Annotated in this window: 204 protein-coding genes, 3 tRNA genes and 18 pseudogenes (1 of these 225 only partly in view); 130 read left to right on the top strand and 95 right to left on the bottom strand. The window is 32.4% G+C overall.

Annotated elements, in window-relative coordinates:
- Window positions 1–615: the beginning of a reverse transcriptase domain-containing protein gene (locus ACN1AG_RS04545; RefSeq protein WP_417904501.1), read on the bottom strand. The gene continues 714 nt to the left of window position 1, outside the view; 615 of the gene's 1,329 nt are visible here — the first part of the coding sequence; the start codon lies at window positions 613–615; its stop codon lies beyond the left edge, outside the window.
- Between the two features lie 650 nt (window positions 616–1,265).
- Between ACN1AG_RS04545 and ACN1AG_RS04540 the strand changes: the two are divergent.
- The 8 genes and pseudogenes from ACN1AG_RS04540 to ACN1AG_RS04505 form a co-directional block, all read left to right on the top strand.
- A pseudogene (locus ACN1AG_RS04540) lies at window positions 1,266–1,505 on the top strand (transposase family protein); the annotation flags it as partial.
- Window positions 1,506–1,571: 66 nt separating this feature from the next.
- The gene (locus ACN1AG_RS04535) at window positions 1,572–1,700 is read left to right on the top strand and encodes a hypothetical protein (RefSeq protein WP_417904500.1); all 129 of its coding nucleotides are present in this window, start codon (window positions 1,572–1,574) and stop codon (window positions 1,698–1,700) included.
- A gap of 261 nt (window positions 1,701–1,961) precedes the next feature.
- Window positions 1,962–4,799: a hypothetical protein gene (locus ACN1AG_RS04530; RefSeq protein WP_417904499.1), complete on the top strand. Its 2,838-nt coding sequence runs from the start codon at window positions 1,962–1,964 to the stop codon at window positions 4,797–4,799.
- Between the two features lie 395 nt (window positions 4,800–5,194).
- A complete protein-coding gene (locus ACN1AG_RS04525; protein ID WP_417904498.1) occupies window positions 5,195–8,029 on the top strand; it encodes a hypothetical protein in 2,835 nt (944 codons plus the stop codon).
- 546 nt (window positions 8,030–8,575) lie between these two features.
- Window positions 8,576–9,904, top strand: a complete 1,329-nt coding sequence (locus tag ACN1AG_RS04520) for a reverse transcriptase domain-containing protein (protein ID WP_417904497.1) — start codon at window positions 8,576–8,578, stop codon at window positions 9,902–9,904.
- A gap of 243 nt (window positions 9,905–10,147) precedes the next feature.
- Window positions 10,148–10,465 (top strand): transposase, encoded by a 318-nt coding sequence (locus ACN1AG_RS04515; protein WP_417904496.1) that lies wholly within the window; start codon window positions 10,148–10,150, stop codon window positions 10,463–10,465.
- 245 nt (window positions 10,466–10,710) lie between these two features.
- The gene (locus ACN1AG_RS04510) at window positions 10,711–10,944 is read left to right on the top strand and encodes a hypothetical protein (protein WP_417904495.1); all 234 of its coding nucleotides are present in this window, start codon (window positions 10,711–10,713) and stop codon (window positions 10,942–10,944) included.
- Window positions 10,945–11,246: 302 nt separating this feature from the next.
- Window positions 11,247–12,356 (top strand): IS66 family transposase, encoded by a 1,110-nt coding sequence (locus ACN1AG_RS04505; RefSeq protein WP_417904494.1) that lies wholly within the window; start codon window positions 11,247–11,249, stop codon window positions 12,354–12,356.
- Here the strand turns inward: ACN1AG_RS04505 and tnpB (ACN1AG_RS04500) are convergent.
- Both tnpB (ACN1AG_RS04500) and ACN1AG_RS04495 read right to left on the bottom strand, forming a co-directional pair.
- The gene (gene tnpB / locus ACN1AG_RS04500; RefSeq protein ID WP_341757307.1) at window positions 12,353–12,706 is read right to left on the bottom strand and encodes an IS66 family insertion sequence element accessory protein TnpB; all 354 of its coding nucleotides are present in this window, start codon (window positions 12,704–12,706) and stop codon (window positions 12,353–12,355) included. The genes ACN1AG_RS04505 and tnpB (ACN1AG_RS04500) overlap by 4 nt on opposite strands.
- Window positions 12,694–13,125 carry a hypothetical protein gene (locus ACN1AG_RS04495; RefSeq protein ID WP_417904493.1) on the bottom strand — a complete coding sequence of 144 codons (432 nt, stop codon included), beginning with the start codon at window positions 13,123–13,125 and terminating at the stop codon, window positions 12,694–12,696. Before ACN1AG_RS04495 ends, tnpB (ACN1AG_RS04500) begins: the two co-directional genes overlap by 13 nt.
- A gap of 13 nt (window positions 13,126–13,138) precedes the next feature.
- On the opposite strand from ACN1AG_RS04495, the gene ACN1AG_RS04490 reads away from it, so the two are divergent.
- The gene (locus tag ACN1AG_RS04490) at window positions 13,139–13,579 is read left to right on the top strand and encodes a phage tail protein (protein ID WP_417904492.1); all 441 of its coding nucleotides are present in this window, start codon (window positions 13,139–13,141) and stop codon (window positions 13,577–13,579) included.
- Between the two features lie 169 nt (window positions 13,580–13,748).
- Here ACN1AG_RS04490 and hpf read toward each other — a convergent pair whose 3' ends face one another.
- Complete coding sequence (gene hpf, locus ACN1AG_RS04485) at window positions 13,749–14,333, bottom strand: ribosome hibernation-promoting factor, HPF/YfiA family (protein ID WP_367364224.1); 585 nt, start codon at window positions 14,331–14,333, stop codon at window positions 13,749–13,751.
- A gap of 304 nt (window positions 14,334–14,637) precedes the next feature.
- Between hpf and ACN1AG_RS04480 the strand changes: the two genes are divergently transcribed.
- From ACN1AG_RS04480 to ACN1AG_RS04455, 6 genes are all read left to right on the top strand, one after another.
- On the top strand, window positions 14,638–14,871 hold the full coding sequence (locus tag ACN1AG_RS04480) for a hypothetical protein (RefSeq protein ID WP_417904491.1): 234 nt from the start codon (window positions 14,638–14,640) through the stop codon (window positions 14,869–14,871).
- A gap of 140 nt (window positions 14,872–15,011) precedes the next feature.
- A complete protein-coding gene (locus ACN1AG_RS04475) occupies window positions 15,012–15,176 on the top strand; it encodes a hypothetical protein (RefSeq protein WP_417904490.1) in 165 nt (54 codons plus the stop codon).
- A 607-nt stretch (window positions 15,177–15,783) separates the two neighbouring features.
- A complete protein-coding gene (def, locus tag ACN1AG_RS04470) occupies window positions 15,784–16,311 on the top strand; it encodes a peptide deformylase (RefSeq protein ID WP_367364222.1) in 528 nt (175 codons plus the stop codon).
- The gene (gene fmt, locus ACN1AG_RS04465) at window positions 16,308–17,225 is read left to right on the top strand and encodes a methionyl-tRNA formyltransferase (RefSeq protein WP_417904489.1); all 918 of its coding nucleotides are present in this window, start codon (window positions 16,308–16,310) and stop codon (window positions 17,223–17,225) included. Before def ends, fmt begins: the two co-directional genes overlap by 4 nt.
- A gap of 227 nt (window positions 17,226–17,452) precedes the next feature.
- Window positions 17,453–18,379 carry a phosphodiester glycosidase family protein gene (locus ACN1AG_RS04460; protein ID WP_417904488.1) on the top strand — a complete coding sequence of 309 codons (927 nt, stop codon included), beginning with the start codon at window positions 17,453–17,455 and terminating at the stop codon, window positions 18,377–18,379.
- Window positions 18,376–18,531, top strand: a complete 156-nt coding sequence (locus ACN1AG_RS04455) for a membrane protein insertion efficiency factor YidD (RefSeq protein ID WP_410521155.1) — start codon at window positions 18,376–18,378, stop codon at window positions 18,529–18,531. Before ACN1AG_RS04460 ends, ACN1AG_RS04455 begins: the two co-directional genes overlap by 4 nt.
- A 269-nt stretch (window positions 18,532–18,800) precedes the next feature.
- Here the strand turns inward: ACN1AG_RS04455 and ligA are convergent, their stop codons facing one another.
- From ligA to ACN1AG_RS04435, 4 genes are all read right to left on the bottom strand, one after another.
- Window positions 18,801–21,026 (bottom strand): NAD-dependent DNA ligase LigA, encoded by a 2,226-nt coding sequence (gene ligA / locus ACN1AG_RS04450; protein ID WP_417904487.1) that lies wholly within the window; start codon window positions 21,024–21,026, stop codon window positions 18,801–18,803.
- A 222-nt stretch (window positions 21,027–21,248) separates the two neighbouring features.
- Window positions 21,249–22,232 carry a polyprenyl synthetase family protein gene (locus ACN1AG_RS04445; RefSeq protein ID WP_417904486.1) on the bottom strand — a complete coding sequence of 328 codons (984 nt, stop codon included), beginning with the start codon at window positions 22,230–22,232 and terminating at the stop codon, window positions 21,249–21,251.
- Between the two features lie 72 nt (window positions 22,233–22,304).
- Window positions 22,305–23,972, bottom strand: coding sequence for a hypothetical protein (locus ACN1AG_RS04440; RefSeq protein WP_417904485.1), 1,668 nt, complete (start codon window positions 23,970–23,972; stop codon window positions 22,305–22,307).
- Between the two features lies 1 nt (window position 23,973).
- Window positions 23,974–25,476 (bottom strand): Npt1/Npt2 family nucleotide transporter, encoded by a 1,503-nt coding sequence (locus tag ACN1AG_RS04435; RefSeq protein WP_417905592.1) that lies wholly within the window; start codon window positions 25,474–25,476, stop codon window positions 23,974–23,976.
- 702 nt (window positions 25,477–26,178) lie between these two features.
- Here ACN1AG_RS04435 and ACN1AG_RS04430 point away from each other — a divergent pair.
- From ACN1AG_RS04430 to lpdA, 5 genes are all read left to right on the top strand, one after another.
- Window positions 26,179–26,904, top strand: coding sequence for a lytic transglycosylase domain-containing protein (locus tag ACN1AG_RS04430; RefSeq protein WP_417904484.1), 726 nt, complete (start codon window positions 26,179–26,181; stop codon window positions 26,902–26,904).
- A gap of 384 nt (window positions 26,905–27,288) precedes the next feature.
- Complete coding sequence (locus ACN1AG_RS04425; RefSeq protein WP_417905591.1) at window positions 27,289–27,975, top strand: methyltransferase domain-containing protein; 687 nt, start codon at window positions 27,289–27,291, stop codon at window positions 27,973–27,975.
- 87 nt (window positions 27,976–28,062) lie between these two features.
- On the top strand, window positions 28,063–28,305 hold the full coding sequence (locus ACN1AG_RS04420; protein WP_417904483.1) for an AbrB/MazE/SpoVT family DNA-binding domain-containing protein: 243 nt from the start codon (window positions 28,063–28,065) through the stop codon (window positions 28,303–28,305).
- Entirely contained in the window at window positions 28,292–28,690 is a 399-nt protein-coding gene (locus ACN1AG_RS04415; protein WP_417904482.1) for a PIN domain-containing protein, read from the top strand. Before ACN1AG_RS04420 ends, ACN1AG_RS04415 begins: the two co-directional genes overlap by 14 nt.
- Before the next feature lie 94 nt (window positions 28,691–28,784).
- A complete protein-coding gene (gene lpdA, locus ACN1AG_RS04410; RefSeq protein WP_417904481.1) occupies window positions 28,785–30,182 on the top strand; it encodes a dihydrolipoyl dehydrogenase in 1,398 nt (465 codons plus the stop codon).
- A 155-nt stretch (window positions 30,183–30,337) separates the two neighbouring features.
- Here the strand turns inward: lpdA and trpS are convergent, their stop codons facing one another.
- Window positions 30,338–31,330, bottom strand: coding sequence for a tryptophan--tRNA ligase (trpS, locus tag ACN1AG_RS04405; protein WP_417904480.1), 993 nt, complete (start codon window positions 31,328–31,330; stop codon window positions 30,338–30,340).
- A gap of 90 nt (window positions 31,331–31,420) precedes the next feature.
- Here trpS and ACN1AG_RS04400 point away from each other — a divergent pair, with 90 nt between their 5' ends.
- The gene (locus ACN1AG_RS04400) at window positions 31,421–32,164 is read left to right on the top strand and encodes a lysophospholipid acyltransferase family protein (RefSeq protein ID WP_367364212.1); all 744 of its coding nucleotides are present in this window, start codon (window positions 31,421–31,423) and stop codon (window positions 32,162–32,164) included.
- A gap of 396 nt (window positions 32,165–32,560) precedes the next feature.
- Here ACN1AG_RS04400 and ACN1AG_RS04395 read toward each other — a convergent pair whose 3' ends face one another.
- The 7 genes and pseudogenes from ACN1AG_RS04395 to ACN1AG_RS04365 form a co-directional block, all read right to left on the bottom strand.
- On the bottom strand, window positions 32,561–33,325 hold the full coding sequence (locus ACN1AG_RS04395; protein ID WP_417904479.1) for a transposase: 765 nt from the start codon (window positions 33,323–33,325) through the stop codon (window positions 32,561–32,563).
- A gap of 788 nt (window positions 33,326–34,113) precedes the next feature.
- Window positions 34,114–34,593: an ankyrin repeat domain-containing protein gene (locus ACN1AG_RS04390; RefSeq protein ID WP_417904478.1), complete on the bottom strand. Its 480-nt coding sequence runs from the start codon at window positions 34,591–34,593 to the stop codon at window positions 34,114–34,116.
- Window positions 34,594–35,534: 941 nt separating this feature from the next.
- Window positions 35,535–35,957 carry a hypothetical protein gene (locus tag ACN1AG_RS04385; protein ID WP_417904477.1) on the bottom strand — a complete coding sequence of 141 codons (423 nt, stop codon included), beginning with the start codon at window positions 35,955–35,957 and terminating at the stop codon, window positions 35,535–35,537.
- 29 nt (window positions 35,958–35,986) lie between these two features.
- Window positions 35,987–37,534 (bottom strand): group II intron reverse transcriptase/maturase, encoded by a 1,548-nt coding sequence (ltrA, locus tag ACN1AG_RS04380; protein WP_417904476.1) that lies wholly within the window; start codon window positions 37,532–37,534, stop codon window positions 35,987–35,989.
- A 601-nt stretch (window positions 37,535–38,135) separates the two neighbouring features.
- Window positions 38,136–38,570: pseudogene (locus ACN1AG_RS04375) on the bottom strand (Rpn family recombination-promoting nuclease/putative transposase); the annotation flags it as partial.
- Window positions 38,571–38,613: 43 nt separating this feature from the next.
- On the bottom strand, window positions 38,614–39,552 hold the full coding sequence (locus ACN1AG_RS04370; RefSeq protein WP_417904475.1) for an IS110 family transposase: 939 nt from the start codon (window positions 39,550–39,552) through the stop codon (window positions 38,614–38,616).
- A 214-nt stretch (window positions 39,553–39,766) separates the two neighbouring features.
- Window positions 39,767–39,880 (bottom strand): annotated as a pseudogene (locus ACN1AG_RS04365) (Rpn family recombination-promoting nuclease/putative transposase); the annotation flags it as partial.
- Between the two features lie 439 nt (window positions 39,881–40,319).
- On the opposite strand from ACN1AG_RS04365, the gene ACN1AG_RS04360 reads away from it, so the two are divergent.
- From ACN1AG_RS04360 to ACN1AG_RS04345, 4 genes are all read left to right on the top strand, one after another.
- Window positions 40,320–41,357: an IS630 family transposase gene (locus tag ACN1AG_RS04360; RefSeq protein WP_417904474.1), complete on the top strand. Its 1,038-nt coding sequence runs from the start codon at window positions 40,320–40,322 to the stop codon at window positions 41,355–41,357.
- Window positions 41,358–41,505: 148 nt separating this feature from the next.
- Window positions 41,506–42,033, top strand: coding sequence for a hypothetical protein (locus ACN1AG_RS04355; RefSeq protein ID WP_417904473.1), 528 nt, complete (start codon window positions 41,506–41,508; stop codon window positions 42,031–42,033).
- Window positions 42,034–42,248: 215 nt separating this feature from the next.
- The gene (locus tag ACN1AG_RS04350) at window positions 42,249–42,680 is read left to right on the top strand and encodes a hypothetical protein (RefSeq protein WP_417904472.1); all 432 of its coding nucleotides are present in this window, start codon (window positions 42,249–42,251) and stop codon (window positions 42,678–42,680) included.
- A gap of 394 nt (window positions 42,681–43,074) precedes the next feature.
- A tRNA-Arg gene (locus ACN1AG_RS04345) sits at window positions 43,075–43,151 on the top strand.
- Here the strand turns inward: ACN1AG_RS04345 and ACN1AG_RS04340 are convergent.
- The 3 genes and pseudogenes from ACN1AG_RS04340 to ACN1AG_RS04330 form a co-directional block, all read right to left on the bottom strand.
- Entirely contained in the window at window positions 43,122–43,469 is a 348-nt protein-coding gene (locus ACN1AG_RS04340) for a recombinase RecB (RefSeq protein WP_417904471.1), read from the bottom strand. The genes ACN1AG_RS04345 and ACN1AG_RS04340 overlap by 30 nt on opposite strands.
- Before the next feature lie 160 nt (window positions 43,470–43,629).
- Window positions 43,630–44,231, bottom strand: a pseudogene (locus ACN1AG_RS04335) (IS5 family transposase); the annotation flags it as partial.
- Between the two features lie 7 nt (window positions 44,232–44,238).
- Window positions 44,239–44,778 carry an IS630 family transposase gene (locus ACN1AG_RS04330; RefSeq protein ID WP_417904470.1) on the bottom strand — a complete coding sequence of 180 codons (540 nt, stop codon included), beginning with the start codon at window positions 44,776–44,778 and terminating at the stop codon, window positions 44,239–44,241.
- Between the two features lie 52 nt (window positions 44,779–44,830).
- Between ACN1AG_RS04330 and ACN1AG_RS04325 the strand changes: the two are divergent.
- The 5 genes and pseudogenes from ACN1AG_RS04325 to ACN1AG_RS04305 form a co-directional block, all read left to right on the top strand.
- Window positions 44,831–45,379 (top strand): annotated as a pseudogene (locus ACN1AG_RS04325) (IS982 family transposase); the annotation flags it as partial.
- A 164-nt stretch (window positions 45,380–45,543) separates the two neighbouring features.
- Window positions 45,544–45,885, top strand: a pseudogene (locus ACN1AG_RS04320) (transposase); the annotation flags it as partial.
- A gap of 359 nt (window positions 45,886–46,244) precedes the next feature.
- Window positions 46,245–47,216: a hypothetical protein gene (locus ACN1AG_RS04315; protein ID WP_417904469.1), complete on the top strand. Its 972-nt coding sequence runs from the start codon at window positions 46,245–46,247 to the stop codon at window positions 47,214–47,216.
- 591 nt (window positions 47,217–47,807) lie between these two features.
- Entirely contained in the window at window positions 47,808–47,966 is a 159-nt protein-coding gene (locus ACN1AG_RS04310) for a hypothetical protein (protein ID WP_417905074.1), read from the top strand.
- Between the two features lie 128 nt (window positions 47,967–48,094).
- Window positions 48,095–48,592 (top strand): annotated as a pseudogene (locus ACN1AG_RS04305) (MFS transporter); the annotation flags it as partial.
- Here ACN1AG_RS04305 and ACN1AG_RS04300 read toward each other — a convergent pair.
- The 5 genes and pseudogenes from ACN1AG_RS04300 to ACN1AG_RS04280 form a co-directional block, all read right to left on the bottom strand.
- A complete protein-coding gene (locus tag ACN1AG_RS04300) occupies window positions 48,545–49,069 on the bottom strand; it encodes an HD domain-containing protein (protein ID WP_417905580.1) in 525 nt (174 codons plus the stop codon). The pseudogene ACN1AG_RS04305 and the gene ACN1AG_RS04300 sit on opposite strands and share 48 nt — an antisense overlap.
- 283 nt (window positions 49,070–49,352) lie before the next feature.
- Window positions 49,353–49,598, bottom strand: a complete 246-nt coding sequence (locus ACN1AG_RS04295) for a CopG family transcriptional regulator (RefSeq protein ID WP_417905579.1) — start codon at window positions 49,596–49,598, stop codon at window positions 49,353–49,355.
- Entirely contained in the window at window positions 49,573–49,866 is a 294-nt protein-coding gene (locus ACN1AG_RS04290) for a BrnT family toxin (protein ID WP_417905578.1), read from the bottom strand. The genes ACN1AG_RS04295 and ACN1AG_RS04290 overlap by 26 nt, the downstream gene beginning before the upstream one ends.
- Window positions 49,867–50,088: 222 nt before the next feature.
- Complete coding sequence (locus tag ACN1AG_RS04285; protein WP_417905446.1) at window positions 50,089–51,042, bottom strand: IS110 family transposase; 954 nt, start codon at window positions 51,040–51,042, stop codon at window positions 50,089–50,091.
- 187 nt (window positions 51,043–51,229) lie between these two features.
- Window positions 51,230–51,575 (bottom strand): annotated as a pseudogene (locus ACN1AG_RS04280) (transposase); the annotation flags it as partial.
- A 53-nt stretch (window positions 51,576–51,628) separates the two neighbouring features.
- Here ACN1AG_RS04280 and ACN1AG_RS04275 point away from each other — a divergent pair.
- Window positions 51,629–52,666: an IS630 family transposase gene (locus ACN1AG_RS04275; RefSeq protein WP_417904474.1), complete on the top strand. Its 1,038-nt coding sequence runs from the start codon at window positions 51,629–51,631 to the stop codon at window positions 52,664–52,666.
- A gap of 5 nt (window positions 52,667–52,671) precedes the next feature.
- Here the strand turns inward: ACN1AG_RS04275 and ACN1AG_RS04270 are convergent.
- Window positions 52,672–52,872 (bottom strand): annotated as a pseudogene (locus tag ACN1AG_RS04270) (transposase); the annotation flags it as partial.
- 284 nt (window positions 52,873–53,156) lie between these two features.
- On the opposite strand from ACN1AG_RS04270, the pseudogene ACN1AG_RS04265 reads away from it, so the two are divergent.
- Window positions 53,157–53,465 (top strand): annotated as a pseudogene (locus ACN1AG_RS04265) (transposase); the annotation flags it as partial.
- A gap of 219 nt (window positions 53,466–53,684) precedes the next feature.
- Here the strand turns inward: ACN1AG_RS04265 and ACN1AG_RS04260 are convergent.
- Window positions 53,685–54,878, bottom strand: coding sequence for a hypothetical protein (locus tag ACN1AG_RS04260; RefSeq protein WP_417905577.1), 1,194 nt, complete (start codon window positions 54,876–54,878; stop codon window positions 53,685–53,687).
- Between the two features lie 346 nt (window positions 54,879–55,224).
- Here ACN1AG_RS04260 and ACN1AG_RS04255 point away from each other — a divergent pair, with 346 nt between their 5' ends.
- Window positions 55,225–57,042 (top strand): DnaA N-terminal domain-containing protein, encoded by a 1,818-nt coding sequence (locus ACN1AG_RS04255; RefSeq protein WP_417905576.1) that lies wholly within the window; start codon window positions 55,225–55,227, stop codon window positions 57,040–57,042.
- 543 nt (window positions 57,043–57,585) lie between these two features.
- On the opposite strand, the gene ACN1AG_RS04250 is transcribed toward ACN1AG_RS04255, so the two are convergent.
- Window positions 57,586–58,356, bottom strand: a complete 771-nt coding sequence (locus ACN1AG_RS04250; protein WP_417905575.1) for a DUF1828 domain-containing protein — start codon at window positions 58,354–58,356, stop codon at window positions 57,586–57,588.
- Window positions 58,357–58,554: 198 nt separating this feature from the next.
- On the opposite strand from ACN1AG_RS04250, the gene ACN1AG_RS04245 reads away from it, so the two are divergent.
- From ACN1AG_RS04245 to ACN1AG_RS04180, 14 genes are all read left to right on the top strand, one after another.
- On the top strand, window positions 58,555–59,091 hold the full coding sequence (locus ACN1AG_RS04245; RefSeq protein ID WP_417905574.1) for a hypothetical protein: 537 nt from the start codon (window positions 58,555–58,557) through the stop codon (window positions 59,089–59,091).
- Complete coding sequence (locus tag ACN1AG_RS04240; protein WP_417905573.1) at window positions 59,057–60,499, top strand: hypothetical protein; 1,443 nt, start codon at window positions 59,057–59,059, stop codon at window positions 60,497–60,499. Before ACN1AG_RS04245 ends, ACN1AG_RS04240 begins: the two co-directional genes overlap by 35 nt.
- A 75-nt stretch (window positions 60,500–60,574) precedes the next feature.
- Window positions 60,575–62,083, top strand: coding sequence for a hypothetical protein (locus ACN1AG_RS04235; RefSeq protein ID WP_417905572.1), 1,509 nt, complete (start codon window positions 60,575–60,577; stop codon window positions 62,081–62,083).
- Window positions 62,076–63,653 carry a portal protein gene (locus ACN1AG_RS04230; RefSeq protein ID WP_417905571.1) on the top strand — a complete coding sequence of 526 codons (1,578 nt, stop codon included), beginning with the start codon at window positions 62,076–62,078 and terminating at the stop codon, window positions 63,651–63,653. The genes ACN1AG_RS04235 and ACN1AG_RS04230 overlap by 8 nt, the downstream gene beginning before the upstream one ends.
- 1 nt (window position 63,654) lies before the next feature.
- Window positions 63,655–63,933 carry a hypothetical protein gene (locus ACN1AG_RS04225; protein WP_417905570.1) on the top strand — a complete coding sequence of 93 codons (279 nt, stop codon included), beginning with the start codon at window positions 63,655–63,657 and terminating at the stop codon, window positions 63,931–63,933.
- Between the two features lie 67 nt (window positions 63,934–64,000).
- Window positions 64,001–64,900 carry a PD-(D/E)XK nuclease family transposase gene (locus ACN1AG_RS04220; protein ID WP_417905569.1) on the top strand — a complete coding sequence of 300 codons (900 nt, stop codon included), beginning with the start codon at window positions 64,001–64,003 and terminating at the stop codon, window positions 64,898–64,900.
- A 3-nt stretch (window positions 64,901–64,903) separates the two neighbouring features.
- Window positions 64,904–65,707, top strand: a complete 804-nt coding sequence (locus ACN1AG_RS04215; protein ID WP_417905568.1) for a hypothetical protein — start codon at window positions 64,904–64,906, stop codon at window positions 65,705–65,707.
- A gap of 192 nt (window positions 65,708–65,899) precedes the next feature.
- Window positions 65,900–68,395 carry a phage capsid protein gene (locus ACN1AG_RS04210; protein ID WP_417905567.1) on the top strand — a complete coding sequence of 832 codons (2,496 nt, stop codon included), beginning with the start codon at window positions 65,900–65,902 and terminating at the stop codon, window positions 68,393–68,395.
- Between the two features lie 316 nt (window positions 68,396–68,711).
- On the top strand, window positions 68,712–70,115 hold the full coding sequence (locus ACN1AG_RS04205; protein ID WP_417905566.1) for an ankyrin repeat domain-containing protein: 1,404 nt from the start codon (window positions 68,712–68,714) through the stop codon (window positions 70,113–70,115).
- A 219-nt stretch (window positions 70,116–70,334) separates the two neighbouring features.
- Window positions 70,335–71,126, top strand: a complete 792-nt coding sequence (locus ACN1AG_RS04200) for a hypothetical protein (RefSeq protein ID WP_417905565.1) — start codon at window positions 70,335–70,337, stop codon at window positions 71,124–71,126.
- Window positions 71,127–71,143: 17 nt separating this feature from the next.
- Window positions 71,144–71,665: a hypothetical protein gene (locus ACN1AG_RS04195; RefSeq protein WP_417905564.1), complete on the top strand. Its 522-nt coding sequence runs from the start codon at window positions 71,144–71,146 to the stop codon at window positions 71,663–71,665.
- A gap of 18 nt (window positions 71,666–71,683) precedes the next feature.
- Entirely contained in the window at window positions 71,684–72,136 is a 453-nt protein-coding gene (locus ACN1AG_RS04190; RefSeq protein WP_417905563.1) for a lysozyme, read from the top strand.
- Window positions 72,137–72,284: 148 nt separating this feature from the next.
- Complete coding sequence (locus tag ACN1AG_RS04185) at window positions 72,285–72,815, top strand: hypothetical protein (RefSeq protein WP_417905562.1); 531 nt, start codon at window positions 72,285–72,287, stop codon at window positions 72,813–72,815.
- A 171-nt stretch (window positions 72,816–72,986) separates the two neighbouring features.
- Entirely contained in the window at window positions 72,987–74,315 is a 1,329-nt protein-coding gene (locus ACN1AG_RS04180) for an MFS transporter (RefSeq protein ID WP_417905561.1), read from the top strand.
- Here ACN1AG_RS04180 and ACN1AG_RS04175 read toward each other — a convergent pair.
- The 3 genes from ACN1AG_RS04175 to ACN1AG_RS04165 form a co-directional block, all read right to left on the bottom strand.
- Window positions 74,295–74,960, bottom strand: a complete 666-nt coding sequence (locus ACN1AG_RS04175; RefSeq protein WP_417905560.1) for an HD domain-containing protein — start codon at window positions 74,958–74,960, stop codon at window positions 74,295–74,297. The genes ACN1AG_RS04180 and ACN1AG_RS04175 overlap by 21 nt on opposite strands.
- Before the next feature lie 70 nt (window positions 74,961–75,030).
- Window positions 75,031–75,630, bottom strand: coding sequence for a bifunctional (p)ppGpp synthetase/guanosine-3',5'-bis(diphosphate) 3'-pyrophosphohydrolase (locus ACN1AG_RS04170; RefSeq protein WP_417905559.1), 600 nt, complete (start codon window positions 75,628–75,630; stop codon window positions 75,031–75,033).
- Window positions 75,631–76,016: 386 nt separating this feature from the next.
- Complete coding sequence (locus ACN1AG_RS04165; RefSeq protein WP_417905558.1) at window positions 76,017–77,210, bottom strand: hypothetical protein; 1,194 nt, start codon at window positions 77,208–77,210, stop codon at window positions 76,017–76,019.
- Between the two features lie 1,451 nt (window positions 77,211–78,661).
- Here ACN1AG_RS04165 and ACN1AG_RS04160 point away from each other — a divergent pair.
- The 8 genes from ACN1AG_RS04160 (at window position 78,662) to ACN1AG_RS04125 (ending at window position 86,997) form a co-directional block, all read left to right on the top strand.
- The gene (locus ACN1AG_RS04160; protein WP_417905557.1) at window positions 78,662–79,363 is read left to right on the top strand and encodes a hypothetical protein; all 702 of its coding nucleotides are present in this window, start codon (window positions 78,662–78,664) and stop codon (window positions 79,361–79,363) included.
- A gap of 106 nt (window positions 79,364–79,469) precedes the next feature.
- Window positions 79,470–80,924, top strand: coding sequence for a UDP-N-acetylmuramate--L-alanine ligase (gene murC, locus ACN1AG_RS04155; protein WP_417905556.1), 1,455 nt, complete (start codon window positions 79,470–79,472; stop codon window positions 80,922–80,924).
- A gap of 141 nt (window positions 80,925–81,065) precedes the next feature.
- Window positions 81,066–81,953: a UDP-N-acetylmuramate dehydrogenase gene (gene murB, locus ACN1AG_RS04150; protein ID WP_417905555.1), complete on the top strand. Its 888-nt coding sequence runs from the start codon at window positions 81,066–81,068 to the stop codon at window positions 81,951–81,953.
- Window positions 81,946–82,908: a D-alanine--D-alanine ligase gene (locus ACN1AG_RS04145; protein WP_417905554.1), complete on the top strand. Its 963-nt coding sequence runs from the start codon at window positions 81,946–81,948 to the stop codon at window positions 82,906–82,908. The genes murB and ACN1AG_RS04145 overlap by 8 nt, the downstream gene beginning before the upstream one ends.
- Window positions 82,905–83,699: a cell division protein FtsQ/DivIB gene (locus ACN1AG_RS04140; protein ID WP_417905553.1), complete on the top strand. Its 795-nt coding sequence runs from the start codon at window positions 82,905–82,907 to the stop codon at window positions 83,697–83,699. The genes ACN1AG_RS04145 and ACN1AG_RS04140 overlap by 4 nt, the downstream gene beginning before the upstream one ends.
- 5 nt (window positions 83,700–83,704) lie before the next feature.
- The gene (gene ftsA, locus ACN1AG_RS04135) at window positions 83,705–84,943 is read left to right on the top strand and encodes a cell division protein FtsA (protein ID WP_417905552.1); all 1,239 of its coding nucleotides are present in this window, start codon (window positions 83,705–83,707) and stop codon (window positions 84,941–84,943) included.
- Window positions 84,944–85,378: 435 nt separating this feature from the next.
- Entirely contained in the window at window positions 85,379–85,801 is a 423-nt protein-coding gene (locus ACN1AG_RS04130) for a glycine-rich domain-containing protein (protein WP_417905551.1), read from the top strand.
- Between the two features lie 35 nt (window positions 85,802–85,836).
- Window positions 85,837–86,997 carry an MFS transporter gene (locus ACN1AG_RS04125; RefSeq protein ID WP_417905590.1) on the top strand — a complete coding sequence of 387 codons (1,161 nt, stop codon included), beginning with the start codon at window positions 85,837–85,839 and terminating at the stop codon, window positions 86,995–86,997.
- Here ACN1AG_RS04125 and dnaE read toward each other — a convergent pair.
- Window positions 86,968–90,426, bottom strand: coding sequence for a DNA polymerase III subunit alpha (dnaE, locus tag ACN1AG_RS04120; RefSeq protein ID WP_417905550.1), 3,459 nt, complete (start codon window positions 90,424–90,426; stop codon window positions 86,968–86,970). The two genes, ACN1AG_RS04125 and dnaE, sit on opposite strands and share 30 nt — an antisense overlap.
- A complete protein-coding gene (locus ACN1AG_RS04115) occupies window positions 90,416–91,720 on the bottom strand; it encodes a UDP-glucose dehydrogenase family protein (RefSeq protein ID WP_417905589.1) in 1,305 nt (434 codons plus the stop codon). Before ACN1AG_RS04115 ends, dnaE begins: the two co-directional genes overlap by 11 nt.
- A gap of 108 nt (window positions 91,721–91,828) precedes the next feature.
- On the opposite strand from ACN1AG_RS04115, the gene ACN1AG_RS04110 reads away from it, so the two are divergent.
- Entirely contained in the window at window positions 91,829–94,348 is a 2,520-nt protein-coding gene (locus ACN1AG_RS04110) for a DUF3971 domain-containing protein (protein WP_417905549.1), read from the top strand.
- A gap of 66 nt (window positions 94,349–94,414) precedes the next feature.
- On the opposite strand, the gene ACN1AG_RS04105 is transcribed toward ACN1AG_RS04110, so the two are convergent.
- The 3 genes from ACN1AG_RS04105 to ACN1AG_RS04095 are packed head-to-tail and all read right to left on the bottom strand — an operon-like array spanning window position 94,415 to window position 95,081.
- A complete protein-coding gene (locus ACN1AG_RS04105; RefSeq protein WP_417905548.1) occupies window positions 94,415–94,696 on the bottom strand; it encodes a type II toxin-antitoxin system PemK/MazF family toxin in 282 nt (93 codons plus the stop codon).
- 53 nt (window positions 94,697–94,749) lie between these two features.
- A complete protein-coding gene (locus ACN1AG_RS04100; RefSeq protein WP_417905588.1) occupies window positions 94,750–94,821 on the bottom strand; it encodes a hypothetical protein in 72 nt (23 codons plus the stop codon).
- Between the two features lie 38 nt (window positions 94,822–94,859).
- Window positions 94,860–95,081 carry a hypothetical protein gene (locus ACN1AG_RS04095; protein WP_367363858.1) on the bottom strand — a complete coding sequence of 74 codons (222 nt, stop codon included), beginning with the start codon at window positions 95,079–95,081 and terminating at the stop codon, window positions 94,860–94,862.
- 189 nt (window positions 95,082–95,270) lie between these two features.
- On the opposite strand from ACN1AG_RS04095, the gene sdhC reads away from it, so the two are divergent.
- From sdhC to ACN1AG_RS04065, 6 genes are all read left to right on the top strand, one after another.
- Window positions 95,271–95,660 carry a succinate dehydrogenase, cytochrome b556 subunit gene (sdhC, locus tag ACN1AG_RS04090; protein WP_367363859.1) on the top strand — a complete coding sequence of 130 codons (390 nt, stop codon included), beginning with the start codon at window positions 95,271–95,273 and terminating at the stop codon, window positions 95,658–95,660.
- Window positions 95,661–95,674: 14 nt separating this feature from the next.
- Complete coding sequence (sdhD, locus tag ACN1AG_RS04085) at window positions 95,675–96,058, top strand: succinate dehydrogenase, hydrophobic membrane anchor protein (protein ID WP_417905547.1); 384 nt, start codon at window positions 95,675–95,677, stop codon at window positions 96,056–96,058.
- 21 nt (window positions 96,059–96,079) lie between these two features.
- Entirely contained in the window at window positions 96,080–96,973 is an 894-nt protein-coding gene (locus ACN1AG_RS04080) for a HEPN domain-containing protein (RefSeq protein ID WP_367363861.1), read from the top strand.
- 265 nt (window positions 96,974–97,238) lie between these two features.
- Window positions 97,239–98,132, top strand: a complete 894-nt coding sequence (locus ACN1AG_RS04075; RefSeq protein WP_417905546.1) for a HEPN domain-containing protein — start codon at window positions 97,239–97,241, stop codon at window positions 98,130–98,132.
- Between the two features lie 294 nt (window positions 98,133–98,426).
- The gene (sdhA, locus tag ACN1AG_RS04070) at window positions 98,427–100,217 is read left to right on the top strand and encodes a succinate dehydrogenase flavoprotein subunit (RefSeq protein WP_417905545.1); all 1,791 of its coding nucleotides are present in this window, start codon (window positions 98,427–98,429) and stop codon (window positions 100,215–100,217) included.
- A gap of 4 nt (window positions 100,218–100,221) precedes the next feature.
- Window positions 100,222–100,863: a histidine phosphotransferase family protein gene (locus ACN1AG_RS04065; RefSeq protein WP_417905544.1), complete on the top strand. Its 642-nt coding sequence runs from the start codon at window positions 100,222–100,224 to the stop codon at window positions 100,861–100,863.
- A gap of 76 nt (window positions 100,864–100,939) precedes the next feature.
- On the opposite strand, the gene ACN1AG_RS04060 is transcribed toward ACN1AG_RS04065, so the two are convergent.
- From ACN1AG_RS04060 to ACN1AG_RS04050, 3 genes are all read right to left on the bottom strand, one after another.
- Window positions 100,940–101,572 (bottom strand): 2OG-Fe(II) oxygenase, encoded by a 633-nt coding sequence (locus ACN1AG_RS04060; protein WP_417905543.1) that lies wholly within the window; start codon window positions 101,570–101,572, stop codon window positions 100,940–100,942.
- 362 nt (window positions 101,573–101,934) lie between these two features.
- Window positions 101,935–102,378 carry a nucleoside deaminase gene (locus ACN1AG_RS04055; RefSeq protein WP_367364825.1) on the bottom strand — a complete coding sequence of 148 codons (444 nt, stop codon included), beginning with the start codon at window positions 102,376–102,378 and terminating at the stop codon, window positions 101,935–101,937.
- A gap of 10 nt (window positions 102,379–102,388) precedes the next feature.
- Window positions 102,389–103,297, bottom strand: coding sequence for a cation diffusion facilitator family transporter (locus ACN1AG_RS04050; protein WP_417905542.1), 909 nt, complete (start codon window positions 103,295–103,297; stop codon window positions 102,389–102,391).
- Window positions 103,298–103,411: 114 nt separating this feature from the next.
- Here ACN1AG_RS04050 and ACN1AG_RS04045 point away from each other — a divergent pair, with 114 nt between their 5' ends.
- The 7 genes from ACN1AG_RS04045 (at window position 103,412) to ACN1AG_RS04015 (ending at window position 108,518) form a co-directional block, all read left to right on the top strand.
- A complete protein-coding gene (locus ACN1AG_RS04045) occupies window positions 103,412–103,882 on the top strand; it encodes an RT0821/Lpp0805 family surface protein (protein WP_417905541.1) in 471 nt (156 codons plus the stop codon).
- Window positions 103,883–104,037: 155 nt separating this feature from the next.
- Window positions 104,038–104,733 carry a phosphatidylserine decarboxylase gene (locus ACN1AG_RS04040; protein ID WP_341748140.1) on the top strand — a complete coding sequence of 232 codons (696 nt, stop codon included), beginning with the start codon at window positions 104,038–104,040 and terminating at the stop codon, window positions 104,731–104,733.
- A gap of 37 nt (window positions 104,734–104,770) precedes the next feature.
- Window positions 104,771–105,535: a CDP-alcohol phosphatidyltransferase family protein gene (locus tag ACN1AG_RS04035; protein ID WP_417905540.1), complete on the top strand. Its 765-nt coding sequence runs from the start codon at window positions 104,771–104,773 to the stop codon at window positions 105,533–105,535.
- A gap of 65 nt (window positions 105,536–105,600) precedes the next feature.
- Window positions 105,601–105,723, top strand: a complete 123-nt coding sequence (locus ACN1AG_RS04030; protein WP_417905539.1) for a hypothetical protein — start codon at window positions 105,601–105,603, stop codon at window positions 105,721–105,723.
- A 242-nt stretch (window positions 105,724–105,965) separates the two neighbouring features.
- Window positions 105,966–106,042: transfer RNA gene (locus tag ACN1AG_RS04025), tRNA-Asp, on the top strand.
- Window positions 106,043–106,570: 528 nt separating this feature from the next.
- Complete coding sequence (locus tag ACN1AG_RS04020) at window positions 106,571–107,821, top strand: tyrosine-type recombinase/integrase (protein WP_417905538.1); 1,251 nt, start codon at window positions 106,571–106,573, stop codon at window positions 107,819–107,821.
- Window positions 107,822–107,828: 7 nt separating this feature from the next.
- Window positions 107,829–108,518: a tyrosine-type recombinase/integrase gene (locus ACN1AG_RS04015; protein WP_417905537.1), complete on the top strand. Its 690-nt coding sequence runs from the start codon at window positions 107,829–107,831 to the stop codon at window positions 108,516–108,518.
- A 16-nt stretch (window positions 108,519–108,534) separates the two neighbouring features.
- Here the strand turns inward: ACN1AG_RS04015 and ACN1AG_RS04010 are convergent, their stop codons facing one another.
- Entirely contained in the window at window positions 108,535–109,338 is an 804-nt protein-coding gene (locus ACN1AG_RS04010) for a DNA adenine methylase (protein ID WP_417905536.1), read from the bottom strand.
- A 710-nt stretch (window positions 109,339–110,048) separates the two neighbouring features.
- Between ACN1AG_RS04010 and ACN1AG_RS04005 the strand changes: the two genes are divergently transcribed.
- On the top strand, window positions 110,049–110,768 hold the full coding sequence (locus ACN1AG_RS04005; protein ID WP_417905535.1) for a sensor histidine kinase: 720 nt from the start codon (window positions 110,049–110,051) through the stop codon (window positions 110,766–110,768).
- Here the strand turns inward: ACN1AG_RS04005 and ACN1AG_RS04000 are convergent.
- Window positions 110,755–111,645, bottom strand: coding sequence for an IS982 family transposase (locus tag ACN1AG_RS04000; RefSeq protein ID WP_367363772.1), 891 nt, complete (start codon window positions 111,643–111,645; stop codon window positions 110,755–110,757). The genes ACN1AG_RS04005 and ACN1AG_RS04000 overlap by 14 nt on opposite strands.
- A gap of 233 nt (window positions 111,646–111,878) precedes the next feature.
- Between ACN1AG_RS04000 and ACN1AG_RS03995 the strand changes: the two genes are divergently transcribed.
- From ACN1AG_RS03995 to ACN1AG_RS03980, 4 genes and pseudogenes are all read left to right on the top strand, one after another.
- Window positions 111,879–112,541, top strand: a complete 663-nt coding sequence (locus ACN1AG_RS03995) for a CADD family putative folate metabolism protein (RefSeq protein WP_417904532.1) — start codon at window positions 111,879–111,881, stop codon at window positions 112,539–112,541.
- Window positions 112,522–112,662: a hypothetical protein gene (locus tag ACN1AG_RS03990; protein WP_417905534.1), complete on the top strand. Its 141-nt coding sequence runs from the start codon at window positions 112,522–112,524 to the stop codon at window positions 112,660–112,662. Before ACN1AG_RS03995 ends, ACN1AG_RS03990 begins: the two co-directional genes overlap by 20 nt.
- Window positions 112,663–113,014: 352 nt before the next feature.
- The gene (locus tag ACN1AG_RS03985; protein WP_417905533.1) at window positions 113,015–115,117 is read left to right on the top strand and encodes an alpha/beta fold hydrolase; all 2,103 of its coding nucleotides are present in this window, start codon (window positions 113,015–113,017) and stop codon (window positions 115,115–115,117) included.
- A 172-nt stretch (window positions 115,118–115,289) separates the two neighbouring features.
- A pseudogene (locus tag ACN1AG_RS03980) lies at window positions 115,290–115,857 on the top strand (transposase).
- Window positions 115,858–115,984: 127 nt separating this feature from the next.
- Here the strand turns inward: ACN1AG_RS03980 and ACN1AG_RS03975 are convergent.
- Both ACN1AG_RS03975 and ACN1AG_RS03970 read right to left on the bottom strand, forming a co-directional pair.
- Window positions 115,985–116,227 (bottom strand): hypothetical protein, encoded by a 243-nt coding sequence (locus tag ACN1AG_RS03975; RefSeq protein WP_417905532.1) that lies wholly within the window; start codon window positions 116,225–116,227, stop codon window positions 115,985–115,987.
- A gap of 230 nt (window positions 116,228–116,457) precedes the next feature.
- Entirely contained in the window at window positions 116,458–116,616 is a 159-nt protein-coding gene (locus tag ACN1AG_RS03970; RefSeq protein ID WP_417905531.1) for a hypothetical protein, read from the bottom strand.
- A 269-nt stretch (window positions 116,617–116,885) separates the two neighbouring features.
- Here ACN1AG_RS03970 and ACN1AG_RS03965 point away from each other — a divergent pair, with 269 nt between their 5' ends.
- Window positions 116,886–118,232, top strand: coding sequence for an IS110 family transposase (locus ACN1AG_RS03965; protein WP_417905530.1), 1,347 nt, complete (start codon window positions 116,886–116,888; stop codon window positions 118,230–118,232).
- Here the strand turns inward: ACN1AG_RS03965 and ACN1AG_RS03960 are convergent.
- Together ACN1AG_RS03960 and ACN1AG_RS03955 are read right to left on the bottom strand one after the other, a co-directional pair.
- On the bottom strand, window positions 118,194–118,439 hold the full coding sequence (locus ACN1AG_RS03960) for a PIN domain-containing protein (RefSeq protein WP_417905529.1): 246 nt from the start codon (window positions 118,437–118,439) through the stop codon (window positions 118,194–118,196). The two genes, ACN1AG_RS03965 and ACN1AG_RS03960, sit on opposite strands and share 39 nt — an antisense overlap.
- Window positions 118,432–118,668, bottom strand: coding sequence for an AbrB/MazE/SpoVT family DNA-binding domain-containing protein (locus ACN1AG_RS03955; protein ID WP_417905528.1), 237 nt, complete (start codon window positions 118,666–118,668; stop codon window positions 118,432–118,434). The genes ACN1AG_RS03960 and ACN1AG_RS03955 overlap by 8 nt, the downstream gene beginning before the upstream one ends.
- Window positions 118,669–119,063: 395 nt before the next feature.
- Between ACN1AG_RS03955 and ACN1AG_RS03950 the strand changes: the two genes are divergently transcribed.
- From ACN1AG_RS03950 to ACN1AG_RS03930, 5 genes are all read left to right on the top strand, one after another.
- On the top strand, window positions 119,064–119,864 hold the full coding sequence (locus ACN1AG_RS03950; protein ID WP_417905527.1) for an IS1380 family transposase: 801 nt from the start codon (window positions 119,064–119,066) through the stop codon (window positions 119,862–119,864).
- A gap of 155 nt (window positions 119,865–120,019) precedes the next feature.
- On the top strand, window positions 120,020–120,541 hold the full coding sequence (locus ACN1AG_RS03945) for a transposase (protein ID WP_417905526.1): 522 nt from the start codon (window positions 120,020–120,022) through the stop codon (window positions 120,539–120,541).
- A gap of 506 nt (window positions 120,542–121,047) precedes the next feature.
- Window positions 121,048–121,323 (top strand): AbrB/MazE/SpoVT family DNA-binding domain-containing protein, encoded by a 276-nt coding sequence (locus ACN1AG_RS03940; RefSeq protein ID WP_417905525.1) that lies wholly within the window; start codon window positions 121,048–121,050, stop codon window positions 121,321–121,323.
- Window positions 121,316–121,705 carry a type II toxin-antitoxin system VapC family toxin gene (locus ACN1AG_RS03935; RefSeq protein WP_417905524.1) on the top strand — a complete coding sequence of 130 codons (390 nt, stop codon included), beginning with the start codon at window positions 121,316–121,318 and terminating at the stop codon, window positions 121,703–121,705. The genes ACN1AG_RS03940 and ACN1AG_RS03935 overlap by 8 nt, the downstream gene beginning before the upstream one ends.
- Window positions 121,705–122,259: a recombinase family protein gene (locus ACN1AG_RS03930; RefSeq protein WP_367364662.1), complete on the top strand. Its 555-nt coding sequence runs from the start codon at window positions 121,705–121,707 to the stop codon at window positions 122,257–122,259. Before ACN1AG_RS03935 ends, ACN1AG_RS03930 begins: the two co-directional genes overlap by 1 nt.
- Window positions 122,260–122,699: 440 nt before the next feature.
- On the opposite strand, the gene ACN1AG_RS03925 is transcribed toward ACN1AG_RS03930, so the two are convergent.
- Window positions 122,700–123,590 (bottom strand): IS982 family transposase, encoded by an 891-nt coding sequence (locus ACN1AG_RS03925; RefSeq protein WP_417905587.1) that lies wholly within the window; start codon window positions 123,588–123,590, stop codon window positions 122,700–122,702.
- Between the two features lie 581 nt (window positions 123,591–124,171).
- Between ACN1AG_RS03925 and ACN1AG_RS03920 the strand changes: the two genes are divergently transcribed.
- The 5 genes from ACN1AG_RS03920 to tnpB (ACN1AG_RS03900) are packed head-to-tail and all read left to right on the top strand — an operon-like array spanning window position 124,172 to window position 131,284.
- Window positions 124,172–124,573 carry a hypothetical protein gene (locus tag ACN1AG_RS03920; RefSeq protein ID WP_417905523.1) on the top strand — a complete coding sequence of 134 codons (402 nt, stop codon included), beginning with the start codon at window positions 124,172–124,174 and terminating at the stop codon, window positions 124,571–124,573.
- The gene (locus ACN1AG_RS03915; RefSeq protein WP_417905522.1) at window positions 124,570–129,954 is read left to right on the top strand and encodes a tetratricopeptide repeat protein; all 5,385 of its coding nucleotides are present in this window, start codon (window positions 124,570–124,572) and stop codon (window positions 129,952–129,954) included. Before ACN1AG_RS03920 ends, ACN1AG_RS03915 begins: the two co-directional genes overlap by 4 nt.
- The gene (locus tag ACN1AG_RS03910; RefSeq protein WP_417905521.1) at window positions 129,947–130,468 is read left to right on the top strand and encodes a hypothetical protein; all 522 of its coding nucleotides are present in this window, start codon (window positions 129,947–129,949) and stop codon (window positions 130,466–130,468) included. Before ACN1AG_RS03915 ends, ACN1AG_RS03910 begins: the two co-directional genes overlap by 8 nt.
- Window positions 130,469–130,511: 43 nt before the next feature.
- Window positions 130,512–130,943 (top strand): hypothetical protein, encoded by a 432-nt coding sequence (locus tag ACN1AG_RS03905; protein WP_417904493.1) that lies wholly within the window; start codon window positions 130,512–130,514, stop codon window positions 130,941–130,943.
- On the top strand, window positions 130,931–131,284 hold the full coding sequence (gene tnpB, locus ACN1AG_RS03900) for an IS66 family insertion sequence element accessory protein TnpB (RefSeq protein WP_341757307.1): 354 nt from the start codon (window positions 130,931–130,933) through the stop codon (window positions 131,282–131,284). The genes ACN1AG_RS03905 and tnpB (ACN1AG_RS03900) overlap by 13 nt, the downstream gene beginning before the upstream one ends.
- Here the strand turns inward: tnpB (ACN1AG_RS03900) and ACN1AG_RS03895 are convergent.
- Together ACN1AG_RS03895 and ACN1AG_RS03890 are read right to left on the bottom strand one after the other, a co-directional pair.
- Entirely contained in the window at window positions 131,281–132,390 is a 1,110-nt protein-coding gene (locus tag ACN1AG_RS03895) for an IS66 family transposase (protein WP_417904515.1), read from the bottom strand. The genes tnpB (ACN1AG_RS03900) and ACN1AG_RS03895 overlap by 4 nt on opposite strands.
- Before the next feature lie 302 nt (window positions 132,391–132,692).
- On the bottom strand, window positions 132,693–132,926 hold the full coding sequence (locus tag ACN1AG_RS03890) for a hypothetical protein (RefSeq protein WP_417904495.1): 234 nt from the start codon (window positions 132,924–132,926) through the stop codon (window positions 132,693–132,695).
- Between the two features lie 339 nt (window positions 132,927–133,265).
- Between ACN1AG_RS03890 and ACN1AG_RS03885 the strand changes: the two are divergent.
- A pseudogene (locus ACN1AG_RS03885) lies at window positions 133,266–133,625 on the top strand (transposase); the annotation flags it as partial.
- Window positions 133,626–133,790: 165 nt separating this feature from the next.
- Window positions 133,791–134,171: pseudogene (locus ACN1AG_RS03880) on the top strand (transposase); the annotation flags it as partial.
- A gap of 34 nt (window positions 134,172–134,205) precedes the next feature.
- Here the strand turns inward: ACN1AG_RS03880 and ACN1AG_RS03875 are convergent.
- Window positions 134,206–137,526 carry a hypothetical protein gene (locus ACN1AG_RS03875; RefSeq protein WP_417905520.1) on the bottom strand — a complete coding sequence of 1,107 codons (3,321 nt, stop codon included), beginning with the start codon at window positions 137,524–137,526 and terminating at the stop codon, window positions 134,206–134,208.
- Between the two features lie 73 nt (window positions 137,527–137,599).
- Window positions 137,600–139,654, bottom strand: a complete 2,055-nt coding sequence (locus tag ACN1AG_RS03870) for a hypothetical protein (protein ID WP_417905519.1) — start codon at window positions 139,652–139,654, stop codon at window positions 137,600–137,602.
- A 463-nt stretch (window positions 139,655–140,117) separates the two neighbouring features.
- Between ACN1AG_RS03870 and ACN1AG_RS03865 the strand changes: the two are divergent.
- The 3 genes and pseudogenes from ACN1AG_RS03865 to ACN1AG_RS03855 form a co-directional block, all read left to right on the top strand.
- Window positions 140,118–140,292 (top strand): annotated as a pseudogene (locus ACN1AG_RS03865) (IS6 family transposase); the annotation flags it as partial.
- Window positions 140,293–141,397: 1,105 nt separating this feature from the next.
- Window positions 141,398–141,736, top strand: coding sequence for a transposase (locus ACN1AG_RS03860; protein ID WP_417905518.1), 339 nt, complete (start codon window positions 141,398–141,400; stop codon window positions 141,734–141,736).
- A gap of 361 nt (window positions 141,737–142,097) precedes the next feature.
- Window positions 142,098–142,484, top strand: a pseudogene (locus ACN1AG_RS03855) (IS982 family transposase); the annotation flags it as partial.
- 162 nt (window positions 142,485–142,646) lie between these two features.
- Here the strand turns inward: ACN1AG_RS03855 and ACN1AG_RS03850 are convergent.
- The 5 genes from ACN1AG_RS03850 to ACN1AG_RS03830 all read right to left on the bottom strand — a co-directional run bounded on the left by ACN1AG_RS03850 (window position 142,647) and on the right by ACN1AG_RS03830 (window position 146,914).
- Window positions 142,647–143,537, bottom strand: coding sequence for an IS982 family transposase (locus ACN1AG_RS03850; protein ID WP_367363772.1), 891 nt, complete (start codon window positions 143,535–143,537; stop codon window positions 142,647–142,649).
- Window positions 143,538–143,620: 83 nt separating this feature from the next.
- Window positions 143,621–143,791, bottom strand: a complete 171-nt coding sequence (locus ACN1AG_RS03845; protein WP_417905517.1) for a hypothetical protein — start codon at window positions 143,789–143,791, stop codon at window positions 143,621–143,623.
- Between the two features lie 5 nt (window positions 143,792–143,796).
- Window positions 143,797–144,390, bottom strand: a complete 594-nt coding sequence (locus tag ACN1AG_RS03840; protein ID WP_417905516.1) for a hypothetical protein — start codon at window positions 144,388–144,390, stop codon at window positions 143,797–143,799.
- 1,297 nt (window positions 144,391–145,687) lie between these two features.
- The gene (locus ACN1AG_RS03835; RefSeq protein WP_417905515.1) at window positions 145,688–145,873 is read right to left on the bottom strand and encodes a hypothetical protein; all 186 of its coding nucleotides are present in this window, start codon (window positions 145,871–145,873) and stop codon (window positions 145,688–145,690) included.
- Complete coding sequence (locus tag ACN1AG_RS03830) at window positions 145,874–146,914, bottom strand: IS630 family transposase (RefSeq protein WP_417905447.1); 1,041 nt, start codon at window positions 146,912–146,914, stop codon at window positions 145,874–145,876.
- A 264-nt stretch (window positions 146,915–147,178) separates the two neighbouring features.
- On the opposite strand from ACN1AG_RS03830, the gene ACN1AG_RS03825 reads away from it, so the two are divergent.
- Both ACN1AG_RS03825 and ACN1AG_RS03820 read left to right on the top strand, forming a co-directional pair.
- Window positions 147,179–147,942, top strand: a protein-coding gene (locus ACN1AG_RS03825; protein ID WP_417905514.1) for an IS5 family transposase whose coding sequence is annotated in 2 segments (ribosomal slippage) — window positions 147,179–147,511 and window positions 147,514–147,942 — 762 coding nt in all. Because the reading frame shifts where the segments join, the coding sequence is not laid out codon by codon here.
- Window positions 147,942–148,286: a transposase gene (locus ACN1AG_RS03820; protein WP_417905513.1), complete on the top strand. Its 345-nt coding sequence runs from the start codon at window positions 147,942–147,944 to the stop codon at window positions 148,284–148,286. Before ACN1AG_RS03825 ends, ACN1AG_RS03820 begins: the two co-directional genes overlap by 1 nt.
- A gap of 16 nt (window positions 148,287–148,302) precedes the next feature.
- Here the strand turns inward: ACN1AG_RS03820 and ACN1AG_RS03815 are convergent, their stop codons facing one another.
- The 5 genes and pseudogenes from ACN1AG_RS03815 to ACN1AG_RS03795 form a co-directional block, all read right to left on the bottom strand.
- Complete coding sequence (locus ACN1AG_RS03815; protein ID WP_417905512.1) at window positions 148,303–148,497, bottom strand: hypothetical protein; 195 nt, start codon at window positions 148,495–148,497, stop codon at window positions 148,303–148,305.
- Between the two features lie 6 nt (window positions 148,498–148,503).
- Window positions 148,504–149,016 (bottom strand): annotated as a pseudogene (locus ACN1AG_RS03810) (IS982 family transposase); the annotation flags it as partial.
- A gap of 479 nt (window positions 149,017–149,495) precedes the next feature.
- Window positions 149,496–149,702 (bottom strand): hypothetical protein, encoded by a 207-nt coding sequence (locus ACN1AG_RS03805; RefSeq protein ID WP_417905511.1) that lies wholly within the window; start codon window positions 149,700–149,702, stop codon window positions 149,496–149,498.
- Window positions 149,684–151,921, bottom strand: a complete 2,238-nt coding sequence (locus ACN1AG_RS03800) for a tetratricopeptide repeat protein (RefSeq protein ID WP_417905510.1) — start codon at window positions 151,919–151,921, stop codon at window positions 149,684–149,686. Before ACN1AG_RS03800 ends, ACN1AG_RS03805 begins: the two co-directional genes overlap by 19 nt.
- A gap of 649 nt (window positions 151,922–152,570) precedes the next feature.
- Window positions 152,571–152,942, bottom strand: a complete 372-nt coding sequence (locus ACN1AG_RS03795; RefSeq protein ID WP_417905509.1) for a hypothetical protein — start codon at window positions 152,940–152,942, stop codon at window positions 152,571–152,573.
- 587 nt (window positions 152,943–153,529) lie between these two features.
- Between ACN1AG_RS03795 and ACN1AG_RS03790 the strand changes: the two genes are divergently transcribed.
- The gene (locus tag ACN1AG_RS03790; protein ID WP_417905508.1) at window positions 153,530–155,875 is read left to right on the top strand and encodes a tetratricopeptide repeat protein; all 2,346 of its coding nucleotides are present in this window, start codon (window positions 153,530–153,532) and stop codon (window positions 155,873–155,875) included.
- A 36-nt stretch (window positions 155,876–155,911) separates the two neighbouring features.
- Here the strand turns inward: ACN1AG_RS03790 and ACN1AG_RS03785 are convergent, their stop codons facing one another.
- A complete protein-coding gene (locus tag ACN1AG_RS03785) occupies window positions 155,912–156,340 on the bottom strand; it encodes a helix-turn-helix domain-containing protein (RefSeq protein WP_367363993.1) in 429 nt (142 codons plus the stop codon).
- A gap of 311 nt (window positions 156,341–156,651) precedes the next feature.
- On the opposite strand from ACN1AG_RS03785, the gene ACN1AG_RS03780 reads away from it, so the two are divergent.
- From ACN1AG_RS03780 to ACN1AG_RS03760, 5 genes and pseudogenes are all read left to right on the top strand, one after another.
- Window positions 156,652–157,044, top strand: a complete 393-nt coding sequence (locus ACN1AG_RS03780; RefSeq protein ID WP_417905507.1) for a hypothetical protein — start codon at window positions 156,652–156,654, stop codon at window positions 157,042–157,044.
- A 12-nt stretch (window positions 157,045–157,056) separates the two neighbouring features.
- Complete coding sequence (locus ACN1AG_RS03775) at window positions 157,057–157,344, top strand: hypothetical protein (RefSeq protein WP_417905506.1); 288 nt, start codon at window positions 157,057–157,059, stop codon at window positions 157,342–157,344.
- 3 nt (window positions 157,345–157,347) lie between these two features.
- On the top strand, window positions 157,348–157,701 hold the full coding sequence (locus ACN1AG_RS03770; RefSeq protein WP_417905505.1) for a hypothetical protein: 354 nt from the start codon (window positions 157,348–157,350) through the stop codon (window positions 157,699–157,701).
- 72 nt (window positions 157,702–157,773) lie between these two features.
- Window positions 157,774–158,375: pseudogene (locus ACN1AG_RS03765) on the top strand (IS5 family transposase); the annotation flags it as partial.
- A 45-nt stretch (window positions 158,376–158,420) separates the two neighbouring features.
- On the top strand, window positions 158,421–158,915 hold the full coding sequence (locus ACN1AG_RS03760; protein ID WP_417905504.1) for a helix-turn-helix domain-containing protein: 495 nt from the start codon (window positions 158,421–158,423) through the stop codon (window positions 158,913–158,915).
- A 111-nt stretch (window positions 158,916–159,026) separates the two neighbouring features.
- On the opposite strand, the gene ACN1AG_RS03755 is transcribed toward ACN1AG_RS03760, so the two are convergent.
- From ACN1AG_RS03755 to ACN1AG_RS03745, 3 genes are all read right to left on the bottom strand, one after another.
- On the bottom strand, window positions 159,027–159,431 hold the full coding sequence (locus ACN1AG_RS03755) for a pyrimidine dimer DNA glycosylase/endonuclease V (RefSeq protein WP_417905503.1): 405 nt from the start codon (window positions 159,429–159,431) through the stop codon (window positions 159,027–159,029).
- Window positions 159,432–159,583: 152 nt separating this feature from the next.
- Window positions 159,584–162,046 (bottom strand): ankyrin repeat domain-containing protein, encoded by a 2,463-nt coding sequence (locus ACN1AG_RS03750; RefSeq protein ID WP_417905502.1) that lies wholly within the window; start codon window positions 162,044–162,046, stop codon window positions 159,584–159,586.
- A 99-nt stretch (window positions 162,047–162,145) separates the two neighbouring features.
- The gene (locus tag ACN1AG_RS03745; protein ID WP_417905501.1) at window positions 162,146–162,427 is read right to left on the bottom strand and encodes a recombinase family protein; all 282 of its coding nucleotides are present in this window, start codon (window positions 162,425–162,427) and stop codon (window positions 162,146–162,148) included.
- Between the two features lie 715 nt (window positions 162,428–163,142).
- On the opposite strand from ACN1AG_RS03745, the gene ACN1AG_RS03740 reads away from it, so the two are divergent.
- Window positions 163,143–164,087 (top strand): IS110 family transposase, encoded by a 945-nt coding sequence (locus ACN1AG_RS03740; protein ID WP_417905500.1) that lies wholly within the window; start codon window positions 163,143–163,145, stop codon window positions 164,085–164,087.
- A gap of 279 nt (window positions 164,088–164,366) precedes the next feature.
- Window positions 164,367–165,575, top strand: coding sequence for an ISNCY family transposase (locus ACN1AG_RS03735; protein WP_417904587.1), 1,209 nt, complete (start codon window positions 164,367–164,369; stop codon window positions 165,573–165,575).
- An 819-nt stretch (window positions 165,576–166,394) separates the two neighbouring features.
- Here ACN1AG_RS03735 and ACN1AG_RS03730 read toward each other — a convergent pair.
- Both ACN1AG_RS03730 and ACN1AG_RS03725 read right to left on the bottom strand, forming a co-directional pair.
- Window positions 166,395–167,597 (bottom strand): MFS transporter, encoded by a 1,203-nt coding sequence (locus tag ACN1AG_RS03730; RefSeq protein ID WP_417905499.1) that lies wholly within the window; start codon window positions 167,595–167,597, stop codon window positions 166,395–166,397.
- Window positions 167,598–167,678: 81 nt separating this feature from the next.
- Window positions 167,679–168,575, bottom strand: coding sequence for a biotin--[acetyl-CoA-carboxylase] ligase (locus ACN1AG_RS03725; RefSeq protein WP_417905498.1), 897 nt, complete (start codon window positions 168,573–168,575; stop codon window positions 167,679–167,681).
- Between the two features lie 1,051 nt (window positions 168,576–169,626).
- Between ACN1AG_RS03725 and ACN1AG_RS03720 the strand changes: the two genes are divergently transcribed.
- The 4 genes from ACN1AG_RS03720 (at window position 169,627) to ACN1AG_RS03705 (ending at window position 174,782) form a co-directional block, all read left to right on the top strand.
- Window positions 169,627–170,799, top strand: coding sequence for a cupin-like domain-containing protein (locus tag ACN1AG_RS03720; RefSeq protein WP_417905497.1), 1,173 nt, complete (start codon window positions 169,627–169,629; stop codon window positions 170,797–170,799).
- Window positions 170,800–171,264: 465 nt separating this feature from the next.
- Window positions 171,265–172,122 carry a BPL-N domain-containing protein gene (locus tag ACN1AG_RS03715; RefSeq protein ID WP_417905496.1) on the top strand — a complete coding sequence of 286 codons (858 nt, stop codon included), beginning with the start codon at window positions 171,265–171,267 and terminating at the stop codon, window positions 172,120–172,122.
- Window positions 172,123–172,435: 313 nt separating this feature from the next.
- Window positions 172,436–173,332 carry a biotin--[acetyl-CoA-carboxylase] ligase gene (locus tag ACN1AG_RS03710; RefSeq protein WP_417905495.1) on the top strand — a complete coding sequence of 299 codons (897 nt, stop codon included), beginning with the start codon at window positions 172,436–172,438 and terminating at the stop codon, window positions 173,330–173,332.
- 349 nt (window positions 173,333–173,681) lie between these two features.
- On the top strand, window positions 173,682–174,782 hold the full coding sequence (locus ACN1AG_RS03705; RefSeq protein ID WP_417904556.1) for an IS4 family transposase: 1,101 nt from the start codon (window positions 173,682–173,684) through the stop codon (window positions 174,780–174,782).
- 89 nt (window positions 174,783–174,871) lie between these two features.
- Here the strand turns inward: ACN1AG_RS03705 and ACN1AG_RS03700 are convergent, their stop codons facing one another.
- On the bottom strand, window positions 174,872–175,357 hold the full coding sequence (locus ACN1AG_RS03700) for a hypothetical protein (protein ID WP_417905494.1): 486 nt from the start codon (window positions 175,355–175,357) through the stop codon (window positions 174,872–174,874).
- Window positions 175,358–175,812: 455 nt separating this feature from the next.
- On the opposite strand from ACN1AG_RS03700, the gene ACN1AG_RS03695 reads away from it, so the two are divergent.
- The 3 genes from ACN1AG_RS03695 (at window position 175,813) to hemC (ending at window position 177,267) form a co-directional block, all read left to right on the top strand.
- Window positions 175,813–176,019, top strand: a complete 207-nt coding sequence (locus ACN1AG_RS03695) for a hypothetical protein (protein ID WP_417905493.1) — start codon at window positions 175,813–175,815, stop codon at window positions 176,017–176,019.
- Between the two features lie 19 nt (window positions 176,020–176,038).
- The gene (locus tag ACN1AG_RS03690; RefSeq protein WP_417905492.1) at window positions 176,039–176,299 is read left to right on the top strand and encodes a hypothetical protein; all 261 of its coding nucleotides are present in this window, start codon (window positions 176,039–176,041) and stop codon (window positions 176,297–176,299) included.
- Between the two features lie 62 nt (window positions 176,300–176,361).
- Window positions 176,362–177,267: a hydroxymethylbilane synthase gene (gene hemC, locus ACN1AG_RS03685; RefSeq protein WP_417905491.1), complete on the top strand. Its 906-nt coding sequence runs from the start codon at window positions 176,362–176,364 to the stop codon at window positions 177,265–177,267.
- 29 nt (window positions 177,268–177,296) lie between these two features.
- On the opposite strand, the gene ACN1AG_RS03680 is transcribed toward hemC, so the two are convergent.
- Window positions 177,297–178,265, bottom strand: a complete 969-nt coding sequence (locus tag ACN1AG_RS03680) for an LD-carboxypeptidase (RefSeq protein ID WP_410520723.1) — start codon at window positions 178,263–178,265, stop codon at window positions 177,297–177,299.
- A gap of 184 nt (window positions 178,266–178,449) precedes the next feature.
- A complete protein-coding gene (locus ACN1AG_RS03675) occupies window positions 178,450–178,902 on the bottom strand; it encodes a 23S rRNA (pseudouridine(1915)-N(3))-methyltransferase RlmH (RefSeq protein ID WP_341754554.1) in 453 nt (150 codons plus the stop codon).
- A gap of 267 nt (window positions 178,903–179,169) precedes the next feature.
- On the opposite strand from ACN1AG_RS03675, the gene ACN1AG_RS03670 reads away from it, so the two are divergent.
- Entirely contained in the window at window positions 179,170–179,718 is a 549-nt protein-coding gene (locus ACN1AG_RS03670; protein WP_417905490.1) for a DUF1543 domain-containing protein, read from the top strand.
- Window positions 179,719–179,827: 109 nt separating this feature from the next.
- Here the strand turns inward: ACN1AG_RS03670 and lon are convergent, their stop codons facing one another.
- Window positions 179,828–182,167, bottom strand: a complete 2,340-nt coding sequence (lon, locus tag ACN1AG_RS03665) for an endopeptidase La (protein ID WP_417905489.1) — start codon at window positions 182,165–182,167, stop codon at window positions 179,828–179,830.
- Between the two features lie 90 nt (window positions 182,168–182,257).
- On the opposite strand from lon, the gene ACN1AG_RS03660 reads away from it, so the two are divergent.
- Entirely contained in the window at window positions 182,258–183,259 is a 1,002-nt protein-coding gene (locus tag ACN1AG_RS03660; RefSeq protein WP_417905586.1) for a serine/threonine dehydratase, read from the top strand.
- 107 nt (window positions 183,260–183,366) lie between these two features.
- Here ACN1AG_RS03660 and queF read toward each other — a convergent pair whose 3' ends face one another.
- From queF to acnA, 3 genes are all read right to left on the bottom strand, one after another.
- Window positions 183,367–184,197 carry an NADPH-dependent 7-cyano-7-deazaguanine reductase QueF gene (gene queF / locus ACN1AG_RS03655; protein ID WP_417905488.1) on the bottom strand — a complete coding sequence of 277 codons (831 nt, stop codon included), beginning with the start codon at window positions 184,195–184,197 and terminating at the stop codon, window positions 183,367–183,369.
- Entirely contained in the window at window positions 184,197–184,553 is a 357-nt protein-coding gene (locus tag ACN1AG_RS03650; protein WP_417905487.1) for a hypothetical protein, read from the bottom strand. The genes queF and ACN1AG_RS03650 overlap by 1 nt, the downstream gene beginning before the upstream one ends.
- Window positions 184,554–184,670: 117 nt before the next feature.
- Window positions 184,671–187,319 (bottom strand): aconitate hydratase AcnA, encoded by a 2,649-nt coding sequence (gene acnA / locus ACN1AG_RS03645; RefSeq protein WP_417905486.1) that lies wholly within the window; start codon window positions 187,317–187,319, stop codon window positions 184,671–184,673.
- 147 nt (window positions 187,320–187,466) lie between these two features.
- On the opposite strand from acnA, the gene ccmA reads away from it, so the two are divergent.
- Window positions 187,467–188,069: a heme ABC exporter ATP-binding protein CcmA gene (ccmA, locus tag ACN1AG_RS03640; protein ID WP_417905485.1), complete on the top strand. Its 603-nt coding sequence runs from the start codon at window positions 187,467–187,469 to the stop codon at window positions 188,067–188,069.
- Here ccmA and ACN1AG_RS03635 read toward each other — a convergent pair.
- The gene (locus ACN1AG_RS03635) at window positions 188,050–189,588 is read right to left on the bottom strand and encodes an Npt1/Npt2 family nucleotide transporter (RefSeq protein ID WP_417905484.1); all 1,539 of its coding nucleotides are present in this window, start codon (window positions 189,586–189,588) and stop codon (window positions 188,050–188,052) included. The genes ccmA and ACN1AG_RS03635 overlap by 20 nt on opposite strands.
- A 275-nt stretch (window positions 189,589–189,863) precedes the next feature.
- Here ACN1AG_RS03635 and ACN1AG_RS03630 point away from each other — a divergent pair, with 275 nt between their 5' ends.
- Window positions 189,864–190,112 carry a hypothetical protein gene (locus ACN1AG_RS03630; protein WP_417905483.1) on the top strand — a complete coding sequence of 83 codons (249 nt, stop codon included), beginning with the start codon at window positions 189,864–189,866 and terminating at the stop codon, window positions 190,110–190,112.
- A gap of 13 nt (window positions 190,113–190,125) precedes the next feature.
- Here the strand turns inward: ACN1AG_RS03630 and ACN1AG_RS03625 are convergent, their stop codons facing one another.
- Window positions 190,126–193,059 (bottom strand): autotransporter outer membrane beta-barrel domain-containing protein, encoded by a 2,934-nt coding sequence (locus ACN1AG_RS03625; protein ID WP_417905482.1) that lies wholly within the window; start codon window positions 193,057–193,059, stop codon window positions 190,126–190,128.
- A gap of 330 nt (window positions 193,060–193,389) precedes the next feature.
- Entirely contained in the window at window positions 193,390–194,604 is a 1,215-nt protein-coding gene (locus ACN1AG_RS03620) for an EAL domain-containing protein (protein WP_417905481.1), read from the bottom strand.
- 80 nt (window positions 194,605–194,684) lie between these two features.
- Here ACN1AG_RS03620 and ACN1AG_RS03615 point away from each other — a divergent pair, with 80 nt between their 5' ends.
- The 3 genes from ACN1AG_RS03615 to ACN1AG_RS03605 all read left to right on the top strand — a co-directional run bounded on the left by ACN1AG_RS03615 (window position 194,685) and on the right by ACN1AG_RS03605 (window position 198,248).
- Entirely contained in the window at window positions 194,685–194,951 is a 267-nt protein-coding gene (locus ACN1AG_RS03615) for a BolA family protein (RefSeq protein WP_417905480.1), read from the top strand.
- A 97-nt stretch (window positions 194,952–195,048) separates the two neighbouring features.
- Window positions 195,049–196,470: a DASS family sodium-coupled anion symporter gene (locus ACN1AG_RS03610; RefSeq protein WP_417905479.1), complete on the top strand. Its 1,422-nt coding sequence runs from the start codon at window positions 195,049–195,051 to the stop codon at window positions 196,468–196,470.
- Window positions 196,471–196,610: 140 nt separating this feature from the next.
- A complete protein-coding gene (locus ACN1AG_RS03605; protein ID WP_417905478.1) occupies window positions 196,611–198,248 on the top strand; it encodes a hypothetical protein in 1,638 nt (545 codons plus the stop codon).
- Between the two features lie 45 nt (window positions 198,249–198,293).
- On the opposite strand, the gene ACN1AG_RS03600 is transcribed toward ACN1AG_RS03605, so the two are convergent.
- The gene (locus ACN1AG_RS03600; RefSeq protein WP_417905477.1) at window positions 198,294–199,226 is read right to left on the bottom strand and encodes a hypothetical protein; all 933 of its coding nucleotides are present in this window, start codon (window positions 199,224–199,226) and stop codon (window positions 198,294–198,296) included.
- Between the two features lie 158 nt (window positions 199,227–199,384).
- On the opposite strand from ACN1AG_RS03600, the gene ACN1AG_RS03595 reads away from it, so the two are divergent.
- From ACN1AG_RS03595 to ACN1AG_RS03585, 3 genes are all read left to right on the top strand, one after another.
- The gene (locus ACN1AG_RS03595) at window positions 199,385–200,941 is read left to right on the top strand and encodes a DHA2 family efflux MFS transporter permease subunit (RefSeq protein ID WP_417905476.1); all 1,557 of its coding nucleotides are present in this window, start codon (window positions 199,385–199,387) and stop codon (window positions 200,939–200,941) included.
- Window positions 200,928–201,407 (top strand): Na+/H+ antiporter subunit E, encoded by a 480-nt coding sequence (locus ACN1AG_RS03590; RefSeq protein WP_417905475.1) that lies wholly within the window; start codon window positions 200,928–200,930, stop codon window positions 201,405–201,407. Before ACN1AG_RS03595 ends, ACN1AG_RS03590 begins: the two co-directional genes overlap by 14 nt.
- 643 nt (window positions 201,408–202,050) lie before the next feature.
- The gene (locus tag ACN1AG_RS03585; RefSeq protein ID WP_417905474.1) at window positions 202,051–202,674 is read left to right on the top strand and encodes a bifunctional (p)ppGpp synthetase/guanosine-3',5'-bis(diphosphate) 3'-pyrophosphohydrolase; all 624 of its coding nucleotides are present in this window, start codon (window positions 202,051–202,053) and stop codon (window positions 202,672–202,674) included.
- Between the two features lie 222 nt (window positions 202,675–202,896).
- Here the strand turns inward: ACN1AG_RS03585 and ACN1AG_RS03580 are convergent, their stop codons facing one another.
- A complete protein-coding gene (locus ACN1AG_RS03580) occupies window positions 202,897–203,502 on the bottom strand; it encodes a queuosine precursor transporter (RefSeq protein ID WP_417905473.1) in 606 nt (201 codons plus the stop codon).
- A gap of 281 nt (window positions 203,503–203,783) precedes the next feature.
- Here ACN1AG_RS03580 and ACN1AG_RS03575 point away from each other — a divergent pair, with 281 nt between their 5' ends.
- Window positions 203,784–204,944, top strand: a complete 1,161-nt coding sequence (locus tag ACN1AG_RS03575; RefSeq protein ID WP_417905472.1) for an FAD-dependent oxidoreductase — start codon at window positions 203,784–203,786, stop codon at window positions 204,942–204,944.
- Window positions 204,945–205,344: 400 nt separating this feature from the next.
- On the opposite strand, the gene ACN1AG_RS03570 is transcribed toward ACN1AG_RS03575, so the two are convergent.
- Complete coding sequence (locus ACN1AG_RS03570; RefSeq protein ID WP_417905471.1) at window positions 205,345–206,271, bottom strand: hypothetical protein; 927 nt, start codon at window positions 206,269–206,271, stop codon at window positions 205,345–205,347.
- Window positions 206,272–206,876: 605 nt separating this feature from the next.
- On the opposite strand from ACN1AG_RS03570, the gene infA reads away from it, so the two are divergent.
- From infA to ACN1AG_RS03555, 3 genes are all read left to right on the top strand, one after another.
- Window positions 206,877–207,092 (top strand): translation initiation factor IF-1, encoded by a 216-nt coding sequence (gene infA / locus ACN1AG_RS03565; protein WP_341757860.1) that lies wholly within the window; start codon window positions 206,877–206,879, stop codon window positions 207,090–207,092.
- A 15-nt stretch (window positions 207,093–207,107) separates the two neighbouring features.
- On the top strand, window positions 207,108–207,740 hold the full coding sequence (locus tag ACN1AG_RS03560; protein ID WP_341754058.1) for a nucleoside triphosphate pyrophosphatase: 633 nt from the start codon (window positions 207,108–207,110) through the stop codon (window positions 207,738–207,740).
- Between the two features lie 501 nt (window positions 207,741–208,241).
- Complete coding sequence (locus ACN1AG_RS03555) at window positions 208,242–208,958, top strand: HD domain-containing protein (protein WP_417905470.1); 717 nt, start codon at window positions 208,242–208,244, stop codon at window positions 208,956–208,958.
- A 3-nt stretch (window positions 208,959–208,961) separates the two neighbouring features.
- On the opposite strand, the gene fabF is transcribed toward ACN1AG_RS03555, so the two are convergent.
- From fabF to ACN1AG_RS03535, 4 genes are all read right to left on the bottom strand, one after another.
- Window positions 208,962–210,221 carry a beta-ketoacyl-ACP synthase II gene (fabF, locus tag ACN1AG_RS03550; protein ID WP_417905469.1) on the bottom strand — a complete coding sequence of 420 codons (1,260 nt, stop codon included), beginning with the start codon at window positions 210,219–210,221 and terminating at the stop codon, window positions 208,962–208,964.
- The gene (acpP, locus tag ACN1AG_RS03545) at window positions 210,211–210,507 is read right to left on the bottom strand and encodes an acyl carrier protein (protein ID WP_341757856.1); all 297 of its coding nucleotides are present in this window, start codon (window positions 210,505–210,507) and stop codon (window positions 210,211–210,213) included. The genes fabF and acpP overlap by 11 nt, the downstream gene beginning before the upstream one ends.
- Window positions 210,508–210,718: 211 nt before the next feature.
- Entirely contained in the window at window positions 210,719–211,621 is a 903-nt protein-coding gene (locus tag ACN1AG_RS03540; protein WP_417905468.1) for a TerC/Alx family metal homeostasis membrane protein, read from the bottom strand.
- Between the two features lie 75 nt (window positions 211,622–211,696).
- Window positions 211,697–212,269 (bottom strand): YqgE/AlgH family protein, encoded by a 573-nt coding sequence (locus ACN1AG_RS03535; protein WP_367363817.1) that lies wholly within the window; start codon window positions 212,267–212,269, stop codon window positions 211,697–211,699.
- A 183-nt stretch (window positions 212,270–212,452) separates the two neighbouring features.
- Here ACN1AG_RS03535 and ACN1AG_RS03530 point away from each other — a divergent pair, with 183 nt between their 5' ends.
- Entirely contained in the window at window positions 212,453–213,145 is a 693-nt protein-coding gene (locus ACN1AG_RS03530) for a CvpA family protein (RefSeq protein ID WP_367363818.1), read from the top strand.
- A 141-nt stretch (window positions 213,146–213,286) separates the two neighbouring features.
- Here the strand turns inward: ACN1AG_RS03530 and ACN1AG_RS03525 are convergent, their stop codons facing one another.
- Window positions 213,287–214,177, bottom strand: a complete 891-nt coding sequence (locus ACN1AG_RS03525; protein ID WP_367363772.1) for an IS982 family transposase — start codon at window positions 214,175–214,177, stop codon at window positions 213,287–213,289.
- Between the two features lie 319 nt (window positions 214,178–214,496).
- The gene (locus ACN1AG_RS03520) at window positions 214,497–215,432 is read right to left on the bottom strand and encodes an IS110 family transposase (protein WP_417905467.1); all 936 of its coding nucleotides are present in this window, start codon (window positions 215,430–215,432) and stop codon (window positions 214,497–214,499) included.
- Between the two features lie 315 nt (window positions 215,433–215,747).
- Between ACN1AG_RS03520 and ACN1AG_RS03515 the strand changes: the two are divergent.
- A pseudogene (locus ACN1AG_RS03515) lies at window positions 215,748–215,870 on the top strand (IS5/IS1182 family transposase); the annotation flags it as partial.
- Window positions 215,871–216,090: 220 nt separating this feature from the next.
- Here ACN1AG_RS03515 and ACN1AG_RS03510 read toward each other — a convergent pair.
- The 6 genes from ACN1AG_RS03510 to dapD form a co-directional block, all read right to left on the bottom strand.
- Window positions 216,091–218,166, bottom strand: a complete 2,076-nt coding sequence (locus ACN1AG_RS03510) for an ATP-dependent DNA helicase RecG (RefSeq protein WP_417905466.1) — start codon at window positions 218,164–218,166, stop codon at window positions 216,091–216,093.
- 574 nt (window positions 218,167–218,740) lie between these two features.
- Window positions 218,741–219,352: a ribonuclease D gene (locus tag ACN1AG_RS03505; protein WP_417905585.1), complete on the bottom strand. Its 612-nt coding sequence runs from the start codon at window positions 219,350–219,352 to the stop codon at window positions 218,741–218,743.
- A gap of 91 nt (window positions 219,353–219,443) precedes the next feature.
- A complete protein-coding gene (locus tag ACN1AG_RS03500; protein WP_341754077.1) occupies window positions 219,444–219,761 on the bottom strand; it encodes a septum formation initiator family protein in 318 nt (105 codons plus the stop codon).
- Window positions 219,758–220,420, bottom strand: coding sequence for a phosphatidate cytidylyltransferase (locus ACN1AG_RS03495; protein ID WP_417905465.1), 663 nt, complete (start codon window positions 220,418–220,420; stop codon window positions 219,758–219,760). The genes ACN1AG_RS03500 and ACN1AG_RS03495 overlap by 4 nt, the downstream gene beginning before the upstream one ends.
- Entirely contained in the window at window positions 220,407–221,099 is a 693-nt protein-coding gene (uppS, locus tag ACN1AG_RS03490) for a polyprenyl diphosphate synthase (protein ID WP_417905464.1), read from the bottom strand. Before uppS ends, ACN1AG_RS03495 begins: the two co-directional genes overlap by 14 nt.
- Before the next feature lie 297 nt (window positions 221,100–221,396).
- A complete protein-coding gene (dapD, locus tag ACN1AG_RS03485) occupies window positions 221,397–222,221 on the bottom strand; it encodes a 2,3,4,5-tetrahydropyridine-2,6-dicarboxylate N-succinyltransferase (protein ID WP_417905463.1) in 825 nt (274 codons plus the stop codon).
- Window positions 222,222–222,316: 95 nt separating this feature from the next.
- Here dapD and ACN1AG_RS03480 point away from each other — a divergent pair, with 95 nt between their 5' ends.
- The 5 genes from ACN1AG_RS03480 (at window position 222,317) to ACN1AG_RS03460 (ending at window position 225,859) form a co-directional block, all read left to right on the top strand.
- Window positions 222,317–222,967 carry an MJ0042-type zinc finger domain-containing protein gene (locus tag ACN1AG_RS03480; RefSeq protein WP_417905462.1) on the top strand — a complete coding sequence of 217 codons (651 nt, stop codon included), beginning with the start codon at window positions 222,317–222,319 and terminating at the stop codon, window positions 222,965–222,967.
- A 104-nt stretch (window positions 222,968–223,071) separates the two neighbouring features.
- Window positions 223,072–223,557, top strand: a complete 486-nt coding sequence (locus ACN1AG_RS03475) for an RDD family protein (RefSeq protein WP_341754072.1) — start codon at window positions 223,072–223,074, stop codon at window positions 223,555–223,557.
- A gap of 200 nt (window positions 223,558–223,757) precedes the next feature.
- Window positions 223,758–224,357, top strand: coding sequence for a recombination mediator RecR (gene recR / locus ACN1AG_RS03470; RefSeq protein ID WP_417905461.1), 600 nt, complete (start codon window positions 223,758–223,760; stop codon window positions 224,355–224,357).
- 316 nt (window positions 224,358–224,673) lie between these two features.
- The gene (locus tag ACN1AG_RS03465) at window positions 224,674–225,450 is read left to right on the top strand and encodes a HAMP domain-containing sensor histidine kinase (protein ID WP_341757845.1); all 777 of its coding nucleotides are present in this window, start codon (window positions 224,674–224,676) and stop codon (window positions 225,448–225,450) included.
- Window position 225,451: 1 nt separating this feature from the next.
- Window positions 225,452–225,859, top strand: a complete 408-nt coding sequence (locus ACN1AG_RS03460; protein WP_417905460.1) for a response regulator — start codon at window positions 225,452–225,454, stop codon at window positions 225,857–225,859.
- A gap of 57 nt (window positions 225,860–225,916) precedes the next feature.
- On the opposite strand, the gene grxD is transcribed toward ACN1AG_RS03460, so the two are convergent.
- Entirely contained in the window at window positions 225,917–226,249 is a 333-nt protein-coding gene (gene grxD / locus ACN1AG_RS03455; protein ID WP_341754066.1) for a Grx4 family monothiol glutaredoxin, read from the bottom strand.
- A 50-nt stretch (window positions 226,250–226,299) separates the two neighbouring features.
- On the opposite strand from grxD, the gene nth reads away from it, so the two are divergent.
- Together nth and ACN1AG_RS03445 are read left to right on the top strand one after the other, a co-directional pair.
- Entirely contained in the window at window positions 226,300–226,938 is a 639-nt protein-coding gene (gene nth, locus ACN1AG_RS03450; protein WP_341754065.1) for an endonuclease III, read from the top strand.
- Window positions 226,939–227,292: 354 nt separating this feature from the next.
- Window positions 227,293–227,380, top strand: a tRNA-Ser gene (locus ACN1AG_RS03445).
- On the opposite strand, the gene ACN1AG_RS03440 is transcribed toward ACN1AG_RS03445, so the two are convergent.
- The 4 genes from ACN1AG_RS03440 to ACN1AG_RS03425 form a co-directional block, all read right to left on the bottom strand.
- Window positions 227,351–227,818 carry a hypothetical protein gene (locus ACN1AG_RS03440; protein ID WP_417905459.1) on the bottom strand — a complete coding sequence of 156 codons (468 nt, stop codon included), beginning with the start codon at window positions 227,816–227,818 and terminating at the stop codon, window positions 227,351–227,353. The genes ACN1AG_RS03445 and ACN1AG_RS03440 overlap by 30 nt on opposite strands.
- A 17-nt stretch (window positions 227,819–227,835) precedes the next feature.
- Window positions 227,836–228,837 (bottom strand): recombinase family protein, encoded by a 1,002-nt coding sequence (locus tag ACN1AG_RS03435; protein WP_417905458.1) that lies wholly within the window; start codon window positions 228,835–228,837, stop codon window positions 227,836–227,838.
- A 459-nt stretch (window positions 228,838–229,296) separates the two neighbouring features.
- Window positions 229,297–229,833, bottom strand: coding sequence for a hypothetical protein (locus ACN1AG_RS03430; RefSeq protein WP_417905457.1), 537 nt, complete (start codon window positions 229,831–229,833; stop codon window positions 229,297–229,299).
- Window positions 229,834–230,141: 308 nt separating this feature from the next.
- The gene (locus ACN1AG_RS03425) at window positions 230,142–230,276 is read right to left on the bottom strand and encodes a hypothetical protein (protein WP_417905456.1); all 135 of its coding nucleotides are present in this window, start codon (window positions 230,274–230,276) and stop codon (window positions 230,142–230,144) included.
- Window positions 230,277–230,686 lie beyond the last annotated feature (410 nt).

Below are 230,686 nucleotides of genomic sequence, written 5' to 3'. Positions count from 1 at the left end.
AATTGGTGTTTCGATCAGTTTCATAACTAGTCTTAGAAATTTCTTGTCAGATATTCTCTTTCTTAGAAATTCCATCAACTCGCAATGTTTGATTGTATTGAAACACTTTGTCATATCAATCTCGACTATACCTCCTTCATTGAAGTTGTACGTAAGTCTGTTTAACGCCCTTAAAGCATCATGGGCATTTAATCTAGGTCGGAATCCATAGGAACACTTCAAGAATATTGGCTCAAACACAGAGTTTAATATCTTGCTTACTGCAGATTCGATTATCTTATCTTCAAAACATGATATTACCAAAGGTCTTTTGCCTCCATCTTCTTTCGGAATCAGCATAACTCGTGCAGGTTTAGCTTGATATTGACCCTTGCGAATTCTAGTAAGGAGCGAGAGCAAATTTGCTTCTAACTTCTTACCATAGGCCACTTTGGTTATACCATCTATTCCTACAGCTTTCTTGCTATCGAGTTCCTTATATTGTTCTTCTAACATCTTTAAATCAATAATATGTCCAAGATTATTAAGCTTTATGTCTTGATTTTGCGATGATAGCAACTTTATACGCTCAAGTTTCGTTAACCATGTATTTCCGTCTACGCTGTGTACGGTCATTGTTTCCCTCTCACATTCTTACTTTTCTGCTAGCCCTTCGCTCCACTCCCATTACGGAGTTTCATCACTAATATGGCTAACTCAGCCATCCTTACACCATCTCCAAAGCCTCATGTTTCGGCACTTGTACTTTGAATACTTACTTAATGAAGTAAGAGTTATAAGGACTTCTCAAGTTGTGTCATTAATCTCTACAAACTCGCTGACGCCTGCGACCCCGGTGATTAAATACTTTCGGATTTGCTAGTTATAACCTCCAGTATTCTATTGCTTACTACCCTGTATCAAGTATCAGCTCTCACTACTACCGACTATTTCGGGGCTATCACGTTCACCTTTTGGTTTCGGCTCGATTGTTTCGCTGTCTACGCTTTACTACTGTCGTTACCTTCAGCAGCACAAGACTCGCTATATGGTGGAGCTAGCTACTCCTTCCATAACACGTTAATTCGGGATAAGGATTAGTAAAAATAGCAGACATATATACACTACGAAGAGCAATTAATGTATGAATTCACAGAAATGCAATTTATACATATCCAAAATCTTGTATTAGTTATAGCTAAAGCATTTTTACTAATCCTTATCCCGAATTGACGTATAACAGGACTTTCACCCATAAGATTAATGCACCTTATCTTGACGCACATACAGGATATCAAGGTATACAAAAAATTCACAATAATTCTGAATTACCAAAGAAAAAAAGCAAGAAAAATCCTTTAACTAAAAACGATAAAAAGAATAATCGTAGGTTAACAGGAGAAAGAGTTCTGAATGAAAACGTTATTGGTATGCTAAAACGGTTCAAAATTATTGCTGACAAATATCGAAATAGACGTAAAAGATTCGGTCCTCAGTACAGGACAAAGAGATTAAGGAGAGAATAAAAATAGTAGATAACGCGTAGCCAAAGCTCTATTACTTAGGTTATTGAAGACTTAAGAGGCAAGAGAATGAGTACAGCGTTATCACAATTAATAGGAGACTACTTTTTTAATAGTTTTGCAAGCATAAAATTAATAGAACAAATAATACTTAGATTTAATTTGATCTCTAGCATTTATAATTTTGAACTATATTAACCAGTTTCGAAAGAGGTTTATTGTAATTTTTGCCATAATTCAATTTCTCCATTTATTAATTTAATTGGTTAATCTTAAACTAAAAGGGTTATGTCAAAACCGAAGATATACCCTGAACAATACGACATATAGTATAATAGTAATATTAATAATATACTTTAAGTATTATATAATAAATAATATAATAAATTGTAATTTTTGTTATTTTATTTTTTATTAAGTGGTTCTAGACCAATGTTTAATTTATATTAGTTTATTTATATGGCAAAGGCACAAAAACATAAACATTCTACAAAAGCGTCTAAAAATATTAGCTCATCAGTTAGTAGTTCAGCAAGTGATCCTAGTGTTAAACAACAATTTGATAAATTACAAGCAGTTTTAAATACCTATTTAGGTAATAGTAAAATAGGAAATTTTATAGTCAATTGTATTGTATTTTCTTTTGATGCAACTCATATAACTAATGAAGACAAAATAAAATATATAAAGATTGTCGAGCAATTCTTGTCAAAGTTTGTTCAAGAAGCAGATGAGGTTGTAATAGAACAATTAAGATGGCATAAACAATTATATAATCTTGTATTAATTCGTGATCATTTAAATATAGAGAAAGGTAAGGAAAGTGTTATCGAATATTTATTGAATAGTAAGGTTTTTGGTAAGGATTTTTTTAATCCTAATAAATTAGATGACGATAATAACTTAACATTATTAGATTTGCTCCAATCTTTAGATGATGTATTAAGAACTAAATCAGAAACCAATAACAACAAAAAGTTAATTAAATGGTTAAAAGATACAAAGGGGGCTAAGAGCTCTTTAGAAATACTACAAGACAAATTTAATAAAGGGAATTACGATGAAAATATACAGAAATTCAAGGAAGACTTAAAAAATTATTTACCACAGGAGGAACACAAGGGAAGGGGGATAAAAGTAGTAATACCTGCATCAAAGAACAAGAGGCCACAAGAACTTTTAGAATGTCTCGATGTTATTTTACATAATAAAAGAGATGAGATTCCTCAACGAGTGAAATTATTTTTGCGTGTATATAATGAACGTAAATATAGTGAATGTGATGAAATTTATTGGGAAGTGATAGATACGCTTCTAAGTAAATATTACAAAGAGATAGATCGTGATAAATATATAGAAATAATACGTTCTATTATAGAAAATATACCATTAAAGACATCAAAGATAATTCACTATGAAGAGTTAATAAACCTCTTTCTTAAAAAAATAAGTCTAAAATCATTCTTCACAAAGGAAGAGCGAGAATTATTCGATAATTATACTAATACACTGGTTGAATTAAGCACTAAGGGCGAAATTAGCAACGATTTGAAATACCAGGCTTGTAAGAAGCGCTTTTTTTACTGTAAGAATGAGGAAAATTTAAAAAGAACGGTTTTACCAGAAACAATTAAAGTATTATTGGAATTAATAAAATATGCTGATAATACTGAAATAAAGACAGATTTATATCGTTTATTAATAGCTTTATATAATATAGAAAGTAGTGAATTTAAAACGTCAACCCTTAATCAGTTAGCTAATGATTTTAAGTTATCTAGTGAAGTTAAAGAGAAATTTATAAAGTTATTTTCATATCATAGTTTTGATAAAGCATTTGTTAAGACAATACAGGAAGATATAGAAATAATTAAACAAGCTCTCTTATTAACAACAAACAAGCAGGAAATCAATACGACTATTATAAAATACTTACAGGCATTCATCATGCAAATAGGAGAGTGTAGTGTTAGCACTATAAAGGAGCTAATTGATGATCTTGATACTAATGATTTTGAGTGTGTTTTGAGGGTTTTAACTAGTTTACAACATTGGTCTAAAAATGATATAGAACAAGTAAATTATACAAAAGTTTTAGGTGCACTTTCAGAAAGCGATCTAAAAAAAGATCCTATAGTTAATATAAAAGTAGCGGAATTCTATTTAGCTATAGAAAACTTAGAGCAAGCTAAATGTTGTTTAGATCGGGCAGAAAAGCTGTTACAACGTCATAAATCCTCTGCAATAATTGAAAAACACATTAACGAAGATAAATTAAGTTTAATGCTCAATGCATTTGCAGATAATAACAAAGAATTTCTAAATAAAAATTGGGAGTATATTAAAGAAATATACAGCATGTGTAGTGCTAAAAGAAAAGAGTTTTTAGAGGCGTTTCACAGTATAATTGATATATGTCAATACCATATATTAACCAAAGATCCTGAAACAAGCTCAAACTCACAAGATCAAATTAACAAAATTGTTGATAAAATCATTGAAGATGATGAACTTACTTTTTCCTTAGAAATTATAAATCAAACTACTAGTGAAAAGAAACAGCCTGAGACTAAGACTCATGAGGATGATAATATTGGTGCATCTAGTTGTGGTGCAGAAGAATATAGTCTTGAAGGAAAATCTGATACTAAGATAAGTGATACTGCTATTCAAGAAGTCTCTTACAAAGACAGTTTTGTTACAAAATTTTTAAATCACGGGACAATTATCCATCAATATTGTCAAAATATTAAAAAAGCTACTCGATTTTCTCATGATAAAAGCTCCGATCATCATCAGAAAAATTATTACACTTGGAACATTTCTAACGAAGTATCGTATACAACAAAGAATGAAGATGATGTTATACGTATTAGTAAACACAAGAATATTTATGCTATTATTGGCCTTAAGCTATTAAAGTTATTACAGCCATCCGAGAAGGATAAATTTATCAATGCTTTAAAAAAAGGTATAGTAAAAGATCCTAATCATAATGGGGTTAAAATATTAAACAAATATTTTCTACAACTTAAAGCAGATGGAGATGATCGGTTATACCCAAGCACCATTTACGAAAATAATGATGGTGATGTTTTAGTAATATTTAATAAGAAAGCTAATCATAAGGAAATAAAAAAAGCATTGAGATCTGAGAATATTAAGGTTAAAAAAGTTCCTAGGGGTGTAGACCATAGTATACAGGTAGAAGATGATCCTTTAAAGCACGACGTTTTTCTAGAAGATTATCTCAAATATGATGAAGGAGTAAGCTGCATAGGAGATATAATGAGCTGAAAGAATTAGACAAAAAAGAGAGTAGTACTTCTGGATTTTCTTTGAATCTACTAACCTCTTCTTCTTTTATTGTAATTTTTGCCATAATTCAATTTCTCCATTTATTAATTTAATTGGTTAATCTTAAACTATAGTCAATTCAGGAGAATTTGATGCTAGGAACGATGGAGCGAAGCCTATAGATAATAGGCGAGCGACGAGTGACGACGTCACCAAATTCTCATCAGTTGACTATAAAAGGGTTCTGTCAGAACTGAAGATATACCCTGAACAATACGACATATAGTAATATTGATAATATACTTTAAGTATTATAAATTAAATAGTATAATAAATTGTAATATATTTTTCATGAAGTGGTTCTGAACCAATTAATTTACATTAACTTTATTTATATGGCAAAGGCAAAAAAACATAAACACTCTACAAAAGCACCTACAACTCCTAGTTCATCAGATGACACTAGTATTAAACAACAACCCTCGAATCAATTACTAGAAGTTTTAGATACCACTTTAGGTAATAGTAAAATAGGAAATTTTATACTCAATTGTATTATATATTCCCTTGATGCAAGTAATATGCCTAATAAAGACAAAATAGAATATATCAAGATTGTCGAGCAATATTTGTTAAAGTTTGTTCAAGAAACAAATGAGGTTCTAATAAAAAAATTAAAATGGTCGGAACAATTATATAAGCTTGTATTCATTCGTGATCATTTAAATATAGAGAAAGGTGAGGAAAGTGTTATCAAATATTTATTGAATAATAAAGTTTTTGGTAAGGATTTTTTTAATCCTAATAAATTAGATAATAATAACTTAACATTATTAGATTGGCTTGAATCTTTAGAGCATCTATTAATAAAATCAGAATCAAAGAAAAACCAAGAATTAATTAAATGGTTAAAAGATAAAAAAGGTGCTAAGAACTCTTTAGAAATACTACAAGACAAGTTTAATCAAGGAGATTACGATACAAACGTAGAAAAATTAAAAAAAACATTAGAAGGATATTCACGTACATTAAAGCGAGAGAGACCAGAAGAATTTTTAAAATGTGTTGATGTTATTTTACATAACAAAAGAGATGAGATTTCTCAACATATAAAATTATTTTTTTGCAAAAATAATACGAAATCCAATGAGTCGCAATCTGATGAGTTGCAATCTAATGAGAGGTATGTAGTGGATACGCTTCTAACTAAATATTACAAAGATATAGATCGTAATAAATATATAGAAATAATACGTTCTATTATAAAAAATATACCATTAAAGTCATCAAGAATATTTCACTATGAAGAATTAATAAACCTATATTTTAACAAAATACATCTACAGTTACCCTTAACAAAGGAAGAGCGAGAATTATTAGATAATTATACTAATAAACTGGTTGAATTAAGCATTGATAGTAATGACGACGGTTTGAAACACAATGCTTATAAGAAGCGCTTTGGTTACTGTAAGTATGAGGAAAAGTTAAAAAAAACAATTTTACAAGAAACAATTGAAGTATCATTAAAATTAATAAAATATGCTAATAATACTGAAATAAAGAATGATTTATATCGTTTATTAATAGCTTTGCATAATATAGAAAATGGTGAATTTAAAATATCAACCCTTGATCAGTTAGCTAATGATTTTAAGTTATCTGGTGCAGTTAAAGAAAAATTTATAAAGTTATTTTCATATCATATTTTTGATGAAACATTTGTTAAACCAATACAGAAAGATATAGAAATAATAAAAAAAACTCTTTTATCAACAACAAACAAGCAGGAAATCAATGCGACTATTATAGAATTTTTACAAACATTTATCATTCAAATAGGAAAGTATAGTGTTAGCACTATAAAGAAGATGATTGATGACCTTAATATTAATGATTCTGAATGTGTTTTAAGGATTTTAACTTGTTTAAAATGTTGGTCTAAAAATGATATAGAACAAGTAAATTATAAAAAAGTTTTAGGCACGCTTTCAAAAAACGATCTAAAAAACGATCCTATAATTAATATAAAAGTAGCGGAATTTTATTTAGCTATAGAAAACTTAGATCAAGCTAAATGTTGTTTAGATCGGGCAGAACAGCTGTTACAATCTCATGAATCCTCTCAATATGCAATACCCCTTGAAAGATACCTTAACGTAGCTAAATTAAATTTAATGTTCAATGTATTTGCAGATAATAATAAAGAATTTCTAAATAAAAATTGGGGGTATATTAAAAAAATATACAGCACGTGTTGTACCAAAGAGGAAGAGTTTTTAGAGGCGTTTCACAGTATAATTGATATATGTCAATATTATATATTGACTAGAGATCCTGAAACAAGCTCAAACTCACAAGATAAAATTAACAAAATTGTTGATAAAATCACTGAAGATGATGAACTTACTTTTTCCTTAGAAATTATAAATCAAACTACCAGTGAAAAAAAACAGCCTGAGACTCAGACTCATGCGGACAATAATATTGGGGCATCTAGTTGTGATGTAGAAAAATATAGCTCTGAAGGAAAGTCTAACACTGAGATAAGTGATACTGCTACTCAAAAATCATCCTTATATAAAGAAAATTTTATTACAAAATGTTTAAATCAGTGGACAATTATCCATCAATATTATCAAAATATTAAAAAAGCCGCTCGATTTTCTCCTGATAAAAAGTCTGATAATCATCAAGAAACTTATCAAACTTGGAATATTTCTGATGAACTATCATATACAACAAAGAGTGAAGATGTTGTTAAACGTATTAGTAAACACAAGAATATTTATGCTATTATTGACCCTAAACTATTAGGATCATTAGAGACATCTGAACAACAAAAATTTACCAATGCTTTAAATATAGGTATAGTAAAAGATCCTAATCATAATGGGGTTAAAATATTAAACAAATATTTTCCACAACTTAAAACAGAGGGAAATAAGCGGTTATACCCAAGCACCATTTTCCAAAATGATGATGGTGCTGTTTTAGTAATTTTTGATAAGAAAGTTAATCATGGAGAGATAAAAAGGGTATTGAATTCTGAAAATATTAAGGTTAAAAAAGTTCCTGGGGGTGTAGACCATAGTATACAGGTAGAAGATTATCCTTTAAAATACGATGTTTTTCCAGAAGGCTATGATGATTTCAAATATGACGAAGAAGTAGGCTGCATAGGAGATGTTGATCCTACAAACCCTGTAAATTATTTATCAGGGGTATAGTGGACAATGCTTCTTTTTTGCTCAAATTAATAGCATCTTCGGGAATGTTCGTCTAAGTGTGTGTGCGTCAAGATAAGGTGCATTAATCTTATGGGTGAAAGTCCTGTTATGGAAGGAGTAGCTAGCTCCACCATATAGCGAGTCTTGTGCTGCTGAAGGTAACGACAGTAGTAAAGCGTAGACAGCGAAACAATCGAGCCGAAACCAAAAGGTGAACGTGATAGCCCCGAAATAGTCGGTAGTAGTGAGAGCTGATACTTTATACAGGGTAGTAAGCAATAGAATACTGGAGGTTATAACTAGCAAATCCGAAAGTATTTAATCACCGGGGTCGCAGGCGTCAGCGAGTTTGTAGAGATTAATGACACAACTTGAGAAGTCCTTATAACTCTTACTTAATTAAGTAAGTATTCAAAGTACAAGTGCCGAAACATAAGGCTTTGGAGATGGTGTAAGGATGGCTGAGTCAGTTGTAGTAGTGATGAAGCTTCGTAATGGAAGTGGAGCGAAGGGCTGGCAGAAAGGTAAGAACGTAAGAGGGAAACAATGACCGTACACAGCATAGACGGAAATACATGGTCAACAAAACTTGAGCGTATAAAGTTGCTATCATCGCAAAATCAAGACATAAAGTTTAATAATCTTGGACATATTATTGATTTAGAGATGCTAGAAGAACAATATAAGGAACTCGATAGCAAGAAAGCTGTAGGAATAGATGGTATAACCAAAGCGGTTTATGGTAAGAAGTTGGGAGCAAATTTGCTCTCGCTCCTTACTAGAATTCGCAAGGGGCAATATCAAGCTAAACCTGCACGAATAACGCTAATTCCGAAAGAAGATGGAGGCAAAAGACCCTTGGTAATATCATGTTTCGAAGATAAGATAATCGAGTCTGCAGTAAGCAAGATATTAAACTCTGTGTTTGAGCCAATATTCTTAAAGTGTTCCTATGGATTCCGACCTAAATTAAACGCCCATGATGCACTTAAGAAGTTGAATAGACTTACGTATAACTTCAATAAAGGAGCTGTAGTTGAAATTGATATAACTAAGTGTTTCAATTCAATCAAACATTCCGAGTTGATGGGATTCCTAAGAAAGAGAATATCTGACAAAAGATTCCTAAGACTAGTTATGAAACTGATGGAAACAGCAATTATAGAAAACGGTACTATAGTTACTAACAAGGAAGGATGCCGCCAAGGGTCTAAAACATCACCAATTTTGGCAAATGTCTTCCTACATTATGTTATTGACTGTTGGTTTGCTAAAATCAGCAAGGAAAACATAAGAGGGCAAACTGGAATGGTGAGGTATTGTGACGATATGGTGTTTGTCTTTGAGAATGAAGAAGATGCGAGGAAGTTTTATGAGGTTTTGCCTAAAAGATTAAACAAGTATGGCTTGAACATCAATGAAACTAAATCGCAGATGATTCAGTCCGGTAGATACCATGCTGAGAACTTAGCTAAGCAAGGTAAGAAGATCAAGAGTTATAATTTTCTTGGCTTTACTTGCTATTGGGGTAAATCAAGATTTGGTAACACATGGAGATTAAAATATACCACAAGGAAAGATCGATTTACCGAAAAGCTTAAAGGGCTAAGAGAATATCTACGAAGTCACCTTAATGAGAGGGACAAAGAACAGATACTATTGCAAGTCATTAGAGCTACAAAAGGGTGGATCAATTATCATGGTATATCAGATAATCAAAGACGAGTAAGTTCATTTATTCACCAAACTAGGCGAGCAATATATGGGTGGTTTAATAGAATGGGTGGAAAACGTAAGATGAATTGGCAAAGATTAGCTGTAATACTCAAAAGGGTCAACTTTCCAAATAAGTGGAAGAGCATTTCAATGTTCTAAAACCAACAAAATAGGGTACAAGCCTATCTTACCTTTCGGGAGCCGGATGCGGTAGCTCTGCATGTCCGGTTCTGAGGAGGGGCTTAACCAAGCAATTGGTTAGGTCTACTCACACAAATAGAAAAAGATAATCTTTTAAATATATAAAATAAAGATTATTGATGTTGTAAATAGCGAAGAATGTGGATAAGTTGATATCAACTTATCCACATGTTCTTCGTGTAAAATAATAGGAAATTTGACATGAGTAAACCAATGAAACCAATTCAACTAGATAAAGTATCACAAATACTTAATCAAGATAAATGTATGGAGATCATACAAGGACTATACCAAGGCAAGCCATTACTTGATCCAAGTGGACTGCTAACGTCTTTAGTGAAAGATTTTACGGAGCTTGCCCTAGAAGGTGAAATGGATTCTCACTTACTAGAAAATAGTTTGGAACAAGGTAGTAACCGTAGAAACGGCATTAATACTAAGACTATGAAGACGGCTACAGGTTCCTTCGAACTTGAAACACCAAGAGACCGTAATACGTCAATTCGGGATAAGGATTAGTAAAAATGCTTTAGCTATAACTAATACAAGATTTTGGATATGTATAAATTGCATTTCTGTGAATTCATACATTAATTGCTCTTCGTAGTGTATATATGTCTGCTATTTTTACTAATCCTTATCCCGAATTAACGTAATTTGGGTTTCTACTATGCAAATATCACCGATTAATAAAAAAACTAGTTGAAAAAGTACCAGTCATATTATAACATCTGAAATATTAACAATAATGATAATTAATCGAAATGCAAAAGCCAAAAGTAGCGACCTTAAGTGCTGAAGAACGAGAAGAACTAATACAACATATTAAGGCAAATTCATTAACAGGAAATGATCAGCAAGCGATAATAGAACTTGTGAAATTTTGTAACGAACTAATAGACAAGCTAGCATCATCAAATATCAGTATAAATAAGCTTAAGGAAATGCTGATTGGTTTTAAGGCAGATAACAAAAAAAAGATAGTTCAGATTCATTAAAAGAACCGCCAAGTGAATCTGATAACGGGAATGGTGGTAATGAAGAAGAGTGCGATAAGCCCAAAAAGATAGATCGTAGTAATTGGCAAGGTAAATATGGGTTTGATGATTATAAGGATGCGAATACCAGCTATTTAGCTCCTGAGAATTTTTGTAGTGGTGATAGCTGTCCTCACTGCTATAATGGCAAACTATATAATAGTGAAGCTAGAAAATTGCTACAATTCACAGGTAACGCTCCAATTACAGTCAACAGATATGTAAAGAAAACGCTACGCTGTAATGCTTGCGACTATAAAGTTATGAACAATAAAAATATCAACAAATGGACAAATAGTAGCAGAAGTGCAATAGTGTTACAAAAGACCTATGGTACTCCTTTCTACCGTTTATCTAGGTTGCAAAGTTTAAGTGGGTTTCCTGTAGCATATAGTTCGTTGTGGCAACAATATTTAGATGTTTGGCAAGAAGGTGGTGGAGCTGAGATTTACGGGGTATTATTGGAAATGGCTGCCGAATGTAATTCACTGAATCTTGATGATACTAGAGCCAGGATTTTAGAAATTACTATAGCCAATAAAAAATTACGTACTCAAAATAAGAAAGGACGCAGCTGTTATACTACTACTATATGTGCTAAGACTACAAATAATGAGGTGATAGTTTTATATTTTACAGGTAATAAGCATGGCGGGGAGAATATTGGTAACGTACTAAAGAATCGTAAGAATAGAACAGATTCTATCCAATTAATGACTGACGCAAGTAACAATAATAACCCGGTATTATCAGAAGCAGATAAAGAATTACTAGCAATAATAGTGATGATCAATTGTTTGTCACATGGTCAGAGAAAATTTACAGAGAATGAACTATATTACCCTGAAGAATGCGGATATTTTCTCAAACAAACATGTGGTATTTACCACAATGAACATCAATGTAAAGAGATGAGCCCTGAAGAAAAACTGGGGTATCATCAGGAACATAGCAGTAAATATATAGAAAACATATATAACAAAATAGACGAATTATTTAACGACAAGAAAGTTGAGCCTAATAGTAGGCTTGGACAAGTTATGAGATATTGGTTAAATAATAAAGAAGGTTTGACCCAATTTTTAAAAATTCCAGTTAGCAGTCTTGATAATAATTGGGCTGAGAGATCACTGCGTACCATTATTTTACAAAGGAAGAATTCATTATTCTTTAAAACAATCAATAGTGCTGAGATACATAGTGGTCTATATAGTATAGTAAAGACTTGTAGTGAGAACGAGATCAATGCCTTTAAATATTTAAATTGGCTACAAGAGCAGAGTAGCAAAGCAAAGAAGCATCCTGCGAATTATAGCCCTTTTGCCTATGCAAGATATATGAATAATACGGAATTAATCAAGACAGCAGCTTAAATGACAGAACGCCAATCATTAGAGAGTTTGGCAGAACTAGGATCGCCATTATGAATAAGAATGTATAAGGTTCTATGGCAAATCTGATAAGATAAATTATCAGAAGGGAAGAGTTTTGCCGTAAATTTACCTTTGGATAGGCGTTTAGAGCATAGCCAAAAGCCTTGACCGTCAAAGGACAAAATTTTAATGGCAGTTCTGTTTTTATTATAGAATAAAAACAAGGAACCATTAAGAGGGTCAGAAGAAAGTTTTTGTCTACAAACAGCGATTAAGCCATCTATACCCTTGCGAAAATCGATGGCAATAGTGGCAACAAAAATAACTGACGCCGGGGTTAGTTGCAGCATAGAAATGTCTGAATTATGGTTTTTGGCTCTAGTGTTTGGATAATAAGCTTGGTACCATTTGGTTTAATAATGTGACAAGTATAGTGATTTTGTTTGGGGTTCGCTACAGGATCAGTAGCTATAGAATTTACTAGTTGAAATGGGACAAAATTAATATTTTGTTGTAGAGCTTGATTTGAAGCTGAGACAGGAGAAGTTTTGAGGGTAGGTTCATGGGCTTTTTTAATTGAACTAATTGTTGCTTTATTAATATTAATATTAAGATGTTTAGCTATCTCTTGGTAAGAATAATGATGGAGTAATTGGTGAACTAATTCCTTTAGATGGTTTGGTATGGGATCAAACTTGTTAGTTTTAGTTTGACGCCAAGCTTTAAATTGCTGAGCTACTTGCTCAATAGTAATTGATGGTATTTGCATAGTAGGAACCCAAATGTATAAAAAATTCATACTAGCAAAAAAATTAGATAAAGTTATGCAGTTTTGCTGCAAGTATACAGAAATTTCTAAAACTAGCATTATTAGTAAACTAGCACTAAACTTTATCGATCGGTATGATGATTATAATAATATCTTTTGCCAAATAAATAGTGAGAATTTTTCACACAGACCTATTCCTAGCTTAAAACTACCTATTATACTATCTTATCTTGAAGCTGAAAGATTAGGCCAGTTAATCCTAAAAAATGCCGCTACTGAAACTAAAATTTTAAGATTTATCATGCCAGCAAATTTTATCAAATATCAACCGGGGGATTTTATCATATTATATTATCGGAATTATCAATATCAAATTAGAATTATCTCCATGAGATTATTTCGCCTAACTGTTGAAATTCACGGAATTATTGATGAAGTTGAGAGTTATATATAACACTCCATTCAATATGTGATTTTAATTATTAAAATCACATATTGAATGATGAAAAAAGTTAAAATGCACTCGTAGAACCGCTTCAAGAGTGCATTTTTCCTTATAACAAAGCCAGTTCGATATAAGAATTATTAATTCTTATATCGAACTGAGGTTAAGTAGCAAAAATTTATTTGGAATCTATCCAAGATATATTCCCATCCCGACGGTAATAAACTACATTCATGCGATTAGTATGACTATTTTGAAACATTAAAGCAGGAAGGTTCTCAAGATCCATTTTCATCACTGCTCCACTTACTGATAGAGTTAATATTTCTACAGATTTTTCTGCTATAATTACAGGATTATCATATGCTGCCACATTATCTTCGTCTTCATATTCATGTTGATGGGGTGTTATAGTATATTTAACTGCTTTAGATGTTACTTCGGATATTTTAACTCTATCATGACGATCCTTAAGCTTAGATTTATACTTTCTAAGCTGCTTTTCAAGCCTAGAAAGAGCAATATCAAACGCTGAATATATGTCATCTGAAGCAGCGTTACCTTTCAATATCATATGTCTGCCTGTGCCATCATTCACTACAATATCACAAACCAGTTGAAACCCTTGTTTAGAGAAATGCACGTTTGCACTAATTATTACATCACAAAAATACTTTTCTGACACCTGCATAGTACGGTTTCTTACGTAGTCTTGCAAAGAATTCCCAATAGAAATATGTTGACCTGATATTGATATTTGCATAAAATCCCCTTTAATTTAGTTAAGTCAAATATTATATGTAATAGAAAATATCTATCACACACCCAACTACCTATCTATACAACTAATGTATAATCATGTAAATTTCAAGCCATTATTTTGAAATTTTTATAATGGCTTGATAATTGCTTTAGATAGAATATAAGCTTATAACGCTTACTTCAAATTGTTTTTTAAAAGTGTTTTTCAGTTAAAAAGCGATTCTTTGCCCGTAATTTTACCTAAATTGTAACATTTTATAGCTAACTTAAATAAGGTTATAATTTTGTTCTAAATAATGTTTTTTTTGTTTTTACTATCTACCGAGTTTTGTTGTGATGGCTTTCTAAGCCTAGATTTATTCTTATGTAGCTTTATAATTGCTTTGGTTACTCTTACTACAAAAGATGGCTCAATCCCACCTTCTAGACAAGTTTCTTTAAAAGATTCACTACCACCAAAAATCCATGATTTTGCTTCTTGTTCTAGCTTTTTTGCTGTGCGAAATTTTGATATATTGGTTGCGTCAATAATTGCCTGAGTAATAATAGCTTTACGTAAGACGTCAATTCGGGATAAGGATTAGTAAAAATGCTTTAGCTATAACTAATACAAGATTTTGGATATGTATAAATTGCATTTCTGTGAATTCATACATTAATTGCTCTTCGTAGTGTATATATGTCTGCTATTTTTACTAATCCTTATCCCGAATTAACGTGTAAGATAACATCAGGTGAATTAGTGTATGATTTAAGACGTTCAAATGGGGATTGGAATTTAATAACATTATATATATTTATTTTGTTGACCATAAATTTATTACCATATATTGATTCTAATTAAGTTCTGCGTGCAGAACCTAAGAAGTATAATGATTTTTATGCGTGTACTAATAGTTTCAGGGTAAAAATGTATAAATATTTTAAACTATCTTAATAATTTAACCTGAATTCGATGTAACAAGTTAATACTAGGCTCAAGTAATCATCCACATTAGGGGGATGTCAGCCCTGCATAGCTTACTATTTACCCACATCTTTGGACTCGTGGGAGATGCGATGTCAGCCCTGCCGCTCCTTTTATGTCATCCCTGCGAAGGCAGGGATCTATATTACTTAATAGTCTTTCAGGCTATTTTTTTAGATCCCAGCTTTCGCTGGGATGACATCAAGTACATATTAAGCACTTTTTCCTTTATCTATTAGGCTTACAACCCGACTTTTAAATTACCCTATCACACTAGCCAATGGACACACTAGACTCATTGGTTATTTTGTGGTACAATGTAAATGTTTTGGTATACTCGAATGATCCTACGAATTGGGGTGAATTGGATTTGAAAATGAAGGGCGAGCGAACTAGGTGTACATGAGTACGCGAGTTCCTGATATTTTCAAAAAACAATTCTTCAAAGCAGAAGAGTATAAATAATCTATGGTTTTAAAGTATTATGTCTGTGTTACCTATTGTGACTGCTCCAGATTCAAGATTAAAACAAAAATCTTTGCCAGTAAGCATAATCGATGATAATATAAGAAAGTTGATGGATGACATGGTTGAAACTATGTATCACGATCATGGTGTGGGGTTAGCTGCCATTCAGATTGGAATAGCTAAGCGTATATTGGTAGTTGATTTGCAGAATAATGATGATACAGAAAGACCAGTTGGTTTTTATCCATTATTTGTCGCTGACCCGAAGATAATAGACAAATCTAAAGAATTAGTTGTGGCGGTAGAAGGGTGTTTATCTTTACCGGAACAACGGGTCGAGGTAGCAAGGTCTGAGTCTATAACTATAAGATTCTTAGATTATAATAATAGCCAGCAAGAATTAAAAGCTGATGGTTGGCTTGCTAGGGTTATTCAGCATGAGATGGATCATTTAGATGGTAGGCTACTAATTGATTATTTAAGTAATATGAAAAAGGACGTAGCATTACGTAAATTAAAAAAGCTAAAAAATAATATTTTGTGAAAGTAATTTTTATGGGTACGCCAAAATTTGCTGTACCTACTCTTAAGAGTTTAATTAATAGCAAAGACCACCAAGTAGTTGCTGTATTCACTCAAGCTCCAAAATCTAAAGGAAGGGGGCTAAATGAGGTAGCATCACCTATCCATAGTTTGGCATCAAAATATGATATTCCAACTTATACCCCTAAAACCTTGAGAACCGAAGAAATAACCAATTTAATTAATTCAATTGATGCGGATATAATAGTAGTAGTTGCTTATGGGTTTTTGATACCACAAGTTATCCTACAAGCCAAGAAATATGGATGTCTTAATATCCATCCCTCAAGTTTACCACGTCATAGGGGAGCAGCTCCATTGCAGCACACTATTATAGAGGGAGACCCTGAAACTTCTGTATGCATAATGCAGATGGATGAGGGGTGGGATACTGGTGATATTATATTGCAGCATTCGTTTTCACTCTCTCCTAGAATAACTTTACCAATTTTGCATGACCAATGTGCAGAAATAGGGGCTGATTTATTGGTTAAAACTTTAGATAATATTGATAACTTACCAAGGATTGTTCAAGATAAAGATGGAGTAACTTATGCTCATAAACTCAAGAAAGAAGAAGGGAAGATAGATTGGCATGAGACTGCTTACAAAATAGATTGTAGAATTCGAGGTATGAATCCATGGCCTGGAATATATTTTGAATATAGAGGTAAAGTTATAAAGATCCTAGAAGCGTATTATAATGATTTGGATGTTAAATTGCCACCTGGTACTGTGGTTAATAATAGTGTCTTAGAGATAGCTTGTGGTAAGGGTACTTTGATCATCAAAAAATTACAGCAAGAAGGAAGAAAAGCTTTAAACGTTGAAGAATTTATACGTGGGGTACAAATCCCCCTAGGTATACTCAAATGATCCTACGAATTGGATTTGAAAATGAATGGTGAGTGCTAGGTGTACATATAATCATATCTTTACCCACATCTTTTAAAAGTGGCATACTTATTAGGCTTTAAAAATACATCTTTGATATTAAAACCTGATATGTATAACCTTTTCAGAAAGATGTGGGTAAAGATATGACTCTTCATTTACGAGCAGTATATAGCTAAAACTCAATAAGTATTTTAAAGAGAACTAATGTGGTAAATTTTAAGATAATAATTTTGCTAGCCGTGTTATTGATGAAAGCAAGTATCGTTAATGCTTCTAGTTTTACCTATGAAAAGAGAACGAAAGGGAAGCATATTATTCATATCGTTACTATTAATCCTAAAGATTATATAACTGCAATTGTAAAAGCTAATGATGGGGCTATTGGTCGTGAGACTGTTCCGGCAATTGCCAAACGATCTCAGGCTACAATAGCAATTAATGGGGGATTTTTTGAAATTGGTGGTAATAAAGATGGCATGCCAAGTAAAACTTTAATTATTAATGGGCATCAATATAACATAATAGATGAAAAACAATCCGTTATTATGGTAAATTCAGGAGTAATGTCCATTATGGTATTAAATCCTAAAAATTATCAAACAAGTGAAGTATCTATTCTTTCTGGTATCCCGTTGTTAATTGATAATAACAAAATTCCACAATTCCTTAATGATAAAAATAGTGATTTTTATGTAAAACCTAATGCACGCACGGCTATAGGAATAAAAGCTAATAATACTATTGTTGTGGTGATAGCAGAGCATAATTATTCTAGGGATATACTTGACATTACTATAGGAGAGGTACAATCTCTTATGAAAGAAAAGGGATCGGTATTTGCTAATAAATATCATCATCAAAACTATGGATCTCTCACTTTTGATCAATTGAAAAAAGTTCTTAAAGAAGAATTCTCATCAGATGATGGGATACAAGGGCTAACTATTTTAGAGCTTGCAACATTAATGAAAAATCTTGGTTGTCAACATGCTATTAATTTAGATGGTGGTGGTTCTTCTACTTTATGGATTAATGGTAAGGTAGTAAATTTAACTATTGGGGATAAAGATGAAAAAGAAGGAGTACAAACAGTACGCCCAGTTTCTGATGTTATCATTTTTAAAAAGAAATGATATATCGTTTTAATTTATTAATTATACTTATTAAGTTTTACCGGTTCTTTATCTCCCCCTTACTTGGAGATAATTGTCATTTTTATCCATCCTGTTCAGAGTCATATCTTTACCCACATCTTTTTGAAGAGGTTATACATATCAGGTTTTAATATCAAAGATGTATAGTCAAACCTATTGAATTAGGTGATACAAATTTTGTGTCATACCTGCGAAAGCAGGTATCTAGATTCCCGCCTACGCGGGAATGACAATTTACAATTGTTATGTTCTTTGTCACCTAATCCTATGGGATTAACTATATTTTAAAGCCTAATAAGTATGCCACTTTTAAAAGATGTGGGTAAAGATAACACTAGTACGTGAACACCGCAGGTCTTGGATAACGACAACGCAATTGTTGATTTTCATCGAGTATACTTTATTGGATTGATGTGGGAGAATTAGTATATACTAACTCCGACCACTCATCTTCATCAATAATTTTAATTCCAAGCTCCTTAGCTTTTCTGAGTTTACTACCGGCATCAGCACCAGCTACCACTAAAGCAGTAGCAGACGAAACACTACTACTTACTTTAGCTCCTAACTTCTCTGCCTGAGATTTTGCTTCTGCTCTTGAAAGAGTTAGTAGAGAACCGGTAAATACCACAACTTTGCCAGTTAATGCGGTTTTAAGGATTTGATCACTATAGTCTTGAATTTCTAAAATTTTACTTAGCTGATGAATAATTTGTAGATTTTCTTTAATATCAAAGAAGTCGATAATATCCACCAAAATTTTATCTCCTATTCCTTCTAGATCATTTAACCTTTGGTATATAGGCTGATCACCTTTTAATAAAGATTCCATAGCTTCTATAAAATTACCATAATTCTGAAATTCTCGAGCAAGTAATTTGGCATTTTGTTCGCCAATATGCCTAATTCCTAGGGAATAAATGAATCTGTTTAAGGAAACATTTTTGGCTTTGTCGATGTTTGTAAATAAGTTTTCTACAGACCTTCGCCCCCATCCTATCATATTTTCAAGCTTGACTAAGCTTTTTTCATTATTATTTTGCAAATAAAAAATATCCACTGGATTTTTTATTAAAGACTCTTTCAGTAGAAATTCTATTTGCTTCTTTCCTAAACCATCTATATCTAAAGCATTTTTAGAGGTAAAATGACAAATTCGTTCGTAATTCTGAGCAGGGCAATTTAACCCATTATCACAACGAATTATTATTGTCTCTTGATTATAATGTAAATGAGAACCACAAGACGGGCAAAGTTTTGGCATATCGATTTTTTGTGGTTCACTAGAACGTCGAGTAAAATCTACGGAAGTAATTTGAGGTATGACATCACCTGCCCTCTGCAAAAACACATAATCATTAATCCTTATATCTTTCCTTATGATTTCCTGATAATTATGTAATGTAGCTCTTGATACCCTAACTCCCCCAATAGAAAGCGGTTCTAACTCAGCAACAGGCGTTAATACACCTGTCCTACCTACTTGTAGAGTAATATTAATTAGTTTAGTTTGACCAACTATTGCAGGGAATTTATGAGCAATAGCAAATCTTGGACTTCTTGCAATAAACCCCATCCTTTGTTGCAGAGCAAAATCATTTAACTTATACACAACGCCATCAATTTCATAAGGCAATTGATCTCTAGATGAATTCAAATATTCATAGAAAGATTTCAGATCATCTTCAGAATACGCTAATTTTCCTATATTATTAACAATAAATCCTAGATCTTTCAGTTTATGTAATAAAGCATCTTGAGAATCAGCTATTTTGCTACTACTACTTCCTACGGCATAAACAAAATATTGTAGTGGTCTACTTGCTGTAATGTTTGGATCTAACTGCCTTAATGATCCGGCAGCAGCATTACGTGGATTTGCAAACTTATCTTTCCCAGATAATTCCTGTGCTTGATTTAATAATAGGAAATCATTTTTATTAATATAGACCTCACCTCGTACTTCCAAAATTTCGGGGCTTGATATACTCTTCTGCTTTGAAGAATTGGTTTCGTAAAACTGCGGGGTATTCGCGTACTCACGTACTTCATGTACGCCTAGTCCGCTCACTCCTTGTTTATTGTCCCCATTCTCCAAATCATTTGAGTATACTATTGAATGAGGGAAATTCTTGATAGTCTTAATATTTTCAGTTATATCTTCTCCAATAAAACCATCTCCTCTTGTCGCAGCAGTGGTGAGTATGCCATTCTTATAGGTAGCAGAAAAAGATAGACCATCTATTTTAGGTTCACAAAAGATAGGTTGAAAACTATCAAGACGTAAGAAATTCTTTATTCTATTTATAAATTCTGATACATCCTCATTATCAAATGCATTACTAAGAGAAAACATTGGATTTATATGTTTTACTTTAGAAAATTTCTCTGCAGCTAGGCTACCGATTTGTTTAGTTGGACTATTTGCCAGCACAAGATGAGGAAATTTTTTTTCAAGTTCAAGATTTAAATTAAATAATTGATCATATTCAGCATCAGAAATCAGAGGAGTATCTTCTTGGTGATATGCTTTATTATATTTTTCTATCTCACTTGCCAGTTGTTTTAGTAAGTTTTCTACCTCTAATTCAGAAAGATGTTCAATATTGGTTGGAATATTTTGCATATTAATCGTAAAAGTTTGAAGATTAGATTTAATTTAATAGCCCGATGTCATTCTCAGCAACGGCGGGAATCCAAAAAACAGCCTGCAAAGGCTATTAGATATTATGGATTCCCGCCGTTGCTGAGAATGACATCGAGGTTGGGTATGACATATGAGGATACGGTAATGTTATATCGAACTCAGGTTAAATTATTATTATCGCATAAATCTTGGCAACATAACCTAATAAGACCTATTTAAAGTAAATTCTAGTAAAGAAGCTAAATGATCTTTATAAATATTCTGTATAGGGATTTGCTCTAATAAATTACTAGCCTCATTCTTAATATTTGCTAGATGGTCGATAATTTGTTGCTTAATACCATGTTGTACCATCAAACTCCGTATTATCTCAAATTCACTCTCAGATCTATTATCCGCCTTAATCATTTTTTGAACTTTTAATTGCCCGGTATCATCAAGCTTCTTATATAAAAAGATTAGGGGTAGAGTTATTTTTCCTTCTAAAAAATCATCACCTATATTCTTGCCAATATCATGACTATTCCCTAAATAATCAAATAAATCATCAATAATTTGGAAAATATTTCCTAAATATCTACCAAAATTTTGTAAATTTTCACATATCTCGTTAGATTGACTAGAAATAATTGCTCCTACTTCACAAGATACTCCAAATAACTCTGCAGTTTTAGCCATAATTATTTCATTATATTCTGTTTCGTCAATAATTCTCCGCTGATTCAATTTCACAAGCTGAGAAACTTCACCTTCTGATATAATTGCTGAAGCTCTTGATAAAGATTTCATAGCTTTAACAGATTTGGTATCTACCATTAGCTGAAATGATTGACTAAATAAAAAATCTCCAACTAGAATACTAGCCTTACTCCCCCAAACAACGTTAGCAGTAGATTTGGATCTTCTCATTGTACTTTCATCTACTACATCGTCATGAAGTAAAGTTGCTGCATGAATAAATTCTACAGCCCCAGCAAGTTTTATATTATCTTCACCGACATAACCAAACATTTTACTAGTTAAAATTGTTAGTAATGGTCGGATTCTCTTGCCACCAAATTCCAGTAAATATTTACCTATTACGCCAACTAGTTGTTCTTTGGCATCTAAGTGGGTCATAATAAGTTTATTTAAGCTAGACAGTTCTACTGCTAAATCTTTATGTATTATTTTTATAGTATCCAATTTACATCTCTAATGCTATTTTAACCTCAGTTCGATATAAGAATTATTAATTCTTATATCGAACTGACTTTGTTATTTTATGATTTCCTGCCAAACATCACTATCAACCTCCAAAAAAGGCTGGATCATTAATTGTTTTAACAATGAATGATGCTCATTAAAATCAGGTACTAGTTCTTGTATCCTTTTTGTTACATTATCACCAATATGTATTTTTTCCGAGGCTTTTTTGTATAATGCTAGATAATATAATGGCAAAAATTTATTAAAGTCTACGGAGCCTATTTTGCCTTTTTCTATATTACTTGAATCTAATTTATACTCAAAACTTATGTTACCTGAGTTAGAATCAGGATGATCTGATATGGTTCTTAAAAAACACTTCGTACCTTCTTTGTATACAATACGACTATCTTCTGAGAATGTTTTAAACCTACCCAAGTTAAAGAAATAATTGGTTATAAGATCCGTTGCCTTTAAATAATTATTGAAGACAACAAGCCCCTTAATATCAAATTTTCTAAATGCATCTAGCCTGCATTCGCTTGATAATCGAAATCCGGTATTATTAGAAAACAAACTAAGATTATTTATTTGAGCCCTCATTATATCTTTTTTTCTAGCAAAAAAATTTATATCTAAATCAAAAATATATTGATGGTTCTCTAATTCAGTCAAGTTGAATTTATCTTTATTACTGTTAATATACTGTAATTCTTCTATTAAAGATGAACTATTAGGGAGTAGCGATACATATGACAATAAGTACTGTATAGAATTCAATATATTATCGGAAAATCCTGGCTTCAAATCAATTTTTGATTCAACTTTAAGATGACTATCCTCACTATCTTCTTCTACTTTACTTTGATACAATAAAGTAGTCAAAGATTCTTGGATACTACTTGAAAACTTGCTTGATATCATTTTTATTTCTAAATCTTTAGCAAAGTCACTATATAAAGATTTATTAGTTTTTATATAAAACTTACCTTCAAAACTAAAAGGCATCGGCCAAGCAAATCTATATAACAAAATACCAGCTGGTATTCTTCTGTTTATAATATTACTTTCTAATATCTTTGTTGTATACGCGATATTTAATTTTTGTGGCACATTATTTTTAAAATCTTCTATATCAGTATAGTATTTATTCCTTTCTAGTGAAAATGAAATAATGGTATGAGCTTCATCATATAGTTTCTGCCCGTCAACTAAATCAAAAATTTTTGTCTTGTCAGATGTTAATTCCAACTTTTTTATAAAATTTATAATTTCAAACGGATCTTTTTTTTGTATAAAAATCTTAAGTAACTTAAAGCTTAAAGGAATTTTTGCTATAAAAGAATAATTACCACTTTCGAATTTTGCACCAAATCCCAACTCAATAGGTTTATAGCGACCTGTTGCGTTACCAGAATAACTAACAAAGCAAGCCTGTTTCAGTAAATCATAACCTATATAAATTGGGGAATTAAATTCAATTATACTATTCTCTCCCTCTTCATGCCAACCAATTACTTGCAAGGCAAATTTAAACGGAAAACCATAGCTAGCAACTTTATTAAATTTAATGAAATATTTTTGTTCACTATCTATCGAATTAGCAGCGATGTAACGGTTACTATATTGCCCATTAATCTTACTAGCTACAGAAGTAATAATTACCAACCATGAGATGGTATAAATCAATAGGATTACAGCAATTATAACTGATATATATATTAACTTTTTTCGCATGCTAATTACATAACTTCACATATTCACGATTTAGTTGTACTATATCCCAAAACCACAAAATAACTATAATAATAAAAATTACTAGTAAATAAACTACTATTGAATCACATGTGGCAGTAGGCACCATAATAAATATAAAAGACTGGATAAAAGCTCCTAAGGACTTACCAAATTTAATACCAATAACCTCAACAGCAGCTTTACCTTTTGTTCGAAGTTCTAATGATAAAGGAATATATGCCATTTCCTTTGTTGAATCAAATAACGAATATTTAGTTGATTTACTTAAAATATTTTGCACTCCTCCGATAATTACAGCCGCATAAATTGGATTAAAGTCTTTTATACCAAAACTTATATATTCTGAAAAAATAACAAAGATAAAAAACATTAAGCCAGTTATCAAAAACATTAAGGGTGTTAATAATGCTGAAATTAACCAAGTAAATTTCCTAATCACATTACTACCAACTATCATAAAAGTAACGCAGGAAATTCCCATCCAAATATTAAACCTACCCATAAAATGTATATAATCTAACGTATTGGGATTAAGCTCCCTTACCTTAGCTTTCCACGGACCTTCCACTACATTAATTAGTAGTGCATAACAAATTATCAATAAAGCAATGCGTCCAATATATTTTGAGTTAATAACCAACCTTATACTATCCATAAGTGATAAGGAAGTTTTTGCCTGTATTTGAACTATTTGGAAATCAGCCTTTAGCACCTCGTCATTCAAAATAAGATAATTAATTAACCTAAATAACACCATGGAAATTATACCGACAAACACTATTATAGAAATAACAGGTTGTAGCATTAGTTCTGAATTATATTGTAAATCTTCATTTATTATAACTTGAGCATCGACTACCCCTCGTACATTTGAGAAAGCTACTAATACATTGCCAGCTAAAATCAGACCAACATTACCTACCATTCCTAAAATTGGATAGAAACGTTTCGCTTTACTGGTATCAAAAATATTATTAGCAAATTGCCAAAACATTAGATTAATAATTACTGCACTCCATAATTCTGCACAAACATACATGAGAGCATAACTCCACTTACCCATTATCTTGATAAACCATCGAAAATTAGGATATAATGATACTAAATGTTCTACCTGCTCAGCATTTGGATGATAAAAATCCTGATTAGGGTAAATGATATAAGCAAATATTAGGAAAAAAAGCAAAAAACTCGAAATTACTATATAAAAAATATATTCAAAACGTATGTGATTACTAAGTTTTACATATATTATAGTAAATAATATAGAGGAAGGAAGAACAAACCAAAGTTTTAAAAAACTAATAACTTCTGCTCCTATTGATGGTATAACTAATCCGTCTTTAACGGATCTAAGTGTTCCAAAATTAAAAAGAATACACAGCATCATTAATGCCATAGGCAAAAAAAGTTTCAATTCCTCTCTTTCTATAGGCCAAATGATTTCCTGAATTTTAGCAAAAATACTTTTGAATGGTAACATTATTTTATACAAAAAATTACCTAAAGACTAACACTATTTAACATCGATAATGTACTGAAGCCAAACAATCTTTTAAAGCTCTATGGCAATAAAGTCAATGAAAATAAGCATATTTTTCTATTAACAAAATATTTATGTGACAAAATTATAGGATATCTAACTAACCCAAAAAGGTTTTATACCATTTCCCATTATTAACTACGCTATTTAGCACTACAGTTGTAGTACTAATGTCAAAACGATGTCATCCCAGCGAAAGCTGGGATCTAATAATGTTTAATAGTCTTTTAGGCTATTTTTTTAGATTCCGCTACCTGTGCGGGAATGACAGCTTTGGGTAGTAACTACAGCTGTAGTATTAGCGTAGTTAATAATGGGAAATGGTATTAGCTATATGTTAATGTTATAGTCAAACCTATTGAATTAGGTGATACAAATTTTGTGTCATACCTGCGAAAGCAGGTATCTAGATTCCTGCCTACCCGGGAATGACAATTTACAATTGTTATGTTCTTTGTCACCTAATCCTATGGGCTTAACTATATCTTAGCTAAAAGCGGGGATGACATCAAAAGTGGCTAAATTTATATTTAAATCAACTATTGATCGTGACTTTTAAATTGTCCTGTAAAAACGAGACATAACTTGCCTTGTGGGAAAATTTTTAATATGCTACAAAAGATAAAGTAAAATGATAATATTATGTCCATTAGGTCAATATTAGCCCTATATTTATTGTTTCTTTTTCCGTTATATTCATATGTTAATATGGCATATGCTAATATAGACGCAGAAATTGCTGAATCACATAAATGCTCAAGGATGTTTCCTTACTTTGAAAAGGTACACAAAATTCCTCCTAATACGTTACATTCGATAGCTTTAAAAGAATCTGGCAAAAAACATACTGAATATAAAATTAAAGTGGTTTGGCCTTGGACTGTCAATGTTGAAGGTAAAGGCTATTATTTTAATACTAAAAAAGAGGCAATATCATTTGTAAAAAAACAAATTATTCAAGGCAAAGAAAATATTGATGTAGGATGTATGCAAATCAACTTAAAACATCATTTAAATGCATTTAACTCTTTAAATCAAGCTTTTGATCCTAAGAAGAACGTTGCCTATGGTGCTAAATTCCTAAAAGCTAAATATGATCAGTTAGGTAGTTGGCACAAAGCAATTGCTCATTACCATTCAGCCACCCATGAGTTTGGCTCTAGATATAAACAAGATGTTATCAAAATTGCTAACAATATGGACTTGTATAAAAACTCTATTAACATGTATAGTGGGTACAATTATTATAATAATACACCTACTCTACCAACAAACATGCTTTTGAGGAATAAACAGAGAGCTTCATTTGAAAGTAATATTAGGAAATATAAGAGTAATATTATGGTAGTATTACCAAGAGCTAGCTAGAGACCCCAATTAGGGATAAGAATTAGTTAATTCTTATCCCTAATTGGCTTTAATATAAGGAAAAATGCATTCTTAAAGCGGCTAACGCGAATGCATTTTAAACCTTTCTAAAGCTAAAAACATGATTTTAATCTTTTAAAATCATGTTTTTAGCAAAATATTAATTTAACAATCAGATGCAGAGCCGTCTCAAATCTGATTGTTTCTATAATTTCACCGAATTTGGGATAAGAATTGACAAATTCTTATCCCGAATTCGCGTTAGAGGTAACAATTATATTTGATCGTGAGAAGTTAAAATCTAATCGTGACAAAGTGGTGGATAATATCGCTGAGTGTTCGTTCTTTAAATATGCAGCATTCGATATTATTGAGCGTCTAAATATTATTGATAAAGAATTTCCTGATATTTTAGATTTAGAATGTCGTACTGGTATACTAACTAAACTATTAGTGCAGAACTATAACTATGCTATAATTGTAGCGGCTAGTGCATCAAATGTTATGTTACAATCGTTTGACCATACTCCCAAATTACTAGTTGATGAAGAAAACTTACCATTTAAGGCAGCTAGTTTTGACCTAATAACTTTTTCCTTGGGTCTACACTGGATCAATGATGTACAAAATTTTCTGTTACAGATAAAACGTATTTTAAAACCAAATGGTCTATTTATTGGTAATTTTATCGGTGGTAACAGCCTAAAAGAACTACGAATGAAATTCATTGAAGCTGAAATAGCATTAAGTCGCCCTCACTTTCAACATGTTTCCCCTTTTATCCATTTTGACCACCTAACACCTTTACTAGGACAGGCAGGATTCACAGAAATTATTGTTGATTATGAAAATATTCAGCTGAGTTATAAAAGCCCTTTAGATTTCATTAGAAAATTAAAAAATATTGGAGAATCTGGAGCATTATTAAATAACTCTCATAACATGATATCAAAGCAAATGCTTTCTATTCTAAGCAATGATACTAACACTTTTGCCGAACAAATTAATATAATTAGCTTTATTGCCTCTCCGAGTAAGAATAGTATAAAAATAACTCATAACTTAAAATAGTAGGAAAAATAAGCATTTATAGCTTGCTCTTACTTTCTCCTTACATTATGATAATAATCATAACTAATATATGTAATATGGTATCTTATGAAAGCACACTGTTCAACAGTTACAAGTAAGGGGCAAGTTACTATCCCATCATATATTAGAAATAAGCTACACTTATCTTCTGGCAGTAAATTAGAATTCATTATACAAGATGGCTCTTTTATAGTAGTGCCAATTAATAAGCCAGTTAAAAATTTAAAAGGAATACTTCCCAAACCAAAAACACCATTAAGTATCGAAGATATGAATGAATCCATTAAGAGTGGATATGATCGGAATTGATACTAATGTTTTAATTCGTTATTTGATTCAAGACGACGAAGTACAGAGTAGCAAAGCTACAAAATTAATTGAACAATATTCAGGTGTTAGTGGTTCTATATTTATTAATAACATAGTAGTTTGTGAAATAATTTGGGTTTTAGGGCGAGGTTATAAATATTCAAAAAACCAAATAATAAATGTACTAAAAGAAATATTTGCTACTATAGAATTCCGGTTTGAGGATCACAAAACTTTATCGCTAACTGTTAGAGAATATGAGAACTGTAATACAGATTTTGCTGATATTTTAATAGGCAAACTAAATGAACTAAATGGTTGTAGTACTAGTTTCACTTTTGACCATAAAGCATCAACTCTGGCAATATTTACTACAATAAAATAATCAAAAAATAATTGAATTAAATTCAAATTAGCTATTAGTGTTCGTGTGTTTATGGTTTATAATGCCATTAATTATTATAAGTAAGGAAAAATATATGCAAGAATTTGATTTAATAGTAATTGGTAGTGGTCCAGCTGGTTATACAGGGGCAATAAGAGCAGCGCAGCTAGGTATGAAAGTTGCATGCATAGAAAAAAGGCCAACGCTTGGTGGTACTTGTCTAAACGTTGGATGTATTCCCTCAAAACTATTACTAAATTTTTCTGAAAAATTTAATGAAGTATCAAACCATTGTGCTGATATTGGTATTATGACCTCAACCAAACTTGATTTACAAAAAATGATGACTAAAAAAAGTCAAGTAGTGTCAGACTTATGTAAGGGTATAGAAAGTTTGTTTGTAAAAAATAAAATCACTAAATTTAGTGGAAGTGCCAAGTTTATTTCAACCAATCTTGTAGAAATTACTAACGGTAAAACAGTTGAATCGATTTCGGCTAAGAATATTTTAATTGCTACTGGCTCTGATATTATTGAAATACCCAATATTGTTGTAGATGAGGAATATATAGTTTCATCAACGGGAGCTTTGAGCCTTCCTAAAGTTCCAGAAACTATGGTAGTAATTGGCGGTGGTTATATAGGTTTAGAGCTTGGTTCGGTATGGAACAGGCTTGGTTCTAAAGTAACGGTTATTGAATATGCTGATAGCATTGTTCCAGCTTTAGATAAAGAAATTATTAATCAATTTACCAAAATCCTACAAAAGCAATCCATTGAATTGCGACTGAATAGTAAAGTGCTATCTGCTGAAAAAAAAGCAGGAAAAGTTACTTTAAATATACAACAAACATCTGCTTCCTTAGTAGAGCAAATTACTGCTGATATAGTTTTATTAGCTGTCGGCAGAAAAGCCCATACAACAAATTTAGGTCTAGATAAATTAGCAATTCAAACGGACAAACAAAACAGAATTACGGTGAATAGCCAATTCCAAACAATAATCCCTAATATTTATGCCGTTGGTGATGTAATTGCAGGACCTATGCTTGCTCATAAAGCAGAAGAAGAAGCTGTTGCTGCCGTCGAAATTATGGCGGGTCTAGCTGGTCATGTTAATTATAATCTTATTCCAAGTGTAATTTATACTTGGCCAGAAGTAGCGAGTGTTGGTTTAACTGAAGAACAATTAAAAGAAGCCAAGATTGATTACAAAGTTGGTAAATTTCCATTTTTGGCAAATAGTCGAGCGAGAAGCACAGGTTCTACTGATGGGATGGTGAAGATATTAGCTGATAGCATAACTGATAAAGTACTTGGAGCACATATAATAGGGCCTTGTGCTGGAACTATGATTGCAGAACTTGTAGCATTTATGGAATTTGGTGCTTCTTCAGAAGATATAGCGAGAACTTGCCATGCTCACCCTACCCTAAGTGAAGCTATAAAAGAGGCGGCTCTAGCTGTAGATAAGAGGGCTATTAATTTTTAGGATTTTACTGGACATTAAAAAAGATGTTACCCTTTACGCCTTCAATGTCACCCCTGCGAAAGCAGGGGTCTAAAGATATTAAATAACCTCAGTTCGATATAAGAATTATTAATTCTTATATCGAACTGAGGTTAAGTTAGCCTCAAATTGGTTTTTTACACAACAAAACCAAATAATTTTTTGATTTCAGTAAGAGTTTTAGCAGCAGTAATTCTAGCTTTATCTGCTCCTTCATGTAGTGTAGTTACTAGATAATCTTGGTTTTTCATTAGCTCTATATATTGAGTATTAATGGGAGTTAAAGTTGTGATGATAATTTCAGCTAGATCATCCTTAAATTTGGCAAAACCGCTATTTCGGTATTGATCAACTATTTTTTCAATATTAGTACTAGATAAATTGCAGTAAATATCAATTAAATTGCTGATTTCCGGCCTATTTTGACGATCATAACTGATTTCAGCTAAATGATCTGTTTTAGCTTTTTTAATTTTTTGGTAAATTTGATCTTGGCTGTCATTTAAATTAATACGGGATAAATCAGATGGATCAGATTTACTCATTTTTCTACGACCATCTTTTAAGCTCATTATTCTTGCTCCTGATCCTTGAATTAATGGCTCAGGTAATTTTAGAACTTCTTGATTAAATTTTCTATTGATAATAGCCGCAATATCTCTTGTAAGTTCTAAATGCTGCTTTTGATCATCGCCAACAGGTACTATATCAGCATTATATAATAATATATCAGCCGCCATTAATACTGGATAAGACAATAACCCTAAACCAGCACTTTCTTGGTCTTTTCCAGCTTTGTCTTTAAATTGAGTCATACGTTTAAGCCATCCAAGTGGGGTAACACAATTTAATATCCAAGCAAGTTCCGCATGTTCTTTCACCATACTTTGTGCAAATATGGTAGTTTTCTCTGGTACAAGCCCTGTTGCTATATATATAGCAACAGTTTGTAATATGGAGGAGTTTAGCTCAAGAGGTAAGCGATCTATAGTAATAGAATGCAAATCAGCTAAAAAGAATAAGCAATTATACTCATCTTGAATCTGAAGCCAATTAGATATTGAACCAAGATAGTTTCCTAAATGCAAAGCCCCGGTCACTTGCACTCCAGATAGAGCTGTTTTTTTCATTTAATTTCCCCGAATAATTATACTATGGATAGAAGTAACCTTATGTGCTATTATATATCTGTTCATTATTAACAAGTGAGTTAACCAGCTATGTTTTGGCGTTTAAGAGTATTAACATTTTATGCATTACTTGCTATATTTACCATTACATTCTTCCTTATATGTTACATACCCGTAACATTTTTTAATGTCAACTATTATATACGTTACAGGATTGGAGTTATTTTTTCCTATGTATTTATTTGGTTGGCTAGAATCTTTTGTGGTTTAAAATACCAAGTTTCTGGTCTAGACAAATTACCTCTAGTTCCTTCTTTAGTATTGTCTAATCACCAATCATGTTGGGAACAAGTATTTATACAATTAATTATACCTGAACATTCTTGGGTATTAAAAAAAGAGTTATTTAATATCCCCTTATTCGGTTGGGGTCTGCAAATGGTTAAGCCAATTGCCGTAGACCGTAATGTTAATATCTCGGTTAGTCAAATTTTAAGAGAAGGACAGGAAAAGATAAAAGATGGTTTATGGTTGGTTATTTTTCCTGAATCTACTAGATTTAGACCAGAACAAAATGCCAAATTTAAACCTAGTGCAGTAAAATTAGCATCACTAGCAAAAGTACCGATCGTGATGATGGCTCACAACGCTGGGGTATATTGGCCAAAGGGTTTTTGGATTAAGAAACCAGGGGTAATCCAAGTAAAGATTATTAATGTTATTCCTGTAGAGGAAATAGAGCAATCTGATGTTCGAGAATTGACAAGCAAGATAGAACAGGTAATCAATACCGAAAAGCAAATATTATTTGAACAAGTTGGTATACTCAAATGATTTAAAGAATTGGATTTGCAAATGAGGGGCGAGCGAAAGTACGCGAGTCTTTGATACTCCGATAATCAAGTTTTTATTGAATTATATAATTCATGGCAGTTTAAAAGTCATGAAAAGAAGTCGAGAAGATGTCATTCCCGCGTAGGCGGGAATCTATAATATCTAATAGCCTTTGCAGGTTACTTTTTGGGACTGTTGCGAGATAAGGATTCAATAAATTTTTGATTCTAATGAAAGTGATAATTTAATTTTAACTTCAATGGAAGGATAGCTCTTAGGTAAAAAGTTTGTCTTATAGGTTTTAGCAACACCCACGCTTATAGGTCTGCCGCTATCTTTCTCATCAAAACATATGATTTTATTTTTTTGATGAGAAAGGTAAAATACTCCCTTAGTTCAGTTGGTTAATATACACAATCTTTTTAAATTAAAGCAAATTGCATTCATAAAAGCTGCAAATTGATTCTTGGCTATGCCAAGATAGCGTACACGTTTATTATCCTGCGAGAAAACTCTTTCATAAGGTACTCTCAACCTAGTATAGTATTTGTCTAAATCAAAGTTCTTATCCTTCATGTTATTCTTCTTCACCGCTCCAAGATGAACTCCTTTAGATGCTGCAATAATTTTAGCTGGAAAAGTGCAATACCCCTTATCTGCATACACAGCTCCTTGACTTGGACATACGTGCTTAAATCCTTGAGCATCAGTCTTATTAGCTTGGGTGATAGCAACCTTATTTATTAAGCCAGATTGCATATCAACGCTAACGTGCTTTTTATAGCCATACCAAAACTTATTACTACCTTTACAGCCAAGTCTTGCTTGCTTATCGTGAGCAATCTTAGGTAAAACTTCGTTATTAAGTTTCTCGTATCTCTTTTTCCTAGCTTCATCTCTCTCTTCCCAAAGATTAGCTTTGGAGATTAAGTGCGATGCATCCACAAAGGTAAAAACCTCACTCATATAGCCTTTTGATCTTAGCTGTTCTCTGAAAATACTAAATATCTCGGAGAGCTTACTTGTACCTATCTTCTTCCTTAGCTTACTAAAAACACTGTGATCAGGGGTAGCTTCTCTAAGATCAAATTCGCAAAACCACTTAGCTGCATTACTATCACTTAAATATCTTTCAAGCTCCCGGTCACTTAAGTCTTCCATAAACTGCAATAGTAAACACTTAAATAATCTTTCAACCCCATAACCTTTATAATTGCTTGCTGGTTCGACAGCTGTTAATTCAGCTTGAATTTTATTAAAATTAAATAACTCTTTGAATTTCCTATATTACGTTAATTCGGGATAAGGATTAGTAAAAATAGCAGACATATATACACTACGAAGAGCAATTAATGTATGAATTCACAGAAATGCAATTTATACATATCCAAAATCTTGTATTAGTTATAGCTAAAGCATTTTTACTAATCCTTATCCCGAATTGACGTATAACAGGACTTTCACCCATAAGATTAATGCACCTTATCTTGACGCACATACAGTAGACAATAGAAAACTAGAGGTCAAACTAGCGAAAAAACCCGAAAGTTTTCAACCACCGAGGTCGCAGGTGTCAGCGAGTTTGTAAAGATTAATGACACAACTTGGGAAGTCCTTATAACTCTTATTAAAGTTAAGTAAACGCGAGTTGCCAATTAATTGCTAAGCACAAAGCTGAATTTCATCAATCCTTTGAAGGTAACTTATAGCATTAAAAGGCTCAAAATTAGCTATATTTTAAAATATAACTAATTATAAGAACATTTTAACTACAACTACTACTTGTAAACCGCTTTAAATAAGGGTTTACCTGTATAATTAATTGGCAACTCACGTTAAATAGGATCTTTATCAGTACCTTAATAACACAAATTTCTGTAATGTTTCTACTTAGCATAAGAAGAGTGCTTTTATTTTAAGCCTTAAGTATAAGATGGGAAATTCCAATTTTACCCTAGCAGAGGTGTTTGATCTCCATAAATATTAATATCATCTAACATATTATGATCTAAAGCCTCACTATCATTATTGCCACATTCTAATGTGGTAATTAAGGTGGTGACATCGAAATTATCTTGTGTACTAATGCTATCTTGATGTTTATGTAAGTACTTTACTATTTTAGTATGACCATGTATCAATGCTGCATCTAATGGGGTTAACCCGCAATTATCTTGTATATTAATATCAGATTGATATTTACATAAAAGTTTTACTATTTTAGCGTGACCAGATATTGAGGCAAAATGTAATGGGGTAGAACCATTGTGATCTTGTGTGTTCACATCTACACCACGGTGTATTAAATACTTTACTAGCTTAATATAACCAAATTGTGATGCACGATGTAAATACATTGGATTAATATGATCAAGAGTAGTATTTTTGTAGTCAAAAGTCTTAAAAAATAATTTATCGATGATATTCACTGGTAACTCATTTGGTATTATTAAGAATGCATGTGGATGTATTATTGTTATGTTTATAAAACTATCATTCCTTCTAAGAAAATGTTAACTCTAAGGATACCTAGTTATTATAAGCATTCAAATCTAAACTATGATACTATATATAATGATTTTTTAAGAATGGCAATAATTTTATTTAAAATTTATTTAAGAATCATTAATTAATCTATATCCTCTAATTTTTCTACGTTCAATTAATTGATTAAGTACCTGATTTAGATGATTTTCATTATGGCAAGAAATGATTTTGTAACCACTTTGATTAGAAAAGTCGTTAACAAATCATCATGTCAAACTTTCCGAAAGATTAGCGTTTTATAGCAAAAAATTTACTCCAAAAATCAAATTCCCAAATTTTATGCAAAAATTTTTTGATTTATTCTTAATTCTTAGCATTTCTGACGGATCGACTAGATATTTTCTTCCCTGATAGGTTGAATTTTAAAGTATGATATTCTATACTGACACAATGAATCATACAGAAGGAAATTTAATATGTCTATTTAGATTTGTGATAATGTTTAATTATTCGTAAAACTGTGCGGAACACGAATTCTAATGAACGCATCATCTATAACAGAACTGTTGATGAATTTACACAAAAATGGTAAAGCAATACGCAAAATAATTTGGCTCAATTTAGGCAATTTATCTTGGCATGTTACATTTTTGTTCACTTTAAAGTTGGTTTTGCCTTATTCTAAGTCCTGTTAATTACTCATCTTCAAATTGTTCTATTTGAAATTTAAAATTTTGGTAGAAATGAATTGCGTTAAATGTAATATTCCACTGACTTCTATCAATTATTAAATATTACTTTAATGGATCACCCACGATCATTGCAAAATTATTAGGATAAATTAACTGCCTTGTAATATAAGTAGCAAATTAATGAAGCTGATTTAAGTATTTATTTTTAATAGCTCTCTAATTTTAGTAATAGATAATTTTGTCATTCTAGAGATTTCTTCAATAGAACTACCATTTTTTATCATCGTTTTTACTAATCTAGCTTCACCTCTAGCTTCACCTATTTGTTCCCAATGTTGTGCTAAACTACCCATAAGTTTTATACCTGTTTGTTGATTTAACTTGCTGGTTAATAATTTTTCTAACTCCATTTTATCCGATTGATCTATTTTTGTCAAAGTGTAAGAAAGAATCATTTCAATATAGTTATAGCCGATAGTCACTTTGGTAAATTCAGGTAAAATATCGGCTATTTCCTGCCATTTCTTTAATAGATTACGTTTTTTTATATGCTCGAGTAGGAAGCTCTCTTTACAGAGAACCACCCCTCTAAGAACCGGACTGGCAACTTTCACTGCATCCGGCTCAAGCCTTTGTAAGCCCTTTATGTAGAGCCGACTGAACCTGATTTTTCAAGTAAACATGGTGGTTGGGAAAGTGTGCTAGAGTATATCTTTGATTTGCTGGACTTTAAGTTGATCCTGCGTTTAAAGTATTCCTCCCAGTTTACATCAAAAGGGTTAGAAGATGCTTGAATTTTTGTATGCCTTTTGATTTTGATGTCTCTTGGCATATATAATTTAATCATTTTCTCTTTTCCTTCTTTATTAACTGTTTTACACGCAAACGTCCAATCTTGTCCTTTAATGAAGTGAAAGTATTTACTTTTGATCCATCGTAGGTTTTTCGTTGGATGTCTCCTTTTACACCATTGCCATAGTGCTTGCCAAATGTCGTGTGATACCCTTTTGAAGGTTTTTGCAGATGATACTGCATTATGATAATTTGCCCACCCAGTTATTTTAGGGTTGAGGATTTTTATCAATTTCTCTTGAGCCATTGATTTGTTGGTACAAATTGTATCTCGTACATCCTTTAAAAAGGTTTTTATGCTTTTCTTTGAAGGTTTTATAATGAGTTTATTTTCGTACTTCCGAATATTCTGGCTTAAAAAGTCAAAACCATCGTTAATGTGGGTGATGTTGGTTTTCTCAGGAGATAGTTCAAGACCTCTTTCTTTCAGGAACCCCTCTATTAGTGGTTTTACCTGAGTTTCTAGTAGTTCTTTTGTATCTCCAGTGATGACCCAGTCATCTGCATATCGAATAAAATTTATTTTGGGATTATACTTTTTACCGTTTACCCTCTTATGAATAGAAAAAGATTGTTCTAGGAGTCTTTCCATGTCATCTAGCGTTAAGTTCGCTATTATTGGCGAAATAATTGAGCCTTGAGGTGTACCTTTATTTGTTGGATAAAATTTATTCCTTTCGATATACCCAGTCTTCAACCATTTCTGTAGAATAGTTTTATCTATAAGAATATTTTCCATTATCCAATCATGGCTTATCTCATCGAAACAACTCTTTATATCGCCTTCTAGAACGTAGTTTGCCGAATTTTTCATTCGCAATACTAACCAACACTGTTCGATAGCATCTTTTGTAGATCTTTCTGGGCGAAAGCCATAGGAGTTCGTGTCTGCATTGCATTCTGCTATGGGAAGTAGAGCCAGCGAGTGTAGTGCTTGCTGACATCTATCTCGCATTGTTGGAATGCCTAGCGGTCTTAATTTCCCATTTGCTTTCTTAATCATCACTCTTCTTAGAGGTTTGGGGTTGTATCCCTTCTTCTTCAATTTTGCAATCATCTGCCATTTAGCAGTAGGGGAATTGATAATAACTCCATCTATGCCTGCGGTGTTTTTACCTTTGTTAATTTCAGATACTCGTTTGATGCTTAAAGTTTTCGCAGCAAAGGAGCTTGTAAGAATCCGGGATAAGGCTTTCACCTTGTTCCATTTCTTACTTTGTTCAGCCTTGACAATACGCATTTGTAACCTTCTAACAATTACCTCTTGTTGTTCCCATTGTATTTGAGACCAGCTAGATATCTTATTGTCTATGGGTGCACCAGTAATATTACTTACCATCTATTTGCTTTCCTCATATTCGAATTGTTTACTCATTCTCTTGTCATCAAAGACCAACTGGAAGTTTGCTCGCTTTCGCGAGGAGAATATTCTCCTATCTGTTACATTACATAACAACCTTCGCTTTCTCCAGAATCGTTTACCCCCTTACTTATCAGTCTTCCTTACGGTTGACCTACCAATTTCTTGGTAAGTAAAGGGGCTTACCCTGTTTCAGATTAAGTAACGTTGACGGGTTAGGTGTTGCCTAGCGACCGATGGGAGTTGTTGTCTCCGTAATGGCAATGAAAAATCCATTATCCTACCCATTTACCTTTTGGTTGAGGCGTATCAGTACCTTCCGCCTCTTATTCCTAACGATCTTTATCAGCAATTCACATATGTTCACCTTACCATCATAGCCTAGCCCTCCAACCGCTTTGATACTAGCAGCTATATACTATCTCACGATTCGTATACCGTATTAATCCAAGAGGTACATTGTCTCGAGTGCTTCTACCCCCCTCGTTACCAAGGAAGCTAGACTCGATAGGCTCTGCCGGAAGAACGACAGGATTGATTAGAATTAAACATTCGCTTTATTCTATCAATCAATTACTTTAATCGACTTTTCAGGTCGCACTTTCATAAAAGATTCGAGAATGCCTGACCACACTCTTTTTTTCAGTTCCTCATCAGCAATATCATGCACATTTACTAGTTGATAATCATTTGCCCAAATATCCCTAACTAATTTACTATTGTCAAATAAACTCCACAAATTACGAGACACATTATATTTTCTTGTGCCGTTAAAAAATATTAACGGATAGACTAACGGTAAAGTTTTGGTTTTAGGATTCTTAGTTAAATATCTGTCACAAATATTCATCATATATTTGAAGAGACGAAAAGCCATGAAATGATCAGGACTGCTTTGATGCTCGACTAGCAGGTATAGATAACCATCTTGCTTACCAAATTTAGTATAAAACAACACGTCTGAGATAGTATCTCTTAAATTTGGTTCAACAAAAGTTGTATTGTCCATTTTTAGGTTAGTGGAATCTACCGTCTTGCTAGTCAAGAAAAAAAGTAGATTAGTATTCATAAATTTTATTATTTTTCACCATAGAATTTAAACAAATAATTACTTTACGCATAACGGCTACTAAAGCGACCTTTGCTTTTTTACCAGCATTAGTCATACGTTCATATAATGCCTTCATTTTGTCATTATGACGCATCGCTACTAAAGCAGCCATATACAAGCTTTTTCGAACAAAAAACCTGCCGCCTCTAATATGAGCCCCATTAGTTTTTTGACCGCTTTGGCTTGTTTTTGGGGCGAGTCCAACTAAGCTTGCAATTTCCTTATTGCTCAGCACACCAAGCTCTAGCAGTTCTATTAGCAAAACACTAGCTGTTTTTTCGCCTATACCTTTATAGCTTATCAGCAAATCATTTTTTGCCTTTAAACTCTTATCTTCCTTTATGGCAGCCTTTATATCTTTTCTAATTTCCTCAAGCTGTTTTTTGCCACACTTTATCATTTCCTCGAGATATTTCTTAGCCTTCTCGGATGCAACTTTTGTTCTGCATTGATTAGCATGTATATCTTCTTCTATATTACGTTCTATGCTCCTTAGAGATTGTAATTCTTCTTGTATAACAGAAATTATTTGGTCTCCTTTCTCATCATTAGCAATAAAAGCTGCATATTTCTCAAGTAATAACGCATCCAATTTATCAGTCTTAGCAAAATGGTTACAGACCTTGGCAAAAGCGTGAACTCTATTAGGATGAGCTCTATGCACAGCAAGCCCGGCTTGTTGCAACATCCTCATAACCAAACGTTCATAACCGCCAGTAGATTCCAAAACAGTAAGCACAATATTTCGAGAAGCTATTTCTGATTTTATAAAATCAGAAATAGCTTTATCTGTATTTTTAATCTTACAATGAATATTGTTCATAGATATATCAAGCGTATTTTTTGAAACATCTATTCCCATAAATATCTTGCTTTTTTCAGTCATTTGCTTTACCTATAATTAGTGGTTGTTTTGCAAAGTTTTGATACATGATTGTAAATTCGATCTCTAAAGGATCATCCTACCGTTCGTATTATACTTTGCGATTCAAGGAAGGAGTGCACCAAGATTCCCTCGGTCTTTAAAGACCAATCTAAATTAAACGGCGTCACTCCTTCCGACCATATTAACTCCATATTGAGCTAATATTCAAGATACAATCTACTAAATCCTTAATATGTTTAGGTAAATGGGCATCAAAAAATTCATGTGCTACTAGTGGATTTTCCATAGCTTTACGAAAAATTTGATCATGCTTTAAGCGTTCAGCCATTTTCCTTACCTATTTTAACAAATCTTACACTATACGTCAATTCGGGATAAGGATTAGTAAAAATGCTTTAGCTATAACTAATACAAGATTTTGGATATGTATAAATTGCATTTCTGTGAATTCATACATTAATTGCTCTTCGTAGTGTATATATGTCTGCTATTTTTACTAATCCTTATCCCGAATTAACGTACTATATATATCTCTTGAGATAGACATTTTTAACAATCTGTCGATAACAAGGTGTATGACCGTATTTGGTAACAAGGTAATTGTCCGTAAATAGAGTATAAGTCTCTCTCAATAACAATAGAAGAGAGAGGTTATGCCAAGTAAGACAAAAATATTACAAGAGGTTATAAAAATGCGATTTGAAGAAATATATACTGCTCGTAAATGAAGAGTTGAAAGAAGAGAAGAAAGAAGCTAGAATATGATTATGGGAAATATTTTAACATCTGAACAAAGAACGGCACTGAAGTCACGTCATGGTAATGAACGAGATAGGAGAGTATGTGACCGAATTAAGGCAGTTTTGCTGTATGATAAAGGTTGGAGCTATGAAGAAATAGCAGAAGCATTGCTGTTAAGTGAAGAAGCTATAAGAAAGCATGTAAGAGATTATCAAAAATTTAATAAATTAGAGACAGCTAACGGTGGTAGTGCAAGTAAGCTAAGTGAGCTAGAAGAGAAAGAGTTAATAGAGCATTTAGAAGTATGTAATTATGTTTATGCCAAAGATATTAGCAATTACATAGAAAAAAAATACGGTGTTGCCTATACAATAGCAGGAATAACAAAGCTATTAAGGAGATTAGGCTTTGTATATAAAAAGCCAAAGATTGTACCCGGCAAGCTTGATGTAGATAAGCAAGAACTATTTAAGCTAGAATATAGTTTGTTAAAAGGTAATCTCAAGGCTAAAGAAGCTATATATTTTATGGATAGCGTTCATCCTCAGTATCAAACAAAAGCCCGTTATGGTTGGATCAGAAAGAATCAAAATAAAACTTTACCAACATTTAGTGGTTGGAAAAGGAAGCATTTAATAGGAGCAATTAATTTATCTGATTTGCAATTAGTTAGCACAGATAATCCTAAAGTAAACGGTGATTATATAATCAATTTTCTACAAAAATTAGAAGCAGAAAATCCTAATAAAGAGAAGATATATTTGATTTGTGATAATGCTGGGTATCATAAGTCAAAGAAAGTAAAGGAGTATCTAGTAAATAGCAAAATAGAATTAGTATTTTTACCTCCCTATAGCCCTAATCTTAATCCGATTGAACGATTATGGAAATTTATGCATAGAATTGTAACAAATAATAAATTTTACCATAATTTTGCTCAATTCTCAGAAGCTATAGATAGATTTTTTGGTAATATTGATAAATACAAAGGTAATTTGCTTACTCTTATCACTGACCAATTTCAGACTATAACTTTTAATCATTTTGCCAACTCTTCAGGTTAATTGAGTATACGACAGATACGATAGAGGAGAAATTAGCAACGAAGTTGCAGCAGATTTATTAGGATGTAGAGAGAGAACATTTAGACGAAAGAAAGTGAGGTATGAAGAAAGTGGATTTTTTGGTCTGTTAGATAGAAGGATAGGTCATATGCCACCTAACAAAGTAGCAGTAGATGAAGTAGAGCAAATGCTAAAATTATACGAAGAAACATACTATGATTTTACATCTAAGCATTTTCATGAACAGCTAGTAAAGAAACATAAATTTAAGCATAGTTATAATTTTGTTAGGATATCGCTGCAAGGATGTGGATTAGTAAGTAAACTTATTAATAAGAAGCCTCACCATCGTCTTAAAAGAGCTAGGAAGTCCATGGTTGGCATGATGCTGCATCAGGATGGTTCTACCCATGAGTGGATTTATGGACTAGGGTATCATCCGGACTTGATAGTGACAATGGACGATGCTAGCAATGAAATATATTCAGCATTTTTAATAGAGGAAGAAGGAACAGCAAGTTGTTTTATAGCCCTGACAGAAGTCATAGAAGCTAAAGGGTTATTTAGTTCTCTGTATGTGGATAGAGGTAGCCATTATGCTTACACGGCAATAGCCGGTGGTAAGGTAGATAAGAATAACCCGACACAAGTAACGTCAATTCGGGATAAGGATTAGTAAAAATGCTTTAGCTATAACTAATACAAGATTTTGGATATGTATAAATTGCATTTCTGTGAATTCATACATTAATTGCTCTTCGTAGTGTATATATGTCTGCTATTTTTACTAATCCTTATCCCGAATTAACGTAAGTAGGAAGAGCGTGCAAGCAACTTGGCATTCAGCTTATCCATGCCTATTCCCCAGAGGCGAGAGGTAGGTCAGAGAGGATGTTTGGCTCTCTTCAGAAGCGGTTACCACAAGAATTCAGAGTAGCTGGTATTAGAACGATTAGAAAGGCAAATTGTTATCTCAAGGAAGTTTTTGTTCCAGAATATAATGAGCAGTTTTGCGTGACCCCAGAGCTTAAGGAGAGTGCGTTTATCCCCTATACTGGGAGGGATTTACAAGATGTATTATCGATTCAAGAGGAAAGAGTAGTAGCAAAAGATAATACTGTTTCCTATAACAAAAAGCTCTTGCAAATCCCAAGTAATGACCAGAGGTATCATTATGTAAAATGTAGAGTAATGATACATGAATACACCAATGGAGAACTGGCTATTTTCCATGGTGCTAGGAGAGTAGCAAAATATGATGCAAGTGGCAAGGTAATTGTGGAGTTAAGCAAAAAGGCTGATAGCGTCAATATTGCAGCGTAAAGGGAGCTAGTTATTGTGAATCACTAACTTTAACTGGTTGTGGAATTATGGATAACTTCTAACGAAGTTTCCCACAATTCCACAACCACAACCATCTAAATTTTAAAAAATATTTTTTAAGAATTTTAAAAAAAAGATTCACAATAAAACGGACAATTACCTTGTTACAAAACCCGGACATTTTAGAATGTTATTGACAGTTATTATTTTTTGTACTTGAAAAAGATCACCTTAGCTGATATAAAACAAGCATCTTTGTATATATACTCTTCTGCTTTGAAGAATTGGCTTTTGCAAATACTTGCGGGGATTTCGCATACTCACGTACTAGATGTACGCTCCGTTCGTTCATCCCTTGTTTTCCGTTCCAATTCTCTAAATCATTTGAGTATACGCACCCTTAGCTCAGCTGGATAGAGCAACGGATTTCTAATCCGTAGGTCAGAGGTTCGAATCCTCTAGGGTGCGCCATTCTCCGATTTCAGTGCATTTTACGAATGCATCAAACGGTGGACGTAGCATAAAGTCTAGCTTTCCGTCTTTTAATTTTAGGTTCGTAAAGACTAAATTTATCAATTTACGTTTTCTCTCCGTAGTCGAACCTTTAAAGGTTTCTAACGCTCCGGAAGCCAGTTCTACTAGGTTAACCAAGCATTCTGAAAATTTATCATCAGCATAATCATGGTTTTCTATTTCTCTCACGATATCTTCACGTTTTTGTATTAATTTCTGACGTTTTTCTTCATGGTCTCCCTTGCTAATATACTCAATTAACCTGAAGAGTTGCAAAAATGGTTAACGGTAATAGTCTGGAAATTATCGTTTATTAAGGTACGTAACCTATCTTTATAATCGCCGATGTTGCTAAAAAATTTGTTTATTGCTTCCGAAAATTGTTCAAAATTATGATAAAATTTATTTAATATCTTTCCTATCTTTGCAACTCTTCATTTATGAGTAGTATACCTTGATATCCTGTATCAGTAATCGCTTTAACCTTAGAATGGATAAGAATTTTGGATTCCTTAAATAATCTAAAGTCATGTTTTTTACCGTTAGAAAAATCTGTACATATTACTTGGTGTGTCTTCTTGTCTACCACTATTTGAGTTTTTAGTGTATGCCTTTTCTTCTTTCCTGAATAATAGAATTTTTGTTTTTTTTAGGTCTTTCTATAGGACTCTCAGTAGCATCAATCAAGACTACTTCATAATTCATATCACTCTTCATTAGAGCTTTACGACCTGGAAGAGCAAAGTTTGGGTGTTTAACTAGGGTGTCTTCTACCCATTTAACAGCTTTATATGCTGAACTTTCACTAATCCCATAGTTCTGACCTATATGGAAATAAGTACGGTATTCTCTAAGGTATTCTAAGGCCATCAGCAACTGTTCCTCCAAATTGAGCTTATTTTTACGCCCACCTTTTGATTTCTTAAGACCATCAGCTTGCCTCAAAATATCCACCATCTTTGAGAATGTTCCCTTCTTTACTCCTGTTAATCGACGAAATTTTTCATCCTCTAACTCTTTAATCTGATCGAATTTCATTATTACTTCAAATCAGATATTTATAACACCATTCTACATCATTGTCTAGTTTCGAAAGAAGTCTATTATTAGTTGTAATACTGTGCATAAACTTCCATAATCTCTCAATTGGGTTAAGATTTGGACTATATGGTGGCAAAAATACTAGCTCTATTTTAGTATTTACTAGGTATTCCTTAACTTTCTTGGATTTGTGGTAACTAGCATTGTCACAGATTAAATATATTCTTTCCTTGTCACTATTCTCCTCTTCCAACCTTTGTAGAAAATTAACTATCTGCTCCCCATTTATTTTGGGGTTCTCTGTGCTTACTAACTGTAAATCGGCTAGGTTAATAGCACCAATCATGTGCTTTCTTCTCCAGCCACTGAATGTTGGTAAGGTCTTATCTTGGTTCTTTCTTATCCAACCGCACCTTGCCCTTGCTTGATACTGAGGATGAACACCATCCATAAAATATATGGCTTCCTTATCTCTGAGATCCCCTTTTAACGTCAGTTCGGGATAAGATATAGATGAAATAGTAATAGATAAAAGGATTGTCAAAAAGGAGTGCCTGCAGTATTTATATTTTTAAACAAAAAAACAAACTACAGGCATGAAAAAAGATATCACAGAATTATATAGTTTTATAGATGATTTTTGTAAAATTTATTTGGAGTATGAACAGAGAAAGTTATTACCATCAAATAAGCAGAGAAATCGCTGTTGTAGCATGAGTTTAAGTGAAATGTTAACAATAATAATTATGTTTCATACATCCTATGCTAAGAATTTTAAATTTTTCTATAAAAGTTATATAGAGTGCATGCATAAGGATGATTTCCCTAAAGCCTTGAGTTATAATAGATTTGTTGAATTAATGGCACGATTATTCATACCGCTAAATATGTTGATTCATTTGTTGTTTGGTGAAGAAACAGGTATTTATTTTATTGACTCTACAACGATTAAAGCTTGTCACAATAAAAGGCGTTATAGCAATAAAGTTTTTAAAGGATTAGCCAAACATAGTAAATCCTCTATGGGGTATTTTTATGGTTTTAAATTACATGTAATAATCAATAATAAAGGGGAGTTTATGGCATTAAAAGTGACCAAAGGCAATGTAGATGATAGGGTTCCAGTACCGGAGTTAACAAAAAACGTCAATTCGGGATAAGGATTAGTAAAAATGCTTTAGCTATAACTAATACAAGATTTTGGATATGTATAAATTGCATTTCTGTGAATTCATACATTAATTGCTCTTCGTAGTGTATATATGTCTGCTATTTTTACTAATCCTTATCCCGAATTAACGTAAAAAGATTAACTGGAATTATAGCAGCTGATAAAGGTTATATTAAGCAAAATTTGTTCTTAAATTTATATGAAAGAGGCTTAAAAATGATTCATGGAATTAAGAAGAATATGGAAAATAAATTAATGGATTTGAAAGAAAAAATCTTACTTCGAAAGCGTAACTTAATTGAAACAGTTTTTGATTATCTAAAAAATAAAATGAACCTTGAACATACTAGACATAGATCACCAATAAATGCCTTTGTCCATATATTATCTACTCTTGTTGCTTATTCATTAAAGAAAAATAAACCTTCAACAAAATTTGATTTTAATCTACATGTTCTCAATATCCTTATCCCGAATTGACGTAATTTCCTAGCATTTATCACCTTATATATTTATTAGTTTATAGATACTGATGATTTGGTTGAACGATAGCAAGATAAAATAATACAGAAAATTGAAATAATAAATCTTGGTTGTAACAATATCACGGTTCTATAAACAAATTAAAAGGGGAAACAGAGATATTTGGTAAAAATATAGGCTTAAGATCAAAGAGATGTTGACTATCAAAACTGCATCGCATCCTAATAAATTATTAAAAATAATCTTTGCAGAGAAAATAGTTAAAAAATAATAATATTTATAATTAAAAAATACTTGACTATTATTTTAGAATTGATTCTAATTAAAATTATGGCAACGTAAATCAACCTATTAGCATGGCAAAATATAAAATGGCTGATGATTTTGATGACGGGGATAAAGGTAAGGGGAAGGAAAAAGACAAGGTAAGTCTTGATCTGTTTAAGAGTGTAATTGAGTATATGATTAGTGATATCAGCTCGCAACTTTACTCTACTAACCCGGCTGAATTAGCAAGAATCAATAATATCATCAATAGCTTGTTAAGTAGCGATCTTCCACCGGAGATACAAACAAGACTGAAAAAATTACAAGAGCTTGTTGTTGAAAAAGAGGAGAATGCTGAGCAAGTTCGTAATTCAGGAATATTGGAAAGAAATAGAGAAGAAGCAACTAAATGGGAAGAACATGTAGCTATTTTAGAAAAGGAGGCTGAGAGGTTAGAAGCTGAGCGGTTATTAGCACAGTTTCATCAAGAAGGCTCTATGTTAACAAAACAACATGAAAAATTTAAAGTAGATATAGTTGAGCGTATAAAGGAAACTAAGGAAGAAACTATAAAACACAATGAGTTGTTTGATTATCTTAGTGATGAAAATCTGAAAGGTAAAGATATTGATGAAAGTAAATTAAGACCTTTCATCAAAAATAAAGAACAAATAGAGAGAGAATTATATAGGCATCAGAAAGCAGCACATAAACATTACGATGAATTATGTGCTTATGATGCAAAATTAAAAGCAGAGAAAGAAGAATTAAAAGAGGCTGTTAAAAAACAGCCAAAACCGAAAGAGCTGCAATCGTCAATTTTGCTTGAAACAGCAAATTATATAGACTCAGAAAAAAAGTTATTGAAGACAGCTAATAATTTGTATGATTATGCTGTAATCCAAATTGGTAAAACGGAGATTGTACAAGAGAAGTATGGGTTACCAAGAGCTGCAGAATTTTATAAAACGATAAGTAGTGATCTACACGAGGCTTTGTTATTTGGCAAGGCAGAGGCTGCTGCTGCTCTTGCTTATTTTCATCGTGATGGGTTGGGATAGAAAAGAATGAATATAAGTATAAATTATTAGTAGCTGTAGGGGCTAAGCTAGGTAATCCTACTTGTTTAAACATATTTAAGACGGATGCTACACGAGTCTATACCGATGTTTTTTCAGAGGCAGGGCAATGGGTTAATGCTATTAAGACAATCACCGCAAAATATCCTAATAAGGATGCAGAAATTGTTGTGTCTGCTTCAGTTTGGGCTGATAAACAATTAGAATCGCATTGTCAACAATTTCACTCACATCAGGGAGCATCTTCTTCTCAGCTTAATGATTCGTACGAAACTCCTGATACGTCGTTTGACTCGGAAAAAGATACCTCACTAATTGGAAGTACTAAGCTTCATGTCTGTTGTGAAATTATGTAGTATCAATTCCATAAATCGTCATCCCCTATGCCAATTGGTATAGGGGGTTTTAGTTGTAAGGTAAGTTAGCTAAACAATAAGTAATATATGGTAAAACGAGTGAAATAATAAGTCATCAACTATTTCCCCTAACCATATACCTAACATACCAAAGCTACGTCTAAAGTTTGTAGTATTATGACACCAAACTTACAATCCATAATCATAAGGAGAAAATATGGAAGGTTCTGAAAGATTGACTCAATTATACCAAGAAGGTTTGAGATTAGAAAAACAATATGCAGAGTTTAAGAAAGAAAGTGCTAAGTATTTAGCAGCAAGACAACAAGAGTACCTTCAGTTACAGGAATTGCTTCAAGCTATTAAAAATAACTGAAGCCTATTCTAACTCTGAGGAATCTGAAATTATGTAATCTCAACAAATCGTTCCCCATTATGTCAAATTGGTATAGGGTTTTTTTAATACAATTCTAGATAATATAACTTAAGGGTTTAAATACTAATATGAGCAAATTTGTACGAGCAGACGGCAGAGTTATCTATCCCCAAACCAGTCTCACTAGAGAACAAAAACAAGCTGTTGGGTTGCTGTCGATCGGGACATTCTTAGAGTATTTTGATCTGATGTTATATGTACATATGGCAGTATTGCTTAATAAACTATTTTTTGAATCTGCTGATCCTCACACAGCCTCTTTAATGACGGCTTTTGCCTTTTGTTCAACCTATGTTTTTCGACCTATTGGGGCATTAATATTTGGTTGGTTAGGTGATAATATTGGACGTAAGTCTACTGTCATTATTACAACTGTTATGATGGCTTTCACGTGCCTTGTCATGGCGAATCTTCCTACTTATCCTCAAATAGGAAGTATGGCAACTTGGATAGTAACCATTTGCTGTATAGTACAAGGCATGTCTTCTATGGGTGAAATAGTAGGGGCAGGACTTTATTTAACTGAAACAATTAACCCACCAGCCCAATATGCAAGTGTGGCTATGAATCCGATCAAAAATTTTAATCACTGCTACACTATATTTTTCTTGTTGAACTAATAAATCTAAAATCTCTTTGGAGCTAATCTTGCCGTAAGGTTTGATCCTTGTTAGATATTCTACTTGACTTGCCACTAGACTTCCAAAAACTTGAGCAATCATCTTTTCACTAAGTTCTGTATCCTGAAGTGTATCGTGTAGTAAGGCGCTTACTATCATGTCAGTTCTAAACAATATTGGCATATTTAAAGCTGTATAGCTAGCAAGCATATAAGCTACTTCAATCGGGTGTGAGTAATAGGGTTCACCCGATTGCCTCATTTGACTACCATGATATTTTCGAGCATAAAAAATCCCTTTTTTGACTTCGATAATATCCACTGGCTGCGTTACTTTTTTGTTTAGTAACATGATTTGATCCAATAACTTTTTAGAATAACCACAAGACTGATATTCCGCCTGCCAACAGTTAATATTTTCCACAAATGCCTATAATAATTTTTAATTATAAAACATATTAAACTAAAAATTAAGACATGTCTAAAAACTTATTTTTATTTCTTGAAAAGGATAAATATTTTTCAACTTTATTACATAATAATATATTTATAGAAATAAGTTAGTGAAAATAAATCAATCACACCAATAAATAAAGTTTTCAGTTAATCTTCAAAAAAAAGATATAGCTAACCCCATTAATATTACACCAATTTATTTGATGAGACCAATTTTAAAAATTACCTACTAGGAATTATTAAAATTATATCTAAGCCTTTTTACGTTGCTTATAGTGATTAGCGTATTTATCTAATAAGGTTTTTATCATTTTTTGATATGGAATGTGATGTTTAGATGCTTGGGATTTAAAAAAATCAACACTATCTTTACTTAAAGAAATAGTAATTTTTACAGAATCATTTTTTAAAACCAAATTCTTTGGTGCGGGTAAAAAATCATTTACTATTTCTACCTCTCCTATCTCACCTTTACTGTATTTTATTTTCTTTTTCATAAATCTTTTTTCCTTTCCTCCAATAACCCGCACCGAAAATCCTTACAGAATTATTTCTAATAGAAAAACGAACTGTTAAAATATGTTCTTCTACTTTACCCAAACAAAAATATCTATCTTCGTCATTACTATGATTAAGGTCTTTAAGCATCACCCTATTTAAGTCTAAAAAGGCTTTCTGTGCCTCATAAAAACTTATATGGTGTTTTTCAATATTCACTTTATTTTTTTCTTCGTCCCATTCAAAGAAAATTTGCATCTTTTTCATCTATAATAACACAGAAATACCATTAATGTACATATCTTTATATGGGTAATTATACATAACTATTACTTCATCTAGGATTCCTACAATTTTTAAAAACCCATGACTTGAAAACCCTTTGTAGCTAACCCAATTAATATTACAGCAATCTACTTGATGAAGCCAATTTTTAAATTACCTAGTAACGTCAGCATCCGTAATGGGAGTCAATAAAAAAATAGTAATTTAACATAAATTTTCATTCCAAGAAGAATTATTTTTGACAATAGAGTGCATAAAAGCGAGTAATTTACGCATAACAGCAACAAGAGCAACTTTTGCTGGTTTATGTTTAGCAATTAAGTGGTCATAAAAATTGCGTAAACGCTTATTACATCGTAAGGCAGCTACTGCAGCCATATACAGCACTCTTCGTAGATTACCTCTACCGGCAAAGATACTTCTTCTACCTTTATAACTGCCACTTTCTCTAGCAAAAGGGGCAAGACCTACTAAAGCAGTTAAGCTTCTAAAAGTAATATTACCAAGCTCTAGTGCTTCACATATTACAGTGGTAGCAAGAGTAATGCCAACTGCTGGAATAGAAGTAAGCTTATCAATTTTATCTTTGATTTCTTGATTCTTAGAAATTAAGGCTTTGATATTCTCATCAATCTCTTGTAATTGTTCTGTTAAACTAGTAATATGCTGGTTCAAAGATAAGATGATTACATGGTTAAACTCAGTATCCTGCCTAGCAACTTCTTGATTCTTAAATACTAATAATTGTTCCCTTCTTTTTAATAAAGCATGTAACTGTTGTTGGCTATTACTATCATAAGTAACTTTAATTGCTAGTGCAAAGCATGTTGCATAATCATGTAGTAATTTACTATCGATGTTATCAGTTTTAGCAAGCCATCCTCTAGCTTTAGCATAACTACGCACTTTATTAGGGTGTACTGTAGCAAAAGGTAATTTATTTATTTTTAAAAATTCTCTTAAGTGATATTCATATCCACCAGTAGGTTCAAAGACAACAATTAACTCAGATAAGAGCTGATAGTGTTTATTAATAGTGCTAAGCATAGTAGTAAAACCTTGCTGATCATTGGTAACCTCAAAAGCCTTGTTGGTAGCTGGTAGATAGATATTTAAAGTTTTTTTACTAACGTCCACACCAATATAAGTTGTTGCCATATAGAGCCTCATTATTTATATTAATAATAGGATATGCTACATACTCATACGCAAGGTTTAAACCTTATGACATCCGTTCGTAGTCTTTATCCAAAATAGGATGGGTCTTTGCTAACGTACGAAGTCTCTGAGCTTCAGAGCTTCAATTCGGGATACAGTTTACCCATCCTACCACTAATATAACTGATCACGTTATATTTATCATGGCTCTTTTATTGTATGAATTCGGGATAAGGTTATAATTTAGAGGGAAGTCGAGATTGCAATTTATAGAAGGTTTATTTTTCTTAAGAGAATAGGCAAATAGTGTAGAAAGTATATGAACAAAAGCATTGATAGGTGATCTGTGTCTAGTATGCTCAAGGTTCATTTTGTTCTTTAAATAATCAAAAACTGTTTCAATTAAATTACGTTTTCTTAGCATAAATCTTCTCCTTTAAATCCATTAATTTATTTGGCATATTTTTCTTAATCCCATGCACCATTTTTAATCCTCTTTCATATAAACTGACGAATAAGTTTTGCTTAATATACTGCTCGTAAATGAAGAGTTGAAAGAAGAGAAGAAAGAAGCTAGAATATGATTATGGGAAATATTTTAACATCTGAACAAAGAACGGCACTGAAGTCACGTCATGGTAATGAACGAGATAGGAGAGTATGTGACCGAATTAAGGCAGTTTTGCTGTATGATAAAGGTTGGAGCTATGAAGAAATAGCAGAAGCATTGCTGTTAAGTGAAGAAGCTATAAGAAAGCATGTAAGAGATTATCAAAAATTTAATAAATTAGAGACAGCTAACGGTGGTAGTGCAAGTAAGCTAAGTGAGCTAGAAGAGAAAGAGTTAATAGAGCATTTAGAAGTATGTAATTATGTTTATGCCAAAGATATTAGCAATTACATAGAAAAAAAATACGGTGTTGCCTATACAATAGCAGGAATAACAAAGCTATTAAGGAGATTAGGCTTTGTATATAAAAAGCCAAAGATTGTACCCGGCAAGCTTGATGTAGATAAGCAAGAACTATTTAAGCTAGAATATAGTTTGTTAAAAGGTAATCTCAAGGCTAAAGAAGCTATATATTTTATGGATAGCGTTCATCCTCAGTATCAAACAAAAGCCCGTTATGGTTGGATCAGAAAGAATCAAAATAAAACTTTACCAACATTTAGTGGTTGGAAAAGGAAGCATTTAATAGGAGCAATTAATTTATCTGATTTGCAATTAGTTAGCACAGATAATCCTAAAGTAAACGGTGATTATATAATCAATTTTCTACAAAAATTAGAAGCAGAAAATCCTAATAAAGAGAAGATATATTTGATTTGTGATAATGCTGGGTATCATAAGTCAAAGAAAGTAAAGGAGTATCTAGTAAATAGCAAAATAGAATTAGTATTTTTACCTCCCTATAGCCCTAATCTTAATCCGATTGAACGATTATGGAAATTTATGCATAGAATTGTAACAAATAATAAATTTTACCATAATTTTGCTCAATTCTCAGAAGCTATAGATAGATTTTTTGGTAATATTGATAAATACAAAGGTAATTTGCTTACTCTTATCACTGACCAATTTCAGACTATAACTTTTAATCATTTTGCCAACTCTTCAGGTTAATTGAGTATATATCCTTTATCTGCATACATAACTCCAGTTAAACCATCTGTTAACTCAGGTACTGGAATCCTATCATCAACGTTTCCTTTAGTCATTTTTAATGCTATAAACTGTCCTTTTTCATTAATAATTAAGTGTAACTTGAACCCATAAAAATAACCCATCGATGATTTGCTATGTTTTGCTAGCCCTTTAAATATTTTATTACTATATCACGTTAATTCGGGATAAGGATTAGTAAAAATAGCAGACATATATACACTACGAAGAGCAATTAATGTATGAATTCACAGAAATGCAATTTATACATATCCAAAATCTTGTATTAGTTACGTTAATTCGGGATAAGGATTAGTAAAAATAGCAGACATATATATACTACGAAGAGCAATTAATGTATGAATTCACAGAAATGCAATTTATACATATCCAAAATCTTGTATTAGTTATAGCTAAAGCATTTTTACTAATCCTTATCCCGAATTGACGTATTAAGCAAAATTTGTTCTTAAATTTATATGAAAGAGGCTTAAAAATGATTCATGGAATTAAGAAGAATATGGAAAATAAATTAATGGATTTGAAAGAAAAAATCTTACTTCGAAAGCGTAACTTAATTGAAACAGTTTTTGATTATCTAAAAAATAAAATGAACCTTGAACATACTAGACATAGATCACCAATAAATGCCTTTGTCCATATATTATCTACTCTTGTTGCTTATTCATTAAAGAAAAATAAACCTTCAACAAAATTTGATTTTAATCTACATGTTCTCAATATCCTTATCCCGAATTGACGTAATTTATACATATCCAAAATCTTGTATTAGTTATAGCTAAAGCATTTTTACTAATCCTTATCCCGAATTGACGTTTCATGTAATTCAGTACTGCTTGCTTGCAGGCAAAGAGATTATTAGGAGAGTCCAAGCTATGTTTAATCAATAGCTTGTTGACAAAACTCAATTCACGTTAATTCGGGATAAGGATTAGTAAAAATAGCAGACATATATACACTACGAAGAGCAATTAATGTATGAATTCACAGAAATGCAATTTATACATATCCAAAATCTTGTATTAGTTATAGCTAAAGCATTTTTACTAATCCTTATCCCGAATTGACGTAATTCGTAATTACTACCTGTTGTCTTTCTTAACCAAGCAGCATCTTCTTCGGTCAATGGGTAAAACATCTCTAGCTTCCTACGTGAATACCAGCCTTTAGCCTGTTTGGTAATATCACTGAACCACCTAGGCAATTTCCCACTAGCTTCTTGCTCAGACCCGCTACCTCCTGAATAGCCATCTGTTGAATCAGAATCTGAATCGTAATCTGACTCGTCATCAGTTGGAGTTGCCTCAGAGGAATTGCAGTCTGTGGAATTGCAGGGTGATGCTTCACTTGCTGATCTTACCGTTACCTCAAGTGGTAAATTAACACTTTGCTCCTCAGTTGACTCAATTTCTGACAGATTTTGTTCACCTGAACTTACTGTTATTTCCGGCGATGAATCAAAGCTTTGCTCCGTAGTTGAATCAATATCTGACAAAGTTTTTTCACCTCTTTTTGTCCTTACCTCAAGCGGTAAATTAACGTTTTGTTCCTCAGTTGATTCAGGCTCTGACACACTTTGTCCACAGACTTGTCCACAATTTTCTTGATTTTTTCCATATCTAGATATTATAGATATATCTATAGATGCGTTTTTTTGAAAATTTTTTACAGTTGGGTGGTAATTTTTTTCAGGTTGAGCTGAAATTTTTTGGTGGCTAGATTGAATATTTGTACGATTAAAGTAATAAGAACTATCATTAGCTTTACGAAAATTTATAAATTTCTTAAGAAGTCTGATAGATAAAATATTACGGCATTTTAGATTATGTTTGACCGTAGTAATCAAAGTGTGATAAATGAACCCACTTATTTGTAATTCTATTAGACATTGTTTAACCCGTCTTTGGCAGACTCTTAGCTCTTTCTCGAAAAAATAATAGCCTTCTTGTAATTCTTGTGTATTGTTGTAGCTATCAGTTTTCGTGCAAGAAACTATCAAAGATAGAAGTTGAATAGAAGTTTTACTTAATTGTTTACCACAATTATTGGTAAGATTTCGCCATTCAGGTGGGACAAAATTACCAACTATATTATAGAAAATGGTGTTTGGATTTTCAATTAAGTTGTCGGAAAAAATTAACGATTCTGTCATATTTCCTCCCCGTGAAAAACGGTTAAAAACAGACTATTTTGTATGTCAAATTTCAGGAAATTTGTCTGAGAAGTTACATATAAATTACATATGAAATTTTTAGTAAAGTTAGAAAACCTGGACGGCTGATAAGAACTGGCGGGAGTGACGGGACTCGAACCCGCGACCTTCTGCGTGACAGGCAGACGCTTCAGGGGTTAACCCATCCTCATTTAACCTATTACTTATTAGGCTTTCAGAATTTTCTTGCTTTTACTAAAAATTTCATATGTGTACCATATGTACTAATCTTAAAAATTGACCTACAAAAAAATCTATTTTTAACCCTATTACAAGGGGAGGAAATATGACAGAATCGTTAACTTTTTCTCGCTCTGTAGTTGAAAATCAAGATATTATCTTTTATAACATAGTCGGTAATTTTGTCCCACCTGAGTGGCGGAATCTTACCAACAATTGTGGTAAACAATTAAGTAAAACGTCTCGTCAACTTTTATCGTTGATAGTTTCTTGCATGAAAACTAGTAATTATAGAAATTCGGATGAATTACAAGAAGGCTATCATTTTTTCGAGAAAGAACTAGAAGTTTGTCAAAAACGGGTTAAACAATGTCTAACAGAATTACAAACAAGTGGATTCATTGATTTTACTTTAATTACTACTACGATCAAACATAACGTAAAATGCCGTAATATTTTATCTATCAAACTCCTTAAGAAATTTATGAATTTTTGTAAAACTAATAATAGTTCTTATAATTCTAATTACATAAATATTCAATTTAGCCATAAAAAAATTTCAATCCAACCGGAAAAAAATTACCACCCAACTGTAAAAAATTTTAAAAAAAATGCATCTATATATATATCTATAATATCTAGATATGGAAAAAATCAAGAAAATTGTGGACAAGTCTGTGGACAAAATGTGTCAGAGCCTGAATCAACTGAGGAACAAAAGGTTAATTTACCGCTTGAGGTAACGACAAAAAGAGGTGAAAAAACTTTGTCAGATATTGATTCAACTACGGAGCAAAACTTTGATTCATCGCCGGAGATAACGGTAAGTTCAAGTGAAAAAAGTTTACCAAAACCTGAGTCAACTGAAGAAAAAAGTTTTAATTTACCTATGGAGACAAAGGTAAACTCAGTAAATGAAACGTTACCCTACAATTCCACAGACGACAATTCCGGCGATACAGTTGATAACGAGTCAGACTGTGATTCAGATTCTGATTCAACAGACGGGTATTCAGGAGGTAGCGGGTCTGAGCAAGAAGCTAGTGGGAAATTGCCTAGGTGGCTCAGTGATATTACCAAACAGGCTAAAGGCTGGTATTCACGTAGGAAGCTAGAGATGTTTTACCCATTGACCGAAGAAGATGCTGCTTGGTTAAGAAAGACAACAGGTCGTAATTACGAATTGAGTTTTGTCAACAAGCTATTGATTAAACATAGCTTGGACTCTCCTAATAATCGCTTTGCCTGCAAGCAAGCAGTACTGAATTACATGAAGATATCTTTGATTCATGAAAGGCGTCCACCAGCTAAGGCAAATAACCCAAACTTTAACTTCAATCTGAACAATGCTACTAGGGCAAGAAAGGCTTATTTGCAAAAGGTAAAAGATAGTAAGGGCGTTAAACCACTGAATCAGTTGAAACGTAAGATTGTTGAAGCTTTTGAGGAGCATCAGTCTAGCACTGCTTATCAATTGCTGAAGAGGTGCAGTTTTTTTGGAGTATGTGACGATGAATACAAGATTGATCTAGCGGATATCTCTTTGTCAGAAACTGACAAATGCACATTGCTCAAGACAGTGCAAGAAGTATATGGCAAAGATGTTCAGCAATTGCGTATTACCAACAAAAGAGAGGTATCGGATTATCATTTAGAGCTAAGTGGGCTAAATCCAGAGTCAGTATGGTATAAAGTAAGGAAATATTTGTTAAAATTATACGGTGAACACTTGGACAAAGCTTGGTTTAGCAAGTTAGAAGCAATTGAAGAAGATACGACTTGCAATAAGCTTATTCTCAAACCAGCTACTGCCTTTATTGGGGATTGGATTAAGAATAAGTACAGCAAAGATTTGGAATATGCTTGCAGTAAACTGAATTATACTTTTGAGTTTATGAAAGTCGATAGAATGGCTAGGCTGTAAGCTATGGTAAATAGCATTTAAAGCTATTTTAAATATGTTTATAAGAGGATTTAATTTTTAGCTAGAAAGTATATTAAAAACAAATAACGCTATTGTACGAGTCTATATTTGCGAAATTTTAAGGTATTATTGCAATAACAAACGAAAATTTGAATTGGTAGTTTACGTTGATGAAACTAATTGTATTAGTTGAGAAAAAAGATGATTACAAAGAAGTTAATAATAATCAACCAGTTACTGAAGGTTGAAGAGTACATACAAATCACATATGAAATTGTAAGGGTTTGGAAAATATGAGAGTAATGCAGGTTACAAAGGTCGAACCTCTGCTGACTAGGCAGAAGCTCGCCCTTAAATTCACCATCTATAGCTATTTTGCTGAGATTTTTAGCAGTTTTTGTCACTTTTTTACATTTTTTGGCAAAAATTGTCCGCGGAATCACCCGGGGGGTGCTAGCTACGCAAAATGGGGTATAGGGGGCGTCACGCGAAAAATTTTTTTGAGGTAATTAATCAGTTAGTATTAAAATCTCATGTTTAATACTAAGCAGTTAATTCGCTCTTAAAATCATCTCGTTTACTCCACGGTACAGGGATAATTTGGTAATTTTTTAAAGCATCTTGAAAATTTTCTGGTATAGGTTTCTCATTATCATTTATGAAAGTATATGCTTTTGCGTCGGATGAACGTACTTCTCTCGTATCAAACCAATCTCCCATAATACTAGTTGCTTTATTTTTATTTGGAGTATTTACTGTCTGAATCATACGCTCAGGGGCATATTTTGATTTTGGAATAAGAAAATCAAAATGTCTGAGGTAACCGGATTGACCTAAAAATGCAACTCTTTCAGAATATCGGATATCACAAACATCTAGCCACATTTGTACATCTTCATAAAATAACGAGGCAATGTTAGGTCTTGCTAAGTAAAACATATCGTTAACGGCAAGAATTGCTTGAATGAGATTATGTTTGGCTAAAGCAAAATTTTGCTGATTGGTTTTAACAAACATTTCATTATTATTTTTATGTACACCAAAACCATTAAGAGTCATTTCTAAAAATTTCTGTCGTCTGTCAGAGTCCAGCAAACATCCTGATTGTTCTAAATCATCAATAGTCCAACTATCATCAGTCAAGATATAACTATTCCCCTCTTGTTTTAGATAAATTTGTATGTAGTCATTATGGCGGTCAAGATAAGGGGTAGTTATCTCAAGCCAATCTTTTAATTGTTTCCATGCTGTTTTATCTCTTAACCATTTATAGTAATTTTCTAAAAGATGTTCTATATTTAAGCTTGAAGTCATGAGAATAATCCTTTTGAAAAATATATATAAGAAATTCAGCAAGAATAATATATAAAATAGAAAATAATTAATTAATAAGCACTAATAAGTAGAAAATAATAATGCAAGATATCTAACCTATTTTAATTAATAGACTGGAAAAAAGACTGAAAAAGAGCTATAATAAGGCTAATAGCAAAGAAATTTCAAAGAACAGAAATGACTACGAATTATAGCTTATTTGAAAAATATTTAGAAAAGATATCATCTAGCACTATCAACAAGTTTGGTTCAATCAATAACATCTCTAGTTTTCTGTTGCATCTTTGTGAGTGTGGCAACATTGTTACTGCTATTAGCAAGGTTGATTGTATCTCGCCTCTTATGTTACATCGGATCATTCACAATGATAAATACCTAAAAAAATGCGTCAATTTAGCTTTAGCCATTGCAGTAGATAGAGCAGAAGGGGTGTTATATGACAGGGCAATTAACGGTTATGAGGAAGTGACCTATAACAAGGATAATCAGGCAATAGCTACTAAGAAAAAATATTGTTCTAAGTCATTGCTGGAATATCTTAAAGCCAATTCGCAAAAATATCAAACAAGGAAGCATGATGCTAGTTACCATAGGAAAAATAGTGATGAAGCTGAACAGGCAGCAAAAGCCCGAGAAATAGCAAAGATGATAGATGTAACTAATTTTGAAATAGAATCGTATGAAGCAGAATATGCAATTGCCAAAGGACAGTAAGACCAAAGTGATGAAAACTATTAGTAAAGCTAAAGCCAGCAAAGAGGTTACTAGCTCTGCTTCTAAAAGTCTTAAATTTCCGGTGGATTGGTCACCCTATCCATTTCAGTTGCCTTTGTGGAGATATTTATACTCGGGTGGTAAAAAAGCTATAGCCATTTGGCATAGAAGAGCTGGTAAGGATATTATGGGTATTAACTGGATCACTGCTAGTGCTATTCGAGAAGTTGGCATTTATTGGTATGTGTACCCCACTTATAATCAAGCTAAAATGTCGGTGTGGGACGGTATGACCTTGTCAGGTCGTCCCTATATGTCATTTATCCCTGATGGGGTAATTGCTCGCAGTCAGCAATACAAGCAACGAATATTGTTTAAAAATGGTTCTGTGATTCAGTTTGTTGGTAGTGATCGTTATGCTAGTATCAGGGGTAGTGGTATTAAGGGAGCAGTGATCTCGGAATATTCCTACCATGATCCAAGGGCTATGAGTTGTGTTATCGAACCAATGGTAGTTCGGAATAATGCTTGGCTGCTTTACCTGTATACGCCAAGTGATAACCCAAAACTAACACATGGTGAAGAGTTATACATTAAATACCAAAATAGTCCGGGGGTATTTTGTCAGATTAGAACTATCGAAGACACTACAGATCATGAGGGAAAGCCCTTAGTCGAGAAAAGTAAGCTTGATTCTGTCGATATGACTGATGAGGAAATTCGTCGAGAGTTTTATTGTGATTTTGAAGCCTATCGTTACAAGAGAGCTGATCAAGGTGGTACTTTTGTTGAACAGTTACGACTAGCTGAAAGTCAGGGGCGTATTGGCTATGTACCATATGACCCAGCCTATCAGGTTCATACTTACTGGGATATAGGAATTGTTGATTATACAGTAATTTGGTTTGTCCAAGAGAAACAAGACTACATAGATATTATCGATTTTTATATGAATAGGGGCAAAGATTTGGAATTTTACTTGAATCATTTAAGGACTAGACCGTATCAATATGGACGTAACGTATTGCCCCATGATATGAGTCGAAGACAAATGCCAACTTTGGATACAAGATTACAACAAGCTAATGAGGTAGCAGAGAAAGTAGGCTTCTCGCCTTTTGCTATTGGTAGGAAATATTTACGGGAAGAAATGATAACCAAGGCAAGAATACTACTGGGTAAATGCCGCATCGACGCCCAAAAATGTCAACGTGGCATTAACGGACTTTTCGAGTTTGATGCTACAAAAAGAGGAGTGCATTCTAATTCCTCTAGGGCTACTGATATAACCGAGAGCTTTTGTTATATGGCGATGGACGTTAAAACTGGTGATGAACAGCAGCAGTCCCAATATGATATAGTGCAACATCGTAAAGTAATGAATGATTATAATGCGTTGGAAAGATGATGGAGCAGAAGAAGCAAGAATTGATGATTAAATAATTGAAATGGTAATTAATAAATAATTAAGGCAAAGTAATATATGTGGCCAATATTAGGTTTACTAGGACTTGGTGCTTTAGCGGTTGGTGCATCTAGGAACAGGTACATTACTGGAGCTGATACATCAAGACAGAAGCGTCTCTATAATGAGTCACGAGATCGTTATAGTAGTTATGCGAGTGAAGCACAAAATACTATCAATAATTTGTCGCAGCAATTGCAACAATCTCAGCAGGGCTTACACTCTCTAGAAGAGCAACAGTATCAAGCTAGCATGAGAAGCTATGATATGCAACACCAACTAGATTATCATACTCGACAATATGAGAGTGGCTTAAGAAACATAGAATCACAAAGATCTAGTTTGTCTGCATCAGCCAATCAACTAAAACAAGCTTTTGAAGCATTTAAACAGAAAGCTCCCGCCCTTGATTTCAAAATAAGTGAGGTAGAGCAATTACCGGGTCAGTTTCAAAACCTGTATGATCAAGTAGCCCAGCGAAGAGAAAGCTTGAAAGGTTTAACCGAAGAGGAAGCCGGTAGCCACATTTCTAAATATCAGCAAGACGTTGAATTGTTAAAAAAGCAACGTAGTGAAACAGAAAGTAAAATACGCCATTCGATGGATAGCATCACCAAAGAGCATCAACAGCTAACAAGGGAAAAAGCTAATCTTGAACATCAGCTTACTAACTATCAATCACAGCAAAATCGATTGTCGCAGGATACTAGTAACTTTGATAATGCTAGACAACAATTGCTCAGCATGATTGAACAATACAAACAAGAACAGAATAGACAAGAGCAAATCACTGCTAACTATACAAGGCAGCAATCGCATGCTGAAGGGCTACAAAACCAGTTGAGAAGTTATGGGGCGGCAGCTCAAAGCCAGTTGGATAGCTATGGCAGGGATTTAGAGTGGCGAGCTGGTAAGTATCAAAAATCTGCAAGAGATACTGGGCTAGCACAAGGATTGGGACTAACAGCTTTAACTTTTGGACTTGGGGCAGGCTTAGGAGCGATTGGTACTAGTGGTTCAATGCTTGCTGGGATAGGTTCGGGAATCCAAATGTTATCTCCGCTTGTTGGTATTGGTCATTATATGAACAAATCCGATATTAGTCGTAAACTTGCTGGTTTAGAAAGAATTAATCTTAACAACAATGATCCAAGTATAGGAGCTGATTTGTCGCGAATAGCAAGATACGGTCCATCCGGATTAGACAAAAGAGCCATACCTGAGCTTGGTGGTCTAAAACAAGCGTTGGAACATTTTGGCATGCGATCAGTGCCACAATTAAAAGATTTACCGCCATTACACGAATCTCTTGGCAAGATCGTGTCGCTTAAGGATATTGAGGGGTTAACTCTTGGTTTGCCTAGTATGACGGCAGCTAGCGGTAAAAAGTATAACTATGAGGTGTTATATGATAATGAGTTCATTAAGAAACTCAAGAAAGTGTCAAAGAAGCTGGGCGAGCCTTATTTAAACCCAAACTCAACACGTACCAATTACAACACAAATATGGTGACATCTTATGGCTGATAATGATTTAAACAAAAAAATTGAATATTTTGATAATCTCAAGAGCAAGCGGGAGAAATGGCATCATATATGGGATGAGTTGAAGAAATATGTTTGTCCACAAACGGAGACTAATAAGGTAATATTTGACTCAACTTCTATTTGGTCAAGAGAGCAATTAGCATCAGGTTTACAAAGCTTGCTGGTAAACCCAGCAATGAACTGGTTTAACCTTACTATAGTCGCTGAAAATGATGAGCAACAGCAGTATTTAACCACAGCTGAACGCAGCATGTTAGCCCAAATGCTAGAAAAAACCCTAATGGATATATTCAATAATCCGGCTTCTAATTTTTATAGTCAGATTCATCAGTTTTTTTTGAATTTATCAGCTTTTGGTACTGCGATATTCTATGTTGAAGAAGATATAGAATTAGCCCAAACTCTGTTCTTTCGTAATATTAATTTACAGGAGTGTTATTTTGAAGAGGATAAGTTTGGGTTTGTTAATACAATGTACCGACTATTTAGCATGCCGATCAAATCGGCATCAGCGAAATGGGTAGACTTTGCCCCTTTCAAGGAAAGATTAGCCCGAAATCCTGATGAAATAGTAGAAATATTGCACATAGTTAGCCCGCAAGCTCACAATCAAAAAAATAAAGGTAGAAAACCAAATGCAGCTAGTCCTTTAACATCTAGCTCATCGCTACTGCCCTATAGTTCAGAATACATCTATCTTGCTGAACAAAAAATTATCAGTCAATTAGGCTATTCTTATTTCCCATTTTTTGTAACGCGGTGGGTAAAAGAAGAAGGTGAAGTATATGGCTATGCTCCGGCTCATCATGTGCTACCTGATATTAAATTACTCAATAGCTTAAGACAAATTACCCTGAAAGTAGCACAAAAACAACTAGACCCACCATTATTAGTGCCTAAAGATGGCTATTACTTACCTCTTTACACTACGCCGGGTAGTGTTAATTTCTATCGTAACGGTATGGCGGATAAAATAATACCCCTAACTGGTATGGAAAATATCCTACCAACTGAAATCGAGCAGAATCAATGCCGCGATGCCATATATAAGGCATTCTATGTTGATATTTTTAGAATGCAGAAAGAAAACAAAGAAATGACTGCCACTGAGGTACAAATTAGAACGGAAGAACAATATCGTTTAATGTCCCCGATGGTTGGAAGAATTGAGAGTGAGTTGTTAAATCCGTTAATTATGGCAATATATCAAACGCTAATCAAATATAATAGAGTACCGATCTTAGAGGGGGCAAATAGCCCACCTGAGATAGAGATTGGATATGTTTCACCACTATCTAGGGTACAGAAAACATCAGCAATAGCCAGCGTTGAACAAGTATTAAGTTTTTTTCAACGAAGTGGTATAAGTAACTTTTTTCCTGAGATTTATGATAATATTAACTGGGATGAGTGTTTTAAACTATTTTTTGAACTACGAGAAGCCCCAAGTTCAATCCTCAAGAGTGAGCAAGAAGTATTACAAATCAGACAACAACGTAAGATGATGCAAATGCAACAGTTGCAACAGCAACAAATACAAGGACAATAAAATGAAACTATCAATTAACTCGGAAGCAGCCCAATCTCCACTCACAATACCGACAAAAGAGCAATTAAAATCAATTTATTTGCAGATTTTTAGTGGAGAAGATGGTAGAATAGTATTAGAAGACTTGGCTCAATTAAGTGGTGTGTATCGCAGCAACTTTCTGCAAGAAAGCAACTACACCGCTTTCAATGAAGGTATGCGAGCTTTGTTTTTATACATATGCTCGCAAGCTTCAGAAGATGATGGAGTTGATAATATCGATGGTGCTAAAATAGAGTAGTAGTTTACAATAGTAAAAAAATAGTTTTTAAACAGACAAATGTGGTTTTTTATAATGAGGATAACTTATGAGCAGTAAACCGCTGATATCGTTGGACTACGCAATTAAATATTTACTCAAGAATAAAGGTGACTATGAGATAGTCGAGGGTTTTATTTCGGCGATACTTAGAGATGTTGGCGGCTATTCAGCAGTAAAAATCATTGCCTTACTTGAGAGTGAAAGTAATAAAGAAAGTGTAGACCTAAAAAAAAGCATTGCTGACGTTGTTGTTGAAGACCAACAAGGTCATAAATATATTGTTGAGATAGATCGCACTTATACTAGCTTGTTTCTCCATAAAGCTTGCTTTAATACTAGCCGGTTGATTGTTGATAGTATTTATGCGAGTCAAGATTATGCCAGCATCAAAAAAGTATTTCATATCAACTTAATATATTTTGCTTATGCAGGTATGAAATCGCCTTTATATCACGGTAAAACTATCTTTAAAGAAATCGATCGAGAACATCCTATAGACCTGCATCTTGCTGATACAGAGGGTAAGGTAGTGGATATTCATAATATATTTCCAGAATATTTTGTTATTTCCGTACCACTTTTTGACGATATTATAAAAAAGGAAATGGATGAATGGTTATATTTTGCTAAACACAATGAGGTTAGAGATGATTTTAAATCACCTTATATGAAGAAAGTAGCTGAACGACTTAGCATCCTAAAAATGACTACAAAAGAACGTGTAGCTTATAATAGATATGTCAATGAATCCTTAAAACAACGTGATTATATAGTTTCAGCTGAGCAAAAAGGGCTTGAAAAAGGTGAAGAAAAAAATGCTATAGCCACAGCAAAAGAAATGTTAATTGATAATGAGCCAATAGAAAAAATAGCTAAATATACAAAACTAACCATTGAAAAAATAGAACAGTTAAAAAAAGAAATAGAAGTGTTAAAAGAAGAATAACCTATGAGTAAAGAAGTAACTGCTAATAACTATGAAACTAGTCCTAATTCCTTTGGTAATGATTGGTTAGCTAATATGCCTGAGGAAATACGTAAAGCTGAGTCACTGGGTAAATTCAAGGATGTATCATCTTTAGCACAGAGCTATTTGGAAGCAGAAAAGAGCTTGAATCAACGAATTGCCGTGCCAAAAGATGACAGCTCTGATGAAGAGTGGCAAAAATTTTATTCTCGTTTGGGACTGCCTGAGGATAAGAAATATACTGACAAACGATCCAAGGAAGATGAGGAGTATTTAACTCGTTATGAAGACATGTTTTACCAAAGCGGATTATCTAAAAGGCAAGGTGAGAAGCTGCTTAATTCTCTGTATGGTTTTTCGCAGGATTTACAAAAACAGCAAAAAAATGCTATCGAGCAAACACGTCATTCTCACATTAGTTGGTTGAAAAACACTTATGGTGAAGGTTTTGACAGTAAGATGACAGTGATGCAGGCAGCCTTGTCTAAGTTTGGTACTAAAGAACTAGCTGGATTAATTGAAGATTCACATTACGCACCAGCCTTAGTAGATTTGTTAGTTAGGGTTGGTGAAACCTTAAAATCCGATTCGTTGGTAACTGGTAAAGAGCTACCTGCAATTAATAGCCGGGAAGCTGCATTGTCAGAGATAGAAAAACTTGATTCTGACCCTGAGTTTATGGTAAAATTAAGGACTAAAGACCATACGGGACATGATCAAGCTGTGAAACGTATGCAACAATTATATAAAATTGCTTATGATAAAAAACAAGAAAAAATAACGTAACCAACCAATCATTAAAGTCATGATGTAGGTGACAACTCATTTTAAGGCTGCAACTTCGCAATAACCTATCAAAAAAGAGCCACTAATAGCATATATACCCGAAAGCTCGTTAGCTGCATAGCGGACAACGACCAAATTCGAGTATAAATGATATCGCACTTTAAATATTGATAGATTATTTGAGGAGGAAAAATGGAACAAATAACAGATGGTCTTAAAGAACAATTTGCCAAAAATATCAGCCTAGTTATTCAACAAGAAGGTTCTAAGCTACGAAAATGCGTTACTAATGGTACGCAAGATACTGAAGTAATTAGCTTTGAGTCAATGACTACCCATGAGGTCGAGAGTAGAAATCGATACCCAATTGATCCTGATGATCATCTACATGGACATTATGCGGATGCTAGACACCCTGCTAGGCTAGAACAAATAGAGTTTAAAATTCCAACTATTTCAAGACGCTTTTTGACGGCATCGAGCTATCATTGGAACGCTACCATGGATAGGAATGATAAGTTGAACTTATTAACCGACCCCACCTCACATTTTCCTAAAATGGCAGGTTGGGCAATGGGTAGACAACAAGACCGGGTAATTATTAGTGCTTTTGCCAGTCCAGTCAGAGCAGGACGGACAGGCAACAATGTGATTAACTTTGATGTAGTTAATAATGTGATACCGATAGGAATTAGGGTTACTGATGCTAATTTAACCTTAAATGCTCAAGCTGCAGTTGCTGGCAACAGAGGTATCATTGATTCGAAAAGAGCCGGACTAACTGTCGACAAACTAATAAAAGCTCATCATATCTTAAAAAAACGCTCTTTTGGTATGTATAATAAATTATACTTACTATGTTCAAGTAATCAAATCTCCGACTTGTTACGCGATCCACAAATTACCAATTATGACTATAATAATGTTAGAGCTTTAGTGAGTGGTGAAGTTAATAGTTTCTTAGGATTTACCTTTATTACTAGCGAGATGTTGGGTGGTATATTTGATGATACTGGGGATGCTAATCGCCCTAGATATGCTGTAAAGGATTGCTACGCCTTTAATGAAGGAGCTATAAGATTTAACACAGTCAGTGGTTCTAACAAGAAGGGCATTGAAGAGCTGGTACAATATCATTATGCCAAGGTATTATATTACAGTGAAGCCTTTGGAGCTAGCCGGGATAATGAGCAAGCAGTAGTGGTGATTAAATGTTTAGAGAATTACGATAAAGGCACTTTTACCAAGGAGCTACAAGAGTTAGCAATTAAAGACCCAGCTATTTTAAAGCAATTAGCGTTACTGAGCAATCCAAACAGTTTTGTCAATCAGTTAGACCTAATGCTAGGAGTAAAACCACAAATACCATCAGTTGACCGTATCCTTGGGGCTTATCGTGCTTGGAAGTGTATGGTAAATCTTGGCAAAGTGGTACTTTCTTCAATCCCTGATATGATAAGTTTTGTCAGTGAGTTACAGAATAATGGCATACCACTACTTCACTCTTATGCGAATATATTGCAAGTGGCAGCTACAGGATTTAATGGTAAAAAGAAAAAAGAACTTGGCAGGTTGCTTGGTATCTCTGTAGATTCATTACTTAGGCATAGTCATTCTCGTTTTGCAGGAGAGTATCCAGTATCTGGTAGCATATTTAAACTTACCAATGCATTTTTTAAACTAAACTGTATGGAATGGTGGGATAATACTTGGAAATCTACAGTTGGTAATTTGTTATCGCATAATTTAGCATTACAAGTTAATAAGCCCTTTAACTTACTATATCATAACTTACAAACTTTGCTTAATAGATATGGCATTAATGAAAGTAATTGGCATCTTTATCAGCATTTAGTACAGCAAATAGAGAATAAGGCATATTTAATACCCGATATGGCACTACTACCTGATCATTTACTAGAGCAACATTTACAACAACAAAGCGGTAAAAGTACAATTAGTAGTCTCGATATAACTAGATTCAAGCAAGATTTGACCAATAATTTACGAAGATATTTACTTGATCGGGTTGATACAGCTATTGCCACTCCCCATACTGCCGAGAAAAATGCCGTGTTACTCGGTAATTTAGGCATTAAGGCAGGTTCGCCAGCTGCCGCGGTGATTCAGTGTATAATGCAGTTCAAAACTTTTGCCTATACTTACATTACTAGACCGTTAAAATCAATAACCATCGATCAGATACCACTTCATCAACAAATAGGTAGTGGCAATTTGTTGGATTTAGGAACATGGAAGGATATTGCTAAATCAATGAGAAACCCAACTACTATTAAAATGTTGTTTCAATTATTATCGGGTTCTATAGGACTTGGTTACTTGTCGATCAATGCTAAAAGGTTGGTAGAAGGGAAAGAATGGATTGCACCAAACGAAGAAGGAGTATTTATGGCGTCCTTATTACAGGGCGGAGGTCTTGGATTATTTGGGGATTTTTTCTTTAATGAGTATGATAGTTATAATAATCTGCTTAAAGCTTTAGCAGGAACTATGGGTAGTGATATTATTGATTTTGGCACAATACTTACTTTAATCAAAAATGGTGAGTTGGATAAGGCAGAAAAGTTGCTTAAAAAATCTCTTCAAAGAAACATCCCGGGTCGTAATTTATTCTACCTGCAACCCGCTCTATGTGGCTTCCATGACTGTCATAGCTTGAATTGGTAGAAGAAAGAATGCACATAATAATTGAAAATGACGATAAGGCAAAACCATTTGTAAAATGGGCAGGTGGAAGGAGCTTTTAATAGCAATTCCACTGGATAAATATAAAACTTCAGAAGTCTCAAATAAGATTAAGGATACATTTAATCAAAAATGGCAAGCTTTAGAAAAATGATCTATGTTAAAGGATGAGTTTGATGGTATAATGTAATAACATAGTTTGCAAATCAACCTTCTATATTGACACCTTCTCATTATATTTAGTATAACTTGCAAACTACAATCAACTGAGAAAATTTAATTATATAAAGGTGACTTTATGAGTGCTATCAAATATTTTTATTTTACCGACGATAATAAACAATCAAAAATAACAGAGGATTTGGTACAAAAGTATAATATTTCATTTCAGAACATTACTTATCCAACTGCAGCTGTGAGGGTTATTGAAGACTATCATAAAAACAATCCAACATTAAATGAAAGAATTGTAATAATAACAGATGCTAATATGGCAGATAAGATTATTCGTGCAAAAAAACCTGAATTAGACAATGTAATAAATGCAACATTTATTATATTAAGTGATAAAGAAAATATAGAAGCAAACCAAAAGTGGGCCACAGATCGAATGAAAGAAATACTTATGCATGGTTTATGTGTATATGCTATTACGTATGATGACTTTGAAAACAAGATAGAGGAGATAAATAAAATAACTGAAAAATGGGGAGCAACTATCTTTCTTAATGGTCAGTATTGTGTATGGGGTGCTACACTATTATATTATGCAGCATGGTATGATAATTTAGCAGCTGTAAAATTCTTATTAGAAAATGTAGCTAATGATCATGAGTTAAATAGCTACTATGTGCATGAAGCACTGCAGCAAGCGGTATGGAAGAAGAAGTATGACATAGCAGAATTTATGTTAAAACAACCAAACGTTAATATTGATCATAAAAATAAAGATGGTCAAACCATGTTGCATGCCATATTGGATTACGCAGAAATTAATTATAAATCGATGGAATTTCTGTTACAACATGGTGCTAATGTTCATTGTACAGATAACGATGGTAATACACCATTGCATGCTACAGTACCTTTTAGCAACCTTGAGGGTGGTGGTTGGAGCAGAATATGGTATAAGTCTCCTGCGGCAGAATTGTTATTAAAGTATGGGGCTAGTATTTATTGTAAAAATAAACAGGGTGAAACGCCATTAGATTTGGCGAAAGACTATAGGGACGCAACATCAATGATTGACGCAACATCGCTGCTAAAATCATGCTCACTTCAAAATACATCTGAAGATTTTATTAACCTTATTAACTGGATTGCCGAAAAAAATTTATTGGATAACTCACATTTATCACAATTAAAAAAATATCAGCAGACAAAGGAAAATTATTATGATGAATTTATTGAGCAGATTAAAAAGCTAGATAAGACAGATGAGCTTCTAAATAATCTGCAAAAACTTTGTCCAATATTAAATCAGGAAGAACTTACAGAAGAACTGGTTATTAAGAAGCTATTTGACTGTTTAAATGAAGCTAACGAGCAATTAAATAACATAGGCGAACCGTGTTCAAACAATCCTATCATACAAATGGAGATAGCTGGTTTGACACCATTAGACTATGTAACACAGAAGCTGCATGATGTACGTATTGTGGGGGCGGACTCAACTGAAGAACATGTTCTGTCGCATCTGTAAATCGTGGTTTTTCTTCCTCCCTATCAATTAACCACACTCGGCAGGTGCATCCACTCCTGTAATACTTTCTGAGTAACAAATATTTGCCAAATTAAGTTGAAAAACAACTTAACTTATATTAGTGAAAATATGATGTAAAAATATCACAAAACTTGATGCAAATTACAATTTTTTATGTTATAATAAACCCCCTGAAACACAGGTATTATAAAGGTTTGTATGAGAAAAATTGTTGTCAAATTTAACAAGTCAAAAGATATCGAAAATCTTAAAAAAATCATGAAAAATGTTTACACAAGTAATAGTGATCATTTACCGGACATCGCTAAATTTCACTTAGGCGAGAAGGTTTTTATACCTAATCAAGTAGAAAAAGCAGAGCTGCACATAATAACTGCCAGCGACACTGAAATTATAACATTTTCTAAAGCTACACTAAGCTTTTATTTGGGCAGGCAACATCCTTTCACTAAAGTAGCCATGAGTTCTGAGGATGAAGGTAATTATATCGTCCTACCTTGGAACTTAGGTAGCCGAGTTGGTAGAGATAATCTGAAAAACCTAATCAACCTGATTCCTAGTAATGTTAGAGAGCTAAAATACATCATCTATGTTAATAGTTCTGACAACCTAAATAGCCTTAGTCTTGAGAGCAGTAAAGATTTAAGCCAAAGCCTAACCTCGCTAGCTAGTTTACACCTATCAGATATTGCGGCAGAAGATGAAACTGAAGGTTTACTTAATAAAATAGCTGATTTAGAACAACGTCTAAGTATGACCGCACAAACTTGGACTTTCGAGTGTCCAATTAATGTAATAGGGCGTGGCGATGGTTCGAACATCCTAAGTATGGCTGGATGTACTCTTACACTTGCTGGTAATTCTATAACTGCAACAAATTTGAAATCTTATGTCAGCGTTGATAATGTTGCAGGTAATGTTATTCTTGATATTGTTAATAAAAAATTGACTATTGGTGGTAGTCGTTGTGGCCCTATTGATATTCATTAAATAAAGGTGATAATTGTATGATAGCGATATTAAGTGCCTTTATAGGATTTTTCAGTAGTTTTTTACCGGAGATTTTGCATTTTCTTAAGGATAAGAAAGACAAGGAACATGAGCTGAAATTAATCGGTCTGCAAATAAAAGCTTCAAATACTATACATAGTGCTAGGCTTGAGGAAATCCAAATTCAGGCTGATAATGATGAGAGTAAATATCTGTATCAATATGCTGGCATGCAAATAGCCAATAACAGCAATAATAATTGGGTGGATTTTTTAGCTACCACTGTTAGACCAATGATTACTTATGTATTCTTTCTGCTCTATGTAGCATTAAAATTAACCATCTTCATAAAATTTGGTGCATCAGACACCATATGGAGTAGTGAGGATCAAGGAATATTTTGTGCAGTTATTGGTTTTTGGTTTGGTCATCGGGCTTTTGGCAGATACCGAGTGAATGGTAACAATAAAGGTTATCTCTATGGTAATGGCAGTGGTTATACCTATGTCAATGGTAGTAGCAATGGTAAGGTTTGGTAACGGTAGCAGGTAAGGTTAATGGCTACTAATATTACTAGTAATAGTAAAGCAGAATATATAATTAAAATCTTTGAAGGGCTGAGACTACAACCATATTACTGCCCAGCTGGTTTAAAAACTATTGGCTGGGGGCATGTGATAAAAGAGTATGAACAACAACAAATGTCTGATGGTATATCGCGAGAACACGCTGATTACTTGCTAGAGCAAGATATAGAACAAGCTAAATATGCCATTTATCGACATTGCCGTGTACCATTAAACTGCTCACAAGAAGGGGCTTTGATATCATTTATCTTCAACTGCGGAGCTGGTGCATTTCAATCTTCCAGTTTACGACAAAAATTGCTACGAGGTGAATATTTATCGGCTGCCGATGAATTTCCTAAATGGGTTTATGCCCGTGGTATCAAGCTTAAGGGTTTAGTGAGAAGACGATTGTTAGAGAGAGAAATATTTTTACAGAACTAGATATGACAGGTAATTTTGTCGTGTTACTCCGTCATTGCGAGGAGACCGTAGGTCAACGAAGCAATCTATATGACAAGCTTCATGGATTGCCACGCTCACATACGTTCGCTCGCAATGACGGTTTAAATCATATAACAAGGATAAAAAAATGAAAGCCGCAAGGATAAAAATAGAAAGAAATCAACAACAATATCAAGATCAAAATATTGTTAGCCAAAATGTTGTTAGTTTAAGCAAAAAGAAAAATAGACCTCAGGAAATTGTTTTAAATGATACTGTAAAACAGACTTCCACTACCCCTGAGGTAATACCGCAAACTGTATCCCAAACTATGCCCCAAACTGTTGAGCAGGCAAGAAAACACTACGCTATTTCTAGCAATAATGTTGATAGCCAAAATATTATTGAAGCAAATGACGCAATAGCTGAAAAAGTAAAAGAGCTGAATCAGTTGGAAGAGATACATCAACAGCTACTCTGCAAGGAAGATAGCTTAAAGTTAGAAGTGATGAATTATATGCAATTCCATGTTTACCTAAAAAAAGGTGATCATATTCTTGTATCGTGGAAACACGCTACCCGCAAAACCTTTGACCTACCAAAGTTTAAAGGTGATTGTCCTGAAATATATAGTGAGTATGTCAAAGAGATATCCCCTAGACTATTTAGGCTTTATTAATCTTTATTAAATATTTGGTGATATTGTTAACCTGCGGACGATGTCACCCTAGGCTATTAAACCAATGTCTTACATCAATAGTTGAGGTTATTGTTAACTAAAATTTCTTTTCACTTTTAATATTATTTTTTCTTGCTATCATTAATGCCCAAGCTATTGATGGTAAGAAAAATGATAGGATACCCTCAAGAACAAACAAGTTTAAACAAAGAACAAAAAGAAGCTGTGGGGTTACTGTCAGTAGGAACTTTCCTTGAATATTTTGATTTGATGATTTACGTTCATATGGCAGGGCTTCTTAATGAATTATTTTTTCCCAAAACTGATCCACACACTACGGCTTTGTATTCTGCAGGTGCTTTTTGTGCAACTTACCTACTTAGACCATTAGGGGCTTTAATATTTGGATGGATAGGTGATAATATAGGGCGTAAATCAACAGTTATCATCACAACTTTCATGATGTCATCTGCTTGCGTTGTTATGGCTAATCTGCCTACTTACGAACAAGTAGGAATCGTAACGGTTTGGATAGCGATTACCTGCCGGGCTGTTCAAGGTATGTCTTCTATGGGCGAAATAGTAGGGGCAGAACTTTATTTAACTGAAATGCTTCACCCACCTATACAATATGCAAGTGTTGGATTGATAGGGGCTTGTGCTGTCCTAGGAACAGTAGGAGCTTTGGCAATTGCCTCACTTGTTGTTTGTTATGGTATTAATTGGCGTATAGCATTTTGGATTGGTGCAATAATTGCATTTGTTGGTTCTGTTGCAAGAAAAAAACTTAGAGAAGCCCCAGACTTTGCCGATGCCAAACGTCGAATAAAAAGAGTTTTTAAAACAACTAATACCGATATAAATATTTTAAAAAACGATCCTATTTGGCAAGAAAAAGTTAATAAAAAAACTGTAATAGCTTTCTTTTTACTACAATGTGCCTTACCGGTATGTGTTTATTTCATTTATATATATTGTGGTAATATTTTAAAAACTAGCTTTGGTTACACAGTACCCGAAATTATTAAGCATAATTTTATTGTTTGTCTAATGGAGTTGTTAACCATATTAATATTATGTTATTTAAGTTTAAAAGTATATCCATTATTAATCATGAAAATTGTGCTGTTAATATTTTCTATTTTTATGATATTTTGTCCGTATTTATTGAATAATGTTAATTCTCCTTATCAGTTATTTTTTATTCAATTTTTTATAGTCTTATGGAAACAATGCTTAAACCCCGCTACTCCTATTTGTTTAAAAAGCTTTCCTATATTTAAACGTTTTACCTATGCTAGCATGACATTTTCTGTATCTCGTGCTATGATATATGTTATTAGTGCTTTTGGTTTTGTCTACCTTGTTGAATGTTTTGGCAATTGGGGAATATGGTTAATTATGATTCCTATAATCATTGGTTTTACTTACGGATTATTGCATTTTGAAAACTTAGCGAAAATAGCTAAAACCATCCACTCAAAAAACTGTATAGTCTAGAGCCGGTATGGAGTTAATAGGCAAATTTTTGTAACATAGATTTATTAATTGCTGCTCGGCTGTTGGTATTTCTAAGCGAATACAAAGAGTTATAAAATATCCTATAGTTTCCTTAACTATCTTCAGTGCCTTTTCAGGTGATTTAGCTCCTAGTGTTTGTAAGTTATGAATGCGATCAAAAATTTTAATCAATGCTACATCATATTTTTCTTGTTGAATTAATAAATCTAGAGTCTCTTTGGAGCTAATTTTGCCATAAGGCTTGACCCTTGTCAGGTCTTCTACTTGACTTGCGACTAGACTGCCAAAAATTTGAGCAATCATCTCTTCGGTAAGTGTTGTGTCTTCGAGCGTGTCGTGCAGTAAGCTGGTAACGATCATGTTAGTGTTAAACAATTGGTGAACTGCTTGAGCTGTATAGCTAGCAAAAATATAAGCTACTGCAATCGGGTGTGAGTAATATGGTTCACCCGATTGCCGCATTTGACTACCATGATATTTCTTAGCATAATAGATAGCTTTGATAATTTCTCTGATATCTACTGGGTGAACTACTTTTTCATTGAGTAAAATCAATTTACTAAGTAATCTAGCAGAATATTCGCAAGATTTAAACTTGATCTGCCAATTGTCAATATCTTCCATAAAATGCCTCCCCATTATTTTGATTGTACATTAAATTAAACTAATATTGCCAATGATTTTGTTATATTTTTTAAGAATTATTTTGGAATTTATGGCAAAGATTTTCAATTGCCTGCTCATAAGCAACGAGTTCTGATATAGTCCAATTAAACTGGTTAAAAATATCATAGGCTTTATTTATTTCAGTATTAATAGTAACTGTATTAAGTCTTTCCTCATAAAATAACTTTCTTAATTTTTCTTCCTGCGTTTTTTTATATGCCTCATGGTTGGCTATGCCAAATTCGGCTATATTATGCATCCTTCTAGTCCGTATTTGTATTTCTATGTTATAGTTATAGATATCGGCTATAACTACGAGATGCAAAGAACGATAACCATTATCCTTAGGATCAGCAATATAGTCTTTAGTCTTTCCCATATGAACAGAATAGATATTGTAAAGAGTAATCAACACTTTATAACAGTCATATTGTTTATTAACTATAATCCTAAAACCAATTAGGTCAGTTAATTTTTTCACCTCTATATTCTTCCTTAACATCTTTTTTAAAGCAGAATAAGGGTCTTTTAATCTGTACTGTATTTCAGCTTCTACATCATTTTTTCTCAGATTAGTCCTAATATTAGCTATAATGTTACGTAAATCGTTAGTAGTGGTATCCCGCATAATTAATATTATACCCTATACTCAGAATCTTTAATGTTAATAACTAATAATTGGTTTGTCAATTATCAGCAATTAATAAGTTAATACATATTTGTCACAAAAGACTCATAAGCTATCATTCTGCCATTCCATTAGATAATTTGTAGAACAGACATGTTTTAAATATAAAGTATAATATACTAATGATAGAAATACCTCAATACTTTTTTATATTATTTTGAAAAAATTAATTCCTATTTTTTGTTTTTCAGAAGACAGACACTGAGGTTAGATTAAAATCTTGCATTGCTTGTCCTAACCTCGGTGCTGAACACCACAGCACGTGGCATCCTATCCCCAAATACTCTCATTAATCAGAACACTGTTATTTTTTCCCTAATATAGTGTTAAACCACCGACAAACTACCAGTCAGTTTTTTGTTGTGGATATCTAGAGTCTTAATTAACCACTCTATTGCTATATCAGTAACCATTACTCCTCCCAAATCTATTATTATCTTGCTGACAACTTTATTAGCCTTTAGAATTCTTATTAGTTTTATGATCCCAGTAGTACTCATAGTGTCCTCATAGCCAAAATCTATCTCTTTGAAGGCTCTATTAATTTCTAGAGCCTTAAAAAGTCTAACAATCCCAAAATCATAAATCTTATTGCCCTCAAGTTCTATGTACTTTATAGTGCGATTTTTTGCTAGAAAGCGTGCTAGTATAGCTGCACCATCATGACCAATATTGTTATATTTAAGCTTTATACAATCCAATGTGCTATTAGTCTCTAGTCCTTTGATAAGCAGACTTATTCCTTTACGACCAATATTGTTGCTGTTAAGATTTATTTCACTTAAAACTTTGTTATGTTGCAAAGCTTTGCTAAGCAGCCCCACCCCTTCTGCTCCAATTCCAGTATTTGCAATATCTAGAGAGGCTAGGGTTTCGTTATGTTCGAGAAGATTACTTAATGATCGTACTCCTTCTACACCAATATTGTTACACGCAATATTCAGTATCTCCATAGACTTATTATGTTTTAGAGTTTTAGCAAGCTCTCCTACTCCTTTTGCTCCTATGTTATTTGCAGCAAGAGATAGCCTATATATACTATTATTATTCTCTAAAAACATAGCTAAGCCTTCTGCTCCACCATCTTCAATATTATTTCCATCAAGATTTAATACAGTTATATTATGGTTTTTTAAAGCTTCTGCAAGTCGGCAAGCTCCCGTATCGCCAATATTGTTATCACTAATATCTATTTGGGTTATAGTATTATTGCCTTTCATCGCTTCTGCAAGTCTATATATCCCCCTATTGCCAATGTTGTTCTCGCTAATATCTATTGTAGTTACAGTGTTATTATTTTGCAAAAAATCCGCAATTAATTCTGTTCCATCATCGTCAATCGCATTGTTGCAAAGATATAGGCTCTTTACTGTGTTATTGTTCCTCAAAGCTAGGATAAGTCGCTTTACACCACTAGTGCCAATATTACAGTGTTCAAGATTTATATCAGGCACATTTTCACCAGCTTGTAGTTTTTCAAGCAGTTCATAAAAGTTATTAATTTTTACAAGTTCAGTCATAATATTTATCCTCCAATTAGATATTTTTAATGGTTATTAGTCATATTGTTGTCATTATTAAGCTCTTCAGTTGACACTAATGTTACCGGCACTTGCAAAGTGAGGATAATACCCTTAGCTTGCTGGCTGCTAATATCAATTTTACCATTTAGTTCATAAATAAATTGTTTAATTAAGTTTAAGCTTAAACCTAATTCTATACTTGATTCTGAAGTATCTTTGTCATTGTTAGTACAACTAACGTTAATTCGGGATAAGGATTAGTAAAAATGCTTTAGCTATAACTAATACAAGATTTTGGATATGTATAAATTGCATTTCTGTGAATTCATACATTAATTGCTCTTCGTAGTGTATATATGTCTGCTATTTTTACTAATCCTTATCCCGAATTAACGTATATTGAATGGAGTGTTATATTTTAACAATCAGGTGTAGAACAGTTTCAAACCTGATTGTTTCTATATATAACACGAAAGTTCGATGTAACTTGTTACATCGAATTCAGGTTAATATAAGGCATTATATCATATAATATACCTGCACTAAGTGTAGGTACATATTTTTTAGCAATAGTTATATTTGCTTTCATGATGGTTTTCTGAGCATCTTGCTAGGGTTTCCAAAACAAGATGCTCTTTAGTTTTTATAATTTTACCAAAATTTTTGTAGAAAAATTGTAGAAATTTTTATATTCCCTAATTGTGGTCGTTATTATGGTCGTTCGTGTGTCCCTGTAAATCGACAAGGGAAGTGTAAAACGTTGAGTTAGCAACAGGATAGGGCAAGGAGAATGGCGGGGGAGAAACTGAATCATCAGAAACTGCATCAAGATTAACAGCAGGATTAACAGCAAGATTATCATCCTCTACTTTTGGTGATTTACTAAAGTACGTATTAGATGGAAGACTAGTAGTCATAAATTTATGCTCATTATTATTAATTAAAGATATAATCTAATAAATGTTAATTAATACAAACTAAATATTACAAAGTTATTAAATTATAGTAATTAACTTTTACTAGACGAACATATATACGCATACTTGACCTTTTTGTAAAGCATCGGGTAATTGAATCATCATGTAGAGTTGTCAACTTCTTATTACTATTATCACGGAAGTTCGATGTAACTTGTTATACCATTTCCCATTATTAACTACGCTAGTACTATAGTTGTAGTTACTACCCCGAGCTGTCATTCCCGCTTCGGTGCGGAATCTAAAAGAATGACCAAGATAGGTTGTGTTAAGTTATTTTAGACCCCTGCTTTCGCAGGGGTGACATCACCCCTAATGGTGATGATATTGAGCCTACTATTAATTTATTACATCAATACTTGAGGTTAATTAGAAAGATTATTACTTTATTTTTTGTAAAAATTTATCTAAGGTACTTAGTGTTTAGTTATTTTATGTTATTATAATAAAATAATATAGGGAGGTATAACTATGAGTAAATATGTAATGTTTTGTGGTATGAGTTTTGCTGGAAAAAACGAATATAGACAAATGTCTGTAGATTATCTTATACAAGAAAGAAAGGTTGCACCAGAACTTATCTCGATTGTAGATGATCCAAAAAGTACTGAGTTTGGAGAGAAAATTGTTCGATTTGATAGAGTAGAAGATAAAATTAACAATACAGTAAGTGGAGCATTATATATAAGTGCAAGCTGTAATATCTATAATAACCTAATTAGTACTGCTTTAGAAAATAATCAGTACATATTTTGTAAAGGTGGGTTTCCAGAAGTAGTGGGATACCAAGGGGCTGTTTGTCTAGATCAAGGATTTAGTTGGGAGATGGTAAAAAAACATTATACAGATCAGGTACAAACTACTCATAAGACCGTACAATTTCCTGATATAATATTTATTTGTGTTGATTCTTTTAGTAGATCACAAATAATGGCTAAATGTAGTAATAGTAAAAGTTGGGAGTCAAAAATGACTGTAGATGAGTACGATCATTATTCTAATAAAATGAGAGCGACTTATGAAATTATTGCAGCAGATCACGAATTTACAGCAACAACAAAAATATTGCTTATTGATCCTATGGATTGCACAGTTGCTAAAACTTGGGAATCACAAATAAAACCTGAAATAGATCAGCTAATGGGTTTGATCACAGAGGCCTGTGATTATTGAGAGTGAGTATACTCAAATTAATCGAAATATTTTTTCTTAAAAGCTTGACCTTTGGTTAAAAACTGATTATGCAAGAGATAAACAACTATAACTATTATTATATAAAATGTTTTTATTAGAACTAAAAAAGATAAACGGAACTCTTGATACGATGCATTTTATAGGTATCGGAGGAATCGGTATGAGTGGCATTGCCGAAATACTCCATAACCTTGGATATAAAGTACAAGGTTCTGATATAGCAGAAAATTATAATACCAAAAGACTAGAAACTAATGGTATTAAGGTTTTCCTTGGTCATCAAGGCCAAAATGTCACTAATGTTTCATATGTAGTGGTATCATCAGCTATAAATAAAGATAACCCTGAAATTCAGGAAGCCTTACGTAGAAAGATACCAATAATTAGGCGGGCTGAAATGCTGGCTGAATTAATGAGGCTAAAATGCTCTGTGGCAATTTCCGGCTCGCATGGCAAGACTACTACAACATCACTCGTTGCTTGTTTATTTGAAGCTGCTGGGCTTTGTCCGACTTTAATTAATGGTGGTATTGTTAATAGTAAATCTACTAATGCCTATCTTGGGTCTGGGAATTATCTGATAGCCGAAGCCGATGAGTCTGATGCAACTTTTATTCGCGTGCCATCAACGATTGCGGCAATAACTAATATCGATCCTGAGCATCTAGATTTTTACCATGATTTTGATAGTTTAATTCAAGCTTTTAGGAGCTTTATAACTAATTTACCATTTTATGGCTTTGCAGTTGTTTGTATTGATCATAAAGTTGTTAGAAATTTAGTAAGTAGCATCTTTGAGCGTAAAATTATAACTTATGGTATAGACTCAAATGATGCTCACATACAAGCCTTTAATTTGAATTTTGATATTACATCATCGACTTTTGATGTGCGAATTAACCTACCTAACGTAAATGGTGTAACAATTATAGAGCGAATTACCTTACCTACCCCAGGGAGACACAATATCCTTAATGCTCTTGCTGCTATAGCGATAGCTGTAGAACTTGATTTTGGTATTAAAATCATTAAAAATGGATTTAATAGTTTCAAAGGGATCAAACGCAGATTCACTAAGGTAGCCGAATATAACAGTGCTACAATAATTGATGATTATGCTCACCATCCGGAGGAAGTAAAAGCTACACTTGCTACAGCAAGAAATATTGCTAACAAGCAAAATAGTAAGATTATAGCAATCTTCCAACCACATAGGTACACAAGAGTTAAATATTTGTTTGATGATTTTTTGACTTGTTTTGTTGATGCTGACCAGGTGTATATCACGGATATATATGCTGGTGGTGAACAGCCAATAGATGGTATAACAGGAAAAAGTATAGTGGATGAAATCAACAATACTAAATCTCATCCAATGGCAGCCTTTATCGAGGATCATAAAGATATAGCTAAAATTATTATTAGTGAAGCTATGCCAAATGATATAATAGTAATGATGGGTGCTGGGAGCATTTCTGCTTGGGCCAATGATTTGCATCAGCAATTTACGCGAGAGCGTCATTGCGAGGAGCTACTTTAGTAGCGACGAAGCAATCCAGGAACATCGATTTATTTATAATTGTCTTCTTGGATTGCTTCGCTTACGCTCGCAATGACGTTGAGATATAGGGTGTGCAGTAAGTTTCAACAGTTATGGTATTAAGGGAGATATTTTATAATTATGGAATTGCCTAAAACTGTTGGTGAATATAGAAATAATTACAATTTAAGTCATCTAACTTGGTTTAAAGTTGGTGGACCAGCTGAGATTTTTTTTAAACCATTAGATGTACAAGACTTAGCAAATTTTGTATCACAAAACCAACAACATAGGCCAATAACTGTTTTAGGGGCTGGATCAAATATTATCATTAGAGATGGTGGTATAGATGGAGTTGTAGTAAAACTTGGTCAAAATTTTACTAATATAGAATTAATGCCGGATAATCAGATATCAGTAGGGAGTGGTTGTCTTAACTATAACCTTGCTAAATTCTGTCAGGTGCATGCAATTACTGGTTTTGAGTTTTTGGTTGGTATACCGGGTACTATAGGTGGTGGAGTGGTTATGAACGCTGGGGCATATGGTTCAGAGTTTAAAGATATCATAATAGCAATTGAAGCAATAGACTCTAGAGGAAATTTTATCCTAATCCCTAACGAGGAAATAGGTTTTAAGTATCGTGGTAATAATTTACCAAAAGATTTGATTATAACTAGGGCTATCTTTAAGGCAACTATTGGGGAGCGAGAGATGATCCTAGCAAAAATGGATGAAATAAATAAAAATAGGCTAGCAACCCAGCCGATTAAAGAACGGACAAGCGGCAGTACATTTGCTAATCCAGAAAATCATAAAGCATGGCAACTAATTGACAAGGCTGGTATGAGGGGATACAGAATTGGCGGGGCTTCTATGTCGCAACTACATTGTAATTTTATGATAAACCATGGTAATAGCTCTGCTCGTGATTTAGAAGATTTAGGTGATCTCGTGAAAAAGAATGTATTTGAAGATAGTGGCATTAATCTAGAATGGGAGATTAAACGAATAGGAAAATATGCATAAATATCAGACTAGCTTTATTGCTAATTCTAAGGTTACCATATTGAGTAATAAAGGGAAAAAGCACGTGGCGGTAATAGGTGGCGGTATGTCGGCTGAACGAGAGGTTTCTTTAGTATCATCTTCGGGAGTTAATAAAGCTTTGGTAGATAGTGGCTATAAAGTTACTTTTATTGATATGGGAGTAGACATTGCATCAGTACTTTTGCAGGTAAAACCTGATGTAGTTTTTAATTGTTTACATGGCACTTATGGTGAAGATGGTTGTCTTCCTGGCTTACTAAATATCCTACGGATTCCTTATACTCACGGTGGTGTTCTTAATTCTTCTTTAGCGTTTAGTAAAATACATGCAAAATCTTGGTTTGTTACCAATGATGTTAAGATAGCTAAGAGTATTGTCATTAATAAATCTGATAATATTAAAAACGATCCTATGCCAAGACCATACGTTATAAAACCTATTACACAGGGATCAAGTATTGGTGTTGAGGTCATATTTGTTGAGGATGATTTTAACTTTGCTAATTATGCTTTTCCTTATGGTGAGGTAATGATTGAGGAATATATTAAGGGGAGAGAAATGCAGGTCGCTGTTTTAAACGGCAAAGCCTTAGGGGTATTGGAAATAAAACTCCTAAAACGGCGTTTTTATGATTATGATACTAAGTACACAGAAGGGTTAGCACAGCATTTATGCCCAGCTCCATTACCACAGAATATGTATAATAAGTTACTAGAAGAGTCTGAAAGAATATATAAAATCATGCATTGCCGGGGTGCAATTAGAGCAGAGTTTATTTTGGATGAAAGCACAAATGAATTTTTTGCTCTAGAAATTAACACTCATCCTGGTATGACCCCTTTATCGATTATACCAGAAATAGCTGCTTCACAGGGAATAGATTTCTGCTCGCTAATTGAAAAAATTTTAGAAACAGCAAGCGTTGACCCATGAAAAAGAATAAGATGTTTAATAAGAAAAAAAAAGCTAATATACCGCTGCGACGAAAGATTGGAGCGGTGTATGTTAGGGTGGTATTTTTTATTAAAATTATCCTAGTAGTTTTTCTTTCTTTATTTTTCTTCACCAACTATTTTAGTTCTGTAAAACAAGAAATTGCCCAATATATTTACGAATTCACTTCTGATATTGGTTTTAGGCTTGAAAATGTTTTAATAGAAGGGCAATATAATACTCAGGAAGAAGATATATTGGCTACTTTAAATGCTGATAAGGGTACAGCTATTTTTTCTCTAGATTTGGATTCAATAAAAAGTAATTTGAGACGCAATCCTTGGATTAAAAATGTCTCAATTATTGAGAGAAGATTACCTAATACTCTTTACATAAGACTAATTGAGAGAATACCCATTGCTATTTGGCAGATTAACGGGCAAGTTTTTCTTATTGATCAAGAAGGATATAAAATTACCAATAATATAGGTAGTTTCTCTAATCTTTTGCATGTTGTGGGATCGGATGCTAATATTTATACTAGCAAATTAATTCAGGATTTAGCTAAACACCCTGAATTAGCTAAAAAAATTATCTCTTCTGTACGTTATGGAGGAAGACGTTGGGATTTAAATCTAGAGCAAGGTATTACTGTTAAAATGCCAGACTTAGGTTTTGAACATGCTTTAGATTATCTTGCAGGATTGGATATGAAAAATATATTATTTAATCAGAACTATAAAATTGTAGATTTACGAGATTCGAGTAAAGTTTATATGGAAAAATATTAAAAGTTATGAAAGCCAAATTGTATAACTTTGTTACTCTTGACCTTGGTAGTAGTAAAATAGCTTGCATTGCGGCATATATTGACAAAAGAGAGGAAGCAAAAATAATAAGCCAAAATCTGTATTACTCAAAAGGCATTAAATCAGGAGTCATATTAGATTTAAAAGAGGCAGAAAATAGCATAGTAGGGGCGATTTATGCATTAGAAAAAGATTGCGGTAAAAACATAAAAAAAATAACTATATCACTAACAGGCTATGGCACTAAGTCTTATTACATAAATAATAAAATAAAACTTTCTAATCAGCCAATTTCACAGCAAGATATCAAAAAACTTATCAAAAAAGCCCTATTGGAGTTCAAGCTTAAAGACCAAGAAATTATTCATTATTTTCCTATAGAATTTATTCTTGACGATAATAATGCTATTGAAGATCCAGTTGGGATGTTTGGCAAAGAATTAGGGTGTGAATTACATATTATTACAGCAAATTCTAATATGCTGATGAATATTACCAATTGTTTTGCAAAATGTCATGTTGAAATAAATAATATTATATTAGCAATTTACGCTTCGGGAATTGCTTGTCTTTCAGAGGATGAAAAAGCTCTTGGCTCTATTATAATTGATATGGGTGCTAGAACTACTTCATTTGGTGTATTCGTCTCAGGTAAATTACTATATACAAGCTACATAGATATAGGTAGCTTTCATATTACATCTGACATAGCAAAAGTCTTCTCGGTAAGCCTTAACGTTGCAGAAAAACTTAAAATTCTTTATGGTAATGCTATGCCATCTTCTTTTGATAAAGATAGTGTTATTAGTTTAGAAGATTCTGAAATGGAGATTCCTGATAGCGGCAGACCAACAATTACTTCAAAATATCTTGCATCTGTCATTAATCCAAGAGTAGAAGAAATATTATTGATGGTTCAAGCAGAATATGACAAAGTTGTTGCAGGCAATATGATCGCTTATCGCATTGTTATTACCGGTGGTGGGGCAATGCTCCGAGGAGTAAAAGAACTGGCAAGCAAAATTTTTGAAAAACAAGTACGAATTGGTAAACCAGAGGTCTTACCAGGTTTTGCTGAAGATTATAATCCCCATATATACTCCACTTCTATAGGTATGGTAAAAAATCAATCTTTAAAAATACGAAAAAATAATTTTGATATTAATGATAATAACGATACTAGTTGGTTTAAAAAGTTTCTAATTTGGCTGAAAGAGAATATTTGACTATTTTGCAACAGTGCTAAAAAATAGTGGTAAATATTAAATAATATAAAGTTAAATAATTATTGATTATATAAATTAAGGTATGATAGAATAATAATTGGATATTATGTCTGCTAAGATCCTAAGTTAATTAATAATAAAATAATGAGGATTTTATGAAAAGTAATAAACAAGTTATTTTAACACAAAAACCAGCTACACCAGCAAGTTGTGCATATACTAAAAAATAGGGGGAGGTAAATTTTCCCCCCTTAATTAACCTAAGTTCTATATAAGAATTAATAATTCTTATATAGAACTGGCTTTGTTATATTTTAATAATCAAGCACCGAACCGCTTCAAACCTGATTGTTTCTATATATATCACGGAAGTTCGATGTAACTTGTTACATCGAATTCAGGTTAATTACAGCTTGTTAATTATAGGGGGCTAAAATGGGAGCTATAATACAGTACGTTCAAGATATTAACGTTGTTTGGGATAAAATATCTTCTCTTGATTTCACAATACAAAAAAATAAAATGCAAGAAGAGGAATTTGAAGGTTGGAGTCAACAAAAACTTGACATAGTAGAAGAACAATATAGACGTATGTTATTTTTATGGGTAAAGTATGATTCAATAGATCTTCCACCATCTAAGGATATTGATATATTTTGGCATTATCATATATTAGATACACGGAAATACCAGGAAGATTGCCAAAAAATATTTGGGTATTATCAGCACCACAATCCTTATTTTAGTATGGGGTCAGATAAAAGTAATCTCTATAAATGTTTTGAAAATACTCTGTATTTCTATGAAAAAGAATTTAAAGAGGAATTATACGAAACTGAAGAAACATATGTTGATTAATTAAATTGCTGGATATTTTTAAAGATTTGCGGTTTATGTTGCTGTATACCGCTTCATTGAGTCAAGCAATATCAAATACGGTGTTATTGATTTTTGTATCTAAAGATATTTTAGATACAACCGTTTCGCTTTTTTTATCCTCTTCAGTTTTTTCTGTTATATGGGTTTTACCTATTGTATGTAGCAACTTCATAGCTCAGGTGAGTAATTTATACAAAAGCATTAATATACTGGTAATTAATAGTATATTAAACTCATTGTTGATAGTAAGTATGTTCTATATAACCACAAAGGATTTATACATAATATACCTATTAATTTCTCTAAGGGGTCTATCAGAAGCATTGAATAGGAACATATCTATTACATCTATAAAAAGGTATATTAATCCTGTATTACATAATCAATGTTTTTCATTTTTTGATAGTGCAAAAACTTTAGGAGCTTTCTTGGGAGGTGTAGTACTTTTGTATATAACTGAGAATAATAGTTTTATACAAATATTAAATATTAACTTAATAAATAGCATAGTAGTATTAGTTTGTTATATTGTTTTTAAATTATATAAACTAGACAAAAATAACGACATAACTAGCAAAGATATGGTGCAATATTCTTTATTTAAGTGTCTACAAAATATTTTAAAGAATAAATTACAATTACAAAACTTGTATCATATTCTCATATCCACTGTTTTCTTCTTTGGGTTTTACCAAATATCTAGGATACTTATTCCATCACAATTTGAAAATAATAATTATAATCATATTGCTTTATTCCAAATAGCAGCAACTATAGGATTAGTTACTGGTGCTTTATATACAACAATGAAAATTACTAAAAAAAATACTTGCATGCAGCAATTAGGTTGCATCATCAACTGCTTTATCATAGGTATAATAAGCTGTGTTACTAATGAATTTATAGCTTTATTTCTGTATTTTGTTTTTATCTTCTTGTATCAATCAATTTATTCTATATCACTTTCTCATATATTATATAATATACCAAAAATTGAAATAGGTTATATGATCACCTTCATCAATACCTCAGTCACCCTACTTATGATTACTTTTATGAGTATATCATCACTATGTGTTGACCTTATTGGATACTCATTAACATCTATAGTGATCTCTATAACTTGCTTATTTACGCTGATGTTATTATGGTCTTATAAGCATAAACCGATTTAAAAATTCAAAATCTTCAGTTTCTAGACATAAAATTTCTGGTAAATAGACTCTAGCAGTAAAGTTATTATCTATACTCACTTTAAGCAGTAAAATTATTCTTGTATTACTACGTTCAGGGCTAATACGGTTTTTAAGCAAATCAACGATTTGACATAGTTCATAATGATTTTGAGGATAGAGTTTTATTTCTAGTCGTTCTTCATTCATTATATCGTCAATAGTTGTGAAGCTTTTAGCGATTAACCTTGTTCCCCCAGCATCCTTAAACAAATCACAGTTTGTCACAACCAGACATTGAATGTCAAGTAAGTGAACAAAATTTTTAAGTATTTCTTCACTATAAATAGTTAATTCGAAAATACCAAATTGATCGGATAGTTGTAAGGTTACAAACCTTCCACGAGATGACATACGTGAATCTTTTTTTTGTATTACCCCAGCTATCCTTATCTGCCTACTAGAAGTAGAACCATTATCATTTTGTAAGTCAAGTGATGTTGCAATATTAAGCCTAGCTAGCAAATCTTGATATTTTGATAATGGATGTAGCGTAATGAATAGTCCTAATACTTCAAATTCATAAGAAGAGACAGTATTATTATCAAGTGGTTCTGCTTCTACTAAGACATGCTGATTTGTAGAATTTACCTTAATCAGGCTAAATTGATCAGAAACTTTTTCTGCATGGTAGGAAGAGGCATAAGCTAAAAGTTTAGCGATACTTAACAGTAACTGATTACGATTAGAATGTAACGTATCAAAACACCCGGCTTTAATAAGATTCTCTAATAATTTTCGATTAATAGATTTAAGAGGTAGTCTCTCAATAAAATCTATAATATTTTTAAACTTACCATTTTTAACTCTTTCTTCTGCTAATATTTTGCCAAAAGTAGCTGTAACACTTTTGATAGCAGCTAGGGCATAGATGATAAATGTCTTTCCTTCTTCATGATTAGTACTAAAGTAACCGTTAGAAAGATTGATATTAGGAGGGATAATAGTAATGTTATTATTTCTAGCTTCTTGTATGAATAGATTGATTTTATCATGATTATTTAATTCAAGATTTAAGCAAGCTACCAAAAATTCGGCTGGAAAATTTGCTTTCAGATAGGCGGTTTGATAAGATATTACACCATAAGCTGATGCGTGTGCTTTATTAAAACCATAGCTAGCAAATTTAGCCACTGTTGTAAAAATAGACTCTGCTTGCTGGCGTGAAATATTGTTAGCTATCGCACCTTTAATAAAAGTTTCTTCTTGCTCTGCCATTTCAGATTTTATTTTTTTGCCCATGGCTTTACGAAGTAAATCTGCTCCACCTAAGCTATAGCCGGCAATTACTTTGGCAATTTCTAAGACCTGTTCCTGATATATAACAACTCCATAAGTCTCTTCTAAAATTGGTTTAAGCATCTCATGCAAGTAATCTGGTAGCTGCAAACCGTGCTTACAAGCAATATAAGTTGGGATATTATCCATAGGACCAGGGCGATATAATGCTCCTAACGCTATTATATCTTGGATGGAGTCAGGTTTAAGACGTCTTAAAGTATCCTGCATTCCACTACTTTCAAATTGGAAAACACCGGTAGCTCTACCACTACACAGCAGTTCATAAGTTTTTTGATCATCAAATAGCATATTACTAAAATCAATATTTATGTCTTGCTGTTTTAATAATTCTAGACATTTAGTAATAACAGTCAGAGTTTGCAGACCTAAAAAATCAAATTTAATTAAACCAGCAATCTCAGCATATTTCATGGAATATTGTACTACCAACATATCCGAATTTAGGTCTTTATAAACTGGTAATATTTCTACTAAATCTTTGCCAGCTATAACGATTCCCGCTGCATGTGTAGAAGCATGCCTGTTAAGTCCCTCAAGTACTAGGGATGTATCCAATACTTGTTTTATTAGCTCTTCTTGACCATCTAAATTATATAGACCGCTGCCATGGGCGGCGTTGTTCAACTCCTTTACTTCCTTTATAGCCTGATTTAATGTAACGGGAGTAACAGCATTAAATGGCACAAGCTCAGTTAGATATTCGGCATATTTATAAGGCAAGCCAAGAACTCGTGATACATCTTTGATAACAGCTTTTGCCTGCATCTTACCAAAAGTGATGATTTGACCAACTTTATTATCCCCGTATTTAGAACGTACATAATTAATAACTTCTTCTCGTCGTTCTTGACAAAAATCAATATCAAAATCTGGCATTGATATACGTTCAGGGTTCAAAAAACGCTCAAATAGTAGACCAAATTTAATAGGATCAAGATCAGTGATAAGAAGACTCCAAGCAACTATTGATCCCGCCCCAGAGCCTCTACCAGGTCCTACCATGATACCTTGTTGCTTACTCCATTTTATGAAGTCAGAAACTATAAGAAAATAGCCAGCAAAATCCATCCGACAAATAATATCTAGTTCGTAATTAAGACGAGTTAGATATTGTTGTTTAATATCTTGCTGTTTATCTATGGCAATATTTTCCCATTTAAATTTTGTATCAAGTCTTGATAGTAATCCTGCTGTAGAGTTTTGCTTAATTAGATCTGTTTCATTAATATCTAGACTAGAGAAATTTGGTAACATTGGTGGATTAGCATGTGCCATAAAATGGCATCTTTGAGCTAAATGCACGGTATTTTGTACAGCATCAGGTAAATCACTAAAAAGTTCTAGCATTTCTTTTGGTGATTTAAAATAACATCCAGTACTAACCTTTTTACGATTCTCCTCTTCTTTACTAACACCAGCAGATATGCATAATAATACATCATGTGCATCATGCATGTTAACATCGCTAAACAATACTTTGTTGGTGGCAATTAGTGGAATACCAAGGTTATCGGCTATTTTTATATAATTTTCTTCTATAGATTGTTCTATTGCTAAATTATGCCGCATAATCTCAAAATAGAAACGATCACCAAAAATGCTTTGTAGCTTAGTGGTCCAAAAAATGGCTAATTCTTCGTTCCCATCAATTAGGCTTTTGCCAATTATTCCATCAGTATAACCGGATAAGATAATAAGCCCTTCATTATACTTAACCAAATCATCAAAAGTAATATGATTACAAATTTTACGATCATTTTTGGTAAAACTATCACTCACAGCCTTCAGTAGATTTTTATAACCAATTTCATCCTTAGCAATAAGCACAATTTCACAAAAGTTATCTTTAGTAAAAGCAACGTTTACAATTGCCCCATTTATAGGTTGTACCCCTGCTCTGCAGCTACTTAAAGCAAACTCTAATGAGCCAAATAAGTTACCCTTATCTGCTAAACAAATTGCTGGCATTTTGTGTAATTGTGCCAGTTCTACTATACGATCAATTGTTAAGGCACTCTCAAGAAATGAATATGAGCTTTGTACTCTTAAGTGAATAAAATCAAACTTCATATTGCGTACCAATAAGATAATATTTAAACCCAAGAGATTTTAGCATATCTCCGTCAAGAATATGCCTGAGATCGATAATTATAGGAGATTTAACTTGACGGCGAATAAGCGACCAATCTAAATCTTTAAACTCCGACCATTCGGTTGCCACTACAATTATATCACTATTTTGGCAAGCACTAAGTGCTGAATCGGCAAAAAATATATTTTTTAGCTCTTTTTTAGCATTATCCATACCTATTGGATCGAAGGCTCTAATATTAGCTCCTTTATCAACTAGAATTTTGATGATTTTAATACTAGGGCTGCTTCTAATATCATCTGTACCAGCCTTATAAGTAAGACCCAATACAGTAATATTTTTATTAGTCAAATTATCATTTATGATATAATGAATCCTATCCGCCATATCATAGACCCTCTGATCATTACTACTTATAACAGAATTAACTATTTGTAAGTTACATTGATAATGCCCTGCTATTTGTGAAAGTGCTAAGAGATCCTTAGGAAAACATGAACCACCAAATCCAGGTCCAGCATTTAAAGATTCTTTACCTATTCTCTTGTCGAGTCCCATAGCAATCGAGAGTTCTTTGATATTTGCCCCAGTTTTCTCACATAAATTTGCCATTTCATTAATAAAAGCAATCTTTGTTGCTAAGAAAGCGTTTGAGGCATATTTGGTAAGTTCTGCAGTAACCAAATCAGTACATATAAGAGATATATTCTTTGTAGTTAAAGGCAGGTAGATCTTTTTTAATAAATCTTCTGCGTGTTTATTATTTGTGCCAATTAATATTCTATCAGGGTTTAAAAAGTCATCTACAGCAGTACCTTCTCTAAGAAATTCAGGATTTGAGGCAACAGGAAATTTAAGATTTCTTTTTTTTAAATAATCAATAATTTGGTTACATGTTGTTGGAGGTACAGTTGATTTAATAACAATCAAACAATCATCGTTGATCCATTCACATAAATTATCGATAGCAGTAAAAATATATTGTAAATCTGCCTCCCCTGAAGGTAGTGGTGGTGTTCCTACTGTAATAAATACCGCTTGGGAGTTTCTTAGTTCAGCCGAGTAGCTGGCTGTAAACTTCAACTTACTAGACTTCACTAATGGTGGTAGGTACTTGGCTAATTTTGGTTCATAAATTGGTAAAATATTTTTTTTAAGCTGATCGATTTTAGAAATATCGGTATCTAAGCAAGTAACGTCGTGTCCTAGGTAACTCATCATTATGCCAGATACTAATCCAACGTAACCAGTGCCTATAAAATGAAGTCTAATATTCATAAATAATTTTCAAATTTTTTTCAGTATATACTTAGTGCAACAAGTTTGTTGTGCTATATTGCTGCAAAGTATATATTAACTGATCAAGTACTAAATAACAAGATGATGCTCATTAAAAGATTTTTTATTAGCCTAAGCATAATAGTTTGCACAGTTGTAGTAATTTTAAGTTTATTAATATTAAGTAGTAGTAAAGGATATTTAGATAAGCCAATTAAGAAGGTAATAGAATTTTACCTTGATAAAAAAGCTATGAAAATACGGATAGGTAACTTACAAGTAAGAAATAATATTCTATCAATCGATAAAATCTTTATGGATTTAGCAAATAACGCCCAAGGTGAAATTACTAATTTCAAAATCAGTTTTATTATTGATGATATAACAACCAAGCCTTTAATTCTTAGTACTATTGATATAGATAGTTTTTCCTTAATCTCTAAAGATAATCAACTAGTAATAAATGCTAAAATATCTGGTAAATCCATTGTGGATTTTTTTAAAAATAAGATTGAAACACAGTTAAACTTAGGTTCTATAAAAAATATTTCTTTGCTTGATAGTTATGGTGAAAAATTACCTGATGGTGAAGGATTTTGTTCCTATAACAGTAAAATTTCTAGAGCTTCTAAGAAATCAATCAATTGCAAACTAGAGTTTGGTGATAAAGCCTATCTATTATTCAATAGTGTATTGGATGGTAGCATAATTCAAGCCAGTGGTAATGCTCAGAATATTCCTATAATGATTTATCAAATTGCTGAGAAAATTATTCCTGATAACCAAGTAATTTTATTTCTACAGGAATATATGAAAGGTGGTTATATTAGAAATGGAGAGTTTGATTTTAATTTTGATAAAAATTCTTTAGAGAAAAATATCTCCCTAGAAACCGCATTGAAAGCCAAGCTGCATGTTGTAGATCTTGAATATCAATATGATAAAGACTATCCCCCTTTACGAAAAATTGATACTGATGTTACTATATCTGGGCTATCTGTTAAGTTCATATTAAATCAAGCATATAGTAGTGATAGTCTTATTTCGGGTGGGATAATAACTTTTGATTGGCAAGGGATGGATAAATCAAATTTCATCGTTAATGCTAATGCTAAGGGGAGTGTTAACGATTTAATTGATTTCATGTCAAATGAGGATTATAACAAGGTAAAAAAACAAGGGATCGATCTTAAAAAGATTACTGGAATCGCTAATTCAAAAATTGCCATAATAATACCGATTAGCCCAGTTATCAAAAATACTTATGACATTTCTACAATAATAACGGGAGTAAATGGCAAGGCATTTAGTGACAATGTCATATTAAAAAATGCCAAAATAACTGGAACATTTAATGGCGATAAGCTAAACTTAATCGGTATAGGTAAAATTAATGGTTATGACAGTAATTTACTTATCGATGTTAATGTCACTGATAATAACCAAGATGATTATCAGACTCTATTAAAAGTAAAAACTACCATTATGGGTAATAACCAAAAGGTTGGTATATTAAAGTTAATCTCAGGTAGTAGTGTACTAGATTTTGAATATAAAGAGCAAAAAAATGGGAAAAGCTTCATTAAAGCCAATACTAACCTCAAAAACTTAGAATTTTATATTGATAAAATATCTATACGTAAAAAACTTGGTAGTGAAGCTAAGTTTACTTTGACTGGCAAGTTATATAATAACCTAAATGGTGATATTGATTTTAATCTTTCGGGAGAAAATAACTTAAAAATAGTTGGTAAGGTTAAAGTAGTAGAAGATAAGTACGATGTTACTTTACCTGTGATGAAGTATAATACGACTGATCTAGTAGGGAAATTGCTTTTAGGTAAAGATAGCTTGAATGCTCAAATTCAGGGAAAACAACTAGATTTGTCTGAATCTAATATGATGCAATTCTTAGAGAAAGAAGGAGATCCAAAAAATATTCATTTAACAGTTGATGTAGATAGGGTAAGGTTAAAAAATAATATAATACTTGATAAGCTTAATTTACAAATTGATTGTAATAAAATAAAATGTTTTTCTGGTTCTTTAAATTCAAAAATTGGTACTAGATCTTTTAAAATGCTACTTACAGATAAAAAAGATATGGAACAATGGATAGTTACCTGTGATAATGCTGGAGCTTTATTTAGAGGTATTGGTATGTATAATAAAATGAAATCTGGTATTATAAATCTGACACTTGATACAAAAAGATATGATGCCAAAAAGGGAGAAGTGATACCAATCGTAGATGGAACATTTGATATAAAGTACTTTGTTACTACCGATGTGCCTTTTCTTACTAGAATGGTATCATTTGTTTCTTTCCCAGGTTTTATGAGTTTTATATTAAATAATAAGGATATCATGTTTAGGAACATGACAGGTAGATTTAGTTATATAGGTAATACCATAAATATTGCTGATACATCAGCTACTGGACCATTTTTTGATTTTACAATGCAAGGCACAATTGATACTAATAAACATCAAATGAAGCTTAAAGGTAATGTAATACCTTCTTTCTTTTTTGCAAGTAACGTTATCACTAAAATACCAGTAATTGGTAAAATATTTTCAAAGGTTGTGCCTTACTCTATGGAGATGAAGTATAAGGAGTAATAGTCCCGATATCATCAACCCGAGCAGAGATGATACTGATAACTTGTTATATCGAACCTAGGTTACTTAAGTCAAACTTAAAGTAACTTTAATAGCTTTTTCAATATTAATAATTTCAGTTTTATTCAACTGTTCTATAAACTCTCCCAATCTAGATTTATCTATGGTTCTAATTTGATCAGTTAACGCTTTTGCAGTTTTGTTATTAACTGTAACTCTTACTTCAAAAGGAAAAATATTATTAATATTTGAGGTAATGGGGATAATTATTACTCTACTAGATATTTTATTCTGAATATTATTAGATATACTCAAATGATTTGAATAATTGTTTTTTGAAAATATCATGGATTCGCATGCTCACGTACTATATGTACGCTCCGCTTGCTCACCATTCATTTTCAAATCCAATTCTTCAAATCATTTGAGTATATAACTATTGCAGGTCTTGTTTTTTGAATTTCAGTTCCAATTGTTGGATCAAGATTTACCCAATAAATATTGCCTCGTATTATTTTTTACTAATGTCATCTATTGCATCCCACTCTTTTAGCAAATTTTGACGTTCATTATCTTGCTCTGCATCTTTATATGCCAAAGTAAGTTCCAGTTCCTTTTTTTTTAATTCTTTAGCAATAGCATTGCTTACAAAGTTACTAATTTTTTTAGAAGGAATCATATATTTTAATTTATCATATAAGGTCTCGTTTAAACTAATACTCATCGTTTTCATAAAATTAACTTCATTATTGTATAATAGTTATTATACAATAACCAAATAGGTCTAATACAAATTATTGCAAGAAAACTTGAGTATTTTCTAACTAGCGTTTATACTGTTGCTATTTAGAGTTATAGGGACTTCATCCTGAATTTATTTCAGGATCTAGATTACACTATAGATAATTTATGACAGAAACTTATGACAAAAACAAAGCAGGAAATTTATAATAGTAGGCCTACTTCTCCTCATTTGACGATATATAAAAAACAGATAAGCTCTGTTTTGTCTATTTTGCATCGTATAACGGGGATAGGCTTATTTTTTGGACTATCAATATTGTCGTGGTGCTTTATTTTATTAGCTTTTAGCAAATTTGATCCTGAATATTTACAGTGCTTTAAATGTAATTTACTTAGAATTCCTCTAATATTCATAAGTTTTGCATGGTTTTATCATTTATGTAATGGGGTGCGTCACTTAATTTGGGATAGTGGGCATTGCTTTTCAATAAGGGCTATTAACTTCACAGGTTGGTTTGTGGTAGTAGCTTCGATATTGATGACATTAGCTTTTTGGTTGTTAATTTAACTTATGGCCTCTATATGAATAATAATTTAAGGACAGATTTGGCAAAAGCTAAAGGGGTTGGTTCGGCAAAAAGTGGTTCGAGTCACTGGTTGCATCAAAGAATAACAGCTATTATTTTAGCAATTTGTTCTATTTGGCTAATATTTTTTATTAAATATGCTACTAGAGAGGGTTTTACTCATTTTGTTAGTACTTTACAAAGACCTTACAATATTGTTCCTTTAGGAATATTGGTTATTACCTCTTTCTATCATTCAATACTTGGTATGCGTGTGGTAATTGAAGATTATATTAGTTGTGTTAAGCTCCGCACAGGGTTAATTATATTACTTAAAATATTTTGCATTATAACGATTGCATTCTTAGTGGTAGCATTATTTTATGTTATAGTAATCTGATGGATTAATAAAAATAATCTTATGAAAACCACATTACCTGAACGTTCATTAGTTATTAAAGAAAGATTAGACATTATTGTCCAAGAAATTCTAGCTTCTGGAAGATCAAAAATAGCAATGATAATTTTATTTGGCTCCTATGCTAGAGGTGATTGGGTACAAGATCTATCCTCAAGGGAGTATTATCAGAGTGATATAGATCTGTTATTGGTCTTAAAGAAAAGAAAATATGCTGGATATCAAGCTATTAACTTAAAACATAATATAGAAAAAAGATTAGAAAGAAAATTCCCAATAGATATTAATACAGACCGATTAGTGGCCATGACACAACCATCCGTGACACTAATAGTTGAGTCTATCCACTTTGTAAATGACCAGCTTGAAAAAGGTAAGTATTTTTTTCGTGATATTAGAAAAGAAGGAATTCTACTATATGATAGTGATGAATTTGTACTATCGGAAGCTAAGGACTTGCCATGGCACGATCGCAGACCAATAGCTGCAGAAGAATATGAAAATTGGTTTGGTAGAGGAAAAAAACTATTTATTGGAATCAAGGCTTTTTTTGAAGATGACAATTATCGCGAATCAGCTTTTTTGCTTCATCAAGCTACTGAGAGTTTTTATAATGCTATTTTGTTAGTATTTGATGGTTATAAACCTAAAGTACATGATTTATTAGAACTAAACCAAAGTGCACGGATTTTTTATCATGACCTTTGTCGAATATTTCCATATGAAAGTGAAGAGCAAAAAGAATGTTTTACATTACTTCGTGATGCTTATGTTAGAGCAAGATATGACAAAAACTACAGGATTACTATGGAGCAGTTGCTTTATTTAATTGACCGAGTAGAGCAATTGCAAAAAATTACTGAAAAAATTTGTTTGGAAAAGCTTAGTCAAGAATAAATATATGATATATTCTCAGGGTAATTTAAAAGTCGGGCTACAGGTCTAATAGATAAAGGAAAAAGTGCTTAATATGCACTCGATGTTATTCTTAGCAACGGCGGGAATCTAAAAAAAATAGCCTGAAAGACTATTAAGTATTATGGATTCCGCACCAAAGTAGAGATGACATCGGTAGTGGTTAAACTTACATCTATAACAACTAATGGCTATGGCTTTTAAATGACCCTGTATAGTAATCTGATGGATTAATAAAAATAATCTTATGAAAACCACATTACCTGAACGTTCATTAGTTATTAAAGAAAGATTAGACATTATTGTCCAAGAAATTCTAGCTTCTGGAAGATCAAAAATAGCAATGATAATTTTATTTGGCTCCTATGCTAGAGGTGATTGGGTACAAGATCTATCCTCAAGGGAGTATTATCAGAGTGATATAGATCTGTTATTGGTCTTAAAGAAAAGAAAATATGCTGGATATCAAGCTATTAACTTAAAACATAATATAGAAAAAAGATTAGAAAGAAAATTCCCAATAGATATTAATACAGACCGATTAGTGGTCATGACACAACCATCCGTGACACTAATAGTTGAGTCTATCCACTTTGTAAATGACCAACTTGAAAAAGGTAAGTATTTTTTTCGTGATATTAGAAAAGAAGGAATTTTGCTATATGATACTGGCGAGTTTGTTCTATCTGAAGCTAAGGATCTGCCATGGTCTGAACGCAGACCAATAGCTGCAGAAGAATATGAATATTGGTTTGGTTTAGGTCAAGAATTTTTTATTAGTTGTCAATATCCGTTAAAAAGAGGAAACTATCGTATATCAGCCTTTTTACTTCACCAAGCTACCGAGAGTTTTTATAATGCTATTTTATTAGTATTTGACGGTTATAAACCTAAATTACATGATCTATTAGAACTAAACCAAACTGCACGGATTTTTTATCATGATCTTTGTCGAATATTTCCATATGAAAGTGAAGAGCAAAAAAAATGTTTCACATTACTTCGTGATGCTTATGTTAAAGCAAGATATGACAAAAACTACAGGATCACTAAGGAGCAGTTGCTTTATTTAATTGACCGAGTAGAGCAATTGCAAAAAATTACTGAAAAAATTTGTTTGGAAAAGCTTAGTCAAGAATAAATATATGATATATTCTCAGGGTAATTTAAAAGTCACACTTTAAAATTGAAAAACTGAAGTAATTTTAGGTGGATATGTGATTGCAAGCGTCATTGCGAGGAGGTTGCTTGCTGCAACCGACGAAGCAATCCAGCAAAAATACGATAATTTATTTCTTTCGTTTCCTGGATTGCTTCGTCGTGCTTACGCACTCCTCGCAATGACGTTTGATGTTCTTAATAATTACTTATTTCAACTCTAGAGTGTAACTTTTAAATTACCCTGTATATTCTGTAACAAAAGGAATTTATATAAATGTCTAAATCTTATAATATTATCCACCATCAATTTGATGTAGTGGTAGTTGGAGCAGGTGGAGCTGGTCTTAGGGCTACTTTTGGTATGGCGAAAGAGGGCTTAAATACTGCTTGCATTAGCAAGGTTTTCCCAACTAGAAGTCATACTGTGGCTGCCCAAGGTGGCATTAGTGCTTCTCTTGGTAATATGGGGCAAGATGATTGGCGTTGGCATATGTACGACACAGTAAAAGGTTCGGATTGGTTGGGTGATCAGGACGCAATTGAGTATATGTGTAAACATGCAGCTGCAGCAGTGCTAGAGCTTGAGCATTATGGAGTACCTTTTTCTCGAACAGAAGAAGGTAAAATTTATCAACGCCCCTTTGGTGGTATGACAACAAATTATGGTAAGGGACAAGCAGCTCAAAGGACTTGTGCTGCAGCAGATCGTACTGGTCATGCAATATTACATACTTTATATCAACAGGCTTTAAAAAATAAAGCTCAATTTTTTATCGAATATTTTGCTCTTGATTTATTAATGAATAATGGAGAATGTGTAGGGGTAGTTGCTTGGAATCTTGATGACGGAACAATTCACTGTTTCCATGCTCACTTAGTGGTATTAGCTACTGGTGGGTATGGTAGAGCTTATTTTTCTGCGACAAGTGCTCATACTTGTACTGGTGATGGAGGTGGCATGGCGGCAAGAAGTTCTATTGCCTTGCAAGATATGGAATTTGTCCAATTCCATCCAACTGGTATATATGGGGCTGGCTGCTTAATTACCGAAGGTGCTAGAGGAGAAGGTGGGTATTTAGTAAATTCTAATGGAGAGCGATTTATGGAACGATATGCTCCCGCTGCTAAGGACCTTGCTTCAAGAGATGTAGTATCAAGAGCTATTACCATGGAAATCAGAGAGGGTAGGGGGGTAGGTGAGCATAAAGATCATGTATTTTTACATTTAGATCATTTGCCGCCGGAAATTCTTCACGAACGTTTACCCGGTATTTCGGAAACAGCCAAAATTTTTGCCTCGGTTAATGTTAACATCCAGCCAATACCTGTGTTACCAACAGTACATTATAATATGGGGGGAATACCAACAAATTACCATGGTCAAGTGATTGATAAAGGTCAGGATAATCATAATAAGATTATTTCCGGGTTGATGTCAATTGGTGAAGCAGCTTGTGTTTCAGTACACGGTGCGAATCGCTTGGGATCAAACTCTTTACTTGATTTAGTAGTATTTGGTAGAGCCGCAGCACAAAAAGCTGCTGAAATTGTTAAAGTAGGGCAAAAGCATAAAAGCTTGCCGGAGTCTATATTGGATAAAATAATTAGCAGATTTGATGGTATACGTCATGCTAAAGGAGGTCTACCAGTAGCTGACTTAAGACTTAAAATGCAAAAAATTATGCAAAATCATGCAGCGGTATTTAGAACTCAAGAGGTGCTAGATGAAGGAATAGAAATGATTGACCAGGTAAGAAAGGAATATGCAAATATTCAGGTTAATGATAGATCATTAATATGGAACAGCGACCTAGTTGAAGCATTAGAACTAGCTAATTTATTAGATCAAGCGGTAATTACTGTGCACTGCGCAGCGGCTAGAAAAGAGAGTAGGGGGGCTCACTCTAGGGAAGATTACCCAGAGCGTAATGATGAAGAATGGATGAAACATACACTCGCTTGGATTGATGAGCAAGGTAATGTTAAACTGGATTATAAACCGGTAACTCTTACAACTTTAACAGATGAAGTAGATAGCATTTCGCCAGCTAAACGAGTTTATTAAGAATATGTTAAATTCACTAAAATTATGCCAAGCTTTAAATGAAAAAATATGTCATGATTTTGCAGGATCAATAGGTGCTATAGATAACGCTATTGGGTTAATAAAAACTATAGAGTATCAAGAGAAAGCTACTAAATTGGTTCAGGATAGTACAAATAGACTCATGAGCTATTTACAGTTTTATCGTTATTTATACTCTCTACCTTCTGAGGGGAACAAAATTGCTATTGCAGAAATTAATAGATTAAGTACTGATTTTTTAAAATCAAAAAATCATAATATTAAACTAGTGTTCACAAGGTTAATCAGCACAAATATCGATGACAATATAGCTCAGATTATTATGTGTTTAATTGTTACAGCATCTAGCAATATATACAGAGATGCTGTTATTAAGGTTGAACTAGAGATACAAAATGACAATTTTATTGGTATAAAAATTGTAGTAACAGCTCCAAACCTCAGGTTTGATCAGGATAGAGCAGATATTTTGCTTGGGAAAAGAACTATTGATGATGTAAATATAGAAAATGTTCACGAATATTACACTTACTACTTAATTACGGAATATTGTTATAAGTTAGCTATTACTCCATCAACCGATTTTGTCGCACTTATTGCAAATAACACAAAGAAGATAATGTAACATTTCTTCTGTAAATTTAACGTGAGTAAGCGGTTTAACATTCAATTTACAGAAAGAATGTTATGCTATCTAGAACCTACAACTTAAACATATTTTTTAAAAACAATGCTAATTTTCCTCTTTTATTCTTACGCTCAAGATCTTCCATACTATTAAGCCAAGTTATTTGAATGACTCGCCTCTCCCCTTCAAACGACATATGACCATGCCACGAATTTTCAGAGCGAACAAATGCTACAAAAGAACCAAATTCCGGATGAATAATAGCTGCTGCACTTTCAAAATTTTTTTTATCCTTTAATATCCGAAAACTACCCCCATCCTTACCGTGTGACCAGTTGTCATTTAAATATAATAAAGCCGTAACAATTTTAGATTTACTGTCATTATGAATCCTGCCATCATATTTTGCTGACCACCTCCTTATAGTTATCAAAAAAGGCTTATCTTTAAGCTCAATCTTTAGTTTTTTAGTCAAGATATCAGCAAGTTTAGGAGCTTGCAATTCTTGGATTAATTTTTTAAAAACTCCCTCATATTTTATACTTTCAAGAGGAAAAAAACCAGCACTCTTTATTTGGGGATAATCGTTAGAAACGATATCTTTTTTATCTATATTAATTACATTTTTAGCAACCATATAAGTATAAGGAGAATTAGATACCAAAGCTGATTCCAATTCATCTAAATTTAGTAATGCAAAAGACATAAAATTAATTTCTTCTTTTAGATTCCCGCCTACGCGGGAATGACATCTTTTCGGCTTCTTTTCATGACTTTTAAACTGCCCCGAATTATATAACTTAATAAAAACTTGATTATCGAGTAGACAGAATAAGTACCCTCTTATCGTTAAGTTTGCTTTGAACAAATTGCAGAAGGTACGGGGATACAGTAGCCTTGCACAATAAGATGAAGGAGATTATATCATGAATAAAATAGTAGGTCTAGATGTAAATAACCTCAGTTCGATATAAGAATTATTAATTCTTATATCGAACTGGCTTTTTATCTTCTTTTATTCAAAATTAATCATATCTTTGATTTAATGTGATTTTTAAACTACCCTATCTATTCCAGTGATCTGACTTTTTTAAAAAATTCCTTCATTAAATTCTCAGAAATTTTTGCTGAGAAACCACTATATATCTCAGGATGGTAGAAACAAGATTTACTGTTAAAGAAACGCCCCCCATTTTCAACTCCTCCCTGTTTTGGGTCATTTGCTGCGTAAAATAATCTGCCTATTCTAGCGAAAGATATTGCAGCAGCACACATTGTACATGGTTCTAAAGTAACATACATATCACAGTCTGATAGATTCTTACTAGATAGAATTTGGCAAGATTGATTTATCGCGACAATTTCAGCATGGAGTAGCGGATTCTTTGTTTGTTCAACAATATTATGAGCCTTTGAAATAACTTTGTTACTTACTCTATTAACTATAATAGCACCTACCGGAATTTCATCTTCATTAAAAGCAAGTTGTGCCTGCTTTAAAGCTTCCTCCATGAAGAAATTGTTAAATTCGGTTGATGTTTTCACGGTAATTCACTTTTTCCTCATAACCATATGGATCTAGGTGAATAATTATTTCTGCACCTGGAAACGCTAATAGCAATGCACTATAAATTTTATCACTAAGATAATGAGAACTATACAATGACATATCTCCGTCCATTTCTATGTGGCATTGTATAAACGGCTTACTTGCAGCATATCTAGTCTTCATTTCGTGTATACCTTTTACTTCTTTAAATCTAGTAATTATTGAGAGAATTTTTTTTCTATCTTCTTCAGGCATTTCTTCATCAATAAGATTTTTAAAAGCTTTTTTGAATAAAGCATAAGAGGCATATATTATATATATTGCAATACCAATGCCAAATAATGAATCTATAAACCAAAAATGAGTACTTAATTTTATAGAAACAATTACGCCAACATTTGTTAGTAAATCTGTAAAATAATGTAATTTATCTACTTTGATTATTTCAGAACCAGTTTTTTTTATCACATAAGTTTGATAAGCCACCAAAATAACAGTTAGGATAATGCATAAATATAGTACATTAATGCCAGATTCTATATTGCTTGGGACTGATCCATCAATAAGGGACTTTACAGAAGAAAAACCAATAAATATACTAGAAACAAAAAAGAATACTGCTTGTGAAAAAATTGCTAAATCTTGGATTTTTTCATGCCCAAATCTATGGTGATAATCAGGTGGCTGCAGTGCAAAACGAATAGCAATCAAATTAATAAGAGATGATGAAATATCAAGCATAGTATCAATTAAAGATGCTAGAATAGATTGAGAATCAGTTACAAGCCACGCATAAGATTTAATAAATAAAATGAATACAGCTATACTAAAAGACAAGTAAGATGCAGACTTGATTAAAACTTGATGCTCTGAATTAGTCATAGAAAATTTTCGATTTTATAGTATAAAATGTATTAGTGTTAGTATATATTAGTGTATAGTATATACTAACCCTAGGGTGTGTCAAATAACGTAACTCTTAAACATATGGTTTTTATGAATTTAACATGCAAAATTATAGCAATTATTTTAGCAACAACAATGTTACACGGCTGTTCTGGTATGAATAAACAAGGTGGTGGAACGCTAATTGGCGGTGTAGCTGGCGGACTTTTAGGATCACAATTTGGTAAAGGGACTGGTCGTCTTGCCGCAACTGGTATAGGTGTTTTAGCTGGTGCACTTATTGGTGGTCAAATTGGTCAGACTATGGATGAGCATGATAGGAAATTGGCAGAGCTAAGTTCTCAGAAAGCATTAGAGGCTGCTCCTAGTGGTCAGAGTGTAGAGTGGCGTAATCCAGATAGTGGTAATTACGGGTATGTAACACCAAACAAAGCTTTCAAAGACGATAGTGGTCAGTATTGCCGTGAGTATACTCAGGTAGCTGTTGTGGGTGGTAAACAAGAAAAAGTTTATGGGAAAGCTTGTCGTAGACCAGACGGGCAATGGGAAATTGTGCGTTAAGCTCTATCAAAATTTATCATTAGTTGACCTTTATACCCCGTTTAGAATATAACAATCAGGCTAGTACTAAGCCTGATTGTTTCTATTGTAAGCCCTACCAACTTTTAAATTACCCTTAAGTAAATGGGATAACGTAACAAAATTAGAGAGTGAGAATGAAGCAATATAGTGATTTTTCGAAGATTATTCATCGTGAAGGCTACATATTTATCGTAAGCTTTGCAGTTGTGACTTTTTTACTTTCTACTGTTCATAATAGTTTTGGATATGTAGGATTAGTTATAACCATTTGGTGTATATATTTTTTTAGGAATCCGGATCGATTTACCCCTATTAGTGACGATCTAGTAGTCAGTCCAGCAGACGGAACAGTGCAAAAAATAACTGAAGCAGTTCCTCCGCTAGAACTTGGTCTTGGTAATCAGGAAATGATTAGAGTTAGTATTTTTTTGAATATTTTTAATGTTCATGTAAATCGTATTCCAGCTAATGGAAAGATTTTATCCCTACATTATAATCCAGGAAAATTTTTCAATGCCTCTCTTGATAAGGCAAGTATATATAACGAACGTCAGTCTGTTTTAATGGAAACAAATAGTGGTCATAAAATTGCTTTTGTTCAAATAGCAGGATTAATAGCAAGAAGAATATTATGTGATTTAGAAGAAGATACTGAGGTTAGGGTTGGCGATAGGTATGGTATCATCCGCTTTGGTAGTAGAGCTGACGTCTATTTGCCGCTTAAAACTGCACTTTGTGTTACTGAGGGGCAGACTTCAGTTGGTGGAGAAACTATTATTGCTGATTTTAGGATCAAGAAAACATCTGAACTTAAGTTTGAAAAAAGATAATACTCTTACTGCTTTAATATAAGTATACAGGTATAAATTGCTTAAAATACACAAAGTTAAAATAACAAAACCAATTCCGTTTATAAAATTGCTTCCTAATTTTATCACCTTATTGGGTCTTGTGGTTGGCGTTAGTGCTATTAAATTTGGATTAGATGGTAGATGGGAAAAGGCTGTATATTGCACCTTAGTTGCAGCTATAATAGATGGAATTGATGGTAGGATAGCAAGAATGCTAAATGCTACCAGTCCTTTTGGTGCTGAACTGGATTCATTATGTGATTTTGCTAATTTTGGAGTAGTCCCAGCTTATCTTGTATATTTATGGTCTTTCCAACAATATGAATATAAAGTACTTTCATGGGGTTCTATATTATTGTTTATGGTATGCATGGCCTTAAGGCTTGCAAGGTTTAATACTACTATTTTTCATGAGATACATAATAAGAAAATAGAATATTTTTTTACTGGCGTGCCTGCACCTTGTGGAGCTTTACTTGCTCTAATGCCAATGATTTTGGATTTTGAAGTGAGTAGCGTTTTAGATATCAATATCCGTGAACATACCATTATGATAGATTTATATATTGTTGTAATTGCTTTTTTACTTGCCAGCAGCCTACCAACATTTTCAACAAAAAATATTAATATAAAACATGAATATTTATCATTAGCGATGATGGTATTTGCTGTTATCATTATAAGTCTTATTATATATCCATGGTATTTGTTACCATCCATTGCCTTTATATATATGTTATCTATACCAGTATGTTATTTTATTAGTAAGAAATTCTATTAAATTTGTGGCATAATAACTAGGGACAAGTAAGTTAGTCAAGGAGAAGGACTTACTTTTTACAGTCTATGAGTATAAATATAGTATACTCGAACGCTTTGGAGAATTGGTCTATCGAAAAAGCCCAAGAAATTGTAGAAGAATCTTTTGATAAATGGGAAGAAATATCCTTAAAAAAAATGGTTGTTTAACTTAGATATTTTAGAAACAAGATATAAAGTTTATATCTAAGATAATTCTTACCTAAAACGTGTTGTTGAAATCTGATCAAAATATGTAGTAGTTGGTTTTCGTTAACAATAAGTAGCTAATATTATTTAGCCCAAATTCAATATAAGAAATCGAGTTAAATTAGTTACTGATGAGTTCTTGACATAGGAGTTGACTTTATATATATTACGGCTTACCTATATGTCATAGTAAGCCTGATAAAGGGGGTGTAGCTCAGTTGGTTAGAGCGTCTGCCTGTCACGCAGAAGGTCGCGGGTTCGAGTCCCGTCACTCCCGCCAGTTCTTATCAGCGATATTAGCAATATTTCCGTTAAAAGCCTGATACTCATGGTATTTCCTCCGGTTAATTAGGTTGAATTTTAATAGTATAGGAAATTGTATTACTTGTCAATTTACAACTAATTCGTAGGTTATTTTGGTAAAAAAACACATATCGTGTACACACAAAATTAGTATTTTTTAGCACTTTATTTATTGAAATACTTAGCAAATAATAGTTAATTATTTCTATCATCAACAATGAATTGAATCAACTTAAAATTGAGTCTTACCATTTTAAAAATAATTGCTTGTCCTAGTTTTAATTACTAAAAATATAATTCAAGTTGTCAAAATACCACTTTTAAACACTTCCTTATTTTAATTCTCATTCTTAATAAATTAACTCTTGCAAACTATTTCCATCAGCGGTAATTATTTTATTATGACTAGTATAAAATTAGTTAATTAATTAACTAACTTTAAGACAATTAGATTGAGCTAGGTTAGTTTTATCACTTAAATAAATATAATTTAAGGTAGGTATTTATGGCAAAAAATTCATTTAACTTTACTAAAGAGATTTTAGAAAAAATTATTCCACCTAAAGCAGAAAAAGATAGTAAGGGCAAAATTATTCGCCCTAAAATTGTCCAACATGTTTATAGAGATACCGAAGAAAGAGGACTAGTCCTAAATGTATCATATTTAGGAACTAAAAGTTTTTTTCTAAGCAAAAAAATTAATGGTACACGTTACAAAATTAAATTAGGTTCTTTTCCTAATAAACTAAATCCTTCTCCTGATGATATTTCTATTACAGAAGCAAGAACAAAGGCAGCAGAATTAAAAAACCAGCTTGCTAAAGGGGTAAATCCTATTTTGCCAAAAGTTCAAGAATTAAAAGAGGAAATGACCTTTAAAGAATTTTTTTATAATAAATATATTGAAGACTACGCCAAACACAAAATAAAGCGTTATAAGAACGTTGTTGCTGACATTAATAGACAAGCTAAACATCTTTATACTAGAAAGCTATCTAGTATAAATAGAGATGATGTACAAAAGATTTTTAATGACCTCACCAAAGATGGCAAAAAAATTACGGCTAATAAATGTGTTCAGAGATTCATAGGAATATTTAATAGAGCTGTTGAATGGGGGATAGTAGCAAACAATCCGATAACTTGTATTATAAAACATCCGGAAAAGTCAAGGGATAGATATTTACTAGCTGAAGAAAAAGAACGCTTTCTTGCGGTTGTAAAAGAAGAACCTCAAATAATACAAGATGTTATTCTTATGCATTTGTATACTGCAGCTAGGAAGGGCGATATTTTGTCAATGCAATGGAATAATATCAATTTAGCTGATGCAACATGGTATGTACCCGACCCTAAAAAGGGTGAACCTTATTTAGTTCCTTTAAAAAAACAAGCTGTGGAAATCTTAAAGACAAGAAATGAGCAACGTCATAGCGAATGTCCTTGGGTGTTTCCAAGTGATCATAATAGTAAAAGTGGACACCTAGAAGATCCCAAAAGAGCATGGAACAGGATTAGGAAAAAAGCTGGTCTTAAAGATTTTAGGTTACATGATCTTCGTAGAACTATGGGAAGTTGGATGGCTATTGCTGGAGCAAGTCAGTATGTTATTGGTAAAGCTCTTAACCATAAAAGCCCTAGATCAACAGCAATTTATGCACGATTAAGTATAGACCCTGTTAGAGAATTTATGGAAAAAGCTGATAATATTTTTGACAAAAAAAACACTACTGACACCAACAACATAATTAAGTAGGCATCATATGATAACCACTTTACTTTATTGTACTAACAAAGCTATAAAAAAGAAAAATCCAACAGGGGATATTGAACTACGTAAAAAAGAAATCAGGAGAAGATTTATCGGTACTAAAGAAGCAATGTCAAAGTTTTTTGAGGTAATTAATGCCGAGCCAAATAGGAAAATGGCAGATTTTTTCTTAATAGTGTTATTCACTAGAGCAAGGAAAGGTGAGGTTTTATCTATGAGATGGCAGGATATTAATTTTGAAGATATGATATGGCACAACCAGTCAAAAAAAGTTCATTTAGTGAAAGATGCCCTAACCATATTAGCAAGAAGGTATAAGGAGAATAATATTGATTCAGTATGGGTATTTCCTAATAGTAAAAATAGTAATCATTTACAAGAGACGATTAAGAGTTGGCAGAAAATTTGCCAATTGACTGGTATTGACGGTTTAATGATTCATGACTTAAGAATGACGCATGATATTTGGATGAGTAAAGCTGGAGAGGATAGAGAGAGAATATGGGAGGCTTTAGGTTATCAAGATATAAGCACAACCAAAATATGTGATATTATGAGCGATCAAGTTAGAGAATCTATGGAAACACAGAGAAGGGAAAATGAAACACGACAACGGAAGATAGAAGAATTGGAACAACAGATAAGAGAGCTTAAATATAGGCAAAACACAAGGACAATGTAAAGTGTGCCATTACTAATTACCTTACATAATTAGTAATGACAACCTCTCTAGTGATTTCCTTCTGTCCGGTTAGGGCATATTTGGCGTCAATAGTATTTATTGTAAAGTCTTGGTATATTTCTCTGATGAAGTCAGTATTACTGTTAGAAATCATTAGTTTTACACCTTTGCTAGTTAGTTCTTTAACGAAATCTCTTAGTCTAATTTGTTCATTCTTATCAAAGGGCAGTCTCGTATAAAATCTTTCCCCGGCTTGGTAATACGGCGGGTCAAAATAGACAAAATCATTTTCTTTAGGCTCGATAAACGAAAAGTCAGTAACGTAAATTGAGGCATCACTTAGAAAATTGCTACATTGCTGTAGTTTCTTATCAATATTAGCACTATTATATTTCTTAGAAGAAAAGGACAAACAAAGTTTACCACTCTTATTAACTCGATACATACCCATGAAAGAATATTTATTTAAATAGAGAAATCTAGCCGTAATGCTAGTCGGGTCATTGCTGTCATTGCGTTTGTGTACGCGATAATAATATTTTTTTGAGTGTTGTTTTTTATGGGTTGCAAATAAATCACTTACTGCTGTTGGATTCTTTTTTACAGCATTGTAGCTGGTAATTAATTCTAAATTAATGTCAGATAAAAAACATTTCTGACACCTATCTTTTATTTTGAAGAATAATGCACCACCACCAAGAAACGGCTCATAATAATTATTGAAGGTAGCAGGAACATATTTTATTAATTGATCAGCAAGTTTTCTTTTACCACCAACCCAGTTGAAAAATGGTAATGACTTATTTTGGGTAGTAACCATGGTGGTAAGTATTCATTATTCAAGTAAGACTAATTATATAAATATCTTACTCATTGTATCATAAATATCACAAAAATGCTACAAGAATCATTGGTATATTGGTAAAAATGGTGGTTTAAAAGTCATGGTCAATGGAAGTACACCCTTTCTTCTGCTAAACAATTAGCTTTGTTTGGTGCAAAAAAACCTGATACAATTTTAGGCTTATATTTGCCTTAAAATGCAAGTAGATAATTAGATGCTTATTCAATTAACCGCATCAGGCAGCTTGTTTGAACAACTAATTTACGGCTTACGTCAATTCGGGATAAGGATTAGTAAAAATGCTTTAGCTATAACTAATACAAGATTTTGGATATGTATAAATTGCATTTCTGTGAATTCATACATTAATTGCTCTTCGTAGTGTATATATGTCTGCTATTTTTACTAATCCTTATCCCGAATTAACGTGGCTTGCTTCTCAGCTGTTTAGTTAGCGACTATAAAAATAATCTTACTCACTGTCTCTAGTTTAACACTATTCTAAAAATTTTTATAAAAAAATTACTAATCGTGAAAAAACCGCTGTACTCTGAGGAAAAATGATAGTATTTGTTAAGACGACGTTACAATAATGTAAATGTCAAGCACTAAGGTTAGATACTAATCGTTCAAATTTTTTTCTAACCTCAGTGTCTACTTTAACGAATAAAATAGGAGTTAATTCTATGCCTACCGATATTAAAAATCAACAAGAAAACAAACAAAATAAAATTTTCAATGAAAAAAATAATATTAGTAGTGACATTATTCTTGAGCTACAACAAAATATTTTAATACACCAAGACTTCATAAAAAATACAGCTCTTAACATAAACGCTTCCTGTAGTAACATTTGGAACTGTATAGAGATAATTCATGGAACAGATAATGCTCAGATACATCAGTTGTCTATAGATGATATTACCGATTATACTAAAGAATTATTTGATCTCTTCCAAAATATGCTAGATTTTATTAAGTGCTATTCAAGCTCAGCTACTAGCACAAGCGTAATACCTATAATTTCTAAGGAATTTTGCCCTTTTCAGTTAATAGAGGACGTTATTGCTAAACTAATCAGAACATCTAAGTATAAAGGCATAAAACTGGAGAATCATTTTGGCAATCTGCCATTTAGTGTCATTGGTGATAGCTTTCGAATTAAAACAATATTAACTCAGCTAATTAGTAATGCCATTATTTTCACTGAAAAAGATACTATTATTTTAACTAGCAATTTTTTTGCTGCAAGAACCTTAGAATCACAAAATGATAAAGATATTTTACAATTCGTTATTCATAATACGGCTATTGATATGTCTGAACAAATACAACAATATATCTATAAGCAATTAGGTAGTCTCGATGGCTCTCTTACCTTTACTAGTTACGTCAATTCGGGATAAGGATATTGAGAACATGTAGATTAAAATCAAATTTTGTTGAAGGTTTATTTTTCTTTAATGAATAAGCAACAAGAGTAGATAATATATGGACAAAGGCATTTATTGGTGATCTATGTCTAGTATGTTCAAGGTTCATTTTATTTTTTAGATAATCAAAAACTGTTTCAATTAAGTTACGCTTTCGAAGTAAGATTTTTTCTTTCAAATCCATTAATTTATTTTCCATATTCTTCTTAATTCCATGAATCATTTTTAAGCCTCTTTCATATAAATTTAAGAACAAATTTTGCTTAATATAACCTTTATCAGCTGCTATAATTCCAGTTAATCTTTTTGTTAACTCCGGTACTGGAACCCTATCATCTACATTGCCTTTGGTCACTTTTAATGCCATAAACTCCCCTTTATTATTGATTATTACATGTAATTTAAAACCATAAAAATACCCCATAGAGGATTTACTATGTTTGGCTAATCCTTTAAAAACTTTATTGCTATAACGCCTTTTATTGTGACAAGCTTTAATCGTTGTAGAGTCAATAAAATAAATACCTGTTTCTTCACCAAACAACAAATGAATCAACATATTTAGCGGTATGAATAATCGTGCCATTAATTCAACAAATCTATTATAACTCAAGGCTTTAGGGAAATCATCCTTATGCATGCACTCTATATAACTTTTATAGAAAAATTTAAAATTCTTAGCATAGGATGTATGAAACATAATTATTATTGTTAACATTTCACTTAAACTCATGCTACAACAGCGATTTCTCTGCTTATTTGATGGTAATAACTTTCTCTGTTCATACTCCAAATAAATTTTACAAAAATCATCTATAAAACTATATAATTCTGTGATATCTTTTTTCATGCCTGTAGTTTGTTTTTTTGTTTAAAAATATAAATACTGCAGGCACTCCTTTTTGACAATCCTTTTATCTATTACTATTTCATCTATATCTTATCCCGAACTGACGTAATACATAAATTATATTTTGGTGATGTATATTTGGATCTTCGGTATTTCAAAAGATGGACAAGATATGTACTAAAGAAATCAAATGATTATACAATTTATTTATTAAAAAACCCTGAGGAGGTTTCATGGAATTTATAAATAATTTAGATGATGCATTGGAAAAATGGTCTTTACTTAAACATCCATTTTATCAAGCTTGGAATAATGGTATTTTGAATAGGAATACACTGAACGTTTATGCTCAAGAATATTATCATCATGTTGCTGCTTTTCCTAGATATATCAGTCAGATTCACGCTTTATGTGCTGATATCCAGGCTAGACAAGTCTTATTAGAGAATTTAGTTGATGAAGAACAAGGTGACAATAATCATCCGGAGCTATGGTTACGTTTTATCGAAGGATTAGGTGTTTCTCGAGATGATGATAAGAATCCAAAATTTGAGTCAACAAAAAGATTGGTTAATGTTTTTTTTGAGTTAACTCAAACAGATTATTCTACTGGGCTTGGAGCATTATATGCTTATGAAAGACAAACTCCAACCGTATCAAAAGTCAAGATTGATGGTCTGAAAAAATATTATAATATTCACAATCAAAGAACCTTAGAATTTTTCGTTGTTCATGCAAAAACTGATATATGGCATACCAATGAACTTATTAAGCTGATTAACAAACTTAATAGCATAAAACAAAAACAAGTACATTATGGAGCCGTGAAGGGAGGCAAATTACTTTGGCAATTTCTTGATGGGATGGAAGGGTTATATGCAAATTCATGCCATTAAAACTCATAAAATCCAATATGGTGAGTCATTACAAACTATATTGACTCAGTATATTGCGGATTTAAAAGAAGGGGATGTTGTAGCTATAACTTCAAAAGTAATTAACGTTAATTCGGGATAAGGATTAGTAAAAATAGCAGACATATATATACTACGAAGAGCAATTAATGTATGAATTCACAGAAATGCAATTTATACATATCCAAAATCTTGTATTAGTTATAGCTAAAGCATTTTTACTAATCCTTATCCCGAATTGACGTATTATGTCATCTGTAAATTTAATCGTAATACTACCCTCTGTCTTATTATATTTAGTCATCGAACAAACATTTATTCGCCACACCTCCTGTAAGTCTATTCTTTCTACCTGTAAGTATTGGTATAATAGCTTATAATAAAAAGATACATTGAATCTTATTCTCTTATTCGTATAATGGTTATTATACGATAACAAAAACGTTGTGGAAATAATGAACAAAACTACCTTACTCCTTAATACTCAAAGTGATAAAGCTTCTTCTCTAAAAGTACAGAAGAGCCAACTAATTTCTATTATTCTAACCTTTTTAACATTAGTAGTTATATTTATATCCAATATACCAGTCTCTTTTGCTGATCACCCAATTATTCAGCGTCAAATTTTGTTCAGTAATCCAGATAAAGCAATGGTGACTCTAAGTCCGGATGGTCAATATATTAGTTACTTAGCACCTAAAGACGGGGTCTTAAATCTTTGGATTGGACCAAGTAGTGACCCATCTAAGGCTCAACCAGTCACAGATGATAAAGACAGAGGAATAGAATCCTACGCTTGGACCTTTAGTGGTACACATATACTCTATGCTCAAGATAATAAAGGAGATGAAAATTTTCGTATTTATGCATTTAACTTAAAAACCCAAAATACAACTCTTCTTACTCCAGCAAGAGATGTTAAGGGACTAATTTATGGAATAAGTGAGAGAATACCCAATGAAATATTAATTGGAATAAATGATCGAGATAAGCGATATTTTGACATTTATAAAGTAAATCTTCTTGATAACACTAAAAAATTAGTAATAGAAAATAATAAATTTTCTGGATTTATTGTAGACGATGATCTTCAAATACGTTTTGCTACTTTTACTAATCAAGATGGAGGTCAGGAATATTTTGAGTTCAAAGATAATAATTGGATTCCTTTCATGACTGTATCTGTAGAGGATTCATTGAATACAAGAATTATAGGTTTTGATAAGACGGGTACCATTGCTTATTTATTAGATAGCAGAGAAAGTAATACGGCAATTCTTAAATCGTTGGATTTAAAAAATGGAAAATCCAAAATAATTGCTAAAGACAAAAGAGCTGATGTTAAAGTATTTACCTCACACCCTACTGAAAAGACTATCCAGGCTGTAGCTATTAACTATGATAAAACCACTTACAATATATTAGATGATTCAATTAAAAGTGATATTGAATATTTGAAAGAAGTTAATCCTGGAAAAATAACTATTAATACTCGTACACTAGATGATCAAGCTTGGCTGGTTGCTTATTTAAGTGATGTTGCCCCTGTTAAATATTATCAATATGATAGAAATAAAAGGACAGCTAAGTTCCTATTTAGTAATAGAGAAAATCTAGAGAAATATAAACTTGCTGAGATGTTCCCTGTAGTTATTAAAGCTCGTGATGGTTTAGATTTAGTAAGTTATATCACATTTCCTACTGAAGTAGCTTTAAGGGATAAAATCTATCCAAATAAACCAATGCCATTAGTGCTTTATGTTCATGGTGGACCATGGGCAAGAGATAGTTGGGGGTTAAGTACAACGCACCAATGGCTAGCAAATCGTGGATATGCAGTTTTAAGTGTTAATTTCCGAGGTTCTACTGGCTTTGGTAAAAACTTTATTAATGCCGGGAATATGCAATGGGGACGTAAAATGCATGACGATTTAATCGATGCAGTTAATTGGGCTATAGAGAATAAGATAGCTGATCCTAAAAAGGTGGCTATTATGGGCGGAAGTTACGGTGGTTATGCCACTTTAGTAGGGCTAACTTTCCCCCCAGATATATTTGCCTGTGGTGTTGATATTGTTGGTCCATCTAGTCTTCTTACGTTAATTAAGAGTGTTCCGCCATACTGGGAACCAATTCTTAATAGCTTCAAGAAAAGGATCGGTCCTTGGGATACTAAAAAAGATATAGAAACCCTTGATCAAATGTCACCGTTAACCTTTGCAAGTAGAATAAAGAAACCTTTATTTATAGCTCAAGGTGCTAATGATCCTAGAGTAAAACAGACCGAATCAGATCAAATTGTTAAAGTAATGCAAGGTAAAAATATACCAGTAATTTATGCATTATACAATGATGAGGGGCATGGATTTGTAAAGCCAGAAAATAGGTTGTCTTATTATGCATTAATAGAACAATTTTTAGCAAAAATCCTTGGTGGTAGAGCAGAATCAATAGGTGAAGACTTAAAAGGTGCTAATTTCCTTTTAAATGGAAAGACTGTAAATGATAAAGAGGCTGAACGAGTCATTAGTCATTCCATTAGTAGTCTAGTAAAGTAAAATTGTTGCCATAAATCTCATGTCTATTAACGACTCATCTTCTAGACAAAAAAGTGCTTAAAAACACGAGTTTAGGATAAGGATTGTTTGGAATGATAATAAGAAAAGGTTTTTTAAAAAAAAGAAGTAGAATTATAAGAAGTTTTTTTAAGCAAAATCAATATAACTCAACATGAAGAAATGTATCACAACAGTATATTATTTAATAGCTAATTTTTGTAAAATTTATCAAGAATGGGAAGATAAGAAGTTGCTACTTTGTAATAGTAAACGCCATAGACAAGGAAGTTTAGACCTTTGTGAATTATTAACTATAGTATTATATTTTTATTTATCTCCCTGCAAAGATTTTAAAAATTACTAAAGGAAACCGAAGTGATATCTCTACTGTTTTATCTATGACTCAAGGGTTAGAAGGCAAATTATTTAGTGACAAGGCTTATATATCAAAGGAGCTATTTAACAAACTTTTAGCAAGAAGCTTACGTTTATTTACTAGTATTCGCAAAGATATGAAAAAACATTTACTTGAAATAGAAGATAAAGAACTGTTAAAAAAGAGAACTCTAATTGAATCAGTATTCAATGTACTAAAAAATAACACGTGTCTAGAGCATTCAAGGAATAGATCGCCTGTTAATTTTTTAGTCCATATTTTTGCTTGTGTTGTAGGATATGCTATTAAAAAACTTAGCTTAAAATCCGTTATTTCTGTTAATCAGAATTCGCTCTTATCCTAAACTCGCATCTTAAAACGCCTAAAGAATGATGTTGGTAGGGATTTTATTATAAGATTTGTAGCCATGTAAATATTACTTTTTTGCTTGGCATGCTTAAAATTAATCAGTATAATTTTTTGCATGTATGTTATAACTGTTTCAAGTGAAAATGCTCATCGTTAAAGACATTATTAAATGCATTTACAAAAAGGTTTATTTCTAAATGAGCTAGAAATGAACGTAAGTCTTGTCGTGCTTGAGTTCTAATGTCTAAGTTTTCTAAAGAAACATAAGGTAAATGAGAAAACAACATTTTAGCAAGAGTAGTTTTACCTGATTGTCTAGGATCTGTAACACCTAAGATGGGTATAAGTCGTGCCGCTGTGTACAAAATATTAAACGATCTTTCCTAGGGAAAAATCTGTGTTACAAGATAGTTAGGAAATTTAATACTTTTGTAATATACTTTTACTAGGGCATGTCATCAATTGAGCCAAATGACTATGGGAGCATATAAATAGCCCCAGAAAGTTCTTTGTAGATTGTAATCAGCTTTTGTAAAATAGTTTATAGGCTCATAAATATTAATTTGTCTTTTAAAAATATTTTAATATAATAACATCACCTTATTAACTTAATATCTGCTTGATTGATTTCTAAGTTATACCAAGCTTTATCAGCAGTATATATAGAAACATTTAGTTTGATACCAAGTGCTATACAAGCTCTATCGCCAAAAGATAGACCTTTGTGTTTTGTATGTTTTTTAAGAGCCCACACTTGATACGCTTCGCGGTCAAGTTTATAATGGAATAAACTGATGCAATACCTTAAAATTAGAACCGGATCTGTACAAGAGTTATGGTCGATAAGCTCAATGGTGTTTTCTGTACCCGATTAGGAGCGTGACTTTGGAGGATGGTGTTTTGTACATTGATGGATCAGACATTGATACCTCGTTTGGAAGAGTATAATTTTTTAAATCCCTCTGACTTGTAGCAGGTTCATGTTAAGATTAATGTGCAACTATACTATAAGGAGGATTTATTATGAACAACGATAATAATACCAATACATTACAAATTATCAATCCTGATGCTGCTGGAATTGATATAGGATCAAAATCACATTATGTTTGTGTTCCACAAGATCGGGACAAAGAATATGTAAGAAGATTCGGGAGTTTTACTGATGACTTGCATAAGATTGCTGATTGGCTAAAAAAATGTAGTATTAAAACTATAGCTATGGAGTCAACCGGTGTGTATTGGATACCAGTATTTCAAATACTCGAACAAAGAGGTTTTGAAGTATATCTAGTCAATGCTAAATATGTTAAAAATGTCCCTGGACGCAAAAGTGATGTACAAGACGCCCAATGGCTACAAAAATTACATAGTTGTGGTTTATTACAGTCATCATTCAGACCTGAAGATAGTGTTTGTGTACTAAGAAGTTATATACGTCAAAGAGAGCGTCTGATCAAAAACTCTACAACGCATGTATTTCGTATGCAAAAGGCTTTAACAGAGATGAATATGCAACTACGTAATGTAATTACCGACATCACAGGTACAACAGGTATGGCAATCATCAGAGCGATTATAGGTGGTGAGCGTGATCCAGTAAAATTGGCAAAATTTAGAGATTACCGAATCAAAAGTAGTGAAGAAACTATAATTAAGTCACTACAAGGTGATTATCGCAAGGAACATCTCTTTGTGTTGAAGCAGGAGTTTGAATTATACATGGGTTATCTAAAAAAAATTGAAGAGATTGATATTGAAATAGAAGGGCATTATAAAGATTTTGAACCCAAAGGGAATGAAGTAATAAAAGATGACTCAAAAAGAGCCGGTAGCAACAGACCTAAATTTAATCTTAAGCAGGAACTCTATAACATGACTGGTCTTGACTTTAGTACAATACCAAGACTTAATGTACTAACTATCCAAACAATTATATCTGAAGTCGGTACAGATATGTCGCAATGGAAGTCAGAAAACCACTTTGCTTCATGGTTGGGTTTAAGCCCTGCTAATAAAATAACTGGTGAAAAAGTCTTTAGTACTAGAACTCGAAAAGTAATCAACAGAGCTTCCACTGCTTTCAGAATTGCAGCTGCCGCAGCAGGTAAAACCAAAACCGCTATTGGATCATTTATGCGTAGAATAAAAATCAGTAAAGGAACTCCAAAAGCTATCACAGCAACTGCCAGGAAAATAGCTTGCTTATTTTATAGGTTGTTGAAATTTGGACAAGTATATGTTGAGCAAGGTATAAGCAATTATGAACAAAAATACAAGAACAAATTAGTACAGGCTCTTGAAAAACGTGCAAAAGAATTAGGATTTACTTTAACAGCAGAAAATACTGAAAATCAATATGTTATGTAGCAGTTTGTTGGAAGAGCTAATAAAAGGCTCTATAGAATTCTTGCATTCTTCTTCAGTCATATCAGAGTCTAACAATATTGCTGCTACTTCAGAGACGTTTACACTTGACATAATTATATTACCTAGAAGTTTTTCTACTTCTGTAGCTCCTGTTTCATATTTAATTAAAGCAAGTAGGGCAGAAGCATCTAATACTACCTTATTCATTTCTTGCCTCATTTCTTCTTTCAGCAATTAATCTATCAACCAAACTCTCACTAGAAGGGTGATACTTATTGATAGTTTTACGTGCTTTTTCAAGAAGAAATTTCATAGGAGAAATGACCACTTCACCTTCTTTGGCAGTAAAGATTATTTCTTCTCCATCTGCTATATTAAGATATTTCCTGTAAGCAGATGGTATAGAAACTTTACCTCCTTTTGCTCTATATGACATTCTAGTACCTTTATTGATTTAGTGTAACTAATTATATCCTAGAGAATAAATTTATAAAAGTATTAAAAATATCCTCAGTACAGGACAAAGAGATTAAGGAGAGAAGAAAATAAGTAGATAACGCGTAGCCAAATATTACATATTAACGCAATTCATTTCTACCAAAATTTTAAATTTCAAATAGAGCAATCTGAAGATGAGTAATTAACTGGACTTAGAATAAGGCAAAATAATTTGGCTCAATTTAGGTAATTTATCTTGGCACGTTACAGCTAATGGTACAGGTATCCCTATAAATGACCTAGCTTGGATATTGCATGAGATAGGAGGAGACAAAACCCCTGTAGTGCTATATAATACTAGTGTTACAAAGCATTAGACCAAGGAGTTTTGCCATGACAAATTGTATAGCATCAAATTACCAATTTACCAAAGTAAAAAATCGTCAATTAGCAATAAATTTCACTGGTGGTGATATTAGTAGCGATGGAGGTGCGTTGTTGCTAGGAGAAGCAGATAGAAGACTTGGTATCACTAATGATTTGGCAAAATTATTTCCTGATAAACGTAATCCTAGTAAAATTACTCACAGCTTAGTTTCAATACTCAAGCAGCGTATTTACTCGATTGCTCTTGGTTATGAAGACTTAAATGATCATGATCATTTAAGAAAATGTCCAGCTTTACAAACAACTGTCGGTACACTCGAAGATATGGCTAGCAGCTCTACTTTATGCCGTTTTGAGAATAAAGCTGATCGTCAGTTTGCCATAGAGGTACATAAGTTGATGCTGGATAAATTTATTGCATCATATAAAACAGTTCCTTCGTCACTGATACTGGATTTTGATGCCACAGATGATGAGATTCACGGTAATCAGGAAGGTAAGTTTTATCACGGTTATTATCGTCATAATTGTTTTTTACCTTTATACGTATTTTGTGGAAAAAAGTTATTAGTTAACTATTTACGTCCATCAGATCAAGATCAAGCTAAGCATGCATGGGTGATATTATCGTTATTAGTAAAGTATCTACGTAAAGCATGGTCTGAGGTTGAGATTATTTTTCGTGGTGACGGTGGATTCTGCCGACATAAAATGTTAGATTGGTGCGATAGTAATAATGTGAAGTATATAGTTGGCATGGCAAAAAATAATAATCTTAATAAACTGCTTGCACCCATTATACGTTAATTCGGGATAAGGATTAGTAAAAATAGCAGACATATATACACTACGAAGAGCAATTAATGTATGAATTCACAGAAATGCAATTTATACATATCCAAAATCTTGTATTAGTTATAGCTAAAGCATTTTTACTAATCCTTATCCCGAATTAACGTATTATGCAACAGGCTAGTGAGCAATTTGCTGCAACAAAAGAAAAGCAACGTCTTTTTAGCGAATTTCAATATCAAGCTGGTAGCTGGAGTCATCAACGCAAGATAATAGGTAAAGCTGAAGTAGGTAGCCTTGGTGAGAATCCAAGATATGTAGTAACTAATTTAGCAGGTAAGCCTGAAGATTTATACGACAAAATTTATTGCACACGTGGCGATATGGAGAATCGTATTAAGGAGCAGCAATTAGAGTTGTTTGCTGATCGTACTTCTTGTCATAAATGGTGGGCTAACCAGTTGAGATTGCTTTTATCCGGGTTAGCATACACTTTGATAGAATATATTCGTGATAAACTATTGCAAGGCACGGAACTAGCCAAAGCACAAGTTGGTACTATACGTTTAAAACTATTTAAAATTGGAGCTATAATTATTCGTAATACTAGAAGTATCAAATTCTTGTTAGCTTCATCATATCCTTATCAGCATATATGGAATAGTGTCCTGAAGGTGTTAGCTCTAGAATGAGCTAACTATAGTGCTGTTCCCGGCACATATAAAAAAGGGGGTAAGGGGGAATTTTATCTAAAATCAGAAAAAATCATGATTTTAGATATATTTTGTAAGAAAATTAACCAGTATGTAAGATTTATATACTAATTTACAACTCAACTCATATTCATACACACTTCATGCAATATGCGGGCTAAGTGGAAGAGATTTGAATAGCACATTTCAAAGAGTACAGAAAGATGTTGTTGAAATGTTAGAAAAAAAATCCGGATGCATTTTCTTTTTTTCAAAAATGATGTCTTTAAAACATAGGAAAAATATTTATAGACACGTTAGATTTAGGGACGTATTTTAGAGACGCTTTTTAGAGAGTTTTAGCAAGACTTTTTACATTCTTCACTCCCATCTATAAAACGTTCATTTTTTAGACATAGTAAATCTATAAATTTGTTGCTTAATTTATCTAAATGACATATAATAATAAATGATAAAGTGACTTAAACAAGTATTTGGTATAGAATATGGAGAAATTAATAACAAATATGGATCAACATGGCAGAGTATTAATTCCATCAGAAATAAGAGAAAGGCTTAATATACAACCGGGTGATAAAGTTAATCTAGAAGTTTATGAAAATGAGGTAAAGATAATTAATGCTAACCAAATAATAGATGAGATGCATGCAATCTTTACAAAAAACCAAAATAATAGAAAAGATTCAGTGGTAGATGATTTTATAAACAGAAAGTATGAAGAATACCAAATAGAAGAAAATAGAAGTATAAAAAATGGCTAATAAAATAGTGTTTGATTCCTCTGCTCTTATAATGCTATTCGCAAAAGAATTTGGATATGAATCCATAAGGCAGCATATGAAATATGCAATAATCTCAAGTGTAAATATTGCGGAAGTATACAAATACTGTATTGAAGTACAAAATTTAACAGAAGACGACTGTAGAAACCTGATAAAGCTTTCCGGTATCAAAATTATAGATTTTTGTGAAGAACAAGCATTAATAACAGCAAAAATAATCAAAAAGACAAAACAGTATGGTCTATCCTTAGGAGATAGGGGGTGTATTGCTTTAGCAATGTTTAAAAATTACCCTATACTTACTTGTGATAAGATATGGCAAAAAGTTGACCTTGATATTGAATTCATAATGGCAAGGTAATGACTGATATTTTGGGATATGCACGTGTATCAACGCAACAACAAGACTTAGATTCTCAGAGACACCGTCTTAAAAAAGCGGGAGCTATTAAAATATTTGAAGATGTTATCAGTGGTAGAATATTTGAACGTCCGGGATTGGAGGAATTAATTGCTTATGCTAGACCCAATGATTTACTTTGTATAGTACGACTCGATCGTTTGGGACGCAGTTTAAAAGAATTGCTTGAAACAGTAGAATATCTTAAGGAAAATAAGATTGGTTTGATGTCTCTTGAAGAAAAGATTGATACCTCTTCTGCTGCTGGAGAACTTGTATTCCATGTATTCGGTGCTATTGCCCATTTTGAAAGACGACTAATTTCAGAACGCACTAAGGAAGGAATCAATGCTGCACGTTTAAAAGGTAAAACTCCCGGGCGTCCTAACTTAGATAAAGAAAAACTTGATGCAGCATTAAGATTAATTAAAACCGGAATATCCCCTACTAACGCTGCAAAACAATTACAAATTGGGCGGTCTACAATATATCGTGAATTAAAATATACTCAATAGGGCTATTAAACTTCTTTAGCTTTAGGTTCATTTGAAAAAGATAAAAGAAGAACTCCAGCTAAATTTAGCAGAACTATCTGATCATTGGTAGCTTCCCATATATTTGGATCAATTCTAAGAACCTTTTTACAAACTATTCTTGCTGGTTTTGTCGCATCTGTTAGTTTATGTGTAACGTGCCAAGATAAATTGCCTAAATTGAGCCAAATTATTTTGCCTTATTCTAAGTCCTGTTAATTACTCATCTTCAGATTGCTCTATTTGAAATTTAAAATTTTGGTAGAAATGAATTGCGTTAATATGTAATATTCCACTGATCTCTATCAATTATTAAATTGTCTTCAATACTTTCAAACGAGAGATCATGCTATCAAGTTGATGAAAAAATGCTCAGTACATGACAAAAAGATTAACAAGAAGAAAAAAGAGTGGATAACACGTCAATTCGGGATAAGGTTATAATTTAGAGGGAAGTTGAAATTGCAATTTATGGAAGGTTTATTTTTCTTAAGAGAATAGGCAACTAGTGTAGAAAGTATATGAACAAAAGCATTTATAGGTGATCTGTGTCTAGTATGCTCAAGGTTCATTTTGTTCTTTAAATAATCAAAAACTGTTTCAATTAAATTACGTTTTCTTAGCATAATCTTCTCCTTTAAATCCATTAATTTATTTGGCATATTTTTCTTAATCCCATGCACCATTTTTAATCCTCTTTCATATAAACTGACGAATAAGTTTTGCTTAATATATCCTTTATCTGCATACATAACTCCAGTTAAACCATCTGTTAACTCAGGTACTGGAATCCTATCATCAACGTTTCCTTTAGTCATTTTTAATGCTATAAATTGTCCTTTTTCATTAATAATTAAGTGTAACTTGAACCCATAAAAATAACCCATTGATGATTTGCTATGTTTTGCTAGCCCCTTAAATATTTTATTACTATATCGCCTTTTATTATGGCAAGCCTTGATTGTCGTTGCATCAATAAAATAACTACCTGTTTCCTCGCCAAATAACAAATGCATAAGAATATTAAGTGGGACAAACAATCTAGGCATTAACTCGACAAAACGGTTATAGCTCAATGCTTTTGGGAAATCACCTTTGTGGATATATTCTATACAAGTCTTATAAAAATATTTAAAGTTTTTAGCATAAGAAGTATGATACATTACCATAATTGTCATAATCTCGCTTAAACTCATATCACAACGGCGATTCCTTTGTTTTTCTGTTGGTAATAATTTCTTTTTTTCGTATTCATAGTAAATTTTACAAAAATCGTCTATAAAACTATATAATTCTGTGATATCTTTTTTCATGCCTGTGTTTATTTCTTTTTCCACAAAAACATTTATCACAGGCATTAACTCCTTGCAACTCTTATATCTACACTATTCTTTCTTATCCCTTATCCCTTATCCCTTATCCCTTATCCCGAATTGACGTATTATGATAATTTTATGAACTATTAAAATTGAACATTCAATGCAAGGACATCACATTTATCAGCCTAAACATTTTGTTTATATAGATATTGAAACATTGATTCCTAGTAATCACATCTTACGTAAGATAGATAGGTTGCTTGATCTCGCTTTTGTAAGAAAACTAACAGCTGTAAAATGTAATCAACTTTTGACCCCCTATTGTAATCAAAACTGACCTCATAAGAATTGAAAATTAAAACTCTAGAAGTTATATCTTAACTAGGTTTTAGCATGATTATTGTTAGGGGCAATTTACATTACAATTTTTACTCAAAAAGGGTAAAAAGTTGATTACATTTTACAAACATCAATACTATAGAGATTACATTATATCATAACAAACACTTAAAATAAGATGTTACACAAGTTGTAGACAAAATAAGGACTTAAGAAATGGAAATATAGACGTTGTAATGACCAATACTTCAATAGCAAAATATGTGTGGGAGCAAATTGCGTCAAATTCCTTTACTCTAAAAACATTCATTTTTTGCGATAGAAGTAACTTGCCGTATAGTAATATCTTAGCACAGAATATACAAAAACAATATTCAAACACCAATATATTTGTTACACTTAAATGTAATATGTTAAATACGCTTTTAACAGAATATCTTACAAAATTAAGTGCAACATTTGCATCTCAAGATAATACCTATATGTTACAGTTTGATCAAGTACATGGTACAATAGGAGATAATCAGAAGTATACTTCTATCGTTGGACAAGAGAAACAAGTGCCAAATGTAACGCTACTTAATCCATATAATCCTAAAAACTTTAAGAATGATAAACTCTCGATATTAAAATTATGAGTAAACTTACTGAAGTTACAAAACATGAAGTAATACACTTGAAGCCGGACTATGCGGAAGCCTGCAATGACAAGGGCGTTACCTTAAGGGATCTAGGGAGAAATGTGGAAACGATATTAACCTATGATGAGGCTATTAGGCTGAAGCCGAATGATGCTGCTACCTACTTTAATAAGGGTATTGCCTTAAGAGATATAGGAAAGAATCTAGAGGCAATAGTGGCCTATGACAAGGCCATAAGCTTGAATCAAGATTATGCTGCTGCCTACTTTGCCAAGGGTGTTGCCTTAAGAGAGTTAGGTAAAAATGCAGAGGCAATACTAGCTTACGATAAAGCGATAAGTTTAAGACAGGATGATGCCACTATTTACTATAACAAGGGTGCTTCCTTAAAAGCCCTAGGTAAAAATGCAGAGGCAATACTAGCTTACGATAAAGCGATAAGCCTGAACCCAAACTATGCTGAAGCCTACTTTGCCAAGGGTGTTGCATTAAAAATCCTAGGTAAAAATGTAGAGGCAATACTAGCCTATGATAAAGCGATAAGCCTGAACCCAAACTATGCTGAAGCCTATTTTGCTAAGGGGAACACCTTAAGGGAGCTAGATAAGAAGGAAGAGCTGATAGTAATTGAGGTTATTAAGCCACTGGATCACGCGGGAGTTTACTTTAATAAGGGTACTACCTTATCTGCTATGGTTAAGAAGGAAGAGACAATAGTAGCCTATAATGAAACTATTAAGCCTCTAGATTACGCAGCTTACTTTAGTAATGGTAATGCCTTATTTGCTATGGGTAAGAAGGAGGAAGCAATACTAGCCTACGATGAAGCTATTAAATTAAAATCTGACTTGCCGGCAACCTACCTTAACAAGGGTATTGCCTTATATACTATAGGCAAGAAGGAGGAGGCAATATTAGCCTACGATATGGCTATTAAGTTGAAGTCGGACTATTATGCTGAAGCTTATTCAGGTAAGGGTGTTGCCTTATCTGCCATGGGTAAGAAGGAGGAAGCAATACTAGCCTATGATGAAGCTATTAGGCTAAAGCCTAGCTATGTGGAAACCTACTATAACAAGGGCAACGCATTATTTGCTATAGGTAAGAAGGAAGAAGCAATAGTATCTTACGATGAAGCTATTAGGTTGAAGCCTAGCTATGCGAAAGCCTACTATAAAAAGGGTATTGCCTTATTTGCTATGGATAAGAAGGAGGAAGCAATACTAGCCTACGATGAAGCTATTAAGTTGCAACCAAACTTGGCGGTAGCATACTTTAGTAAGGGTAATATCTTATCTGACTTGGGTAAAAAGGAGGAAGCAATACTAGCCTACGATGAAACTATTAAGCTGCAACTGGACTTGGCAAGAGCTTACTTTAATAAGGGTGACACCTTATCTGACTTGGGTAAAAAGGAGGAAGCAATACTAGCCTACGATGAAGCTATTAAGCTGCAACTGAACTTGGCAAGAGCTTACTTTAATAAGGGTAACGCCTTATCTGACTTGGATAAAAAGGAAGAAGCAATGATAATCTATGGTGAAGTTATTAAGCTGCAGTCGGACTTGGCGGTAGCCTACTTTAGTAAGGGTACTGCCTTGTTTGCTATGGGTAAGAAGGAGGAGGCTATACTAGCCTACGATGTAGCTATTAATAGGCAACCAAATTCTGTGCTAGCCTACTTTGGTAAAAGTAACGTCTTATCTGATTTGGGTAAGAAGGAGGAGGCTATACTAGCCTACGATGAAGCTATTAAGCTACAGCCAAACTTGGCGGTAGCATACTTTAGTAAGGGTACAGCCTTATTTGCCATGGGTAAGAAGGAGGAGGCTATACTAGCCTACGATGAAGCTATTAAGCTGCAACCAAACTTTGTGCTAGGCTACTATAAAAAGGGTATTGCCTTATTTGCTATGGGTAAGAAGGAGGAGGCTATACTAGCCTACGATGAAGCTATTAAGCTACAGCCGGATTTGGTGATAGCATACTTTAGTAAAGGTAATGCCTTATTTGCTATGGGTAAGAAGGAAGAAGCGATACTAGCCTACGATGAAGCTATTAAACTGCAGCCGGACTTGGTGGTAGCCTACTTTAGTAAGGGTACTACCTTATTTGCTATGGATAAGAAGGAAGAAGCGATACTAGCATACAATGAAGCTATTAAGCTGCAACCGAATTTGGCAGTAGCATACTTTAGTAAAGGTAATGTCTTATTTGCTATGGGTAAGAAGGATAAGGCTATACTAGCCTACAATGAGGCTATTAAACTGCAGCCGGACTTGGTGGTAGCCTACTTTAGTAAGGGTACTACCTTATTTGCTATGGATAAGAAGGAAGAAGCGATACTAGCATACAATGAAGCTATTAAGCTGCAACCGAATTTGGCAGTAGCATACTTTAGTAAAGGTAATGTCTTATTTGCTATGGGTAAGAAGGAGGAGGCTATACTAGCCTACAATGAAGCTATTAAACTGCAGCCGGACTTAGCTGAAGCCTATAATGGTAAGGGTAACGTCTTATTTGCTATGGATAAGAAGGAGGAGGCTGTACTAGCCTACGATGAAGCTATTAAGCGACAGCCTGACTTGGCAGTAATCTACAATAATAAGGGTACAGCCTTATTCGCTATGGGTAAGAATGCGGAAGCGATACTAGCCTACGATGAAGCTATTAAGCGACAGCCTGACTTGGCAGTAATCTACAATAATAAGGGTACAGCCTTATTTGCTATGGACAAGAAAGAGGAGGCAATACTAGCCTACGATGAAGCTATTAAGCTACAGCCGGATTTGGCGATAGCCTATTTTAGTAAGGGTAACGCCTTATTTGCTATAGGCAGGAATGTGGAGGCTATACTAGCTTACGATGAAGCTATTAAGCTGAATCCGGACTTGGCTGAAGTATACATTAGTAAAAGTAACGTCTTATCTAGCTTGGACGAGAATGTGGAGGCTATACTAACTTACGATGAAGCTATTAAGCTGCAGCCGAATTATGCAGCATTCTACAATAATAAGGGTGCAGCCTTATTTGCTATGGGTAGGAATGCGGAAGCGATACTAGCTTACGACGAAGCTATTAAGCTGCAGCCGGATGTTGCAGTAATCTACAATAATAAAGGTACTGCCTTATTTGCTATGGGTAACAAGGAAGAGGCGATACTAGCCTATGATGAAGCTATTAGGCTAAAACCGAACTTGGCAGTAATTTACAATAATAAAGGTGCGGCCTTATTTGCTACGGGTAAGAATACGGAAGCAATATTAACCTATGATGAAGCTATTAAACTGCAGCCGAACTTGGCGGAAGCCTATAATGGTAAGGGTAACGCCTTATTTGCTATGGGTAAGAATGCGGAGGCGATACTAGCTTACGATGAAGCTATTAAACTACAGCCGAACTTGGTGGAATCCTATAATGGTAAAGGTACTGCCTTGTTTGCTATGGGTAAGAATGCGGAGGCGATACTAGCCTACGATGAAGCTATTAAACTACAACCGAACTTGGCAGGAATCTATAACAATAAGGGTACTGCCTTATTTGCTATGGGTAAGATTGTGGAGGCGATACTAGCCTACGATGCAGCTATTAAGCTGCAGCCGAACTTGGCAGGAATCTACAATAATAAGGGTAATACCTTATTTGCTATCGGTAAGAATGCGGAAGCGATACTAGCCTACGATGTAGCTATTAAGCTGCAGCCGGACTATGCAGCAGTCTACAATAATAAGGGTAATGCCTTATTTGCTATCGGTAAGAATGTAGAAGCGATATTAGCCTACGATGAAGCTATTAAACTGCAGCCAAACTTAGCAGAAGCCTATAATGGTAAGGGTAACACCTTATCTGCTATGGGTAAGAAGGAGGAGGCGATACTAGCTTACGATGAATCTATTAAGCTGCAGCCTAACTCTGCAGCATTCTATAATAATAAGGGTAACGCTTTATTTGCTATGGGTAAGAAGGAGGAGGCAATACTAGCCTACGATGAAGCTATTAAACGACAGCCAAACTTGGCAGTAATCTACAATAATAAGGGTACTGCCTTATTTGCTATGGGTAACAAGGAAGAAGCGATAGTAGCCTACGATGAAGCTATCAAGCAACAGCCGGACGTTGCAGTAATCTACAATAATAAAGGTACTGCCTTATTTGCTATGGGTAAGAAAGAGGAGGCAATACTAGCCTACGATAAAGCTATTAAACTGAACCCGGACTATGCGGCATTCTACAATAATAAAGGTACTGCCTTATTTGCTATGGGTAAGAAAGAAGAGGCAATACTAGCCTACGATAAAGCTATTAAGCTGAACCCGGACTATGCGGTATTCTACAATAATAAAGGTACTGCCTTATTTGCTATGAGTAAGAAGGTGGGGAGTACAGTAGCCTACGATGAAACAATTAAGTTGCAGTCAGACAATGCTGAAGACTACTATAACAAGGGGGTTGCTTTAAAAACCCTAGGGAAGAATGTCGAGGCATTAGCAGCTTACGATAAGGCTATTAAGCTGCAGCAGGGATATGTGGAAGCTTACTTTGCAAAGGGTAATGCATTATTTGAACTAAAGCAGAATGAGGAAGCGATTTTAGCTTATGATAAAGTGATAAGCCTGAAATCAGACGATGCTACTGCCTACTTTAATAAAGGGTTAGCCTTATATGTTATGGGTAAGAAGGAAGAGGCGATACTAGCTTATGATACAGCGATAAGATTGAAACCGGACTATGCGTTTGCCTACTTTAATAAGGGGATTGCCTTAGGGCAGAATGAGCAAGCAATAGTAGCTTATGATGAAGCTATTAAGATGAATCCGGACTTGGCGTGTGCCTACAATAACAAGGGCGTTACTTTACGACACTTAGGGAAGAATGATGATGCAATACTAGCCTATAATAAGGCTATTGAGTTGCAGCAAGACTATGCGTTTGCCTACTATAACAAGGGTAACGTTTTATATGCTATGGGTAAGAAGGATGAGGCAATACTAGCCTATGATGAGGCTATTAAGCTGCAGCCGAACTATGTATTTGCTTACTTCAACAAGGGAGTTGCCTTAAAAGACTTAGGGAAGAAAACGGAAGAGATATCAGAACCACAATACTTTATACCTGATGAATATGGTAACACATTTTTGTCTTCGGCAATGGAAGAACGTGATATAAATAGTGTAAAGGAAATGTATCCTTTGAACCTTCCTTGTAGCGAAGCAGATATTTTAAAGGCTATTGCATTAGATACAGCTAAACCAGTATCTCGGGAAATATATAGAATTAGCTCACCTGCAGCATTGAGAATTTATTCAGAGGCAACAGAATGGTTAGAGTTAATGGGGGAAGATGTCTTGAAATTTGGTGACGAATTTTCTTATGAGTAAGATAGCGTATGACTTTACAGATAGTTTTAAAGATCTAAAATATGATTATAGAGTTCTTGATGCTCTTGCAAGTTTTTTACACTTTCAAGGTCCAGCTTCTGCAGTTATGTTGTATGATAAAAAATTATATGTATCGTATAATAGTGAAGTAACGGAGCAAACCAAAACACGTATACAGTTAGTTCAGAAAGTTTTGCAAAACTTAAAAACTTATGATCAAGACTATGTGTTAGGTGTATATTTGATCTTTAACAGTGATTTCAAAGAATTAGTTGGAACAAACAAGCTTACTATAAAGCAGTACAGTAAACTATGCTTTGAATTATTAGAGAACTTTGGGAAACAGTTTAGTACTGTAAGGCAGAAGCTAGGTAAAAATAGTACGGAATTAGATTATGCAGTAAAGAAAGCAATCAATGATCCACTTAGCTTTACCAATTTGATAGAGCCTTTTACTTCTACTTATAAAAAGATGCTAAGTATACTTGCAGCAAAACTGCATAACTTTATCTAATTTTTTTGCTAGTATGAATTTTTTATACATTTGGGTTCCTACTATGCAAATACCATCAATTACTATTGAGCAAGTAGCTCAGCAATTTAAAGCTTGGCGTCAAACTAAAACTAACAAGTTTGATCCCATACCAAACCATCTAAAGGAATTAGTTCACCAATTACTCCATCATTATTCTTACCAAGAGATAGCTAAACATCTTAATATTAATATTAATAAAGCAACAATTAGTTCAATTAAAAAAGCCCATGAACCTACCCTCAAAACTTCTCCTGTCTCAGCTTCAAATCAAGCTCTACAACAAAATATTAATTTTGTCCCATTTCAACTAGTAAATTCTATAGCTACTGATCCTGTAGCGAACCCCAAACAAAATCACTATACTTGTCACATTATTAAACCAAATGGTACCAAGCTTATTATCCAAACACTAGAGCCAAAAACCATAATTCAGACATTTCTATGCTGCAACTAACCCCGGCGTCAGTTATTTTTGTTGCCACTATTGCCATCGATTTTCGCAAGGGTATAGATGGCTTAATCGCTGTTTGTAGACAAAAACTTTCTTCTGACCCTCTTAATGGTTCCTTGTTTTTATTCTATAATAAAAACAGAACTGCCATTAAAATTTTGTCCTTTGACGGTCAAGGCTTTTGGCTATGCTCTAAACGCCTATCCAAAGGTAAATTTACGGCAAAACTCTTCCCTTCTGATAATTTATCTTATCAGATTTGCCATAGAACCTTATACATTCTTATTCATAATGGCGATCCTAGTTCTGCCAAACTCTCTAATGATTGGCGTTCTGTCATTTAAGCTGCTGTCTTGATTAATTCCGTATTATTCATATATCTTGCATAGGCAAAAGGGCTATAATTCGCAGGATGCTTCTTTGCTTTGCTACTCTGCTCTTGTAGCCAATTTAAATATTTAAAGGCATTGATCTCGTTCTCACTACAAGTCTTTACTATACTATATAGACCACTATGTATCTCAGCACTATTGATTGTTTTAAAGAATAATGAATTCTTCCTTTGTAAAATAATGGTACGCAGTGATCTCTCAGCCCAATTATTATCAAGACTGCTAACTGGAATTTTTAAAAATTGGGTCAAACCTTCTTTATTATTTAACCAATATCTCATAACTTGTCCAAGCCTACTATTAGGCTCAACTTTCTTGTCGTTAAATAATTCGTCTATTTTGTTATATATGTTTTCTATATATTTACTGCTATGTTCCTGATGATACCCCAGTTTTTCTTCAGGGCTCATCTCTTTACATTGATGTTCATTGTGGTAAATACCACGTGTTTGTTTGAGAAAATATCCGCATTCTTCAGGGTAATATAGTTCATTCTCTGTAAATTTTCTCTGACCATGTGACAAACAATTGATCATCACTATTATTGCTAGTAATTCTTTATCTGCTTCTGATAATACCGGGTTATTATTGTTACTTGCGTCAGTCATTAATTGGATAGAATCTGTTCTATTCTTACGATTCTTTAGTACGTTACCAATATTCTCCCCGCCATGCTTATTACCTGTAAAATATAAAACTATCACCTCATTATTTGTAGTCTTAGCACATATAGTAGTAGTATAACAGCTGCGTCCTTTCTTATTTTGAGTACGTAATTTTTTATTGGCTATAGTAATTTCTAAAATCCTGGCTCTAGTATCATCAAGATTCAGTGAATTACATTCGGCAGCCATTTCCAATAATACCCCGTAAATCTCAGCTCCACCACCTTCTTGCCAAACATCTAAATATTGTTGCCACAACGAACTATATGCTACAGGAAACCCACTTAAACTTTGCAACCTAGATAAACGGTAGAAAGGAGTACCATAGGTCTTTTGTAACACTATTGCACTTCTGCTACTATTTGTCCATTTGTTGATATTTTTATTGTTCATAACTTTATAGTCGCAAGCATTACAGCGTAGCGTTTTCTTTACATATCTGTTGACTGTAATTGGAGCGTTACCTGTGAATTGTAGCAATTTTCTAGCTTCACTATTATATAGTTTGCCATTATAGCAGTGAGGACAGCTATCACCACTACAAAAATTCTCAGGAGCTAAATAGCTGGTATTCGCATCCTTATAATCATCAAACCCATATTTACCTTGCCAATTACTACGATCTATCTTTTTGGGCTTATCGCACTCTTCTTCATTACCACCATTCCCGTTATCAGATTCACTTGGCGGTTCTTTTAATGAATCTGAACTATCTTTTTTTTGTTATCTGCCTTAAAACCAATCAGCATTTCCTTAAGCTTATTTATACTGATATTTGATGATGCTAGCTTGTCTATTAGTTCGTTACAAAATTTCACAAGTTCTATTATCGCTTGCTGATCATTTCCTGTTAATGAATTTGCCTTAATATGTTGTATTAGTTCTTCTCGTTCTTCAGCACTTAAGGTCGCTACTTTTGGCTTTTGCATTTCGATTAATTATCATTATTGTTAATATTTCAGATGTTATAATATGACTGGTACTTTTTCAACTAGTTTTTTTATTAATCGGTGATATTTGCATAGTAGAAACCCAAATTACGTTAATTCGGGATAAGGATTAGTAAAAATAGCAGACATATATACACTACGAAGAGCAATTAATGTATGAATTCACAGAAATGCAATTTATACATATCCAAAATCTTGTATTAGTTATAGCTAAAGCATTTTTACTAATCCTTATCCCGAATTGACGTAAATTTATAAAATAAATTTATACTAGCAAAAAAATTTAATAGTGTTATGCAGTTTTGCTGCAAGTATACAATGTATCATACTTCTTATGCTAAAAACTTTAAATATTTTTATAAGACTTGTATAGAATATATCCACAAAGGTGATTTCCCAAAAGCATTGAGCTATAACCGTTTTGTCGAGTTAATGCCTAGATTGTTTGTCCCACTTAATATTCTTATGCATTTGTTATTTGGCGAGGAAACAGGTAGTTATTTTATTGATGCAACGACAATCAAGGCTTGCCATAATAAAAGGCGATATAGTAATAAAATATTTAAGGGGCTAGCAAAACATAGCAAATCATCAATGGGTTATTTTTATGGGTTCAAGTTACACTTAATTATTAATGAAAAAGGACAATTTATAGCATTAAAAATGACTAAAGGAAACGTTGATACGTCAATTCGGGATAAGGATTAGTAAAAATGCTTTAGCTATAACTAATACAAGATTTTGGATATGTATAAATTGCATTTCTGTGAATTCATACATTAATTGCTCTTCGTAGTGTATATATGTCTGCTATTTTTACTAATCCTTATCCCGAATTAACGTGTTGATGATAGGATTCCAGTACCTGAGTTAACAGATGGTTTAACTGGAGTTATGTATGCAGATAAAGGATATATTAAGCAAAACTTATTCGTCAGTTTATATGAAAGAGGATTAAAAATGGTGCATGGGATTAAGAAAAATATGCCAAATAAATTAATGGATTTAAAGGAGAAGATTATGCTAAGAAAACGTAATTTAATTGAAACAGTTTTTGATTATTTAAAGAACAAAATGAACCTTGAGCATACTAGACACAGATCACCTATAAATGCTTTTGTTCATATACTTTCTACACTAGTTGCCTATTCTCTTAAGAAAAATAAACCTTCCATAAATTGCAATTTCAACTTCCCTCTAAATTATAACCTTATCCCGAATTGACGTAATTTGAGCAAAGCAGTTAAAGGGAAGTCTCTCAATTATAGACCTCACTATCTAATCCCATTAACATAGCCAAGGAATCTATAGGGTTTTGTTGTTCCAATACTTCTCTAACCTCAACTTTCTCTAATTTAGAGGTTAAAGTTAGTAAATCATCAAAAGACTTCTTACCAAACTTACTTATATATTCCTCAATAACTCTAGGCTTGTTAAGCAACGGATTGTCATATTCTTCCTTAGTCACATACATAATATGACAGTTTTCATTTTGCTCCTCTGCATGATAGTCATTTTGTAATTTCCTCATTTGCTCGCTTTTTTCTTGTAACTTTCTTTGAGCCTCTTCTGCTTGCTTCTGCACTTCTGCTATTTGTTTTTGCATCTGTTCTTGAGTTATTTTATTTTCCTGCTGTTGCAATGTTAGCAGACGCGTTGTAATTGCTTCACTTAACTTATGACCTGCACTTATTAAATCAGTTCTAAAGTCATCAATCTCCAACGTTTCTAAACTAGAACTAATGCTTTTTATAAAAAATACTATATCTAATTTAGCACTCAACACTACAATTTCCTTGTCCGTTACACGATTCTTGTAATTAGTCCATGGCTTTTGTTCTTCAAATATACTAGGTATTCTTTTAATCAAATCCTGTATATTTACTTCATAATCATTAAAATTAAGTTTCTTTACCATTTCTATTAATTGAATACGAGCTGTTTTCGCTTCATCTGTTGTTTTTATTCGTGTAACATCAATTAATGAGCTGAGTTTAAGTGACAACACTTTGAAGCACTCCATAATATCATTTAAAAGTACAGAGCTATTTTTATAGATAAAGACCTTGGTGTCTGGAGAAATCCCTACCTTTACAGCCAATTGTTGCTCGCTATCAATTTGGTTAATATCTTTCGCTATCATCTCAGCATCTTTGCTATCAAGTGGACCTTCCTTCTTAGCTTTTGCAAAAATAGTTATTTTTTCATTATTGGCTAGATATTGAACAAATGCCTTATCTAGTTCTGGGTCTTGTACATCTTTAGCAATTTTTGTGATGTCAGCCACTATGTCCTCAACATCGTAATTCTTTACTTTAGTAACAAGCAATATACTACAATTCTTAATTTTATCTAAGTCACCGAAGAGATAATTTACTTGTTTTATTAGTCTCACAAAACCTGCAGGATTATCGCTGGTAATATCGTCAATATCACAAACCAAAACTATCTTTATATTTTTAGCATTGCTCAGTAACTTAGACAAAAGATATGCGTTAGATATATCTAACGCAGGTCCTCGATTATCACCAAATCCTGGACAATCCCATATAGCCTTTTTATATGCTCCATTCGGATTATGCCATTTTTTAGGAACGGTGGTCATAGATCCACCAGTAGCTCCTATCTCAGGTCCTGCTGTTGGATCTATGGCAAATATCTTTAATACCTTACCATCCTTGCCTTTATCATTTGGGTCAAGTTTCGTAACTTTTAAAGGATTAGATAGAAGATAATTAATTACCGTACTTTTCCCTCCTCTAGTATTCCCGATAATTATGGTGTTCTCCTCTTCCTCTAGATTTCTTACATTTGGCATTCCCTTCGTTATTAAATCTTGGGCTTTTATAAAACTATCCCTAGGCACATCGTTATGCTGTTGTTCTGCAGTATAGTTAGCCTTCGCTTTATCGCTCATATCTTTAAAAACTTGCTCATGCTTAAATCCGCCTGTACACCCATAATAGGCTTGATTAAAATAGCCTTCAGCCTTCAAATAATCACCTTTATTATAAAACTCTAATCCCATGCTGTGTAATACGTTAGCTTTGTTGTTGTTATAAACATCTAAATCTATAGCTCTATTAGTAGGGCATTGATCCCAAGCTTCTTGATATTTATTGTATGCTGCCTCATATTTTGCTATTTTTGTTGTTGGGTTAGTAGCATTATTTCCTTCAATCTCTAATGCTTGCCCTTGAGCATTTAATGCAGCAGCTTGGTTGTTTTTAATTGAATCAATAGTATCATGCCTATTAGCTTTGCACAGAGCTTCGTTATATTTAGCTATAGCTCCAGCAGGATCAGTCGTAACTAATAGCTGCCCTTGTTTATTTAACATTAGAGCTTGGTTGTCTTTATATAGGGTCTTATTGCTAGAATCTAATGTTAGCTCTTCAGCTTCTTTACATCGCAGTCTTGCTGCCTCATATTTCGCTATTTTTGTTGTTGGGTTAGTAGCATTATTTCCTTCAGTCTCTAATGCTAACCCTTGAGCATTTAATGCAGCAGCTTGGTTGTTTTTAATTGAATCAATAGTATCCTGCCTATTAGCTTTGCACAAAGCCTCATTATATTTAGCTATAGCTCCAGCAGGATCAGTCGCAACCAATGCTTGTCCTTGTTTATCTAACATTACAGCTTGTTTTTCTTTATATAGGGTCTTATTGCTAGTATCTAATGTTAGCTCTTCAGCTTCTTTACATCGCAGTCTTGCTGCCTCATATTTTGCTATTTTTGTTGTTGGGTTAGTAGCATTATTTCCTTCAGTCTCTAATGCTAACCCTTGAGCATTTAATGCAGAGGCTTTATTGTTTTTAATTGAAATAGTATTCCAGTAATCTGTATCTATGTATAAAGCCGCGTTATATTTAGCTATAGCTCCAGCAGGATCAGTCGCAACCAATGCTTGCCCTTGTTTATCTAACATTCGAGCTTGGTTGCTAGTATATGTATTTCCTATTAGGTTGTCAGCCTCTGCAAATCGCAGTCTTGCAGTCTCATACTTTGCTATTTTTGTTGTTGGATTAGTAGCATTATTGCCTTCAGTCTCTAGTGCTTTCCCCTGAGCATTTAATGCAGCAATTTTATTGTTTTTAATTAAAGCAATAGTATACGAGTCATTAGCTATGTACGAAGCCTCGTTATATTTAGCGATAGCTCCAGCAGGATCAGTCGCAACCAATACTTGCCCTTGTTTATCTAACACTTTAGCTTGGTAGTCTCTATAGTAGGACTTTCTGTTATAGGGCCAGTGTGTATTATCATTTGTTGATGTCTCTACAGCCCCTTTATATCGCAATCTTGCAAGCTCATATTTTGCTATTTTTGTTGTTGGGTTAGTAGCATTATTTCCTTCAGTCTCTAATACCTGTGCCTGATGATATAACATGTCAGCTTGTTCATTTCTATAGTAGGACTTCCATATTGATGATATCTCTTCAGCCTCTTTATGTCGCAGTCGTGCAAGCTCATATTTTGCTATTTTTGTTGTTGGGTTAGTAGCATTATTTCCTTCTTGACATAAGTTAAGCCCCTGCCTCCAATGTGATTCTGCTTCATCTTCGTTGTTTGCATGCATTGTTAGTTCTCCAGTTTCTATTATATTTAGTTTCTTTACTTAAATTTGAGCAAAGCAGTTAAAGGGAACTCTCTCAATTATAGACTTCGCTATCTAATCCCATTAACATAGCCAAGGAATCTATAGGGTTTTGTTGTTCCAGTACTTTTTCAATCTCAGATTTCTCTAATTGAGAGGTGAGAGTTAGTAAATCATTAAAAGACTTCTTACCAAACTTACTTATATATTCCTCAATAACTCTAGGCTTGTTAAGCAACGGATTGTCATATTCTTCCTTAGTCACATACATAATATGACAGGAACTGTCATCATCACTATCACTATCATGATAGTGATGATGATGAATAACCTGTGGTTGCTTTTGCAAAGCATCGTTTTGTGCCTTAAGCAAGGCTGCATCAGCTTCTCGTTTAGCCACTTCCGCTTTATATTCAGTGTCTTTTCTAGCCATTTCCTTTTTAAAGGCTGCATTATCAGCTTCTCGTTTAGCCATTTCCGCTTTATATTCAGTGTCTTTTCTATCCATTTCTGCTCTATATTCAGCTTCTTTTCTAGCCATTTCCGCTTTTTCCTCAGCTCTTTCTTTAGCCCTTTGTGCATTATACTCATTTTGTATTTTCCGCATCTGCTCGTTTTGTTCTTGTACAACTTTATATAATTGATTTTGAAAGGCCTCGTTTTGTGCCTTAAGCAAGGCTGCATTATCTTTAGCAAGTTTTGCCATTTCCTCATTATGCTTATCTTGTAATCTCCGCATTTCCTCGTTCTGTCTTTGTAAATTCTCTTGTGTCATCTTTACTATAGTTTGCGTTTCTGCTATTTGTTTTTCCATCTGTTCTTTAGTTATTTTATTTTCCTGATTTTCTAACATTAGCTTACGCATTGTAATTTCTTCAATTAACTTACAGCCTGTATTTTTTAAATCATTTTTAAAACATTCAATGTCTGCTGTTCTTATATCGATAATAGTTTTTATAAAGGCAAGAAGATCTAATTTACTATTTAACCCCTTGGAATCTTCTAAGGCAGTTTGTCCCTCTCTAATTAGTATATTCTGTACTCTCTCAAGAAATTCTTTCATACTTTCATTATGATCATTTGTATTAAATTCAGCGGATATTTTTTTTAAATGTTCAATTGCTTTATGTGCATCTTCCGATTTTTCTATTTTGTCTACATCTACTAATGCTTTAACTTTTGCTAAAATTATATCTAAATCCTCCTTAATAAAGTTTGAAAATAAAGAGCTATTTTTATAGATAAAGACCTTGGTATCTGGAGAAATCCCTACTTTTACAGCCAATTGTTGTTCGCTGTTAATTTGGTTAATATCTTTCGCTATCATCTCAGCATCTTTGCTATCAAGCGGACCTTCCTTCTTGGCTTTTGCAAAAATAGTTATTTTTTCATTATTGGCTAGATGTTGAACAAATGCCTTATCTAGTTCTGGGTCTTGTACATCTTTAGCAATTTTTTTGATATCAACAGCTATGTCATGAACATCGTAATTCTTTACTTTAGTGACAAGCAATATACTACAATGCTTAATTTTATCTAAGTCACTGAAGAGATAATTTACTTGTTTTATTAGTCCCACAAAACCTGCAGGATTATCGTTGGTAATATCTTTAATATCAGAAACCAAAACTATCTTTATATTTCTAGCATTGCTAAGTAACTTAGACAAAAGGTATGCGTTAGATATATCTACCGCAGGTCCTCTATTATCGCCAAACCCTGGACAATCCCATATAGTTTTTTTATATGCTCCATCCAGCTTATACCATTTTTTAGGAACGGTGGTCATAGATCCACCAGTAGCTCCTATCTCAGGTCCTGCTTTTGGATCTACAGCAAATATTTTTAATAGCTTAGCATCCTTGCCTTTACCATGTGGGTCAAGTTTTGCAACTTTTAAAGGATTGGATAAAAGATAATTAATTACTGTACTTTTCCCTCCTCTAGTATTACCTATAACTAGTGTGTTCTCCCCTTCAATTGTTTTGTCTACATCTGCAGTACCTACTGTTATAAGACTCTTAGCTTCCTCAAATACATCCAATGCTACACTTAATTGTTGACCTTCTTCTTGTTTTTTATCATCTAAAATTGTTGCTTTTTTCTTCATAAACAATTACTCCATATAATTTATTAGTTAAATTAATACTTGGTACATTATGTAACCCAGTTCTAATGAATGTTCTATTTTAACCACTATCCTAAGGTTAATAGCTTAATGATATACTCAAATGATTTGAAGAATTTGATTTGCAAATGAGGGGCGAGCTGCTAGGCATACATATAGTACGTGAGCATGCGAATCCATGATATTTTCAAAAAACAATTCTTCAAAGCATGAAGAGTATACACCAACAGTTTGGTGCTTATATCTTATTAACTTGCTCGACAAACTTCTTTATTTTCAAAATTATATACTTTGTATAGTATGAAACATGTTTTGACATGTAAAGTATTTTTATAAAAATTAGTAAAGATATTAGGTTTAGTGGCAATTATGCGTAAGATAATGGGTTCGAATTTATTGCAAATAACACAATGGAAGAGTAGAATAGTGTAAAGAAAGTATATCTATGCTATTTTATATTTCTCCGAAACTGCTTAAATATTTTAAAGGATTCTGTTCTTCACTAGAAATCATCATGTTTATTTGTTTATATGAAATGTAGATTTTCTTTGAGCTATCGAGATTTAGAAGAAATGGCTATTATTAGAGGTACTAGAATAGACTATGCTACTTTACAAAGATAGGTGATAAAATTTGTGAGTGTGCCAAGAAAAGGTGCATTAATCTTACGGGTGAAAGTCCCGTTATGGAAGGAGTAGCCTAGCTCCACCATATAGCGAATCTTGTGCTGCTGAAGGTAACGACAGCAGTAAAGCGTAGACAGAGAAACAATCGAGCCGAAACCAAATCGAACAATTACAGGGTAATTAGAGAGTAGACGTAAGCGTTACCACTTACGCCCCTCATTAGAACCTCATCGTGCGGTTTTCCCGCAATGGGCTCAAGATAAATTCCTTCACCTGATTATTTTTAATCTAGCTATCTAACACAGTTTAGTTGTCGTCAATTATTGAAAGTCTGTGCTTTCATAACGTTTCTCTGTGTTAGTCGAACTTACCCACCAGCCTTCCCTCCATTGGCATTACCCAATTTCATCAGTACTATGCTGGATCTGACTTCCTATATTTCTTTTTAGCTCCCTTGCGTTTTATACTTGTCGGCTAATACTTCTTAAAAGAAGAAAATATAGGATCTCCCACGTTTATAAATAAACTTTTATTACATACCATGCTCTTAGACCCCGGAGATCTAACACATACCTGCCTATTTATGGTATGTATTATGTTGCATTCCTGCCTTTTAACACAGTCTGTGATCCCAAAAGAATTGCTTAACGAGGCTCAATCACTTTAACCTTTCGGCTTACGGCCTATAATATTTCTGTCTACGCTTAACTGACTTTGTTACCAAAATCATCTCAAGACTCGATACATAGTGTGCTAGGTCAACACTTCTATGGCTGTTCTTTCAACCGCTAGCTTATTTACACTTCGTGGCGCACTAAAAGTCACAATCTGAGGTTGCAGAATAAAATATAAACAGATTGTTTGTAATGACTATAATATTCCCTAGTTTCAGTAATTTTAGCAGAAATAGTAGCTATTATTGATATAACAAAACTCCGTAATAATGATAAAATGTACTAGTCAAGATTTAATCTTACAGACATTATAAAATTTCCGTACGATTGTCAGTTGAATTGAGTCTATAATATAGTTTGTGTAAGTTGCAAAAGAAGCAGTAAGAGATTACTGTAAAAAGAAGTAACTAAAACAAAGGGAAATTATGGCTAAAGAAATAGGTAAAGATAAAGAAAAATTAAACATAAGTAATCATCTAGTAGAAGAATTATTATCAAAAGCAAACCCATCAGAGTTATTTGGTCGAGATGGTTTATTTCAACAGCTAAAGAAACAAATAGTTGAGAAAATATTAGCAAGTGAGTTAGATCATGAATTAGGCTACTCAAAACATAGTAAAGTAGAAAAAGTAGATAATAATCGTCGTAATGGTAGCTATGAGAAGACAGTAATTGATGATGATGGTCGTAAGTTGACATTAGAAGTACCAAGAGACCGGGAAGGTGAGTATAATCCACAATTAATATACGTTAATTCGGGATAAGGATTAGTAAAAATAGCAGACATATATACACTACGAAGAGCAATTAATGTATGAATTCACAGAAATGCAATTTATACATATCCAAAATCTTGTATTAGTTATAGCTAAAGCATTTTTACTAATCCTTATCCCGAATTGACGTTTCATGTAAATTAGTCATATAATTCCTCTAAGTTATAAACCCACTCTGTAATGTAATACAAAAATAACCAATAGTTAAATAATCTTGACAAATTTTTTAGAAAATGCAATATACGTCAGTTCGGGATAAGATATAGATGAAATAGTAATAGATAAAAGGATTGTCAAAAAGGAGTGCCTGCAGTATTTATATTTTTAAACAAAAAAACAAACTACAGGCATGAAAAAAGATATCACAGAATTATATAGTTTTATAGATGATTTTTGTAAAATTTATTTGGAGTATGAACAGAGAAAGTTATTACCATCAAATAAGCAGAGAAATCGCTGTTGTAGCATGAGTTTAAGTGAAATGTTAACAATAATAATTATGTTTCATACATCCTATGCTAAGAATTTTAAATTTTTCTATAAAAGTTATATAGAGTGCATGCATAAGGATGATTTCCCTAAAGCCTTGAGTTATAATAGATTTGTTGAATTAATGGCACGATTATTCATACCGCTAAATATGTTGATTCATTTGTTGTTTGGTGAAGAAACAGGTATTTATTTTATTGACTCTACAACGATTAAAGCTTGTCACAATAAAAGGCGTTATACGTCAATTCGGGATAAGGATTAGTAAAAATGCTTTAGCTATAACTAATACAAGATTTTGGATATGTATAAATTGCATTTCTGTGAATTCATACATTAATTGCTCTTCGTAGTATATATATGTCTGCTATTTTTACTAATCCTTATCCCGAATTAACGTGTTATAACGTCAATTCGGGATAAGGATATTGAGAACATGTAGATTAAAATCAAATTTTGTTGAAGGTTTATTTTTCTTTAATGAATAAGCAACAAGAGTAGATAATATATGGACAAAGGCATTTATTGGTGATCTATGTCTAGTATGTTCAAGGTTCATTTTATTTTTTAGATAATCAAAAACTGTTTCAATTAAGTTACGCTTTCGAAGTAAGATTTTTTCTTTCAAATCCATTAATTTATTTTCCATATTCTTCTTAATTCCATGAATCATTTTTAAGCCTCTTTCATATAAATTTAAGAACAAATTTTGTTTAATATAACCTTTATCAGCTGCTATAATTCCAGTTAATCTTTTTGTTAACTCCGGTACTGGAACCCTATCATCTACATTGCCTTTGGTCACTTTTAATGCCATAAACTCCCCTTTATTATTGATTATTACATGTAATTTAAAACCATAAAAATACCCCATAGAGGATTTACTATGTTTGGCTAATCCTTTAAAAACTTTATTGCTATAACGCCTTTTATTGTGACAAGCTTTAATCGTTGTAGAGTCAATAAAATAAATACCTGTTTCTTCACCAAACAACAAATGAATCAACATATTTAGCGGTATGAATAATCGTGCCATTAATTCAACAAATCTATTATAACTCAAGGCTTTAGGGAAATCATCCTTATGCATGCACTCTATATAACTTTTATAGAAAAATTTAAAATTCTTAGCATAGGATGTATGAAACATAATTATTATTGTTAACATTTCACTTAAACTCATGCTACAACAGCGATTTCTCTGCTTATTTGATGGTAATAACTTTCTCTGTTCATACTCCAAATAAATTTTACAAAAATCATCTATAAAACTATATAATTCTGTGATATCTTTTTTCATGCCTGTAGTTTGTTTTTTTGTTTAAAAATATAAATACTGCAGGCACTCCTTTTTGACAATCCTTTTATCTATTACTATTTCATCTATATCTTATCCCGAACTGACGTATTATGTAAAATAAACTTTTGTATTCTCTTAGCTGTTACGGTATTATCTGTAATAGATACTACGGATACATCTGTTTTGAATTCCCTATATTGAACAAGCTCCTCAGCTAATATAATTCTATCCTTTACAAAATCTCGTATTTTCATAATATTTACTCCAAATTTAATTGTGCTAGTTCACCAATCAGATTTTTAGCTAGTTGATCATTGTCAACTGTGCCTGTGGTAGATGTTGGATTCTCTTGATAATCACTTAAATAGCTTTGTATTTTACCTACTAAAGCCTGTTGCCCATTAAGTTTAGTTTGTAATGTTGCAAGATTATTTTGCTTGCTAGTGAGAGTAGATTGAATATTACTAAGATTATATTGAGTACTACTCAGAGTACTTTGCTTATTAGCAAGATCACTTTGAGCTTGTGATAATTGCGAAGATAAACTACTATTCTGCGATACATGACTATTATAAGAAGATTTTTCACTACTCAACTTGCTCTGTAGGGTACTCAAATTTCCTTCAATATCCATCAGCGGATTATTACTTAAAGTATTAAATTCATCCTTTAATGTCTGTAATATTTCTTTAGCCGACGTTTTACTACTTAACTTACTCTGCAGACTAACTAGATTTTTTACAGTATCAATCGGTGGATTATTATTTAAAAAGACAAGTTTACTATTTAATGCTTGTCCGTATTTTCCTGTAATTACTGATAAGCCTAATGCTTCTAATCTTTCTTTAGCCATATATTACCCCTAGTTTTTATATTTCAATAATCTCAAAAACTCCTGTAAAGGACGTTCTTAAAAATGTTCTGCTGATCTGTATACTCCAATGATAAAATTAGGAAGCTTATTTATTCTCCAAATTATATATTTTATACAGTATGGAATATATTTTAATATGTAAAGTGTTTTTGATAAAAAAAATAGTGGGATATCAAATTTAGTGGTAATTATGTACTAATTATACTCAAATAATTTGAAGAATTGGAATGTAAAACAAGGGGTTTGAGAACAAAATATTATTTTGTATCAGTCATTATGAAAAATAGCAATAGAAAGAATCATTAGAAAATCCCTAATATACTCAATTAACCTGAAGAGTTGGCAAAATGATTAAAAGTTATAGTCTGAAATTGCTCAGTTATAAGAGTAAGTAATTTACCTTTGTATTTATCAATATTACTAATAATACAAGAGTTTGAATAACTAATAATTTTATGTCTATCGAGATTCTAAATTTATCCACTAGGGGCTAACTATAAAAGACCTGTTATGGGCAGAATCTTGTTATAATTAGGCTTTAAAGAGATTTGCAAAAATTCTAACCTAAACTGGTAAAAAGTTCGCAACGTACACCATGCTCCCCGCCACTTTGGTACAAGTTGTCGTTTTTTCAAAAATATTGCAGCGGGAAACGTAGGACAGGTTCAAGTTTTTTTTTGCCCCTGACGTTTAAGGTTCTGAAATACGAAATTTATGATCTAGACTCCTTTTAACGTTATCACTTAAACTATCAACATAAGATTGTGCCATTAATACGTTCATCCCCTACATTAGCCTTGCATGGGATTGAGAATCTTTGTTTATTACATAACCTTCTGTTCTAAAATACGCGAATTCGGGATAAGAATTTGTCAATTCTTATCCCGAATTGGGGTTATACGTAAAAATTTTTAGCCCCAATAGCTTGGCAGAATTATTTCCTGAAAGGGTTTTAAGCAATTAACTAAAATAACCCTATTATGATGGTGCTAGGCAAAGCGGATAAATTACAGTTGGTGGGAGTCCAACCTACGCAAAGTTTAGCCAACAGCGTAGAACCAAATTTCACGCATAGGGAGGTAACGAATTATGTGAAGCTGAGAGGAGGGATGTAGTGGGTTGTAACGTAAGTGAAGGATATAAGCTCCGAGATGGGTAAAATCGTAGAGGTTGACATGCTTCATATCATGGAAAACAGGATGCGTAGTTGCGCTAAGGCAAGCAACTATCGCTCTACCGGGGTCTCAGACCATAACTGTCGAAAGTTCGAAGGGGATCATATTTTCAGCTCCACCAAGTTTGGATTACCGCCACAAAAAAGTACAATATCTTTAATAAGTTCCTTCTCAATGAACAAAGTAAACTTTAATAACGCCATCTTAAATCCTGTTAGTTTATTACTAATTCTAAAAATTATAAACAAAATTGCTGCTATTAAAATGCAATATAAATATATACTCAATTAACCTGAAGAGTTGCAAAAATGGTTAACGGTAATAGTCTGGAAATTATCGTTTATTAAGGTACGTAACCTATCTTTATAATCGCCGATGTTGCTAAAAAATTTGTTTATTGCTTCCGAAAATTGTTCAAAATTATGATAAAATTTATTATTAGTTGTAATACTGTGCATAAACTTCCATAATCTCTCAATTGGGTTAAGATTTGGACTATATGGTGGCAAAAATACTAGCTCTATTTTAGTATTTACTAGGTATTCCTTAACTTTCTTGGATTTGTGGTAACTAGCATTGTCACAGATTAAATATATTCTTTCCTTGTCACTATTCTCCTCTTCCAACCTTTGTAGAAAATTAACTATCTGCTCCCCATTTATTTTGGGGTTCTCTGTGCTTACTAACTGTAAATCGGCTAGGTTAATAGCACCAATCATGTGCTTTCTTCTCCAGCCACTGAATGTTGGTAAGGTCTTATCTTGGTTCTTTCTTATCCAACCGCACCTTGCCCTTGCTTGATACTGAGGATGAACACCATCCATAAAATATATGGCTTCCTTATCTCTGAGATCCCCTTTTAGTAAACTGTAGTTTAACTTAAATAATTCTTGCTTGTCAAAATCCAGCTTAGCCGGTACTACTTTCGGCTTCTTGTAAACAAAACCCAGTTTGTATAGTAATTTTGTTACTCCCGTTATCGTATATGTCACCCCATATTTGTTCTCAATGTGATGCATGATATCTTTAGCATAAACATAATTATTTGCTTCTAGGTGAGTCACTAATTCTGCCCTATCACCATCACTTAATTTGCTTGTGCTACCGCCATTGTCGGTATCAAGCTTATTGGCTTTTTGATAATCAACAATATGTTTTCTTATCGCTTCGTGGCTCAAGAGTAGTACCTTAGCAATCTCTACATTACTATACCCATCGTCATACATCAAAACTGCCTTAATACGATCACGTATGCGTCCGTCTCGTTCTGTCTTATGACGTTCCTTCAACTTTTCTCTTTGTTCTTCTGTCAATACATTCTTTCTCATAATGTCCTAAACTTTATAATATCTCTCCTGTCTTTGCAACTCTTCATTTATGAGTAGTATATCACCGTCTAAAAATAAATCAGTTAGCTTTACATAAGCGTCAAGGGCAGGCTATAACAAATTTTAAAAATAAGCTACCATCTCCACAGTCAGATAGGATTAATTTATCAAAATAAATTTAAAACTAGGGCGTGTCATCAATTAAGTTGACAGGAGCGTTTATTTGTTGTGTAATAGAGAAAAAATTAAGAATAAATTTTCTCTATGCGTCGATATGCTCTACGTGACGATCAATGGGATCGGATTAAAGATAACCTACCTGGAAGGAAAGAGTCTGTTGGTGTAACAGCCAAGGATAATCGCCTATTTGTAGAAGCAATCTTGTATCGATATAGGGCTGGTATACCTTGGAGAGACCTACCTGAACGTTTTGGAGATTTTCGAGTGATTCACCTACGTCATTCAAGGTGGAGCAAGACAGGTGTGTGGAAAAAGGTTTTTGAGATGTTGGCTGAAGATGCTGATAACGAGTATGCCATGATTGATTCAACCATTGTTAGGAGTCATCAACATAGTGCTGGTGCTAAAAAAAAGAGTTAGAGGATGACCAAGCAATTGGACGAGGTAAAGGGGGGCTGAGTACTAAAATCCATGCCACATGTGACGCTCTAGGGAATCCAACGGGATTCCATCTTACCCCGAGTCAAGCTCATGATTTGCAAGGATCTGATGTTTTGATGAATGAATTGACGAAAGCGGATGCTGTACTTGCTGATAAGGCTTATGATGCCGATGCACGTATGCGAAATAAGCTGAAAGATAAGGGATGTACAGTTGTGATTCCCCCAAAGAAGAATCGTGTGAATCCAACTAATTATGATAAGGATCTTTATAAAGCTAGGCATTTGATTGAGAACTTTTTTGCAAAATTGAAGCAATATAGAGCTATCGCAACACGATATGACAAAACATCTCAGAACTTTTTAGGAGCTGTTTATATGGTTTCCATGGTAATTTGCCTCAATTGATGACACACCCTAGTATAAAATGGGATAAAAAATATCCAGTAATTTCTGATATTTGGCAGCGTAGTTGGTCAGGAATAATACCATTTTTTGCCTTTCCTGAGGAGATTAGAAAGGTGATTTATACCACGAATACTATAGAGTCTATAAATCGTCAAATTAGGAAAATTATTAAAAATAAAGGTGTATTTCCAGATGATAAATCAATTCAAAAGATAATATTTTTAGCCTTACAAAATGCGGCTAAAAAATGGACTATGCCTATAAAAGATTGGTCATTAGCTTTAAATCAATTTGAAATACTTTGTGGAGATTTTAAATATGATTTATTGGAAAATAAAAAATGAACTTACACAAAAAAAATTATTGACTCACTTCCATCCATTTTTCTATCATTTCTTCAATATTCAAAAATATTCTCTGCAAGTAATCTAAGCCATACCTGAATAAGGAGATAGACTTTCTACCATGTTTTTTAAGCTTTATAGGTTTGATAGAATTTTGCCATTGACCCACAACATAAGCAAAAGTAAATGCTATAGCAAGTAAACCAAGCAATTTACGTCAATTCGGGATAAGGATATTGAGAACATGTAGATTAAAATCAAATTTTGTTGAAGGTTTATTTTTCTTTAATGAATAAGCAACAAGAGTAGATAATATATGGACAAAGGCATTTATTGGTGATCTATGTCTAGTATGTTCAAGGTTCATTTTATTTTTTAGATAATCAAAAACTGTTTCAATTAAGTTACGCTTTCGAAGTAAGATTTTTTCTTTCAAATCCATTAATTTATTTTCCATATTCTTCTTAATTCCATGAATCATTTTTAAGCCTCTTTCATATAAATTTAAGAACAAATTTTGCTTAATATAACCTTTATCAGCTGCTATAATTCCAGTTAATCTTTTTGTTAACTCCGGTACTGGAACCCTATCATCTACATTGCCTTTGGTCACTTTTAATGCCATAAACTCCCCTTTATTATTGATTATTACATGTAATTTAAAACCATAAAAATACCCCATAGAGGATTTACTATGTTTGGCTAATCCTTTAAAAACTTTATTGCTATAACACGTTAATTCGGGATAAGGATTAGTAAAAATAGCAGACATATATACACTACGAAGAGCAATTAATGTATGAATTCACAGAAATGCAATTTATACATATCCAAAATCTTGTATTAGTTATAGCTAAAGCATTTTTACTAATCCTTATCCCGAATTGACGTAATATGTGATTTTAATAATTAAAATCACATATTGAATGATGAAAAAAGTTAAAATGCACTCGCAGAACCGTTTCAAGAGTGCATTTTTCCTTATAACAAAGCCAGTTCGATATAAGAATTAATAATTCTTATATCGAACTGAGGTTATATTACATATCACGTTTCGTTTAGAAGAGATGCATATATGTATAGAAATGCTACTTGATGAATTCAGAGAATTTGTCAAACTTAACAATCCTAAAGGCAAGACCGAAGAAGAAAATAATAATCAACATACTAAGAGTAATGAAAATATACAACCATAATCTTAATCAAACGTTATATTCGATAGATGAATGAGGAATACTGCTGTTTAAGTTCATTAGCTAGTGTTTTATCATATATTATCTCTTGGAAATAAGAGCTAACTTTTTCAAGAGGCTTAATAATATCAGCACTTTGTTTACCAATATCACAATTTATATGATTAACTCTTAAACCACGATTTACAAATGCGACCTTAACGCTTAATTGTTCTTGTCCCATAAATCTATGGCATATTGTTTACAATATTCAAGCATATCAACGGTATTAGGATGGTGTATGCCAAATTCCTTAATTTGTGGCTTGCCAAAAAATTTATAATTATATAAATCTTTGCTTTTACAAGCGGCCTTTGCTCCTTTGTTATATAACTCACTTACTTGAACAACATTTTTACTTTTATCCCCATAGAAATAGTGGTATATAGCGTAAGCTTTTTTATAAGATTCTATACCTTCTTTAATGTTACCTTGACTAAGTAAAATATCACCTTGCACTACATAACTTGCTGCTAAATCTGGATCTTCCAAATGATCTACATTCTTAGGATTTCTACGCTCATCTGCTAAAAATATTGTTATAGCTCTATTAATATGATCTAAAGCAATATCTATTTTATTTAATCCTAATTCACTTTTTGCCATTTGTGTATAAATATAACCTAATGCCTCTTGGTTTACAGATTTATGCATATTATATACTTGTTGAGTTTGAGCATAAGCTTCTTGATATTTGCCAATAGAGCTTAGTATTGTTGCCCTAAATAAATAATCTCTAGTAAAACCCAAATCATTAGGATCTAACATTTTCCATACCTCAATGCCTTTATTAACATATTCTAAAGCCTCATTATATTTACCTTGAATAAAAGATATTCTAGCTTTTACATGATACAATATAAATATATCTCCTCCCTCTATCCTATGTTTAAATAGTTTCTCCATTTCGTTAATAATTTCTTCAGCAGTTTTTATATTACCTAAATATACATGAGTTAGAGCAATGTTTAAGCTACAGTTAAATTTAGAATAAATATAATCATAATCATCACCTAGGGTATCTAAAACTTTAAGTGCTTTAGTTAAATAAGAAATAGTTTTTTGATAATTTATCGATGTTACTCTATTGTAAAGTCCTACTCCCACTAAATATCTAGCGTAACAGAATTTTTGATAAGTAGACATTTGCCAAAATTTAAACTGTTCGTCTTGTTCTTTTTGTTCAAACCAGTTAACCATTTGCTTTGATTTATATAGATTCCAGGCATTCATATATGAGGCAAACAATTGCAATCTCAAGTTAAGCATTAAATATATGTTAATATTATATTTTTCAGCATTTTGAAAAATAATCTCTAAATTTTCGGATATAGTCTTACTGGCTCTCCATACATGTGCGGAATGAACCCCCTTTAGCTTAGGTAATTTTAGAATAATATCCTCTAAATATATTCTATTGTTTTCATCCCCATTCATCTCCATTATTTTGTCGCTAACTACATCATTCATTTCAAAAATAGGATTATCCTGATTAGAATCAATATTGCTAATCAACATAAACTTAGATAATTGGTATATATCATCATCCAGAGTATCCTTGTTATCAATAATTATAGCAAGTAATTGTTTTGAGAAACTTTGGTTATTTATCAAAGCTATTTTATTAAGTAAATTTACTGCACTAGGTTTTAATTCTTGAATAGCCATGCTGATATTTGTTGCTATTTTATCAGTTGATTGATAAATTTTCTTTTTATACTCTTCTTTATCTAGACCTTTAATTTTATTGAGTAATTGAGCCCCCTGAACTATAAGTATTGGATAACCACTAAAAGATTGCGTTAAAAATTCGATACTATTTTTATCCTTATTATCCAATAAACTATTAGCCAAAGCTACGATAGTAGGTTTATTAAACAAGGTCATTAATATAACATTAGGTAATCTCTCGTTATTTTGAGAACAAAACACTACATTACCATTATGTTCCCAATCAATAAAGTTCTGAATTTTTTTATTTTCATTAACTTTTAAATTATCAAACACCAATAACCATTTACTAGTAGAAGTTAAATATGACATTACTTCTTTTTTGGCTAGAGTTATTGCTTCAGATATATTAGTTTGTTTAACCATATTGAGTTGTTGGGCTAATTTAACAAATTGTTCATTAAGGTCTAGGTTACAATCAAAAAACCAAATTAGATCATACTTATTTTTATTCTCATAACTATACATCCTAATTAATTGAGTTTTACCTATACCGCTAGTACCCACTATACTTGCTTGTCTATATTTATCTAAATGTTTCTCAAGAATTTTAAGTTGCTGCTCATGATTGACAAAATAACTAACCGGGGTGATTAAATTAGTTATTTGTTCTTTTGCCAAAGTTCTAGTGTTAATGATTAATAATATGATTAATAGTAAAAATTTTTTCATATGATGAAACTGTTGAAAAATAAATTATGCCCTAACGGTACGTATAAAACATATTATACGGATAACTATAAATAATAAGCAGAAATAATTCAACTTAAGTTTGAATATTAATAATAAAAATCATTAAAAAGCAAGAAAGTTTGTTTGCTAATTCTGAACCTAAATTTCACTAACCTAGTATCAGTAGACCATCTTTACAATCTCAAAGTTCGTATAATCCCTTATGGTGATTTTTGACATGTATAACGCCGATAGAGCTCTAAATTATAACCTTATCCCGAATTCATACGTAATCCTTTCGTTAATAAATGAATAGTAATGAAGAAAATAAATAAAACCAAAGTATATTTAGATTTTAACCACCTTCTAGAACATTATTGATTCTCATTTTCAAATATTCTGTTCTAAATATGCTCACTTTGATCTAAACCTACTTATTACCCCTGCTAATATAAGAACAGGGTCATTATTTATTGTTTTTTCTATCATAATATAGTCAATTAATTTGATTAGCTCTTTGCACATAGTATCAAATCCAACTCAATTAACGATAGTTCCTCATCATCACTATCATCTATTGTTACTGTAGTAGAAAGCATTATGCGTTCAAAATAAAAAAAACATAGAGTAAATAAATTATGGTTCATTTCTAGAAAATTATCAACCTGACCTTTTTAGCATTAGCAGCATGCAGTATATTTTCTTGGACATAAAGTTTGTTAATTAGCTTAGCCTCTAGTAAAGTGCCAATTACTACCCAAGTTAAGAAGCAATGAATATCCTTAAAGATACTTCTTATTAGGTTGACGGGACTGTTATAGCTATATTGTTTGACTACGATTTGAATTAATTTACAAAGTGCTTTGTTATTGTATTTATCTTTTGCAACAATAATTTTGATTATAGTAAAATTATTATCCTTGCAGAAGTCAATCAAAGATTCTTTTAATTTTAATGGTTCAGAATAGGCATGTGATAAATATGATAGGATAATGGCTTTTTTACCTATTTGACTAGTCATAACGACATCCCCTCTGTGATTAAACTTAAAGTTATCAAGCTTTAACCACCAAAGAATCTTGAGAGATTACTTTGGCGATCGGGGGAGTTCGAAAAACCGTGAATAGACAGTTACGATAGCCTTTAGGCTTAAGGTGCAAACCTTAAGTCCTGAACATAACTAGCACCTCCCCGACCATAACAATCGCGGGCCACCCCTTTTACGGCTGATGCCTACCGGCTACTCAATAGAGATTTCGACACCCAAAAGTAACTTTGCAGTTACTCTACTTTTGATTTTAAACTATACGTAGATAAAGTCAATGACAGTTTGCATGACAAATGGTTTTTTAATTTCTTGCACGAATCACACAAGGACGTTCTTCGGAAAAAAGGGGATTTACCGTCAGATTATGGAAAGATTTTATTGGGAGTAAAGAGAAAATACCTCTGTAGCTCTTCTATTACGGAGACCATTCAAAATCAGGGGCAAAGCTAAATTCTGCTAAAAAATATGCCTAGCTTTTTATAAAAATATATTACAAAATGAATCTATATCACCTGAAACATATTTTACCCTATTTGATGTAACTGATAAATTGCTTTTATATGTCTGACAATACTAAAATTTACCAATTTAAAGTACATCTTAAAGATATAAGAATCATAAATAAATCAGTACAAAAACAAGAGCAAGTGTTAGATTTTACTAAATATGTGAATAATATTAGAAAGAAAAAATCTCTATTAATAATGATGATATTAATTATGTCTTATACATCAGTTGCTCAAGCGGCAATATCTAATCTTGTTATACCAGTTAGTTATTTTGCTGATCATGTTAAACAATTAACTTTAGTTAAAAATAATTTAATTAAATATAGGCAGACAAGTCTCGTTGGCATTAGTGGCATGGGCAAGACTCAACTTGCAAGAATGTATGCTTATGAGAATAAAAATAATTATGAGCTTATTTGGTTTATTGATTGTAACTTAGATATTAATGAAGAATTTTTAAAACTAGCAAAGTCAATTAATGAAAAGGCTAAGACTAATTTAATATCGAAAGATGTAGGATCAGCAAAAAAAGAAGTGTTATCTTACTTATCAAGCAAAGATAAATGGTTATTAGTATTTGATAATTTAAAGATCAAAGAAAATCACAAGGTGCAAGAATTTATTAATTGGGAACATAATGGTCATGTTATCTTTGCTTCTCAGGATAGTGAGTTATTACCTAATATAGTCAAGATGACGGTCTTTGACAAAGATGATGCTATAACACTTGCTAATAATATTTTAGAAAAAGATGATCCTAAACTAGCAGAGTTTTTAGTTCAAGAATTTGTTGGTTATCCTGTATTGATAGTACAAGGTACACAGTTATTGAACCAAGTACCGGGTTTAAGTCAAGAAGAGTATAAAAAGAGGATACGAGATTCTGCTGATAAAATTCAATCAAACATTACTTTAGCAATTAAGGAATTAAAGCCAAATGCTAAAAGATTACTGAATAAGATAGCTTTAATCAATAACCAAGCTTTTTCCAAGGAACTATTGAAGATTATTGCTGATGACAAAAACACCATTGATGATGATATTTATCAACTGTCTAAATTTGCTTTAATTTCTAATACTGATCCAAATGAAACCAATCCTGTTTTTGAAATGCATGATGTTATTGCTCAGAAAATAGCAGAGATGCGTGGAATTGGGAATAATATAAATGATTTAGAAGAGATTGTTACTAAATTGATAAACTCTGTACCGAAGAGTGTAATGAGGGCTCATGTTTTTGAGGAAGCAAAAACGATGCGTGAAAACCTAGAAATTATTGCAGCAAATACCCAAAAATACAATATTAACATCTATAAACTTATGAAGTTAAATTTACAATTGATAATACGATATGTTAATTTTCTAGATATTTATAATTCAGAGAAACTGATCAGTTGGTTTAATAAAAACGATAAAAAGGGTAAGTTTAAATTATGGCTAATGAATAATGATACAAAAAGTAAATATGCATGTTATTTAGGGTTAATAGGAACATATTATATAAGTTGTACTGACCATTATATGGCAATTAATTATTTTACTAGGGCAAGGGAAGTTTTTGATAATGTTAAGGGATATGGGGCTTTCAAATGTAATATATTTTATTTTTTGGCTATATCTAATATTCACTTAGGTAAAATTCAAGAAGCAGAAGAAAATATTCAGGTTATGCAGCAAATGTTTACCGATGGTTTAGTAGAGAAGAGAGATATAGGTTATATATATGGTTCTAAAGCAAGGTTATTATTTGTGCAAGGAAAATACCTAGAAGCATTAGAACAAATTAATAAAACTATAGAAATGTTTATTAAAAATGGATTACAGCCGGATGATTTATTTCTTACAAGTAGTTACATACGTAAAGCTGCAATACTTAACTCTCTTAATCAATATCAAGAAGCTTATGCTCAAGCTAAACAAGTATATGACATGCATAAGATAGTAAAGAAAGAAGATCATGAAGTATTTGGTCGAATCTTTACTCAAATGTCAAGAGCTGAACTAGGATTAGGCAATGCTCAAGAAGCTCTAGGTTATGCTCAAAAAGCTATAGTCATATTTATTAATGATTCGGCTAGATCTAATAAAGATATCAGCATTTCATCAGATACATACTTAGCCAAGGCTTTTGTTGCTGAAGGAGATGCATTAGCAGCTCTTGGTCAGAATGAAAAGGTAGCTGAGTCCTATGCTTCAGCAGAAGTATTATATTATAATAATTATCGGGATAATATGAAAAATGTCGATGGAGTAAGCTACCTGTATTGGGCTGCAGCAAAAGCGACTTGCAATTTACCAAATAAATTTTGGTATACAAAATTTAGCACCCAACTCATAGAAAAATTTGGTGAAACCCACTTTAGAAGTATAGATCTTTTGAGTAAGTGTAAAAACTAATAACAATTTGATAAAATATTCACTTTTGCCCCAAATTTACTTTTTTTGTATGCGTTGTTGTAATATCCAATTAATAAACCTTTTCTCTAGTTCTTTTTTGGGTTCGGGTTTCGAGTAATTAAACACTTCTAACATAATATTGACTAGATCGACTTCAGTAACTTCTAACTTAAGGTTTTTTATCTCTTCTATTACAGTCTTAAGTACTTTTTCCATCAATTCAAAATCATCATTATTTAAATAATTTTTTGTTTCAATAAAGGGATTATATAAATCTTTAACGGTTACACCTAGTACATCGGCTACCGTTTGTAACAACTCTGCTGAAGGTTTTTTAGATATCCCCTTTAGAATATTGTATATATTATTTTTCTTTAAACCAGCTTTTCTTTCAAGTTCAGTAACTTGGTAATTACGGTCTTTAATAATTTTATCTAAATTTTTTTGTAATGTTGTATATGACATTATGTTCTAAATAATTTAATTATTTTTTAGTTACATTTATGTTCCACTATGTATTAATTCGCACATAAATGTTTTTTTGTCAAATTTTATATGCATAATTATTGACATTAGTAATAAAAGTGTTATACATATAATTCTATATATAGAATTTAAAGGCAAGACATAATTAAACAACATCATTTTTGATGTTGTTTATTAAGAGCTAATCATAATAAAAAATAAAACTTACTAAAACTAGTAATCTTTGTAGGTCGGCAAACTTTTAGAGAATACTGGTTAAACTAACAACGCTTTTTACAACGCAGATAACTATGTTTATAGCACAAAACCATTCCGAATGCAATAACGCAAGGAATGAAATTAATAAAATAACCCTCACTGGTAATATAGTACCGGGTATTTGGTATCATAAATTGCTACGTTCGTGTGGTAAGTCAGATACCACTACTATCGCTATTCTGTCGGTGCTAGTCTTCTTACATCGGTATAATGGTGATACTGAGTTCCAATTAAATTTCAATTATTTCAAAAATAAATCTAATTTTAGTAAGTGGTGTCATCAAGTCAATAATACTGCTAGACCAAGATTGTACCTTATTACTTTGAACAATTTAATCATACATTACGTACGTTTCGATTATATCAATGTAATAAAACAATACATAGCCTTATATTCTACCACACATCTTGCTCCAATAATTTAATGGAGGAGTAATATGGAAATTGAAAAAACCTTTAACATAACCATAGTAGTAATAGCGGTGGTGTATATAGTTGTAATGTTTAACTTTCTGATGAATATGGAAAAACGATACAGGACAAGTGGGCAAGCAATGCCATCTACTGGCAATGCAGTGCAGGTGGCAACAGAACATGCAGCCAAATGTACCTTAGACCCAATATTGACAGAGCTGAGCAGAGTCAAAATATCCAGTAACGGTTCAGTAGCAATCAATCAACCAAGTTTATCTAGATTTACAGAGGTTATAGCGGAAAGGAACTAAAACATGAATTATCAAATATTAGCCTTGGCCATTGGAGTATTTAGCCTAATCATCGGACAGATATTATTAATACTACTCTCGGTCAAATGGCTTAATCAAATCAGAGCAACCTGTAGTGACATCAAGGTTATTTGCAATAATTTTTCTAACTTTTACATCAAAGCACAAGATGAAATAGCAGCTCTATATCAAAAGACCACAGAGCTAGCTAATAGTACAGTTAAGAAAGAACATCATATATTACATGCTACCTTTCAGTTAGAAGACATAAATATGAATCTTAAAACACTACTTGATGACTTTAAAGTATTTGCTAGCTCTAGCAATACTACGCCACAGACCAAGGAACAAAAATAATTAACATTAGACTTCTTTCGAAACTAGACAATGATGTAGAATGGTGTTATAAATATCTGATTTGAAGTAATAATGAAATTCGATCAGATTAAAGAGTTAGAGGATGAAAAATTTCGTCGATTAACAGGAGTAAAGAAGGGAACATTCTCAAAGATGGTGGATATTTTGAGGCAAGCTGATGGTCTTAAGAAATCAAAAGGTGGGCGTAAAAATAAGCTCAATTTGGAGGAACAGTTGCTGATGGCCTTAGAATACCTTAGAGAATACCGTACTTATTTCCATATAGGTCAGAACTATGGGATTAGTGAAAGTTCAGCATATAAAGCTGTTAAATGGGTAGAAGACACCCTAGTTAAACACCCAAACTTTGCTCTTCCAGGTCGTAAAGCTCTAATGAAGAGTGATATGAATTATGAAGTAGTCTTGATTGATGCTACTGAGAGTCCTATAGAAAGACCTAAAAAAAACAAAAATTCTATTATTCAGGAAAGAAGAAAAGGCATACACTAAAAACTCAAATAGTGGTAGACAAGAAGACACACCAAGTAATATGTACAGATTTTTCTAACGGTAAAAAACATGACTTTAGATTATTTAAGGAATCCAAAATTCTTATCCATTCTAAGGTTAAAGCGATTACTGATACAGGATATCAAGGTATACTACTCATAAATGAAGAGTTGCAAAGATAGGAAAGATATTATAAAGTTTAGGACATTATGAGAAAGAATGTATTGACAGAAGAACAAAGAGAAAAGTTGAAGGAACGTCATAAGACAGAACGAGACGGACGCATACGTGATCGTATTAAGGCAGTTTTGATGTATGACGATGGGTATAGTAATGTAGAGATTGCTAAGGTACTACTCTTGAGCCACGAAGCGATAAGAAAACATATTGTTGATTATCAAAAAGCCAATAAGCTTGATACCGACAATGGCGGTAGCACAAGCAAATTAAGTGATGGTGATAGGGCAGAATTAGTGACTCACCTAGAAGCAAATAATTATGTTTATGCTAAAGATATCATGCATCACATTGAGAACAAATATGGGGTGACATATACGATAACGGGAGTAACAAAATTACTATACAAACTGGGTTTTGTTTACAAGAAGCCGAAAGTAGTACCGGCTAAGCTGGATTTTGACAAGCAAGAATTATTTAAGTTAAACTACAGTTTACTAAAAACGTCAATTCGGGATAAGGATTAGTAAAAATGCTTTAGCTATAACTAATACAAGATTTTGGATATGTATAAATTGCATTTCTGTGAATTCATACATTAATTGCTCTTCGTAGTGTATATATGTCTGCTATTTTTACTAATCCTTATCCCGAATTAACGTAATTTGTAAATAGTCTGATTTAGTGCAATTGACGAATGGTGTCATATTATTATCATCGATTAAATGCGAAGAATATTTAAGTAAGTTGCTGATTAATTGTTGAGTTTTATGTTTCTTATGATAACGATGTGTATATTCATGACAAAGAGCTATAAGATGTTCAGAAAGCCAAAACCAGTTATTTCTATTTGAAGATGCCCAAATAGTACAAGGGTGTTTCAAATGGGTAGGTTTATAAATATCAGGATAGACAATTTGACTATTGCAGAAAATAGCAGTACTAAGTAATTGAGCAGACTCAACTATCATTTTTAGGACTCGTTTATTATCAAGTGCCTGTGCTGATAATATTGGACAAATATTAGTAATAAAAATGTTCATAATATGTGTGATTTATAGACCTTGTTACAACAGAGATGTAAGATAAAATTACGACTTATCTTTTGAGTCAATCTTTACTTGGTCATACATTTCATACAATGTATGTTATTACAAATGCACAGCAGTTTGTTTGGTGCTTATAACTTCAATTTTCACGAATCAAATGATATCAAGTCTGAACATGCTCCTAAATCACTTACATCACTTGTGCAAGTAGCCTTTGTATCATTAATTATATCAGTTAATTTTAAATATTTACAAATCTTCATTAGTATATCAGTAGATATCTCAAATCCTTTTTCAAGAACACATTTTGTCTGTACTATGTTAGTAATCTGAAAATAAGACTCACTAATACGATTATTTAGTTTTACCCATAAATTATTAATATCACTTGTATTATCAATTCCATGAGCTTCTAGTCCTTGTTTTATATAATGTATGAATAATAAATTTTCTCTCACCTCTTGATATTGTTGCAAAATATTTCTATGTGAAGCATTTAATGACTGTGTTTCATCAACTATAATAGGAATAACACATGCAGATAGTTTGTCAAGTGCTTGTCTATAATCAACAAAATTTTGATTGTTACTATTATTAACTAAATCTAGAACAGATGTACCATTATTGTTTTTTATATCTATATTAGCTCCTTTGTTTAGTAAAGTCTTAAATACATCAATATTATTTCTCATTACTACCACGTGTGCCACAGTATCACCATTTTTGTCTACTAAATCAATATTAACTCCTTTGTTTAATAGATGTTGTACTAAATTTCCATAATACGCAGCTATATGTATTAGAGAAGAGGAATCTTTAAATGGACTACCTTTATATTTGCATAAAGAATTAACCTCTTGGTGCTGTTTCTCCAATAAAATATCTAATAATTTAGGACAATCATTATGTATTGCCTTAGATAATAAAAGATCAGAAAAGTCAACCGCATAAAAATATTCAACCATCTTATCTTTATGTTCTAACAAGTACTCCAGTATTTGGTATTGTTCTTTTTTTATTGCAACATCTATTGGATATTCACAATTATATACAACATTAATATTACCACCATGTTCTATTAGCATCTTTACAATATCAATATTACCCTTTGTTATCATAACATGTAACAAGGGCATTGCGTTGTACTTGGCATTTCTCGGGTTAGCATTTTTTTCTTCTAATAAAAAATTTACAATTTTATTGTGATTATTCACTGCTGCTGTAACTAATAAATGTGTGAGGTCATCATGAGCTTTGTGATCAAACAACAGCTTCACTATATTTAAATGACCATGATATATTGCTGATTCCAACGGTGTTTTTTGTTTATTATCTTTAGTATTAGGATTAGCTTGGTGTTGTAACAGAAACTTAACCATGTTAATATTACCATCAGATGATGCTATGTGTAATTCAGTTCGTCCACTATAATCTATAGTATTAATATCAATATTAGTAATCTTGGGTAATAACAATTGTATTATATGAGTATTATCATTTTTTACTGCTTTAAATAATTCTTCTTTAGTTACTGTTTGCAATTTTGTTAATAATAGTTCTACTATCTCAGTAGAATTATTAGATATTGCTGATCCCAACGGTGTTTTTTGCTCATTATCTTTAGTATTAGGATTAGCTTGGTGTTGTAACAGAAACTCAACCATGTTAATATTACCATCAGATGATGCTATGTGTAATACAGTTCGTCCACTGTAATCTATAGCATCAATATTAGTAATCTTGGGTAATAACAATTGTACTATTTGAGTATTACCATTTCTTACTGCTTTAAATAATTCTTCTTTAGTTACTGTTTGCAATTTTGTTAATAATAGTTCTACTATCTCAGTAGAATTATTAGATATTGCTATATACAAGGGAGAATTGTGTAAGAACGCAATATTAACATCAGTGTTACCATGTAATAACAACTCTACTATTTTTTTACTCTTTGATTTTACTGCTATATGTAATAGAGTGTTACCTAAAGAATTTTTAGCATTAACATCAGTGTAGTACCCTAATAATAATTCTACTATTTCTACATTATCTTGCTTTATTGTTGTATCTAATATGCTTCTTACAATATTATGATCAATATTATGTCCTAAACATACATTTAGTGCATGAGTATCATTCTTTTGTATAAGTCTATACAATATCATAGAATCTATAGAGTCTAAAGATGGTTCTTGCACAGAAGATGCTCTAGAACTTGTACTTACCAGCTCTGACAGCGATATATCTACAATGGGAATACTAGAAGGTACACTTTTTTGGGTAACAAATGTCTTTGGTACAGCAGTTCCTCTAGAAGGTGTGCTTATCTGTCTTGAAAATGTTGATGGTATATGCTCTACAGATAATCTATCTACAAATGACTGTTTGAAATCAGAAAATATGTGACTCTCTTGATTTTGGTTGTCAGCTAGATTCTTAAGTAAAGCTAGTTGACATTTTGACAAATCTAAATTTTCTAGATTTTGTTCATTGTTACTAACAATTGTTATACACTGTGTTTTATCCTCTGCCTGAATTGCATTCAACAACTGTTCGCTTAGAGATAGTTTTCTTGCTCTACTAAAAAAACGCTTCAATTTACTATACATATCTTTCTATAGTCTCATTCTTAATTTTTACAGATCTTTGTTTATACGAATTGTCTATCCCATTAAAAAAATAATACTAATATTAATCCTTGGAAATATCTACAAAAAGTACTTGCAACAATCCAAGCTTATAAAGCCAATAAAATTGCAGATAATGATCGAAAAGCTTATGCCTCTTGTCTTTAACTGACTAATAATCTCTATTAAATGAGCTAAAGAACGCCCTAACCTATCTAGCTTCCAAACAACTAAGCAATCCCCTTTCATAAGAAAATTCAAAGCTTCTTCTAAACCAGTTCTTTTTATTTTTGCTCCACTGGCTTGATCTTTAAATATATTGCATTGATCAACTCTAGCTCTTATCAAAGCATCATCTTGCAAATCTGTATTTTGTCTTTCATCTTCAGACGAAACTCTTAATATATCCGACCAACATCCATAAAACCTAATATTTTTTTATTCGTACATTATATCAAAACGGCAAAGTTTGTCGTATGGTTTTTTTTCCCTTTTTGGATATTTTTTGTAACGTGCCAAGATAAATTACCTAAGTTGAGCTAGATTATTTTGCCTTATTCTAAGTCCTGTTAATCACTCATCTTCAAATTGTTCTATTTGAAATTTAAAATTTTGGTAGAAATGAATTGCGTTAAATGTAATGTTCCACTGACTTCTATCAATTATTAAATTGTCTTCAATACTTTCAAACGAGAGATCATGCTATCAAATTGATAAAAAAATGTAATCATTTCTTTTAGTAAGGCAAAATAATTTGGTTCAATTTAGGCAATTTATCTTGGCACGTTACACTTCCTGCATGCTCTAACTGTTTATATAACTTAATCCAACTCAAACGCAACTTAATCTTAGCATCCATTACAAATGACCTTATAAGTCTCTAACTTAATTCCTATTAGAACAAGCTTATATCTTAAAAACATGTTATAAGTAGTTGTAAGAGGGTGACTTGAAACAAGCTAGACTGAAATAGTCGTGAACAGAATAAGTACCCTCTATCGTTAAGTTTGCTTTGAACAAATTGCAGAAGGTACTGCAGTGCAGTAGCCTTGCACAATAAGATGAAGGAGATTATACTATGAAAAAAATAATAGGTCTAGATGTAAGTAAAAAATGGCTTGATGCATGTATATATGTATCAAACAATAAACCAATATATCAGCGTTTTGCAAATGATAATTTAGGTCATGAGGAATTTATAGAACTGACGAAAAATCAAGGAATTGAGCTAATAGTGTGTGAACCCACTGGAGGATACGAGGCTGAAATTTGCCAAAAATTATATAGTAATGGGCAACGAATTCATAAGGTAAATACTTATAATTTTAATTCATTTAGTAAGTCAGTAAATTTTTGTAAAACTGACAAACAAGATGCTTTTAAACTAGCGTATTACGGTGATAAAATGCAACTTACCGCAAATTACTTATATCAAGTTGAATCAGAAACTTTGAAGAGATATCAGCAAAGACGGGGAGATTTAGTATTGATGCTTAGTAATGAAAAAAAGAGGTTGCATAATAGCATTGATGGTATTGACAAAGAGAGCATAGAAAAACTGATTAAATTTTTGCAAAAGGAAATAGCGGAGCTTGATGAAAAATTAAATGAGCTGATAGATGGATCACAAGAGCTACAAGAGAAAACAAAAATATTAGAAACGATACCTGGTATTGGTAAATGTCTAGCTAGTAAATTAATTAGCTTTTTACCTGAGTTGGGGGATAAAAATTATAGTAGTAACGAATTATCAGCGATGGTTGGGATAGCTCCATATGCTCGGGATAGTGGTAGTAAACAAGGTCGAAGATTTATTAGAGGTGGCAGGAAAATACCACGAGATGCACTATATATGGCAGTACTAACAGGTAAAAATGGCTTTCAATATTTAAAAGCTTTATATGACAGACTTATTAATAATTTTAAACCTAAAAAAGTTGCGACAGTAGCTTGTATGCGTAAATTACTGGAAGTTTGCCATAAGCTTATTCAACAAAAACGTGTATTTGTTGTTAATCAATAATATTTTTTATTTATATAAAATACAGATAAAAAATATTGAATTTTTTTAAAAAGATAATTGCTGTAGTAATCAAGTTTAGATACTATTTTATCTTACATCTCTGTTGTAACAAGGTCTATAAATCACACACATAATATGAATTACACTCAATTTCTTTAATTTGATCTACCGTTCTCATATCGAATGTCGATAACAAGGTGTATGACCGTATTTGGTAACAAGGTAATTGTCCGTAAATAGAGTATAAGTCTCTCTCAATAACAATAGAAGAGAGAGGTTATGCCAAGTAAGACAAAAATATTACAAGAGGTTATAAAAATGCGATTTGAAGAAATATACGACAGATACGATAGAGGAGAAATTAGCAACGAAGTTGCAGCAGATTTATTAGGATGTAGAGAGAGAACATTTAGACGAAAGAAAGTGAGGTATGAAGAAAGTGGATTTTTTGGTCTGTTAGATAGAAGGATAGGTCATATGCCACCTAACAAAGTAGCAGTAGATGAAGTAGAGCAAATGCTAAAATTATACGAAGAAACATACTATGATTTTACATCTAAGCATTTTCATGAACAGCTAGTAAAGAAACATAAATTTAAGCATAGTTATAATTTTGTTAGGATATCGCTGCAAGGATGTGGATTAGTAAGTAAACTTATTAATAAGAAGCCTCACCATCGTCTTAAAAGAGCTAGGAAGTCCATGGTTGGCATGATGCTGCATCAGGATGGTTCTACCCATGAGTGGATTTATGGACTAGGGTATCATCCGGACTTGATAGTGACAATGGACGATGCTAGCAATGAAATATATTCAGCATTTTTAATAGAGGAAGAAGGAACAGCAAGTTGTTTTATAGCCCTGACAGAAGTCATAGAAGCTAAAGGGTTATTTAGTTCTCTGTATGTGGATAGAGGTAGCCATTATGCTTACACGGCAATAGCCGGTGGTAAGGTAGATAAGAATAACCCGACACAAGTAGGAAGAGCGTGCAAGCAACTTGGCATTCAGCTTATCCATGCCTATTCCCCAGAGGCGAGAGGTAGGTCAGAGAGGATGTTTGGCTCTCTTCAGAAGCGGTTACCACAAGAATTCAGAGTAGCTGGTATTAGAACGATTAGAGAGGCAAATTGTTATCTCAAGGAAGTTTTTGTTCCAGAATATAATGAGCAGTTTTGCGTGACCCCAGAGCTTAAGGAGAGTGCGTTTATCCCCTATACTGGGAGGGATTTACAAGATGTATTATCGATTCAAGAGGAAAGAGTAGTAGCAAAAGATAATACTGTTTCCTATAACAAAAAGCTCTTGCAAATCCCAAGTAATGACCAGAGGTATCATTATGTAAAATGTAGAGTAATGATACATGAATACACCAATGGAGAACTGGCTATTTTCCATGGTGCTAGGAGAGTAGCAAAATATGATGCAAGTGGCAAGGTAATTGTGGAGTTAAGCAAAAAGGCTGATAGCGTCAATATTGCAGCGTAAAGGGAGCTAGTTATTGTGAATCACTAACTTTAACTGGTTGTGGAATTATGGATAACTTCTAACGAAGTTTCCCACAATTCCACAACCACAACCATCTAAATTTTAAAAAATATTTTTTAAGAATTTTAAAAAAAAGATTCACAATAAAACGGACAATTACCTTGTTACAAAACCCGGACATTTTAGAATGTTATTGACAGTTTGTTATTTTTTTGTTGATTTTTAATATTGGTCACCATACAATTAGCTCCTGTTTTTTCTTTTAGAAAATAGTGGCATGGGGGTTAGATTTTAAAAATTTGCTATTCTTTGCTCTAACCTTAGTGCTTGAACACCACACCACGTGGGTCACTACTAATATATTACCCTCATCACTAACAGAGTCTAGAGAAGTTTTAGCACCTAGGGTGTTGTTTTATGAAATTCGATAAGTCTGCGGTAAAACGGAGACAGTGGGCAAAATTATCGTTATAGTTAGGGGCTAATTATTTTAAATTTTTTATCTGAGATTGGTCAAGGTAAGTAAGCTCGGTAATGACGTCAATAAAACCAATAAATTTGGATTTCAGTTAGTCTTCAGGAAAATAACAATACAAAACTAACTGAAAAAGTAGTGGAATCTATAATAAATAGAATTAGGATAAAATAGAGTTTGTGTATGATATTATAAGGAAAGTATTAGAAAAATCTTAATACAATACACTAAGGAAGCTGGAATTAAAGAATAAGTTTCATCCCATAAATTAAGATATTTCTATTTATTTGGTTAAAGAAGCAAGACTCACTCTCACTAATGGGGCTGGGGTATTAGGCATACCATTACTTACATTTCTTGCAAATTAAATAGATAACATTAAAAGCCAAGATTACTGGTATTAAAGATATTAAAAATGAGATTTCAAAATATCTTATTATTACTGGAGAGGAAGTTGCAAATATAAATGCAAGGTTGTAAGATACAGCAGTCATGGTACCTTTAACCTGACTATTAAACAGTTGTGTTAAAACTAATAAACAAAGATTAATTAGTCCAGCAAGGAAAAATTGATGGCAGCACAGAAAAAACAGTAAATATATATTATCTTCCTTTGATAAACCATAGTTAAGTAGTATGTAGATTATAATGAAGCTACTGCCTAAATATTTAATAATTTTCTTTGCCTTAAATTTATCTATAATAATTCCCCAAATTGGGGATATAATAACTGAAAATATTAGACTAATAGTACTGTAGAAATAAATTTTAGTTATATCGTAATTATATAATTTACTTAAAATAGTAGGAAAATAAAGATTGTTAATACATAGGCATGCTGGAAGCGTCATTATTATAGTAGCTTGAATTAGACTTAGCGTATTGGATTTAGTCATATATCCTAAAAAGCTAGAATCCCTATCTTGAATTATAGGAATCTCCGGTATGTCTTTACGTATCCAATAGCCCAGAATACCAACCATCCCTCCTAATAGAAATGGAATTCTCCAAATATATATAACTATCTCATTAAAGGAATAATAAGATGTAATGCAATACATTATTAAGCTAGCTAAAATTGCTCCTATAGTAGCACTGCTAATTAGAAGGGATATTTTAAATCCTTGAGATACTTGCTGATATTCTGTTAAGAAAACAGCTGTACTAGGTATTTCCGCAGAGTAAGATAGACCCTGTAAGAACCTTAGAAAGGTCAATAATATTGGAGCATATATTCCTATATTATTATAGTTTGGCAATAGTCCAATGCCAAAAGTTGATATTGCCATAAGTCTTATACTAATCAACATATTAGTCTTACGACCTAATTTATCTGAGATTATTCCAAATATTAGACTACCAATTACTTTGGCTACGTTTCCTGTTGCAAATATTAATATAGTTTTTAACATATTTATGTTTGTATTCCCTTCCGGGAAAAAAACATACGATAAATATTCAGCTAATAACGCGTAAATTATATAATCATAATATTCAAGAACTGCACCTATATTATTAATTATATTTATTCTAAAATTTTTACTCATTAGAACTCAATTATTCTGTTTTGATAATAAACATATTTTAAATATGTTTAACTAGGCTCTTATATATTTTGATTGATTTCATTAGTAACTATAATCTTCATTTATAACTAAGTCAGAAAGTTTAGTTAATTGGCTTATTACTTCTGGATGTAACAATGCTTCTTTAAGCTCTTCTCCTCTTACGATACGACCATCAATAAACACTTCATCATTAGTTTTATTAGTTAAAATTAATTCTCCTTTCTTTCCTATTGCCTTTATATAACCAACTCTATAACTATCATTAACTTCTTTAAAAACTACTAGTTTACCGTCAAATCGCTCTAGTTTCTCTTCTATTCGAAGTTTAAATATATCAAATCCATCTGAAATAAGTTTATTTATATTATAAATCAACATCTGTGATAAAGATTTTATTATATTATCAATATTAAATTCTCTTGCTGTTTCAATTTTCATTGATGTAGTTGGTTGTGATACCAGTGCTAAATGTTCCATTTCCGAATTGACATTTATCCCTATTCCAATTAGTACTGCTGTATAATTATTACCATTACCTTGTTGTTTAAAAGGAGGTGGAAATGATTCAACTAAAATACCAGAGATTTTTTTCTTGTTTATCAATACATCGTTTATCCATTTAATATTAGAGTCTATTCCTTCTTCAGATAATAACTCGATTATTGGTAACACAGAGACTTGTGGTATATAGAATATTTTATCAATATCTTTTTCATTTAACAGAAACCCATATGTAGCATACACGTTAAGACTATAAGGAGAAACCCATACCCTATTTTGTTGTCCTATACCACCAGTTTGAGCTTTTGCTGTATATAACGACCATTCATTTGGTTGTAACTCTTCTAACTGCCCTCGTGCATAAACTTGGGTAGATTCAATAAGGTCAAAATGTGTATGTTTAAATGTTATATCGTATATTTTTTCTGATTTAGCATGTATGTTTCTGCTTTTCATGGCATACCTCATAATTAAATGTTGTCTGTTATCTTACTTAAATCAAGAGATAGACTCTTTATTAAGTGACCATTGATATATCTTAATAGATAATTAAATTACATTCATAGAATTAGCCTGAATATTGCACGATCAATTATCACAATACCCACAAAGTATTGATAATATCAGGAAATACAGTAATTTTATAAAAAATATAAATTTACAAAGTGTATTTTTAGATAATCGACCTGCATGCCTTTTAGTACAAGACCTACACGACAGAAAATTGCTGTCATCATGCAATATTCAGGTTAGGAGTCTTCTTCATTCATAGGATCGTATAACTTTATATAATATAGGGAATATGTTTTGATATGCAAAGTATTTTTATAAGGAATTTGCGAAGATAGTTAAATTTAATGCTAACTATGAAATAATGACATATATAGTAAAATACATTAAATTAGGTGATAAAAGCATAGAAACAGTTTCGAACAATTTCCCAAGGATTATTGACATTTCTCTCTTACTTATATTAAGCAATATCACATAACTTTCACTATAGTTGTTCCTAGGAAGGCATTAGTCATAGCTACAGTGATAGGTGTCATGCAAATTACACGAACTCGGAATAAGCAACAAACAAAATACTTCGCATTATGTAATAACATAAATAAACTTGAAACGATAGTGAAAAACCTTCAAAAACATGCTTCAAGACATTTGGTTTTGAGAGTTGACTATTTTTTAAATTTGGACATAAATTTAGATTTTTGATGAAACAATTTTACTATTGCATAATTGCCACTAAACTTAATATTATCACTATTTCTTATAAAAATACTTTACATATCAAAATATGTTCCTTACTATATATGCAATATAATAACTTTGGAAATAAAGGAATTTTCTACGTTTACTCTTTAAGGTTTGTAAGTCCAAGATTAGTTTGTAGAGCAAGTTAATAAGAAGGAAACTAGAAAATACGGTTAATTTATATCCCAATTATAATAGCAATGTATAGTTTTAGAACTAAATTTACTACTACAACATCAATTAATAATAAACTATGCAAAATGAATACATATCCATTAAAAATACTCAAACAATCAGTAAAGCACAATTCACTACAGATTATTATGAATCTCAGAAACCTTTATTAATAAAACAAGGTGCTACTAATTGGCCTGCAATGACAAAATGGTCGGAAGATTATTTTATAAAAACAATAGGTAATTCGCAAGTTGTACTTAATGAATTTAAGCATACAAAAGAAAAAATTTTCCGTACTATTCTACCACCCATGATTATGGAAGAGGCTATTAATATAATGAGGCATAATAAAGACAAAACAAAAAAGTATAGTATCCTAAGAGATTCTATGGTAAACCATCATCCTAAGCTTCTCACAGATGTGTATGATATTCCATTTCTAGATACAGATATCTTTTACTCAAAAGATTTTTGGTTTGGCGATGGAGGAAACGTTACATCCATCCATTTTGATGCGGCTGACAATTTTGTTATATCAATACTTGGTGAAAAAACATTTTACTTATATCATCCAAGTGAAACATATCTTTTATATCCACATAATCTAATTACTGAAGGACGTTTTAATTTTTCTCAAGTCCCTAGTCGCTTCTTGTTTGATATAAAGCATTATCCTCTCTTTACTCAAGCACAATGTTATAAAGTTACTATAAAACCGGGAAATATATTATACATTCCATCAGGGTGGTGGCATGAAGTACATACACATAATCAAAGAGCCGTAACAGTAACATATTTTTTTAATAAACACCAATATCCTTGTTTACTATGGCATTTCATAGGATATCAATCTTGCAGATTACATGAAATTAAAGAGAACGAGATAGTGCAAGAATTATTATACTTTACTAATTATAGTAATTGTTTTGATAATGTTTATAAGTTACTAGCAATTAATCAATATTGGTTGGCAATAATTTTAGTTGGAGCAATGCTTGAAAATCTAATAAAAGTTGTTACATCTCAAAGTAATCGTAAATCTTTATTTGATATAATAGAGCAAGATACTTCCATACCTATTTGTAACAACTTAATAAAGACAAAGAACTGGAGAAAATGGCAAGTAATAATTAGGACTGCAATGCTTGAAGATAATAATAAACTTAAGTGTTATGATTTAACTAAATTCATTGAAGAGGTTCAAGAATTTGTCTTTAATAATAAGTATTTAATAAGCAGTATGGAATAACACTTTTTAAATAGTAAATTCAAATAAACAAAAAAAGTCAACAGATCAATAATTTAAGATATATCTTATTAGTTCTTTAGACTCTGATTTAAAATATTATGATTTTGTGATCTGTGGCATGATTGCAAAATACTTAGGAGAGGTTTTTCCTCTTTAAAATGAATAAAGCGTTCTTATACAAATTTTTACCATTTTGCAGTAGATATATCAAGGTTTTCTGCACAATTGTAGGAATAGTTGCTGATATTTATGGTCAAAAAAATATTTATTATTGTTCTATTACAATAGTATTATTGCCTATTTATCAGCATAAATGCTAATTATACTCTTTCTATTTTGAAGATTGATTCCGAGATTCTAGGATATTCGCGTACTCACATACACTTTGTACGCTTTGCTCGCTTACCTCCTACGCTTCAATTCTTCAAATTACTTTAGTATATATAAAGAATAGAAGCAATTATTATGTACATTAAAAATTTATTTATATCTTTGCATTATCTTAAAATTATTGTAGTAGTAATGTTAGCCTTACATTCCTTTGCTGAAGTCACTAAAGTTATATATGTTTATAATGACATTGGAGTAAGTGCTGAGTCACTCAAACAAACTGTTAATACATTAAAAAATATTACTACAGGATATAAAATTCAACTTATTGACGTTGAAGGAATACTAAAAAAAGACTGGATTAAAGATGCAGTTCTATTAATAATACCTGGTGGAGCTGATAAACCATATGCTCAAAAATTAAATGGTAAGGGAAACAATATTATAAAGCAATATGTAAAAGATGGTGGAAGTTATTTAGGAATATGTGCAGGTGCCTATTATGGTTCAAAGTTTGTTGAATTTGATAAAAATGGTTCCTTGGAGATTTTAGAAAAAAGAGAATTAGTATTTTTTCTAGATAAAGCTATTGGTCCAATTCTTGCACAATATGATTATAAAACTAATAGTGGAGCACGTGCGGCTTTACTTAAATTAAATCCCGACCTTCATATAAAAGATTCTTTTAAAGACTTTTCTGTTTATTATAATGGTGGTTCTTATTTTCAAAATGCCAATTTATATGAAAACGTTAAGACTATAGCTTATTATAATATTAAGAATAATGTATCCTTATCTGCTGTTTTGAAGATTAAATATGGGCATGGTACGGTAATATTATCTGGTGTACATTTTGAATATTCTTATAAGTTGCTAAATGCTGGGAATCCATATGATGTAAAACTTTTACCCATATTAACAAAGAGTGAAACTGCAAGAATCAAATTTGCCAAATTAATATTTGAGTTCCTTGGAGTAAAAACGAAATCTTAGAAACTCAACGGTGTGATCTGTACGAAAAATTACTATAAGGGGGTTACTCGGCATATTGAAAGATAATTAGTATCATTATTGTATAATTACCACCAAACTTACTATCTCCGCAAACTTTTTACAAATATACTTTGCATATCAAAATATATTATAATATTATATCAAAGTTATACAATCTTATAAATAAAGAAAACTCTTAATTGTGTGAATGTAGTTTAATTTTAATTATCTATTTAAGACACATATCAATGGTAAATTAATAAAAAATTCATCTCTTTTAGATAACAGGTAACATTTAACAATGAGGTATACCATGAAAACCAGAAACCTATACTCTACATCAGAAAAAATGTACGATATAACATTTAAACATACACATTTTGACCTTATTGAATCCACTCAAATTTATGCGAGAGGGCAGTTAGAGGAGTTACAACCAAATGAATGGTCATTATATACAGCACAAGGTCAAACTGGTGGTATAGGACAACAGAATAAGGCATGGGTTTCTCCTTATGGTCTTAACATATACGCTACATATGGTTTTCTGTTAAATGAAAAAGATATTGATAAAATGTTCTGTATACCGCAAGTCTCTGCGTTACCGATAATCGAATTATTATCTAAAGAAGGAATAGACTCTAATATTAAATGGATAAACGATGTATTGATAAACAAGAAAAAAATTTCTGGTATTTTAGTTGAATCATTTTCAAGTCCCTTTAAACAGCAGAGTAATGGTAATAGTTATACAGCAGTACTAATTGGAATAGGGATAAATGTCAATTCGGAAATGGAGCATTTAGCACTGGTATCACAACCAACTACATCAATGAAGATTGAAACAGCAAGAAAATTTAATATTGATAATATAATAAAATCTTTATCACAATTATTGATTTATAATATAAATAAACTTATTTCATATGGATTTGATATATTTAAACTTCAAATAGAAGAAAAGCTAGAGCGATTTGACGGTAAACCAGTAGTTCTTAAAGAATTTAATAATAGTTATAAAGTTGGTTATATAAAAACAATAGGAGAGAAAGGAGAATTAATTTTAACTAATAAAACTAATGATGAAGTGTTTATTAATGGTCGTATTGCAAGGGGGGAAGATCTTAAAGAAGCATTGCTAAATCCAGAAATAATAAGCCAATTAACTGAACTTTCCGGCTTAGTTATAACTGAAGACTATAGCTACTAATGAGAGGGGTGTTATAGCACTTAACCAAGCTTTAATTTCCTCAGGGCTTGTGTCAAGTGGTTCTTTGGTTAATAAATCATCAACCTCTACTTGAGTGAATCCATAAGATTTGGCAAATTTTTCATCCAGTATTTTTCATCCAGTAGGGTGTATTCACGAACATTATTCAAATCCGAAAATAAATTAGCTTTAGCAATCCGGCTATTCTAACATAAGCATAGAAGTTTGAATAACTAATAATTTTATGCTCAGTACAGGACAAAGAGATTAAGGAGAGAATAAAAAATAGTAGATAACGCGTAGCCAAAGCTCTATTACTTAGGTTATTGAAGACTTAAGAGGCAAGAGAATGAGTACAGCGTTATCACAATTAATAGGAGACTACTTTTTTAATAGTTTTGCAAGCATAAAATTAATAGAACAAATAATATTAGGATTACTGCAAGTGAGAGATGTAAATCTTACCCAGCTTGCCTTAACGATAAAAGGAGATAAGCAAGAATCACGCTATAAGAAATTACAGAGATTTTTTGCCAAATGTGAATTATCATATACGTCCTTAGCCAAGTTACTGGTTAGGTTGGCTGGAATTGATGCTGAACAATGGTTACTAGTGCTTGATCGGACAAATTGGAAATTTGGCAAGCTTGACATCAATATTTTAGTATTATCTATTTGCCATAAAGGCATTGCTATACCAATTATGTGGGATATGTTGCCAAAAGCAGGAACTTCTAATAACATTGAACGTCAGCAATTAATGGAAAGGTTTGTTACTGTATTTGGCATAGAGAAGATGTCAGCATTGCTTGGGGATCGGGAGTTTATTGGTGATTTATGGCTAAAGTTTTTAGCCGATAAAATGATACCATTTTATATTAGAATCAAAGCCAATCTTACCATTGGTAGAGCAGAAGATGAGTTAGTTACTGCTAATCATTTAATTAAGAAGTTACAGAATGGTGAATATATGTTGTTTAAAGGAAAAAGATATTTGGGTAAGAATTATAAAGGATCTAAAGTATCTGTAGCGGCATTGCGTAATGATCAAGGAGAATTAGTAATCATAGCTACCAATGATAACCCTAATATAGCACTAAATATATATAAAAAAAGATGGGAAATAGAAAACCTTTTTGCTTGCCTTAAGACTCGAGGCTTCAATTTTGAAAATACCCATATAATACATTTAGATAGAATTAGTAAATTGCTTGGTTTACTTGCTATAGCATTTACTTTTGCTTATGTTGTGGGTCAATGGCAAAATTCTATCAAACCTATAAAGCTTAAAAAACATGGCAGAAAGTCTATCTCCTTATTCAGGTATGGCTTAGATTACTTGCAGAGAATATTTTTGAATATTGAAGAAATGATGGGAAAATGGATGGAAGTTATAACAAAATTTATTAAGCCAATGATACCATCTTTACTCCGATTATCACCTTGTTAATCTCTTTGTCCTGTACTAAGAATTTTATGTCTATCGTGGTTCTGAAATTGTCCACTACGCCCCGCCACTTTGGTACAAGTTGTCGTTTTTCAAAAATATTGCAGCGGGAAACGTAGGACAGGTTCAAGTTTTTTGCCCCTGACGTTTAAGGTTCTGAAATACGAATTTATCATTTTGCGTTTTTGAAGCATTTCAGAACCTTTGAAAGTTTCATAGGTCTCAGATGCTAGAGTTATCAGCATTGTAGCGGTATCAGTAAATTTATCGTCTGCTTCATCATAAGTTTTCAGTAAACGATCAATTTCATATTGGCGATCTTTTAATTGTTGTTTTTTTCTTTGAAATTCTTTTGTGCTAAGTTCTCCATTGAGTCGCAAATCTATTAATGAATTTAATCTATTCTCATTTTCGGTATGTTCTTTCTTTAATGAAGCTGTTGTTTGGTCATGTTCAGCTTTTTTTAGCTCATTAACCTGAATTCGATGTAACTTGTTACATCGAACTTTCGTGTTATATATAGAAACAATCAGGTTTGAAGCGACTGCCCACCTGATTGTTAAAATATAACACTCCATTCAATATGTGATTTTAATAATTAAAATCACATATTGAATGATGAAAAAAGTTAAAATGCACTCGCGTCAGCCGCTTCAAGAGTGCATTTTTCCTTATAACAAAGCCAGTTCGATATAAGAATTATTAATTCTTATATCGAACTGAGGTTCATTAGTGTTTTTTAGGTATGATAGGGTCTCTTTTAGTGTTTCGGAGTCCTTTTCTGATGCCTATTCTTTTAAAAACCTCTTCTATTTGCTTTAAAACCTCATCTTCCCTTATATATATTTTCTATCTAGCTTCTTATATCTTAAAAACATGTTATAAGTAGTTATAAGAGGGTGACTTGATAGGTTCTAGACTGAAATAGTCGTGCATAGAATAAGTACCCTCTTATCGTTAAGTTTGCTTTGAACAAATTGCAGAAGGTGCTGGAAGCAGCAGTCTTGTACAATAAGATGAAGGAGATTATATCATGAATAAAATAATAGGTCTAGATGTAAGTAAAAAATGGCTTGATATATGTGTATATATGCCAAATAATAAACCAATATATCACCGTTTTGCAAATGATAATTTAGGTCATGAGGAATTTATAAAACTGACAAAAAATCAAGAAATTGAGCTAATAGTGTGCGAACCCACTGGAGGCTACGAGGCTGAAATTTGCCAAAAATTATAGTAGTAACGAATTATCAGCGATGCTTGGGATAGCTCCATATGCTCGGGATAGTGGTAGTAAACAAGGGCGAAGATTCATTAGAGGCGGCAGAAAAATACCACGAGATGCACTATATATACTAACAGGTAAAAATGGCTTTCAATATTTAAAAGCTTTATATGACAGACTTATTAATAATTTTAAACCTAAAAAAGTTGCGATAATAGCTTGTATGCGTAGATTACTGGAAGTTTGCCATAAGCTTATTCAACAAAAACGTGTATTTGTTGTTAATCAATAATATTTTTTATTTATATAAAATACAGATAAAAAATATTTAATTTTTTTTAAAAGATAATTGCTATGAAGAAAGTAATAAAAATAGGTACAAGAAGAAGTCCTTTGGCTTTAGTACAGACAAATTTAGTAGTCGACCAAATTAAAATTCATTACCCAAACATAAATTGTGAAATAGTCCCAATAATTACCTCTGGTGATTTGATTAAGGATAAAAATCTGTATGATATAGGTGGCAAAGCTTTATTTTTAAAAGAAATAGAAAATGCTCTTATAAATGGCGAAATTGACTTAGCTGTACATTCCTTAAAAGACGTACCTTGCAAACTACCGTCAGAATTGATGATATGTGCTGTACTTGAGAGCGAAGATGCACGGGATGTATTTGTCTGCTTAGATTATAAATCAATAGAAGAACTGCCTTTTGCTAGTAAGGTAGGTACATCTTCAGTGCGTAGAAAAGTCCTAATACAAAGAAAAAGACCTGATTTAAAAATTGTTACTTTTAGAGGAAATGTTGATTCAAGAATAAAAAAATTAATGCAAGGGGATGTTGATGCAACCATTTTAGCTTATAGTGGTTTAAAAAGATTAGGGCTATTTGATACACAATATTGCCACTTAATAGAGACAAAGGAAATGTTGCCATCTGTAGGACAGGGTGTTATAGCGATAGAGATAAGAAAAAATGATAATAAAATGCAAGAAATATGTAATAAAATTAACCATTTTGAAACATGGGAGCTAATGCAAGCTGGAAGGGCATTTTTGGAATATTTAGATGCAGATTGTAAAACTCCTATAGCTGCTTATTCAACGTATATAGGTAATGATATTCATACAGAGTTTATGCTGTCTGATTTTGACGGTAGTAAAATAGTTTTTCATAGTGACATTTCTAATCCAAAAGATTGTAGAAATTCTGGCATACAGGCTGCAAAAGCTTTGATGTTAGCTATTGACTATAGCTAAAACTTTCTTGGGTTAACTTAGAATTATTCTTAATAGCATTTCATTATTAATTCGAACTGGTTATCATTAGAAGGAATAATTTTCGTACTAGTATTGTAAATAATTGGATCATTAATTTGCTCATGACCAAACCTATTAGTCTTAAATACTGGAATTTTTAAGGTTGCTGCAAAATCAGTAAGAACAGTAATGATACTCTTACCATCACTTCCACAAGTCCCAAATATTATAGCGTTTACATGATCTAACAGCCCTGCTTGTTTTAAATGATATAAAGTACGATCTAGCTGATATGGTTTTATGTCAACATCTTCCAAAAAAAGGATCTTATCTGCTGTTTTTATTTGCCATGATGTACCTATAGATGTTTGTACAATGGTTAGATTACCACCAGTAAGATTACCTGTAACAATTTTGCTAGATTTTGCGGCAGGGTTGATTGCTGATAACCCTTTAATTTTAGCTAGAGTTTCTTTACCAGAAATTATTTTTGCTATTTTTATAAAATTCTGATGATCTCTTGTTGGATTAAATATTTCAATGATTCCATTACCATGAATTGTCTTCCATCCCCATTCTTGAGAAAAGAAAATATGTAAAGCAGTCATATCACTAAACCCTATAAAAAACTTTTCCTTTATAGGTTTTTTCATGCGTTGTAAGTCAGGAATCAATTTTGCTGAACCATATCCCCCGCGAAGTGTCCATACTACATCATTTGATTGATCCAGTAATGCGTTTTCCAAACACGATAACCTTGTTTTATCATCGGTAGAATGGAATAAGCTTTTTCCTCCAAAGCAACTATTTGGAATATCTAGTTTTAATGAAATAATATTTTTTAAATTAGATAATAATTCACTGCTTACCCCTGAAGCAGGAGCGACAACAGTAATTTTTGTATCTTTCAATAAGCTAATAAATTCCTTATTATTTTTGTTAAAGTCTAGATTCGAAAATGCTGATAATAACATAAAAACAACTGGTAGGAGTATTATACGAATTGGTAACATAATAACCTTATTTGAAAAATTGCTATTAGACCTCTTACATAAGTCGCTTCTGCTAGGAAATTTGCAGGATGGTCGGAATCTCGACCCGCAGCATACTCAAATTCCGTTACGGATTCGAGTACCACTCCGACGCACAAATTGCCAGCAGAAGTAGAATTATACAAGAGGTCTATTTATGATATGGATGGTTTTCTATTATAGTCTGAGTCCGATATATTTGTTCTAATAATATTATTTTTGCCATTTGATGGGGCATAGTCATTTTTGAAAGGCTAAGATTAATGTTTGCTTGTTCAAGAATAGTCTTATCTAAACCAAATGCACCACCAATAATAAATTGTATATTTTTACCGGATTGCAAATTATTTTCTATTAATTTTGTAAATTCATGGCTAGTATAACTTTGTCCAATAATATTTAATACTATTTTATAGGATTTTTCTTCTAAAAATTCTTTAATTAATTTGCCTTCAAATTGTTTAATTTGTTCAGGTGGTAATTTTTTTGAATAAGAAATTTCTGTAGATTTTATATTATATTTTATCAGTTTCTGATAATCTCTAGCAATTGGCTGATAATAATTATTAAGTTTGCCAACAGAAATTATTTGTATTTGTCTCATTATTTTATTATTGATTAATTAATTTGATTATACACGATAAAAGTTATCCACTAAGTAAAAATTAGTCAATGGCATCAATATTTTTTCTATTTATAATTAAGATGTTAATAAGATTTAATCAATACTTTAAGCAATTATAGTAATATATTTGTTTGTTAATAAGACATAAAATTAAGTTGAACATGGATTTTACAAAATGATTATTCATTTTTTATTCACAAACTTATCCACAATGTTTTTATATTATAGAGGACTATACATAGTTATATGCAGCAATTCCAAAATTTTATATTTAATACTCCTAAATTAGGTATTTTTTATCTTGGTGGTAAGATTGAAGGATGTAGTATAGAAATACATGATGTAGTTTTCGTTGTTGGGAAATCAAATATAGATATGTCGGAGCAAATTAGAAAAAAATGGATTGGGTCGCCTAATTCTTTGCATATTGATTCTTGGTTTATAGCTGAAACTGTAGATGGTTTTAATATTCGTATTTCTGAAACAACTCCACAAACTAGAAAAAATCGTTTATTTTTTGTCAACCTTGGTTCTTATAAAAAGAACTTTTTTGGAGAATTTCATTTTATGTTCCTTGTTGTTGCAGAGTCAAGGCATGCCGCCATTGAAAAAGCAAAAATAAATGCACCCAAAAATGAAGAAATGCAGCATTGTGATAACATCTATGATATTGATGAATGTATAAGAATTGATAAAATTGATAATTATTATATTGTTCTTGATTACACTGGTATTGAACAAGAAAATACTGTAATCAATGGTTATCAAAAGCTGAATGGCAGTGTTGCGAACTGAATAGACTTATAGCACCCCCATTCGGGATAAGAATTAGTTAATTCTTATCCCAAATTGGCTTGAATATGTAGGTTTTAAGTCTATTCAAGTTTCTATCTTAATGTTTTTTTTAGTTAGCAACCGTAAAATTATTATTCACTAAAGCTAATTTTAGTACTTCATCTATATTTGACACTGATAAAATTTCCAAGCTATTCTTTATATTCGGTGGAATATCTTTTAAATCCTTGATGTTCTCTTCAGGTATTAGTACTGTTTGTATACCCCCTCGGCTAGCAGCCAATAATTTTTCTTTTAGTCCTCCAATTGGTAACACTGTACCCCTTAGGGTGATTTCTCCAGTCATTGCCACAGTTCTTTTGACTGGTATTTTGGTCATAAGTGAAACAATAGTGGTAAATATTGCACATCCAGCAGATGGTCCATCTTTTGGAATTGCACCAGCTGGTACATGTAAATGGATATCAAGGTCTTTGTAATCTTCATACTTCAGTCCAAAATTATTAGCTCTAGAGCGGAAACAACTATAAGCTGCTTGAGCGGATTCTTTCATTACATCCCCAAGCTTGCCTGTAGTTTTAATATCTCCCTTTCCAGGGAATGACAATGCTTCAATGGTTAATAGTTCTCCGCCAACTTCTGTATAAGCAAGCCCCGTGGTACTACCTATTTGATCTTCTTTCTCAGCTAAACCAAAATTATGTTTTCTAGCACCTAAATATTCTTCAAGATTTTCAGATGATATTGATATGCTTTTTACTTCTTTGTTACTCAGAATCCTTTGCAATACTTTTCTTGTAACAGAGCTAATTTCTCTTTCAAGCGATCTTACCCCTGATTCTTTGGTATAATATCTGATTAACTCTAAAATTGCTCCATCATCAATAGTTAGTTCATTTTTCTTCATTTGATGTAGTTTCAATTGCTTTGGTATTAAATAGTTTTTAGCAATTTGTGATTTTTCTTCTTCAACATAACCAGAAACATTAATGATCTCCATACGATCTAGTAAAGCTCTTGGCAAATTATAAGAATTGGCTGTTGCAATAAACATTACTTCTGATAAATCATATTCTACTTCTAAATAATGATCAACGAAATGGCTATTTTGTTCAGGATCCAAAACTTCAAGTAAAGCAGATGCTGGATCGCCTCGGAAATCAGAACCCATTTTATCAATTTCATCTAATAACATAACAGGGTTATTAGTTTTAACTTTTTTAATTAAGTTTATGATTTTTCCTGGCATAGAACCAAGATATGTTTTTCTATGACCTCTAATTTCCGATTCATCTCTAATGCCGCCAAGAGCAAATTTAGTATATTTCCTACCCATTGCTTCAGCAATTGACTTGACCAGTGATGTTTTTCCCACTCCTGGAGGACCAATTAAACATAGTATAGGTCCTTTAATTTTTTTAGAGCGTTGTAATACTGCTAAATATTCAATGATGCGATCCTTGACTTTCTCAAGACCAAAATGATCCCGATCCAAAATTTCTCTAGTTTTGTTTATATCAGTTTTACTATTATCAAATTTTCCCCATGGCATAGCTAATATTGTATCAAGATAGTTACGAACAACTGAAGATTCACCTGACATTTGATTCATAAGCTTTAGCTTTTTCAGTTCTGATTCGGCTTTTTCTTTTGCTTCTTTTGAAAGTTTTAAGGTCTTAATCTTTTTTTCTATATCAGAAAAGTCAGATTTATCCTGCTCGAGTTCTTTTTGTATAGCTTTCATTTGTTCGTGCAAATAATAATCACGCTGAGTTTTTTCAATTTGTTTTTTTACTCGTAGTTGTAAAGCTTGTTCTGCTTCCATTTGAGCCATACTAGATGTTAATGTATCTATTATAGTTTTAATTCGTGTTTGAGGTTTTGTTTCTTCTAATAAAGTTTGTTTTATTAGTAATGGTGCAGTCAGATAAGAGGCTAGCACATTAGTAATATAACTAAAATTTGTCGGATCTTTGGTTATTTCATCAGCTATTGTTTCTATTATTTCTGGATTAATTTTTTTATGATTCTTGGTATATTTCATAAATAACTCAATGACAATTGACGTAGAAACTTTTAAAGCTTCCACATCAATTACCTCTTCATCTTGTAGTATGCTATATTCAGCTTCAAATGTTTCTTTATTAGTTATGTTATGAAGTTTTACCTTCTGCATTGCTTCAACAAGAATTTTTGCATTATTTTGTAATCTTACTGTTTGTATAATTTTAGCAATTACTCCTGTAGAATGGAGATCTTGAATATCTGGAGTGTCTTGATCTTGTTGTTTTTGTAACACCAATAATATATATCTATTAGTATCTGTAGATTTAGTATTAAGTAAGGCTTTTAGAGACTTTGTCCTACCGACAAATATGGGAGCAACCATGCCGGGAAATATCACCATGTCTTTTAATACGAGTAGGGGTAATTTTTCTTTATTTGTCATACTAAAACCTTGAAAAATTTATATACTAAAGGGATTGTTAACTATATAATGTTGCCGTGCTGGGATTTCAAGCTACATTTAGTTTTATATATGCATTTATCACCTCAACCTTCAAATATAATATCAATAGCAAGTGATAGGGTAAAACAATATCTTCATTTGACTCCAATAGTCCAGTCTGAAACTTTAAATGAAATGCTGGGGCATAAAATTTTCTTTAAAATAGAATCGTTGCAAAAAACTGGAGCATTCAAGGTTAGAGGGGTATTAAACCATTTATTAGAGTTACAAGAACGAGAGCGTTTACTAGATAAAATTGTTGCATATAGTACAGGTAATCATGGAATTGGTCTTGCTTGGGTAGCAAAAATCCTTAATCTAAATGCAAGAATTTATTTGCCAAAAGATACTTCTCCAATTAAGCAACAAGCAGCAAGATATTACGGAGCAGAAATTATACTGACCGATACTAGGCAAGTGGCGGAAGATAGGGCAAAAGGTGACATAGAAAATGATTTCTACTATTTGCATCCTTCTGATAGCGATTCGAGTATAGCTGGGGCTGGTACTATGTGTTATGAAGCCTTGCAACAGCTAGGGTTTAGCCCAGATGCTATTTTTGCTTCTTGTGGAGGAGGTGGATTACTTTCTGGATCATATTTAGCAAAAAAATTACTGTCTCCATCCAGCTTGCTTATAGGTTCAGAGCCGGTTAATGCGAATGATGCTTTTTTATCTATTAAGCAAGGTTCAATATATAGATTTACTGATTCACCACATACTATAGCAGATGGCTTGCGTACTTTAGCAGTTTCACCACGTACATTTAATTATCTAAATAAACTTGATGATTTCTTTCTTGCTGATGAATATTCTATATATTACTGGACCGCTTGGTTAACGCATTTGCTAAAAATTGCTTGTGAACCATCATGTGCTTTAAATATGGTTGGAGTAGTTGATTGGTTAAAGAGACAATCAAAACCTAAGAGAGTTTTAGTACTTATATCAGGTGGAAACATTGATCCTGTTCTTTATCGGGAGCTTTGGAAGGGAAACTATCTATCTAATTTACCGAACCCATTAATGTAACCTGAGTTCGATATAAAACATCGGTTTAATCCCGATGTCTTCCCTACCCCTTCGCAGGGGTGACATCGTTGTGAGTAACTACAACTGTAGTACTAACTACTTTAGCATTATTGACGAATATGCCTTATATTACTAAGTTTCGTAACATCTAAACTACAACTAGATCGTATAGGATTAATATCTATGCCACCACGTCTTGTATATCTCGCATAAACAGTTAATTGATCGGGAGTACAAAACTTATTAATATCACAAAAAATACGCTCAACGCATTGTTCATGAAACTCATTATGATTACGAAATGATACAAAATATTTTAATAAAGAACTATGGTCAATTTTTTTGCCTCTGTAACTAATTTGTACCGATGCCCAATCTGGCTGGTTAGTAACTAAACAATTCGATTTTAACAAATTAGAATATAGCACCTCATCTACTACTTGCGTATTGTCTTCAGACAATTTTGGTAAATTTTGGCTAGTCTCAAAACTAATAATTGTTACTTCCAACTTATCCAAATTTATGCCTGAAAAGGATTGCAGCTTTGTTCCCTCATATGATTCTAAATCTTTTATAGCAACAGTCACAGGTGCTTGAAATATTAGACTTAAGTCCTTTGCAATTAATTCTTCTACTTGGTCTCCACTGTCAAACTTAGTGTTATTAAACGAATTCAAATAAAGCTTTAGTGATTTTGATTCTATAATATTAGGCGAATCGCTACCTACCACAAACTCCAATATTTTTACTTCAGGTTTACCACTTTGACTTAGCCAAGAAACTTCATAACAATTCCAAATGTCAAAGCCATTAAACGGCAAAGAACCTACTATTTGCAAGCTATCTCTAGCAAATTTACGACTGATTGGGTATAGTAAACTATTGTCATACAAATCTGCATATTTAGTTTGCTTTCCAAGTACGGTTTCAAGAAACATTATTTTATCCAATAAGTCCTATAGTTTGGGTGTTCTGTATCATTCAACAAATATTTGAGGCCTATAGCGATCCTTAATATAAACCAAACAAACAAGCATGCGTACAGCACCGGACCAATTAGTATTATAGTGGTTATCATAGATATTATAATACCAATAAATCCTATGCAAAAAGTACGTAATATAAAAGTGTAATGGCTAGCTAAAAGTCCATCTTTAATATCCTTATTAATATATGCAAAAACTGCTCCAATAATAGGTAATAACGGTGCAACTACTCCACACAGAAATAATATATAAATTACTATAAGGTTTGTTTTTCCTGCATTTATATATTTCTTAATCTCCTTATCCATGTTCATCTCTTTAAAATTAGCGTGTCTAAGGTCATTGCGAGACCACGCAGTGGTCGTGGCAATCCATTTCTAATCACTTTTATGGATTGCCACTAAAGTGACTCCTCGCAATGACAATTAGGTAAGTCTACTAAAATTCTTAACCACTAAGTGCATTATACTACCATGTTTTATATAGTCTATCTCATTATCTGTAAAAACTTGTAATATTACTTTGATAGTCTCAACTATACCACTTTTTCTCTTTATAATACAATTAAGTTGCTCATAAGGCGTTATTTCATTACTCAAGCCGGTAATGGTGACATACTCAGAACCATCAAGTTTTAAGTCATTTACAGTAGAAGAAAGAGCAAGCGGTAAAACACCCATACCCACTAAGTTTGACCTATGAATTCTTTCAAAACTTTCAGCAATTACTGCTTTTACTCCGAGTAAACTAGTACCTTTTGCTGCCCAATCTCTTGATGAACCAGAGCCATATTCTTTGCCTGCAAAAATTACTAAAGGCACAGAATGAGCTTTATAATCCATTGCAGCATCATAGATACTCTCTTGATTACCTAGTTGGTTTATAGTTACCCCTCCTTCAATTCCGGGACACATGGCATTTTTAATCCTATTATTGGCCAAAGTGCCTCGCATCATTACTTCATGATTGCCACGCCGTGATCCATAAGAGTTAAAATCGAGAGGTAGAATGCCCTGCTCAGTTAAATACTTAGCGGCAGGACTTGTTTTACTAATATTGCCGGCTGGAGATATATGATCAGTCGTAATAGAATTACCAAAAATAGCTAATATTCTAGCAGATTCTATATCGTGCAAGCTACTAGATATATGTTCAATACCTTCAAAATAAGGAGGATTGTTGATATAAGTACTATCTTTACTCCAATTATAAGTATCGGTTTTAGTTACCTTAATATCTTGCCACTCTTTATCACCTAAAAATACTTCACTATATTTGTCTTTGAACATTTTAGAGTTAATAGATTGATCTATTAACTCTTTTATCTCTTGGTGGGTTGGCCAAATATCCTTAAGATATATATCCTTACCATTATGACCTTTACCTATCACGTCAGTTTCAAGATCAATGTTCATAGTACCTGCTATGGCATAAGCAACGACTAAGGGAGGAGAAGCCAAATAACTAGCTATTGTCAAAGGGTGTACCCTTCCTTCAAAATTCCTGTTACCAGATAACACCGAAGCAACAACAAGATTGTTCCCAGCAATAGTCTCTTCTATTTCCTGCATAAGCGGACCAGAATTGCCTATACAAGTAGTACAACCATAGCCGACAAGATTAAAACCTAAATGATTTAGGTACTGGTCAAGTCCACTTTTTTTCAGATATTCTGTTACTACTTTTGAACCAGGGGCTAACGAAGTTTTAACCCATGGTTTTTTAATAAGCCCAAGTTCTACTGCTTTCTTAGCAAGCAAGCCTGCCCCAATCATCACAGTAGGATTCGAAGTATTTGTACAGCTTGTGATTGCAGCTATTACGATATCACCATGACCTATACTATATTGTTCATCAATAGGGTACTTTTTATCAATATCAACATCACCTCGAGTTAGAGAAGGTAGTTCAGTTTTAAAATTACTAGCAGCATTTTTTAGGTTAACCCTATCTTGCGGACGTCTTGGACCAGCTAGGGAAGATTCTAAAGTAGATAAATCCAACTCTAATATATCAGTATATTCTGGAGTAATTATTGGATCAAACCATAATGACTGTAGCTTGGCATATTGCTCTACTAGCTTTATTCTATTTTGATCTCTAGCTGTAAAATTAAGGTATTTTATAGTCTCATTATCAATTGGGAAGAACCCACAAGTAGCACCATACTCAGGAGCCATATTTGATATAGTCGCCCTATCTGCCAATGTAAGGCAGGAAAGTCCATCTCCATAAAATTCAACAAACTTGCCGACTACATTTCTCTTTCTTAGCATTTGGGTAACTGTTAGCACCAAATCTGTAGCAGTAATCATACCATTTAAAGAACCACTTAACTTAAAGCCAATTACCTCTGGTAAAATCATTGATAAAGGTTGACCGAGCATTGCCGCCTCAGCCTCAATTCCTCCAACTCCCCAACCAAGAACTGCTAAACCATTAATCATCGTAGTATGACTATCTGTGCCAACTAATGTATCCGGATAAGCAAAAGTTACACCATTTTGTTGTTTACTCCACACAACATTAGCTAAATATTCCAAATTAACCTGATGACAAATGCCTGTTCCTGGAGGTACTACTCTAAAATTATCAAATGCTTCTTGCCCCCATTTCAAAAATTCATAACGCTCTAGATTCCGTGCTACTTCCATTTTAACATTCTTAGCAAACGCATCACTTGTTCCATAATAATCAACTTGTACAGAATGATCTATGACAAGGTCAACCGGGATCAGAGGATTAATCTTTAATGGATTACCCCCTAGTTTTTTTATAGCATCACGCATAGCAGCCAAATCAACAATAGCAGGAACTCCGGTAAAATCCTGCATTAGTACCCTAGCCGGCATAAATGGTATTTCAGCGTCAGATTTTCTAGCCTTAAGCCATTCTTTAAATAGTAATAAGTTTTCTTTATTACCAGTTAGACGAAGGACATTTTCAAATAATATCCTTAAGCTATAAGGTAGACGCTTTAACTCAAGATTAATATCACTTGCCGCTTTATTTATATCAAAAATTTTATAAAGATTATCTCCTACAAATATTTCTTTAAGATAATCAGGATTCATGCCCGTTCCTCCAAATTTTTTTAATCATTAGGGTTTCACTTTAAGTATACACTTAAAAATACCTACCACTAAGCCTTTCATTTAACTTAACTTGAAAAAATAAATATTTGAAGTAAATTATATAAAAACTTTCTTAGAATCGTATAAATGCTGTCATTTGAACAACTAACTCTTATTATAGACGAAAAAACTATCTTCACTAATATTAGTATGACTTTTTTACCATCATCTATAGTTTATTTACAGGGAGCAAATGGTTGCGGGAAGACTTCACTACTTAGAATTGTAGCTAATATACAAAATCCAACAAGTGGTAATGTTTTGTATAGATCATTGAACTGTAAATATTTAAAGAAACCTTATTGTAATTATATTGGACATAATCTTGGATTAAAATCCCAAATAACTGTATTAGAGCATCTAAAATTTTGGTCTACAATTTATGATTCCCTTGAAGCTTTAGAATCTTCGATATACTATTTCAAGTTACATAATATTTTGTATGAGAAATGTTACAAGCTGTCTGCTGGTAACCAAAAGAAAGTTTCCTTAGCAAAACTCATTGCTTGCCAGTCAAATTTATGGCTATTAGATGAAGTAGAAGCAAACCTAGATCAAGAAAACAAAGAATTACTATATAACTTGATTATTTCGAAAGCAAATAATGGTGGAGTTATTGTGGCTACCTCCCACTCTAATATAGATATTCAGTCAGCACAAATAATCAATTTTAAGGATTATAATTCTTAGACTTTAGTAAGTTTTTGTAATATCGATTTAAGACTTTTACACCCAAAATCCAAACTACACAAACAACAAGAAAAACAGCCATCAGAAAACCAGCTAGATCGTTATGTACAGTATTTGGAAAAATACTGAAAGAGACAAATTGAATAATTGCTCCAGAAGATTTTCCTATTTTGTATCCAAGTACATCTACTGCTGCCTTTCCCTTAGTTTTCATTTCACTATCAAGAGGTATATATACCATTTCTTTAGTAGAATCAAACAGTGAATATTTTACGCTTTTCCCTAAAACATGCCACAAACCACCTACAAAAACAATGATCATTAATGGAGAAAGATAACTAAGACCGGTCATAATTGCCAACAGAGGTTTTTCTAGTACAACAAAGGTAAAAAACATCATACCTGATAACAGTGTTACGATAGGGGTGATCACTGCTCCCCAAAACCAACCACAAATCCTGACTAAACTACTACCTAGAAAAGAACAAATTAAAGTAAGTACTCCCGTCCAAAAAAACACCTCACCAGTGTAAGATATAAATGCTTGGGTAGAGGGATATAATTGCTTGGTTTTAGACATCCATAATCCTTCAATTAGGTTGATTGTCATGGAATATGAAATCATTAATACACAAATAATTCCTAAATATTTAGATGTAAAAATTATTTTGCTGCTGTCAACTAACCCTAGTTTTAGTATATCGGTTCTTTTGTTTTTGTATCTAATATTTTTAGTAGTTTCTATAATTTTCAATTCAACAAATCTATGTAAAATCAAACAAATCAGCCCAGAAATTATAATGATTAGCATAAACGATTTAAGGAGAATTTCTGTTTTGTCGTTAAGATGGGAAAATAGAGGTAACAAAAAATGTTCACCTTTTGCAAAATATATAATTATACTGCCAGATATTAGTAAGTTAGTTTGACCAAATACAGAAAAAAACGAATAAAATCTTGGAGCTTCTTCAATACTGGTAATCTTATTAGCAAGTTGCCAGTATAACAGTGTAAATACAATTACTGGCCACAACTCCCCCATTATATAAAATAACACAATACTCCATTTTCCCCAAATGATGATAAACCATTTTAAATGTGGCAGTACGGTAACATAATAGGCTATTACTTCAGGATCTGGATGAAAATATTCCCGATATGGAAACAGCACAAAAGCAAATAATATGAAAAATCCCAAGAAAAAAGATACTACTATCCTAAACACTTGCTCAGTTGTCATAATATTACAAAGTTTGGAGTAAAGAATGACAAATAAGACACCCATAGGCATCTCGCCCCAAAGTTTTATAAAGCTTAAAACTTCCGTACTAATTAATGTCACTACCAAGCTATCTTTAATACTACGTACTAAATTCTGGTTAAGGAGAATACAAAACATTAGTAAAGCCATAGGTATAAACTTTACTAACTCGTTAGATCTAATAGGCCAAACAACGTGTCTAAATTTACTATTTCTAGCCCTATTCCACATATTAAAAGAAGAATTTACTGTATCCATTTTATACCCATGCTCATTTCCAAGCAACCTAAACTATAAGAAAAACCCTGTCAAGTAGTTTTATAATTTAATACAAGATCATCTTGTGTAAAAGATATACTTCTCCTACTTCAAGAGTTGTGAAAACAACTCATTGAAGTAGGAAATTATTTAATTCTGAACAAAAGAAATTTACTAATGCTTTAAAGAAAGGTATAGTAACCTCAGTTCGATGTAAGAATAATTATTATTCTCTGCACGCTCGATGTCATCCCTGCGAAGGCAGGCATCTAAAAATGTTTAAGCACTTAATCCTTGCTACTTCTTTAGACCCCTGCCTACGCAGGGGTGACATCCCCCACAATAGAGATGATACTGGGTCTAGTATTAACTTGTTACATCGAACTGAGGTTATAGTAACAAATCCTAGGCTTAATGGGGTTAAAATATTAAAAAAATATTTTCCAGAACTTAAAGCAGATGGAGATGATCGGTTATACCCAAGCAGCATTTATGAAAATAATGTAGCACTAGTCAACTCTTAAATCTATGGCTTTTTTACATTTTAATTAATATACTAAAAATAATTTGCTGAGATTGATATTTCTTACGCAGTTGACAATTATATTGCAGTACTACTTTAGTATTCTGCTTCTCTACAACAAGACTAGTACCTAGATTATAAGATATTCTAGGTTGTGTTGGTACGATAATGTGCTGCACATTATTACTGCCAACCTGAGAGATATTTACTTTATGACCTTTGCTGTTTAAAGAGTACATTATAGAACCACTTAATTCCGGTGTTATAGTCATGGATTCAGATAAATGTTTAGGTGAAAATACAACTCTTGTACCAAGTATACCAGCAAATATATTTTGCAACTTATTACTAACTGCTACAGTTGGTGTATCAGTACTAATTATATCTAGATATTGATCATATCTTATGCCAATATTTGGTATAAGAGTAAATTTCTTGTTAGTAGGTATGTTGTAATTTAGTATTGTTTCAATATGAAAACTATTATTCTTAAACTTATTAATTAAATTGCTATTAGACAAAGAATTGACAAATTTATGAATAATATAATTACGAGACATTGAAAACACCCCTTGTAGCAAGAAACGATCGCTCAAATTCTTTTGACCATAGAGCGAGATGATATGATTCTTAATAAAAGCTTTATCAGCATTTTTGTTAGTTCTGTATTTAAATATAGAACTTAAGTTGCTGTAAGCTATACCAATTAAGCTTGTATCTAGTTCAGCATTAAAACCAATAGTAGCACCATAACTATGATTATTATAACCGATAATATTTTGTAAAGAACCTTGTTTACTAGTGCCATATAGAATATCAATCCATAAACCTTTCTGTATTCTATCCTCTTCATCACCAGCTGCTATGACAACTTGGAATAGTTTATTCAGTCTTGCAACCAATCCTCGGTGTACTATTTCATGTACCACTGATGATATTACTGTGCCAGTTGGAATATTATTGCTACTAGTGTCCTCAACAAGAGGATCTTTAGTACTATCTTCTTCCTGATAAGTTGGTGATTCTATTGTGTTACTAGTGTCCTCAACAAGAGGATCTTTAGTGCTATCTTCTTCCTGATAAGTTGGTGATTTTACTGTGTTACTAGTGTCCTCAATAAGAGGATCTTTAGTGCTATCTTCTTCCTGATAAGTTGGTGATTTTGCTGTGTTACTAGTGTCCTCAATAAGAGGATTTTTAGTGCTATCTTCTTCCTGATAAGTTGGTGATTTTGCTGTGTTACTAGTGTCCTCAATAAGAGGATCTTTAGTGCTATCTTCTTCCTGATAAGCTGGTGATTTTACTGTGTTACTAGTGTCCTCAATAAGAGGATCTTTAGTGCTATCTTCTTCCTGATAAGTTAGTGATTTTACTGTGTTACTAGTGTCCTCAACAAGAGTATCTTTAGTACTACTGGATTTCTGAGAACTCAGTGATTCATTTGGCGCTTCAACTACTGGAGGTGCTATCATATTAACATTGGATGCCTGTGATGTTTTCTCTCTAAGTTCAGTGCCTTGGATAGGCTCTAAATTAGATACATCATTGATACTAGTATAATCAACGTCAGGGGCAGCAGATCTCTTTGATCTCTTTAGAAGTTCTACTTCTGCTAGTGATTTGGGCAATGGATCTAGACTCGAATCTTCATGTACATTTACCGTACTACTTGCAGGTTGAGGTTTCAAGTCTCCTTCAAATTCCCTATTAGAAGCGAGTTTTGAAAGGGAGATATTACTAGATTCCTGATTTGGTATTAATTCATTTATTATTGGAGGTGCTATCGTATTAACATTAGATGCCTGTGATGTTTGCTTTATAGGTTCAGTGTCCTGGCTAATCGCTGATCTAGTTGGAATATTAGAGTATAAATTTGTTTGCGTTAATATTTCCTGTTTACTTTTACTTAGTAAGGGTTCTGTTACCAAATTATCAGATATATCACTGATCTTGTTACTAGAGTAATCAACAGGAAGATTTTTAGTGCTAGTGGATTTATGGGAGGCTAGTGATTCATTTGGTATTTCAAGCGATTTAACATTGGGGGGTTGTGATATTAGCTTTATAGGTTCAGTGTCCTGGCTAATCGCTGATCTAGTTGGAATATTAGAGTATAAATTTGTTTGCGTTAATATTTCCTGTTTACTTTTACTTAGTAAGGGTTCTGTTACCAAATTATCAGATATATCACTGATCTTGTTACTAGAGTAATCAACAGGAAGATTTTTAGTGCTAGTGGATTTATGGGAGGCTAGTGATTCATTTGGTGTTTCAAGCGATTTATTGGGGGGTTGTGATATTAGCTTTATAGGTTCAGTGTCTTTGATAATCGCTGATCCGATTGGAAGATTAGAGTCTAAATTTGTTTGTGTTAATATTTTCTGATTACTTTTACTTAGTAAGGGTTCTATTACCGAATTATCAGATATATCACTGACCCTGTTACTAGAGTAATCAACAGGAAGATTTTTAGTGCTAGTGGATTTATGGGAAGCTAGTGATTCATTTGGTGTTTCAAGCGATTTATTGGGGGGTTGTGATATTAGCTTTATAGGTTCAGTGTCTTGGCTAATCGCTGATTTAGTTGGAATATTAGAATATAAATTTGTTTGCGTTAATATTTCCTGTTTACTGTTACTTAGTAATGGTTCTATTACCAAATTATCAGATACATCACTATTCGTGCTGATAGTATAATCAACAGAATGATCTTTACTGCTAATGGATTTCTGAGAGGTCACTGATTCAATCTTCTTTTTTGTTACTTCTAAATCTAGCCTTACTATATCAGTGTGGGCATGTAAGTCATATATATCTTTTGCTGTATTAACAATCTCTTTACTCAGGTTCTTCACTATTTTGCCCTTAATAATCTTTGCTTCTACACTTCTTGCAGACTGTTGTTTGTTTAAGCTTTCTACAGATGAAGTTAAAGCATTATACGTCAATTCGGGATAAGGATTAGTAAAAATGCTTTAGCTATAACTAATACAAGATTTTGGATATGTATAAATTGCATTTCTGTGAATTCATACATTAATTGCTCTTCGTAGTGTATATATGTCTGCTATTTTTACTAATCCTTATCCCGAATTAACGTGTAAAGTAATTATTTGTTTAAATTCTATGGTGAAAAATAATAAAATTTATGAATACTAATCTACTTTTTTTCTTGACTAGCAAGACGGTAGATTCCCGCCTACGCGGGAATGACATTAACCCTAGCAAGGGCGAGTAGGGGTGACATAATGGCGGCAGGGAGGACATCGTGCTGATGATTATTTTATTCTGTTAACCGATGCCGGTGAGAAGAAATCACCTTGCATATTATCGACTTTTAAGTTGATTAAAAAATTGGCTATTTCACCATTTTCAACAAATTCTGCTACAGTTTGAACACCTAAATTTTCAGAAATTTTAATTAATCGTTTAATGAAATCTTGACTTTGTATATCGCTAGTAATGTTACGTACATAACTACCATCAATTTTAATAATATCTATTGGTAGATTTTGTAATTGTTTAAATGAAGTAAACCCAGCTCCAAAATCATCCAAAGCAAATTTACAACTAAATTTTCTTAATCTGTGCATAAAGGATTTTATTTGTTGGTAATGCTGATTAAGGGTAGTCTCAGTAATCTCAATAATTAATCTTCCTGAAACATCATATGTTTGTAATAGTTTTTCTGCTATCTCTAGGAGAGAAACATCTAATATACCAATATTTGAAATGTTAACTGCAAGCACTAAGCTAGGGTTAGCATCTAGTTCTTTGATTGCCATTTCTAGCACTATTTGATCTATTATAAAAATTAAACCTTTCTTTTCAGCTTCTGGAATTATTGCTCCTACAGAAAATAGATTGTTATTTGTGTCAGGAATCCTTAGTAAACATTCATAGTAATGAATTTTCATTGTTTTACGGTCAATAACTGGCTGATAAGCAAAAACCATTGATTTGTTTAATAAAGCTTTTCTTAAGAGATTCAGCTGCTTATTGGACTCTTTAACACACTCTATATTATAATATTTATGGTCATACTCACGATAATAACTTTGGTCACCTTGATAAGAAACTAGCCAATTTAATAGATTATATACTTCTTCAGCTTTATTGGTAAATTTGGGAAACTCTATGCTAGCGCTACTGCAATTCATATAAACTGCAGGTAATAGATCATCGACATAAAGTTGAGATAATAAATGTATTTTTAGGACAACTTCCTTAGCTAGATTTTGGTCTAGTGTGGGTAAAACCAACAATATTCTATCATGCTCAATTTGTTTATAAACTGATATAGAAGGAGCAGTAATTAATTTATTACAAACTTCAGAAATAATTTTATTAAGTTTGTCAATTATATAAATATCTCCTCCCATCATAGCATTCAATTCGTCGTAATTTAATAACTTAAAAGAGATACAATACCCATGCCCTGCTTTATTAAGTTCAGATTGCAAATTTCTAATTTTTGTATCTAATTTTGCCATAACCAACTAAATATAATATTTACTAAATACTAAAATCCCAGTAGAATTGATACAAGTAAAAGTTTTATATATATATAACTATGACCAAAATAAATAGAATAAAAAGAAAACTAGATGTGTTAAAACCACATTATTGCGAAATAGTTGACGAAAGTTACAAGCACGCTAGCCATAATGGTGGTATTACTGAAAGTCATCTTAAGATCAAAATTTTTGCAGCAGCTTTTATAGGAAAAAGTTTGCTAGAACAACATAAAATAATTAACAATCTTTTAGCAGATGAACTAGCTAGTGGAATACACGCATTATCAATTGATACGAAAAACCCCCTCTCACCTACTGATTAATAAACTCTTCTTTTTTTCTTGACAATCGATTATATTACGTAAGAATGGACAAGGTTTATTCAAATAAACTTTTACTCGATCTTGAAATAAATTTATTATGCCTAATATGTGTAATTGGAACAAAAATTTACCTATTCTAATTCTTGTTATTTTAGCTTGTGTAATGTGGTATATACCAGCCCCTGAAGGGCTTGATGTTAAAGTATGGCATCTTTCTATTATATTTATTACCACTATTGTGGCTATAATTCTTAATCCTTTACCTATGGGGGCTATAGCCTTATTTAGCATACTCTGTTGTGTTCTGACCCAAACCCTTTCCTTAGAACAAAGTCTATCCGGGTTTAGTCATAGCATTATATGGCTGGTGCTGTTTGCTTTTTTTATTGCTCAGGGTTTTATAAAAACAGGCTTTGGGGAGCGGATAGCTTATCACATCATTCTACTTGTCGGACAAAGTACCCTTGGTCTTTCATATGCTTTGGTAATTGTTGATTTTATACTCGCACCTTTTATTCCTAGTGTATGTGCTAGGGGAGGAGGGATAATTTTTCCTATCGCTCAGTCACTCTGTACCGCTTACTCTGATAAAACAAATTACGAAACATCCGTTTCAAACGGCGGATTTCTCATGAAAGTAGTCTTTCAATCAAATGTGATAACTAGTGCTATGTTTATTACCTCTATGGCCGCTAATCCTTTAGCTGTTAAGTTCGCAGCTGATGCTGGGATTATAATTTCATGGAGTGACTGGGCAATAGCAGCTATAGTGCCAGGCGTGATTTCTCTTGCTGTCATGCCTCTTATTCTTTATTACTTACATCCCCCCTCAATTAAATACGATCCATCTGCTATACAAATAGCTAGGGCAAAATTGCAAGAAATAGGTGATATATCATTGCAAGAGATTATTATGCTAATAACTTTTGTAATTCTAATTTTTTTATGGATGCTTGGCAGCAAATGGGGATTATCAGCTACTACAGTCGCACTGTTGGGCGTATGTATTTTATTATTATGCAAAATAATTAAGTTTGAAGATATTCTTGCAGATAAAGGTGCATGGCATACCTTTATTTGGTATGGCACTTTAGTTATGATTTCAAGTTTTTTGTCTGATTTCGGTTTAATATCATGGGTTAGTGATAAACTTAGAGATAATTTATTATGTTTTTTCTCTCCAATGATTGGTATAATTATACTTTCTGTAATATATTTTTATATACATTACTTTTTTGCCAGTACTACAACCCATATTGCTATACTTTTTCCTACTTTTCTAGCGTTATTTATGCATGCTAGAATGCCTGGTTTACTATCTGCATTGCTACTTAGTTTTTTATCAATATTATCTTCGGGTCTTACTCATTATGGACTTAGTAGTGCTCCAATATATTTTGAGACAGGATATATGAAGATCAGAACATGGTGGTATCTTGGTTTAGTTTTGAGTCTAGTATATGGCATTATATGGATTTTTATAGGAGGTATGTGGTGGAAAACACTAGGTTTGTGGTAGAATTGCTACTAGAATATATAGCAATCATTGCTGAATAATTTTATTTATTATAGAATTAGTCTTTAATCTTGTATAATTTGCTGTTAGACTCTCTTTTAAGATTAAATATGATAGGAGTCTAATACCAATGGGTATATATTATGACAGATGACAAAAAAGAATCTACGCCGTTTGAAAACCTTGAAAGTTCTGAGATAGATAGTACTACAATTGTGCCTAAAGAGATAGAAATAGCTAATACGTTAGACAATCAAACAGTGCAACCCAAGCAAAGAAAAGCAAAGCTTTCCAAAAGCTTTGATGATATGGAGCTTGAACGTGAAAATAAGTTAAAACGTACTCCCTCTCAAAAATCTGTAAAAAGTAAAGATGATTTATATATAATTGAGCAAGAGAAAAGTGAAAAATTAAAATCGCTTAAAACAAATGAAGTTAAAATTTCAGATGAATTTGCAAAATCTTTAGAACAGGAAAGTATAGAACTAAAGAAGGAATCAAGAATTAAACGATTTTTAAATAAAGTTAAATCTGTTTGGAATTGGACAAAGAGTACTAGGGCTTTCAAGGGGATAAAATGGCTGTTAGATACAAAATTGGCTAAAAATTTGGCTAAGGTACTATTTGGTAGTGCTATAGGTCGTGCTGTTACAATTGCATTTGCAATAGTAACACTAGCCGGGGCCTCCCCTCCAGTAGGCTTGGCTGCGGCTACAATAGCGTTAATGGCAGTAACTAGTGAAATAATAGTTGATGTCATCAAAACAAGAAAGCTCCGTAAACTTGCACAAGAAAATGACCTATTGATGCAAAATCGAGGGGACATGGACAAGCAACAATACTTATTACTACTCGATCCCAAATTAGCCAAGGCATTGGAAAATAAATTACATGTCCCAAATAACCACGTTCCAAATGGTAAAGGTAAATATTACCACTATGTAGATCCCAAAGTAGAAATGGTATTTAGTGCAAGCAAATTCATAGTTGATAATATTCAAAATGCCGCTAGTTTAGCGTCTGACATAAGTGCTGCTATTAGTGGCAATCCTGTTAAGATTCTTGCAGCGGTAAAAAGTGGTGCACTTTCAGCTGTCTCTATGATTGGCTCAGGCGTAGCTGAAAAGGACTCAGCTAACCTTACTACAGCATTTAAAATCAATATTAATGATGAACTCCGTAAGGATGATGTTGCCCATTATCGGAATTTACGAGAGCTACGTGAGGTCGCCCAAAAACAACATATCCAAACTGCAACTTTGGCTGAATTAATGCAAGATAAAGATTATTTTAAGTTAACCGATGAGCAAAAACAAAATAAATTTGATATATATCAACAAGCTTTAACTGAACTGATGTTTGACAAAAATTATAACAAGTTAACCGATGAGCAAAAACGAGCTACACTTCATACAACAGTCAATAAGCTTGAAGAAAAACCTAATGAAAAAGCAACTGAACCTGAAACTAAAGAAAAGAACAAAAGTAATAATATACTGACAGCAGCTGCAAAAGGTACACTAAGCATTTTAAAAGATCTAGCTAGGACACATGATCCTTTTTATCAACAACCTAAGGTAATAAGGGATTATAGCCCGTTAACGAAAGCTATGGAGGCTGCTAAGAAATCTGCTAAGGAGATCGTAACACCTGAGGTTATAGCACAGTTACGAAAAAGTAAATCTGTACCAAATTTATCACAAGAAGAAGGTCGCTTTCTTCATCGGAAGAAACTGCAGAGAAGTAATTCTATAGATAACCATAATCAACATTCAATGTGACTCACCTATCATTACTATTACCCACATCTTTGGACTCGTAGTAAGTTACCTACTCCCCCTATCGTTCTTATTTACTGCTGGTTTTACTGGAGGAGTACTAGGTGGTGAAGTAATAGATGAAGTACTAGAACGCAAAGGTTTATGATTATCATGCTTTGCTAAACTATGCCTTAGTCTTTTTGCCTTGGATACTTCTCTGCTCACTTTTTGTTCTTCTTTTAATAATTTTACTTTCTTTTGTGCCTGTATTACTGGTGCTAATATTTCTTGTCTTCTCTGCTTGAACTCCTGTAGATTTTGTTGTTTGGGAGATGGAGTATCCTGATTTTGTGAATTGTTCAAGAGTTCTTTAACAATATCAACAACCTTATCTATAATCTTTGCAAACCAGCTTTTTTCCGGCTTTATATCATCCAAAATAGCGTTTTCCTTTGGAACATCGTATCGTCTATTATTATTGTTAATTTCCGGTGGCTTAGATGGTTTCTGCTCCTGTACCCTACGAGAATTAGTTGCTAAATTATTATTCCTTGGGCGTGGGGCTACTTTACCTATTGGTTTTGTTGACTGAAGTATTTTTTTCTCATCTTCTTTTAATTTTTTCAATGTTTCTCGCAAATCGTTTACAGTTGGAATTGGACCTTCCACAGTTGGAGTTGGTGCAGAATTCTTTAATGTTTCTTCCTTAGGTCTTGTGTCTTTTAGAGCCTTAAGTCTAGCTTCTATTTCGTGATCTTTTCGTTTGCCTAATTCAGCATATTTATTATCTAAATTAACTTCAGATTGCATTTCCTCTATCAACTTATCTACTTCCGAAGAAGGAACAGAACCACCCATTCTATCTAATGAGTCATTAATCATATCTGTCATCATCTCGGATTCAAACAATTTCTTATCTAACTCGCCAAGTGTTTTCTCAAATTTTTCATCAATATTTTGTATTTTCTTACTCAAATCATTAGATTTTTTCTTGGACATATGAAACTAACCCACTATTTAAATACATGAGTTATTATAGTTTATTCTATTAGATACTACTAATAATTTTATCAAATATATATTTTTTTAGGGTCTTTGCTTGTAAGATTGTTACTTTTGTGATATAAGTTATATGCTATAATTAGGGCTTATTTCCTATGCAACTAGATCTTGCCCCTCCCCAACTATCAAATAAGCAGTTACTTGCATTCTTTGCAATGATAGTAGGAATGTTTATGGCAGTGTTGGATATTCAAATTATTGCCAGTTCTTTATCAGTCATTGCAGCGGGTCTTTCTGCTTCTAGTGATGAATTATCTTGGGTTCAAACATCATATCTTATAGCAGAAGTGATTATAATACCAATAACCGGTTTTACAGCCAAGCTTCTCTCCACTAGAATTTCTTATTTTATTGCTGCTCTTGGTTTTACCGTTATGAGTATTCTATGTTCGCTAGCCAGCAACATAGAAACAATGATTATTTTTAGAGCTTTACAAGGATTTTTTGGTGGAGCAATGATACCAACTGTCTTTAGTACAGTATTTATAATTTTTCCTGCCTCAAAACGCCCAATAGTTACTGTGATAGTAGGATTAGTCGTAACAATAGCCCCAACACTTGGACCAACGCTGGGTGGTTACATTACTGAAAACTTATCTTGGCATTTTATGTTTTTACTCAATGTAATACCTGGTATTTTTGTTTGTGTAGTCGTATATTTATACGCTGATTTTGATCAACCTAATTACAATTTGCTTAAGAATTTTGATTTTGTTGGCATTATTTTACTGACTGTTACTCTTGCTTCTTTGCAATATGTTTTAGAAGAAGGAAATAAGAAAGGCTGGATAGAAGATAATTTGATATTATTCCTTATCATACTAATTGTTGTTGGATTTATTATGTTAGTTATTAGAGAACTGACCTTTATTAATCCAATCTTAGATCTAACAACTTTTGCTAACAAAAATTTTACTTTTGGTTGTATCTACTCTTTTGTCATAGGTATAGGGCTATATGGTGCAGTCTATTTATTACCTTTATTTTTATTTACAATAGCTGGTTTTAATACTGTGCAAATTGGTTTTACTATGATGGTTACTGGTATGGCACAATTTCTGTCAGCTCCACTTGCAGGAAAAATGCTTGGCTCTGGACTAGATTTAAGAATTATGCTGGCTATCGGTCTTGCTATGTTTAGTTTAGGTTGCTACCTAAATAGTTTTTTAACAGCAGATGCTAAATTTGCCGAGTTTTTTTTACCACAATTTATTAGGGGACTGGCGATGATGTTTTGCTTTTTACCTACTAATAATATTGCTTTAGATAGCATGAGTAAAGATAAAGTAGGGAATGCTAGTGGGTTATATAATCTTACTCGTAATCTTGGAGGAGCTGTTGGTCTTACGGTTATTAGCCTACTTCTTACAGATAAAACTAAGATTTTTAGCCAATATTTAAATGAAAATATTTCTTCCACTTCACCCTCTATTCTAATGAAATTACAATTTCTAGGACAATTATTGGATGGTAAAGTGGTTGATCCGGAAAAGGCTTCATATTTTTTGTTAGCCAGTAATATAAATAAGGAAGCATTTGTAATCGCGATAAATAGCATTTTTGGTATTATAAGTGCATTATTTTTTGTGGTAATGATCTTTCTACCGTTTACATCAACTGTTAAAGGCGGAGGAAAGTATGATGCACACTAAAATCTTTACTTTAATTATTTTGTTATTGCTGTTGTTTGGTCTAACAGGAGTACCTACTGATATTTTTGCATTGTTGGTTTCCTTGATTATCCCCAGTATAGCTTATCTTGTGGCAATAAAGCTCAATTTGATCCCTGATAGGATATATTTAAATTATCGTTCTATATTATATTTTATTTGGTTAATTAAAGAAATAGTTGTATCTAGCTTAGGAGTAATGAAGATTATATGGCGTAAAAATCTTAATCTACAGCCAGTCTTTGAGTGGATTAATTCAAAACAAAAAAACGATACAAGTCTTGTAATATATGGTAATTCTATTACCCTTACACCAGGAACTGTAACACTTAATATATCAAATAGTATGTTATTAGTTCATGCTCTAGAACAATCATCAATCGACAATCTAAAATTTGGTAATTTTACTATGAGTAAAAGAGTTCAGCACATTTCAAAGAACGACTGAAAGGCTAATAGATAAGGGGGAGAGTACTCAATATACGTTAATTCGGGATAAGGATTAGTAAAAATGCTTTAGCTATAACTAATACAAGATTTTGGATATGTATAAATTGCATTTCTGTGAATTCATACATTAATTGCTCTTAGTAGTGTATATATGTCTGCTATTTTTACTAATCCTTATCCCGAATTAACGTAATATGACATCGCTTTTAACTAATCTCAACTATCGATGTAATAAATTAATAGTAGGCTCAAGTAATCGTCGCCATTAGGGGTGATGTTACCCCTGATTCTCCTTCGGATGTCACCCCTGCGAAAGCAGGGGTCTAAGATGTTAAATAGTCTTCTATGCTATTTTTTTAGCCCCCTGCCTACGCAGGGGTGACATCCCACAACTTTCGACAGTGTGGGTGACATCCGAAGGGGCAGGAATGACACCCTAGGCTATTAAACCGATGTCTTACATCGAATTGAGGTTATGTTATAAATATCGGTCATTTTAGAATGTTATTAATAGATGTTAAGTAAAAAATGACTTGATATACCAAAAATTAATAATTTAATTATTGACAGGGAACAGCAATTTTTATTAAAATTGCAAGTTGAAGTAGCTAAATTAATGCTAGAATAATGATGTGCCTTTTATGTTATACGAAAATCTTAATGATTTACACAAGATCACAGATAATATTAGTATTAAGTTGCATGAAAACTCTATAGTAGGGAAGATATCCTCTAGGTTAAAAGACCCTTGTTCTATCACAAAGAAGTTGATAAGAAAAAATGTTGGTTTTCACCGATTAACTGATACAATTGCCTCTAGGATTATAGTTGATAAGCAAGAAGACTGTTACAAAGTACTGGATATTCTTAATGATAACTATTGTATCTTTGATAAGGAAGACTATATTGCTAATCCTAAACCTAATGGTTATAGTTCCTTGCATGTCGTGGCTGCTGCTGGTATACTTAGACGTAATACAGAAATACAGATACGGACTAGAGATATGCACCATATAGCAGAATTTGGTACCGCTAATCATGATGAATATAAAAAGACTCAAGAAGCAAAAATAAAAGAAATATTTTCTCAAAAGGTACTTAATGTCGCTGCTATTCATACTGGACTAAATAACGCATATAAGCTCTTTAAACAGTTCAATTGGACTATGCTTGAACTAATGGCTTATGAGCAGGAAATTGAAATTCTTTGGCATAGTTTGCAAGATAACTTGTGTGAGATACGAAAACAATTTATAGGGGAATAAAAATATAAAATTAACTTTTATATTTAGTAACATATTTTATTATGCTAACTCCTATGTAAAATAAAGGAGTGCTACATATTACGTTAATTCGGGATAAGGATTAGTAAAAATAGCAGACATATATACACTACGAAGAGCAATTAATGTATGAATTCACAGAAATGCAATTTATACATATCCAAAATCTTGTATTAGTTATAGCTAAAGCATTTTTACTAATCCTTATCCCGAATTGACGTATATTGTGAAGAAAAGTTTAAATGAATAGCTGTTCACTATAAGTGACCACATACGATCTATTGGTAGCACTCCAAATATACTCATGAAGCTAATAACAATACAAGTATCTACAAATAGCGAAATTGCTGTACTGCCATTATTTCTAAGCCATAGCCATCTACCATAAGTGACTTTACGTATCCATAAATAGATTGTAATATCAATAAGTTGAGCAGTGTAACAGGCAATAATTGAACCTATGAAAGCAATACTATATAACCCAAAAACCTTATGAAAAGTTATATTATCGATTTTAGACCACTCTGTGGCATTTAACCTATCCATTATTGCTATAATTAATGTAACAATTATATTCATAGCTAGTGCAAGTTTAACACAGAAATTAGCTTTGCTTTTCCCATAAAATTCAGCAATTAAATCAGTAAGTAAAAATGTTAATGGGTATGTTATCGCACCTACAGAAAGTTCAAAAGTATAAAAAGGTAATATTGGTAAGAAAACAAACTTTTGATATATTAAATTACCTATTACAATGAGAATTGCAAATAATACGCATATAGTAATATAAATTTTTTCATCTATGGTCATGTTGTTGGAATCATAAATTAAGAATATTTTGAGTGAAAACTATAATTTAAAATAAATAAGTCTACCTAAAATTCAACTTATAAAATTATTTATATATGGTAAAGCTTGTTGTATTACATTATCATTCACCACGGTTTCACCATATAATTAATATTGTGACATTAATACAAAAATTTTACTTTTCTTGTATGTAGAATAATATAATTATTCTTTACTAAATGCACCAATATCTATATTAACTCATCTTAACTCTAAATATAATTTTTTTAAAGGTTACAACTATGCTCAAGAAAATTAAGGTACTTTGCATGGCTACTCTGATGGTTATAACACCAACTTTAACAATGGCAATTAGTGGTGAGGTTAGAAAAATTACTCCACCAAAATTAGACACTGCATATTTGGGACAAAAAATACTTTGTTATCGTCCAATGAGACATGGTTCTCCTAGAATGAGTGTAGAGGAAAAAGATAGTAAAATAATCGCTAATAACTATGGACATGGTGGTAGTGGTTGGACTCTTGGGCCTGGTTCTGCTGAGTACGTTAATGACTTACTTATAAACTCAAAATATGCAACTGATCTTACAAAAGATACGCCAATTACCATTATTGGAGCAGGCGTTTTGGGATTGTTTACAGCTTATGATTTAGAACAAAAAGGTTTTAAGAATATTACGATTGTTGCAGAAAAATTTGATGAACTGGCTTCTAATAATGCGGGTGGTTTACTTGCTCCAGTATCTATGGATAATGGTCAGAAAATACAGACAGTTCTTCAAAAAATAGAAATTGATGCTTATAAATTTTATGCGTCAATCGCTAAGAAACAACATCCACACTTTAAGGAGGGAGCTATCATTGTTCCAACTTATTTTAGAACTCGGGAAGAATCTGGTTTAGAGCCTTATGTTGGTAAAGTCATGAAGCCAGCAAAAGATGTGACAGTTGATTTTGACAATGGTACGACAAGGAAGATGATTGTATATGATGACGGTATTTTTATGGATACAGGCATACTTATGGCAGAACTTAACGAATATTTAAGAAGTAAAAATATTAAGTTTGTACAGAAAAAAGTTAACTCATTTGCTGAACTTGATGGAAAATTTATCTTCAATTGTACTGGGCTTGGTGCCAGTAAGCTTAATAATGATGAGAAATTGGTGTCAGTCCAAGGTCACTTGATTATGCTTAAAGATCAAAATCCTAAAGATATACAATATATGATTTTGACTCGTTGGGATGAAGGCAAAACTAAGTCTGGACAGAAAGTAGAACGTGATTTTTATATTTTCCCAAAACATATGCCCAATACTGGTGTTAATGATGTAGGAGTCATTGGTGGTACTTTTATTGAAGGTGCAACACCTGCAACACCTAATGACGAGGAATTTAGTATTATACTACAAAATGCTAAAGAATTTTATGGGATTAAATAAGTCCTGTAATTAAGGTTAGTTCATTAATCATGAATTTTATTAAATTCATTCTTTACTATTTTTAATAAACATTCTAATATTCTATTCATAGTAGCTTACTTTTTGTTTTTGTATTCTAACCTCAGTTCTATATAAGAATTATTAATTCTTATATAGAACTGGCTTTGTTATAAGGAAAAATGCACTCTTGAAGCGGCTGACGCGAGTGCATTTTAACTTTTTCCATCATTCAATATGTGATTTTAATTATTAAAATCACATATTGAATGGAGTGTTATATTTTAACAATCAGGTGGGCAGCCGCTTCAAACCTGATTGTTTCTATATATAACACGAAAGTTCGATGTAACAAGTTACATCGAATTCAGGTTATTCTAGTAAGCTACTTTATCTCTTGAAATCATAGCAGTATATTACTCAAACTTAGTTCTGTTTGTAAATTTTTCCATAAAAACTGATCTGATTGAACTAATTTAATCAATTTATCTAAGGCTACTTTATCTTCATTACCATTTCCATGGATTAGTACTATGTCACCATCTTTAACTGTTTCATGTTCAGGAAGCTTATGTATCCATGCACTTGCACCTAATTGTATTAGCCCATAAGAAGTTAATATATCTAATATTTCTTGACTGGCTACTAACCCAGGAAATCTAAAAAATGGAGATGGTAATTCGCCCCTTTCAATTAGCAAGTGTTCGGTTTGTAATATTTCGTTTTCTATATCAGTATTTGGCAGTAATAAAAAATTGTCTGTAAAATCTTTATCAGGGTAGAAAATATGACTAAAACTATGATTAACCCACGTGATTTTTATATTTTGGGCTGGAAGAGTTTGTAACCACATAAAGTCTTCTAGATGAGTTGTTATCCATAAACCACTTACAGCTATTAATAGGTTTATTTCTTGACTTCTTTTAGCAGTTTTTAAAATTGCATCAAATAAATTATGTTCTAACCTTTTTATTGATGGACACATATCTATGGATAAAAAACATCCTTTGACTTTTGGAATATTCTTGAGACCTTGATTCTCTCTGCTATCTTTTATATTATTAAAATAATACAATGATCTATAATATACAGAAGATTCAAGTTCCTTTAATGAGAAATATCTACCATCTTGATCGCTCTTACGGTAAGCACATAAGTTCTGAGCGACTATCTTAACTTCTAGAGTATTAATATTAACTATTACAAAATAGTACTCATTACTCCTTTTAAATGACCGAATTACAATAAATGACTGATTATTAAATATGCATGGTATATGAGATGTTTTTTTGTAATTAAAGATTAACTTATTTGTATTTGTTTGTTGCATAAACCTCTTATTTTATATAATGTAGAGTTCAGTAATAGTACGGTAGTTATGTTATCTAGAGTTTTAGTACTTGCCCTAAATTTATATCTAACTAACTTACTCCTTAAAACCTTGCCTCTAGAATCATTTCTGCAAATGTTGGTTTAGAATGAGCTTCTAATATTTTATCAACTATTCCTGCATTATAAATAATTATTATTTTTTGACTACAAAGATAATTTGCAATAATATACTAGACTAATTTTTCAAGACAAATTTTTTACTCATTTTGTTTCCCATGTAAGGTTACCTTTAAGCAACATTTTGTAAATAATTAAGATAAACTTTCATTGGTTTTTGATAACCAATGCTAGAAATCTGTGGTGGTTATATTTATCTATGTAATTATTAACACCTTCTTTAACCTCCTTAATGTTTTTATTTCCCGTTTTTTTTCATGAGGTAGTCCTGATATTACTTGCAAATTTTTTATATTAATATAGATTCTCTAATATTGGTGTATAAGCGTTTGAATAACTAATAATTTTATGTCAAGCGTGGTTCTGAAATTGTCCACTACGGCAAGCCATTTTAGAAATTAAAAATTATAATTTAGTTAAGTTGTAATGACCAAAGAAGAGTTAATTAATTTTGAAGGTGTTGTCCTTGAACTTTTGCCTAACGCAACTTTTAGAGTGAAGTTGGAAAATGGTCATTTTATTACCGCTCATACTTCTGGTAGGATGCGTAAGAATCGTATTAGGATACTTGTCGGAGATAAAATCACAGTGGAAATGACACCTTATGATCTAACAAAAGGTCGTGTTATCCACCGTCATTAGAGTCTTTCATATTTTATGTCAAATATAGAATCCACTTTTTTAAAACAGCAGAATATACCTATAGTTCTAGCCTCACAATCACCTGCAAGGCTTGAATTACTAAAAAGAATAAAGGTATTTCCTACACAAATTATTCCCGCTAATATAGATGAAACAGAGTACTTACGAGAGTTACCAAACCAATTGGTAACAAGATTAGCACAGGAAAAAGCCGAGGTTGTTGCCAAAAAAATAAGTGGTGAAGCTATAATTATAGCAGCTGATACTGTTGTGGTTCGCGGTAGAAAAATACTACCTAAAGCTTTAACAAGTGAAGATGTTAGATATTGCCTTAATATTTTATCTGGAAGGCGTCATAGGGTTTATACAGGCATCTGTATAATAAAAAAGACTCTTGAACAAGTTCTGCTGCGACAAAAATTAGTGCAAACCATAGTCAAGTTTAAAAGATTGAGCCAGCAAGAGATAGAATTTTACTGTAGCCTAGATGAAGGAATCAATAAATCAGGCGGCTGCGGAATTCATGGATATGCCGAAGCTTTTGTTCCTAGCATATATGGATCTTATTCAAATATTATGGGATTACCACTACTGGAAACCCTGCATATGCTTACTTCTTTAGGTTTTACAAATAGACCTCTTAAATAACCTGAATTCGATATAACAAGTTATATTGAAGGGGTTAAGTAGAAACAATCAGGTTTGATGCTCGCTTACACCTGATTGTTAAAATATAATATTCCATTCAATAGGTGATTTTAATAATTAAAATCACCTATTGAATGATGAAAAAAGTTAAAATGTATTCGTAGAACCGTTTCAAGAGTGTATTTTTTCTTATAACAAAGGCAATTCTTATATCGAATTAAGGTTAGATAATAGATATCTTTTGAACTCTACTTCTGCTGGTAATTGGGACAAAGATTCGGCACTCAAATCCGTAGCGGAATTCGAGTACCACTTGCGGTTCTTGCTTAGCAAAAATGCCTATAAATCTACTCATTACATAGAAACCTTCACAACCTAGCTATTTATACAACAAAGTTAAGAAATATTTATTTTTATTACCTAAAAAGTAATAAATCTTTGCAAATACCTTAAGTTTTAGTTTAACCTATAAGTTAGGATATCAAAATATTGAGGATTTTTATGGAAGGCATTAATAATAGTTGGCTAAAGTTTGAATCATGTGATTATGCTGATAGGTTACTCGCTAAACTCTCTCTGCTGAATAGTGAAGTAGATCAACCAATAGATCTGAACATTGTTAAAAAAGCCATCTATTACGCCAAAAAGTATCATGGAGAGCAGAAAAGACAAACAGGAGAACCCTATTACTCGCATCCAATAGAAGTGGCATATATGCTTGCAGAATATGCAGCACAAAATGATAAGCAGTACTTTAGAACCGATTTAACTGTAACCGCTATACTGCATGATACCATTGAGGATACTAAACTTACCAAAAGCAATATTGCCTATATCTTTAGTGATCTAATTGCTGATCAGGTAGAAAAACTAACTAGGGTTAAGTGCGACAGAAAGATTAGTTCGGCAGAAATCATGGAATTATTATGGCAGCAAAAGAGATATGATATCATAATGGTTAAAATATTTGACAGAATTCACAATTTAGAAACTGTTGGTATAAAATCGCCGGAAAAGATTAAGAAGATAATAGAAGAAACTTTTAAAAATTTTATAAGTATTAGCATGTGTTGTGGAACAAAACAACTAGAAAATATATTAACTACTTTATGTTACAAACATTTACCAATTACTGACCCCTTAGAACTCACAACAATTATCCAACATAAATACCAGCTTCCTACTCCAACTTTTGAAAATGATATAAACCAAAAGTAAATCCTATACTTTCCTAATAATTAAACTAGCATTAGTTCCTCCAAATCCGAATGAATTAGAAAGCACATAACTAATCTTTACATTTCTAGCTTCTAAAGCAACTAAATCTATTTTTGCTTCTGCTATCGGTTTATGCAAATTTAGAGTTGGTGGAGCGACTTGGTCTCGCATAGCAAGAATTGAATATATTAATTCTACGCTACCAGCTGCTCCAAGTAAATGACCAATAGATGATTTGGTTGACGACATAAGAACATTCGGGTTAGCATCTAAAAATAATTTTTGAACAGCCATTAACTCTATAGCATCACCAACTTGGGTAGAAGTACCGTGGGCATTGATATAATCAATAAGACTTGCATCAATTTTTGCATCTTTAAGAGCGTAAAACATAGCTCTATAAGCCCCTCTTCCATCGGGATGAGGTGAGGTCATATGATGAGCATCACCAGTAGAACCATATCCAATAATTTCAGCATAAATCTTAGCGTTTCTAGCAAGAGCATGCTGATATTCTTCAAGTACTACAACACCTGCCCCTTCTCCCATTACAAATCCATCACGATATTGATCCCATGGTCTTGATGCAAGTTCAGGCGTAGAATTATATTTAGTAGATAATGCTCTTGCAGCAACGAATCCAGCCACTCCAACCGGAGTAACCGGTGCTTCAGCTCCACCAGCAACCATAACATCTACATTACCGTATTGAATCATACGCATAGCATCCCCTATAGCATGAGAGCCAGTGGAACAAGCTGTAACGACAGCCTGATTTGGTCCGGTAAATCCGTATTTAATGGAAACATGACCTGAAAGGAGGTTAATTAATGAGGAGGGAATAAAAAATGGACTAACTTTACCATTATTTTCTTTATGAAACTTTACAGATGTTTCTTCGATCATCCCAAGTCCACCTATTCCTGAACCAAGTATTAAGCCGGTCCTATCTCCCGATAATTCATCTTTTACTTTCCATCCGCTATCCTCAACTGCCTCAATAGCTGCTGCGATACCATATTGGATGAATAAATCCATCTTATGGACATCGCGAGAGTGAATAAATTTTTCCGGGTTAAAGCCATTATCTGTTGAGTGATCCACTGTACCCGCTATTTTACAGGCAAGGTTAGAAGTATCAAATCTTGTGATTGACTTAATACCACTGCGACCCTTTATAATACCTTCCCAAGAGGGCTTTACACCAACTCCTAGTGGTGTGATAAGCCCAATACCGGTTATAACAACTCTTCTAGTCGACATGATTATTTATAATTAGTTGTTTTTTTATTATGTACTGTACAACATCAGAGACAGTTAAAATTTTCCTAGCATCTTCATCTGGTATATCACATTTATACTTTGCTTCTATTTCCATCATTAATTCAACTGTATCTAAACTATCGGCTTTAAGATCCTCAACAAATCTAGATTCAAGGGTAATTGAATCTTTTTTTACTTTTAATTTATTAACAACGATTTCAATAACCTCTTGTTCGACAATATCTTGCTCAACAACATTTTGTGTAATATTTATATTTTCACTCATAATTAGAACCTCATAACATAAATTAAATTTAGTAAAACACTCAAACTCTAGCCACTTATAATGACTTGTATAGAATAAACATAGTTTCATACATAAGTAAGTCTCGAGTAAGTCGATACAACAATTTCAAACTTCTAGCATAAAAATATATTTTATGCCAGTGTAAAATTTCTTTAGTTCTTAAATTAAAATATTACTAATGGCTTGCAGTCTAGCATACACTCCTTTTCCTGATAATAGAAGCAATAATACCAAACAACAGAAGAGTAATAGTCATAGCCAGTGCAGCGTAAGATGGAATCTCAATAAAATGTTCAGCGAATATTTTTATGCCAATAAATATTAATATTAATGCTAGCGAATATTTTATATAACTAAATTGCTCAACAATATTAGCTAAACATAAGAATAAGGCACGTAAACCTAATATGGCAAAAATATTAGAAGTATAAATTATGTAAGGATCCTTAGTGATAGCAAATATTGCTGGTATACTATCAATGGCAAAGATAATATCCATGATTTCTATAATTATTAATGACGCAAGAAGGGGGGTAATACTCAATCTATTATTAGTTTTAACAAAAAATTTGTAACCGGAAATTTTAGGAGTAAGATTAAAGTATTTTTGCAGAATTCTATAAATATACGATTCCTCTACTTTAAAACTTTTTTTTGCTATATAAAAAGTTTTGATGCCTGTAACTATAAGAATAGCTGCAAAAATATATAATAACCAAGAGAATTTCGAGATAACAATGACACCTAGATATATAATTATAGCTCTAAAAACAATGACACCTAGAATTCCCAAGAATAATATCCGATGCTGATATATTAAAGGAATAGAGAAAAACTGAAAAACCATCAATATAATAAAAATATTATCCAATGACATAGCTTTCTCTATAAAAAAGCAAGTGTAGTATTCCCGGGCTTTTTCTCCTCCCATATCAAAAAAAATGAAAATACCGAAGAGGCATGCTATAATTAAATAAAAAAGACTAAAATAAATAGTTTGGCGGAAGCTCATCACTTTATTTTCTTGGTTTGCAAAACCAAGATCGTAGATTAGTAAACCTACAATCACTGTACAAAAAACAACCCACGTCAAGATTCCCTCCATAAACTACTATAACAACTTGAAGAATTAATTCTCAAGTTCTTGAATTTTCCATATGATCTGATGTTAAGCATTAGCCATTTGTGAAGTAAAGTGGGATTCTTTGATACCGAGATTTTGTAAAGCATTGTGCCATTTACTCTCTGGATGATCAGAAAAAATAAATTCTTTATCACACTTTGTTATTATCCACAAATTCTCCTTAATCTCTGTTTCAAGCTGCCCTGCTTTCCAAGCAGTGTATCCAATAATAAATAAACTATTTTTAGGCCCATGACCAGAAGCAATATCATGAGGGATTTTAGGATTAGAGCTAACTGCTAAATGATTCTGAAACTTCAATAGTAGATTTTCGTTATAATCATCAGAATGTAGGAAGAATCCGCGTTCATGCTCAACTGGTCCTCCTAGATATATAGGCATCATAATGTTACTATCTACTTGATCATCAGATATTTTAAAAAACGATTTTATCTCTATATGATTCACCAAATTATTGAAAATTAAACCCATTGCTCCTTCTGCTGTATGAGACAGCATATAAACAAGTGATTTATTAAATATACCCTCAAGCATGTAAGGAGTAGCGATCAGAACCTTACCAGATAAATTATCAAAAATCTTATCGTTTACACTCATAATGTTTATTGTATTTTAAAATTTATTAACATACTAGCTTTTAGATACATATAATGTTAAATTACGGCTATTCAATAGACCTCTTTCGAAATTTCATCTGAGAGGTCTAATAAAAATTTTGAACATGATGGTAAATATACTCAACTCCTGTTCTAAACTTAAAGTAATTTTTGAAAAAGTCTAATGTTTACTTGGTTTGATATAATAATACTAGCAATTATTACTACTTCATCGATGCTCGGGGCATATGGAGGAATAATAAAGCTTACTATTAGCTTACTTGGCTTCATAGTCTCAATTCTTTTTGCCTATTACCTATCTCCATATACTATTTCCATTATTACTCGATATTTTAATAACCACATTGCATTGGTAGTTACCTCTGGGATTATTTCCTATATTATCTCTCTAATCATATGCTCTTTTGTAACCCGTAAATTTCTTTTGATGATTTCTATTATAAGTGGTGGGGTCATTGACAGATCTCTAGGCTTAGCCGCAGGCATGCTTAGAGGTACGATTATTTGTTTATGTATCTTCCTAGTCCTAACAATTTTCTTTTCTGACAGTTACTTACAAGCAGAAACCCTAAAAGACGTTATGCAAAATACTACTATTGATAAATATCCAAAATGGCTTAAGGAATCTGTGACTACATCGTATCTAGATAATTTAAGTAAAAATCTTATAAGAACTCTACCACAAGATAGTTTTGAGTCCATTAAATTACCTAAAAAATCAAAGATTATTGATACTACAAATGTGTTAGAAAAATCACAATCTCAAGAATCTCCCAATAAAGTAAAACAACTCCCTGAAGATCTTATGCAAGAACTTGATGAAGTATTATCAAAAAAAGTAGAGAATCATGACTAGGCTATTGAATAACTATAGTAACCTCAGTTCGATATAAGAATTAATAATTCTTATATCGAATTGGCTTTGTTATAAGGAAAAATGCACTCTTGAAGCGGCTGATGCGAGTGCATTTTAACTTTTTTCATCATTCAATATACGTCAATTCGGGATAAGGATATTGAGAACATGTAGATTAAAATCAAATTTTGTTGAAGGTTTATTTTTCTTTAATGAATAAGCAACAAGAGTAGATAATATATGGACAAAGGCATTTATTGGTGATCTATGTCTAGTATGTTCAAGGTTCATTTTATTTTTTAGATAATCAAAAACTGTTTCAATTAAGTTACGCTTTCGAAGTAAGATTTTTTCTTTCAAATCCATTAATTTATTTTCCATATTCTTCTTAATTCCATGAATCATTTTTAAGCCTCTTTCATATAAATTTAAGAACAAATTTTGCTTAATATAACCTTTATCAGCTGCTATAATTCCAGTTAATCTTTTTGTTAACTCCGGTACTGGAACCCTATCATCTACATTGCCTTTGGTCACTTTTAATGCCATAAACTCCCCTTTATTATTGATTATTACATGTAATTTAAAACCATAAAAATACCCCATAGAGGATTTACTATGTTTGGCTAATCCTTTAAAAACTTTATTGCTATAACGCCTTTTATTGTGACAAGCTTTAATCGTTGTAGAGTCAATAAAATAAATACCTGTTTCTTCACCAAACAACAAATGAATCAACATATTTAGCGGTATGAATAATCGTGCCATTAATTCAACAAATCTATTATAACTCAAGGCTTTAGGGAAATCATCCTTATGCATGCACTCTATATAACTTTTATAGAAAAATTTAAAATTCTTAGCATAGGATGTATGAAACATAATTATTATTGTTAACATTTCACTTAAACTCATGCTACAACAGCGATTTCTCTGCTTATTTGATGGTAATAACTTTCTCTGTTCATACTCCAAATAAATTTTACAAAAATCATCTATAAAACTATATAATTCTGTGATATCTTTTTTCATGCCTGTAGTTTGTTTTTTTGTTTAAAAATATAAATACTGCAGGCACTCCTTTTTGACAATCCTTTTATCTATTACTATTTCATCTATATCTTATCCCGAACTGACGTAATATGTGATTTTAATTATTAAAATCACATATTGAATGGAGTGTTATATTTTAACAATCAGGTGGGCAGCCGCTTCAAACCTGATTGTTTCTATAATACCATTTCCCATTATTAACTACGCTAATACTACAGTTGTAGTTACTACCCAAAGCTGTCATTCTTAGCAACGGCGGGAATCTACCGTCTTGTTAGTCAAGAAAAAAAGTAGATTATTATTCATAAATTTTATTATTTTTTACCATAGAATTTAAACAAATAATTACTTTACGCATAACGGCTACTAAAGCGACCTTTGCTTTTTTACCAGCATTAGTCATACGTTCATATAATGCCTTCATTTTGTCATTATGACGCATCGCTACTAAAGCAGCCATATACAAGCTTTTTCGTACAAAAAACCTGCCGCCTCTAATATGAGCCCCATTAGTTTTTTGACCGCTTTGGCTTGTTTTTGGGGCAAGCCCAACTAAGCTTGCAATCTCTTTATTGTTTAGCGTACCGAGTTCTGGCAATTCTATTAACAAAACACTAGCTGTTTTTTCACCTATACCTTTATAGCTTATGAGTAAATCATTTTTTGCCTTTAAACTCTTATCTTCCTGTATGGCAGCCTTTATATCTTTTCTAATTTCCTCAAGCTGTTTTTTGCCACACTTTATCATTTCCTCGAGATATTTCTTAGCCTTCTCGGATGCAACTTTTGCTCTGCATTGATTAGCATGTATATCTTCTTCTATATTACGTTCTATGCTCCTTAGAGATTGTAATTCTTCTTGTATAACAGAAATTATTTGGTCTCCTTTCTCATCATTAGCAATAAAAGCTGCATATTTCTCAAGTAATAACGCATCCAATTTATCAGTCTTAGCAAAATGGTTACAGACCTTGGCAAAAGCGTGAACTCTATTAGGATGAGCTCTATGCACAGCAAGCCCGGCTTGTTGCAACACTCTCATAACTAAACGTTCATAACCACCAGTAGATTCCAAAACAGTAAGCACAATATTTAGAGAAGCTATTTCTGATTTTATAAAATCAGAAATAGCTTTATCTGTATTTTTAATCTTATAATGAATATTGTTCATAGATATATCAAGCGTATTTTTTGAAACATCTATTCCCATAAATATCTTGCTTTTTTCAGTCATTTACTTTACCTATAATTAGTGGTTGTTTTGCAAAGTTTTGATACATGATTGTAAATTCGATCTCTAAAGGATCATCCTACCGTTCGTATTATACTTTGCGATTCAAGGAAGGAGTGCACCAAGATTCCCTCGGTCTTTAAAGACCAATCTAAATTAAACGGCGTCACTCCTTCCGACCATATTAACTCCATATTGAGCTAATATTCAAGATACAATCTAAAAAAATAGCCTAAAAGACTATTAAACATTAGACTTCTTTCGAAACTAGACAATGATGTAGAATGGTGTTATAAATATCTGATTTGAAGTAATAATATGAAATTCGATCAGATTAAAGAGTTAGAGGATAAAAAATTTCGTCGATTAACAGGAGTAAAGAAGGGAACATTCTCAAAGATGGTGGATATTTTGAGGCAAGCTGATGGTCTTAAGAAATCAAATCTACATCATTGTCTAGTTTCGAAAGAAGTCTATTATTAGATCCCAGCTTTCGCTGGGATGACATCGTTTTGACATTAGTACTACAACTGTAGCACTAAATAGCGTAGTTAATAATGGGAAATGGTATAATTCCACCGAATTTTGGATAAGAATTGATAAATTCTTATCCAAAATTCGCGTGATATATATACAATCAGAATGAATAACGGTTAAATTGTTAGTTCAATTCATTAAACTCTACTCGAGCAAATAATTTTGTTTGGAGTAGGGAGAGTTCTGAATGATCTTTCGAACCTTCTTCTGCTAATTTATTGGCTTTAGTTAAAAGGTCTAAATCTCTAGCTAGATCAGCAAAAAAGAATCTTATTTCACCACTTTGCTTTGTTCCTAATATTTCTCCGCTACCTCTTAAGAGTAGATCTTGCTCTGCTATATAAAAACCATCATTGCTGTTTCTCATCACTTCAAATCTAGATTTTGCAACCATGCTTAATTTTTGAGGATCATATAGAAGAATACAATGAGATTGTAAAGTTCCACGTCCAACTCTACCTCTTATCTGATGTAACTGAGCTAAACCAAACTGTTCAGCATTTTCTATGACTATTAAGGTTGCTTCTGGTACATCGATACCCACTTCAATTACAGTTGTAGCAACCAAGATTTTAATATTACCATTCTTAAATTGGTGCATAATCATATCTTTTTGCTCATTTTTCATTTTGCCATGTATAGTACCTGTAATGTTAGGGTAGGCATTCTCAATGGTAACTAGTCTAGTATTGATGTCGGTTAATCCTGTATTTTTTGCCTGTGTTGTTAACTCTTCATCATTTTGATCGATGAGGGGACATATCCAGTAAATTTTCTCTCCAAATTTTAGCTTTTTATCCAAAACTGAAATTACATCATTTAACTTGGTCTTTGGCAATATGCTAGTAATAATTGGTAGTCGATTTTTTGGTTTGCTTGTTAATTTAGCAATATCCATATCTCCAAACATGGTCAAAGTAAGACTTCTAGGAATAGGGGTTGCGGTCATCACCAAAACATCGGGATGCGAGGCTTTGTTAATTAAATCTAACCGTTGTTGTACACCAAATTTATGCTGTTCATCAATGACTATATAACCTAAATTTTTAAAGTTTACTTTTTCTTGAAATAATGCATGAGTGCCAATTAATATATCAATATCTCCGTTTTCTAGGCTTGATAGAACTTTGTTTCGTTCTTTGGTAGATATTTTCCCAGTAAGTAAACCAAGCCTTATTCCGGTTTCACTTAAGGCTTTAACGAAGAATTGGTAATGCTGGTTTGCTAATAAATCGGTAGGGGCCATTAGTGCAGCTTGAAATTTATGGTATGCTACAGTGACCATTGTCAATAAAGCTACTAAGGTTTTACCAGAGCCAACATCGCCTTGGAGTAAGCACATCATTTCTGTAGAAGATAATTGATGTTTCTCAATTGCTTCGATTACTTTTTTTTGGTCTAGTGTGAGTTCAAAGCCTAATGTCTTAAGTATTGCTTGTTGTAGCTGACTAGACCCTGTAAATGAATTACCTTGTTTTAATTTTGTTTGCTGGCGGAGATATTGTAATGAAATTTGATTAGCAAAAAGTTCTTTTTCTGCTAATCGTCTTAAGGTTTGAGCATGTAATTCTTCTAATTTCTTAGTTTTAACTTGATATAAATGCAAAGTTTTTAAATCTTCTAATAATGATTTAGTATAGTCCTTTACTTCTTGAAAACTCTCAGGAATACAGCTCCACTCTTTCTCAAACAAATCAAGCCCCTTTATTATATAGGAATAAAGTTGCTTATTAATTATCCCATAGGTTAAAGGATAGATTGGTTCTAGGGGGCTGGTAAGTTTTTGGTCAAAAATAAGTATTGGGTGGGCTATTTGAGGTAAGCTAGAGAAAACTTGTACCTTACCATTAATTGTATGTTTACTGCCTATTGTAAGTTTACTTAGGATAAAATAAGAGGGTCTATTAAAAAATATCAGCAGAATTGAGCCAGTCCCATTAGATCCTAAAATTTTCAAAGGCTGTTTTTTGTTCTTAGGCACAAGAACTTCTTCAATTGTTATTTCAGTTTGAATTAACTGACCATTTTTTAGTGAAGATAAATTTGGTGAAATTATTTTAACTTGATAAGAAGTAGGACAATAAAATAACAAATCTCTTAAATTGATTATTCCCAATCTTTTGAGTCCAATAATTATATTATCACTAACGTTAATACGTGATTTAATCGGTGAGAAAAAAAACTTGTTAATTGTTAACATATATTTTTTTATTAGTATAACCCTATATCAACTTATGATATAATACTCTTCTGCTTTGAAGAATTGTTTTTTTGAAAATATCATGGATTCGCATGCTCACGTACTATATGTACGCTCCGCTTGCTCACCATTCATTTTCAAATCCAATTCTTCAAATCATTTGAGTAAACCAACCCGATAGCATGACTTCGTCTATTAGCAATGAACTACTTAGTAGCTCCTCGCTAATAGACATCTGTGAATTTGGCATAATGTTAGTCGGGTTAGCTATACCTTTCGTCATAGTACCCTACATTTTTCTATAATCGTCATAGCAAGGCTCTTTAGATGCCGTGGCGATCTAGGTAAACAGCGAAGCTGTTTTTTCTAGTACACTTCGCGTATCTTGGATTGCCGCGTCGCCGCTTTCAGCGACTCCTCGCTAATAGACGATCAGCAGCCCTTTTAATAGTGGTTATATAAAAAATGTAGGGTACTATGACCTTTCGTACGCAAGAACAAAGAATCAAGCTCCTAGAACCTATCAAGTCACCCTCTTATAACTACTTATAACATGTTTTTAAGATATAAGAACCTAGTGCATAAAAATATCAATATCGTTCCATCCTACTAGGTCTAAGTTGGCTCTAATAGGTAGAAACTTAAAAATCTGTTTTGCAATATCTAACCTATTTTCGGCCAGTAACATATCTTGCAAGATAGCACGAAGTTGATGTAGGTAAAGGACGTCTTTGGCAGCATATTCTTTTTGCTCAGAGGTAAGATCCAACCTACCCCAATAGGAAGATTGTTGTTGTTTAGAAATTTGGACTGAAAGTAATTCACGGCATAAGTCTTTTAAACCATGAGCATCAGTATAGGTTCTAACCAGTTTAGAAGATATCTTTGTACAAAATATGTTCTCCAAATCTATTCCAAGATATTTTCTTATTGCTGCTAAATCAAATCTAGCATAGTGAAATATTTTGCATCGATTATTATCAAGTAATAGTTTTTTTAAATTAGGTGCTGCGTAATTCTTGTCAATAAAGTTTACTAAGTAAGCCTTACCATCTCCATTACTCAGTTGTAAAAGGCATAGCCTATCCCTATGTAAGTTTAATCCCATCGTTTCTGTATCGATTGCTAGGTCTCCTGCAATATTAAAATCTTCCGGGAGATCATTCTGAAAAACTATAATACTAATACTAACCTCCTAAGTTATTTTAACCTAAGTTCGATGTAAGGCATCGGTTTAATCGCCTAGGTGACATCAAACCTGTTTCATCGAACTCAGGTTATTTTATGGTAAAAACCTGTTCTTTTGACGACGCTACTCCTAAAACTCTTCTTGCTTCTTGGTCAAGCATATCTCTATCTAGAGATTCTGGTCTAAGTAGTTTTACTTTATGCTCAAGTTCAACGCGTTCTGCCCTTAAAGTTTCTAGTTCACTATAGGTTTTTTCGAGTCGTTGATTTAATGTAAAATAAGCAATAATCCCTCTATTACCACAAATAGAGTGGAAGATAAAATAAACTAATAATAAAGATAGCAAAACATTAAATATTATCTTTTTGGAATTTTTAACTGAATCAATAAAATATTGATAATTCATAATATTTTAATAATAAAAAATAATATTGGGGCGGTAAGAATTATGCTATCAAATCGGTCTAGAACACCGCCATGACCTGGTATTATAGTGCCAGTATCTTTTATAGCAAATTTACGCTTAAAATATGAAATAAATAAATCGCTCATTTGTGCTATTAGTGCTAAACAAATAGCTGCTATAATTAAGTGCCGTTTGTTTAATAAATAGTCAGTTGGTAAGTCAAAGCTAGGTACTAAACTTAATAAAAACGCTGTAAGCCCACTAGCTAATACCCCTATGAGTAGTCCACTGCAAGTTTTGTTAGGACTAATCTTGGGAGCAAGTTTAGCCCCACCTATATTCTTACCACCAATCATCGCAAATATATCAACTGACCATATTATAATGAAATATAGTAATAATAGCCATCGATTTTTATCTTCAGTAGCAATTATTATTAAAGATATAGTAGGAATGGGAATGATAACAAAGCCCAGTAATATATGAAAAAAGGACGATTTTGTCATTTGATACCATTCATATAACATAATTATGGCAATTAATAACATAACTATATAAAATAATGACTTAATGAACATTATCGCTATAATAAATACTGGTCCTATTACTAGGGATGATAATATTCTTACTACTATATTAGGTCTCTTATCTAGCACCAAAATTCCTTTTTCTTCTTGAATAATCGTTTAACGCTTCTAATATATCTTGTTTGTCAAAGTCAGGCCAATATTTAGGTAAAAAATATAGTTCAGCATAGGCGGCTTGCCATAGTAAAAAATTACTGATTCTACATACACCACTAGTACGAATTAACAAATCTACATCAGGCATTTCTGGATCATACAAATAATTAGCAAATTCATTCTCGCTAATTTCTGTTTTACCAGAATTAATGATTTTCTGACATGCATCAACAATTTCTGCTCGCCCGCCATAGCTAAAAGCAAGACAAAGAGTTATTTTGTTATTATTATGTTTTGTCAATTCTATAGCATCATGAATTTGTTTTTGTAACGTAGTATCTAACAGATCCAATCTACCAATAATTTTTATTTTAACTCCGTTCTTGTGTAGTGACGCAGTCTCATTTTTTAGGTAGTAACGTAGTAATTTTAGTAAGAATGTAACCTCAGTCTTTGATCTACGCCAATTCTCTGATGAAAAAGTATAAAGTGTAACGTAAGGTATATTAAGTTCTATAAAATTTGGTAATAATTTTTTTACTCTATCAGCACCTACTCTATGTCCCTCAGATTTTGGTAAGCCTTTTTCTAAAGCCCACCTTGCATTACCGTCCATGATGATGGCTAAATGATTTACTTTGTTGATTATACTCATATTTATTGTTTGTATATACTCTTACCTTAGTTCAATATAAGACCAATTTAAATAATGACCTACTAGAAATTACTTAAATTACCAAGTGTGCAAGTTTAAGTAGGTATTATAGTCCTATAATGTCATCCCCGCGAAGCATTGCCCGCGTGGATCACTAGTATGTCATTCCCGCGTAGGCGGGAATCCATAATATCTAATAGCCTTTGCAGGTTATTTTTTGAATCCCCACCGTAGCTCGGACACCGAGGCTGCTTAAGTTGACAAAACTTGCACACTTGGTTTAAATTGATAATTTTTTCAAGATCGTAATAGATCATTTATAGATACTTTACTTCTAGTTCCTTTATCTACCTGTTTAACGATTACTGCACAATATAAACTTGGTTTTCCTGAATCAGCAGGTAAGCTGCCGGGTACTACAACTGAGTAGGCCGGAACTCTACCATAAATTATCTTTCCACTTTCCCTATCTACTATCTTGGTAGAGGCACCAATAAATACTCCCATACTAATTACACTTCCTTCTTCTACTAAAACCCCTTCGGCTATTTCTGACCTTGCACCTATAAAACAATTATCTTCAATTATTACCGGGGTATTTTGTATTGGCTCTAGTACCCCACCAATACCTGTCCCGCCGGAAATATGACAATTCTTCCCTATTTGAGCACATGATCCTATGGTAGCCCAAGTATCAATCATTGTTCCTTCTCCTATATATGCACCTATATTAATAAAAGAAGGCATAACAATAACGTTTTTAGCTAAATATGCCCCCGTTCTTATAAATGCTCCGGGAACGATACGACAGCCATGGGTTCTAAATAATTCTTCATTATGATTTGTAGAAAATTTGGGAGCAATTTTATCATACCATTTCATACAATCACCAGAATGGATTTGCGAATCAGTTACAATAAAATATAATAAAATTGCTTTTTTTACCCAAAGATTAACTCGCCAATCAGCCCCTTCTTTTTCACAAACTCTAATTAATCCTTGATTTAAACCATCAATAATATTATTCAATATTTGTTTGGCGTAGTTAGTTTTTTCTGAATCCTTGGTTAATTTATCGCGTATTTGCCACAATTCTTCTATAGTATTGATATGTTTTTGCATAACGTCCTTGCTAAACTATTAAAAAAATCATAATTTACTTTATTTTTAAGTCAACCTATATACTCAAATTTGAGTATACAAATTAGATCACGTAAATGAGTATTGCTTGCCCAAATTGTAACACTACCTTTATAGTTTCAAAAGAACAAATAGGTATGACTGGTAGGAAGGTCAAATGTTCAAAATGCCACCATATATGGTATCAAAAGGCAGAGTTTGATCAGCAAGAACCTCCTATTATATCAGATAATACCACAAAAAACGCTAGCACTAATGAAAATAATAAAATATATTTAACCAAAGGTACTAACTTACCGGCTTTATTACCAACTAAAATTCCTGAGCAATCGCATATTTTATCTATATTATTGTGGCTTAGTTTAATTGTCTTCTTATTATTAATGTTATTTCACGAGAAGTTTAATATACCAGCTCTGTATAAAGAGAATAATAATATATTAACTATAAGAAATATACATGTTGAACAAAATAAAGAAATGGGACAAATTAAAGTTTCCTATAGGATAAGTAATACTTCCGACCATGATGTGATAATACCACTTATTAGGGTTAGATTGCTCAATAAAAAATATGTAACAGTAAAATCCTATATAATGAATCAAAAAAATATTAAACTGTCCCCTAAGCAACATATCGACATTGCTACGTATCTTGATGTAGTTCCTCGTTCAAGTGAGTTGTTAAATATTATGCTTGGTAATAGTTTGGATTTCATATTACATTAGACTTCTTCTGAAAGAGATTTATAATCGGTTCAAATACTCCCATAACATAACCTGAATTCGATGTAACTTGTTACATCGAACTTCCATGATATATATAGAAAAAAATGAATAAACAAATTATATACCCTAAACTAATTCCTAGGCTCTTTGCTTCTTGCCTAGATTCGTTTTTGTTGTCAATTTTTACAACTCCGATCACCCACTTTATATTATCTAGACTGTCTTTATTTTTTTTTAAAGCTAGTATAGCGGACATACTAATAATGGGTAGCAAGAAACCGGAGTTAGTTCAAAATGTAACTGCTAGTAGTGTTTTTACATTATTTATTTTAATGTTTATAATTAATTTTGCCCTAGCTGCAACATATTTTATTGGTTTTTGGATTTATTTGGGTGCTACTCCAGGAAAAATGGTTATGCATATGAAAATAGTAGACGCAGTAACTCTTGAAAAACCTAGTAAATGGCAATTAATTAAAAGATTTTGTGGATATGTATTAGTGCTAGTTGGTATTTGGTTTATACTCTTTTCTAAACAACGCCAAGCTTTGCATGATAAAATTGCTGGAACAGCGGTTATTAAGAGTTAAAACACATTAGTATTAATTTTAAAAATTGTAGTATCACTAGATTATTAGTAGTAAAAACGATGTCATCAACTATGATTTTTTAATTTTTCAAAAATCATAGTTGATGACATCTCCCCCCTAATGGGGATGATTACTTGAGCCTAGTATAAACTTGTTACATCGATATTTGAGGTTATTATAAGTAGTAAAGGTATGCTAAAATGAATAAACTAAATGAAATAGATCAATTGATCTATCTTTTCTCCAAACTACCTAGTCTTGGTCAAAGATCAGCAAGGCGTATAGTCCTGCATCTTTTACAAGAAAAAGACGTTAGGTTAAAAGGTTTAATTTCAGCTCTTTCTTATGTAGATAATAATGTTGTCAAGTGCGATATTTGTGGCAACATAGATTCTCATCATATTTGTAGAGTATGTTCATCTGATGATCGCAACGAATCTATTATAGCAATTGTTGAAACAGTGACAGAATTGTGGGCAATAGAGCGTAGTGGCATTTTTAATGGATATTATCATGTACTAGGACATAGTTTATCAACTGCAAATAGCCATAATTCTAAAACACTAAGACTACCAGAATTACTAGCTAGATGCCAAGAGAATAACATTAATGAAGTAATTATTGCAACTAATTCCACCTTAGAAGGTCAAACTACAGCTTATTTCATTACTGAATATTTCAAAGATTATACTATCAAAATATCAAGATTAGCTAGCGGCATTCCAATAGGTGGAGAACTAGACTATTTAGATGAAGGAACTTTATCAGCTGCAATAGCCTTAAGACAGCCTTTTGACTAAATTTATTAAAAATTATTTATTGTATTGAAAAATCTAATATAATATATAAGCTGTTGGTTATATATTAAATTTTGTTAATAAATTATCAAAGGTTACTAAACTAGAATTATTTACATGAAATGTTAAATATTTATACATTATAGGTATTAACATACCACTAAATGTTAATTTGAAATTTTTAGATATTTTCATTAGTTATTTTATATTTCACCTTGCATATAATTATTTTAAGTAAAGTAAGCATATGTACCAACTTTTTTGGACTATTTTAGTCATATTTTTGATTCCTGTAGTTCTTTATATTTGCAGGTACAAGATGTTTTCGTGGTTTAATTTAAGAAATAATTCAAAAACTAAAATATTAGAATTAGAACAAAAGATATCAGAGCAAGATAATATTTTGAATCACGTTACTCATGAAATTAGGACTTCGATACATGGGGGAAGTAGTATTGCTCAGTTTTTATATGAAAATTGGGATAAAATGGATGAGCAAGAACACGTAAAATATGTCAGTATAATAGCTAAAAATAATCAGCGTCTTATAAAATTAATTAATGACCTACTAGACCTATCTAAGTTTAGTACCGGAAAAATGCAGTTTAATTTTGTTGCTATGGATCTATTATCTTCTATAAAAGAGACCGTGCAGCAACTTACAGAATTAAACATAATTAACGATCGAGTTAATATTATTCTTATTGATCATAGTATTACAAAAGCAATGATTAATGGAGATAAAGTTAGGATTAACCAATTATTGAATAATTTATTTAATAATGCACTTAAATATACTAAGGAAGGATTAATTATAGCGATAATTGATTTAAAAAATCATGAAAATATTCCTTATTGGTGCTTTAGCCTAATCGATACAGGTATAGGAATTCCAGACTCAGAACTTGAGACTATTTTTGAAGTATTTACTCGTAGTTCACGAACTAATAATAATTTTCTTGGTACAGGTGTTGGTTTATCTATTTGCCGAGAAATTGTACTGGCTCATAATGGTTATATTTATGCCGAGAATAACCATAAAAGAGGAACAAAATTGGAATTTATGATTCCTGTATACGATAAAAAAGAGACATAAAATGCTTACAAAGGATAATATTGCAAAAGTATTTACGATACTTTTTGTTGATGACGAACCAATTTGCCATGACGCAATAAATTTAGTGCTACATTATAAACAAAAATACAAAATTATCAGTGCTTATTCCGGACAAGAAGCAGTTAATTTATCTAAAATATATGCTAATACAATAGAGTTAATATTTCTTGATATTTCTCTTCCTGATATGACAGGTTGTGAAGTACATAAAAAAATAAGAAGTGATGAGAACCTTGCACATATTCCTATAATTTTTCAAACTGGTTTGTCTAGCAATCATCAGGGAATACAAAAACTCTTACAAGAACAAGCAACATACCTAATCCATAAACCTTATAAAAACGAAGAACTGCTTGAAACTATAAGGCAGTTCCATAAAACTTTCTAGATATACTCATTTATAAACCAATATAAGAATATTTATTCTTCTTATATCTAATTGAGGTTACTTAGATATTATATGTTTATCTTTTAATAATGAAACAAGGTCACCATTTTCATACATCTCACGTACTATATCGCAGCCACCTATCAATTCCCCTTTTATATAAAGCTGTGGTATGGTAGGCCAATCACTGAAAGATTTGATATCTTCACGTAAGCTAGGATTGGTTAAGACATTAATATCACGAAATTCTATGCCAAGTTTTTTTAAGATAGAAACAACGGTAGCAGAAAAACCACATTGAGGAAAATTGGCAGTGCCTTTCATAAATAATACAATATCATTATTAGCAATTTCATTTTTTATAAAATCAAAGTTTTTATTCTCTAACATTCCTAAACCTGATAAAAATTATAACTTCTTTTACTCTTAAATGTTATATTATGCAAGCTCAAATAGTTGATAAAATTTTTGAAATTTTAAGCCAAAATAATCCTACTCCTCGAACAGAACTAGAATATGTTAATAATTTTACTCTATTAGTAGCGGTGATATTATCCGCACAAGCAACTGATGTTTCAGTTAATAAAGCAACTAGATTATTGTTTGTGGAGTATAATACACCGGAAAAAATATTAGAGCTTGGGGAAGAAGGGTTAAGAACTTATATAAGATCAATAGGTTTATTTATAACCAAAGCAAAAAATATTGTTGCACTTTGTCGAATTTTGATAGATAAGTATGACAACAAAGTACCTAACAATTTTGATGACTTAATTAAATTGCCAGGTGTCGGAAGAAAAACTGCTAATGTAGTATTGAATTGCCTCTTTGGTAAGTCAACTATCGCAGTTGATACGCATGTATTTAGAGTTTCCAAAAGATTAGGGCTAGCAAATAGTAATACTCCCAAAAAAGTAGAACTTGAATTAGTTAAAGTTATCGATATAAAATGGTTACAACATGCTCATCACTGGTTGATATTGCTTGGTAGGTATATTTGCAAAGCACGAGTACCAAATTGCCCTGCTTGCCCAGTTAAAGAATATTGTGAATATTATGCTAATAATTTTTTGAAGTAGCAAAGTGTAGATATACTCAAATGATTTGAAGAATTGGCTAGGAGTACAAGTGGCAAGTTAACTAGTCATACATTTAGTATACTGCTCGTAAATGAAGAGTTGGTAGACGATAGAATCAAAATCAACAAGTGCTAGGAGTGTCTAAGCCGAGGAGCGCAGCGTACATTAGTACGTGAGTACCGCAGGTCTTGGACAACGACAACGCAATTGTTGATTTTCATCGAGTATATGTGAGTACGCAAAGTCCCGATAATAAGACAATGTCAACACTTGAAAGACGAAGAGTATACCAAACCTATTGCTTACGTAGTTAACCGAATCTGATGTAACTTGTTATTCTGAATTCTCATAGATGGAGAGGTGGCCGAGTGGTTTAAGGCGCTCGCCTGGAAAGCGTGTTCACGGTAACGTGTCAGGGGTTCAAATCCCCTCCTCTCCGCCATTCGGTACAAGTTGTCGTTTTTTCAAAAATATCGAACGGGAAACGTAGAGAGGTCTCAAGTTTTTTGCCCCTTAGTTTGAGGTTCTGAAATACGAAATTTATCATTTTGCGTTTTTGGGGCATTTCAGAACCTTTAAAAGTTTCATAGGCTTCAGATGCTAGAGTTATTAGCGTTGTAGCGGTATCAGTAAATTTATCGTCTGCTTCCTCATAAACTTTAATTAAACGAGCAATTTCATATTGGCGATCTTTTAATTGTTGTTTTTTTCTTTGAAATTCTTCTGTACTAAGTTCTCCATTGAGTCGCAAATCTATTAATGAATTTAATCTATTCTCATTTTCGGTATGCTCTTTCTTTAAAGCAGCTGTTGCTTGCCCATGCTCATCTTTCTTTAGCTCATTAGTGTTTTTTAAATAGGCTAGAGTCTCTTTTAGCATTTCTGGGTCTCTTATACCTATTCTTTTAAAAACCTCTTCTTGTTTGGATTCTTTGGATCCCATGTACCTAAATAAGTCCATTCGTCCACTTTGCCATCTGAATATGTTTTGCTGTGAGTTTCAGCTGTTACAACTTTACCAGTTACTGCACAGGTGATTAATCCTCTAAAAAGAAAATCCTTACCACCATATTTAAAAGGCTTCTTCTTCCATCCTAAACGTACATCTTTACATGCCATAAAAGTCTCTTTTGTTATAATTGCTTGGTAACCATGTGACCACATCTCTCCTTTTACTCTCATTTCACCGTAATAAAATGGTTGTTGGATCATGCGATGCACTACTGTTTTATTGACGTAGCAATTGTTTTTGCTTCTAAGACCAAGCTCCTTAGCTTTTTCAGTCAAATAATTAAGAGTATACATTCCTGTTGCATATTCTTCAAAGAGTTTTTTTATGATAGAACCTCTTACAGGATCGAGAATTACTATACTGTTTCCTCTTTCATCTCGACTATTTAGGTAACCAAGAGGGGCTGGTCCTATCCACTCTCCCTTACGCAATTTATGATCTAGGCTTCTTTTAACGTTATCACTTAAACTATCAACGTAAGATTGTGCCATCAATACGTTCATTCCCCACATTAGCTTTGCATGAGACTGAGAATCTTTATCTATTATGTAACCTTCTGTTCTAAAATGTAATTCTATCTTACCAGCTTTTATTGGTTCTTCTAGTAATGAAATTTCTGAGATTCTTCTTTGTACTCGATCTACTTTATCAGCAACTATAGCAATTGTTTCTCTATGGCTTTTAGCAAATTTGATCATCTCTTTAAATTGTTTGCGATCACCTCTGCTTGAAGATTCGATAATTTCAAAAGTTTCGATAACTTCAAGATTTTTACGTTGGCAATATTCTACTAATCTATATTTTTGAGCTTCAATTGAATACCCTTCTTCTTGCTCCCTTGTTGAAACACGAACTAAAATTATTGATTTTGTTGCTTTGTCTGTCATATTTTTTCCTTTGATAATAGTAATAAATTAGAGTTTAAATTAATAAGTATTATGCATTCAGAGATAGATTAAATACTGGACAAGTCAAGTCGAGTTTGCATTAAATTATCCAAGTAACCCCAGTATTAGAGCCAAGTGTAACATTTTTTTAGCATTAATAATTTTTGGTTATTGTAAAAATAATTGTTTTAACTCGTAGCAGGAGTAACTTTATCAAGTGCTTTATCATAGATACCCCTATTTATCTATTTTAAGGCTATTACACGGCTTTTTAGTATCATTATGGTACAGGAATCTAGTTTTTGAATTATTACGCTCTAAGTCTAAATATGGGCTTTTTTTATATGGGTTTGCTTTAAAATAATAGATAAGTTAAAAACTTAACCGAATACCACTGTTTACATCGATCCCCTTATTGATATTCTGTATCAGATATGATACAGATGAATATTTTTAAAATTATACCCCCAGTTTTTTGTTGTGGCTTTCTAGAGTCTCAGTTAACAGCTCTTCTACTTGATAACTAATATTTTCATTGTCAAAATCTGTGAACTCTATTATTATTTTGCTTGTAATTTTATTATTAGACTCTAGAAGTCCCACCAGTGTTATTGCTCCATTGTCAGTAATATTGTTATAGCTAAGGTCTATTTGGCTGATGGTTCTATTAGTTTCCAAAGCTTTAACAAGCTGGACAATCCCAACATCACCAATATCATTATTACTAAGCGATATTTTCTTTATAGTGTTATTATTTTTTAGGAGTCTTGCTAATATGATTGCTCCTTTATCAGTAATATTATTGTTGTCAATATCCACTTGCTTTATAACTTTATTATTTGTTAGAACTCCTGCCAGTATATCCGTCCCTTCATCACCAATATCATTACCTCTAAGACTTATTTGCTTTATGGTTTTATCATTTTCTAGAAATTCATCTAGTATGATTAGCCCTTGAACCCCAATGTTGTTATATTCAATATCTATATTAATCAAACTATGATTATTTTCTAACAGTTTGATAAGCAGACTTAGTTCCTCAAATCCAATACCGTTGTCGCAAAGACGTATTGCAGTTATAAGCTTATTATGTTCTAAAACTTTGCCAAGTATTTCAATTCCTTCTAAACCTATACGAACTTCGATAAATTCTATATAAGTTACGTTAATTCGGGATAAGGATTAGTAAAAATGCTTTAGCTATAACTAATACAAGATTTTGGATATGTATAAATTGCATTTCTGTGAATTCATACATTAATTGCTCTTCGTAGTGTATATATGTCTGCTATTTTTACTAATCCTTATCCCGAATTAACGTAAGTTATATTATTGCTCTGCAAAACTTCTCTAAGTATTTGTGCAGCAATGTTAGTAATATTATTTATTTTTTCATTTGTTGAATCATTTTGTTGTTGATTTTTGACATTGCTCGTCATACAATTAACCCCTATTGTTCGTTAGGAAAATAGACACTGAGGTTAGATTTAAAAATTTTGCGATTGTTGCTTCTAACCTCGGTGCTTAACACCACACCACGTAGTATCATCTTCACACATATCCTCATTAATCCTAGAAGTACAGCGGTTTTTTCCACTATTAGTGATTTTTTTGTAAAATTTATTATAGCAGTGTTGAACTAGAGACAGTGGCTAAAATTATTATTAAGTCAGTGCCTAATTTAGCTATTAAAATCAAGGAAGTATTGAAAGAACGGGATGTACTCTCTGTATTTACCAACATATTCCTCTGATCTCAATTCAATTTAGCATTGCTAGACTAACTAAGAATTACTTATAAAAAATGATTAAAAATCTTGATGAAATAAGAGATACTATCACAGAAGCCT

It is taken from the genome of Candidatus Tisiphia endosymbiont of Micropterix aruncella, from assembly GCF_965178575.1.
Lineage (GTDB): Bacteria > Pseudomonadota > Alphaproteobacteria > Rickettsiales > Rickettsiaceae > Tisiphia.
The sequence above is the reverse complement of the archived record's forward strand: the minus strand, read 5'-3'. Positions and strand labels throughout refer to the sequence as shown.

Excerpts from the sequence above, each read along its gene's own strand:
- ACN1AG_RS04400 (WP_367364212.1), top strand. The coding sequence starts at position 31,421 with ATGTTTTGGCGTTTAAGAGTATTAACATTTTATGCATTACTTGCTATA.
- tnpB (WP_341757307.1), top strand. The coding sequence starts at position 130,931 with ATGCTGCAACTAACCCCGGCGTCAGTTATTTTTGTTGCCACTATTGCC.
- ACN1AG_RS03740 (WP_417905500.1), top strand. The coding sequence starts at position 163,143 with ATGAAAAAAATAATAGGTCTAGATGTAAGTAAAAAATGGCTTGATGCA.
- ACN1AG_RS03785 (WP_367363993.1), bottom strand. The coding sequence starts at position 156,340 with ATGTCATATACAACATTACAAAAAAATTTAGATAAAATTATTAAAGAC.
- def (WP_367364222.1), top strand. The coding sequence starts at position 15,784 with ATGTCTGTGTTACCTATTGTGACTGCTCCAGATTCAAGATTAAAACAA.
- ACN1AG_RS04275 (WP_417904474.1), top strand. The coding sequence starts at position 51,629 with ATGGGAAATATTTTAACATCTGAACAAAGAACGGCACTGAAGTCACGT.
- ACN1AG_RS03600 (WP_417905477.1), bottom strand. The coding sequence starts at position 199,226 with ATGTCCAAGAAAAAATCTAATGATTTGAGTAAGAAAATACAAAATATT.
- ACN1AG_RS03840 (WP_417905516.1), bottom strand. The coding sequence starts at position 144,390 with ATGGCTAAAGAAAGATTAGAAGCATTAGGCTTATCAGTAATTACAGGA.
- ACN1AG_RS03690 (WP_417905492.1), top strand. The coding sequence starts at position 176,039 with ATGCTTGGGATAGCTCCATATGCTCGGGATAGTGGTAGTAAACAAGGG.
- ACN1AG_RS04060 (WP_417905543.1), bottom strand. The coding sequence starts at position 101,572 with ATGTCTTTTGCATTACTAAATTTAGATGAATTGGAATCAGCTTTGGTA.
- ACN1AG_RS03800 (WP_417905510.1), bottom strand. The coding sequence starts at position 151,921 with ATGAAAAAATTTTTACTATTAATCATATTATTAATCATTAACACTAGA.
- ACN1AG_RS03585 (WP_417905474.1), top strand. The coding sequence starts at position 202,051 with ATGTTATACGAAAATCTTAATGATTTACACAAGATCACAGATAATATT.
- ACN1AG_RS03990 (WP_417905534.1), top strand. The coding sequence starts at position 112,522 with ATGCAAATTCATGCCATTAAAACTCATAAAATCCAATATGGTGAGTCA.
- ltrA (WP_417904476.1), bottom strand. The coding sequence starts at position 37,534 with ATGGTAAGTAATATTACTGGTGCACCCATAGACAATAAGATATCTAGC.
- ACN1AG_RS03780 (WP_417905507.1), top strand. The coding sequence starts at position 156,652 with ATGTTTATAGCACAAAACCATTCCGAATGCAATAACGCAAGGAATGAA.
- ACN1AG_RS03755 (WP_417905503.1), bottom strand. The coding sequence starts at position 159,431 with ATGAACATTTTTATTACTAATATTTGTCCAATATTATCAGCACAGGCA.
- ACN1AG_RS03960 (WP_417905529.1), bottom strand. The coding sequence starts at position 118,439 with ATGAATAAGGTAGTATTAGATGCTTCTGCCCTACTTGCTTTAATTAAA.
- ACN1AG_RS03675 (WP_341754554.1), bottom strand. The coding sequence starts at position 178,902 with ATGAGACAAATACAAATAATTTCTGTTGGCAAACTTAATAATTATTAT.
- ACN1AG_RS03500 (WP_341754077.1), bottom strand. The coding sequence starts at position 219,761 with ATGAATTATCAATATTTTATTGATTCAGTTAAAAATTCCAAAAAGATA.
- ACN1AG_RS04370 (WP_417904475.1), bottom strand. The coding sequence starts at position 39,552 with ATGACTGAAAAAAGCAAGATATTTATGGGAATAGATGTTTCAAAAAAT.
- ACN1AG_RS03670 (WP_417905490.1), top strand. The coding sequence starts at position 179,170 with ATGCAGCAATTCCAAAATTTTATATTTAATACTCCTAAATTAGGTATT.
- ACN1AG_RS04020 (WP_417905538.1), top strand. The coding sequence starts at position 106,571 with ATGGCAAAAAATTCATTTAACTTTACTAAAGAGATTTTAGAAAAAATT.
- ACN1AG_RS04495 (WP_417904493.1), bottom strand. The coding sequence starts at position 13,125 with ATGCAAATACCATCAATTACTATTGAGCAAGTAGCTCAGCAATTTAAA.
- ACN1AG_RS03720 (WP_417905497.1), top strand. The coding sequence starts at position 169,627 with ATGCAAAATGAATACATATCCATTAAAAATACTCAAACAATCAGTAAA.
- lon (WP_417905489.1), bottom strand. The coding sequence starts at position 182,167 with ATGACAAATAAAGAAAAATTACCCCTACTCGTATTAAAAGACATGGTG.
- ACN1AG_RS03775 (WP_417905506.1), top strand. The coding sequence starts at position 157,057 with ATGGAAATTGAAAAAACCTTTAACATAACCATAGTAGTAATAGCGGTG.
- ACN1AG_RS04110 (WP_417905549.1), top strand. The coding sequence starts at position 91,829 with ATGATGCTCATTAAAAGATTTTTTATTAGCCTAAGCATAATAGTTTGC.
- ACN1AG_RS03915 (WP_417905522.1), top strand. The coding sequence starts at position 124,570 with ATGAGTAAACTTACTGAAGTTACAAAACATGAAGTAATACACTTGAAG.
- ACN1AG_RS04130 (WP_417905551.1), top strand. The coding sequence starts at position 85,379 with ATGGGAGCTATAATACAGTACGTTCAAGATATTAACGTTGTTTGGGAT.
- dnaE (WP_417905550.1), bottom strand. The coding sequence starts at position 90,426 with ATGAAGTTTGATTTTATTCACTTAAGAGTACAAAGCTCATATTCATTT.
- ACN1AG_RS04000 (WP_367363772.1), bottom strand. The coding sequence starts at position 111,645 with ATGAAAAAAGATATCACAGAATTATATAGTTTTATAGATGATTTTTGT.
- ACN1AG_RS04145 (WP_417905554.1), top strand. The coding sequence starts at position 81,946 with ATGCATAAATATCAGACTAGCTTTATTGCTAATTCTAAGGTTACCATA.
- ACN1AG_RS04430 (WP_417904484.1), top strand. The coding sequence starts at position 26,179 with ATGTCCATTAGGTCAATATTAGCCCTATATTTATTGTTTCTTTTTCCG.
- ACN1AG_RS04170 (WP_417905559.1), bottom strand. The coding sequence starts at position 75,630 with ATGCGGGATACCACTACTAACGATTTACGTAACATTATAGCTAATATT.
- ligA (WP_417904487.1), bottom strand. The coding sequence starts at position 21,026 with ATGCAAAATATTCCAACCAATATTGAACATCTTTCTGAATTAGAGGTA.
- fabF (WP_417905469.1), bottom strand. The coding sequence starts at position 210,221 with ATGTCGACTAGAAGAGTTGTTATAACCGGTATTGGGCTTATCACACCA.
- ACN1AG_RS04505 (WP_417904494.1), top strand. The coding sequence starts at position 11,247 with ATGAACAATAAAAATATCAACAAATGGACAAATAGTAGCAGAAGTGCA.
- ACN1AG_RS04245 (WP_417905574.1), top strand. The coding sequence starts at position 58,555 with ATGACTACGAATTATAGCTTATTTGAAAAATATTTAGAAAAGATATCA.
- ACN1AG_RS04475 (WP_417904490.1), top strand. The coding sequence starts at position 15,012 with ATGTCTGCTATTTTTACTAATCCTTATCCCGAATTAACGTGTAAGATA.
- ACN1AG_RS04125 (WP_417905590.1), top strand. The coding sequence starts at position 85,837 with ATGTTGCTGTATACCGCTTCATTGAGTCAAGCAATATCAAATACGGTG.
- ACN1AG_RS03895 (WP_417904515.1), bottom strand. The coding sequence starts at position 132,390 with ATGAACAATAAAAATATCAACAAATGGACAAATAGTAGCAGAAGTGCA.
- ACN1AG_RS04010 (WP_417905536.1), bottom strand. The coding sequence starts at position 109,338 with ATGGTTACTACCCAAAATAAGTCATTACCATTTTTCAACTGGGTTGGT.
- ACN1AG_RS03650 (WP_417905487.1), bottom strand. The coding sequence starts at position 184,553 with ATGGATAAGGAGATTAAGAAATATATAAATGCAGGAAAAACAAACCTT.
- ACN1AG_RS04215 (WP_417905568.1), top strand. The coding sequence starts at position 64,904 with ATGAGTAAAGAAGTAACTGCTAATAACTATGAAACTAGTCCTAATTCC.
- ACN1AG_RS03530 (WP_367363818.1), top strand. The coding sequence starts at position 212,453 with ATGTTTACTTGGTTTGATATAATAATACTAGCAATTATTACTACTTCA.
- ACN1AG_RS03730 (WP_417905499.1), bottom strand. The coding sequence starts at position 167,597 with ATGAGTAAAAATTTTAGAATAAATATAATTAATAATATAGGTGCAGTT.
- ACN1AG_RS03845 (WP_417905517.1), bottom strand. The coding sequence starts at position 143,791 with ATGAAAATACGAGATTTTGTAAAGGATAGAATTATATTAGCTGAGGAG.
- ACN1AG_RS04005 (WP_417905535.1), top strand. The coding sequence starts at position 110,049 with ATGCCTACCGATATTAAAAATCAACAAGAAAACAAACAAAATAAAATT.
- ACN1AG_RS04310 (WP_417905074.1), top strand. The coding sequence starts at position 47,808 with ATGGAAGGTTCTGAAAGATTGACTCAATTATACCAAGAAGGTTTGAGA.
- ACN1AG_RS04415 (WP_417904482.1), top strand. The coding sequence starts at position 28,292 with ATGATCGGAATTGATACTAATGTTTTAATTCGTTATTTGATTCAAGAC.
- ACN1AG_RS04510 (WP_417904495.1), top strand. The coding sequence starts at position 10,711 with ATGCAAAAGCCAAAAGTAGCGACCTTAAGTGCTGAAGAACGAGAAGAA.
- ACN1AG_RS03805 (WP_417905511.1), bottom strand. The coding sequence starts at position 149,702 with ATGGGACAAGAACAATTAAGCGTTAAGGTCGCATTTGTAAATCGTGGT.
- ACN1AG_RS04175 (WP_417905560.1), bottom strand. The coding sequence starts at position 74,960 with ATGGAAGATATTGACAATTGGCAGATCAAGTTTAAATCTTGCGAATAT.
- ACN1AG_RS03440 (WP_417905459.1), bottom strand. The coding sequence starts at position 227,818 with ATGCTAAAAGAGACTCTAGCCTATTTAAAAAACACTAATGAGCTAAAG.
- ACN1AG_RS04395 (WP_417904479.1), bottom strand. The coding sequence starts at position 33,325 with ATGGAAGACTTAAGTGACCGGGAGCTTGAAAGATATTTAAGTGATAGT.
- ACN1AG_RS03460 (WP_417905460.1), top strand. The coding sequence starts at position 225,452 with ATGCTTACAAAGGATAATATTGCAAAAGTATTTACGATACTTTTTGTT.
- ACN1AG_RS03935 (WP_417905524.1), top strand. The coding sequence starts at position 121,316 with ATGGCTAATAAAATAGTGTTTGATTCCTCTGCTCTTATAATGCTATTC.
- ACN1AG_RS04065 (WP_417905544.1), top strand. The coding sequence starts at position 100,222 with ATGTTAAATTCACTAAAATTATGCCAAGCTTTAAATGAAAAAATATGT.
- ACN1AG_RS03820 (WP_417905513.1), top strand. The coding sequence starts at position 147,942 with ATGACACACCCTAGTATAAAATGGGATAAAAAATATCCAGTAATTTCT.
- infA (WP_341757860.1), top strand. The coding sequence starts at position 206,877 with ATGACCAAAGAAGAGTTAATTAATTTTGAAGGTGTTGTCCTTGAACTT.
- ACN1AG_RS04140 (WP_417905553.1), top strand. The coding sequence starts at position 82,905 with ATGAAAAAGAATAAGATGTTTAATAAGAAAAAAAAAGCTAATATACCG.
- ACN1AG_RS04255 (WP_417905576.1), top strand. The coding sequence starts at position 55,225 with ATGACAGAATCGTTAACTTTTTCTCGCTCTGTAGTTGAAAATCAAGAT.
- ACN1AG_RS04040 (WP_341748140.1), top strand. The coding sequence starts at position 104,038 with ATGAAGCAATATAGTGATTTTTCGAAGATTATTCATCGTGAAGGCTAC.
- ACN1AG_RS04350 (WP_417904472.1), top strand. The coding sequence starts at position 42,249 with ATGTTTGGCTCTCTTCAGAAGCGGTTACCACAAGAATTCAGAGTAGCT.
- sdhA (WP_417905545.1), top strand. The coding sequence starts at position 98,427 with ATGTCTAAATCTTATAATATTATCCACCATCAATTTGATGTAGTGGTA.
- ACN1AG_RS03560 (WP_341754058.1), top strand. The coding sequence starts at position 207,108 with ATGTCAAATATAGAATCCACTTTTTTAAAACAGCAGAATATACCTATA.
- ACN1AG_RS04195 (WP_417905564.1), top strand. The coding sequence starts at position 71,144 with ATGATAGCGATATTAAGTGCCTTTATAGGATTTTTCAGTAGTTTTTTA.
- ACN1AG_RS03950 (WP_417905527.1), top strand. The coding sequence starts at position 119,064 with ATGACAAATTGTATAGCATCAAATTACCAATTTACCAAAGTAAAAAAT.
- ACN1AG_RS03830 (WP_417905447.1), bottom strand. The coding sequence starts at position 146,914 with ATGAGAAAGAATGTATTGACAGAAGAACAAAGAGAAAAGTTGAAGGAA.
- hpf (WP_367364224.1), bottom strand. The coding sequence starts at position 14,333 with ATGCAAATATCAATATCAGGTCAACATATTTCTATTGGGAATTCTTTG.
- ACN1AG_RS04295 (WP_417905579.1), bottom strand. The coding sequence starts at position 49,598 with ATGAAAAAGAAAATAAAATACAGTAAAGGTGAGATAGGAGAGGTAGAA.
- ACN1AG_RS04260 (WP_417905577.1), bottom strand. The coding sequence starts at position 54,878 with ATGACAGAATCGTTAATTTTTTCCGACAACTTAATTGAAAATCCAAAC.
- ACN1AG_RS04200 (WP_417905565.1), top strand. The coding sequence starts at position 70,335 with ATGAGAAAAATTGTTGTCAAATTTAACAAGTCAAAAGATATCGAAAAT.
- ACN1AG_RS04355 (WP_417904473.1), top strand. The coding sequence starts at position 41,506 with ATGCCACCTAACAAAGTAGCAGTAGATGAAGTAGAGCAAATGCTAAAA.
- ACN1AG_RS03520 (WP_417905467.1), bottom strand. The coding sequence starts at position 215,432 with ATGACTGAAAAAAGCAAGATATTTATGGGAATAGATGTTTCAAAAAAT.
- trpS (WP_417904480.1), bottom strand. The coding sequence starts at position 31,330 with ATGAAAAAAACAGCTCTATCTGGAGTGCAAGTGACCGGGGCTTTGCAT.
- ACN1AG_RS04185 (WP_417905562.1), top strand. The coding sequence starts at position 72,285 with ATGAAAGCCGCAAGGATAAAAATAGAAAGAAATCAACAACAATATCAA.
- ACN1AG_RS03705 (WP_417904556.1), top strand. The coding sequence starts at position 173,682 with ATGAGTACAGCGTTATCACAATTAATAGGAGACTACTTTTTTAATAGT.
- ACN1AG_RS04030 (WP_417905539.1), top strand. The coding sequence starts at position 105,601 with ATGAGTATAAATATAGTATACTCGAACGCTTTGGAGAATTGGTCTATC.
- ACN1AG_RS03955 (WP_417905528.1), bottom strand. The coding sequence starts at position 118,668 with ATGTCATATAGAGCAAAAGGAGGTAAAGTTTCTATACCATCTGCTTAC.
- ACN1AG_RS03475 (WP_341754072.1), top strand. The coding sequence starts at position 223,072 with ATGAATAAACAAATTATATACCCTAAACTAATTCCTAGGCTCTTTGCT.
- murB (WP_417905555.1), top strand. The coding sequence starts at position 81,066 with ATGGAATTGCCTAAAACTGTTGGTGAATATAGAAATAATTACAATTTA.
- ACN1AG_RS03735 (WP_417904587.1), top strand. The coding sequence starts at position 164,367 with ATGCCAAGTAAGACAAAAATATTACAAGAGGTTATAAAAATGCGATTT.
- ACN1AG_RS03930 (WP_367364662.1), top strand. The coding sequence starts at position 121,705 with ATGACTGATATTTTGGGATATGCACGTGTATCAACGCAACAACAAGAC.
- acnA (WP_417905486.1), bottom strand. The coding sequence starts at position 187,319 with ATGAATCCTGATTATCTTAAAGAAATATTTGTAGGAGATAATCTTTAT.
- sdhD (WP_417905547.1), top strand. The coding sequence starts at position 95,675 with ATGAATAATAATTTAAGGACAGATTTGGCAAAAGCTAAAGGGGTTGGT.
- ACN1AG_RS03725 (WP_417905498.1), bottom strand. The coding sequence starts at position 168,575 with ATGAAAAGCAGAAACATACATGCTAAATCAGAAAAAATATACGATATA.
- ACN1AG_RS04360 (WP_417904474.1), top strand. The coding sequence starts at position 40,320 with ATGGGAAATATTTTAACATCTGAACAAAGAACGGCACTGAAGTCACGT.
- ACN1AG_RS04520 (WP_417904497.1), top strand. The coding sequence starts at position 8,576 with ATGACCGTACACAGCATAGACGGAAATACATGGTCAACAAAACTTGAG.
- ACN1AG_RS04220 (WP_417905569.1), top strand. The coding sequence starts at position 64,001 with ATGAGCAGTAAACCGCTGATATCGTTGGACTACGCAATTAAATATTTA.
- ACN1AG_RS03535 (WP_367363817.1), bottom strand. The coding sequence starts at position 212,269 with ATGAGTGTAAACGATAAGATTTTTGATAATTTATCTGGTAAGGTTCTG.
- ACN1AG_RS04165 (WP_417905558.1), bottom strand. The coding sequence starts at position 77,210 with ATGACTGAACTTGTAAAAATTAATAACTTTTATGAACTGCTTGAAAAA.
- ACN1AG_RS03580 (WP_417905473.1), bottom strand. The coding sequence starts at position 203,502 with ATGACCATAGATGAAAAAATTTATATTACTATATGCGTATTATTTGCA.
- ACN1AG_RS04455 (WP_410521155.1), top strand. The coding sequence starts at position 18,376 with ATGATATATCGTTTTAATTTATTAATTATACTTATTAAGTTTTACCGG.
- ACN1AG_RS04190 (WP_417905563.1), top strand. The coding sequence starts at position 71,684 with ATGGCTACTAATATTACTAGTAATAGTAAAGCAGAATATATAATTAAA.
- ACN1AG_RS04235 (WP_417905572.1), top strand. The coding sequence starts at position 60,575 with ATGTGGCCAATATTAGGTTTACTAGGACTTGGTGCTTTAGCGGTTGGT.
- ACN1AG_RS04105 (WP_417905548.1), bottom strand. The coding sequence starts at position 94,696 with ATGATATTTTCAAAAAACAATTATTCAAATCATTTGAGTATATCTAAT.
- ACN1AG_RS03945 (WP_417905526.1), top strand. The coding sequence starts at position 120,020 with ATGCAACAGGCTAGTGAGCAATTTGCTGCAACAAAAGAAAAGCAACGT.
- ACN1AG_RS04290 (WP_417905578.1), bottom strand. The coding sequence starts at position 49,866 with ATGAAAAAGATGCAAATTTTCTTTGAATGGGACGAAGAAAAAAATAAA.
- ACN1AG_RS04515 (WP_417904496.1), top strand. The coding sequence starts at position 10,148 with ATGAGTAAACCAATGAAACCAATTCAACTAGATAAAGTATCACAAATA.
- ACN1AG_RS03425 (WP_417905456.1), bottom strand. The coding sequence starts at position 230,276 with ATGACGAGCAATGTCAAAAATCAACAACAAAATGATTCAACAAATGAA.
- ACN1AG_RS03850 (WP_367363772.1), bottom strand. The coding sequence starts at position 143,537 with ATGAAAAAAGATATCACAGAATTATATAGTTTTATAGATGATTTTTGT.
- ACN1AG_RS04050 (WP_417905542.1), bottom strand. The coding sequence starts at position 103,297 with ATGACTAATTCAGAGCATCAAGTTTTAATCAAGTCTGCATCTTACTTG.
- ACN1AG_RS03510 (WP_417905466.1), bottom strand. The coding sequence starts at position 218,166 with ATGTTAACAATTAACAAGTTTTTTTTCTCACCGATTAAATCACGTATT.
- grxD (WP_341754066.1), bottom strand. The coding sequence starts at position 226,249 with ATGTTAGAGAATAAAAACTTTGATTTTATAAAAAATGAAATTGCTAAT.
- ACN1AG_RS04205 (WP_417905566.1), top strand. The coding sequence starts at position 68,712 with ATGAGTGCTATCAAATATTTTTATTTTACCGACGATAATAAACAATCA.
- ACN1AG_RS03480 (WP_417905462.1), top strand. The coding sequence starts at position 222,317 with ATGAGTATTGCTTGCCCAAATTGTAACACTACCTTTATAGTTTCAAAA.
- hemC (WP_417905491.1), top strand. The coding sequence starts at position 176,362 with ATGAAGAAAGTAATAAAAATAGGTACAAGAAGAAGTCCTTTGGCTTTA.
- uppS (WP_417905464.1), bottom strand. The coding sequence starts at position 221,099 with ATGAGTATAATCAACAAAGTAAATCATTTAGCCATCATCATGGACGGT.
- ACN1AG_RS04315 (WP_417904469.1), top strand. The coding sequence starts at position 46,245 with ATGGCAAAATATAAAATGGCTGATGATTTTGATGACGGGGATAAAGGT.
- ACN1AG_RS04015 (WP_417905537.1), top strand. The coding sequence starts at position 107,829 with ATGATAACCACTTTACTTTATTGTACTAACAAAGCTATAAAAAAGAAA.
- ACN1AG_RS04250 (WP_417905575.1), bottom strand. The coding sequence starts at position 58,356 with ATGACTTCAAGCTTAAATATAGAACATCTTTTAGAAAATTACTATAAA.
- ACN1AG_RS03615 (WP_417905480.1), top strand. The coding sequence starts at position 194,685 with ATGACCAAAATAAATAGAATAAAAAGAAAACTAGATGTGTTAAAACCA.
- ACN1AG_RS03860 (WP_417905518.1), top strand. The coding sequence starts at position 141,398 with ATGGCTAAAGAAATAGGTAAAGATAAAGAAAAATTAAACATAAGTAAT.
- ACN1AG_RS03940 (WP_417905525.1), top strand. The coding sequence starts at position 121,048 with ATGGAGAAATTAATAACAAATATGGATCAACATGGCAGAGTATTAATT.
- ACN1AG_RS04095 (WP_367363858.1), bottom strand. The coding sequence starts at position 95,081 with ATGAAAACGATGAGTATTAGTTTAAACGAGACCTTATATGATAAATTA.
- murC (WP_417905556.1), top strand. The coding sequence starts at position 79,470 with ATGTTTTTATTAGAACTAAAAAAGATAAACGGAACTCTTGATACGATG.
- queF (WP_417905488.1), bottom strand. The coding sequence starts at position 184,197 with ATGTTTCTTGAAACCGTACTTGGAAAGCAAACTAAATATGCAGATTTG.
- ACN1AG_RS03555 (WP_417905470.1), top strand. The coding sequence starts at position 208,242 with ATGGAAGGCATTAATAATAGTTGGCTAAAGTTTGAATCATGTGATTAT.
- ACN1AG_RS04160 (WP_417905557.1), top strand. The coding sequence starts at position 78,662 with ATGAGTAAATATGTAATGTTTTGTGGTATGAGTTTTGCTGGAAAAAAC.
- ACN1AG_RS03875 (WP_417905520.1), bottom strand. The coding sequence starts at position 137,526 with ATGCATGCAAACAACGAAGATGAAGCAGAATCACATTGGAGGCAGGGG.
- ccmA (WP_417905485.1), top strand. The coding sequence starts at position 187,467 with ATGCTGTCATTTGAACAACTAACTCTTATTATAGACGAAAAAACTATC.
- ACN1AG_RS03710 (WP_417905495.1), top strand. The coding sequence starts at position 172,436 with ATGAAAACCAGAAACCTATACTCTACATCAGAAAAAATGTACGATATA.
- ACN1AG_RS04055 (WP_367364825.1), bottom strand. The coding sequence starts at position 102,378 with ATGGAGGAAGCTTTAAAGCAGGCACAACTTGCTTTTAATGAAGATGAA.
- ACN1AG_RS03525 (WP_367363772.1), bottom strand. The coding sequence starts at position 214,177 with ATGAAAAAAGATATCACAGAATTATATAGTTTTATAGATGATTTTTGT.
- ACN1AG_RS04535 (WP_417904500.1), top strand. The coding sequence starts at position 1,572 with ATGAGTACAGCGTTATCACAATTAATAGGAGACTACTTTTTTAATAGT.
- ACN1AG_RS04435 (WP_417905592.1), bottom strand. The coding sequence starts at position 25,476 with ATGTTACCATTCAAAAGTATTTTTGCTAAAATTCAGGAAATCATTTGG.
- tnpB (WP_341757307.1), bottom strand. The coding sequence starts at position 12,706 with ATGCTGCAACTAACCCCGGCGTCAGTTATTTTTGTTGCCACTATTGCC.
- ACN1AG_RS03595 (WP_417905476.1), top strand. The coding sequence starts at position 199,385 with ATGCAACTAGATCTTGCCCCTCCCCAACTATCAAATAAGCAGTTACTT.
- ACN1AG_RS04525 (WP_417904498.1), top strand. The coding sequence starts at position 5,195 with ATGGCAAAGGCAAAAAAACATAAACACTCTACAAAAGCACCTACAACT.
- ACN1AG_RS03570 (WP_417905471.1), bottom strand. The coding sequence starts at position 206,271 with ATGCAACAAACAAATACAAATAAGTTAATCTTTAATTACAAAAAAACA.
- ACN1AG_RS03635 (WP_417905484.1), bottom strand. The coding sequence starts at position 189,588 with ATGGATACAGTAAATTCTTCTTTTAATATGTGGAATAGGGCTAGAAAT.
- ACN1AG_RS04230 (WP_417905571.1), top strand. The coding sequence starts at position 62,076 with ATGGCTGATAATGATTTAAACAAAAAAATTGAATATTTTGATAATCTC.
- sdhC (WP_367363859.1), top strand. The coding sequence starts at position 95,271 with ATGACAAAAACAAAGCAGGAAATTTATAATAGTAGGCCTACTTCTCCT.
- ACN1AG_RS03905 (WP_417904493.1), top strand. The coding sequence starts at position 130,512 with ATGCAAATACCATCAATTACTATTGAGCAAGTAGCTCAGCAATTTAAA.
- ACN1AG_RS03790 (WP_417905508.1), top strand. The coding sequence starts at position 153,530 with ATGTCTGACAATACTAAAATTTACCAATTTAAAGTACATCTTAAAGAT.
- ACN1AG_RS04530 (WP_417904499.1), top strand. The coding sequence starts at position 1,962 with ATGGCAAAGGCACAAAAACATAAACATTCTACAAAAGCGTCTAAAAAT.
- ACN1AG_RS04490 (WP_417904492.1), top strand. The coding sequence starts at position 13,139 with ATGTATAAAAAATTCATACTAGCAAAAAAATTAGATAAAGTTATGCAG.
- ACN1AG_RS04045 (WP_417905541.1), top strand. The coding sequence starts at position 103,412 with ATGAATTTAACATGCAAAATTATAGCAATTATTTTAGCAACAACAATG.
- ACN1AG_RS04420 (WP_417904483.1), top strand. The coding sequence starts at position 28,063 with ATGAAAGCACACTGTTCAACAGTTACAAGTAAGGGGCAAGTTACTATC.
- recR (WP_417905461.1), top strand. The coding sequence starts at position 223,758 with ATGAATAAACTAAATGAAATAGATCAATTGATCTATCTTTTCTCCAAA.
- ACN1AG_RS04440 (WP_417904485.1), bottom strand. The coding sequence starts at position 23,972 with ATGCGAAAAAAGTTAATATATATATCAGTTATAATTGCTGTAATCCTA.
- ACN1AG_RS03995 (WP_417904532.1), top strand. The coding sequence starts at position 111,879 with ATGGAATTTATAAATAATTTAGATGATGCATTGGAAAAATGGTCTTTA.
- ACN1AG_RS03435 (WP_417905458.1), bottom strand. The coding sequence starts at position 228,837 with ATGACAGACAAAGCAACAAAATCAATAATTTTAGTTCGTGTTTCAACA.
- ACN1AG_RS03920 (WP_417905523.1), top strand. The coding sequence starts at position 124,172 with ATGACCAATACTTCAATAGCAAAATATGTGTGGGAGCAAATTGCGTCA.
- ACN1AG_RS03985 (WP_417905533.1), top strand. The coding sequence starts at position 113,015 with ATGAACAAAACTACCTTACTCCTTAATACTCAAAGTGATAAAGCTTCT.
- ACN1AG_RS03925 (WP_417905587.1), bottom strand. The coding sequence starts at position 123,590 with ATGAAAAAAGATATCACAGAATTATATAGTTTTATAGACGATTTTTGT.
- ACN1AG_RS03700 (WP_417905494.1), bottom strand. The coding sequence starts at position 175,357 with ATGGAGTGTTATATTTTAACAATCAGGTGGGCAGTCGCTTCAAACCTG.
- ftsA (WP_417905552.1), top strand. The coding sequence starts at position 83,705 with ATGAAAGCCAAATTGTATAACTTTGTTACTCTTGACCTTGGTAGTAGT.
- ACN1AG_RS03605 (WP_417905478.1), top strand. The coding sequence starts at position 196,611 with ATGACAGATGACAAAAAAGAATCTACGCCGTTTGAAAACCTTGAAAGT.
- ACN1AG_RS03795 (WP_417905509.1), bottom strand. The coding sequence starts at position 152,942 with ATGACTAGTCAAATAGGTAAAAAAGCCATTATCCTATCATATTTATCA.
- ACN1AG_RS03590 (WP_417905475.1), top strand. The coding sequence starts at position 200,928 with ATGATGCACACTAAAATCTTTACTTTAATTATTTTGTTATTGCTGTTG.
- ACN1AG_RS03610 (WP_417905479.1), top strand. The coding sequence starts at position 195,049 with ATGCCTAATATGTGTAATTGGAACAAAAATTTACCTATTCTAATTCTT.
- ACN1AG_RS03965 (WP_417905530.1), top strand. The coding sequence starts at position 116,886 with ATGAACAACGATAATAATACCAATACATTACAAATTATCAATCCTGAT.
- ACN1AG_RS03630 (WP_417905483.1), top strand. The coding sequence starts at position 189,864 with ATGTTTAAGCACTTAATCCTTGCTACTTCTTTAGACCCCTGCCTACGC.
- ACN1AG_RS03575 (WP_417905472.1), top strand. The coding sequence starts at position 203,784 with ATGCTCAAGAAAATTAAGGTACTTTGCATGGCTACTCTGATGGTTATA.
- acpP (WP_341757856.1), bottom strand. The coding sequence starts at position 210,507 with ATGAGTGAAAATATAAATATTACACAAAATGTTGTTGAGCAAGATATT.
- ACN1AG_RS04225 (WP_417905570.1), top strand. The coding sequence starts at position 63,655 with ATGAAACTATCAATTAACTCGGAAGCAGCCCAATCTCCACTCACAATA.
- ACN1AG_RS03465 (WP_341757845.1), top strand. The coding sequence starts at position 224,674 with ATGTTTTCGTGGTTTAATTTAAGAAATAATTCAAAAACTAAAATATTA.
- ACN1AG_RS04285 (WP_417905446.1), bottom strand. The coding sequence starts at position 51,042 with ATGGCAACAACTTATATTGGTGTGGACGTTAGTAAAAAAACTTTAAAT.
- lpdA (WP_417904481.1), top strand. The coding sequence starts at position 28,785 with ATGCAAGAATTTGATTTAATAGTAATTGGTAGTGGTCCAGCTGGTTAT.
- ACN1AG_RS04240 (WP_417905573.1), top strand. The coding sequence starts at position 59,057 with ATGAAGCAGAATATGCAATTGCCAAAGGACAGTAAGACCAAAGTGATG.
- ACN1AG_RS03695 (WP_417905493.1), top strand. The coding sequence starts at position 175,813 with ATGAATAAAATAATAGGTCTAGATGTAAGTAAAAAATGGCTTGATATA.
- ACN1AG_RS03770 (WP_417905505.1), top strand. The coding sequence starts at position 157,348 with ATGAATTATCAAATATTAGCCTTGGCCATTGGAGTATTTAGCCTAATC.
- ACN1AG_RS03715 (WP_417905496.1), top strand. The coding sequence starts at position 171,265 with ATGTACATTAAAAATTTATTTATATCTTTGCATTATCTTAAAATTATT.
- ACN1AG_RS04180 (WP_417905561.1), top strand. The coding sequence starts at position 72,987 with ATGATAGGATACCCTCAAGAACAAACAAGTTTAAACAAAGAACAAAAA.
- ACN1AG_RS04075 (WP_417905546.1), top strand. The coding sequence starts at position 97,239 with ATGAAAACCACATTACCTGAACGTTCATTAGTTATTAAAGAAAGATTA.
- ACN1AG_RS03910 (WP_417905521.1), top strand. The coding sequence starts at position 129,947 with ATGAGTAAGATAGCGTATGACTTTACAGATAGTTTTAAAGATCTAAAA.
- ACN1AG_RS03620 (WP_417905481.1), bottom strand. The coding sequence starts at position 194,604 with ATGGCAAAATTAGATACAAAAATTAGAAATTTGCAATCTGAACTTAAT.
- ACN1AG_RS03890 (WP_417904495.1), bottom strand. The coding sequence starts at position 132,926 with ATGCAAAAGCCAAAAGTAGCGACCTTAAGTGCTGAAGAACGAGAAGAA.
- ACN1AG_RS04210 (WP_417905567.1), top strand. The coding sequence starts at position 65,900 with ATGGAACAAATAACAGATGGTCTTAAAGAACAATTTGCCAAAAATATC.
- ACN1AG_RS04080 (WP_367363861.1), top strand. The coding sequence starts at position 96,080 with ATGAAAACCACATTACCTGAACGTTCATTAGTTATTAAAGAAAGATTA.
- ACN1AG_RS03760 (WP_417905504.1), top strand. The coding sequence starts at position 158,421 with ATGAGAAAGAATGTATTGACAGAAGAACAAAGAGAAAAGTTGAAGGAA.
- ACN1AG_RS03870 (WP_417905519.1), bottom strand. The coding sequence starts at position 139,654 with ATGAAGAAAAAAGCAACAATTTTAGATGATAAAAAACAAGAAGAAGGT.
- nth (WP_341754065.1), top strand. The coding sequence starts at position 226,300 with ATGCAAGCTCAAATAGTTGATAAAATTTTTGAAATTTTAAGCCAAAAT.
- ACN1AG_RS03750 (WP_417905502.1), bottom strand. The coding sequence starts at position 162,046 with ATGTATAGTAAATTGAAGCGTTTTTTTAGTAGAGCAAGAAAACTATCT.
- ACN1AG_RS03660 (WP_417905586.1), top strand. The coding sequence starts at position 182,258 with ATGCATTTATCACCTCAACCTTCAAATATAATATCAATAGCAAGTGAT.
- dapD (WP_417905463.1), bottom strand. The coding sequence starts at position 222,221 with ATGCAAAAACATATCAATACTATAGAAGAATTGTGGCAAATACGCGAT.